The 223,278-nt window shown below is 71.1% G+C and carries 229 protein-coding genes (2 of these 229 running past the window's edge); 76 read left to right on the forward strand and 153 right to left on the reverse strand.

Annotated elements, in window-relative coordinates; genetic code table 11:
* Window positions 1–436: the 5' portion of an enoyl-CoA hydratase-related protein gene (locus BJ958_RS13390; RefSeq protein ID WP_179727280.1), read on the reverse strand. It extends 341 nt beyond the left edge of the window; the window shows 436 of its 777 coding nt (coding positions 1–436); its start codon is at window positions 434–436; its stop codon lies off the left edge, out of view.
* A 16-nt stretch (window positions 437–452) separates the two neighbouring features.
* Between BJ958_RS13390 and BJ958_RS13395 the strand changes: the two genes are divergently transcribed.
* Both BJ958_RS13395 and BJ958_RS13400 read left to right on the forward strand, forming a co-directional pair.
* The gene (locus BJ958_RS13395) at window positions 453–1,124 is read left to right on the forward strand and encodes a PaaI family thioesterase (RefSeq protein ID WP_246319043.1); all 672 of its coding nucleotides are present in this window, start codon (window positions 453–455) and stop codon (window positions 1,122–1,124) included.
* Between the two features lie 142 nt (window positions 1,125–1,266).
* Entirely contained in the window at window positions 1,267–1,929 is a 663-nt protein-coding gene (locus BJ958_RS13400) for a DUF4386 family protein (RefSeq protein WP_179727282.1), read from the forward strand.
* On the opposite strand, the gene BJ958_RS13405 is transcribed toward BJ958_RS13400, so the two are convergent.
* Window positions 1,926–2,309 (reverse strand): MmcQ/YjbR family DNA-binding protein, encoded by a 384-nt coding sequence (locus BJ958_RS13405; protein ID WP_179727283.1) that lies wholly within the window; start codon window positions 2,307–2,309, stop codon window positions 1,926–1,928. The genes BJ958_RS13400 and BJ958_RS13405 overlap by 4 nt on opposite strands.
* Window positions 2,310–2,401: 92 nt before the next feature.
* Between BJ958_RS13405 and BJ958_RS13410 the strand changes: the two genes are divergently transcribed.
* Window positions 2,402–2,605, forward strand: coding sequence for a hypothetical protein (locus BJ958_RS13410; RefSeq protein WP_179727284.1), 204 nt, complete (start codon window positions 2,402–2,404; stop codon window positions 2,603–2,605).
* Window positions 2,602–3,114 (forward strand): hypothetical protein, encoded by a 513-nt coding sequence (locus BJ958_RS13415; RefSeq protein WP_179727285.1) that lies wholly within the window; start codon window positions 2,602–2,604, stop codon window positions 3,112–3,114. The genes BJ958_RS13410 and BJ958_RS13415 overlap by 4 nt, the downstream gene beginning before the upstream one ends.
* Here the strand turns inward: BJ958_RS13415 and BJ958_RS13420 are convergent.
* Window positions 3,104–4,375 (reverse strand): oxygenase MpaB family protein, encoded by a 1,272-nt coding sequence (locus BJ958_RS13420; protein WP_179727286.1) that lies wholly within the window; start codon window positions 4,373–4,375, stop codon window positions 3,104–3,106. The genes BJ958_RS13415 and BJ958_RS13420 overlap by 11 nt on opposite strands.
* 59 nt (window positions 4,376–4,434) lie before the next feature.
* Here BJ958_RS13420 and BJ958_RS13425 point away from each other — a divergent pair, with 59 nt between their 5' ends.
* Together BJ958_RS13425 and BJ958_RS13430 are read left to right on the forward strand one after the other, a co-directional pair.
* Window positions 4,435–5,385 (forward strand): GGDEF domain-containing protein, encoded by a 951-nt coding sequence (locus tag BJ958_RS13425; RefSeq protein ID WP_179727287.1) that lies wholly within the window; start codon window positions 4,435–4,437, stop codon window positions 5,383–5,385.
* Window positions 5,386–5,402: 17 nt separating this feature from the next.
* On the forward strand, window positions 5,403–5,996 hold the full coding sequence (locus BJ958_RS13430; RefSeq protein ID WP_273520771.1) for a TetR family transcriptional regulator: 594 nt from the start codon (window positions 5,403–5,405) through the stop codon (window positions 5,994–5,996).
* On the opposite strand, the gene BJ958_RS13435 is transcribed toward BJ958_RS13430, so the two are convergent.
* From BJ958_RS13435 to mca, 3 genes are read right to left on the reverse strand one after another with little or no spacing between them, the layout of a single operon-like run.
* Window positions 5,981–6,628, reverse strand: a complete 648-nt coding sequence (locus BJ958_RS13435) for a LysE family transporter (protein ID WP_179727288.1) — start codon at window positions 6,626–6,628, stop codon at window positions 5,981–5,983. The two genes, BJ958_RS13430 and BJ958_RS13435, sit on opposite strands and share 16 nt — an antisense overlap.
* A 4-nt stretch (window positions 6,629–6,632) precedes the next feature.
* Complete coding sequence (locus tag BJ958_RS13440) at window positions 6,633–6,872, reverse strand: hypothetical protein (protein ID WP_179727289.1); 240 nt, start codon at window positions 6,870–6,872, stop codon at window positions 6,633–6,635.
* 12 nt (window positions 6,873–6,884) lie between these two features.
* Window positions 6,885–7,793: a mycothiol conjugate amidase Mca gene (mca, locus tag BJ958_RS13445; protein ID WP_218866342.1), complete on the reverse strand. Its 909-nt coding sequence runs from the start codon at window positions 7,791–7,793 to the stop codon at window positions 6,885–6,887.
* A 32-nt stretch (window positions 7,794–7,825) separates the two neighbouring features.
* Here mca and BJ958_RS13450 point away from each other — a divergent pair, with 32 nt between their 5' ends.
* Together BJ958_RS13450 and greA are read left to right on the forward strand one after the other, a co-directional pair.
* On the forward strand, window positions 7,826–8,236 hold the full coding sequence (locus BJ958_RS13450; protein WP_179727291.1) for a DUF4307 domain-containing protein: 411 nt from the start codon (window positions 7,826–7,828) through the stop codon (window positions 8,234–8,236).
* A 56-nt stretch (window positions 8,237–8,292) separates the two neighbouring features.
* Window positions 8,293–8,799, forward strand: coding sequence for a transcription elongation factor GreA (gene greA / locus BJ958_RS13455; RefSeq protein WP_179727292.1), 507 nt, complete (start codon window positions 8,293–8,295; stop codon window positions 8,797–8,799).
* Here the strand turns inward: greA and BJ958_RS13460 are convergent.
* Window positions 8,787–10,103, reverse strand: a complete 1,317-nt coding sequence (locus BJ958_RS13460; RefSeq protein ID WP_179727293.1) for an AI-2E family transporter — start codon at window positions 10,101–10,103, stop codon at window positions 8,787–8,789. The genes greA and BJ958_RS13460 overlap by 13 nt on opposite strands.
* A 22-nt stretch (window positions 10,104–10,125) precedes the next feature.
* Window positions 10,126–11,307, reverse strand: coding sequence for a cystathionine gamma-synthase (locus BJ958_RS13465; RefSeq protein WP_179727294.1), 1,182 nt, complete (start codon window positions 11,305–11,307; stop codon window positions 10,126–10,128).
* 64 nt (window positions 11,308–11,371) lie between these two features.
* On the opposite strand from BJ958_RS13465, the gene BJ958_RS13470 reads away from it, so the two are divergent.
* The 5 genes from BJ958_RS13470 (at window position 11,372) to BJ958_RS13490 (ending at window position 15,082) form a co-directional block, all read left to right on the forward strand.
* On the forward strand, window positions 11,372–12,313 hold the full coding sequence (locus BJ958_RS13470) for a DUF5995 family protein (RefSeq protein WP_179727295.1): 942 nt from the start codon (window positions 11,372–11,374) through the stop codon (window positions 12,311–12,313).
* Window positions 12,314–12,344: 31 nt separating this feature from the next.
* Window positions 12,345–12,989 (forward strand): peptide-methionine (S)-S-oxide reductase MsrA, encoded by a 645-nt coding sequence (gene msrA, locus BJ958_RS13475; RefSeq protein ID WP_179727296.1) that lies wholly within the window; start codon window positions 12,345–12,347, stop codon window positions 12,987–12,989.
* Between the two features lie 65 nt (window positions 12,990–13,054).
* A complete protein-coding gene (locus BJ958_RS13480) occupies window positions 13,055–13,393 on the forward strand; it encodes a cupin domain-containing protein (protein ID WP_179727297.1) in 339 nt (112 codons plus the stop codon).
* 89 nt (window positions 13,394–13,482) lie between these two features.
* Complete coding sequence (locus BJ958_RS13485) at window positions 13,483–13,710, forward strand: YiaA/YiaB family inner membrane protein (RefSeq protein ID WP_141797677.1); 228 nt, start codon at window positions 13,483–13,485, stop codon at window positions 13,708–13,710.
* A 31-nt stretch (window positions 13,711–13,741) separates the two neighbouring features.
* Entirely contained in the window at window positions 13,742–15,082 is a 1,341-nt protein-coding gene (locus BJ958_RS13490; protein ID WP_179727298.1) for an ABC1 kinase family protein, read from the forward strand.
* On the opposite strand, the gene BJ958_RS13495 is transcribed toward BJ958_RS13490, so the two are convergent.
* The 9 genes from BJ958_RS13495 to BJ958_RS13535 all read right to left on the reverse strand — a co-directional run bounded on the left by BJ958_RS13495 (window position 15,079) and on the right by BJ958_RS13535 (window position 23,563).
* On the reverse strand, window positions 15,079–15,807 hold the full coding sequence (locus BJ958_RS13495; protein ID WP_179727299.1) for a VOC family protein: 729 nt from the start codon (window positions 15,805–15,807) through the stop codon (window positions 15,079–15,081). The genes BJ958_RS13490 and BJ958_RS13495 overlap by 4 nt on opposite strands.
* 7 nt (window positions 15,808–15,814) lie before the next feature.
* Window positions 15,815–16,192 (reverse strand): pyridoxamine 5'-phosphate oxidase family protein, encoded by a 378-nt coding sequence (locus tag BJ958_RS13500; protein WP_179727300.1) that lies wholly within the window; start codon window positions 16,190–16,192, stop codon window positions 15,815–15,817.
* Between the two features lie 16 nt (window positions 16,193–16,208).
* Complete coding sequence (locus BJ958_RS13505) at window positions 16,209–16,988, reverse strand: TSUP family transporter (RefSeq protein WP_179727301.1); 780 nt, start codon at window positions 16,986–16,988, stop codon at window positions 16,209–16,211.
* Window positions 16,989–16,998: 10 nt separating this feature from the next.
* Window positions 16,999–17,508 carry a hypothetical protein gene (locus BJ958_RS13510; protein WP_179727302.1) on the reverse strand — a complete coding sequence of 170 codons (510 nt, stop codon included), beginning with the start codon at window positions 17,506–17,508 and terminating at the stop codon, window positions 16,999–17,001.
* A gap of 2 nt (window positions 17,509–17,510) precedes the next feature.
* Window positions 17,511–19,298 (reverse strand): alpha/beta hydrolase, encoded by a 1,788-nt coding sequence (locus tag BJ958_RS29050; RefSeq protein ID WP_179727303.1) that lies wholly within the window; start codon window positions 19,296–19,298, stop codon window positions 17,511–17,513.
* On the reverse strand, window positions 19,295–19,630 hold the full coding sequence (locus BJ958_RS13520) for a hypothetical protein (protein WP_179727304.1): 336 nt from the start codon (window positions 19,628–19,630) through the stop codon (window positions 19,295–19,297). Before BJ958_RS13520 ends, BJ958_RS29050 begins: the two co-directional genes overlap by 4 nt.
* A 90-nt stretch (window positions 19,631–19,720) precedes the next feature.
* On the reverse strand, window positions 19,721–21,745 hold the full coding sequence (locus tag BJ958_RS13525; RefSeq protein WP_179727305.1) for a VWA domain-containing protein: 2,025 nt from the start codon (window positions 21,743–21,745) through the stop codon (window positions 19,721–19,723).
* Entirely contained in the window at window positions 21,742–22,137 is a 396-nt protein-coding gene (locus tag BJ958_RS13530; protein ID WP_179727306.1) for an OsmC family protein, read from the reverse strand. Before BJ958_RS13530 ends, BJ958_RS13525 begins: the two co-directional genes overlap by 4 nt.
* Window positions 22,130–23,563: a P-loop NTPase family protein gene (locus BJ958_RS13535; RefSeq protein ID WP_179727307.1), complete on the reverse strand. Its 1,434-nt coding sequence runs from the start codon at window positions 23,561–23,563 to the stop codon at window positions 22,130–22,132. The genes BJ958_RS13530 and BJ958_RS13535 overlap by 8 nt, the downstream gene beginning before the upstream one ends.
* A 52-nt stretch (window positions 23,564–23,615) precedes the next feature.
* Between BJ958_RS13535 and BJ958_RS29055 the strand changes: the two genes are divergently transcribed.
* Window positions 23,616–24,452: an adenylate/guanylate cyclase domain-containing protein gene (locus tag BJ958_RS29055; protein ID WP_179727308.1), complete on the forward strand. Its 837-nt coding sequence runs from the start codon at window positions 23,616–23,618 to the stop codon at window positions 24,450–24,452.
* Between the two features lie 3 nt (window positions 24,453–24,455).
* On the opposite strand, the gene BJ958_RS13545 is transcribed toward BJ958_RS29055, so the two are convergent.
* The 6 genes from BJ958_RS13545 to mshB all read right to left on the reverse strand — a co-directional run bounded on the left by BJ958_RS13545 (window position 24,456) and on the right by mshB (window position 29,862).
* Complete coding sequence (locus BJ958_RS13545) at window positions 24,456–25,640, reverse strand: lipid-transfer protein (RefSeq protein WP_179727309.1); 1,185 nt, start codon at window positions 25,638–25,640, stop codon at window positions 24,456–24,458.
* Window positions 25,637–26,080 carry a Zn-ribbon domain-containing OB-fold protein gene (locus BJ958_RS13550; protein WP_179727310.1) on the reverse strand — a complete coding sequence of 148 codons (444 nt, stop codon included), beginning with the start codon at window positions 26,078–26,080 and terminating at the stop codon, window positions 25,637–25,639. Before BJ958_RS13550 ends, BJ958_RS13545 begins: the two co-directional genes overlap by 4 nt.
* Before the next feature lie 50 nt (window positions 26,081–26,130).
* Entirely contained in the window at window positions 26,131–26,694 is a 564-nt protein-coding gene (locus BJ958_RS13555; protein WP_179727311.1) for a 2'-5' RNA ligase family protein, read from the reverse strand.
* A 73-nt stretch (window positions 26,695–26,767) separates the two neighbouring features.
* Window positions 26,768–28,567, reverse strand: coding sequence for a VanW family protein (locus BJ958_RS13560; protein WP_179727312.1), 1,800 nt, complete (start codon window positions 28,565–28,567; stop codon window positions 26,768–26,770).
* Between the two features lie 24 nt (window positions 28,568–28,591).
* Window positions 28,592–28,939 (reverse strand): hypothetical protein, encoded by a 348-nt coding sequence (locus tag BJ958_RS13565; RefSeq protein WP_179727313.1) that lies wholly within the window; start codon window positions 28,937–28,939, stop codon window positions 28,592–28,594.
* Window positions 28,936–29,862, reverse strand: a complete 927-nt coding sequence (gene mshB / locus BJ958_RS13570; RefSeq protein WP_179727314.1) for an N-acetyl-1-D-myo-inositol-2-amino-2-deoxy-alpha-D-glucopyranoside deacetylase — start codon at window positions 29,860–29,862, stop codon at window positions 28,936–28,938. Before mshB ends, BJ958_RS13565 begins: the two co-directional genes overlap by 4 nt.
* 25 nt (window positions 29,863–29,887) lie before the next feature.
* On the opposite strand from mshB, the gene BJ958_RS13575 reads away from it, so the two are divergent.
* Window positions 29,888–30,859, forward strand: coding sequence for a hypothetical protein (locus BJ958_RS13575; RefSeq protein ID WP_179727315.1), 972 nt, complete (start codon window positions 29,888–29,890; stop codon window positions 30,857–30,859).
* 3 nt (window positions 30,860–30,862) lie between these two features.
* Here BJ958_RS13575 and BJ958_RS13580 read toward each other — a convergent pair whose 3' ends face one another.
* Complete coding sequence (locus BJ958_RS13580) at window positions 30,863–31,162, reverse strand: hypothetical protein (protein WP_179727316.1); 300 nt, start codon at window positions 31,160–31,162, stop codon at window positions 30,863–30,865.
* Between the two features lie 75 nt (window positions 31,163–31,237).
* Window positions 31,238–32,539 (reverse strand): HNH endonuclease signature motif containing protein, encoded by a 1,302-nt coding sequence (locus BJ958_RS13585; RefSeq protein WP_179727317.1) that lies wholly within the window; start codon window positions 32,537–32,539, stop codon window positions 31,238–31,240.
* Between the two features lie 289 nt (window positions 32,540–32,828).
* Between BJ958_RS13585 and BJ958_RS13590 the strand changes: the two genes are divergently transcribed.
* Both BJ958_RS13590 and BJ958_RS13595 read left to right on the forward strand, forming a co-directional pair.
* Window positions 32,829–34,019, forward strand: a complete 1,191-nt coding sequence (locus BJ958_RS13590) for an IS110 family RNA-guided transposase (protein WP_179726751.1) — start codon at window positions 32,829–32,831, stop codon at window positions 34,017–34,019.
* A 278-nt stretch (window positions 34,020–34,297) separates the two neighbouring features.
* The gene (locus BJ958_RS13595) at window positions 34,298–35,338 is read left to right on the forward strand and encodes a hypothetical protein (RefSeq protein ID WP_179727318.1); all 1,041 of its coding nucleotides are present in this window, start codon (window positions 34,298–34,300) and stop codon (window positions 35,336–35,338) included.
* 4 nt (window positions 35,339–35,342) lie between these two features.
* Here the strand turns inward: BJ958_RS13595 and BJ958_RS13600 are convergent, their stop codons facing one another.
* From BJ958_RS13600 to tdh, 5 genes are all read right to left on the reverse strand, one after another.
* The gene (locus tag BJ958_RS13600; protein WP_179727319.1) at window positions 35,343–36,425 is read right to left on the reverse strand and encodes a beta-eliminating lyase-related protein; all 1,083 of its coding nucleotides are present in this window, start codon (window positions 36,423–36,425) and stop codon (window positions 35,343–35,345) included.
* Window positions 36,404–37,084 (reverse strand): SDR family NAD(P)-dependent oxidoreductase, encoded by a 681-nt coding sequence (locus BJ958_RS13605; protein ID WP_179727320.1) that lies wholly within the window; start codon window positions 37,082–37,084, stop codon window positions 36,404–36,406. Before BJ958_RS13605 ends, BJ958_RS13600 begins: the two co-directional genes overlap by 22 nt.
* Complete coding sequence (locus BJ958_RS13610) at window positions 37,081–38,454, reverse strand: DUF6421 family protein (protein ID WP_179727321.1); 1,374 nt, start codon at window positions 38,452–38,454, stop codon at window positions 37,081–37,083. The genes BJ958_RS13605 and BJ958_RS13610 overlap by 4 nt, the downstream gene beginning before the upstream one ends.
* A 65-nt stretch (window positions 38,455–38,519) precedes the next feature.
* On the reverse strand, window positions 38,520–39,701 hold the full coding sequence (locus BJ958_RS13615; protein ID WP_179727322.1) for a glycine C-acetyltransferase: 1,182 nt from the start codon (window positions 39,699–39,701) through the stop codon (window positions 38,520–38,522).
* On the reverse strand, window positions 39,701–40,744 hold the full coding sequence (gene tdh, locus BJ958_RS13620; protein WP_179727323.1) for an L-threonine 3-dehydrogenase: 1,044 nt from the start codon (window positions 40,742–40,744) through the stop codon (window positions 39,701–39,703). The genes BJ958_RS13615 and tdh overlap by 1 nt, the downstream gene beginning before the upstream one ends.
* A gap of 89 nt (window positions 40,745–40,833) precedes the next feature.
* Here tdh and BJ958_RS13625 point away from each other — a divergent pair, with 89 nt between their 5' ends.
* Both BJ958_RS13625 and BJ958_RS13630 read left to right on the forward strand, forming a co-directional pair.
* On the forward strand, window positions 40,834–41,748 hold the full coding sequence (locus BJ958_RS13625; protein WP_179727324.1) for a LysR substrate-binding domain-containing protein: 915 nt from the start codon (window positions 40,834–40,836) through the stop codon (window positions 41,746–41,748).
* An 8-nt stretch (window positions 41,749–41,756) separates the two neighbouring features.
* Window positions 41,757–42,224 (forward strand): nucleoside deaminase, encoded by a 468-nt coding sequence (locus BJ958_RS13630; protein ID WP_179727325.1) that lies wholly within the window; start codon window positions 41,757–41,759, stop codon window positions 42,222–42,224.
* Between the two features lie 11 nt (window positions 42,225–42,235).
* Here BJ958_RS13630 and BJ958_RS13635 read toward each other — a convergent pair whose 3' ends face one another.
* The 8 genes from BJ958_RS13635 to BJ958_RS13670 all read right to left on the reverse strand — a co-directional run bounded on the left by BJ958_RS13635 (window position 42,236) and on the right by BJ958_RS13670 (window position 52,470).
* The gene (locus tag BJ958_RS13635) at window positions 42,236–42,748 is read right to left on the reverse strand and encodes a hypothetical protein (protein ID WP_179727326.1); all 513 of its coding nucleotides are present in this window, start codon (window positions 42,746–42,748) and stop codon (window positions 42,236–42,238) included.
* Complete coding sequence (locus tag BJ958_RS29060; protein WP_179727327.1) at window positions 42,748–44,832, reverse strand: transglutaminase domain-containing protein; 2,085 nt, start codon at window positions 44,830–44,832, stop codon at window positions 42,748–42,750. Before BJ958_RS29060 ends, BJ958_RS13635 begins: the two co-directional genes overlap by 1 nt.
* On the reverse strand, window positions 44,829–45,452 hold the full coding sequence (locus tag BJ958_RS13645) for a hypothetical protein (protein WP_179727328.1): 624 nt from the start codon (window positions 45,450–45,452) through the stop codon (window positions 44,829–44,831). Before BJ958_RS13645 ends, BJ958_RS29060 begins: the two co-directional genes overlap by 4 nt.
* A 62-nt stretch (window positions 45,453–45,514) precedes the next feature.
* Window positions 45,515–46,330: a xanthine dehydrogenase accessory protein XdhC gene (gene xdhC / locus BJ958_RS13650; protein WP_179727329.1), complete on the reverse strand. Its 816-nt coding sequence runs from the start codon at window positions 46,328–46,330 to the stop codon at window positions 45,515–45,517.
* 2 nt (window positions 46,331–46,332) lie between these two features.
* Entirely contained in the window at window positions 46,333–48,567 is a 2,235-nt protein-coding gene (locus tag BJ958_RS13655) for a xanthine dehydrogenase molybdopterin binding subunit (RefSeq protein ID WP_343052676.1), read from the reverse strand.
* Window positions 48,564–49,958 carry a xanthine dehydrogenase small subunit gene (locus BJ958_RS13660; protein WP_179727330.1) on the reverse strand — a complete coding sequence of 465 codons (1,395 nt, stop codon included), beginning with the start codon at window positions 49,956–49,958 and terminating at the stop codon, window positions 48,564–48,566. Before BJ958_RS13660 ends, BJ958_RS13655 begins: the two co-directional genes overlap by 4 nt.
* A gap of 16 nt (window positions 49,959–49,974) precedes the next feature.
* Entirely contained in the window at window positions 49,975–51,771 is a 1,797-nt protein-coding gene (locus BJ958_RS13665; RefSeq protein ID WP_343052677.1) for a S15 peptidase family protein, read from the reverse strand.
* Window positions 51,772–51,822: 51 nt separating this feature from the next.
* On the reverse strand, window positions 51,823–52,470 hold the full coding sequence (locus tag BJ958_RS13670) for a LysE family translocator (protein WP_179727331.1): 648 nt from the start codon (window positions 52,468–52,470) through the stop codon (window positions 51,823–51,825).
* A gap of 80 nt (window positions 52,471–52,550) precedes the next feature.
* On the opposite strand from BJ958_RS13670, the gene BJ958_RS13675 reads away from it, so the two are divergent.
* A complete protein-coding gene (locus BJ958_RS13675; RefSeq protein ID WP_179727332.1) occupies window positions 52,551–52,910 on the forward strand; it encodes a hypothetical protein in 360 nt (119 codons plus the stop codon).
* On the opposite strand, the gene BJ958_RS13680 is transcribed toward BJ958_RS13675, so the two are convergent.
* Window positions 52,902–53,486: a TetR/AcrR family transcriptional regulator gene (locus BJ958_RS13680; protein WP_179727333.1), complete on the reverse strand. Its 585-nt coding sequence runs from the start codon at window positions 53,484–53,486 to the stop codon at window positions 52,902–52,904. The two genes, BJ958_RS13675 and BJ958_RS13680, sit on opposite strands and share 9 nt — an antisense overlap.
* Before the next feature lie 57 nt (window positions 53,487–53,543).
* On the opposite strand from BJ958_RS13680, the gene BJ958_RS13685 reads away from it, so the two are divergent.
* Entirely contained in the window at window positions 53,544–53,996 is a 453-nt protein-coding gene (locus BJ958_RS13685; RefSeq protein ID WP_179727334.1) for an SRPBCC family protein, read from the forward strand.
* Here BJ958_RS13685 and BJ958_RS13690 read toward each other — a convergent pair.
* A complete protein-coding gene (locus BJ958_RS13690) occupies window positions 53,974–54,615 on the reverse strand; it encodes a maleylpyruvate isomerase family mycothiol-dependent enzyme (protein ID WP_179727335.1) in 642 nt (213 codons plus the stop codon). The genes BJ958_RS13685 and BJ958_RS13690 overlap by 23 nt on opposite strands.
* A 9-nt stretch (window positions 54,616–54,624) precedes the next feature.
* On the reverse strand, window positions 54,625–55,524 hold the full coding sequence (locus tag BJ958_RS13695; protein ID WP_179727336.1) for an ArgP/LysG family DNA-binding transcriptional regulator: 900 nt from the start codon (window positions 55,522–55,524) through the stop codon (window positions 54,625–54,627).
* 74 nt (window positions 55,525–55,598) lie between these two features.
* Between BJ958_RS13695 and BJ958_RS13700 the strand changes: the two genes are divergently transcribed.
* Together BJ958_RS13700 and BJ958_RS13705 are read left to right on the forward strand one after the other, a co-directional pair.
* A complete protein-coding gene (locus tag BJ958_RS13700) occupies window positions 55,599–56,222 on the forward strand; it encodes a LysE family transporter (RefSeq protein WP_179727337.1) in 624 nt (207 codons plus the stop codon).
* Window positions 56,223–56,273: 51 nt separating this feature from the next.
* Complete coding sequence (locus BJ958_RS13705) at window positions 56,274–57,455, forward strand: PucR family transcriptional regulator (protein WP_179727338.1); 1,182 nt, start codon at window positions 56,274–56,276, stop codon at window positions 57,453–57,455.
* 12 nt (window positions 57,456–57,467) lie between these two features.
* On the opposite strand, the gene BJ958_RS13710 is transcribed toward BJ958_RS13705, so the two are convergent.
* On the reverse strand, window positions 57,468–57,947 hold the full coding sequence (locus BJ958_RS13710) for a (2Fe-2S)-binding protein (protein ID WP_179727339.1): 480 nt from the start codon (window positions 57,945–57,947) through the stop codon (window positions 57,468–57,470).
* Window positions 57,948–57,957: 10 nt separating this feature from the next.
* The gene (locus BJ958_RS13715; protein ID WP_179727340.1) at window positions 57,958–60,315 is read right to left on the reverse strand and encodes a molybdopterin cofactor-binding domain-containing protein; all 2,358 of its coding nucleotides are present in this window, start codon (window positions 60,313–60,315) and stop codon (window positions 57,958–57,960) included.
* 160 nt (window positions 60,316–60,475) lie between these two features.
* On the opposite strand from BJ958_RS13715, the gene BJ958_RS13720 reads away from it, so the two are divergent.
* Window positions 60,476–60,691, forward strand: a complete 216-nt coding sequence (locus BJ958_RS13720; RefSeq protein WP_179727341.1) for a hypothetical protein — start codon at window positions 60,476–60,478, stop codon at window positions 60,689–60,691.
* Window positions 60,692–60,706: 15 nt separating this feature from the next.
* On the opposite strand, the gene BJ958_RS13725 is transcribed toward BJ958_RS13720, so the two are convergent.
* The 3 genes from BJ958_RS13725 to BJ958_RS13735 all read right to left on the reverse strand — a co-directional run bounded on the left by BJ958_RS13725 (window position 60,707) and on the right by BJ958_RS13735 (window position 63,893).
* Window positions 60,707–61,534, reverse strand: coding sequence for an alpha/beta hydrolase (locus BJ958_RS13725; RefSeq protein WP_179727342.1), 828 nt, complete (start codon window positions 61,532–61,534; stop codon window positions 60,707–60,709).
* Between the two features lie 39 nt (window positions 61,535–61,573).
* Window positions 61,574–62,992, reverse strand: coding sequence for a DUF222 domain-containing protein (locus BJ958_RS13730; protein ID WP_179727343.1), 1,419 nt, complete (start codon window positions 62,990–62,992; stop codon window positions 61,574–61,576).
* A 262-nt stretch (window positions 62,993–63,254) separates the two neighbouring features.
* Entirely contained in the window at window positions 63,255–63,893 is a 639-nt protein-coding gene (locus BJ958_RS13735) for a VOC family protein (protein WP_179727344.1), read from the reverse strand.
* Between the two features lie 32 nt (window positions 63,894–63,925).
* Here BJ958_RS13735 and BJ958_RS13740 point away from each other — a divergent pair, with 32 nt between their 5' ends.
* On the forward strand, window positions 63,926–64,570 hold the full coding sequence (locus tag BJ958_RS13740; protein WP_179727345.1) for a dihydrofolate reductase family protein: 645 nt from the start codon (window positions 63,926–63,928) through the stop codon (window positions 64,568–64,570).
* A gap of 9 nt (window positions 64,571–64,579) precedes the next feature.
* Here the strand turns inward: BJ958_RS13740 and BJ958_RS13745 are convergent, their stop codons facing one another.
* The 3 genes from BJ958_RS13745 to BJ958_RS13755 all read right to left on the reverse strand — a co-directional run bounded on the left by BJ958_RS13745 (window position 64,580) and on the right by BJ958_RS13755 (window position 67,086).
* A complete protein-coding gene (locus tag BJ958_RS13745; protein WP_179727346.1) occupies window positions 64,580–65,503 on the reverse strand; it encodes an EamA family transporter in 924 nt (307 codons plus the stop codon).
* Window positions 65,504–65,651: 148 nt separating this feature from the next.
* Entirely contained in the window at window positions 65,652–66,233 is a 582-nt protein-coding gene (locus BJ958_RS13750) for a DUF5994 family protein (RefSeq protein WP_343052678.1), read from the reverse strand.
* Between the two features lie 172 nt (window positions 66,234–66,405).
* Window positions 66,406–67,086 carry a response regulator transcription factor gene (locus BJ958_RS13755; protein WP_179727348.1) on the reverse strand — a complete coding sequence of 227 codons (681 nt, stop codon included), beginning with the start codon at window positions 67,084–67,086 and terminating at the stop codon, window positions 66,406–66,408.
* A gap of 456 nt (window positions 67,087–67,542) precedes the next feature.
* Between BJ958_RS13755 and BJ958_RS13760 the strand changes: the two genes are divergently transcribed.
* Window positions 67,543–69,822 (forward strand): S9 family peptidase, encoded by a 2,280-nt coding sequence (locus BJ958_RS13760; protein ID WP_179727349.1) that lies wholly within the window; start codon window positions 67,543–67,545, stop codon window positions 69,820–69,822.
* Here BJ958_RS13760 and BJ958_RS13765 read toward each other — a convergent pair whose 3' ends face one another.
* Together BJ958_RS13765 and BJ958_RS13770 are read right to left on the reverse strand one after the other, a co-directional pair.
* On the reverse strand, window positions 69,823–71,472 hold the full coding sequence (locus BJ958_RS13765) for a helix-turn-helix domain-containing protein (RefSeq protein WP_179727350.1): 1,650 nt from the start codon (window positions 71,470–71,472) through the stop codon (window positions 69,823–69,825).
* Between the two features lie 86 nt (window positions 71,473–71,558).
* The gene (locus BJ958_RS13770) at window positions 71,559–72,503 is read right to left on the reverse strand and encodes a GNAT family N-acetyltransferase (RefSeq protein WP_218865748.1); all 945 of its coding nucleotides are present in this window, start codon (window positions 72,501–72,503) and stop codon (window positions 71,559–71,561) included.
* Window positions 72,504–72,595: 92 nt separating this feature from the next.
* Between BJ958_RS13770 and BJ958_RS13775 the strand changes: the two genes are divergently transcribed.
* Window positions 72,596–74,467: an ABC transporter substrate-binding protein gene (locus tag BJ958_RS13775; RefSeq protein ID WP_179727351.1), complete on the forward strand. Its 1,872-nt coding sequence runs from the start codon at window positions 72,596–72,598 to the stop codon at window positions 74,465–74,467.
* 21 nt (window positions 74,468–74,488) lie between these two features.
* On the opposite strand, the gene BJ958_RS13780 is transcribed toward BJ958_RS13775, so the two are convergent.
* From BJ958_RS13780 to BJ958_RS13795, 4 genes are read right to left on the reverse strand one after another with little or no spacing between them, the layout of a single operon-like run.
* Entirely contained in the window at window positions 74,489–76,342 is a 1,854-nt protein-coding gene (locus BJ958_RS13780; protein WP_179727352.1) for a CocE/NonD family hydrolase, read from the reverse strand.
* The gene (locus tag BJ958_RS13785; RefSeq protein WP_179727353.1) at window positions 76,339–77,316 is read right to left on the reverse strand and encodes a dipeptidase; all 978 of its coding nucleotides are present in this window, start codon (window positions 77,314–77,316) and stop codon (window positions 76,339–76,341) included. The genes BJ958_RS13780 and BJ958_RS13785 overlap by 4 nt, the downstream gene beginning before the upstream one ends.
* A gap of 14 nt (window positions 77,317–77,330) precedes the next feature.
* Window positions 77,331–78,323, reverse strand: coding sequence for an ornithine cyclodeaminase family protein (locus tag BJ958_RS13790; protein WP_179727354.1), 993 nt, complete (start codon window positions 78,321–78,323; stop codon window positions 77,331–77,333).
* The gene (locus BJ958_RS13795) at window positions 78,323–79,564 is read right to left on the reverse strand and encodes an NAD(P)/FAD-dependent oxidoreductase (protein ID WP_179727355.1); all 1,242 of its coding nucleotides are present in this window, start codon (window positions 79,562–79,564) and stop codon (window positions 78,323–78,325) included. Before BJ958_RS13795 ends, BJ958_RS13790 begins: the two co-directional genes overlap by 1 nt.
* 119 nt (window positions 79,565–79,683) lie before the next feature.
* Here BJ958_RS13795 and BJ958_RS13800 point away from each other — a divergent pair, with 119 nt between their 5' ends.
* The 3 genes from BJ958_RS13800 to BJ958_RS13810 are packed head-to-tail and all read left to right on the forward strand — an operon-like array spanning window position 79,684 to window position 83,643.
* Window positions 79,684–80,340: a hypothetical protein gene (locus tag BJ958_RS13800; protein WP_179727356.1), complete on the forward strand. Its 657-nt coding sequence runs from the start codon at window positions 79,684–79,686 to the stop codon at window positions 80,338–80,340.
* 46 nt (window positions 80,341–80,386) lie between these two features.
* On the forward strand, window positions 80,387–81,565 hold the full coding sequence (locus BJ958_RS13805) for a serine hydrolase domain-containing protein (RefSeq protein ID WP_179727357.1): 1,179 nt from the start codon (window positions 80,387–80,389) through the stop codon (window positions 81,563–81,565).
* Entirely contained in the window at window positions 81,562–83,643 is a 2,082-nt protein-coding gene (locus tag BJ958_RS13810) for a prolyl oligopeptidase family serine peptidase (RefSeq protein ID WP_179727358.1), read from the forward strand. The genes BJ958_RS13805 and BJ958_RS13810 overlap by 4 nt, the downstream gene beginning before the upstream one ends.
* Before the next feature lie 10 nt (window positions 83,644–83,653).
* Here BJ958_RS13810 and BJ958_RS13815 read toward each other — a convergent pair whose 3' ends face one another.
* Together BJ958_RS13815 and menC are read right to left on the reverse strand one after the other, a co-directional pair.
* Window positions 83,654–84,706: a dipeptidase gene (locus BJ958_RS13815; protein WP_343052679.1), complete on the reverse strand. Its 1,053-nt coding sequence runs from the start codon at window positions 84,704–84,706 to the stop codon at window positions 83,654–83,656.
* Entirely contained in the window at window positions 84,691–85,794 is a 1,104-nt protein-coding gene (gene menC / locus BJ958_RS13820; protein ID WP_179727359.1) for an o-succinylbenzoate synthase, read from the reverse strand. The genes BJ958_RS13815 and menC overlap by 16 nt, the downstream gene beginning before the upstream one ends.
* A 628-nt stretch (window positions 85,795–86,422) precedes the next feature.
* On the opposite strand from menC, the gene BJ958_RS13825 reads away from it, so the two are divergent.
* The gene (locus BJ958_RS13825) at window positions 86,423–86,872 is read left to right on the forward strand and encodes a hypothetical protein (protein WP_179727360.1); all 450 of its coding nucleotides are present in this window, start codon (window positions 86,423–86,425) and stop codon (window positions 86,870–86,872) included.
* A 169-nt stretch (window positions 86,873–87,041) separates the two neighbouring features.
* On the opposite strand, the gene BJ958_RS13830 is transcribed toward BJ958_RS13825, so the two are convergent.
* From BJ958_RS13830 to BJ958_RS13840, 3 genes are all read right to left on the reverse strand, one after another.
* Complete coding sequence (locus BJ958_RS13830; protein WP_179727361.1) at window positions 87,042–87,821, reverse strand: hypothetical protein; 780 nt, start codon at window positions 87,819–87,821, stop codon at window positions 87,042–87,044.
* A 52-nt stretch (window positions 87,822–87,873) separates the two neighbouring features.
* Window positions 87,874–88,134, reverse strand: coding sequence for a hypothetical protein (locus BJ958_RS13835; RefSeq protein WP_179727362.1), 261 nt, complete (start codon window positions 88,132–88,134; stop codon window positions 87,874–87,876).
* Between the two features lie 109 nt (window positions 88,135–88,243).
* Window positions 88,244–88,576, reverse strand: a complete 333-nt coding sequence (locus tag BJ958_RS13840; RefSeq protein ID WP_179727363.1) for a DUF3024 domain-containing protein — start codon at window positions 88,574–88,576, stop codon at window positions 88,244–88,246.
* Between the two features lie 35 nt (window positions 88,577–88,611).
* Between BJ958_RS13840 and BJ958_RS13845 the strand changes: the two genes are divergently transcribed.
* From BJ958_RS13845 to mobF, 6 genes are all read left to right on the forward strand, one after another.
* Window positions 88,612–91,368, forward strand: coding sequence for a type I restriction endonuclease subunit R (locus tag BJ958_RS13845; RefSeq protein ID WP_179727364.1), 2,757 nt, complete (start codon window positions 88,612–88,614; stop codon window positions 91,366–91,368).
* Between the two features lie 59 nt (window positions 91,369–91,427).
* Window positions 91,428–92,624 carry a restriction endonuclease subunit S gene (locus tag BJ958_RS13850; RefSeq protein ID WP_179727365.1) on the forward strand — a complete coding sequence of 399 codons (1,197 nt, stop codon included), beginning with the start codon at window positions 91,428–91,430 and terminating at the stop codon, window positions 92,622–92,624.
* Window positions 92,621–94,888, forward strand: a complete 2,268-nt coding sequence (locus BJ958_RS13855) for a GmrSD restriction endonuclease domain-containing protein (RefSeq protein ID WP_179727366.1) — start codon at window positions 92,621–92,623, stop codon at window positions 94,886–94,888. The genes BJ958_RS13850 and BJ958_RS13855 overlap by 4 nt, the downstream gene beginning before the upstream one ends.
* The gene (locus BJ958_RS13860) at window positions 94,869–95,177 is read left to right on the forward strand and encodes a hypothetical protein (protein WP_179727367.1); all 309 of its coding nucleotides are present in this window, start codon (window positions 94,869–94,871) and stop codon (window positions 95,175–95,177) included. Before BJ958_RS13855 ends, BJ958_RS13860 begins: the two co-directional genes overlap by 20 nt.
* Window positions 95,178–95,185: 8 nt before the next feature.
* Window positions 95,186–96,667: a type I restriction-modification system subunit M gene (locus tag BJ958_RS13865; protein ID WP_179727368.1), complete on the forward strand. Its 1,482-nt coding sequence runs from the start codon at window positions 95,186–95,188 to the stop codon at window positions 96,665–96,667.
* A 201-nt stretch (window positions 96,668–96,868) separates the two neighbouring features.
* The gene (gene mobF / locus BJ958_RS13870) at window positions 96,869–99,514 is read left to right on the forward strand and encodes a MobF family relaxase (protein ID WP_218865750.1); all 2,646 of its coding nucleotides are present in this window, start codon (window positions 96,869–96,871) and stop codon (window positions 99,512–99,514) included.
* A gap of 14 nt (window positions 99,515–99,528) precedes the next feature.
* Here mobF and BJ958_RS13875 read toward each other — a convergent pair whose 3' ends face one another.
* On the reverse strand, window positions 99,529–100,143 hold the full coding sequence (locus BJ958_RS13875) for a helix-turn-helix domain-containing protein (protein WP_179727369.1): 615 nt from the start codon (window positions 100,141–100,143) through the stop codon (window positions 99,529–99,531).
* A gap of 99 nt (window positions 100,144–100,242) precedes the next feature.
* On the opposite strand from BJ958_RS13875, the gene BJ958_RS13880 reads away from it, so the two are divergent.
* Together BJ958_RS13880 and BJ958_RS13885 are read left to right on the forward strand one after the other, a co-directional pair.
* Entirely contained in the window at window positions 100,243–100,485 is a 243-nt protein-coding gene (locus BJ958_RS13880) for a helix-turn-helix domain-containing protein (protein ID WP_246319044.1), read from the forward strand.
* A gap of 58 nt (window positions 100,486–100,543) precedes the next feature.
* The gene (locus BJ958_RS13885) at window positions 100,544–101,737 is read left to right on the forward strand and encodes a tyrosine-type recombinase/integrase (protein WP_246319045.1); all 1,194 of its coding nucleotides are present in this window, start codon (window positions 100,544–100,546) and stop codon (window positions 101,735–101,737) included.
* Between the two features lie 123 nt (window positions 101,738–101,860).
* On the opposite strand, the gene BJ958_RS13890 is transcribed toward BJ958_RS13885, so the two are convergent.
* Entirely contained in the window at window positions 101,861–103,792 is a 1,932-nt protein-coding gene (locus BJ958_RS13890; protein WP_179727370.1) for a DUF4209 domain-containing protein, read from the reverse strand.
* Between the two features lie 84 nt (window positions 103,793–103,876).
* On the opposite strand from BJ958_RS13890, the gene BJ958_RS13895 reads away from it, so the two are divergent.
* Complete coding sequence (locus BJ958_RS13895) at window positions 103,877–107,854, forward strand: helix-turn-helix domain-containing protein (protein ID WP_179727371.1); 3,978 nt, start codon at window positions 103,877–103,879, stop codon at window positions 107,852–107,854.
* A 272-nt stretch (window positions 107,855–108,126) separates the two neighbouring features.
* Here the strand turns inward: BJ958_RS13895 and ychF are convergent, their stop codons facing one another.
* The 3 genes from ychF to BJ958_RS13910 form a co-directional block, all read right to left on the reverse strand.
* On the reverse strand, window positions 108,127–109,200 hold the full coding sequence (ychF, locus tag BJ958_RS13900; RefSeq protein ID WP_179727372.1) for a redox-regulated ATPase YchF: 1,074 nt from the start codon (window positions 109,198–109,200) through the stop codon (window positions 108,127–108,129).
* A 96-nt stretch (window positions 109,201–109,296) separates the two neighbouring features.
* Window positions 109,297–110,115 carry a zinc metalloprotease gene (locus BJ958_RS13905; RefSeq protein WP_179727373.1) on the reverse strand — a complete coding sequence of 273 codons (819 nt, stop codon included), beginning with the start codon at window positions 110,113–110,115 and terminating at the stop codon, window positions 109,297–109,299.
* 70 nt (window positions 110,116–110,185) lie between these two features.
* Window positions 110,186–111,304, reverse strand: coding sequence for an oxygenase MpaB family protein (locus BJ958_RS13910; protein WP_179727374.1), 1,119 nt, complete (start codon window positions 111,302–111,304; stop codon window positions 110,186–110,188).
* 74 nt (window positions 111,305–111,378) lie between these two features.
* Here BJ958_RS13910 and BJ958_RS13915 point away from each other — a divergent pair, with 74 nt between their 5' ends.
* Window positions 111,379–112,008: a TetR family transcriptional regulator gene (locus BJ958_RS13915; protein WP_179727375.1), complete on the forward strand. Its 630-nt coding sequence runs from the start codon at window positions 111,379–111,381 to the stop codon at window positions 112,006–112,008.
* On the opposite strand, the gene BJ958_RS13920 is transcribed toward BJ958_RS13915, so the two are convergent.
* Genes BJ958_RS13920 through BJ958_RS13940 form a run of 5 tightly spaced genes read right to left on the reverse strand, consistent with a single transcriptional unit; the run spans window position 112,009 to window position 115,992 of the window.
* Complete coding sequence (locus tag BJ958_RS13920) at window positions 112,009–112,704, reverse strand: RibD family protein (protein ID WP_179727376.1); 696 nt, start codon at window positions 112,702–112,704, stop codon at window positions 112,009–112,011.
* Window positions 112,677–113,552: a lysylphosphatidylglycerol synthase domain-containing protein gene (locus tag BJ958_RS13925; RefSeq protein WP_179730173.1), complete on the reverse strand. Its 876-nt coding sequence runs from the start codon at window positions 113,550–113,552 to the stop codon at window positions 112,677–112,679. Before BJ958_RS13925 ends, BJ958_RS13920 begins: the two co-directional genes overlap by 28 nt.
* 27 nt (window positions 113,553–113,579) lie before the next feature.
* Window positions 113,580–114,584: a glycosyltransferase gene (locus tag BJ958_RS13930; protein ID WP_218865751.1), complete on the reverse strand. Its 1,005-nt coding sequence runs from the start codon at window positions 114,582–114,584 to the stop codon at window positions 113,580–113,582.
* Window positions 114,581–114,979, reverse strand: a complete 399-nt coding sequence (locus BJ958_RS13935) for a 6-pyruvoyl trahydropterin synthase family protein (RefSeq protein ID WP_179727378.1) — start codon at window positions 114,977–114,979, stop codon at window positions 114,581–114,583. Before BJ958_RS13935 ends, BJ958_RS13930 begins: the two co-directional genes overlap by 4 nt.
* A complete protein-coding gene (locus BJ958_RS13940) occupies window positions 114,979–115,992 on the reverse strand; it encodes a zinc-dependent alcohol dehydrogenase (protein WP_179727379.1) in 1,014 nt (337 codons plus the stop codon). The genes BJ958_RS13935 and BJ958_RS13940 overlap by 1 nt, the downstream gene beginning before the upstream one ends.
* 83 nt (window positions 115,993–116,075) lie before the next feature.
* Here BJ958_RS13940 and BJ958_RS13945 point away from each other — a divergent pair, with 83 nt between their 5' ends.
* Both BJ958_RS13945 and BJ958_RS13950 read left to right on the forward strand, forming a co-directional pair.
* Window positions 116,076–118,226, forward strand: coding sequence for a CDP-alcohol phosphatidyltransferase family protein (locus tag BJ958_RS13945; protein WP_179727380.1), 2,151 nt, complete (start codon window positions 116,076–116,078; stop codon window positions 118,224–118,226).
* A 53-nt stretch (window positions 118,227–118,279) separates the two neighbouring features.
* Window positions 118,280–118,681 (forward strand): hypothetical protein, encoded by a 402-nt coding sequence (locus BJ958_RS13950; RefSeq protein WP_179727381.1) that lies wholly within the window; start codon window positions 118,280–118,282, stop codon window positions 118,679–118,681.
* Here the strand turns inward: BJ958_RS13950 and BJ958_RS13955 are convergent.
* From BJ958_RS13955 to BJ958_RS13965, 3 genes are all read right to left on the reverse strand, one after another.
* Entirely contained in the window at window positions 118,654–119,322 is a 669-nt protein-coding gene (locus BJ958_RS13955) for an anti-sigma factor family protein (RefSeq protein WP_179727382.1), read from the reverse strand. The genes BJ958_RS13950 and BJ958_RS13955 overlap by 28 nt on opposite strands.
* A 67-nt stretch (window positions 119,323–119,389) precedes the next feature.
* Window positions 119,390–119,902: a sigma-70 family RNA polymerase sigma factor gene (locus BJ958_RS13960; protein ID WP_179727383.1), complete on the reverse strand. Its 513-nt coding sequence runs from the start codon at window positions 119,900–119,902 to the stop codon at window positions 119,390–119,392.
* On the reverse strand, window positions 119,899–121,041 hold the full coding sequence (locus BJ958_RS13965) for a glycosyltransferase 87 family protein (RefSeq protein WP_179727384.1): 1,143 nt from the start codon (window positions 121,039–121,041) through the stop codon (window positions 119,899–119,901). The genes BJ958_RS13960 and BJ958_RS13965 overlap by 4 nt, the downstream gene beginning before the upstream one ends.
* Window positions 121,042–121,063: 22 nt before the next feature.
* On the opposite strand from BJ958_RS13965, the gene BJ958_RS13970 reads away from it, so the two are divergent.
* Window positions 121,064–121,846, forward strand: a complete 783-nt coding sequence (locus tag BJ958_RS13970) for an exodeoxyribonuclease III (RefSeq protein WP_179727385.1) — start codon at window positions 121,064–121,066, stop codon at window positions 121,844–121,846.
* A gap of 66 nt (window positions 121,847–121,912) precedes the next feature.
* Here BJ958_RS13970 and BJ958_RS13975 read toward each other — a convergent pair whose 3' ends face one another.
* A complete protein-coding gene (locus tag BJ958_RS13975; RefSeq protein WP_179727386.1) occupies window positions 121,913–122,161 on the reverse strand; it encodes a hypothetical protein in 249 nt (82 codons plus the stop codon).
* A 1,925-nt stretch (window positions 122,162–124,086) separates the two neighbouring features.
* Between BJ958_RS13975 and BJ958_RS13980 the strand changes: the two genes are divergently transcribed.
* Both BJ958_RS13980 and BJ958_RS13985 read left to right on the forward strand, forming a co-directional pair.
* Window positions 124,087–125,148 carry a hypothetical protein gene (locus BJ958_RS13980; RefSeq protein ID WP_179727387.1) on the forward strand — a complete coding sequence of 354 codons (1,062 nt, stop codon included), beginning with the start codon at window positions 124,087–124,089 and terminating at the stop codon, window positions 125,146–125,148.
* A 462-nt stretch (window positions 125,149–125,610) separates the two neighbouring features.
* Window positions 125,611–125,859, forward strand: a complete 249-nt coding sequence (locus BJ958_RS13985; RefSeq protein ID WP_179727388.1) for a hypothetical protein — start codon at window positions 125,611–125,613, stop codon at window positions 125,857–125,859.
* A gap of 1,171 nt (window positions 125,860–127,030) precedes the next feature.
* Here the strand turns inward: BJ958_RS13985 and BJ958_RS13990 are convergent.
* Window positions 127,031–130,354, reverse strand: a complete 3,324-nt coding sequence (locus tag BJ958_RS13990) for an NACHT N-terminal Helical domain 1-containing protein (protein WP_179727389.1) — start codon at window positions 130,352–130,354, stop codon at window positions 127,031–127,033.
* Window positions 130,355–130,774: 420 nt separating this feature from the next.
* Here BJ958_RS13990 and BJ958_RS13995 point away from each other — a divergent pair, with 420 nt between their 5' ends.
* Window positions 130,775–131,701 carry an AbiTii domain-containing protein gene (locus BJ958_RS13995; RefSeq protein ID WP_246319046.1) on the forward strand — a complete coding sequence of 309 codons (927 nt, stop codon included), beginning with the start codon at window positions 130,775–130,777 and terminating at the stop codon, window positions 131,699–131,701.
* A gap of 41 nt (window positions 131,702–131,742) precedes the next feature.
* Entirely contained in the window at window positions 131,743–131,991 is a 249-nt protein-coding gene (locus tag BJ958_RS14000) for a hypothetical protein (protein ID WP_179727391.1), read from the forward strand.
* Window positions 131,992–132,010: 19 nt separating this feature from the next.
* Here BJ958_RS14000 and BJ958_RS14005 read toward each other — a convergent pair whose 3' ends face one another.
* Window positions 132,011–133,708 (reverse strand): recombinase family protein, encoded by a 1,698-nt coding sequence (locus tag BJ958_RS14005; RefSeq protein WP_179727392.1) that lies wholly within the window; start codon window positions 133,706–133,708, stop codon window positions 132,011–132,013.
* Between BJ958_RS14005 and BJ958_RS14010 the strand changes: the two genes are divergently transcribed.
* Complete coding sequence (locus BJ958_RS14010; RefSeq protein ID WP_246319047.1) at window positions 133,701–133,919, forward strand: hypothetical protein; 219 nt, start codon at window positions 133,701–133,703, stop codon at window positions 133,917–133,919. The two genes, BJ958_RS14005 and BJ958_RS14010, sit on opposite strands and share 8 nt — an antisense overlap.
* A gap of 21 nt (window positions 133,920–133,940) precedes the next feature.
* On the opposite strand, the gene BJ958_RS14015 is transcribed toward BJ958_RS14010, so the two are convergent.
* The 8 genes from BJ958_RS14015 to BJ958_RS14050 all read right to left on the reverse strand — a co-directional run bounded on the left by BJ958_RS14015 (window position 133,941) and on the right by BJ958_RS14050 (window position 142,428).
* Window positions 133,941–134,723 (reverse strand): glucosamine-6-phosphate deaminase, encoded by a 783-nt coding sequence (locus tag BJ958_RS14015; RefSeq protein ID WP_179727393.1) that lies wholly within the window; start codon window positions 134,721–134,723, stop codon window positions 133,941–133,943.
* A complete protein-coding gene (gene nagA / locus BJ958_RS14020) occupies window positions 134,723–135,835 on the reverse strand; it encodes an N-acetylglucosamine-6-phosphate deacetylase (protein ID WP_343052680.1) in 1,113 nt (370 codons plus the stop codon). The genes BJ958_RS14015 and nagA overlap by 1 nt, the downstream gene beginning before the upstream one ends.
* Window positions 135,832–136,716, reverse strand: a complete 885-nt coding sequence (locus BJ958_RS14025; protein ID WP_179730175.1) for an ROK family protein — start codon at window positions 136,714–136,716, stop codon at window positions 135,832–135,834. The genes nagA and BJ958_RS14025 overlap by 4 nt, the downstream gene beginning before the upstream one ends.
* Before the next feature lie 11 nt (window positions 136,717–136,727).
* Complete coding sequence (locus BJ958_RS14030; protein WP_179727394.1) at window positions 136,728–138,143, reverse strand: glycoside hydrolase family 3 protein; 1,416 nt, start codon at window positions 138,141–138,143, stop codon at window positions 136,728–136,730.
* Window positions 138,140–138,982 (reverse strand): carbohydrate ABC transporter permease, encoded by an 843-nt coding sequence (locus BJ958_RS14035; protein ID WP_179727395.1) that lies wholly within the window; start codon window positions 138,980–138,982, stop codon window positions 138,140–138,142. The genes BJ958_RS14030 and BJ958_RS14035 overlap by 4 nt, the downstream gene beginning before the upstream one ends.
* On the reverse strand, window positions 138,982–139,878 hold the full coding sequence (locus BJ958_RS28555) for an ABC transporter permease subunit (RefSeq protein ID WP_218865753.1): 897 nt from the start codon (window positions 139,876–139,878) through the stop codon (window positions 138,982–138,984). Before BJ958_RS28555 ends, BJ958_RS14035 begins: the two co-directional genes overlap by 1 nt.
* A gap of 102 nt (window positions 139,879–139,980) precedes the next feature.
* The gene (locus BJ958_RS14045) at window positions 139,981–141,267 is read right to left on the reverse strand and encodes an extracellular solute-binding protein (protein WP_179727397.1); all 1,287 of its coding nucleotides are present in this window, start codon (window positions 141,265–141,267) and stop codon (window positions 139,981–139,983) included.
* 30 nt (window positions 141,268–141,297) lie between these two features.
* Window positions 141,298–142,428 carry an ROK family transcriptional regulator gene (locus BJ958_RS14050; RefSeq protein WP_179727398.1) on the reverse strand — a complete coding sequence of 377 codons (1,131 nt, stop codon included), beginning with the start codon at window positions 142,426–142,428 and terminating at the stop codon, window positions 141,298–141,300.
* Between the two features lie 94 nt (window positions 142,429–142,522).
* Here BJ958_RS14050 and BJ958_RS14055 point away from each other — a divergent pair, with 94 nt between their 5' ends.
* Entirely contained in the window at window positions 142,523–143,605 is a 1,083-nt protein-coding gene (locus BJ958_RS14055; protein ID WP_179727399.1) for an ABC transporter ATP-binding protein, read from the forward strand.
* Between the two features lie 31 nt (window positions 143,606–143,636).
* The gene (locus tag BJ958_RS14060) at window positions 143,637–144,056 is read left to right on the forward strand and encodes a DUF6542 domain-containing protein (protein ID WP_179727400.1); all 420 of its coding nucleotides are present in this window, start codon (window positions 143,637–143,639) and stop codon (window positions 144,054–144,056) included.
* A gap of 13 nt (window positions 144,057–144,069) precedes the next feature.
* On the opposite strand, the gene BJ958_RS14065 is transcribed toward BJ958_RS14060, so the two are convergent.
* The 38 genes from BJ958_RS14065 to rpsJ all read right to left on the reverse strand — a co-directional run bounded on the left by BJ958_RS14065 (window position 144,070) and on the right by rpsJ (window position 169,311).
* On the reverse strand, window positions 144,070–145,026 hold the full coding sequence (locus BJ958_RS14065) for an IS481 family transposase (protein ID WP_179727401.1): 957 nt from the start codon (window positions 145,024–145,026) through the stop codon (window positions 144,070–144,072).
* A 104-nt stretch (window positions 145,027–145,130) separates the two neighbouring features.
* Window positions 145,131–145,748, reverse strand: a complete 618-nt coding sequence (locus BJ958_RS14070; protein ID WP_179727402.1) for an L-threonylcarbamoyladenylate synthase — start codon at window positions 145,746–145,748, stop codon at window positions 145,131–145,133.
* Entirely contained in the window at window positions 145,748–146,764 is a 1,017-nt protein-coding gene (locus BJ958_RS14075) for a 4-hydroxy-3-methylbut-2-enyl diphosphate reductase (protein ID WP_179727403.1), read from the reverse strand. Before BJ958_RS14075 ends, BJ958_RS14070 begins: the two co-directional genes overlap by 1 nt.
* Window positions 146,765–146,855: 91 nt before the next feature.
* A complete protein-coding gene (gene rplQ / locus BJ958_RS14080; RefSeq protein WP_179727404.1) occupies window positions 146,856–147,431 on the reverse strand; it encodes a 50S ribosomal protein L17 in 576 nt (191 codons plus the stop codon).
* A 70-nt stretch (window positions 147,432–147,501) separates the two neighbouring features.
* On the reverse strand, window positions 147,502–148,524 hold the full coding sequence (locus tag BJ958_RS14085) for a DNA-directed RNA polymerase subunit alpha (RefSeq protein WP_179727405.1): 1,023 nt from the start codon (window positions 148,522–148,524) through the stop codon (window positions 147,502–147,504).
* Window positions 148,525–148,659: 135 nt separating this feature from the next.
* Entirely contained in the window at window positions 148,660–149,268 is a 609-nt protein-coding gene (rpsD, locus tag BJ958_RS14090) for a 30S ribosomal protein S4 (RefSeq protein WP_179727406.1), read from the reverse strand.
* A gap of 31 nt (window positions 149,269–149,299) precedes the next feature.
* Window positions 149,300–149,701, reverse strand: a complete 402-nt coding sequence (gene rpsK / locus BJ958_RS14095; RefSeq protein ID WP_038681087.1) for a 30S ribosomal protein S11 — start codon at window positions 149,699–149,701, stop codon at window positions 149,300–149,302.
* A 70-nt stretch (window positions 149,702–149,771) separates the two neighbouring features.
* Window positions 149,772–150,146, reverse strand: a complete 375-nt coding sequence (gene rpsM, locus BJ958_RS14100) for a 30S ribosomal protein S13 (RefSeq protein WP_036547929.1) — start codon at window positions 150,144–150,146, stop codon at window positions 149,772–149,774.
* A 175-nt stretch (window positions 150,147–150,321) separates the two neighbouring features.
* Window positions 150,322–150,435: a 50S ribosomal protein L36 gene (gene rpmJ / locus BJ958_RS14105; RefSeq protein WP_004008316.1), complete on the reverse strand. Its 114-nt coding sequence runs from the start codon at window positions 150,433–150,435 to the stop codon at window positions 150,322–150,324.
* Window positions 150,436–150,477: 42 nt separating this feature from the next.
* Window positions 150,478–150,699 (reverse strand): translation initiation factor IF-1, encoded by a 222-nt coding sequence (gene infA, locus BJ958_RS14110; RefSeq protein WP_028656368.1) that lies wholly within the window; start codon window positions 150,697–150,699, stop codon window positions 150,478–150,480.
* Window positions 150,700–150,887: 188 nt separating this feature from the next.
* On the reverse strand, window positions 150,888–151,934 hold the full coding sequence (locus BJ958_RS14115) for an LLM class flavin-dependent oxidoreductase (protein WP_179727407.1): 1,047 nt from the start codon (window positions 151,932–151,934) through the stop codon (window positions 150,888–150,890).
* A gap of 65 nt (window positions 151,935–151,999) precedes the next feature.
* On the reverse strand, window positions 152,000–154,435 hold the full coding sequence (locus BJ958_RS29065; protein WP_179727408.1) for an FHA domain-containing protein: 2,436 nt from the start codon (window positions 154,433–154,435) through the stop codon (window positions 152,000–152,002).
* A 39-nt stretch (window positions 154,436–154,474) separates the two neighbouring features.
* Entirely contained in the window at window positions 154,475–155,524 is a 1,050-nt protein-coding gene (locus BJ958_RS14125; RefSeq protein WP_179727409.1) for a TerC family protein, read from the reverse strand.
* A gap of 204 nt (window positions 155,525–155,728) precedes the next feature.
* The gene (locus BJ958_RS14130; RefSeq protein WP_179727410.1) at window positions 155,729–156,859 is read right to left on the reverse strand and encodes an isochorismate synthase; all 1,131 of its coding nucleotides are present in this window, start codon (window positions 156,857–156,859) and stop codon (window positions 155,729–155,731) included.
* Window positions 156,860–156,869: 10 nt separating this feature from the next.
* The gene (gene map, locus BJ958_RS14135; protein ID WP_273520892.1) at window positions 156,870–157,712 is read right to left on the reverse strand and encodes a type I methionyl aminopeptidase; all 843 of its coding nucleotides are present in this window, start codon (window positions 157,710–157,712) and stop codon (window positions 156,870–156,872) included.
* 9 nt (window positions 157,713–157,721) lie between these two features.
* A complete protein-coding gene (locus BJ958_RS14140) occupies window positions 157,722–158,297 on the reverse strand; it encodes an adenylate kinase (protein ID WP_179727411.1) in 576 nt (191 codons plus the stop codon).
* Complete coding sequence (secY, locus tag BJ958_RS14145) at window positions 158,294–159,607, reverse strand: preprotein translocase subunit SecY (protein ID WP_179727412.1); 1,314 nt, start codon at window positions 159,605–159,607, stop codon at window positions 158,294–158,296. The genes BJ958_RS14140 and secY overlap by 4 nt, the downstream gene beginning before the upstream one ends.
* 160 nt (window positions 159,608–159,767) lie before the next feature.
* Window positions 159,768–160,208 carry a 50S ribosomal protein L15 gene (gene rplO / locus BJ958_RS14150; RefSeq protein WP_179727413.1) on the reverse strand — a complete coding sequence of 147 codons (441 nt, stop codon included), beginning with the start codon at window positions 160,206–160,208 and terminating at the stop codon, window positions 159,768–159,770.
* A gap of 2 nt (window positions 160,209–160,210) precedes the next feature.
* Window positions 160,211–160,399, reverse strand: a complete 189-nt coding sequence (rpmD, locus tag BJ958_RS14155) for a 50S ribosomal protein L30 (protein ID WP_179727414.1) — start codon at window positions 160,397–160,399, stop codon at window positions 160,211–160,213.
* A complete protein-coding gene (gene rpsE / locus BJ958_RS14160) occupies window positions 160,399–161,043 on the reverse strand; it encodes a 30S ribosomal protein S5 (RefSeq protein WP_179727415.1) in 645 nt (214 codons plus the stop codon). The genes rpmD and rpsE overlap by 1 nt, the downstream gene beginning before the upstream one ends.
* A gap of 25 nt (window positions 161,044–161,068) precedes the next feature.
* Window positions 161,069–161,452, reverse strand: coding sequence for a 50S ribosomal protein L18 (gene rplR, locus BJ958_RS14165; protein ID WP_179727416.1), 384 nt, complete (start codon window positions 161,450–161,452; stop codon window positions 161,069–161,071).
* 2 nt (window positions 161,453–161,454) lie between these two features.
* Window positions 161,455–161,994, reverse strand: coding sequence for a 50S ribosomal protein L6 (gene rplF / locus BJ958_RS14170; RefSeq protein ID WP_179727417.1), 540 nt, complete (start codon window positions 161,992–161,994; stop codon window positions 161,455–161,457).
* 22 nt (window positions 161,995–162,016) lie between these two features.
* Window positions 162,017–162,421 (reverse strand): 30S ribosomal protein S8, encoded by a 405-nt coding sequence (rpsH, locus tag BJ958_RS14175; RefSeq protein WP_179727418.1) that lies wholly within the window; start codon window positions 162,419–162,421, stop codon window positions 162,017–162,019.
* A 68-nt stretch (window positions 162,422–162,489) separates the two neighbouring features.
* Window positions 162,490–162,675 carry a type Z 30S ribosomal protein S14 gene (locus BJ958_RS14180; protein ID WP_011757321.1) on the reverse strand — a complete coding sequence of 62 codons (186 nt, stop codon included), beginning with the start codon at window positions 162,673–162,675 and terminating at the stop codon, window positions 162,490–162,492.
* A 1-nt stretch (window position 162,676) separates the two neighbouring features.
* A complete protein-coding gene (gene rplE, locus BJ958_RS14185) occupies window positions 162,677–163,246 on the reverse strand; it encodes a 50S ribosomal protein L5 (protein ID WP_179727419.1) in 570 nt (189 codons plus the stop codon).
* A 1-nt stretch (window position 163,247) separates the two neighbouring features.
* Window positions 163,248–163,643, reverse strand: coding sequence for a 50S ribosomal protein L24 (gene rplX, locus BJ958_RS14190; RefSeq protein WP_218865757.1), 396 nt, complete (start codon window positions 163,641–163,643; stop codon window positions 163,248–163,250).
* A complete protein-coding gene (rplN, locus tag BJ958_RS14195) occupies window positions 163,643–164,011 on the reverse strand; it encodes a 50S ribosomal protein L14 (protein ID WP_141797584.1) in 369 nt (122 codons plus the stop codon). The genes rplX and rplN overlap by 1 nt, the downstream gene beginning before the upstream one ends.
* Before the next feature lie 76 nt (window positions 164,012–164,087).
* Window positions 164,088–164,360, reverse strand: coding sequence for a 30S ribosomal protein S17 (gene rpsQ / locus BJ958_RS14200; protein WP_179727420.1), 273 nt, complete (start codon window positions 164,358–164,360; stop codon window positions 164,088–164,090).
* Entirely contained in the window at window positions 164,360–164,596 is a 237-nt protein-coding gene (gene rpmC, locus BJ958_RS14205; RefSeq protein WP_028656351.1) for a 50S ribosomal protein L29, read from the reverse strand. Before rpmC ends, rpsQ begins: the two co-directional genes overlap by 1 nt.
* Window positions 164,596–165,015, reverse strand: a complete 420-nt coding sequence (gene rplP / locus BJ958_RS14210; RefSeq protein ID WP_179727421.1) for a 50S ribosomal protein L16 — start codon at window positions 165,013–165,015, stop codon at window positions 164,596–164,598. Before rplP ends, rpmC begins: the two co-directional genes overlap by 1 nt.
* Window positions 165,016–165,018: 3 nt before the next feature.
* Entirely contained in the window at window positions 165,019–165,849 is an 831-nt protein-coding gene (gene rpsC / locus BJ958_RS14215; protein WP_179727422.1) for a 30S ribosomal protein S3, read from the reverse strand.
* Window positions 165,849–166,268, reverse strand: a complete 420-nt coding sequence (gene rplV / locus BJ958_RS14220) for a 50S ribosomal protein L22 (protein WP_141797580.1) — start codon at window positions 166,266–166,268, stop codon at window positions 165,849–165,851. Before rplV ends, rpsC begins: the two co-directional genes overlap by 1 nt.
* Window positions 166,265–166,546, reverse strand: coding sequence for a 30S ribosomal protein S19 (gene rpsS / locus BJ958_RS14225; protein ID WP_139621517.1), 282 nt, complete (start codon window positions 166,544–166,546; stop codon window positions 166,265–166,267). Before rpsS ends, rplV begins: the two co-directional genes overlap by 4 nt.
* A 12-nt stretch (window positions 166,547–166,558) precedes the next feature.
* On the reverse strand, window positions 166,559–167,395 hold the full coding sequence (gene rplB, locus BJ958_RS14230) for a 50S ribosomal protein L2 (protein ID WP_141797579.1): 837 nt from the start codon (window positions 167,393–167,395) through the stop codon (window positions 166,559–166,561).
* A gap of 24 nt (window positions 167,396–167,419) precedes the next feature.
* Window positions 167,420–167,725 carry a 50S ribosomal protein L23 gene (gene rplW / locus BJ958_RS14235; RefSeq protein ID WP_141797578.1) on the reverse strand — a complete coding sequence of 102 codons (306 nt, stop codon included), beginning with the start codon at window positions 167,723–167,725 and terminating at the stop codon, window positions 167,420–167,422.
* The gene (gene rplD / locus BJ958_RS14240; protein ID WP_179727423.1) at window positions 167,725–168,336 is read right to left on the reverse strand and encodes a 50S ribosomal protein L4; all 612 of its coding nucleotides are present in this window, start codon (window positions 168,334–168,336) and stop codon (window positions 167,725–167,727) included. The genes rplW and rplD overlap by 1 nt, the downstream gene beginning before the upstream one ends.
* A 5-nt stretch (window positions 168,337–168,341) precedes the next feature.
* Window positions 168,342–168,992, reverse strand: coding sequence for a 50S ribosomal protein L3 (gene rplC, locus BJ958_RS14245; RefSeq protein ID WP_141797576.1), 651 nt, complete (start codon window positions 168,990–168,992; stop codon window positions 168,342–168,344).
* A 10-nt stretch (window positions 168,993–169,002) separates the two neighbouring features.
* The gene (gene rpsJ, locus BJ958_RS14250; RefSeq protein WP_007078637.1) at window positions 169,003–169,311 is read right to left on the reverse strand and encodes a 30S ribosomal protein S10; all 309 of its coding nucleotides are present in this window, start codon (window positions 169,309–169,311) and stop codon (window positions 169,003–169,005) included.
* A 388-nt stretch (window positions 169,312–169,699) separates the two neighbouring features.
* Between rpsJ and BJ958_RS28570 the strand changes: the two genes are divergently transcribed.
* The 8 genes from BJ958_RS28570 to BJ958_RS14290 all read left to right on the forward strand — a co-directional run bounded on the left by BJ958_RS28570 (window position 169,700) and on the right by BJ958_RS14290 (window position 177,845).
* The gene (locus BJ958_RS28570) at window positions 169,700–170,842 is read left to right on the forward strand and encodes a hypothetical protein (protein ID WP_179727424.1); all 1,143 of its coding nucleotides are present in this window, start codon (window positions 169,700–169,702) and stop codon (window positions 170,840–170,842) included.
* Between the two features lie 88 nt (window positions 170,843–170,930).
* A complete protein-coding gene (locus tag BJ958_RS14260) occupies window positions 170,931–171,545 on the forward strand; it encodes a DUF4129 domain-containing protein (RefSeq protein WP_179727425.1) in 615 nt (204 codons plus the stop codon).
* Window positions 171,542–172,714 (forward strand): DUF4350 domain-containing protein, encoded by a 1,173-nt coding sequence (locus BJ958_RS14265; RefSeq protein ID WP_179727426.1) that lies wholly within the window; start codon window positions 171,542–171,544, stop codon window positions 172,712–172,714. The genes BJ958_RS14260 and BJ958_RS14265 overlap by 4 nt, the downstream gene beginning before the upstream one ends.
* Complete coding sequence (locus BJ958_RS14270; RefSeq protein WP_179727427.1) at window positions 172,711–173,682, forward strand: AAA family ATPase; 972 nt, start codon at window positions 172,711–172,713, stop codon at window positions 173,680–173,682. Before BJ958_RS14265 ends, BJ958_RS14270 begins: the two co-directional genes overlap by 4 nt.
* 13 nt (window positions 173,683–173,695) lie before the next feature.
* Window positions 173,696–175,033, forward strand: a complete 1,338-nt coding sequence (locus tag BJ958_RS14275) for a DUF58 domain-containing protein (protein ID WP_179727428.1) — start codon at window positions 173,696–173,698, stop codon at window positions 175,031–175,033.
* Between the two features lie 49 nt (window positions 175,034–175,082).
* The gene (locus tag BJ958_RS14280; protein WP_179727429.1) at window positions 175,083–175,994 is read left to right on the forward strand and encodes a DUF4349 domain-containing protein; all 912 of its coding nucleotides are present in this window, start codon (window positions 175,083–175,085) and stop codon (window positions 175,992–175,994) included.
* Window positions 175,995–176,112: 118 nt separating this feature from the next.
* A complete protein-coding gene (locus tag BJ958_RS14285) occupies window positions 176,113–177,042 on the forward strand; it encodes a LysR family transcriptional regulator (protein WP_179727430.1) in 930 nt (309 codons plus the stop codon).
* A 32-nt stretch (window positions 177,043–177,074) separates the two neighbouring features.
* Window positions 177,075–177,845 carry an NYN domain-containing protein gene (locus tag BJ958_RS14290; RefSeq protein WP_179727431.1) on the forward strand — a complete coding sequence of 257 codons (771 nt, stop codon included), beginning with the start codon at window positions 177,075–177,077 and terminating at the stop codon, window positions 177,843–177,845.
* On the opposite strand, the gene BJ958_RS14295 is transcribed toward BJ958_RS14290, so the two are convergent.
* The 4 genes from BJ958_RS14295 to hemE all read right to left on the reverse strand — a co-directional run bounded on the left by BJ958_RS14295 (window position 177,775) and on the right by hemE (window position 181,645).
* Window positions 177,775–178,602 carry an FAD:protein FMN transferase gene (locus BJ958_RS14295; protein ID WP_343052681.1) on the reverse strand — a complete coding sequence of 276 codons (828 nt, stop codon included), beginning with the start codon at window positions 178,600–178,602 and terminating at the stop codon, window positions 177,775–177,777. The two genes, BJ958_RS14290 and BJ958_RS14295, sit on opposite strands and share 71 nt — an antisense overlap.
* On the reverse strand, window positions 178,599–179,024 hold the full coding sequence (locus tag BJ958_RS14300; RefSeq protein ID WP_343052682.1) for an FMN-binding protein: 426 nt from the start codon (window positions 179,022–179,024) through the stop codon (window positions 178,599–178,601). Before BJ958_RS14300 ends, BJ958_RS14295 begins: the two co-directional genes overlap by 4 nt.
* On the reverse strand, window positions 179,021–180,418 hold the full coding sequence (locus tag BJ958_RS14305; protein WP_179727432.1) for a ferredoxin reductase family protein: 1,398 nt from the start codon (window positions 180,416–180,418) through the stop codon (window positions 179,021–179,023). The genes BJ958_RS14300 and BJ958_RS14305 overlap by 4 nt, the downstream gene beginning before the upstream one ends.
* Before the next feature lie 141 nt (window positions 180,419–180,559).
* Complete coding sequence (gene hemE / locus BJ958_RS14310; protein ID WP_179727433.1) at window positions 180,560–181,645, reverse strand: uroporphyrinogen decarboxylase; 1,086 nt, start codon at window positions 181,643–181,645, stop codon at window positions 180,560–180,562.
* Between the two features lie 31 nt (window positions 181,646–181,676).
* Here hemE and BJ958_RS14315 point away from each other — a divergent pair, with 31 nt between their 5' ends.
* Window positions 181,677–182,285, forward strand: coding sequence for a DUF3000 domain-containing protein (locus BJ958_RS14315; protein ID WP_179727434.1), 609 nt, complete (start codon window positions 181,677–181,679; stop codon window positions 182,283–182,285).
* Complete coding sequence (locus tag BJ958_RS14320; protein ID WP_179727435.1) at window positions 182,285–183,670, forward strand: ribonuclease D; 1,386 nt, start codon at window positions 182,285–182,287, stop codon at window positions 183,668–183,670. Before BJ958_RS14315 ends, BJ958_RS14320 begins: the two co-directional genes overlap by 1 nt.
* Here the strand turns inward: BJ958_RS14320 and BJ958_RS14325 are convergent.
* Window positions 183,577–185,007, reverse strand: a complete 1,431-nt coding sequence (locus BJ958_RS14325) for an extracellular solute-binding protein (RefSeq protein ID WP_179727436.1) — start codon at window positions 185,005–185,007, stop codon at window positions 183,577–183,579. The genes BJ958_RS14320 and BJ958_RS14325 overlap by 94 nt on opposite strands.
* 62 nt (window positions 185,008–185,069) lie before the next feature.
* Between BJ958_RS14325 and BJ958_RS14330 the strand changes: the two genes are divergently transcribed.
* Window positions 185,070–185,669, forward strand: coding sequence for a hypothetical protein (locus BJ958_RS14330; RefSeq protein WP_179727437.1), 600 nt, complete (start codon window positions 185,070–185,072; stop codon window positions 185,667–185,669).
* A gap of 245 nt (window positions 185,670–185,914) precedes the next feature.
* On the opposite strand, the gene hrpA is transcribed toward BJ958_RS14330, so the two are convergent.
* From hrpA to BJ958_RS14360, 7 genes are all read right to left on the reverse strand, one after another.
* Entirely contained in the window at window positions 185,915–189,748 is a 3,834-nt protein-coding gene (gene hrpA, locus BJ958_RS14335; protein ID WP_343052684.1) for an ATP-dependent RNA helicase HrpA, read from the reverse strand.
* A 59-nt stretch (window positions 189,749–189,807) separates the two neighbouring features.
* Window positions 189,808–190,620 carry a hypothetical protein gene (locus BJ958_RS27895; RefSeq protein WP_246319050.1) on the reverse strand — a complete coding sequence of 271 codons (813 nt, stop codon included), beginning with the start codon at window positions 190,618–190,620 and terminating at the stop codon, window positions 189,808–189,810.
* Window positions 190,617–191,135 (reverse strand): SigE family RNA polymerase sigma factor, encoded by a 519-nt coding sequence (locus tag BJ958_RS14340; RefSeq protein ID WP_179727439.1) that lies wholly within the window; start codon window positions 191,133–191,135, stop codon window positions 190,617–190,619. The genes BJ958_RS27895 and BJ958_RS14340 overlap by 4 nt, the downstream gene beginning before the upstream one ends.
* A gap of 78 nt (window positions 191,136–191,213) precedes the next feature.
* Window positions 191,214–191,657, reverse strand: coding sequence for an SRPBCC family protein (locus BJ958_RS14345; RefSeq protein WP_179727440.1), 444 nt, complete (start codon window positions 191,655–191,657; stop codon window positions 191,214–191,216).
* 52 nt (window positions 191,658–191,709) lie between these two features.
* Entirely contained in the window at window positions 191,710–192,807 is a 1,098-nt protein-coding gene (locus tag BJ958_RS14350) for an FUSC family protein (RefSeq protein WP_343052685.1), read from the reverse strand.
* 148 nt (window positions 192,808–192,955) lie between these two features.
* Window positions 192,956–193,792, reverse strand: a complete 837-nt coding sequence (locus BJ958_RS14355) for an SDR family NAD(P)-dependent oxidoreductase (protein ID WP_179727441.1) — start codon at window positions 193,790–193,792, stop codon at window positions 192,956–192,958.
* A complete protein-coding gene (locus BJ958_RS14360; RefSeq protein ID WP_179727442.1) occupies window positions 193,789–195,306 on the reverse strand; it encodes a flavin-containing monooxygenase in 1,518 nt (505 codons plus the stop codon). Before BJ958_RS14360 ends, BJ958_RS14355 begins: the two co-directional genes overlap by 4 nt.
* Window positions 195,307–195,346: 40 nt before the next feature.
* On the opposite strand from BJ958_RS14360, the gene BJ958_RS14365 reads away from it, so the two are divergent.
* Complete coding sequence (locus BJ958_RS14365) at window positions 195,347–195,967, forward strand: TetR/AcrR family transcriptional regulator (protein WP_179727443.1); 621 nt, start codon at window positions 195,347–195,349, stop codon at window positions 195,965–195,967.
* 57 nt (window positions 195,968–196,024) lie between these two features.
* On the opposite strand, the gene BJ958_RS14370 is transcribed toward BJ958_RS14365, so the two are convergent.
* Together BJ958_RS14370 and BJ958_RS14375 are read right to left on the reverse strand one after the other, a co-directional pair.
* On the reverse strand, window positions 196,025–196,306 hold the full coding sequence (locus tag BJ958_RS14370) for a hypothetical protein (protein WP_179727444.1): 282 nt from the start codon (window positions 196,304–196,306) through the stop codon (window positions 196,025–196,027).
* Window positions 196,307–196,390: 84 nt separating this feature from the next.
* A complete protein-coding gene (locus BJ958_RS14375) occupies window positions 196,391–197,743 on the reverse strand; it encodes a threonine/serine exporter family protein (RefSeq protein ID WP_179727445.1) in 1,353 nt (450 codons plus the stop codon).
* Between the two features lie 46 nt (window positions 197,744–197,789).
* On the opposite strand from BJ958_RS14375, the gene BJ958_RS14380 reads away from it, so the two are divergent.
* Window positions 197,790–198,917 (forward strand): glutamate--cysteine ligase, encoded by a 1,128-nt coding sequence (locus BJ958_RS14380; protein WP_343052687.1) that lies wholly within the window; start codon window positions 197,790–197,792, stop codon window positions 198,915–198,917.
* A 9-nt stretch (window positions 198,918–198,926) separates the two neighbouring features.
* On the opposite strand, the gene BJ958_RS14385 is transcribed toward BJ958_RS14380, so the two are convergent.
* Window positions 198,927–200,411 (reverse strand): FG-GAP-like repeat-containing protein, encoded by a 1,485-nt coding sequence (locus tag BJ958_RS14385; RefSeq protein WP_179727447.1) that lies wholly within the window; start codon window positions 200,409–200,411, stop codon window positions 198,927–198,929.
* Between the two features lie 147 nt (window positions 200,412–200,558).
* Here BJ958_RS14385 and BJ958_RS14390 point away from each other — a divergent pair, with 147 nt between their 5' ends.
* Complete coding sequence (locus BJ958_RS14390; RefSeq protein ID WP_273520942.1) at window positions 200,559–202,022, forward strand: wax ester/triacylglycerol synthase family O-acyltransferase; 1,464 nt, start codon at window positions 200,559–200,561, stop codon at window positions 202,020–202,022.
* On the opposite strand, the gene BJ958_RS14395 is transcribed toward BJ958_RS14390, so the two are convergent.
* Window positions 201,967–203,244, reverse strand: a complete 1,278-nt coding sequence (locus tag BJ958_RS14395) for a DNA methyltransferase (RefSeq protein ID WP_179727448.1) — start codon at window positions 203,242–203,244, stop codon at window positions 201,967–201,969. The two genes, BJ958_RS14390 and BJ958_RS14395, sit on opposite strands and share 56 nt — an antisense overlap.
* A 25-nt stretch (window positions 203,245–203,269) precedes the next feature.
* Here BJ958_RS14395 and BJ958_RS14400 point away from each other — a divergent pair, with 25 nt between their 5' ends.
* Window positions 203,270–203,866, forward strand: coding sequence for a uracil-DNA glycosylase family protein (locus BJ958_RS14400; protein ID WP_179727449.1), 597 nt, complete (start codon window positions 203,270–203,272; stop codon window positions 203,864–203,866).
* Window positions 203,867–203,876: 10 nt separating this feature from the next.
* Here BJ958_RS14400 and BJ958_RS14405 read toward each other — a convergent pair whose 3' ends face one another.
* Complete coding sequence (locus tag BJ958_RS14405; protein ID WP_179727450.1) at window positions 203,877–204,425, reverse strand: hemerythrin domain-containing protein; 549 nt, start codon at window positions 204,423–204,425, stop codon at window positions 203,877–203,879.
* Window positions 204,422–206,140 carry an NAD(P)/FAD-dependent oxidoreductase gene (locus BJ958_RS14410; protein WP_343052688.1) on the reverse strand — a complete coding sequence of 573 codons (1,719 nt, stop codon included), beginning with the start codon at window positions 206,138–206,140 and terminating at the stop codon, window positions 204,422–204,424. The genes BJ958_RS14405 and BJ958_RS14410 overlap by 4 nt, the downstream gene beginning before the upstream one ends.
* Before the next feature lie 71 nt (window positions 206,141–206,211).
* Here BJ958_RS14410 and BJ958_RS29070 point away from each other — a divergent pair, with 71 nt between their 5' ends.
* Window positions 206,212–206,898 (forward strand): GmrSD restriction endonuclease domain-containing protein, encoded by a 687-nt coding sequence (locus tag BJ958_RS29070; RefSeq protein ID WP_179727451.1) that lies wholly within the window; start codon window positions 206,212–206,214, stop codon window positions 206,896–206,898.
* Between the two features lie 9 nt (window positions 206,899–206,907).
* Here the strand turns inward: BJ958_RS29070 and BJ958_RS14420 are convergent, their stop codons facing one another.
* Window positions 206,908–208,284 carry a GntP family permease gene (locus BJ958_RS14420; protein WP_179727452.1) on the reverse strand — a complete coding sequence of 459 codons (1,377 nt, stop codon included), beginning with the start codon at window positions 208,282–208,284 and terminating at the stop codon, window positions 206,908–206,910.
* Between the two features lie 10 nt (window positions 208,285–208,294).
* The gene (locus BJ958_RS14425) at window positions 208,295–208,855 is read right to left on the reverse strand and encodes a gluconokinase (protein WP_246319051.1); all 561 of its coding nucleotides are present in this window, start codon (window positions 208,853–208,855) and stop codon (window positions 208,295–208,297) included.
* A gap of 104 nt (window positions 208,856–208,959) precedes the next feature.
* Here BJ958_RS14425 and BJ958_RS14430 point away from each other — a divergent pair, with 104 nt between their 5' ends.
* The 4 genes from BJ958_RS14430 to BJ958_RS14445 are packed head-to-tail and all read left to right on the forward strand — an operon-like array spanning window position 208,960 to window position 211,830.
* Complete coding sequence (locus tag BJ958_RS14430) at window positions 208,960–209,685, forward strand: FCD domain-containing protein (protein WP_273520954.1); 726 nt, start codon at window positions 208,960–208,962, stop codon at window positions 209,683–209,685.
* On the forward strand, window positions 209,669–210,301 hold the full coding sequence (locus BJ958_RS14435; RefSeq protein WP_179727453.1) for a hypothetical protein: 633 nt from the start codon (window positions 209,669–209,671) through the stop codon (window positions 210,299–210,301). Before BJ958_RS14430 ends, BJ958_RS14435 begins: the two co-directional genes overlap by 17 nt.
* Before the next feature lie 22 nt (window positions 210,302–210,323).
* Window positions 210,324–211,412, forward strand: coding sequence for an ABC transporter permease (locus BJ958_RS14440; protein ID WP_179727454.1), 1,089 nt, complete (start codon window positions 210,324–210,326; stop codon window positions 211,410–211,412).
* Window positions 211,413–211,416: 4 nt separating this feature from the next.
* Entirely contained in the window at window positions 211,417–211,830 is a 414-nt protein-coding gene (locus tag BJ958_RS14445) for a DUF2237 family protein (protein WP_179727455.1), read from the forward strand.
* Between the two features lie 16 nt (window positions 211,831–211,846).
* On the opposite strand, the gene BJ958_RS27905 is transcribed toward BJ958_RS14445, so the two are convergent.
* Window positions 211,847–212,230, reverse strand: coding sequence for a MarR family transcriptional regulator (locus tag BJ958_RS27905; protein ID WP_179727456.1), 384 nt, complete (start codon window positions 212,228–212,230; stop codon window positions 211,847–211,849).
* 87 nt (window positions 212,231–212,317) lie between these two features.
* On the opposite strand from BJ958_RS27905, the gene BJ958_RS14455 reads away from it, so the two are divergent.
* Window positions 212,318–213,805 (forward strand): MFS transporter, encoded by a 1,488-nt coding sequence (locus BJ958_RS14455; RefSeq protein WP_179727457.1) that lies wholly within the window; start codon window positions 212,318–212,320, stop codon window positions 213,803–213,805.
* A 17-nt stretch (window positions 213,806–213,822) separates the two neighbouring features.
* Here the strand turns inward: BJ958_RS14455 and BJ958_RS14460 are convergent, their stop codons facing one another.
* From BJ958_RS14460 to BJ958_RS14490, 7 genes are all read right to left on the reverse strand, one after another.
* Entirely contained in the window at window positions 213,823–214,269 is a 447-nt protein-coding gene (locus tag BJ958_RS14460) for an Rrf2 family transcriptional regulator (protein ID WP_179727458.1), read from the reverse strand.
* Between the two features lie 34 nt (window positions 214,270–214,303).
* Entirely contained in the window at window positions 214,304–215,053 is a 750-nt protein-coding gene (locus BJ958_RS14465; protein WP_179727459.1) for an SDR family oxidoreductase, read from the reverse strand.
* Between the two features lie 73 nt (window positions 215,054–215,126).
* Window positions 215,127–215,792, reverse strand: coding sequence for a hypothetical protein (locus BJ958_RS14470; protein WP_179727460.1), 666 nt, complete (start codon window positions 215,790–215,792; stop codon window positions 215,127–215,129).
* Window positions 215,789–216,334: a SigE family RNA polymerase sigma factor gene (locus BJ958_RS14475; protein ID WP_179727461.1), complete on the reverse strand. Its 546-nt coding sequence runs from the start codon at window positions 216,332–216,334 to the stop codon at window positions 215,789–215,791. Before BJ958_RS14475 ends, BJ958_RS14470 begins: the two co-directional genes overlap by 4 nt.
* Before the next feature lie 67 nt (window positions 216,335–216,401).
* Complete coding sequence (gene ppnP / locus BJ958_RS14480) at window positions 216,402–216,725, reverse strand: pyrimidine/purine nucleoside phosphorylase (protein WP_179727462.1); 324 nt, start codon at window positions 216,723–216,725, stop codon at window positions 216,402–216,404.
* A 20-nt stretch (window positions 216,726–216,745) separates the two neighbouring features.
* On the reverse strand, window positions 216,746–217,327 hold the full coding sequence (locus BJ958_RS14485; protein ID WP_179727463.1) for a hypothetical protein: 582 nt from the start codon (window positions 217,325–217,327) through the stop codon (window positions 216,746–216,748).
* A 4-nt stretch (window positions 217,328–217,331) separates the two neighbouring features.
* Window positions 217,332–218,009 (reverse strand): GntR family transcriptional regulator, encoded by a 678-nt coding sequence (locus BJ958_RS14490; RefSeq protein ID WP_179727465.1) that lies wholly within the window; start codon window positions 218,007–218,009, stop codon window positions 217,332–217,334.
* Between the two features lie 157 nt (window positions 218,010–218,166).
* Here BJ958_RS14490 and BJ958_RS14495 point away from each other — a divergent pair, with 157 nt between their 5' ends.
* The 4 genes from BJ958_RS14495 to BJ958_RS14510 are packed head-to-tail and all read left to right on the forward strand — an operon-like array spanning window position 218,167 to window position 222,046.
* Window positions 218,167–219,375 carry an amidohydrolase gene (locus BJ958_RS14495; RefSeq protein WP_179727467.1) on the forward strand — a complete coding sequence of 403 codons (1,209 nt, stop codon included), beginning with the start codon at window positions 218,167–218,169 and terminating at the stop codon, window positions 219,373–219,375.
* A gap of 55 nt (window positions 219,376–219,430) precedes the next feature.
* Complete coding sequence (locus tag BJ958_RS14500) at window positions 219,431–220,345, forward strand: ABC transporter substrate-binding protein (RefSeq protein ID WP_179727469.1); 915 nt, start codon at window positions 219,431–219,433, stop codon at window positions 220,343–220,345.
* Between the two features lies 1 nt (window position 220,346).
* A complete protein-coding gene (locus BJ958_RS14505) occupies window positions 220,347–221,270 on the forward strand; it encodes an amino acid ABC transporter permease (protein WP_179727470.1) in 924 nt (307 codons plus the stop codon).
* The gene (locus BJ958_RS14510) at window positions 221,267–222,046 is read left to right on the forward strand and encodes an amino acid ABC transporter ATP-binding protein (protein ID WP_179727472.1); all 780 of its coding nucleotides are present in this window, start codon (window positions 221,267–221,269) and stop codon (window positions 222,044–222,046) included. Before BJ958_RS14505 ends, BJ958_RS14510 begins: the two co-directional genes overlap by 4 nt.
* A 62-nt stretch (window positions 222,047–222,108) precedes the next feature.
* Here the strand turns inward: BJ958_RS14510 and BJ958_RS14515 are convergent, their stop codons facing one another.
* The 3 genes from BJ958_RS14515 to BJ958_RS14525 all read right to left on the reverse strand — a co-directional run.
* Window positions 222,109–222,723 carry a DNA-3-methyladenine glycosylase gene (locus tag BJ958_RS14515; protein WP_179727474.1) on the reverse strand — a complete coding sequence of 205 codons (615 nt, stop codon included), beginning with the start codon at window positions 222,721–222,723 and terminating at the stop codon, window positions 222,109–222,111.
* Between the two features lie 14 nt (window positions 222,724–222,737).
* Window positions 222,738–223,088, reverse strand: a complete 351-nt coding sequence (locus BJ958_RS14520) for a hypothetical protein (protein WP_179727476.1) — start codon at window positions 223,086–223,088, stop codon at window positions 222,738–222,740.
* A 119-nt stretch (window positions 223,089–223,207) separates the two neighbouring features.
* A protein-coding gene (locus BJ958_RS14525) for a CYTH domain-containing protein (protein ID WP_179727478.1) crosses the window boundary here: on the reverse strand, window positions 223,208–223,278 show its end. Its footprint extends 409 nt past the window's final position; 71 of the gene's 480 nt are visible here — the last part of the coding sequence; its start codon lies off the right edge, out of view; it ends in the stop codon at window positions 223,208–223,210.

Raw genomic sequence — 223,278 nt, forward strand, 5'->3', positions numbered from 1 at the left:
GGAAGACACCGCCGAAGTCGGGCATCAGGCCACGCTTGACCTCGGGGAAGCCGAAGGTCGCCGTGCGGGAGGCGACGACGAGGTCGCAGCACAGCACCAGCTCGAGGCCGCCGCCGAGCGCGTACCCCTCGACCGCGGCGACCAGCGGCTTGGGCCGGCGGCGCGACATGATCCCGGCGATGCCGCCGCGCTCGGTCGGCTCGCCGGGTCCCTCGGCGAGGTCGGCGCCCGCCGAGAAGACCGACGGGCCGCCGGTCAGCACGCCGCACCACAGCTCGTCGTCGTCCTCGAGCAGGTTCAGCGCCTCGTCGAGGCCGCGGGTCACCGCGCCGTTGATGGCGTTGCGCTTGGCCGGGCGGTCGAGGCCGATCACCAGGGTGCGCTCGACGCGGATGGTCTGGACGGCGGGGGCGGCATCGGGAGCGCGGTCACTCATGCCCGACAATCTAGGGATGACCATGGAGATGTTCATCCACGACGAGATCCCGACCGACGAGGTCGACCGTCGCGAGAAGGCAGTCTCCGCCCTCGCCGACTCGGTGCGCGAGCTCGTCGACGCGACCATCCGCAGCACCGTCCCCGACGAGGAGCTGGCCGCCGTGCAGGCCGAGGTCGCCGCGCTCGCCGCCCGCCTGCGTCGGCAGCAGCTGCCCGGCTCCGCGGGGGTCCGCTACAACTCCGAGGGCCGCAGCTGGAACTGGGGCAACGCCGTCGTCGGGCGCGGCAACGCGGTCGCGCCGCCGGTCGACATCGTCCACGACGGCTTCGGCAACGCCCACGCCGAGATGACCCTGGGCGCGGCGTACGAAGGCCCGCCGGGAATGGTCCACGGCGGCGTCTCCGCGCTGATGCTCGACCAGATCATGGGCGAGACGGCCAGTGGGTTCCGGCGCCTCACCATGACCGGCACCCTCACCCTGCGCTACCGGCGGCCGCTGCCGCTCGGCCCGGTCCGGATGGAGGCCCGGATCGCCCACGAGGAGGGCCGCAAGATCACCGTCGAGGCGCAGATCGGCGTACCCGGTCAGGACGCGGCGGTCGAGGCGACCGGCCTCTTCCTCATCCCCAGCTGGGCGCCGATCGACGAGACCGAGGAAGGCTGGTCCCGCTCGGCCGAGGGCTGATCAGCTCGCGGACCGACCCGAAGCACGAGGACCGGACCGTTCCTTCGGCGGATCGAGCACGAGCCCCGAGGCCGATCCGGCCGCCGCCGACCTCGTCGATGCTGGAGTCGCAGCCGATCCGACCGCGACGAAGGAGCAGCCGATGAGGTCAACGAGGAAGATCGTCGCCCTGACGGCGATCGCGCTGGCGGCGTCGCTGCTGGTCCAGAACGCCGTGCTGGTCGGGGTGGGAGCACCGGGCTACGGCGATCCGACCGAGGACGTCCTCGCCTTCCACGCGGAGCACCGGGGTGCAGTCGCGTTCGCGGTCGGCCTGGAGGCGCTGAACCTGCCGCTGCTGCTCGGGTTCGTGACCGGGCTCCACGGGCTCGTCGAGCGCCGCGGGGGTGCGGGCGCGGACTGGTCGCGGTTGGCCGTGGCCGCGGGCGCGACCCTCGCTGCGGTCCTCGCCCTCTACGCCGTGCTGTGGAACGGTGTCGTGCTGCACGCCGACGGGCTCGTCGAGCCGAGCCCGGAGCTCGAGCTCGTCTGGCAGCTGCACGCGGCGGCGTTCGCGCTGGCGCTGCCGGCGCTCGGCACCACCTTCGCCGGCGCCGCCCTGGCGGCGCACGCGAGCGGGCTGACGCCGCGGTGGCAGCGGCTGCTCGGCGTCGCCGGAGGGAGCCTGCTGCTCGCCGCCGGGGCGTGCAGCCTCGCGATCGCGGACGGCTCGCCGCTGCTGTTCGTGGGGATGCCCGGCTACGTCGCCTGGCTCGTGTGGTTGCTCGCGACCGGCCTGCGGCTGGTGCGCACCCGCGGGGACTAGGCCCCCGGCCGGTCCACGCGGTCGACGAGGCGCTGCGGCGCCTGCAGGCAGAACGAGTCGGTGAGCAGCTCACCCAGCTCGACCCAGTCGGTGTCGTCGTCGACGAGCATCCCGACCACGTTGTTGCCCCACTCGCCCTTGAAGTAGGGCGCCCCGAGGTGCTGGAAGGCCATCACCTCGTCCGGCTCGGCGCGGAAGGTGATGCGGAACAGCTGGTCCTCGCCGCCGAACACGTGGGCGACGGTGACGGTCGTCCCGGCGACCCTCCAACGCACGCCGACCCACGCCTCCTCCTCGTGGCACTCGGGCAGCCGCGCGAAGATCGCACGCAGCCGGGCGAGGTAGGCGCCGGGGACGTCGGGGCGGGTCGGGCGAGGCACGACGGCAATCTCCCACACGCCGCCGACACCCACCAGCCGCCAGGCGTCAATGCGAGGTTGACATCCAGGATGCGTCAAGAGATCGTTGACATATGCCCGACAAGTCCCTCGTCCTGATCCTGCTCGGCGTCGCGCTGATCACCAGCACCCTCTCCCTCCACGGCCTCCTGCGCGGGTTCGGCCAGGGCGCCGGGGTCGCACTCGTCCTGATCGGCGTCGCCACGATGTCCGCCCGCCTGCGCAAGCGGAAGGACGACGGCATGTGGCTGCCCAGCCGCGACGAGGACCAGCGGTGAGCGACCTCGCCGAGGCCATCGGCCGCGCGATCCTGAGCGGCGCCGACGCGCAGGACCAGCTCGCCCTGGTCCGTCGTACGGCGGACGCGGACCTGGTCACCGCCGACCTGCTCCAGCAGGCGGTCAACGCCGCCCGCGCCGGCGGACACAGCTGGTCGGCCATCGGCAGCACCCTGGGCCTGACCCGGCAGGCCGCCCAGCAGCGCTTCGGCCGCGAGCCCGCCGGCAACCCCGCCGACAGCCCCGAGGAGCGCTGGCTCGGACCGGTCACGGCGTTCGACGAGATGCAGGAGCTCGAGCTCGCCGGCCGCCTCGGCTGGCACACCGTCGGCGCCGGCCTGCTGCGGCACCGGATGGTCCGCACCGCCACGCAGTGGGAGCACAAGCGGGTCGTGTGGAGCGGCAGCCTGGGCCGCCACGAGAAGGACGGGTGGCAGGTCGGCTGCCGCGCCTTCCCGTGGGTCTACCTGGTCCGCGACACCGGCGAGCCCGCCACGATCACGCCCTGAGCTCGCCGACGTCCTCCGCGTCGCCCTGGAAGTAGCTGTCGAGCAGCCACTGCGCCCGCCGCCCGCCCCACCGGGCGAGTCGGTCGGGGCCGCCGGGCAGCCGCTTGAGCACGCGGTAGCGCAGCGTGTTGAGCACCACCAGGTAGGCGTGCGCCCACGGCGGCCGCATCGGCAGGCCGAGCTCGCGCATGCTCTCGGGGCCGAGGAAGACCGTCAGCATCGAGAGCAGGCGCTCTCGTTCGTAGCGGGCACGCGCCGCCTGCAGCGCCGCCGGCCAGCCGGGATAGCGACGCAGCGCCTGGGCCTCGACGACGGCCTGCGCCAGCTGGGGCCCGGCCTCGGTGAGCGGTCCCTGCGCGAGCAGCACGTGGTAGTCGATGCGGTGCCGCTCCCACTCGTCGTCGACGAGGAAGTCGGGGTGGACGCCCATCAGCCAGCCGACGTACTTCCACAGGTGCATCAGGGCCCGGGACTCCGACGCCGAGATCGGTACGCCGAGGGCGCGGGAGCCGATGATCAGCACCCCGTCGAACAGGCCGAGGGTCGAGGCCTGGTCGGCCTGGTTGATCGGCAGCCCCCACTGCGCGGTGTCCCAGGTGTCCTCGAAGGCGTGGTTGACCAGCGCGTGCATCAGCCGGACGTGGACGGTCAGTCGCCAACCCTCGCCCGGCGGGCGGCCCGCGCGCGGCGCCGCGAGGGAGCCCGGGTCGGTGAGGCTGGCGCCCCACTTCTGGGTCTCGGCGAGGCGGCGCAGGGTCTGCGCACCGGCCAGCCCACCGGTCGCGACGAGCAGGTCGGTGGGACCGCCGAACCGGTACCCGCCGACGAGCGAGAGCTGGAGCAGCACGTCCTGGGCGTTCTGCCCGAGCCGCCGGAAGACCCGGGCTCCCTCCTCGACGAGGTCGCGGTCGAGCCACGCGGGGTCCTGCTCGAGCTCGGCGAGGAAGGCGACGAGGGCCGGTGGCGCATCGGGGACGGCGACCAGGCCGCCCTCGAGCGCCCTGCGGAACTGGTCCATCCGGACCCGGCCGGGGTCGTCCCCTCGCAACCGGATCGCGTCCGCGAGGGCCGCGCCGAGCTCGTCGCGCTCGAGCATCGCGCGCCCGATCCGCTCGAGCAGCGCCTCGTCGGTGCCCCGCACCCGCCCGACCACCTTGAGCGGGCGGCCCAGGCGGCGGTTGCGCTCCCCACCGGCACGGAACCGGGACGGGAAGGGCTGCGGGAGCGGCTGCGGGAGCGGCTGGGCCACGTCGGTGCTCATGCCACCATCCTGACGCGAGTATTTGCTCGCATTCAACTCGCGAATGGAAGGATGTCGCCATGGAGCCCGCCCAGCTGGACCGCCTGCTGCTCGCCGTGCAGGAGCTGTCGATGGCCGCCGACCTGCCGAGCGTCCAGGAGGTCGTGCGGACCGCGGCGCGCGAGCTCGCCGACTGCGACGGCGCGACCTTCGTGCTGCGCGACGGCGAGCAGTGCTTCTACGCCGACGAGGACGCGATCGCCCCGCTCTGGAAGGGCCACCGCTTCCCCCTCGAGGCCTGCATCAGCGGCTGGGCCATGCTCCACAGGCAGCACGTGGTCATCCCCGACATCTACCTCGACGACCGGATCCCCCACGAGGCGTACCGGCCGACGTTCGTCCAGAGCCTGGTGATGATGCCGGTGCGCACCCTGGACCCGATCGCCGCGATCGGCGCCTACTGGGCCGAGCACCACACCGCCACCGACGCCGAGGTCGCCCTGCTCCAGGGGCTGGCCAACGCCACCTCGGTCGCGCTCGACAAGCTCGCCGTCCACGACCAGCTCGCCTCCGCCGTCGCCCTGCGCGAGGCGACCCACCACCTGGCCACGACCGACGAGCTCACGGGGCTGTGGAACCGGCGCGGCTTCTTCGAGCAGGCGCGCACGCGCTGGGCGCCCGGCACGCCCGCCGCCGTCGGCTTCGTCGACCTCGACGGCCTCAAGCTCGTCAACGACACCAACGGCCACAGCGCCGGTGACGCCTTCATCCGCCGCCTCGCGAACGCGCTGTCCACGGCGGTGCGGGGCACCGACGTGGTGGCCCGGCTGGGCGGCGACGAGTTCGCCGTCCTCGCCCCCGGCCTGTCCCCCGACGACCTGCACGCCCGGCTCGCCGCCGCGGTCGGACGCCGCGCCAGCGTCGGCACCGCCCCGGTCACCGACATCGGCCTGCTCCCCGACGCCCTGCTCGAGGCCGACGCCCGGATGTACGCCGCCAAGCGCCGCCTGCTGACCAGCCGCACTGCCTGAGCCCCTACAGTCCTCACGTGCGCAAGGCCCCGCAGCAGGCCCGGTCCCGGGAGATGGTCGAGCGGATCGTCGCTGCCGGGCGCACGGTCCTCGTCGAGCGTGGGTACGACGCCTTCAGCACCAACCGGGTCGCGACCGTCGCGGGCGTGAGTCCCGGCTCGCTCTACCAGTACTTCCCCGACAAGGCCGCGATCCTCGAGGTCGTCATCGACCGGTACTGGGAGGAGGTCGCCGACCGGGTCGCCGCCTCGCTGGCCGACCGGATCGGCGAGTTCGGCCCGGCGATGGTGCGGGACACGGCAGACGCCCTGCTCACCGCCCTGGAGGCCGACCGCGAGCTGCTGCGCGTCGTGGCCGAGGAGCTGCCCGTGCAGCGCAACCGCGAACGCCGAGCTGCGCTGGAGCGCCGGGTGCGGGAGCTCGTGACGACGTACCTCGCCGCCCGGCCCGGCACCACCACCCGACCGAACCCCGCGGTCACCGCCTGGGTCGTGGTGCTGGCGATCGAGAACCTCGCCATGCGCTGGGTGCTCGACCAGCCCGAGGCGGTCACCCGCGACCAGCTGCTCGACGAGGTGCTGGCGCTGGTGGGCGGCTACCTGCTCGCGTGACCGGTGAGGGCCATGCCCACGCCGAGCCCGATCATCGACGTCCCGCCGATCGCACCGAGCGCGCTGCCGCGCCGCTCGGAGGCGACGAACCAGTCGCGCGCCCGGCCGGCGGCCAGGGCCCAGGTCGAGTCGCAGAGCAGGCCGATCGTGATCGCGACCAGTCCCAGGCTCAGCATCTGTGCCGGGACCGAGGCGGCACCGGCCGAGCGGTCGACGAACGGCGGCAGCAGCGCCGCGAACATCATGAAGCCCTTCGGGTTGCTCACCCCGACCACGAAGCCCTGCCGCAGGGCCGTGCGCCACGACAGCGGTGTGCGGGCCTCGCCGCTGCCCATCCGCATCTCGCGGCGGTGCCGCAGCGCCTGGATGCCGAGCCAGACCAGGAAGGCCGCGCCGGCGAGCTTGATGAGCGTGAAGACCAGCTGTGACTCGGCGACGATCGCGCCCAGGCCGAGACACACGAGCACCATGACGAGGAGCAGGCCGGCCGTGTTGCCGAGCACGCTGGCCAGCGCCACCCGTTGGCCGTAGGACACCGCACGGCCGACCACGAAGACCACGCTCGGGCCGGGGATGACGATCAGGACCAGCGCGGCCAGGCCGAAGCCGAGGAGCTGGTCGAGACCGATCACCGGTTCACTCCTCCGCGGACTCCGGGGCGTCGTCGACCGGCTCGTCGCCGTACACCCCCGCGTCCTTGGCCCGGGCCGCGGTGCGCAGGCTGCGGGTCAGCGCGAAGCCGATCACCACGACGGCGGCGATCAGCAGCAGGAAGATCCAGAACGCCGTCCAGCCCGCCACGATGTTGGTGTCCTGGTCGACCGGCTTGTCCTTGGCGGCCACGGCGGAGACGACGGTGGCGACGACGGCATGCATGACCTCAGTGTGTCAGGCGTCGGGGGTGACGCCGGCGAAGAGGTCGTCCTCGGGCGTCGAGGAGGCGACGTGGCTCACGACGAGCTCGAAGTCCTCCGTGGGCCACACCTCCTGCTGCAGCTCGCGCGGGATCGCGAACCAGAAGCCGTCGGGGTCGATCTGGGTGGCGTGCGCGAGGAGCGCCTGGTCACGGACGCCGAAGTAGTCGGCGCAGGGCACGCGGGTGGTGATCCGGGCGTCCCACTCGGGCTCCGGCTTCCACTCCTTGAGGCGCTCCTCCCACGGCGACTCCAGGCCGTGGGCGAGCATCGCGTCGTGCAGCGCCTGCATCCGCGGCCGGTTGAACGAGTGGTGGTAGTAGAGCTTCAGCGGCTGCCACGGCTCCCCCGCGTCGGGGAACCGCTCGGGGTCGCCGGCCGCCTCGAAGGCCGCGACGCTCACCTCGTGGCAGCGGATGTGGTCGGGGTGCGGGTAGCCGCCGCGCTCGTCGTACGTCGTCACGACGTGCGGCCGGAACTCGCGGATCTGCCGCACCAGCCGCTCGGCCGCCTCCTCGAGCGGCACGAGGCCGAAGCAGCCCTCGGGCAGCGGCGGCTTCGGGTCGCCGTCGGGCCAGCCGGAGTCGATGAACCCCAGCCAGGACTGCGAGATCCCGAGGATGTCGCGGGCCCGCTCCATCTCCTGGCGGCGCACCTCGGTGATGTTCTCGAGGATGTCCGGGCGGTCCATCTTCGGGTTGAGGATGGAGCCGCGCTCGCCGCCGGTGCAGGTGACGACGCGGACGTCGGCACCCTGGGCGGCGTACATCGCCGTCGACGCGGCGCCCTTGCTCGACTCGTCGTCGGGGTGGGCGTGGACGTGCATCAACCGCAGCCCGGAGCGGTCGGTGGCAGGCGCGTGCGAGGTGGGCATGCGCACCATCGTAGGGATCGCCCTCATGGGACCATGGATCGGTGAGCACCTCCCCCGGCAACCTGGCCCAGCGCTACGGCGCTCCGTCGCGCGGTCGGCGCACGGCCGTCGTGGTCGGCGCCGGCACGGTCGTGGTCGTCTTCCTCGGCTGGTTGCTGTGGGCGATGCTCTTCCACGCCAACCCGGCCGTCTCCTCCGAGGAGATCGGGCACGAGGTGGTCGACGACCACACGGCGACGATCCGGGTCCGGGTGACCTACGGCGACGGCCCGGTCGACGCGACCTGCGTGGCCCGCGCGATCTCCCACGACAAGGCGGTCGTCGGCGAGCAGTCGTTCACCCCGGGACGCGACGAGGAGGCCGTGCAGGAGGTGACCGTGCGCACCGAGCGCCGGGCCACGACGGTCGAGTGGATCGGCTGCAAGACCGCCGGACAGACCCGCTACCGGTAGACTCGATCGTTCATGTACCCGGACGGGTACGCGAACGAGCATGTGCAGGAGCACCCATGACGCAGACCGACCAGAGCGGCCAGAACACGATCTGGCTGACCCAGGACGCCTACGACAAGCTGCAGGCCGAGCTGGAGCACCTCCAGGGGCCCCGCCGCGCCGAGATCGTTGCCGAGATCAGTGCTGCGCGCGACGAGGGTGACCTGAAGGAGAACGGCGGCTACCACGCCGCGCGCGAGGAGCAGGGCAAGAACGAGGCCCGCATCCTCCAGCTCAAGGACATGCTCCGTCGTGCCGAGGTGGGCGAGACGCCTCCCGACGACGGTGTCGTCGAGCCGGGCATGGTCGTGACCTACAAGTTCGAGGGCGATGACGACGACGAGGCGGAGTCCTTCCTCCTCGGCGCGCGCGAGATCGACCCCGAGGGCCTGACCGTCTACTCGCCGCAGTCGCCGCTGGGCCAGGCCATCAACGGCCGCAGCAAGGGCGACACCGTCTCCTACGAGGTCAACGGCAAGACCCAGACGGTCGTCATCCTCGACGCGAAGCCCTACGCCGGCTGAGGTTCTTCCTCCGGACCGCCGGTCTCCTCCTCGGAGGCCGGCGGTTCGGCCATTTCGGCCATCTCGGCCAGGTGCAGCACCACGGCGTTCGCCGCCGCAGCCAGCGGTACGGCGACCAGCGCGCCCGCCACGCCCGCGACCAGCACGCCGCAGGCGATCGCCAGGATCACGCCGAGCGGGTGCAACGAGACCCACCGGCCGAGCAGGAACGGCTGCAGCACGTGGCCCTCGAGCTGCTGCACGCCGATCACCACGGCGAGCATCAGCAGCGCGGTCACCGGTCCCTGGTCGACGAGCGCGACCAGGATCGCGACGCTGCCGGCGATGGTCGCACCGATCATCGGCACGAAGGCGCCGAGGAAGACCAGGACGCCGATCGCCAGCACGAACGGCACCTTGAGGATCGCGGCGCCGATCGCGATGCCGGTCGCGTCGACCAGCGCGACCACGACGGTGGCCCGGACGAACTGGACCAGCGACAGCCAGGCCACCCGGCCCGAGCTGTCGACCCGCTCCCGGGCGGCGCGCGGCGCCAGCCGGACCACCCACGACCAGATCCGGTCGCCGTCGGCGAGGAAGAAGTAGGTCGCGAAGAGCGCGATGAAGAACCCGGCCACGACGTGGCCGAGCGCGGCGCCGACCTCGGTGACCTGCGTGATCACCTTGCCGTCCTTGGACCGCTCGGTGATCAGGTCCTGGGCGCTCTTGATGTAGTCGTTGATCTGCGAGTCGCTGGCGTGCAGCGGCCCGTCCCGCAGCCAGTCGCGGATCTCCTGCAGACCCTGGACCGTCGAGTCCGCGAGGTCGTTGGCGCCGGCCGCGACCTGCTGGCCGGCGAAGGTCAGCAGCATGCCGACCACCACGAACCCCGTGATCACCACGAGCAGGGCCGACAGCCCGCGCGGCAGGCCGGCGCGGTTGACCCCCTGCGCGAACGGCGCCGCCAGCGCGCTGATCAGCAGCGCGACGGCGAGTGGCACGGTGACCACGGCGAAGTAGCCGACGAGCCACAGCAGCAGGTAGCCCGCCCCGGCGATCAGCAGCAGGCGCCAGGCCCAGCCGGCCGCCAGGTCGAGCCCGTAGGGAACCTCCGCTCGGCGCAGGTTCGAGGGACCGGTGCTGAACGACGGCGGCTCGTGCCGTCGCTCGTCGCGCTCCTCGCGCAGCAGCGCCCACTGGTGGGCGAAGCGGCGGAACAGCCGCTCGTCGCGTTCGTCGCGCTCGTCGGGCTCGGGGCCCAGCGGCGGCGCCTCCTCCTCGGGCTCGCTCGCCTCTGCGGACTCGGTCGCGCCGTCGCTGGTCACCCGGTCAGGCTAGACGGTCGGTTCAGGTCGTGGAGGCCAGCGCCCGGTCGAGATCGGCGAGCTGGTCCTCGGAGGTCTCGATGCCGACGCTGAGCCGGACCAGGTCGGCCGGGACCTCGAGGTCGGTGCCCGCGACGCTGGCGTGGGTCATCCGGCCCGGGTGCTCGATCAGCGACTCGACGCCGCCGAGCGACTCGCCCAGGGTGAAGACCTTCGTCGCCGCACAGATCGCGAGCGCCTGCTCCTCGCCGCCCTTGACGCGGAAGGAGACCATGCCGCCGTAGCGCTTCATCTGACGGCTGGCGACGGCGTGGCCGGGGTGGTCGGCGAGTCCGGGGTAGATCACCTGGCTGACCGCCGGGTGGCTGCCCAGGAAGTCGGCGACCTTCTCGGCGTTGTCGCTGTGGCGCTCCATCCGCAGCGCGAGGGTCTTGAGGCCACGCAGCACCAGCCACGAGTCGAACGGGCCGGCCACGCCGCCGATGGAGTTCTGGTGGAACCCGATCCGCTCGGCCAGCGCGTCGTCGTCCACGACGAGCGCACCGCCGACGACGTCGGAGTGGCCGCCGGCGTACTTCGTCGTCGAGTGGACGACCACGTCGGCGCCGAGGGCCAGCGGCTGCTGGAGGTACGACGACGCGAAGGTGTTGTCGACGACGAGCAGGGCGCCCGCGTCGTGGGCCACAGCGGCGAGCGCCTCGATGTCACCGATCGACAGCAGCGGGTTGGTCGGCGTCTCGACCCACACCATCCGCGTGACGCCAGGCTTGATCGCCGCGCGCACCGCGTCGACGTCGGTCACCGGCGCCGGGCTGTGCTCGACGCCCCAGACCGTCGCGACCTTGTCGAAGAGGCGGAACGTGCCGCCGTAGGCGTCATTGGGCAGGACCACGTGGTCGCCCGGCTTGCACAGCGCGCGGATCAGGGTGTCCTCGGCCGCGAGGCCGGAGGCGAAGGCGTACCCGTGCGCCCCTCCCTCGAGCGCCGCCAGGGTCGACTCCAGCGCCGTGCGCGTGGGGTTGGCCGAGCGGCTGTACTCGTAGCCGTTGCGCAGCCCGCCCACGCCGTCCTGGGCGTAGGTCGAGGTCGCGTAGATGGGCGGGATCACCGCACCGGTGGTCGGGTCGGGTGCGTAGCCGGCGTGGATGGCCCGGGTCTCGAAGCCGGCGCCGTCGAGGTGCTCGTCGATGTGGTTGTCGCTCACCGTTCGAGCCTACTCAGGCGGCGTCGTCCCGTGACCAAAGCGAGCATTCGCTCGTTTCCGGCGTGTGACCGCCCTCACCCGGCTCCTGGCCGCCGTCGTCCTGCCCTGCCTGCTCGCCGTCACCACCGTCGCGGCGCCCGCACCCGCCACGGCGACCGGCTACGGCGACGACCCGGACCCGCTGCGCGCCCTGCTCCTGCCACCGCTGGACGCCGTGGTCGCCCTGCTGGCTCCGCTGCCGGTCCCCGCGACGCCCTACACCGGTGAGGTCTGCGTCAGCGGGGCCGACGCGTGCATCGACGACGTGGTCGCCCGGATGCAGACCCGGCTCGACGGCCTCGCGAGCAGCTGCTCGCACAGCGCGATCTTCTCGCTGGCCTACCTCCGGGTGACCGAGAACGTCCGTGACGCGGTCCGCAGCGGGTACTTCGCGGACCGCGCCTGGCTCAACCGCGTCGACGCGGTGTTCGCGCAGATGTACTTCGACACCACCGCACGATGGGCCGCGGGCGACCGCACGGGCATCCCGGCCGCGTGGCGGATCGCGCTCCAGGCCGAGGACGACCGGGCGATGAGCGGGCTGGGCAACTTCCTGCTCGCCATGAACGCCCACATCAACAGCGACTTCCCGCACGTGTTGGCGACGGTCGGCCTCACCGGTCCGGACGGCAGCCACAAGGCCGACCACAACCGCTACAACAACCGCCTCGACAGCCTCTACGCCCCGGTGTTCGCCGAGGAGGCCGCACGCTTCGACCCGACCTTCGACGACATCGACGCCGGCACCGCCGAGGAGGCGGTCGCCGGCGTGATCATGCGCGGCTGGCGCGAGATGGTCTGGCGCAACGCCGAGGCGCTGGTGCTGGCGCGGACCCCCGCGGCCAAGCGCCTGGTCGAGAAGGAGATCGAGGTCTACGCGGCCCTGCAGGCGCAGCTGATCCGCGCGTTCTTCGTCGCGAGGCCGACGAAGCGCGACGCCTGGTGCGCCGCGCACGGCGCCGCCTGAGCCCCCTTGCGCGCCGGGAGAGAATGGACCCATGTTCTCCCGCCGCAAGACCGAGCTGGTCGACCCCGCCGAGGCACTGCCCGGCCGCCCCACCCCGGCGTTCCCCCTCCCCGCGCAGCACGAGGTCCTGGGCACCCCGCTGGTCACCGACGACGTGCCCGACGGCCTCGAGGTCGCGATCTTCGGCCTCGGCTGCTTCTGGGGCGCCGAGGAGATCTACTGGCAGGTCCCCGGCGTCTGGTCGACGTCGGTCGGGTACGCCGGCGGGACCAGCCCGAACCCGACGTACGAGGAGGTCTGCAGCGGCCGCACCGGCCACACCGAGGCCGTCCGGATCGTCTTCGACCCCGACCGGGTCTCCTACGCCGACCTGGTCAAGCAGTTCTTCGTGGTCCACGACCCCACCCAGGGCATGCGCCAGGGCAACGACGTCGGCACCCAGTACCGCTCGGCGATCTACTACACGACCCCCGAGCAGGAGCAGGTCGCGCGCGAGCTGACCAAGGTCTACGGCGACGAGATCGCCCGCCGCGGCTACGGCGACATCACGACCGAGATCGAGCCGGCCGGCGCGTACTACTACGCCGAGCCGCACCATCAGCAGTACCTGCACAAGGTGCCCAACGGCTACCGCTGCCACGCGAACACCGGCATCCCGTTCCCCGAGACCGCCTGACCACCTCCGCCGCCTGACCCGTTCGGGCCATGGTCACGACCGTCGCGCGGTGCGATGGTCGGGTGATGGCCGAGGACCCGGTGACGAGCAACCCGGACCACTACACGGTGGTCTTCGAGAACGACCGCGTGCGGGTGCTGGAGTACCGCGACGAGCCGGGTGCGCGGACCACGCCGCACGCGCACCCGGACAGCGTGATGTACACGCTGTCGTCCTTCCGCCGCCGGCTGGTCGCCGGTGACCAGCAGCGCGAGGTGGAGATGACGGCAGGGACGGTGGGCTGGCTGCCGGCACAGGAGCACCACGGGGAGAACATCGGCGACACCCCGACCCACGTGCTGTTCGTGGAGCTCAAGGAGCCCGCCCCGGGTGCCGGCGGGCGCACCCTCGGCCCGGCGGACTGACCTCGCACGACCGACACCTCCCAACGGGCCATCCCCGTTGAGCAGGTGTACTCACGTCACCCGCCGCACACAGCCGCCACCCTCGTCGCATGACCAAGACGACGTACGCCTTCTACCTCCAGTCCGCCATCTCCTTCGCCGCCGCGCTGGTGTTCATGGTCGGCGGCATCTACTTCCTGCCGGTCGACGGCTGGATCCGCGCGTTCCTCTGCCTCGGCGCGCTCTTCCTCGTGAACTCCTCCTTCGCGCTCGCCAAGTGCGTGCGCGACCAGCAGGAGGCGCGGGCCGCGGAGATCCGGGTCGACGCGTACCGCTGAAGCAGGTTGCCCCATGCCCGACAATGGGGCCATGGCTGACCTTCCCCGGAAGGCCGCGGCGCGCACCGCGCGGCTCGCGGCACTCCCCCTCGGGTACGCCGGTCGCACGGCGCTCGGGTTCGGGAAGCGCCTGGGCGGCGCGGCTCCCGAGGCGGTGATGAGCGAGATCCAGCAGCGGACGGCGGAGCAGCTGTTCCGGACGCTCGGCGAGCTCAAGGGCGGCGCGATGAAGTTCGGGCAGGCGCTGAGCGTGCTCGAGTCGGCGCTCCCGGAGGAGATGGCGGCGCCGTACCGCGAGCAGCTCACCCGGCTCCAGGACTCCGCTCCCCCGATGCCCACCCAGACCGTGCGCACGATCCTCACCGAGGACCTCGGCGTGGACTGGAAGGACCGCCTGGTCTGGCTCGACGGGGCACCGACGGCGGCCGCGAGCATCGGGCAGGTCCACGAGGGCCGGTGGTACGACGGCCGCCGGGTCGCGGTGAAGGTCCAGTACCCCAACGCCGGCGACGCGCTGATGGCCGACCTGCGCACCCTGGCCCGGGCGGCCCGGGCGATCGGGCCCCTCATCCCCGGGGTCGACATGAAGCCGCTCGTCGAGGAGGTCCAGGCCCGGGCCCGCGAGGAGCTCGACTACGACCTCGAGGCCGAGGCGCAGCGGGAGTTCGCGCAGGCGTTCCGCGACGACCCGCACATCGTCGTACCCGACGTCGTCGCCGTCGGTCCCCGCGTCCTGGTCACCGAGTGGCTCGACTCCGCGGGATCACTGGCGTCGGTCATCGCCGACGGCACGCCCGAGGAGCGCGACCACTACGGCGAGATCTTCACGCGCTTCCTGTTCTCCGGGCCCGCCCGCACCGGACTCCTCCACGCCGACCCGCACCCCGGCAACTTCCGGGTGATCCCCGACGACGACGGCGCGCCCGGCCGGATCGGGGTGCTCGACTACGGAGCCGTGGCCCGGCTCCCGCAGCGCGGCCTGCCCGCGCCGATGGGCCGGCTGATCACGCTGTGCGCGGCCGGCGACGGCGACGGGCTGATCGCGGAGCTGCGAGCCGAGGGCTTCCTCAAGGACCGCATCCAGATCGAGCCCGAGCTGCTCATGGACTACCTCGCGCCGTTCGTCGACCCCACCCTCGTCGAGCGGTTCCGGTTCAGCCGGGAGTGGATGCGCGAGCAGTTCCAGAGGATCAACAACCCCAGGGACCCGGCCTACACGGTGAGCATCAAGCTCAACCTGCCGCCGTCCTACGTCCTGATCCACCGCACCTGGCTCGGCGGCGTCGGCGTGCTCAGCCAGCTCGAGGCCGAGGCACCGTTCCGCGCGATCATGCAGGAGTTCCTGCCGGGCTTCAGCCCGACTGCACGCTAGGGCGCCACGTCCGTGAGGCAGTAGGCCCGCCCGTTCGGGTCGGCGAGCACGGTCCAGTGGCGGTGCTGCGCGAGCACCCGCGCACCGAGGCCGAGGTGCCGCTCGGTCTCCGCGGCGCGGTCCGTGGTCCCCCAGTCGAGGTGCGCGCGGACCTCTCCGGTGTCGTCGGCGCCGAGACGCTGGACCAGCAAGCCGAGCGGATGGCCGGCGGGAGCGTCGAGAACGTGGAACTCCTCGGCGACCACGGACTGCCGCAGCGACCACCCGGTCACGGCGGTCCAGAACGCCAGCTCCCTGTCGTACGACGCCCGCGGCACGTCGATCGCGACCTGGCGCACCCGCGACGCTGACCCGTGCCCGTGCACCGTGGCCGCCGGCACCCGGGACGCGGCGTGGTCGACGAGGCAGAACACGAAGCCGGCGGGCGAGGCCATCACGACGTACCCACGGTCGGCGACGATCGTCGCGCCCGCCACCCGCGCCGCGTCGGCCGCGGCCAGCGGGTCGGTGACGTGCAGGTCGAGGTGGATCCGGTCCGCGCCCGCGTGGCGGCGTTGCACCTTGAGGTACGGGTCGCCGTCGGGCGCCAGCAGCGAGGCGAACTCGTCGTGGGCGCCGCGCGGCGGCGAGACGGCGTACCCGGTCGCCTCCTGCCAGAAGCCCACCGTCTCCTGGTGGTGCGCCGGAGCGCTGTCGAGGAAGGCGGTGATCCAGAACGGGTGCATCGGCTGGTCAGCCGCCGATCGGGGCGCAGTCGTGACCGCAGCCCTCGGGCGGGAGCGGGCCGTCGGCGTGGGCAGCGGGGCGGTGCAGCACGGCGGCCGTGGCGGTGACGAGGACGTCCTCGCCGTCGGTCGTGGCGGTGCCGTCGACGAGCAGGGTGTAGCCGTGGCGCTCCCGCGGCGGGAACACCACCGTCACCGTGGGGTTCTCGGCCAGGTTGCGCAGTGTGCCCCTGCCCGGACCCGCGATCCGCAGCGTGCCGTCGTCGCCGGCGACCGGGTCGACGGTCACGACCTTGACCTGCGGTGAGGACGTGGTCAGCAGGTAGCCGCTGTCGAAGTCGGCCAGGGCCTGGCGCAGGTCCGCGGGGTCCACCGGGATGCTCATGTCGTCAGGTTACGGCTCACCACAGACCCAGCACACCGCCGCCGATGCGCACGACGAACGCACTCACCACGGCGATGAAGAACAACCGCACGAACCCGGAGCCGCGGGCCACCGCGGTGCGCGCCCCGAGGTAGCCGCCGACCAGGTTGCAGGCGCCCATCATCAAGCCGACGTCCCACAGCACCGCACCCTGCGGCACGAAGAGCAGCAGCGCGCCGAGGTTGGTCGCGAAGTTCGCGAGCTTGGCCTTGGCCGAGGCCTGGAGGAAGTCGTAGCCGAGCAGTCCGACGAGCGCGAACACGAAGAAGCTGCCCGTTCCCGGACCGAGGATCCCGTCGTAGGAGCCGATCACGAACCCGACGCCCATCGCTGCGACGAGGTGGCGGTGCCCGGCGAACCGGAGCGCGGTCTGCTCTCCGAGCTGGGGACGGAGCAGGACGTAGCCGCCGACCACGACCAGCGCCACCAGCACGATCGGCTCGAACGCGTCGCGAGGGATGTGCGAGGCCAGGAGCGCGCCGGAGAAGGCGCCGGTCAGCGCGAGCGCCATCAGCGGGAGCGCGGTGCGCAGGTCCGGGCCGATCCGGCGGTAGTAGGTGAGCGAGCTGACCGCAGTACCGCACACCGAGGCGATCTTGTTGGTGGCGAGCACCTGGACCGGGCTCGCGCCCGGCAGCCCGAGCAGGATCGCCGGGAGCTGGACCAGTCCCCCGCCGCCGACGACGGCGTCGACGAATCCGGCCGTGAGGGCAGCCAGCGCGAGCAGCGCGATGACGGTCAGGCTGAGGTCCCCCACGGCCGCGACTCTACGAGGACCAGGCGAGGCCGATCTCGGGACGGTCGTCGTAGTCCTCGGCGACCTTCCGCGACGTCCGGATGCACGCGGCCCGGAGGTGGACCTGGACCTGGGCGGGCGCGATCCGGAGGTTCAACGACAAGTCGCCCTTGGTGGCGCTGAGCGCCGTCTGGCCGGCCGGGTCCTCGACCGTCCAGCCGTCGGCCTCGAGCAGGCCGGCGGCGGTGGCCGTCGCCTTCTCCTGGGTCAGCTCGCCAGAGGACCCGAAGCGCACGAGGTCGTTGAGCACCACCCCACCGGGCGCGAGGTCGTCGCCGCAGACGGTGAAGGACCGGCTGCCCTCGGCGCCGCTCAGCACGAGCGCGTCCGCGATCTCGTGGAGGACACCGGCTCGGGCATCGTCCGCTGCCGCGATGACGTCGTCGACAGCCGTGCGGTCCGCCTCGTCGTCGCAGCCGGTCAGGCCGGCGGCGAGCAGGAGGGCAACGGGCAGTGCCACTGCGTTCCCGAGAAGGCGCATGCTCACAGCCTCCCACCGAGCTTCGCGTGCTCCCAGGTCCACGTGGCGGCGTCGGCGAGTCCCTCCGCCGCGGTCGCGCTGCCGGCGGCGACCAGGAGCTCGGGCAGCGTGAGGTGGCCGCCGCCGGGGGCGCCGCGTGGCGGTTGCCCGGTGACCTCGTCGTCGGCGGCGGCGACGACGTGGGCGAGGTTGGCGAGCGAGGTGCCGGTGAAGTACGAGGTGTGGTTGTGCAGCAGCTCCTCGGCCCGCAGGTCGCCGTCGCCGGTCTCGAACCGGGTGCCACCGAAGGCGGTGTCGGCCGGGTCGTGGCCGAGTGCGCCGAGGCCGCCGCGGTCGCCGCTGCCGAGCAGGGACACCGGGTCGTGGTCCTTGCTGCCGACCCATACGTCGGCGTCGGTCAGCGCACCGGCGGTCTCGGCCGGGACGCCGGGGCTCCCGAGCAGCACGGCGTCGTCGACCGGGAGACCGTCGGCCAGGGCGTGCCCCAGCGTCGTGGAGCCGTAGCTGTGACCGATCACGGTGAGGTGGGCCGGCGGCCCCTGATCGGATCCGCGGACTCCGTCGACGAAGTCGCCGAGCCGCTCCCCGCCCGCCTCGGCCTTGCCCGTGAGGGCAACGCCGTCGAAGTCCGCCTGACCGCGCGGGTCGAGCGGGTTGAGCGGGTTGCCGCTCGGGGCGTCGTAGTCGGCCCAGTAGACGGACGCAACGCTGCCCCTCCCCTCGTTGACCGCCGCCTCGTGCAGGACGAGGGTCTTGTCGAGGTTGCCCCCGATGCTGGAGGTGTCGGTCGTCAGGCCGGGCACGTTGACCGAGACGTGGTCGGCGGTGTCCGGGTCACCGAAGCCGACCGCCACGCCGCCGTCACCCGAGTGCAGGCCCGGGGTGAAGGCGAGCAGCTTCGTGAGGTGGGCGCCGGCGTCGTCGGTCAGTCCGGCGTGCTCGTCGAGGGCCTCGTCCACGGACCGCGCGTTGTCGAGCACCCGTTCCTCCTTCCCGGTGAGCTGCCCGTCCTGGTCCCGCTGCCGGTAGAGGTCGAGGTCGCGGGCGAGCTCGCCCCGGTTGGCCTCGTCGCGGTCGGCCATCGGCACCCCGCCGGTGTTGCCGACCAGGCCGGGGTGCTCGGTGGTGAGCGCCTCCTGCTCGGCGCGGCGCAGCCCGCGCCACCAAGCGGCCAGCGCGACCGGGTCACCACGGAGCCGGCGCAGCTGCCGGGTGAGCTCGCCGGTGCGTGGCCGGCCGGGATCGGCGGCCGCCGACTGGCCCTCGCTGACGCTGTCGACGCCCTGGAGGGCGGCGACGACGTCGGCCTCCACCCGGGCCCGCGCGGCCTTCCACGCGTCGATCCGCTCCCGCAGGGCACTCGCCCGGCGGTGGAGGACGTCGGCCCGTTCCCGGAGCTCGACGAGCCGGCTGTCGTCGGTCGCGGCAGCCACCTCGGCGACGAGCTCGGCGATCCGTTCGTTGACCTCGGCACGGTCGGCGTTGATCCGGGTACGTCGGACGAACAGCCGGCTCAGCCGGGCAGCGAACCGGTCGGTCGCGGTGACCGCCCTGTCGAGCGCGGCCTCCGCGGCGTCGAGGCGGACGGCCACCTGGGTGGCGGCGTGGTCGTGCGCCTGCGCGGTGTCGCCCTGCCACGCCGGCGCGGCGATCGAGGCGGCCCAGCCCTGCACGTTCTTGACGGCGATGGCAGCCGCGCGCAGGTCGGTGGCGAGGTCCTGGGCGCCGGTGGGCGTCGAGGTCAGGTCGGGGCAGGGCGGCACCTGGGCGGGGACGTGGACGAGGGTCACGGCCAGCTCACCTCCCCCACGGCGGCGTCGCGCTCGGCCCACGGGAGCAGCGCGCGCAGCCGCTCGGCCTGGGACTGGTCGACGAGGACGAGGAGCCGTCGGAAGAAGACGAACTCCTCGGCGTACCCCTGCGCCCGTCGGGCGACGGCCTTGACCTCGTCGACCCAGGGGTCGGCGAAGGCCGTGACGGCGGCCGTGACGGCGTCGGAGAGGTCGGAGGTCGAGACCTTGGCGAGGCGGCGCCAGGCGCCGTCGAGCTCGTCGGCGGCCTCGTCCCAGCGGTCGCGGGTGGCCGTGAGGACGGCGTACGGGACATCGAGGGTGATCGTCATGCACGTCCGGCTGCCCGACGTGCCCGGCCGGGAAACGACGGGTTCCGGTTGTCCACAGGACCGCCGGAATCCCCGCTCAGGACGAGGGAATCAGCCGACCCAGAACCCGCGCGAACCGAACCAGTCGCCGTAGGTCCCCGGCCCGGAGCCGCGTCCGCCCGCGCCGCCGCGTCGCGATCCGAGGTAGGAGCCGACGACCGCGGCGCCCAGGTCGTCGGACTCCGGCGCGATCACCGAGCCCTCGACACGGCGGGCCATCGACTCGATGAAGCGGGCCAGGCCAGGGTCATCGCCGAGCCGGAAGAAGGTCGTCTGCGCCCCCAGCCGGCGTGCGTTGTCGAGCTCGCGCACGGCGAGCGCGATGGTCATCGGGTGCGGCGGGTAGGAGAAGAAGACGTCGCCGCTCGACTCCAGGTGGGAGGTCGGCTCGCCGTCGGTGACGATGAGCAGCACGGGCTGGGCGTTGGGGTGCTTGCGGAAGTGCCGGTTGGCCAGCAGCAGCGCGTGGTGGAGGTTGGTGCCCTTCGCCCAGCGCGCGTCGAGGGCGGTGAGCTCCTCGATCCGCATGGTCTGGGCGTGCCGGCCGAAGCCGATCAGCTCCAGGCTGTCGCCGCGGAAGCGCGATCCGATCAGGGTGTGCAGCGCGAGCGCGGTCTGCTTCATCGGCACCCAGCGACCGTCCATCGCCATCGAGAACGACGTGTCGACGCACAGCGCGACCGCGGCCTGGGTGCGGGCCTCGGTCTCGGCGACCTCGACGTCGTCGATCGCGAGCAGTCGTCCGTCCGGGTCCGCGGCGCGGCGCAGCACGCCGTTCAGCATGGTGCGGGGCAGGTCCCACGGCTCGGTGTCGCCGAACTCCCAGGCGCGGGTCGCGCCGGACAGGTCGCCGGCGGCGCCGGCCTGGCGCACGTCGCGCTGGCCCTGCCGGCCGGACATCCTCTGGGCCACGTCGCGCAGCAGTGCCTTGCCGAGCTGGCGCATGGCCTTGGGCGTGAGCCGCAGCTCGCCGTCGAAGCCGCGCTCCATCGCGCCCGACTCGCGCAGTGCCTTCTCCAGCTCCTGGAGCCTGCGGGCGTCGACGGCGGCCTCGGTGCCGAGCTGGCGGGCCAGCTTGTCGAGGTCGACATCGTCGAGGCGGGCGCCGCCGTACCCCTGGGACAGCTGGTCGGCCAGGGCGTCGAGGTCGGCGAGGTCCTGCAGCACGCCGGTGCCGTCGCCGAGGCCGAGGCCGGTGGTCGAGGGGTCGCCGTCGCCGAACTGCTCGGAGCCGCCCCAGTCCTCACCGGGGCGCAGCGACATGAGGTTCGCATCGAGCCGGTCGAGCTGCTCCATCAGCGCGGGCGAGCCGAATGCCTGGGCGGAGAGCTGCATCAGCTCGGCCCGCTGCTCGGCGCTCATCGAGTTGAGCATCCGCTGGGCCGCGGCGGAGCGCTGGGCGAGCGCGTCGAGGAGCTCGTCGATGTCCTGCGGGTTCTCGGGGAAGTGCTGGCCGTGCTTGGCCATGAACTCCTGGAAGTCCTCGGGGGTGTCCTCACCACGCGCGTGCTTCTCGAGCAGCTCGTTGAGGTCGCCCAGCATCTCGCTGATCGCCTGCCGGTCCTCGTCGGTGGCGTTCTCGAGGGCCTGCTTCATGCCGGCGAAGCGCTGGTCGAGGAGCTCGCGGCCGAGCAGGTCCTTGATCTGCTCGAAGGCCTCGCGCGCCTCGCGGGACTGCCAGTCGTAGTCGCCGAGCTCGGTGACGGCGGCGGCGGGCGAGTCGGGCAGGCTCTGCAGCCGCATCTCGCGGAAGGCGCGGTCGCCGTCGTCCATCATCGCGTCGCGGGCCAGCTGCTTGCGCTCCTCGAGGACCGCCTTCTCGAGAAGCTCGCGCACCTCGTTCAACGTCCCGTCGAGGTTGTGCCGCTGCAGCAGGTCGCGGCGGCGCTCGGCCACCCGGCGGGCGAGGTCGTCGAGGCCGGCCCGGTCCTGGCCGCCGCGGCGCAGGAACTCCCGCATCGCGCGCTCGGGGCTGTAGCCGGCCATCACGTCCTGGCCGATGGCGTCGAGCGCCTCGGCGATGTCGACCGGCGGGGCGAGGGGGTCGCCGCCGTCGTACCTGCGGTAGCGGCTCACTGCTCGCTCCTTCGTACGTCGGCGCCGGCTCGCAGCGCGCGCGGGATCTCGGCCACCTCGTCGACCACCTCGAGCAGCAGCTGCACCGTCTCGGAGGCAGCGGTGGTGTCGAGGGCGATGTCGTAGGTGATACCGGTCGAGTTCCACACGTCGTCGAAGCCGCCGTCGGCGCTCACCGCGACCCCGTGGACGGGCACGTCGAGCCGCCGGGCCTCGCGGTAGGTGTCGTTGAGCACGCACAGGGCCACCGCGAGGTGGAGCAGCTGGGCGCCGTTGGTCGCAGGCCCCGCGAGGACGCCCTCCTCGGTCCAGGCGTGCGGGAGCACGACCCCCTCCCCCTCACGGAGGGTGCCGGAGGAGACCCGCACGCCGAACGGGGAGGGATCAGCCATAGATCGTCTCCACGCCGGCCTCGCCGAACTGCACGTCCTTGCCGATCTTGCGGGCGAGGAACAGCCCCTCGAGGGCGAGCTCGATCGCGGCCGCCCGCTCCCCGTCGGTGCGGCCGCCGCCGGCGCCCCCTGAGTGATAGATGCGATCGCAGACCTGGTCATAGAGCTCCGACTCGCCGAGCACCGGCAGCCCGGCGAGCACGTCGCGGGCGGTGACCTGGCCGCCGGTCACGACGGTGGCGCCGTCCTCGATCGCGTCGACGAGCAGGGCGAAGTCGAGGCCGCGGAACTTCTCGCGGACGGTCTCGGCGGTCGCCGTCCGCAGCAGGTGGGTGAGGATCTCGGCCTCGCGGCCCTCCTCGCCGGACTCGAACTCGATCTTGCCGCCGAGCACGTCGACGGCGGTCTCGAGGTCGACGACCCGCGCCACGGCCCGGTCCTCGCCCTGGATGGTGGCGCGGCGCAGGGCTGCGGCGGCGATGGTCTCGGCGCCGGCGATCGCGAACCGGGCGGAGACGCCCGAGCGCTGGTCGACAGCGCTGGAGTCGCGCAGGTTGCGGGTGAACCGGGCGAGGATCTCGACCAGGAAGTCGGGGACGTCGACCCGGTCGGGCAGCAGGTCCGCCTCCTGCCGGATGACGGCGATCTCGGCGGCGAGCGCCTTCGGGTAGTGGGTGCGGATCTCGGCGCCGAAGCGGTCCTTGAGCGGCGTGATGATCCGGCCGCGGTTGGTGTAGTCCTCGGGGTTCGCGGAGGCGACGACGAACACGTCGAGCGGCAGCCGCAGGACGTAGCCGCGGATCTGGATGTCACGCTCCTCCATCACGTTGAGCATTGCCACCTGGATCCGCTCGGCGAGGTCGGGCAGCTCGTTGATGGCGACGATGCCCCGGTGGGAGCGGGGAATCAGGCCGAAGTGGATGGTCTCCGGGTCGCCGAGCGAGCGGCCCTCGGCGACCTTCATCGGGTCGACGTCGCCGATCAGGTCGGCGACGCTGGTGTCGGGGGTGGCGAGCTTCTCGGCGTACCGCTCCTCGCGGTGGCGCCAGGAGATCCGCAGGTCGTCGCCGTAGGTCGCCACGGCGGCCTTCGACGTCACGGTGACCGGGTCGTAGGGGTGCTCGCCGAGCTCGGAGCCGGAGATCACGGGGGTCCACTCGTCGAGCAGGCCGACCAGGGTGCGCAGCAGCCGGGTCTTGCCCTGGCCGCGCTCGCCGAGCAGGACGACGTCGTGGCCGGCGATGATCGCCCGCTCGAGCTGCGGGATGACCGTGTCCTCGAAGCCGTGCAGGCCGGGCCAGGGGTCCTCCCCCGCTGCCAGCCGGTCCAGCAGGTTGTCGCGGAGCTCGGCTCGCAGGTGCTTGTGCTGGTGGCCGGAGGCGCGCAGCTCGCCGAGGGTGGAGATCGTCGGAGCCGTAGTGGTCACCGTCTCACGCTACTGCGGCCCGCAAGAGGTTTCCTGGCCCTAGTCTTCGAACGTGGCGATCGTCGTCGGGGTCCTGTGCGTCCTGGTGGTCGGCCTGCTCGGCCTGGTCCTCGCGTTCGCCCGGGACCGCGGGCAGCTGCAGCGCCAGCTCGCCGACACCCGGGCGCACGTCGCCCAGCTCGAGTCGGACCTGGACGCGGCGCTGCGCCCGCCGCCGCCGACGAACTCCGCCGAGCGCGCCGTACGACGGGTGATCCGGACCGCCTCGAAGGTCCGGTCCCACGGCATCACCGGGCTGATCCAGAGCACGGTCGAGGACCTGCAGACCTGGGCCAGCGACGACGAGCGGGCCGACATCCTCAACATGGCCGCCTCGGACGGCACGGTCACCCTGTTCTTCTCCGACATCGAGGAGTCGACGCCGCTCAACGACCGGCTCGGCGACGCGACGTGGGTCAAGGTGCTGGCCGCCCACGACCGGGTGCTGCGCGCGCAGATCGAGAAGTACCGCGGCCAGGTGGTGAAGACCGCCGGCGACGGCTTCATGGTCGCCTTCCGCGACAGCGAGGCCGCCTGCCGAGCGGCACTCGGCATCCAGCGCGACCTGCCGCGCGACGTCACCCTGCGCCGCCACGGCCCGATCCTGGTCCGGATCGGCATCCACACCGGCCAGGTGGTCGCCCGCGACGGCGACTACTTCGGCCGCAACGTGGCCATGGCGGCCCGGGTCGCCAGCCTCGCCCACGGCGGCGAGGTCCTCGCCAGCGACGCGGTCCGCGAGGCGCTCGACGAGGACGCGGCGCTCACGCTGGTGGAGCGCGACGCGGTGGAGCTCAAGGGGCTCGCCGGCGAGCACGTGGTCTGGGAGATCCTCCCGCCGGCGAGCTGAGCCTCACACGGAGAGGATCACCGACGAGCCGTGGCCGAACAGGCCCTGGTTGGCGGTGATGCCGACCCTGGCGCCCTCGACCTGACGGCCCTCGGCACGGCCCTGGAGCTGCCAGGTCAGCTCGCAGACCTGCGCGATCGCCTGGGCGGGCACGGCCTCGCCGAAGCACGCGAGACCACCGGAGGGGTTGACCGGGATGCGGCCACCGAGGGTGGTGTCCCCGGCGCGGAGCAGCGCCTCGGCCTCGCCGCGCTTGCACAGCTGCAGGTCCTCGATCCAGTCCAGCTCGAGCGCGGTCGAGAGGTCGTAGACCTCGGCGACGTCGACGTCGGAGGGGTCGATGCCGGCCTCCTCGTACGCCGCCTGGCCGATCGACTCCTTGAACGTGCGCTCCGGCACACCGGTGAGGGCCGAGGAGTCGGTCGCGAGCAGCGGCATGTCGATGACCGTGTTCGGGAAGGTCGGGGTGACCGTGGAGACGGCGGCGACCGTGACCGGGGAGGCGATGCCGTGCTTCCTGGCGTAGTCCGCGCTGGTCAGCACGACCGCGGCGGCGCCGTCGGAGGTGGCGCAGATGTCGAGCAGGTGCAGCGGGTCGGAGACCATCGGCGAGGCGAGGACCTCCTCGACCGACGACTCCTTGCGGAAGCGGGCGTTGGGGTTCGTGAGGCCGTGCTTGGCGTTCTTGACCTTGACCTGGGCGAAGTCCTCCGCCGTGGCGCCGTAGAGGTCCATCCGCCGGCGGGCGTAGAGGGCGAAGTACGCCGGGTTGGTCATGCCGAGCAGCCGGAAGCGCAGCCAGTCGGGGTCGTTCCAGCGCTCGCCGGCGTTGGGGGCCAGGAAGCCCTTCGGCGTGGTGTCGGCGCCGACGACCAGGGCGACCTCGCTCATGCCGGCCAGGATCCGGGCCCGGGCGGTGTCGATGGCCTGGGCGCCGGTCGCGCAGGCGGCGTACGACGTCGCGATCCGCGCACCGTTCCAGCCCAGCGCCTGGGCGAAGGTGGAGCCGGCCACGTAGCCGGCGTAGCCGTTGCGGACGGTCTCGCCGCCGACGACGAGGTCGACGTCGGCCCAGGCGATGCCGGAGTCCTGGAGGGCCTCGCGAGCGGCGCGCACGCCGTACTCCGTGAAGTTGCGGCCCCACTTGCCCCAGGGGTGCATGCCCGCACCCGCGATGACGACGCTCATGCGACCGGCCTCCAGCGGTAGATGGTGCGCTCACCGGTCTCGTCGACGTTGAGCGTCTCGACGACCAGGTCGACCTCGGCGCCGACCACCAGGTCGGCGACGCCGAAGCCGTCGGCCACCTGGCCGAGCACGACGATGCCCTCGGGCAGCTCGACGGCGGCCAGTGCGAACGGCTGGAACGGGTCGGTCGGCGCGACGTACGGCGCCGGGGGCTGGTACTGCGCGTCGGTGTAGGACCACACGCGGCCGCGCCGCGAGAGCTCGACGGCGTCGCGCTCGGTGCCGTCGCAGGCGGGGTTGCGGCAGTAGAACGCGGCCGCGCCGGCGTCGCTGGACACCGGCGGGAACACGACGTTGCTGCACGTGGTGCAGCGGGAGGCGAGGAGCCGGGGCTCGTCGCCGGTGGTGAACCAGCCCTCGATGACGGGGGTCGCGGTCATGGAAGCTCCCTGGAAGTAGAACGTGTTCCTATTCTACCGGGAACCGGTGCTCAGCCGGTGCGGAAGTCCCGGCCACCGAAACCGTCGAGGCCGAACCGGATCCGGTACGCCGTCTCCGACCGCGCGACGCCGCCGGACCAGCGGGTTCGGACCAGGTCCACGTCCTCGACCAGCCAGCTGCTGCCGGCGAGCTCCCCCAGGACGTCGGCACCGGCTCCGATCCCCGCGAGCGACCCCGAGCCGACCACGACCGCGGGCCGGAAGGCGCGCCGGTCGACGAGCACCCGGATGCCCTGGGCAGCGATCCCCACCGCGCGGGCGACCTCCGAGAGCGCTGGCAGGTCACCGTCGAGCCGGACCGTCACGTCCTCGCCGTGGACCTCGAGAGCGGCCGGCCGCACGACGATCGGCTCGAGGTCCGAGAGGCACTCCGCGAGCAGCCCGGCGAACCGGTGGGCGTCGGCGTCGACGACGTTGCCCAGCCCCGCGATCGGTACGTCGACCCGGTCCGGCTCCACCGGCCGGATCCCGGGCAACCGGGCCAGCCGGTCCCCGAGCGCGAGCAACCGCTCCACCGCCTCGGGCGGCGGGACGAACGCGGCGCGCAGCATCATCGGAACCCCTCCGCCGTACTCCATCGGCCGGGCGATGGCGTGGTCGAGCCGAACTGCGCAGGAACCTGGGTCGCTACTGCCCCGGGTCGGGGGTGCCTCCGGGGGTCGGGGCCGGCGGCTTCTCGCACTTCACGGTGTCGGCAGGCGTGTAGACCGTGTGGAACTTCTCGGTGTGGTCGACGGCGCTGTCGCCGTGCTTGCGGAAGATCCGGGTGACGTCGACCTGGAAGCCGGACCAGCCGGTGTTCGGCTCGCAGTCGGGCGTGGTGAGCGTGCGGACCTTCGGCGGGACCGTGGCGTAGCGGGCCGAGGTCTTCGAGTCGATGTCCCACGTCTTGGTGGACCACATCTGGACGGTGACCTTGCCCTGGCGCGACCAGGTGCTCGGGACCACCCAGGCGTGGATGAGGACGCCGTACTCGGTGTCGTTCTGGAAGCGCAGGTCGACCGTCGGCCAGGCGACGGTGGCCTCGCGGCCGACCGGGTAGCGGTCGATGTAGAACGAGTGCGGCTTGTGCTGGATGTCCTTGAGGCCCGCGAAGAACATGGCGTTGAAGGTGGTCGTCGCCATCTGGGAGACGCCGCCGCCGAGGTCCTTCTTGAGGATGCCGTTGCTGATGATGTAGCCCTCGGTGAAGCCGTTGGCGGCGGTGCGCTCGCCGACGATGCCGTTGAGCGAGAACTCCTCGCCGGGCTTGAGGAGGGTGCCGTCGATCAGCTCGGCGGCGCGGCCGATGTTGATGTTGCGGTAGTCGGCGTGGGGGTAGTACGTCGAGAACTCCGAGACCTTGTCGACGATCTTGAGGTTCTCGGCGTCCTTCGTCGTGAAGGCGGCATCGGTGACCTGCGCGGTCACCGGGCCGCTGCGCGATCCGTCCGGCGCGGTCAGCAGGCCGAGGAAGACCTGGGCCGCCTCGCCGGAGTCGAAGGTGACGCCGGGCTTGGCCGGGACGACCTTCGGCTTGCCCGACTTGTTGATCTTGACCGTGGCGTCCACCGGGGCGCCGTTGGCGGTGGCGCCCTTGACCAGCTCGGTCAGGGCGGCCTCGTCGACGTGCGGGACGAGCTCGCCGTTCTCGGGCTGCATCGAGAGGACCGGCGCGAACTTGGCCGGCGTGAGCTTCACGTCGTTCTCGCCGAACTGCAGGGTCACGGCGTTCGCCATCGCCGGGTTGGCGAAGGAGTCGAGCGCCTCGGCGACGTCGGCGGCGTCGATCTCGGGCTGGGCCGGCGCCACCTCGAGCTCGACGCTCTTCTCACCGGTCAGGAAGGCGTCGGTGATCGCGGCGCGGGCCTGGTCACGGTCGACGGCCTGGCCGGCCTGCGGCTGCGTGGTCTGCACGCCCTCGGCGGAGAAGGTGACCGTGCCGTCCCTGGGCGGGGTGCCGAGGCCCTGGGAGAGCTCGCTCAGCTTCTCGTCGAGGAGCTCCTCGTCGACGTCGACGACGGCGTCGACCTTGCCGCCGCCGGTGAAGTAGTCCCACTGGCGTGCCGGGCTCCACGAGTCCCCGGCGCCGGCGGCGTCGACGGAGGCGGCGTAGTCGATGGCCAGGCCGATGTCGCCGGGCTCGACGTCGGCGTCGTTGACCTTGCCGCTCGCGCCCTGGTGGCCGACGCTCACGGTGATCGGGCTGTCGGCACGCGGGCCGAAGGTCCTCTCGAGCTTCTCGATCGCCGCGGACCGGGTCAGGCCGCCGACCTCGACGCCCGAGATGGTGGTGCCGGTCGGGACCTTGTCGCCCGCGACGGCGTGCGCAGCGGCGTACCCGCCACCGGCGAGCAGGAGGAGCAGCACGACCACGACCACGACGACCTTGCCGCCGGGTCGTTCAGTCTTGCCGTCCGTCGCGGACTCGGACTCCCAGAACGTCACCGCGACATCCTAAGGAGGGGTTGCTCACCCTTCCGCATCCTCAGGCGCGTCGGCGGTGGTACGACGAGCGACCAGGCCCACGAAGCCGGTCCCGACGACCACCGCACCGGTCGCGAGCAGCAGGTAGCCGGACGCGTCGCTGGCGATCACGTAGTCGCCCTCGGGCCGCTGGACCGTCGCCACGCCGAGGATCGCCGTCCAGCCGAGGGCGAACGGCAGGCGCCGCCACCAGCCGCCGGGCAGGGCGACCAGCGTCGCGACGGTCGCGGCGATGCCGAGCCCCAGCCCCCAGCCGTAGCGGTGCAGCACGACCGAGCCCAGGCCGACCGCCGCACCGAGGACCAGGCAGCCGAGGGCGACCAGGGCCCTCACTCGCCGGGGATGCCGGCGAACAGGTCGGTCTCCCAACCGGTCTCGGGGTCGAGCGGGCCGGCGGCCCCCTTCACCAGGCGGTACTGCTCACGCCCGAACGCCTGCGCCCCCTGGTTGTTCGACAGCGCGAAGAACGGGCCGTCTGTCGTGATCTGGGTGGCGTGCGCACGCAGCGCGTCGAGCTTCTGCTCGACGTGGTCGCTGGCGTCGACCTCGCAGGAGATGTCCTCGTCGGGGCGGAACATCGGCGGCAGGTCGCCGTCGGGGTCCATGCCCTCGAAGGTCGTGGTGTCCCCGGCCTCGCGGATGCGGCGCAGGCCCTCGCGGATCCGGCTCTCCGAGATGGCGCCCCAGTAGATCTTCGCGATCTCCCAGGCCTCCCCCAGGTCGCGGCGGTACGACGGCGCCGCGGCCAGCTGGGCGGCGTACATCGCGACCCGGTGGGCCTGGATGTGGTCGGGGTGGCCGTAGCCGCCGAACTCGTCGTAGGCGACCAGCACCTGGGGCCGCACCTCGCGGATCACCGCGACCAGGTGGGTGGCGGCCTCGGTCAGGTCGGCGTGCCAGAAGGCGTTGGCGTGGATGTCGTCGGCCGCGACGGCGTGGCCGTCCTCGTGCCACTTCATGCCGGAGTCGCGGTAGGTGCCGAAGCCGCCGAGGAAGCGGTGGTCGGTGACCCCGAGCGCCTTCATCGCGGCGTCCAGCTCGCCGCGGCGGTGCTCGCCGAGGCGGTCCTCCTTGTCGGCGGCGAGGTGCTCGAGCTCGGGCACCAGGATCTCGCCCATCTCGCCGGCGGTGCAGGTCACCAGCGTGACCCCCCGGCCCTCCGCGACGTACTTCGCCATGGTGGCGCCCTGGCCGATCGACTCGTCGTCGGGGTGGGCGTGCACGAGGAGCAGCCGGTGGGCGGCAGTTGCGGTCATGAGGACGAGCGTAATGATGGGGCCCATGCGGAACCTCGGGCGCCTTGCTCTGTCCACGGCGCTGCTCGGCGCATCGCTCTCGGGCTGCGCCCTTCTCGACGGGAGCTCGCGGCTCGAGGAGGCGCTGGAGTACTTGCCCGCGGACGCCACCACCGTCACCTTCGTCGACCGCGCCGCGATCGCCGAGCGGGTCGGCGACGGGGATCCCGAGACGGCGTACGGCACCGAGCTGTCGCGCTGGTCGGCGGTCATGGGCGACGCCGCCTTCGACGACTCCGACGTCGAGTGGGAGGCCGTCGCCAACGGCGACGGGCTCGGCCGGGTGTGGAAGATGTCCGACGACCTCGACTTCGACGCGGTGGCCGCCGACCTCGAGGACGCCGGCTTCGAGCGCTCCGGGTCCGCGGACCGTCCGGTGTTCGAGGCCGACCTCGCCGACGCCGACGAGACCGGCCTCATCGGCGGCCGCTACCCGGCGGCACCCCTGCTGACCCTCGCGCTCGTCCCCGACGAGGAGCTGATCGTCTCCGGTTCCGACGTCCCGGCGTTGCTCGACGTCGTCACCGACGACACGGACTCCCTCGCCGACGCCGGCAGCTTCGGCGACCTGGTGGACGAGGCCGAGGACCAGGACGGGTTGGAGTACGCCGCCCTGACCCTCGAGCCGGCCTGTGGCGGCTCCGGTCGGCTGAGCCCCGAGCAGGCCGCCCAGCAGTACGGCGGACTGCTCCACCCCGACGCGATGGCACTCTTCGTCACCGCCGACGAGGTCTCCGGCGTCCGGTTGCTCCCGGACGAGAAGGAGGCGACGGCGGACGCCGAGGGACTCACCACGTACCTCGACGAGCGCGCTGACATCACCGGGTTCGACGCCGACGTCGACGTGGAGGCCGACGACCGGGCGGTGCTGGCCGAGGCCGGCCCCGCCGACCGGCGGGTCATGGCGCAGGCGTGGCTGCAGGCGGACGGGCCGTTCGCCTGCACGCTGGCGAAGTAGCGGCTACTCCGGGCGCTTGATCCGCTTCGGCGCGTCCGGGAGCGGCAGCACGAACCCCGCCCTGGTGGGCGGCTCGGGCGGCGCGCCCGGGTCCTCGTCGTCGTGGTCCAGCCAGCCGTCGTACGTCTCCACCAGCATCTCGAGCTGGATCTCCGGGGCGTCGGTGACGACCGCCCACGGGTGGTCCTCGTCGTCGTCCTCGCCGGCGAGGCGCTCGCGGACGACCTCGGCCGCGAAGCCGCCACGGACCAGCACCAGCGCAGCTGCCCGCGCGTCGTCCTCGTCGAAGAAGATGCCCCGCATGGGCACATCCTCCCAGATCAGGACAGGCCGATGTCCCCGCAGACGTGGAGTCCTGCGGGGTGCGGGGCGGGGTCGCTACTCGTCCGGCGGGCTGGGGTCGCCGGTGTCGTGCACGGGGTGGGTGCCGCGGTGGTCGACCCGGAACCGGAACCCGTTGGGACTGGTCCACACGTAGGACCCGGGCATCGGGGACTCGTACCGCCAGGTCGAGTGGGTCTTGGCGCGGTGGTGCCGTCGGCAGAGTGGGACGAGGTTGCAGGGACAGGTCGGTCCGCCCCGGTCGTGAGGCTTTGCATGGTCGATGTCGCACCGGGTCGCGGGGCGGGTGCAGTGGGGGAAGCGGCAGGTGTGGTCGCGCAACGCGACCCGGGTCTTGTGGCGGTCGGGGATCTCGTAGGCCGTGACGGGGAGATGGTCGGCGAGGTCGATCACCGGGCGCACGATGATCGTGGTGCTCTTCGAACGCAGCCATTCGCGGATCTGGGCGGTGGTGACGGGGCTGCGGCCTTCCTCCCACCGCCCGACCGGGTTCCGGCCAGCAAGGGTGGTGTCGGTGACGTGCACGTTGAGGACGACCTTGCGGCCGGGGACGGTCGCGACGACCTCCCCGGTGGCGGGGTCCGGGACCAACAGGTCCAGGGCCAGGTCCTGGCGGGCGAGCTCGGCAGCGGCCTTGGAGCGGCGCACGTCGAGTGACGAGTCGTCCCCGAGCCGACCGAGAACCTCGGCTCTGCGTGCGACGGCTTGGTCGAGGTCGTGCCCGTCGGCGGCATCCATCAGCCCGTCGAGGTGCACGAGCCCGTGCTCGTCGACGTCACCGATGTCGAAGTGCCGGTGGTCGGCAGCCTTGGCCCGGTCGGTCTCGGCATTGTCGGGGTCGAACCGCAACATCGCCTCCGCGACGAGGCGTTCGAGCTGGGCCCACCCGATGCCGGAGGCGTTCCACAGCTGCCGGTCCACGAACCCCGCCGCCTCAGCCGACAGGCCACGGGTGAGGTCCGCGATCCGCTCAGCACGCCACGGAGCCAACCGCCCCGCCACCACGGCGTCGTAGACGTTCGGCAATCGCCACGCGCACTCGATCACCCGCCCGACGTAGGCCTTGCCACCGTCAGGGGTGCGGCCGAGGACCGCGACGAGCTCCATCAACGCGAACTCGCTGACCAGCGGGGCACCCGCCCCGGCGATCGGGACACCGGTGTCGAGGTAGCCCTCGGTGATCGTCGCCGCACCCTCGGGCCCGGTCACGATGTGGTCGCTCGCCCACTCCACGATCGCCGCCCATTCCTCGACGAGGAGCTGGTTGCGGACCTGGATCCCGGCGCTCAACCGTGACAGCACCGGGGCTGTCGAACGGGGCCTGGTTCCGAGATCCATGACAGGATTCTCCCACCCACCCCCGACATTGATGCTGGTCTTCGCTGCTCCCTGTGGAGTAGTGAAGAGGTCCCGATCGTCGTGCCTCAGCCTCCGACTGTCGCCCTGCTGGGTTGACCATCTTGTGGTCCGGCCGGCGGTCGGGACCCCGCGCGCCGGCCGGGCGGACATGACCTAATAAGAGCCTGGCAAGCGCCTCATCAATGTCCTGTCTGCTCGCCCGACCGGCGTCGACCATCCACATCGGTACGACACGGAAGGCAGCTCCATCATGACAGCGACACGACCAGTGACCCCTGCCGTCTTCGCGGGCGCTGACACCCACGCCGACACGATCCACGTGGCCGCGATCGACGGCTACGGTCGCGATCTCGGCGACGGCGAGTTCCCCACGACGCCGGCGGGCTACCGCGACGCCTTGGCCTTCCTCGCGTCGTTCGGTTCGGTACAGGTCTTCGGGATCGAAGGCACCAGCTCCTACGGAGCAGGGCTGGCCGTTGTGGCCCGCACGGCCGGGATCGCGGTGCGGGAGGTGATCCGTCCCGAAGCCACGGTGCGGCGGATGCAGGGCAAGTCCGACCTGATCGACGCTTACCAGGCGGCCCGTGCCGCCATGACCGGTCGCGCGAAGACCGCGCCGAAGGCCGAGGACGTCGAGGGACTTCGAGCGCTTCTCAGCACGCGACGTTCAGCCGCCAAGGCACGTACTGCGGCGATGAACCAGATTCACGCACAGTTGATCACCGCGCCCGTCGAGATCCGTGAGAGGTACCGGAAGCTGAGCGACAAGCGGTTGATCGACGCGCTCGCTGCCTGCCGCCCCGGCTCCCGCGGTGGAGTGGTGGCCACCGTGCTGCTCGGGTTGAAGATGCTGGCCCAGCGCCACCGGTTCCTCGGCCAGCAGATCGAGCTGCTCGACGACCAGCTCCGCGGCCTGGTCGCGGCGATCAACCTGAACCTGATCTCGGCACGCGGCATCGGACCGGTGACCGCTGCGCAGCTGCTCCTCACCGCGGGCGGCAACCCCGAGCGCCTGGCCAGCGAGACATCCTTCGCTGCCCTGTGCGGCACCGCACCGGTCCCGGCATCGTCGGGCAAGACCACCCGATACCGGCTCTCTCGTGGCGGGGATCGTCACGCCAACTCCGCGCTGCACACGATCGCGACCGTGCGGATGGCCAGCGACCCCCGCACCCGCGAGTTCGTCGCCACCCAGCGCGCCAAGAACCGCAGCAACCCCGAGATCCTGCGAATCCTCAAACGCGCCATCGCCCGCGAGGTGTTCAAGCTGCTCCAGAACCCGAACGCGCTTACCGGAATCGCCGACCTACGACGCATCCGACGCGAGAAGAACCTGCCTATCCGAGTCGTGGTCGAACAGCTCGGCACCACCCTGAACCATGTCAGCCGCATCGAACGCGGAGTCGCGTTCGACCGCGAGTTCACCCAGCGCTACCGAACCTGGCTCCAAGCCGCTTGACAACCATAGGAGCATCACAATCCAGCGCCGGAAACCCGCCTGGGGACAGGGGAAACTCCATTCGGAGGGTGTGGAGAACCGACGTCACCGACCGTCACGAAAGTGACCCCGGGACCGCAGCCCAACCGCGGAACCCAGCCACCTCCCCACCCTTCTCGTCACTGCCCTTTCGGAACCCGACCGGCTCCGCCACCGAAGGCCCGAGCACAGCCCCCAGCAGCACCGCCGAGGCCCGCGTGCGGCCTCCGGACAACGGGCGCTCCGCTACGGTGGCGGCCGTGTCCGGACTGCACCTGACCCGCACCGCGGAGAACAGCGACGAGATCGACGCCCTCGCCGCCGCACTGAGCGCCGACGGCGGTGGTCGCGTGGGGATGGCGGCGATGGCGCCCGACCTGCCGTTCCGGCTGCGCCGCACGTACGCCCCGCTCCCCCGGCTGCTCGGGCTCAAGGTCAGCCGGGCCTGGACCTGGGAGGCGGCGGACCGCCAGGACCCGAACTGGTACCCCCAGGGCATCACCACCTCGGCGCAGACCGGCTTCCGTGAGTCGCACGGGCACGACGTGCTGGTGACGTCGTGGTACGCCCGCAAGGCCGGCGGGTCGCGGATCAGCGTGGTCGACGTCGAGCGACGCCGTTACGGCCACGTGCTGCTGGTGGTCCCGACGCTGGTCGACGGCAAGGCGGGCTTCCGGCCGCTGAAGGTACACGCCGGCGGCATCGTGTGGCACGGCGACTTCCTCCACGTCGCGGCGACCGGTGCGGGCATCCACAGCGCCCACGTGGCCGACGTGCTGCGCGTGCCGGCCGGGTCGACGTACCAGACCTTCGGGCACCGCTACGTGCTCCCGATCCGGTTCACCCAGCAGAGCGGCCACGACCACGGCGTCGAGCGGCTGCGCTACTCGTTCCTCACCCTCGACCGCAGCGACGACGTACCGGCGCTCGTCGTCGGCGAGTACGGCACGCCGACCCAGACGCGGCGGATGGCGCGCTTCGCGATCGACCCCGACAGCGGTCTGCCCCGACACGAGGTCGACGGCCGCGCGGTCCCCGAGGTCGACGACCGCGGCGTGCCGCGGATGCAGGGCGTGGCCGCGGTCGACGGCACCTACTACGTCACCCGCTCGCGCGGGCGGCGCAAGCCCGGGTCGGTGTACGTCGGCCGGCCCGGTGCGCTGCGCGTGCACCGGTGGGCGACGCCGCCGGGCCCCGAGGACCTGGTCTGGTGGCCGGAGACCGGCTGCCTGTGGTCGGTCAGCGAGCACCCGCGCCGGCGGTGGGTGTTCGGGATGAAGCGGGAGAGCCTGCCGGCCTGACGCCTCAGGCCCGGCCCATCTCCTCGCGCAGCGCGCCGAGGAAGGCGTCGACGTCGTCCTCGGTGGTGTCGAAGGAGCACATCCACCGCACGTCGCCGGCGGCCTCGTCCCAGAAGTAGAAGCGGTGCCGCTCCATCAGCCGGCGGCTGACGTCGTGGGGCAGCCGGGCGAACACGCCGTTGGCCTGCACCGGGTAGAGGATCTCGACGCCGTCGATCTCGCGCACGCCGGCGGCGAGCCGCTGCGCCATGGCGTTGGCGTGGCCGGCCAGCCGCAGCCAGAGGCCGTCGGCGAGCAGCGCCTCGAACTGCACCGAGACGAAGCGCATCTTGCTGGCCAGCTGCATCGAGAGCTTGCGCAGGTGCTTGAGGTGGCTGACCCCCTCGGGGTCGAGGATGACGACGGCCTCGCCGGCGAGGGCGCCGTTCTTGGTGGCGCCGAAGGAGAGCACGTCGACGCCGGCGTCGGAGGTGAAGGTCCGCAGCGGTACGTCGAGCGCGGCCGCGGCGTTCGCCAGCCGGGCGCCGTCGAGGTGCAGGCGCATGCCCAGTCCGTGGGCGTGGTCGGCGAGCGCGCGGATCTCGTCGGGCGTGTAGAGCGTGCCGAGCTCGGTGGACTGGGTGATCGAGACGACCTGCGGCATCGCGCGGTGCTCGTCCTCGAAGCCCCACGCGTGCTTGTCGACCAGCTCGGGGGTGAGCTTGCCGCCGGGGGTGGCGACGGTGTGCAGCTTGAGGCCGCCCATCCGCTCGGGGGCGCCGCCCTCGTCGACGTTGATGTGGGCGCTCTCGGCGCAGATCACCGCGCCCCAGCGGTCGGTCAGCGCCTGCAGGCCGACGACGTTGGCGCCGGTGCCGTTGAAGACCGGGTACGCCTCGACGCCGTCGCCGAACAGGCCGGCCATGATCGTCTGGAGGTGCTCGGTGTAGGCGTCCTCGCCGTACGACACCTGGTGGCCGCCGTTGGCCAGCGCGATCGCGGCCAGCACCTCGGGGTGCACGCCGGCGTAGTTGTCGCTGGCGAACTGGCGGGCCTCGGGGTCGTGCCGCCGCTGGGCGGCGGTGCTCAGGGTTGCGGCGTCAGCCACAGTCGCTCTCCGTTCAGCTCGGCGCTCGGCCGGTCCCACAGACCGGCGATCGTCTCGGCCAGGTCGTCGACGTGGGTGAAGCCGTCGAAGGCGGCGTCCGGGCGGGCGGCGCGCATCGCGTCGTCGAGCAGGGCCTTGACCACCAGGATCGTAGCGGCGGCGTCCCCGCCGGCCCGGCCGAAGGCGTGGGCCAGGGCGAGGGTCCAGGCCTCGGCAGCGGCCTTGGCGGCGGCGTACGACGCGTTGCCGGCGCTCGGCTGCCCGGCACCGGCGGCGCTGACCACCACGAACCGGCCACCGGACTCGACCAGGGCCGACTGCGCGGCCAGCGAGGTGTGCTGCAGCGTGCGGACCAGGAGCGGCTCGAGGACCGCCCAGTGGTCGAGCGCCTCGACGCTCAGGCCCTTGCCGCCTCGCCAGCCGCCGACGAGGTGCACGACTCCGTCGAGGCGACCGTGCCGGGCGACGACGTCGTCCACCCAGGCCTGCGTCGCGGCCAGGTCGAGAAGGTCCACGACGCTGGTCTCGGCCTCCAGGCCGTCGAGTCGCGCCCGGTCGGCGTCGGCGGCCGCGACCACGGCACCACCGGCCGCGAGCCGGCGCACCGCGGCACGCCCCGCAGGGCCGCCGGCACCGGCGACCGCGATGACGCGGGTCATGCGGCGGCGGTGATGCCGCGGGTCTCCGCGATCACGTTCTTGAGCTTCTTGGCCAGGGCCTCGAAGAACATGCTCAGCGGGAACTCGTCGGCCAGCACGTCGTCGACCAGGTCGCGCGGCTGCTTGGAGAAGTCGAGCGCCTCGGCGCCACGGGCCCACTTCGAGGCCGGGTGCGGCGCGAGGTAACGGCTGACCAGCTCGTAGGCGGCCTGCCAGTGCACGATCTTCGGGCGGTCGATGCCGTCGCGGTAGAGCTGCTCGATCTCGGCGCACAGCGCGTTGGTGACCTGGGGCGCGAGGTCCCAGTCGATGCGCAGCTTGTTGTCGGTCCAGCGGATCGCGTCGTGCTGGTGCAGGTAGGCGAACAGCAGCTGGCCGCCGAGGCCGTCGTAGTTGCGGGTGCGCTCGCCGGTGACCGGGAACCGGAACATCCGGTCGAGCAGGATCGCGTGCTGCGCGTCCGCGGCGACCTCGTTGCCCTCGGCCTCGAGCTCGACGGCCGCCTTGAACGCGGTCAGGTCGCAACGCAGCTCCTCCAGCCCGTACATCCAGAACGGCTGGCGCTGCTTGATCATGAACGGGTCGAACGGCAGGTCGCCGTGGCTGTGGGCGCGGTCGTGGATCATGTCCCAGAGCACGAAGGCGTCCTGGCTGCGCTGCTGGTCCTCGAGCAGGCCCCGGACCTCGTCGGGGAGCTCGACGCCGAGGAGCTCGACGGCGGCGGTGCCGACGCGACGGAAGCGGGCGGCCTCGCGGTCGCAGAAGATGCCACCCCAGCTGAACCGCTCGGGCACCTCGCGCACGGCGACGGTCTCGGGGAAGAGCACCGCCGAGTTGGTGTCGTAGCCGCTGGTGAAGTCCTCGAACGCGATGCCGCAGAACAGCGGGTTGTCGTAGCGCGTGGCCTCGAGGTCGGCGAGCCACTCGGGCCAGACCATCCGGAAGGCGACGGCCTCGAGGTTGCGGTTCGGGTTGCCGTTCTGGGTGTACATCGGGAACACGACGAGGTGCTGGCGGCCGTCGACGCGCTCGGCGGCGGGCTGGAAGGCGAGCAGCGAGTCGAGGAAGTCCGGGACGCCGAAGCCCGCGTCGGCCCAGCGGCGCAGGTCGGCGACGAGCGCGCGGTGGTACGCCGCGTCGTGCGGCAGCAGCGGCGAGAGGGCCTCGACGGCGTCGACGACGCGCGCGACCGCGGCGGCGACCGTCTCACGGGTCGGCGCGCCCTCGGCGGCGAGGTCGACGGATCCGTCGGCGAGCTGCCAGGTGCGGATCTGCTCGACGGCGTCCTTCAGCGCCGGCCAGGACGGATCCGCCACCACGGCGGCACCGCGGGCGTCGATACGGTCAGCGAGCGAGAGAACGTCCGTCATGAGACCTATTAGACCGGAAATCTTCCTGCCAGATCAACCTGACGGCCCCACTCCTTCGCTGATCGTCAGCCCTGAGCCGCCCGTCGTCCGGCGACGAAGGCCTCGACGCAGCGCCGGACCTGCTCCTCGGTGTGCGCGGCGGAGAGCTGGACCCGGATCCGGGCCTCGCCCCGCGGGACGACCGGGAAGCTGAACGCGGTCACGTAGACGCCGTGCTTCTGCATCTCGTCGGCCACCCGGGCGGTGAGCGCGGCGTCGCCGAACATCACCGGGACGATCGGGTGCTCGCCGGGGAGCAGGTCGAAGCCCTCGGCGCTCATCAGCTCGCGGAACAGCGCCGCGTTGGCCTGCAGCCGCTCGCGCAGCTCCCCCGAGCCCTCGACCAGGTCGAGCGCGCGCAGGGTGCCGGCGACGATCGCGGGGGCGAGGGTGTTGGAGAACAGGTACGGGCGCGAGCGCTGGCGCAGCAGCGCGACGATCTCGCGGTGCGAGGAGACGTAGCCGCCGGACGCGCCGCCCAGCGCCTTGCCGAAGGTGCCGGTGTAGATGTCGACCCGGTCGGCGACGCCGCACAGCTCGGGGGTGCCGCGGCCGCCCGCCCCGATGAAGCCGACCGCGTGGGAGTCGTCGACGAGCACGAGGGCGTCGTACCTGTCGGCGAGGTCGCAGATCTCGCGCAGGGGTGCGATGTAGCCGTCCATCGAGAAGACGCCGTCGGTGACGACCACCCGGAACCGGGCGTCGGCTGCGGACTGCAGCTGGGCCTCGAGGTCGGCCATGTCGCGGTTGGCGTAGCGCAGCCGGCGTGCCTTGGAGAGCCGGATGCCGTCGATGATCGAGGCGTGGTTCAGGGCGTCGGAGATGATCGCGTCCTCGGGCCCGAAGAGGGTCTCGAAGACGCCGCCGTTGGCGTCGAAGCACGACGAGTAGAGGATCGTGTCCTCGGTGCCGAGGAACTCCGCGAGCCGGCGTTCGAGCTCGAGGTGCTGCTCCTGCGTGCCGCAGATGAAGCGGACGCTGGCCAGGCCGTAGCCCCACTCGTCGAGCGCGCCACGTGCGGCCTCGAGGAGTCGCGGGTCGTCGGCGAGGCCGAGGTAGTTGTTGGCGCAGAAGTTGAGCACCTCGGCGCCGTCGGCCACGATCTCGGCCTTCTGCGGTCCGCGGATGCCGCGCTCGCGCTTGGTGAGCCCGGCCTGCTCGATCCCGTCGAGCTCGGCGGTGAGGTGGTTCCTGAAGTTCCCGTACATCACAGCTCCGTCCAGTCCAGCACGACCTTGCCGACCCCGGCGGACGCCGCGATCTCGAATCCCTGCTCCCACTCGCGCGCGGGCAGCCGGTCGGAGATGACCGAGCCGATCGCCGCGCGCAGCGTGCTGCTCGACTGCAGCATCGCCCCCATCGCGTTCCAGGTCTCGAACATCTCGCGACCGTAGATCCCCTTGAGCGTGAGCATGTGGGTGACGACCTTGCCCCAGTCGACCGCGAACGGCGCGCTGGGCAGGCCGAGCATGGCGATCCGGCCGCCGTGGTTCATGTTGTCGATCATCTGCGGCAGCGCCGAGGGGGCGCCGCTCATCTCGAAGCCGACGTCGAAGCCCTCGCGCATGTGCAGGGCCTGCTGCACGTCGGCGACCGAGCCGGTCGACACGTCGACGACCGCGTCCGCGCCCATCCCCCGGGCCAGCTCGAGGCGGGCCGGGCTCACGTCGGTGCCGACGACGTACCGGGCACCGACGTGGCGGGCGATCGCGATCGCCATCAGCCCGATCGGTCCGCAGCCGGTGACCAGGACGTCCTCGCCCACGAGCGGGAACGCGAGCGCGGTGTGCACGGCGTTGCCGAGCGGGTCGAAGATCGCGCCGAGGTCGGGGTCGACGTCGGGGTGGTGCACCCACACGTTGCTGGCCGGGAGGCTGAGGTACTCGGCGAACGCGCCGTCGCGCTGCACGCCGAGGCCGATGGTGCGGATGCACATCTGGCGGCGCCCCGCGCGGCAGTTGCGGCAGGTGCCGCACACGATGTGGCCCTCGCCGGAGACCCGGTCTCCGACGGCGACGTCGGTGACCAGCGGGCCGACCTCGACCACCTCGCCGTAGAACTCGTGGCCGGGCGTGAGCGGCGCCTTCACCGCACCGGCGGCCCAGTCGTCCCAGCGCAGGATGTGGAGGTCGGTGCCGCAGATGCCGGTGCGGAGCACGCGGATGATCACGTCGGCCGGACCGCAGGTGGGGTCGGGGCGGTCGACGAGCGCGAGCCCGGGGGCCGCCTCGGCCTTGTAGAGCGCCTTCATGGCTCCATTGGATCGCCGGACGACCGTGCAGAGCAACGGGCAGTTCCTGCACCATCCTTTAAGTGATCGCTTCACCATAGGCTGGCGCCGTGGAGATCCACCAGCTCACCATCCTGCGCGAGCTCGGCGCCCTCGGCAGCGTCACCGCCGTCGCCGAGTCGCTCCACGTGTCGCCGTCGGCCGTGTCGCAGCACCTGGCGGCGCTGCAGCGGCAGTTCGGCACACCGCTCACGCGACGCGACGGGCGGGTGCTGGCCCTCACCGACGCCGGCCGCGCCCTGGCGCGTGCGGGTGCCGACGTCATCGACGCGATGGCCGCCGCCCGCGGTGCCGTCGAGGACTTCGAGGGGGCTCCGGGCGGCACGGTGACGCTGAGCAGCTTCCACAGCGCCGGCCAGGCGGTCTTCGGCCCGTTGCTGCGTGAGCTCGGTCGCCAGCCCGATGCCCCGGACCTCCGGCTGACCGACGAGGACGTGGCCCAGCGCGACTTCCCGGCCCTGACGGCGCAGTACGACCTCGTCCTCGCCCACCGGATGGAGCACAGCCCGCCCTGGCCCACCGACGACCTGCACGTCGTGACGCTGGCCCGCGAACCGCTCGACGTCGCCCTTCCCGCCGACCACCCCCTGGCCGCACGCGAGCGGCTGCGGCCGCGCGACGTCGTCGGCCAGCGCTGGGTGACCAGCCGGGTCGGCTACTCCCCCGACGACGTGCTCATCGCCGTCGCCGCGCTCACCCGCCGCCACGCCGAGGTGGTCCACCGCGTCAACGACTACGGCGCCGTGGCCGCCCTCGTCGCCGCCGGCTCCGGGATCGGCCTGCTCCCGCGCTACACCTCCGCCCACCCCTACGACGACGTCGTGCTCCGCCCGCTGCACGGACTCAGCACCAGCCGGACGATCGACGTCCTCGCCCGGCCGGAGACCCTGCGCCGCCGCTCGGCGCAGCACGTCGTCCAGGCGCTTCGACGCGTCATGGAGCGGCTGGTCGCGTCGCAGGGTTGAATGTCCGCATGAGCGAGGAGACCTGGCTGGCACGGGCCGTCGAGCTGGCCACGACCAACGTCGCCGCCGGCGGCGGGCCGTTCGGTGCGGTGATCGTGCGCGACGGCGCCGTCGTGGCCGAGGGCCAGAACCGGGTCACCCGCGACCTCGACCCCACCGCCCACGCCGAGGTGATGGCGATCCGCGCCGCCTGCACTTCTCTGGCGACCTTCGAGCTGACCGGCTGCACGCTCTACACGTCGTGCGAGCCGTGCCCGCTGTGCGTGTCCGCGTCGCTGTGGGCCCGCCTCGACCGGGTGGTGTACGCCGCCGACCGCGACGACGCCGCCCGCGGTGGGTTCGACGACCGGGCCTTCTACGAGCTCTTCGAGCGGCCGCGCTCGCAGTGGACGATGGCCGTCACCCACGTCGCGACCGCCGACGCCACGGCGCCCTTCGACGCGTGGCTGGCCCACGAGGGCCGCACCGCCTACTGACCCGTTGCTGGTCAGGCGACGACGGCGACGGTGATGACGGTGACGAGCAGGGCGACCAGCAGGCCGACCCCGAACCCGAGGACCAGCAGCACGCCGCAGCCCACCCTGCGCACGGGCACGCCTGACGCCCGCGCTGCCGCGAGGAACGCCGGTCCGCCCAGCCGCGAGAACGCCGACGCGTCCGCGGCGAGGTTGCCGGCCCGCGCGGCCGTGGCACGGCCCTGCGCGAGGTCGGCACCCGCGAGGCCGGCAGCCGCGCCGGCGGCGCCCAGGGCCGGCCCGATCGCCCGTCCGATCGGCCGGGCGAGCACTGGGTAGGACCGACCGGCCACCGTGACCGTGATGCGTTGCGCGGCCGAGGACACCCTCGCCTGGTGGGCCGGGACCCGGAAGACGTCGATGTAACCGGTCGGGCTGTGTCCCGGAGCCAGCAGGGCGAGGTGGCCGTCCTCGACGACCAGCCAGACCGGTACCCCGCCGAAGGCGCCCGGCGCCATCCAGTGGCCCTGGAATGCGGCACGCATCAGCGGGTGGCGTACTTGCTGAGGTAGGCGTCGGACATCCAGCTGTCGCGCTCGGTACGCAGGGCGCTGCCGCTGAACTGGGCGTCGCGGATCATCAGGTACCTGGTCCCTGACTGCGGGTTCCACGGCCCGCGCGGGTCGTTCCAGGTGACGTCGACGGCGCGCCAACTCTCGCCGAGCTTGACCTTGTTCCACGCGTGCCCGCCGCCATCGGCGAGGTCCCCGGTGACGACCACCGTCTCGAGGCCGGCCTCCTCGGCAAGCGCCTGGAACGCGTACGCATAGCTCATGCACACGCCGGTGCCGCTGACGAGGACGCCGTCGGTCTCCCATGCGTACCGGAAGCTCGCGGGGATGTCGTCGATGACGGCGAACGCGGCGTGGTCGTAGTCCGCGCCGTCCACCAGGTGACGGTTGATCGCCGCCACCTTGTCGGCGTCACTCATCCCGGAGGAGATCGTGCTCCTCACGACCTGCTGGGCCGCGTCGGCGATCTTCTTCTGCCGCGACTGCAGCTCCGCCTGCGAGTACGCCGCATCGACGTGGATCACGCTGCCGTCGAACGAGAACTCGTCGAAGTACGCCAGGGCGTAGGGGTTCTGGTAGACCGCCTCCCACAGCGCGTCCTGGACGTCGGGAAGCCCCGGCTCGTCGGCGAGCTCCGAGACGTCGATGGCCGTGGAGCCCGCGATCAGCTGCCCGGCGATGAACCTCGTGAGCTCGTTGCTCCCGAAGGCCGGATAGTCGGGCACAGGCAGCTCCGGGCTCGGCGCCTTGGGCAGGTCGGCGCGGATCACGATCCCCGCCTCGTCCAGCCCGGCGGGCGGGTAGTCACGCTGTGCGCGCTCGTTGAAGGTCGCGACAGCGGCGTCGATGTCGTCGACGGCCGCGACGGGGATGCGGACGGGATCGACGAGCCGGGTCCCCTGGCCGCGCAGCGGGACCACCCAGTGATCACCGTCGCGGCGCACCTCGGACCGGTCGACGGTGGCAGCCGTCGCCCGGGTCGAGCCGTCGATGGAGACGAACAGGAACCGGCTCGGCAGCGCCGCCAGGCCACGGTTGGCGATGTCGGCGCCGTCGTCCCACTTGCGGTCGGCCCGGACGGGGAGCGTCTCCAGGCCGTCGAAGTCGATCGGCGCCATCGCCGACGCCTCCCGGTCAACGACCGCGACCACTCCGAGGCGGGCGTCGACCTTCTCGGCGACCAGCTGCGGCGACGACACCTGGGTCGACCCGTCGACCGTGGTCAGCCTCATGGCCTCGTTCTGGGTGCAGTCGTGGAGGCACTTCGTGGTCGAGGCCGACGACCAGGTCGTCTCCGTGGTGCGTCCGACGACGCGCACCGAGTCGTTGAGGTCGTCGCCGCGCCGCTGCAGCAGCACCACGAAGTACTCGGTCGCGTCCTCGACCCGCGTCCACCTCAGCAATGCATCGCCCTCGGCGCTCACCGACGAGGTGATCTGCGCCGGCGCGGGCGTCTCGGCAACGAAGTCGACCTCGGTGACCAGCGGTCGGGGACGCGGGGCGCCGTCGGGGGTGAGGTACTGGACGACGTAGGCGTGGGGGTTGAGGTTCCAGTAGGTCCCGAGATCGGCCAGCGTGCCCTTCGCCTGGTCGTCCTGGCGTGTGATGTACGACGACCTGACCGCCACCGGCGTGATGGCCAGGTGCGGGTCGGAGGCGGACGAGGTCAGGTCCGGGAGGATGTCCACCGGAACCGGCTCGGTCAGCGCCGCGTCGGCGTACACCTCGATCTTGCCGACCGCGCCCCGCCACGGGTCGCTCACCTCGGCGTCATAGCTCGCTGGAACGGCCAGGTCGGCCTCGGTGCCGACACCGGTCACGGGCGTGGTGTAGTCGTAGCCGGGAACGGCGTTCTCGACGTCCGCGGTCGTCGGGAGCTCGGCCCGCGCATCCTCGAGCAGCCGCTCCTTCAGCTCGTCCGCCCTGCTCCGGCGCTCCTTCGACGCGTCCGACTCGTCGCCGTCCAGCACCAGGACCACGGTGACGCCGACGACCAGGACCAGTGCCAGGGCGAGCGAGCCGAGCACCGCCAGCCAGGGGAACCTGCGCGGGGTCACTCGTCGTCCAGCCAGCTGGGCGTGTTCAGGGTCGGCGCAGTGATCTTGGGGATCGGCTTGTCGTTGCCCGCGGGCAGCACGTCCTGGCACGCCTCGACGACGGCTGCCTGGCTCTCGGGGATCCTGCCCTGCTGCGCGGTGATGTCGTCGGGGATCGCGGTGTCGGGGTACTCACCCTGGGCCAGCGCGTCGTCCAGGGACTGCTTCCACTCGCCCAGGGCGCGGTAGTAGGACACGGTGACCGTGGCCTCCTCCTCCACCAGTCCCGCGACCTCGTCGTCGGTGATGTCGGCGAGGGCTGCGTCGTACATCTCCTGCAGCTTGTCGGGGTCGAGGTCGGTCGCCGCCCAGACCTCGCTGTTGAGCACGAGGTCCCGGTAGACCTCGCACGACGCCTCGTGCGCGCCGCCGCCGGCGCCGGCCGGTTCGTCCGACCCGTCGGAGTCGTCCCCGCGGACGACCAGCGCGACGACACCGATCACGCCCAGGACCAGCACCAGCCCGACCGCGAGCAACGCGATCGTCAGCCCGGTGCGGCTGCGCCTCGGTGGCGGTGGACCGGACGGCGCGGCCCAGGTCTGGGCGTACGGCGGCTGGCCAGGGGGCGGGGGGTAGCTCATCGGTTCCTCACACACGACGGGTTGGCCCGCCGTTTCGGCAAGCCATCTCAACGCTGAGGAACCTAGCCGCTCGCGGGGTCCTTCAAACGCGCCGGCGCGAGCAGCTCGACGGCGACGGCGAGGGCGATCCGGGCCGGCTCCTTGCCGGTGATCGCCGGGTCGCCGATCGGCGTGCGCACCCGGGCGATGGCCGCCTCACCGTGGCCGAGCTCGGCGAGCCGCGCCCGGAATCGGGTCCACTTCGCGCTGGAGCCGATCAGCCCGATCGAGCCGGGCAGGTCGGAGCGGAGCAGCGCGTCGAGCAGGGCGAGGTCCTCGGCGTGGTCGTGGGTGAGCACCAGGACGTCGGTGCCGGCGGGCAGGTCGGCGACGACGAGCTCGGGCAGCACCGGCACCCGGTGCACGCGTACGTCGGCCGGCCCGGTGAGCACGGGAGCCAGCCGGTCGTCGGCGAGCTGGTCGGCGCGGGAGTCGACGAGGTGCAGCTCGAGGTCGTGGCGGCTGAGCAGCAGCGCCAGCTCGAGGCCGACGTGCCCCATCCCGAAGACGGCGACCGACGGGCGGACGGGCAGCGGCTCGTAGAGGATCGTCACCTGCCCGCCGCAGCACTGCACGCCGTGCTCCCCGGGCGCCCGGTCGGAGAGGTCGTGCGTCTCGGTGAGCACCGCCGTGGCGGCGTCGTGCAGCAGGGCCCGCGCCCGTCGTACGGCGCACTCCTCGAGGTTCCCGCCGCCGATGCTGCCCCACGAGTCCCCGGCGGCCACGACGAGCTTGGCGCCGGCCGCACGCGGTGCGTGGCCACGGACCTGGGTGATCGTGACCAGCACGCCAGGGGTGCGGGTGTCGCGGAGGTGCTGGAGCGCGCTCAGCCAGTCCATGCTCAGCCCCTGACCCGCTCGATCGCCCACCAGACCGCCTCGGGCGTCGCGGGCGAGGCGAGCTCCACGCTGACGCCGGGCGGCCCGAACGCGGCGACCGCGTCGCGCAGCGCCTCGCGCACCGAGAAGGCCAGCATCAGCGGCGGCTCGCCGACCGCCTTGGAGCCGTACACCACGCCGTCCTCGGTGGCCCGCTCGAGGAACGCGACCCGGAGGTCGGCGGGGAGCTCGGACAGGCTCGGCAGCTTGTACGTCGACGCCGACTGGGTCGCGAGCCGGCCCCGCGCCGGGCCGTCCGAGCTGTCCCAGCGCAGGTCCTCGAGGGTCAGCCAGCCGACGCCCTGCAGGAAGCCGCCCTCGACCTGCCCCAGGTCGACCAGCGGCGAGAGGCTGTCGCCGACGTCGTGGACGATGTCGACCCGGCGGACGACGTAGGCACCGGTGAAGCCGTCGACCTCGACCTCGGCCGCGGCGACGCCGTAGGCGAAGTACTTGAACGGGTGGCCGGTCATCGTGGTCGCGTCCCAGGACAGGCCCTCGGTGCGGTAGAAGCCCGCGGCCCAGAGCTGGATCCGGTCGAGGTACGCCGTGCGCACGACCTCGTCCCAGCCCGCCTCCGCACCCAGCCGGTCCCGCACGGGGACCAGCCGCGCCAGGATCTGGTCGCACGCGTCCTTGACCGCCGCTCCGTTGAGGTCGGCCCCCGAGCTTGCCGCCGTGGCGGAGGTGTTGGGCACCTTGTCGGTGCGGGTGGGCGCGAGCCGGACCCGCTCGATCGGCAGGCCGAGCGCGGTGGCCGCGACCTGCAGCATCTTCGTGTGCAGCCCCTGGCCCATCTCGGTGCCGCCGTGGTTGATCAGCACCGAGCCGTCCTTGTAGACGTGCACCAGCGCGCCGGCCTGGTTGAAGGAGGTGAAGTTGAAGGAGATCCCGAACTTGACCGGCGTGATCGCCAGGCCCCGCTTGGCATGGGGGCTACCGGTGTTGTGGCGCTCGATCTCCTTGCGTCGCACGGCGTACTCGCCGGTGTCGAGGACCTGCTGCCAGGCCCGGTCGAGGCGCTCGGGGTGCCGCACCGGCTGGCCGTAGGGCGTCGCCTGGCCCTCGACGTAGAAGTTGCGGCGGCGCAGCTCCTCGGGTGCCAGGCCGAGCAGGGGCGCGCAGCGACCGAGGGCGTCCTCGATGACGAGCATCCCCTGCGGCCCGCCGAACCCGCGAAACGCGGTCTGGGACGTGGTGTGGGTGCGGGCGACCCGGCCGGCGACCCGGACGTGCGGGATCCAGTACGCGTTGTCCACGTGGCACAGTGCCCGCGACAGGACGGGTTCGGAGAGGTCGAGGCTCCAGCCGCCGTCGGAGGTGAGGGTCGCGTCGAGCGCCTGCAGGCGGCCGTCGTCGTCGAACCCGATCCGCCAGGTCGCGTGGAAGCCGTGCCGCTTGCCGCTCATCGTCATGTCCTGCTGGCGGGTGAGCCGCACCCGCACCGGTCGGCCGGTGAGGGTGGCGCCGAGGGCCGCGACGGCGGCGTACCCGTGGGGCTGCATCTCCTTGCCACCGAACCCGCCGCCCATCCGCAGGCACTGGACGCTCACCTGGTGGCTGGCAATGCCGAGCACGTGGGCGACGATCTCCTGGGTCTCGGTGGGGTGCTGGGTGCTGCACGACACGTTCACCTGGCCGTCGTCGTCGACCTGCGCGAAGGACGCGTGCGTCTCGAGGTAGAAGTGCTCCTGCCCGGCGAGCTCGGTCACGCCCTCGAAGACCCGCGTGCTCCGGGCGAACCCGGCCTCGACGTCGCCGCGCTCCATCGTCGGGCGTGCACCCTGGAAGGAGTCGGCGGCGATGGCGTCGGCGACCGTGACGAGGGACGGGAGCGGCTCGTAGTCGACGGCCACCGCGAGCGCGCCGAGACGTGCGGCCTCGAACGTCTCGCCCAGCACCCACGCCACCGACTGGCCGTGGAACATCACCTCGTCGGGGAACAGCGGCTCGTCGTGCTTGGTGCCGGAGTCGTTGACGCCGGGGACGTCGGCAGCGGTCAGGACCCGCACCACGCCCTCGATCCGGTACGCCGGCGCGGGGTCGAGCCGGGTCACCCGGGCGTGGGCGTGGGGCGCCTGGACCGGGTGCGCGTGCAGGACGCCGGGCGCGCGGAGCGCGAGGTCGTCGGTGTAGAGCGCGCGTCCGGTGACGTGCAGGGCGGCGGCCTCGTGGTGGCGCGCCTCGCCGACGCTCACGACAGCGCTCCCTGCGCGAGCAGTCGCGGGAGCGCCTGGCCGAGCATCGCCCGCCGGTAGGCGGCACTCGCCCGGTGGTCGTCGAGCGGTGTGCCCGCCGCGGCCAGGACCTCCGCGGCGGGGGCGATGCCCTCCGGCGTCCAGGCGGCGCCGACCAGCGCCTCCTCGGCGGCGGTCGCGCGGATCGGGGTGGCAGCCACTCCCCCGAGCCCGATCGCCGCCCTGCGGACGACACCGTCGACGAGGTCGATCGCGAACGCGACCGCCACCGAGGAGATGTCGTCGAAGCGGCGCTTGGCGATCTTGTGGAACGCGGTGGTGGTGGCGAGCGGCAGCGGGACCCGGACCCTCGCGATCAGCTCGCCGGGCTGCCGGACCGACTGCCGGTAGCCGGTGAAGAAGGCGGCGAGCGGGACCGCTCGCTCGCCCTCCGGACCGACGAGGACGAGCTCGGCGTCGAGCGCGAGCAGCGCGGGCGGCAGGTCGCCGATCGGCGAGCCGGTGCCGAGGTTGCCCCCGAAGGTCGCGCCGTTGCGGATCAGCCGGGAGGCGAACTGCGGGAACACCGCGTCCAGCAAGGGGATCCGCCCCTCGAGCCGCCGCTCGACCTCGCTGAGCGTGAGTGCCGCGCCGATCTCGATCACCCCGTCGGCGACACGCAGGTCGCGCAGCGCCTCGAGCCGGTCGATCGCGACCAGCAGGGCGGGGCGGGAGCCGCGCAGGTTGGCCTCGACGCCGAGGTCGGTCGAGCCCGCGATCGCGACCGCACCCGGCTCGGCGAGGAGGGCCAGTGCCTCGGCGAGGGTCGCCGGACGGACCCAGCCCGGCACCGAGTGCGGCGGCACGCTGGGCGGGGCGGTCGTCGTACGCACGGCGAGGGGGTCGTCGGCGACCGGCGGCCCGAGCGCCTCGGCGGCATCGACGATCGGCCGGTAGCCGGTGCACCGGCACAGGTTGCCGGACAGGGCGTGGTGGTCGAAGGAGGTGCGGCCCGGGCGGTAGAACTCGGCGGCCATGCTGCAGACGAAGCCGGGCGTGCAGTAGCCGCACTGGGACCCACCGCGGACCGCCATCTCGTGCTGGACGGGGTGCAGCGTGTCCGGCGTACCGAGTCCCTCCGCGGTGACGACCTCCTGGCCGGCGAGGGCGGCGGCCGGGACCAGGCAGGCGTTGATCGCCGTCCACTCGGTCGCCGCGTCGGTCCCCGGGCGGGCGACCAGCACGGCGCACGCCCCGCACTCCCCCTCGGCGCAGCCCTCCTTGGCGCCGGTGAGCCCGAGGCCGCGCAGCCAGTCGAGCGCGGTGAGCGGCGGCTGGGCGCCGACCAGCGCCCGGGCGGCTCCGTTGACGGTGACGGCGGCGCCCGGCCCAGCGGCCGGATCCGTGCTCATCACGGTCAACGTTAGGTCATGGCACCACCGGGAGGGTGAGGGTTTGCGCGCTTCCGGAGGCGATGGTGACCGGGGTGGTGAGGGCGCCGCCTCGGTAGTTGACCGAGCCGCCCGCGACGACCAGCCGCAGCCGGTGGCCCGGCGCGAACTCGTGCACGATGGCCGGCAGCTGGACGGTGAAGGGGCGGGTGACGTCGGGGACGCGGACCGGCGCCTCGAGGCCGTTGATCAACCGGGCGGTGCCGTCGGGCGCGACGTCGGCGACCTTGACGAACACGACCAGCTCGCCGGCCGGGCCGAGCAGCTGGGTGAGCGCTGCCGTCGGTGCGCTGACCTGCAGGCGGACGGTGGGCGAGCCCGCGACCCGCAGCGGTGCGGCGAGGGCCGGGGTGGACCAGGCGGCGGAGGTGCCGGGCAGGTCGGTGACCAGCGACGGGACCGGGCCGAGCACGCTGCCGAGCACGTCCATCTCGTCCAGCCGGGTCGGCAGGCCGGCCCCGGGGGTGAGGAAGGACTGGGCGCCGGGGGCGTCGGGGGTGGCGCCGGTGACCAGGTCGCCCGCGCCGGAGAGCCGCCACGTGCGCGCCGTTCCGACGGGGAAGGTCGACGCGGAGGCGTACGCCGGCGCGGCGCTGCCGCTGTAGTCGACCCAGTCGCGGAAGTAGGCGAACTCCGGGCCCGTGCTGACCGAGTGGCGGTCCTTGAGGTAGCGCTCGAACCAGTCGAGCACCCGGCCGCTGACGTAGCCCGAGGCCGGGTCGGACCAGCTCACCTCGCCGGGCGCACCGTCACCGGAGTGGCCGCCGAGCTGCCAGATCATCTTGGTCTCGGTGCCCTGGTCCTGCAGCGCCCGGTAGGTCGCGGCTGCCTCGTTGAGGTTGAACAGCGTGTCCCGCTCTCCCTGGACCAGCAGCGTCGGGGCCGTGATCTGCGAGAGGTACGACGCCACCGACCGCCCGCGCAGCTTCGCGACGTCGCCCGGCTGCAGGTATCCGGTCGCGCCGGCCGTGACCAGCGCCGGGCAGACGAAGTCGGCGAAGTTCGGGCAGGGCAGCAGGTCCGGTGGCACCTGCTGGTTCTGCAGGTCGCCGGTGACGCCGATCGCCGAGAAGCCCAGCGCCCACACCAGCTTGGCCGCCCCCGGCACCGAGGTCGAGACGCCCGTCGTCTGGGCGGTGTTGTTGGGACCGAGGCTGTAGCTGAGGTCGTTCCAGGTGATCACCGGGACCAGCGCGTCGACGCGGTGGTCGATGGAGGCGACCGCGAACTGGAACCCGCCGCCGTAGGAGCCGCCGAAGGTGCCGACCCGCGGGTCCCCGGGCCCGTCGAGCTCGACGGCACTCTGCACGGGCGCCGGCTGGGTGTGCGCCGCGTCGAGGTAGGCGATCCGGTCCGCGCCGGCGAGATAGCTGACGAGCTGGCTGGCCGCCTTGCCGTCGTACGCCGGGTCGTCCAGCGTGATCTTGCAGCTCGAGCCGCCGAACCCGAGGCCGGAGTAGGACAGCACGGCGTACCCACGCGAGGCGAGCGCCGCCCCGAGCGCTGCCTGGTCGTCCTTGGAGCCGCCGAAGCCGTTGGTGGTGAGCACGGCGGGCACCGGGTCGTCGCTGCTGGCGCCCGTGGGGACGTAGACGTCGCCGACGACGTCGCAGACCTGGTTGCCGGCGGGGCCGACGAGCACCTTGAAGTGCAGCGTGGTCGTGGTGAACGGCTCGGCGGCCGCAGCGGCGCCTCCCGGGGCGACGAGCGCCGTGCCGAGGCCGGTGGCGAGCGAGGTGAGCAGGGCGAGCCGGAGCAGTGTGACGCGCTTCACATGGAGGAAACGACGTCCCGCTCGCTCTCGTTACGGCGCCCCGCGTCCGGTCTAGTGGCTCTCGGCGGTCGCCAGCGTGATCCCGAGGCCGACCATCATCACGCCGCCGGCGGCGCCGAGGGAGTCGAGGCGCTTGGGCTTGCGCGCGAACCAGTCCCGCGCTCGGGCGGCGAGCAGTGCCCAGCAGCCGTCGGAGCAGACCGCCATCGCGCCGAACAGCAGGCCGAGCAGCACCAGCTGCGGCGCGGCGGGGGCCCCGGCGTCGATGAACTGCGGGAGGAAGGCGACGAAGAAGACGATCGTCTTCGGGTTGGTCGCGCCGACGACCAGGCCGGTCCGCACCGAGGCGAGCCCGCTCGTGGACTCCGGGGTGGCGCCGATGCCGACGGCCTCGAGCGCGGCCCGGGCGTTGGCTCGGTGCAGGATCGCGCGCACGCCGAGGTAGACGACGTATGCCGCACCGGCGAGCTTGAGCAGCGTGAACGCCGCCGCCGACGCCGCGACGACGGCACCGAGGCCGACCGCGACGAGCACGACCTGGGCGACCAGCCCGAGTGCGTTGCCCACCACCGACAAGAGCGCGTCGCGGCGCCCGACCGTGAGCGCACGGCCGATGGTGAACAGCAGGCTCGGCCCCGGGACCTGGATGAACAGGAACGAGGCGATCGCGAAGGCGGCGAGCTGGCTGGTGGACGGCATGCCCGCCAGTATCCGCCCGCGGTCCGGGTCCGCGCGAGCCGATTCCTCAGCCGGACGGCCGGGACGCCGATGGGAGGGAGATGGAGGCAGAGGACGACCGGCCGGACTGCCCGTCGTGGTGCGTGACCACGGCGGCGGAGCACGCCGAGGACGACCCGGGCACGTGGCTGCACGAGGGCCCGCGGTTCGGGCTGCTGCGGACCTGGTGGCTGGAGGGCGCGACGTCCGGTCCGGCCTTCAGCGCGACGTTGTCCGAGCCCGATGACGCCCCGGAGGGCAGCGAGGAGCTCAGCGCCGACGACCTGCGCCAGCTGGCCACCGACGCGCTCGACGCCGCGATGTGGCTGGACCGGCAGGCGCGGACCTCGCGGGCCGAGCACGGCGTCTCCGTGGTGGAGCTGGTGCGCCGTGCGCACCAGGGCTCGACCCGCTCAGCCTGAGCCGACCACCGCCAGGGCGAGCCGGCGGGCGGTCTCGAGCGCACTGTCGTCGCCGAACAGCTGGCGCCGGGTGTTGGCGGCGACCAGGTAGGCGTCGATCCGGAACGCACCCTCGACCGGGTCCGCCACCCCCGCGACCAGGAGCTCGCCCTCGAGCAGGTCGAGCCACTCCCGCTTGAGCGCCCGCACCGCGTCGGCGACCGGGCCGTCGCGGCGGCCGTACTCGGCCGAGGTCGCCGCCACGAAGCACCCGCCGGGGAAGACCCCGGCCCGCTGGTAGTCGACCCACGCGTCGAGCAGGGCGGCCAGCCGGTCCCGCCCGGGTGCCGCTCCCCAGACCGGTGCGACCACCGTCTCGACGTACACCCGGCGGGCCTCGGCGACCGCCGCGACCTGGATCGCCTCGCGGGTGCTGAAGACGGTGAGGATGCCGCTCTTGCTCAGCCCGGTCGCCGTCGCGAGGCCACCGACCGAGATCGAGTCGAGGCCGTGGGTGGTGGCGATGTCGGCCGCGCAGCGCGCCGCCCGGCGCCGGGTCGCGTCGCCCCGGGCTCGTCGTCCGTCGGTGCCGGTCACGGGAAAACTATACGACCGACTGGACGCAAAGTTGGATCGCGGCTACGGTCCGAGGCCATGGACCAGCTCGAGGACTCGATCGGGATCGAGGCGCCGCCGGCGACGGTGTGGGCCCTCGTCAGTGACGTACGCCGGATGGCCGAGTGGAGCCCGCAGGTCACCTCCACCCGGATCAAGGACGGCGCGGAGCCCGGTGAGGGCGTCGCGTTCACCAACCGCAACCAGCACGGCGAGCTGGAGTGGACCACCCACGCCCGGATCGTGCGCTTCGAGCCGGAGCAGGAGATCGCGTTCCGGGTCGAGGAGAACTGGGCCGTGTGGTCCTTCCACCTCGCGCCGTCGGACACCGGCACCGTGCTCACGCAGCGTCGCGCCACCCCCGACGGCATCTCCGAGCTCTCCCGCGAGCTGACCGAGGGATTCCTGGGCGGCATGGAGGCGTTCACCGCGTCGCTGCGCGACGGGATGCGCCAGACGCTGACCGGGATCAAGGCGACCGCGGAGGCCTGAACCGCTCCCGCAGCGTCGACACCCCGGGCCCGCTGAGGTCGTCGAGGACCACCGTCCTGCCGGCCGAGACGAGCAGCAGGTCGAGCGCGCGCCCCTCGACCCGCGGCCCCTCACCGTGGACCAGGTCGGTGTCGGTCGCGACCAGCCTCAGCCCGGCGAGGGTGCGCCGCGTGCCGCCCATCGACTCGGAGGTGCGGACCTGCCAGCCGAAGGCATCGGCGACGGCGCCCGCGTCGTAGGCCCGGGTGATGCCGAGCGGGCGGCGTACGTCCTCGCCGTGCACGATCTCCTCGACCACCCGGGTCACCCGCGGGGCCGGGGGCGAGCGGCGCAGGTCGGCGACCGCACGCCAGCGCGCCAGCGTCTGCGCGGGCGTGGCGCCGCGCTCGCGGTCAACACCGTCCTGGTTCTGCCGGTCGAAGTCGAAGCGGGCTCGCGCCATGGTCAGCACGAACCGCGGCACCGACGTCCTCGCGACATCGACGAGGTGGGCCAGCACGTCGTGCACGCTCCACCCCGCGCACAGCGATGGCTCCTCCCACCGCTCGGGCGTCAGCGGCTCCAGGTCGGCGAGCAGGGCGAGGCGCTCCTGGCGGACGAACGGCCACACATCGGTCATGGCTCCTTCCTAACGCCGCCCGCCGACACCGCCCGCCGACACCGGCCGCAGTGCCCGCGCCGCCCTCCGCACGTCGTCGGTGAGCGCGGCCAGGGCCGGGCTGTCGAGGCGCCACCGCTGCCAGAAGAGCGGTACGACGACCGGTCGGGCTCCGGGGAGCCGGACCACCTCCTCGGCGGCCCGGCTCTCGGCGAGCTGCGGGTCCAGCAGCATCCCCCAGCCGAGACCGAGCCGGATCGCCTCGTGGAAGTCGGCCGTGCTCGGCACCCGGTGAACCACCGGCGGACGGCCGGCGCCGTGCGCGGCGAGCAGGTCGTCCTGGAGGTGGTCCTTCTCGTTGTAGACCACCAGCGGCATCGCCGCCCAGTCGATCCCGCGACCGCGACGGTGCCGTTCGACCAGCCACGGCGCGGCGGCTGGGGTGTACCTGATCCCGCCCAGCCGCTCGACCACGCAGCCCTGCACGGGGTGCGGCTCGTCGGTGACGGCGGCGAGCACCTCACCGCGGCGCAGCAGGCCGTCGGAGTAGGCCTGGTCCTCGACGTGCAGCCGCAGCGCGGTGCCGGGTCGCTGGGCGACCGCGGCGAGCACCGGCCGGAACCAGGTCGCCAGCGAGTCCGCGTTGACCGCGACCGCGAGGTCGACGACCTCGTCGCCGCCGAGCGTCGCCGCGGCCTCCGTGGTGAGCAGACGCAGCTGCCGGCCGAGCCGCACGAGCGGCTCCCCCGCCGGCGTGACGGTGGCGGGCGTCGTACGGCGGACGAGGACCTGGCCCGCGGCCTGCTCCAGCGCGCGCACCCGCTGGCTGACCGCGCTGGCCGTGACGTGGAGCCGCCGCGCGGCGGCCTCGAAGGTGCCCTCCTCGGTGATGGCGACGAGGGTCTCGAGCTGGACCGGGTCGAAGCGCATGCCTTAAGCATCGCTCATGTTCGTGTAGGAACATTCGTTGGTCTTCATCGGGTGGACACCCTAGGTTCGACGGCGTGCTCGCCCCTGCCCTCGCCGGCCTGCTGACCACGGCCTCCCTCATCGTCGCGATCGGCGCCCAGAACGCCTATGTCCTGCGGCAGGGCCTGCTCCGCTCCCACGTCGGCGTCGTGGTCGCCATCTGTGCCCTGTCCGACGCGATCCTGATCGCGGCGGGCATCGCCGGCGTCGGCGCCCTCGTCGACGAGACCGGCTGGGCGCTCACCGTGGTGCGGTGGCTGGGCGTCGCCTTCCTGCTCTGGTACGCCGCCGGCTCGCTGCGCCGCGCCGGCCGGCCCGAGTCGCTGGCCGCCGCCAACGGCACGGCGAACGCCGCGGCCGAGTCCCGGCGCAGCGTGGTCACCCGGGTCGTGCTGCTGACCTGGCTCAACCCGCACGTCTACCTCGACACCCTGCTCCTCATCGGCTCCATCGCCACCGCCCACGACGGAGGCGAGCCGGCCGGCCGGTGGTGGTTCGGCGCCGGCGCGGCACTGGCGAGCCTGCTCTGGTTCTGCGGTCTCGGCTTCGGCGCCCGGCTGCTTGCTCCGTTCCTCGCGCGCCCGCGGTCCTGGCAGATGCTGGAGCTGTGCATCGCGGCGACCATGGTGCTGGTCGCGGTGAAGCTCGCCCTCGGCTGAGCCCTGCCCGCACCAACGACGGACCAGCCTCCCTCGGGCTACCGTCGAGGGATGCTCCCGGATCCACCCGTCCCGGACCTGCTCACGACGCCCGAGTTCGACCGCCTGCGCCTCGCGGAGTGGTTCGAGGCCCGCCTCGACGACCTCGCGACCGACGCCACGCGGGCGATCTGGGCCGCGGTGCCGGCGTACCGCACCAGCGGGCTGGAGGAGGAGGTCACCGCCCACTGCCGCCAGATCTTCGCGGTCTTCGCGCGCACGGTCCGCGAGGGCCGCGACCCCGACCTCGCCGACTTCCCGCAGACGACCGGGCACGCGCAGAAGCGGGTGGAGGTCGGCGTACCGCTGGCGGACTTCCTCAAGGCGTTCCGGATCGGGCAGCTGCGGATGTGGGAGAACCTGCAGGCCTACCCCGCCGAGGGCGCCGAGCGGGAGGCGGTCCTGATCACGCTCGTCTCCCACGTGATGCGGACGATCGAGGTCGGCAGCTCCGCCGCGGCGGCGGCGTACCACCAGGCGCAGCAGTACCAGATCGCCGACCTCGAGCGGACCCAGCGCGACACCCTGGAGCGCCTGCTCGACGGCCAGTCGCTGCTCGACCAGCACCGCACGACGCTGGCGCACGTCGGACTCGGCGGCCTCGACCCGGCGTACGTCGCGATCGTGGCGACGCCGGGTGCGGCGGCCCGCCCGGCGTTCGCCGCGCACGCGCCGGGCATGTTCGTCGTACGGCACCACGAGCTGGTCGGACTGCTCCCGCTCGACGCCGACCTCGAGCGGGTCGCCAAGGAGCTGGCCGCCGACGGCATCGACGTGGCGATCGGCACCAGCCTTCCCCACCACGGGTACGAGGCCGCCCCGGACGCCTACCGCGAGGCACTGCTGGCGCACGACACCCTCGAGGGCCGCACCGGTCTGCTCGCGTTCGGGGCGATCTCGCCGCTGAGCTACCTGGTGCGCCGCCCCGACCCGACCGTGCGCAAGCTGGTCCGCCCCGAGGTGCTCGGCTTCTTCACCGACGACCTCGCCGCGGGCGGCGTGTACGCCGACTCGCTGGAGGCGTACGTCGCCCACGACCTCAACGCCAAGGAGGCCGCGCGGGCGCTGCACGTGCACGTCAACACGGTCTACTACCGGCTGGAGCGGATCGCGCTCAAGACGGGCGCCGACCTGCACCGCTTCGAGGACGTGGTGGAGCTGCTGGTCGCCGTGCGCGCGGTCCGGGCGCCCTGACCTCCCCGGACGCTACATGCGCTCGGCACCGGCCCTGATCGCCTCGCGGATCCGGGGGTAGGTGCCGCAGCGGCACACGTTGCGGATCGAGTCGAGGTCGTCCTCGGTGATCGCCCGGTTCTCAGCACGGACCCGGTCGACCAGGGCGACCGCCGCCATGATCTGGCCGGGCTGGCAGTAGCCGCACTGCGCGACGTCGTGGTCCAGCCAGGCGTCCTGCATGGGGTGCAGCCCGTCACCGGGCACGGTGTCGGCGAGCCCCTCGATCGTGGTGATCTCGTCGTCCGGGCCGATCGCGCCGACCGGCACCGCGCACGGGTTGAACGCCTTGCCGTTGATGTGCGACGTACAGGCCTTGCAGACGTTGATCCCGCAGCCGTACTTCGGTCCGGTCACGCCCAGGACGTCGCGCAGGACCCACAGGATCCGGACGTCGTCCTCGACGTCGACCGTCACGGTCTCGCCGTTGAGCTGGAAGGTGTGCTTCGGCATGGCGGGCTCCTCAGGAGACGAAGTCGAGGCCGTTGGTCGGCGATGCGGGGACAGGAGGGACGAACGGCTTCGGCTCGAAGTGCAGCGGGGCGCGGAAGTTGATCGGGAACTCGGTCGGCATGGTCCCGGTGGCCCGCGCGTAGGCGCACGCGACCGCGGCCATCGACGCCGCGACCCCGGCCTCGCCGATCCCGCCGGGCTCCTCGCGATCGGAGTCGAGGACCTCGCAGTGGAAGTCGAACGGCGTGTTCCACTGCCGGGTGTAGGCCGAGTTGTCCCAGCTGGCCTCGAGGAAGTGCCCGTCGACGAGGTGGTTGCCGTAGCTCAGTGCCTGCGCCAGGCCGTCGGAGAAGCCGCCCATCATCTGCGCCTGCACGCCGAGCGGGTTGATCACCAGACCGCAGTCGACGACCATCGTCGCCCTCGTGACCCGCGGCCCGGTGACGGCGTCGCGGACCTTGCGGCCGACCGTCTCGGGTCGGCAGTCGATCTCGACGACCACCGCCGTGGCGCCCTTGTACTCCTTGTGGATCGCGATGCCCTGCGCCGTACCGGCCGGCATCTGCTTGCCCCACTCACCCAGCTCGGCCGCCTTGCGCAGGACGTTCTTCACGATGCCGCTCTTGAGGTACTTCAGCCGGAACGCGACCGGGTCGAGCTTCAGCCTTGCGGCCAGCTGGTCGACGATGAGCTCGTTGGCCGTGCGGACGTCGGGCGAGTAGATGTTGCGCACCGAGCTGGTGTTGAACCGGTCGAAGTCGCGGTTGGACTCGTTGAGCAGCTGGGTGACGACGCCGAAGTTGTAGGGCAGCTCCTGGCTGAGCAGGAAGATCGTCTCGGAGAATCCGAGGTTGGCCAGGCCCGTCGGGAGCGCCGCGACCTCTGCGGTGAGCCGCTCGCCCAGCCCGTGCGTGAAGTCCGTCGACACCGACGTGTGCCGCTGCTCGAAGGAGATGACGCTGCCGAGCAGCACCGTCGCGCGCACGCGCGAGGTCGCCATCGGGTGCACGCGCCCCTGCCGCGGCTCGTCGGCGCGGTGCCACATCAGCTTCACCGGCGCACCGAACGCCTTCGACGCGTGCGCGGCCTCGATCGCGGCGTCGCTGAACAGCTTGCGCCCGAAGGAGCCGCCGCCCTGCACGACGTTGACGCTCACCTTCGCCTGCGGCAGGCCGAGCGCCTTGGCGACCTTGGACTGCGCGTCGATCGGCGACTTCAGCCCGCCCCAGATCGTGGCCGTCCCGTCGCGCACGTCGGCGATCGCACAGTTCGGCTCGAGGGCCGAGCCGCTGCGGAAGTGGAAGACGAAGTCGCCCTCGACCGTGGTCGCCCCCAGCTTGGGCACGGCGAGCGGCAGCTGGGCCGCACGCAGCTCCGTGAGGATGTCGGCCGACGACTTGCCCGCGACCGTGCCGCCCTTCCACTCCACGTCGAGCGCGCGGACCGCGTCGATGCACTGGCCGAAGGTCCTGGCCCGGACCGCGACGCCGGTCGGGATGATCGCGACGTGGGTGACGCCCGGCATCGCCTCGACCGCGGCCCGGTTGCGGATCGCCACCGGCGTGCCGTTCAGGTCAGGGGCGCGGCAGACCATGGTCGGCAGGGCGCCGGGGACGTCCGCGTCGGTGAGGTCCATCGCGAACTTCTTGCGCCCGGTCACTGCGTCGCGGGCGTCGAGGCGACGCTGCGGCGTACCGACGACCTTGTGCTCGGAGAGCGTCTTCAGCTCGACCTCCACCCGCTGCGTGGTGGCCGGCGCGGCGAGCGCAGCAGCGTCGCCGTACGACAGCGAGTTGCCCAGGAGGTCGAAGATGACGCCGCCCTTGACACGCAGCGTCGTGACCAGCGCGCCGAGCTCGATCGCCGCGGCGTCGAGCAGCGCCTTGCGGGCGACGGCGGCGGCGACCCGGATCGGGGTGTAGGTCGAGATGGTCGTGTTGGAGCCGCCGGTGAGCTGGTTGAACAGCAGCTCCTTGCGGGCCGGCGCGAGCGTCACGTGCACGCGCTCGACGGGCAGGTCGAGCTCCTCCGCGATGATCATCGCCGTCGAGGTGGTGATGCCCTGACCGACCTCCATCCGCGGCAGCGCGAAGTGGGCGTCGCCCTGCTCGTCGACGTGGATCGCGATCAGGCCCGAGGTCGGCAGCGTGCAGTGGGTGAGGAAGTCGTTGAGGTCGTAGAGCTCGGGGACCTGCGGCACCGACGGGATCGGCAGCCCGGCCGCCTGCGCGGGCGCGGCACCGAGCGCGAGGTCGGCCGCGACGACGAGCCCGGTGCCGCCCATCACGTAGCCGACGAACGAGCGGCGGCTGAGCCTCCCCGCCCGCTGCCGGCGCTGTCCCTGGTCGGTCGTCTGGTCGTGCGACATGACGGAACGTCTCCCGTTCGTCCGAGGCCGGCGCTGCCCCATGCAGCACCACAACGGGTGGCCTCCTGCACAGTGGCACCCGTCACACCGCCGTGACCATGTGGACCGGTCCAAGGCAGGTTGGAGAGTGCTCCAAGACCGGCCCCAGTAGCCTCGGGGCATGGACCAGGACCGGTACGGCGCCCGCCCGCGCTGGCACAAGCTGCTGCTCGGCCTGCCGCCCGCGATCGCGCTGCTGCTCGTCGGGGGCTACTGGACCCTGCTGTCGTGGGGCGTCATCGGCGACACGAGGTCCGAGACCTTCTCGATCATCGGGCCGATCGTCGCCGGGTTCGGCGTCGCACTCGGCTGGGTCGTCCTGCAGCGCCGCCCCTGACCCCTCCCCCGGAGGTCAGCCGCGGATCCAGGCCGCGACGGTCTCGGCCAACGGCAGCGGCTGGGCGTCGGCGTCGAGGAGCAGGTCGTAGCCGTGACCGGAGTCGGCCGCCTCGAACCGGCTGCCGTCGGGCGCCCGGTCGACGATCGCCCGAGCGCCACTGACCTGGTCCTCGCCCTCGCTGTCGGCCATCGCGACCAGCACCGGCACCGTCAGCGCCCGTCCGCCGTCGACGACCTCGATCCCCTTCCAGTCGACCGGCCCGGACAGGTCCACGGCAGCGTCCACGTCGGGGTTGGTGGCCGCCGTCATCAGCGCGACGCTGCCGCCCATCGAGGCCCCGACGACGACCACCCGGGTCGCGCCGAGGCGGGTGCGAGCCTCGCGCACGGCCACGTCGACGGCGTCCACCTGGCGGGTGCCCCTGCGGTCGCCGCGGCACTTCGCCTCGCCGTACCCGCACAGGTCGATCGCCAGCACCTGGACCCCCGGCTGCGCCACCAGGTCGGCGGCGTAGGCCAACCACCCGCACAGGCCGTTGCCGTCGGTCTGGTGCAGCAGGACGGCGACCGTGCTGCCACTGCCCGCCGTCACCGCGGGGACCCGCCCGACGTCCGGGTCCTTCAGGACCGTCGGCTCGAACCCCGTCCCCGCGACGTCCGCCGGCTGCGGGCCGCAGCGGCCGAGCGGGCCGTCGAGGGCCTGCCACGGCGCCTCGGTGGGCGTCGTCCCCGCCCGGGTCGGATTGCTGCTCGGCGCGGCGCCCGGCTCGTCGCTGCTGCCTCCGCAGCCGGCGAGCGCGAACGCGAGGATGGTCATCACTGCCCCGATGCGTGACTTCATCGGGACATTGTCGACCCTCTCAACGCGTATGTCCGTCGCTCAGGCGGCGTAGTCGGTGGCGAGCACGACTGCCTGTTCCTCGAGGACGTGGTACTCGGCTCGGGTGATGGTGGTCGTGCCGCTGCCGGTGACGAGGCGGTGGAGGCCGTGGGGTGTGCCCCAGACCCAGCGGTCGGGTCCGAGCTGCAGGACGGTGTAGCCGAGGTGGGTCTTGGCTCGGTGGTGGTGTCGCGACAACGGGGTGTCGTTGTGGTCACCGGTCTGGCCGGGCGGACCGTTCCTGTCGTACGGGACTGTGTGGTCGTGGTCGGGTGCCCGGCCGTTTCTCGTGAAGAGTCCGGTGGCGTGGGGGAACACGTCCCCGATGGCGCGGAGCTCGGTGCGCTTCTTGACGTCGGTGGGGTGCTCGTAGCCGTTGACCGAGCGGCCGTTGTGGAGGTCGACGACGGGGGTGACGGTGATGATGGCGTTGCAGCGGAGCAGGCCGCGGACCTGGTCGAGCAGTCGCGGGCCGATCCCTTCGACCCGAGCGAGGGGGCCGAGGGTGCCGTCGGACTGCTGGGCGACGTGGACGACGATCTCGGCAGCCGGGGTGTTGGTGGGTTCGGTCCCGGTGCCCTCGACTTCTTCCTCGTCGATTCCGTGGAGGAAGGCGAGGACGGCGGCGGGGTCGGCGAGCATCGCGAAGGCCTCGGCCCGCCAGTGGTCCATCCCCAGCGGCTCCTCGCCGTCGACGGGCGTGGGGGCGTGTTCGGCCAGCGCGGTGGCGAGGTGCTCGACCATGGCGGCGTGCTCGATCGCGTCGGCCTCGGCGAGACGGGCGAACACCGTTGCGACCCCGGCAGTGTTACCGGTGCCGTCGGTGTCGTCGACCTGTGCACCGGGGCGGGGTTTCGGGTACCAGACGCCCTTGGCCTTCTGGTTGTCGCTGATCCGCTTCGCGTGGGCGACCGGGTCGGCCTCGATGATCTTGGCTTCGGCGATCGTGAGGATCCGTGAGGGTGCCTCGTCCAGTGCGGCGGCGACCGCGTCGTCGACGATCCGGGCCTGGTGGCGGTCGAGCTTGCGGGACCAGCGGGCGACCTTGCGGGCCACCCACACCTCGCACCGCCCGGCACGGACGCCGGCCCAGACCTTCGGGAGGCGGTGGCGCAGGTCGAACGCGTCGGCCAGGGCGTTGCGGGTGGTCAGCACGCCCTCGTGGCGGGCGATCGCGATCTCGACCAACGCCAGGTCCTGGACCTCCGGCGTCCCGTCCCCACCGAGGGTGATCAACCGCGGACCGCCGAACCTGACCGGTACGGCACCGGGCTCGGCCCGCGGGTCTCCGGAGTGGAGATCGGCCCAGGCGAGCAGCAGCTCGAGCTGTCGCACCTCGGCCGCGCGACGGTCTCGGACACCGTCTTCGGAAGCGTGGAGCAGTTGCTCCGGGGTGGCTTCCGAAAGGTCCGAGATCATGGCTCCATTCTAGTCGAACACGCGTTCGAACGAAATGCCCTTGCGGTGGGTTTCGCCTGTTTTCTAGCGGTTTTTCGAGGCTGCGGCCGGTGGTCGCGTGGCGGTCGGTGCGCGACCCCTCGACCTTCCTGGGGAACCGCAACCCGACCGCGGAACCTGCCTCCTACGCACCTCTCTCGTCACTGCGCCTTTGAAGGCTGTGCCCGCTACGCGACCGCAGCCCGCGGACGGTTCGCAAGGAGGGTCCCGGTGGATTCGAGGCTCATCGATGGCGTCGGAGGTGTGGCGTGATCAGCGCGGTCCGCACCGACATCCCGAGATCGCGGTGCCGCAGCGTCGTGATCCGCCGCCCCGGCTGGACGGCGTCCTTCACCTGGCCGGTCCGCGCGCCCAGCAGGCTTGCCGTCGCGTCGATGTCGCTCACCACATGGGTCAGTCCCCACAAGCTGGACGGTCCCTCGTTCGCGGTGTCCGGCGCCCCGATCACCTCGAGGATCACCTCACCGAGCCGGAAGAACACCTGCCGCACGGGGGCACCGTCGATGGCGCCCTCCCGCTCCCGCCGTACGTCGAGACCGACGGCCTCCAGCGCGGCCCTGGTCCGCGCGAGGTCGGGCGAGAGCAGCACGACGTGGTCGAGGTGGGTCACCCCGTTGGGGTGGGTGGCGGGCTCGGACGGCGGCGTCGTCGATGCCGCGGTCGGGACACCGTCGAGGTCGGTCGTGCCTGCCGGCACGCCGCCCAGCTCCCACCCGACGATGCCCTTGCCACGCTCCCGCCCGACGAGCCGGATCCGCACCGCGCCGACCCGGCAGCCGCCGTCGTCGTCCACCGCGAACCCAGCCTCCCGCCAGGCCTCCGGCGGGTCGGCCACGAGGAGGTCGGTGAGGGTGATGGTCACGTGCGGGATGGTCGCATGCGTACGCTGACGCCATGGCAGTCCGGGTCGACCTCAACATCTCCCTCGACGGCTTCGCGACGACGACGGACCAGACGCCCGAGAACCCGTTCGGCGACGACTGGCCCCGGCTGACGGGCGCGTACGCCGCGACCCGGACGTTCCGCGAGCGGGTGCTGCACGACACCTCGGGCGCGGGCACCACGGGCGTCGACGACAGGTACGCCGAGGCGTACTTCGCCGAGCTCGGCGCGGAGATCATGGGCGCCGGGATGTTCGGCCTGCACAACTTCCCCGACGACCCCGACTGGCGCGGCTGGTGGGGCGACGAGCCGCCGTTCCACGTCCCGGTCTTCGTGCTGACCCACGGCGTCCCCCGGCCCTCGATCGAGATGGCCGGCGGCACTACGTTCCACTTCCTCTCGGCGACGCCTCGTGAGGCGCTCGACCGGGCGCTCGAGGCGGCCGACGGCAAGGACGTGCGGATCGGTGGCGGCGCCAGCGTGGTCCGCGACTTCCTCGCCGCCGGGCTGGTCGACCAGCTCCACGTGGCGATCGCGCCGATCCTGCTCGGTCGCGGCATCCGGCTCTGGGACGACCTGCGGGGACTCGAGGCGGGCTACGAGGTCGTCACCGAGACGGCCGAGAGCGGCACGATCCACCTCACGTTCCGCCGGTAGGTTCCCCGCTCAGGCCGGCTCGAGCGCCGGGTCCTCGGCCTGCTTGGGGGGTCGCTCGACGGTGATCACGACCGCGACGGCGGCCACGATCACCAGGCCGCCGACGAGCACGGCCGCCGTGATCGGCTCGTCGAGCAGGGCCCAGCCGAGGAGGACCGCGACGACCGGGTTGACGTAGGCGTAGGTGGCGACCAGGCCGATCGGCGCGTTGGAGAGCAGCCACACGTAGGCGCTGAAGCCGACCATCGAGCCGATCACGACGAGGTACAGCCACGCGAGCCAGGTCCGGGCGTCGTACGCGAACGGCGTGGGCGACTCCCCCACGGCCAGGCCCAGCGCCACCATCATCACGCCGCCCGTCCACATCTCGTGGACCGCGAGCACGAACGGGTCCTTCGGCAGGGTGAGACGCGGCTGCACCCAGGAGCCGAACGCCCAGAACCCGCTCGCCGCCAGCACGAACGCGGCGCCGACGAGTGGTACGTCGCCCTGGCTGCGGCCGCCCAGGACCAGCCACGCGAGCCCGACGAAGCCCAGCACCACACCCAGCACGGACCACCCACGCGCCCGGTCACCGCTCGCGAACCGGTAGGCCACCACCCACAGCGGCACCGCGGCGACCAGCAGCGCCGCGACTCCGCTCGGCGCGCCCTTGCTCTCCCCGATCGCCACCAGGCCGTTGCCCAGCAGGGGCAGCATCAGCCCGAGAAGGGCTGCGCCGAGGAGCTCGGCGCGGCTGACGCGCACGTCGACGCCACGCAGCCGCAGCACCACGCCGAGGAGCAGCCCGGCGGCCGCGAACCGCGCACCCATCCCCGTCAGGGGCGGCACGTCCTCGACGACCACCCGGATGCCGAGGTACGTCGAGCCCCACACGACGTAGACGATCGCGAGGGCCGTCGCGACCATCCCGAGACGTGCCTGCCTGTTCATCGCACTCCTGCCTGCTCACCGCCGATCCTGACGGTGACAACAGCACGCGCGCCACGGGATATTGCGCGGCCGCGCTGATTGGCAGGGGGTCGACGGAGAGTGGCAGTTCCTCGATGCCGGACCTACGCCGGGGACCCGACCACGAACCTCATCGCTCGCCGGCCGCGGCGCCGGCGCGGAACGACGGGGCCGAGCGCCCCTCGCCCCACCAGTGCCCGCCGTCGTCCTCCCAGTGGTCGGCCGGATCGATGTCGCGGTGCTCGGCCACCACGGACAGCAGATCGCCGGCGGTGTGGGAGTTGCCGGGCGTCGCGGCAGCCAGGAGGGCCTCGGCGCCCTGGTCGTCACTGAACGACGGCGGCACGACGAGCACGTGGAGCACCGTGCGGTCGGAGGTCTTCAGGTCGATGAGGTGCGTGTCGTCGCGCGGGAAGGACCCCACCTTGACGTACCGACCGGCGACGGGCACCTGCCGCGGCGCGGGATCCCAGTCGGGCGGGGAGAACAGGGCGCGCACGATGTGACCGCACTGCGACGGGAAGTGGTCGACGAGGTCGGCCAGCTCCACCGCGAGGTCGCGGCTCTGCGGCCACCAGCCGCCGTCGAGCCGATCGGCTCCCATGGTCCGGCCCATGCGGAGCCGGAGCGGCTGGCGAACGGGCTGCGGTGCCGGGGATCGGCCCTCCGGGAGGTCCGGGGCGGGAAGGACGGGTGTGCCTGGCGTCGTCATGACGGCCACCTCTCGACCGGTCCGGGTGTCCGGATGGAGGCCTCTGGGCGACCAGTCACCTTCCACACTAGCCCCGCGCGCCCAAACCGGCGCCCCACGACCACCGCGCCGCAGCTGACGCAGGAGCCCCTGCCCACGGGGTACGTCGGAGGGGCGGCTTCGCGCGGGTCGCTCAGCCCCGCGGACAGTGCCAGCCGACCTTGTGGGCGGCGCCGACCGCCGCCAGCTGCGAGGTCAGCTCCAGCTTGGCGAGGATCGTCTTGACCTGGGTGCGGACGGTTGCCTCGGAGACGACACCCGCGCGGGCGATGTCGCGCACCTGCATCCCCCGCATCAACGCCCCGAGGATCTCCATCTCGCGACGCGTCAGGTGCTCCAGTCGGCTGGCGATGTCACGATTCTCGGCCCGGTGCCGGGACGCCACCTCCATCAACACGGTGCGCTCCTCGACCGACATCAGGGCCAGACCGTCACGCGCCCGCCGGACGGTGCTCGACAGCGCGGTCAACGACGACGACTTCAGCAGGACTGCGCGCGCACCCCGGTGCAGGCACTCGCCCCACTCGGGACGACTGAGGCTCCCGGTGAGGACGACGACCAGCGCACCCGACGCTGCGAGCGGTGCCACCAGCCGGGTCCCGTCACCGACCCGGCCCAGGCACAGGTCCAGCAGCACCAGACGTGGGACGGTGCGCAGCGTCGCCGACAGCACCGTGGCAAGCGTCGTGCGAGGGTCCGTGAGGTCGATGCGCCGAACCGCGTACCCCTGGTGCTCCAGCGTCAACGCCACCGATTCGGCGAACAGCGCGTGGTCGTCGACGATCGCGATGCGCATCCGCGGCGCAGCATTCATGGAGCCCACCGGTCCTGACGGTCGTGAGATCGACCTCGGCTCTGGCGCGCCCTCGGTGCGGGCGACCCGAGACCCGGTCGCGACCGACGAGAATGCTGCGGCTCGAAGACTTGACCCCTGTGACGGTCCTCTGGCCACACGGCGCTGTCAACCCCGACGGCCCCCGCACCCGCTCAGCACTCGCGCGGGTTTCGAGATCGACCGCGTTGCCCCACGACTGGTCCGCTCCTGCGGGGGTAGTAGGGGGGCAGTCGACGTTCGGATCTGGATCTCTCGGGCGCATGTCGGCGAGGCCCTGGCCGTGGAGGTGGGCTCCAGTAGCCGGCCGGGGTCGTCCGCCCGATGACGTCTCCAGGCACCGATCGCCCTCGGCTTCTTCGTGACCGGCCACGAACCGCCCCGGCCCCACCGGACCTATCGTCCGGAAGCGTCCACTCCCCGGCACGAGGAGACGCCATGCTCGCCGACGCCCTGCCTGCCGCGACCTACCGGCGTGCAGAGGCCCTGCTCCCCCATCGCCGGCACCGGCTCGCGCTCCGGACGCAGGTGCGGCCCCACTGGATCGCGGACGGCGACCGGTTCTGGTACCGGGTCGAGACCGAGCGCGGAGGCGAGTTCGTCCTCGTCGACCCCGACGCCGGGACCCGGGCGCGGGCCTTCGACCACGAGCGAGTGGCCGCGGCGTTGACGGCCGCCACGGGGGAGCCCGTGGCTCCGTACGACCTGCCGTTCCGGTCGATCGCGTTCACCGGCGAGGACGGCATCGCCTTCCGGGCGTTCGGCGGCAGGTGGGTCCACGACCTCCTCGACGGGTCCCTGACGCGGGAGCCGGAGGCCCAGGCACCCTCGGCGCCGGCGGCGACGTCACCGGACGGTCGCTGGGCGGCCTTCGTCCGCGACCACGACGTGTGGATCCGCTCGAGCTCCACCGGCGAGGAGGTCAGGCTGACCACGGACGGCACCGATGACCAGCCGTACGCCACCCAGCCGGACTACGCCCAGCCGAGGCAGCTGCTCCGCCTCCTCGACGTGCCCGCAACTGCGCCGGCGCTGGTGTGGTCACCGGACTCGACGCGCCTGCTCACCCACCGCGTCGACCAGCGCGACCTGCCCCTCATGCACCTCGTCGAGTCCGCGCCGCCGGACGCGGGACGGCCGCGCCTGCACAGCTGTCGCTACCCGGTGGCTGGTGAGCCGATGGCGCGAGGGTCGTGGGTCGTGCTCGACGTCGCACGACGACAGGTCGTCGAGGTCGCGATGGACCCGTTCCAGGTCGAGTACCTGACGCCCCTCGCCCACAGCTGGGCGTGGTGGGCCGACGACGCGTCAGCGATCCACGTCGTGGACCGCTCCGACGACCTGCGCTCGATGCGCCTGTGCCGCGTCGATCCCACCACCGGCGCCACCCGCGACCTGGTCACCGAGTCCGCCGCCACCCGCATCGAGCCGAACCAGCACGACGGCGCACCGCCGCTCGTGCGCGTGCTGGCCGACGGGCACGAGGTGGTCTGGTACTCACAGCGCGACGGCTGGGGACACCTCTACCTCTACGCCGACGGCGTGCTCGTCCGTCAGCTGACCAGCGGGGCCTGGGCCGTGCAGGAGATCGCCCACGTCGACGAGACCGCCCGGGCGGCGTACGTCGTGGTGACGGGGATGGTCGCCGACGACCCCTACCGCCGCTCACTGCTGCGTGTCGACCTCGACGGCGGCGCGCCGGCGCGGCTGACCGACGACCGCGACCACGCGGTTGCGGTGGCCCCGCACGGACGCTGGTTCGTCGACACGGCGTCCACGGTCGACTCGGCGCCGGAGACGGTTGTCCGCGGCACCGACGGGGCACTGCTGCTCGAGCTCGAGCAGGCCGACCTCGGCCCGTTGCGCGCCCTCGGGTGGAGTCCACCCGAGCGGTTCCGCGCGCTCGCGGCGGACGGCCGGACCCCGCTGTACGGCCTGCTCTACAAGCCGTTCGACCTCGACCCGACGCAGACCTACCCGGTGGTCGACCACGACTACCCCGGACCGCAGGTCCACGTCGCCCGGGCAGGGTTCGACCAGGGAGCGTTCGGAGCCGACTCGGAGGCCGTGGCGGCCCTCGGCATGGCCGTGCTGGTCGTGGACGGCAGGGGGACCCCCGGCCGGGACAAGGCCTTCCACGACCAGGCCGACCGCAACCTGCACACCGCCGGGTTCCTCGACGACCACGTCGCGGTGCTCCGTCAGCTCGCCGAGTCCCGCCCGTGGCTGGACCTCGACCGGGTGGGCATCTTCGGCCGGTCCGGCGGTGGATACGCGGCCGCGCGGGCGCTCCTCGCGCATCCCGACGTCTACTCGGTCGGCGTCGCCGAGGCGGGCAACCACGACAACCGGATGTACCACGCCAGCTGGGTCGAGATGTACGACGGCCCCTACGACCCGAGCGACGGTGCGCGGCTGTCGAACACCGAGCTCGCCGGCAACCTGACCGGGCGTCTGCTGCTGGTCCACGGCGACATGGACGACAACGTCACCCCGCACCTCACGATGCGTCTGGTGGAGGCGCTGATCGCGGCCGACAAGGACTTCGACCTGCTCATCGTCCCCGGCGCCGAGCACGCCTTCACCGGGCGCCAGCACTACGTGCTCCGCAAGCGCTGGGACCACCTGGTCCGGCACCTGCTGCACCGGGAGCCGCCGCACTACCGCCTTGCGCCGATCCCGCCCGACCCCGAGCTCGTCGCGTTCTTCCTCGGCTGATCAGGCCTGTGGGTCGAGAAGCCGCAGCTGGACCATGGCGGCGAACCGCTGCCGGGGATCCTTGAGGTCGAGCCCGCTGACCTCGCTGACACGGCGGATCCGGTAGCGGTAGGTGTTCGGGTGCACGTACATCCGCGCAGCTGCCGCGGGAAGGTCCCCGAAGCAGTCGAGCCACGCCCGCAACGTGTCGACGAGCTGGGCCTGGTGCTCGAGGTCGTAGTCCAGCAACCGCGCGATCTCCGGCATCGTGCCCTCGCGACGGGCGGCTGCCAGGTCGGCGAGGTCGAGCAGGAGCGAGTCGATGAGGACGTCCTCCGAGGTCGCGACCCGACGCGATCCCGCTTCGTGGCGCAGGACGCGCAGCGCACGGTCGGCGCCCTGGCGAGCGGTCGGCAACGCAGCGACGTCCCCGGCCAGGGGGCCGATCCCGATCAGTGCCGGCACCTGGCGACCGATGCGGTCGAGGAAGGCCTGCGCCATCCGCCGGGCGCGGGCTGCCGGATCGGCCGCGTCGACGGTGACCGGCACCGTGCCGTAGGCGCGGTCGCCCAGCACCGCCACCGCCGCCCCCTGCTGGAGCGCGGTGAGGTGGACGCCGAAGGCGTCCGCGGCCCGCTGCAGCTGGGTCGCGTGCGCCGCGACGTCGCTCTGCGCCCCTTCGGGGTCCGGCACCTCCAGCGCGAGCGCGAACACCATCACCGGCCGCCCGATGATGCCGAGCCGGCCCGCCGCCTCCGCGGCCGAGGGCCCACCCTCCAGCGCGGTGCTGAGCAGGTCGGCACGGAGGCGCCGCTCGACGTCGGACCCGGCGCGCACCCGCAACAGGTGCAGGGCGACGAGCTTGGCGGCGTCGGCGAGCGCCGCGTTGCGCTCGGGATCCAGGGGCTCGGGCACCGCGACCCAGATCGAGCCCAGGATCTCCTGTCCCGCTCGTACGGCGATCGCCACGCGCGCCATCGCGTGCTCGTCGTTCTCCAGGGCGAGGGACGGCAGGAACACCGGACCGTCCGCGCGGTGGATCTGGTCGAACTCACCCCGCGACTCCTGCTCCTGGACGTACCTGTCGGGAACCTTGCGGCCGAGGATCGTCTCGATCCGCTGGGCGTCCGCCTCGTCCTGGCGCCCGGAGAACGCCAGCACGTTGGAGTGACAGTCCTCGATCGTGATCGGGCCGTCGAGCAGGGCCGCGATCGCGTTGGCCAGGGAGAAGAGGTCACCCGACGCGATCCCTCCGATGAGGTCGACCGAGGCGCTCGCGTCGTCCTCGGTGAGCAGGGTGCGCAACATCGCCGCGAGCTGCGTCCAGGCAGCGCCTGCGGTCAGCCCCAGCAGGGCGACGCCGGCGCGCTCGGCGGTGCGCCGCATCTCCCCCGTCACGGTCAGCGGCGTCCGGACGACCAGGGCCGCCGCGTCGCTCTGCCCCAGGTCGCGCAGCAGCTGGCAGATGTCGTCGTGGTCGTGGACGCCGACGCCGAGCACGATGGAGCGCCGGGTCGTGGCCAGGTCGTCGGCGGGGTCGTGGATCGTCACGCCGCCGATGGCACGCGCGCGGACGGTGTCACCGGCGAGACGCTCGAGCAGCGTGTCGCCGAGGTGGTCCAGGACCCGCTCGAGGCTGCGGTGCGGTGTCGTCGTCACGGACCTGAGCACCCCCTGACCATAGGTCGAAGGATAGGTCTCCTCGCTCGTCGCCGGGCCCGAACCGAGCGCCTCGACTTGGTCGCCCGCCACGAACGTCAGCCGGACGCGCGCTCCAGCAGGTATCCGCGAGCCTGGTCGAAACCGACGATGCGGGCGCCCGCCTCCAGCTCCGCGCAGAGAAGCGCGCGAACGGCGAGCCGCCACTGTCGGCCGGCCTCCGGGTCGGCGTCCCGCAGCCGCTCGACGTCGCCCGGCAGCCCGACCGTGATCCGGGCGGCCTGCGGCGCGAGCGTCGTCCGCGGACGGTCGTCGGGCCCGGAGACGAGCACCGCGGCCGCGTCACGGAACTCGCCCGCCGCCGTGCGAGGCACCGTCAGCTCCCAGTGCAGGTAGAGCCGATCGGTCGCGTCCTCGCGGTTGATGCCGTCGTCGAGGGCACCGTAGAAGTTCACGTGGTAGCGGACGGGTCGCGCACCGAGCTTGGTCAGGTTGAAGTGGGCGTTGCGGCGGATCAACGGGTCGAAGGTCCACGCGATGGTCTCCATGCCGTGGTGCAGGGCCCAGGCCCGCTGGTGCAGCTTGATCGCGTAGCCGACGCCGCGCTGCTGGGCTGCGGCGGCGACACCGGCGATGTGGCTGTGCAGCAGCCGGCTCTCCGGGGGGCCGGCGAAGGCGACGCAGGCGCCGAGCAGGGCGGGACCGTCGTACGCGCCGACGACGTAGCTCTCGGCCGCCGACAGCGCCCGCAGCATCTCCACCGACACCGGTGCCGTGCCCGGCGTCCCCTTCCAGATGTCGATGTAGAGCTGGGCGACCTGCTCGAGGTCGACCAGGTCCCGCAGCTCGCGCAGCTCGACCCCGGCGTCCGCAGCCGCGGCCGCGGCCTCGGCCACCGCGTCGTGACGGAGCACCGCAGGAGGCGGTTCGGCGGCGATCGGGGAAGCGAGGTAGTCGGACACGACGACGATCGTCCAGCGCGTGCCGACCGGGGTCGTGGTCTGCAGGCACGACGTCCGCGACGACAAATCGTGGCCGGCCACGAAGTCGCCGCGGCGACGTCCCGGCACCGTGGAGCGACACGGCTACCGCCGCGGGCGGGCCCACTAGCCTCGACGCAGAACAGGAGTCCTCGATGAGCGCGATCACCTCTCGTCGGTCGGCCCGCACACTGATCGCCGCCACGTCGATCATGCTGCTCGCGACCGCGTGCACGACGGCCAAGGAGCCACCGGCCCACAAGGACGGTGCCCTCGGCTCGTTGCCCTCGCAGAGCGGGAAACCGAAGGACGGGGGCACGATCAGCGTCGCCCTGCCGGTCGGCCTGTCCCCCAGCACCATGTTCCCCCTGCCCTCGAGCACCGACATCCCGCTCGGCAACCAGCTGCTCGTGCGCAACCTCTACGCCGAGGCGGACGTGGGCACCGACGACCTGGTCAATGCGGAGCAGAGCCTCGCCGAGCTCCCGGAGTTCAGCAGCGACGGCACGACGGTCACGATCGCGTTGAAGGAAGGCAACACGTGGTCCGACGGGGCCCCGGTCGTCGCCGACGACCTGGTGTTCACCATCGACCTCATCAAGGCGGCCGTCGGGCTGAGCGCGGTGAACTGGGCGTCCTACGTGCCGGGCGGCTTCCCCGACAACGTCACCAGCGTCACGGCGAGCGACGACCACACCGTCGAGCTGAAGCTGAGCGAGCCGACGAACCCGGGCTACTTCCTGCACAGCGTCGCGATCCAGCTCAAGCCCCTGCCTTCCACCGCCTGGAACATCGCGGCCAAGGACGGCGCCCACCTCGACTTCACCGATCCGGCCAACGCGAAGAAGATCTACACCTTCCTGGCCGAGCAGGGCCGAGTGCTCACGGACTTCGCCACGAACCCGCTCTGGCAGACCGTCAACGGGCCGTTCCGGCTGGAGACGTTCGACCCGTCGACCGGCGGCTACACGCTGGCACCGAACCCGGCCTACACCGGCCCCGATCCCTCCCGCGTGGACGCGGTGCAGTTCCGCCCGTTCACCTCGACCCAGGCGATGCTCAACCAGCTGCTCGCCGGGGAGCTGACGGTGGGCGCGCTCGACGCGAGCTTCGCGACCCAGCTCGACGCCCTCGAGAAGAAGGGCTACCACGTCTACGGGCGTCCCGGGCCAGCCGCCGTCAACCCGCTGGTGATCAACTTCGCGAACACCACCGGCAACTTCGACAAGGTGATCGCCCAGCTCTACGTGCGTCAGGCGCTCCAGCACCTCATCGACCAGCCCGGCTACATCAAGAGCCGCGGCGTCTACAACGGTGCGGCCGCGCCCAACTACAGCACCGCCCAGGCCGGCACGCCGTACGCACCGGAGTTCGGGGACGAGGCGCCGTACCCGTACGACCCCGCGGCGGCGAAGAAGCTGCTGACCGACCACGGTTGGAAGGTCGTCGAGGGCGGCACGACGACGTGCGTGAGCCCGGGCACCGGCCCGGGGAACTGCGGGGAGGGGATCCCCCAGGGCCAGGAGCTGAGCTTCAACCTGCTCTACGCCAACGCGCCCGCGAGCAACGTCAACCGTGACCTCGCCTTCATCTCCGAGGCGCGCAAGCTCGGGATCACGATCACCGGCGAGGCGAAGGCGCTCAACTTCTTGTACAAGAACACCGACAACAACGGGAGCCCGGCCTACAAGGACAAGTGGGCGATGGTGGACCAGGGCGCCTTCACGATGGGCGCCTACCCGTCGGCGTCGATCTTCCTGAGCAGCAAGGCCTTCTTCAACCTCGGCAGCTACAACGACCCGAAGGCCGACGAGCTGATCGAGGCCTCGGTGCACTCGACGGATCCGAAGGCGCTGGTCGCGGAGACGACCTACCTGGGCGAGAACCTGCCGTGGCTGTTCATGCCCAACGTCGACAACATCGCGGTGTGGAGCGACAAGATCTCCGGCCCGCCCGCATCCTTCGCCAACCTCACGGCCTACGGTCTCGTCGGCGCGAACCCGCAGGCCTGGTACTTCCACTCCTGACCGGCCCGAGCCGGCTGCACCTCAGCGCAGGACCGTGAGGTGCAGCCGGCTCGGGTGCGTCGCGTCGTGGTGGACGACCTGCCGGGCCGGCACCGGCTCGCCCTGCTCGCCGCCGAGGTTGGCGTTGCGCTCGAAGCGGGGGAAGTCGGCCGAGCAGATGTCGATGCGTACGGCGTGCCCCGCGCGGAACCGGTTGGCGGTCGCCCACAGGTCGATGTCGTAACGGTGGACCACGCCCGGCTCGATCAGCGACGGACCCTGCGCGAGGTCGCGATAGCGGGCACGGACCATGCCGGACTGCAGCAGGATCGCCCGCCCGTCGGGGAACACGTCGCTCAGGCGGACCACGAAGTCGGAGTCACGCGCACTCGATGCGGCGTGCAGCGTCACCCGCAGCGGCCCGACCACGTCGAGGTCGGCCCGGAGCACCTGCGAGGTGTAGACGAGCACGTCGGGCCGTGCCTGCACCGAGGTGAGGTCGACACTGCCGGGCCGGAAGACGTCGGACACGATGCTCCCGCCCACGGTCGGCGTCGGGTCGAGCGGGTCGTAGACGTAGTCGTCGGGCGGCGAGTCCGCCGGCGGCGGCTCGGCCAGCAACCTGCCGCCGGCTCCGAGGTGCAGGGTCATCGAGCTGGCGCCGGGCGGCGGCCAGGACTCGGTGGTGCGCCACTCGTGAGCGCCCATGAGGTAGTAGGTGACCCGCGGGATCCGGGCGACGGTGTCGGTGCGCACGGCGTCGTACCAGTGCACGAGCAGGTCGACGATGCTGCTGGTGCGGTAGTGCCGGTCGAGCTCCGGGTGCTCCTCGACACCCTCCAGGTAGCCCGGCATGTTGTGCGCCGCGGGGGTGATGACCAGGCGGCTGCGCTCCCGCACGCCGGGCCGGGCGTGTGCCTGCAGCAGCTCCCAGCTCTCCAGCGACGGGCCGAGGCCCCAGTCGTACCAGCCCGTGACGATCATCGGTGGTGCGTGCACCTCCTGGTACAGCTCCCACTCCTCGACCCGGGGCAGCAGGTAGGCCTCGCCCGACATCTCGGGCGGGAAGACGCCGTTGAGCGCGAAGGTGTCCGCATAGCTCACCCCGACGTCGCCGTCGACGGCCTTGCCGAGTGCCGTGCGGAGCAGGTCGGCGCGACCGACCGCGTCGAGCGCGCAGAGCTGACGCCACAGCCAGCGGCGTGCATCCAGCGGCGCGAGCCTGCGCAGGTGGGGGTAGCGCTCGAGCAGCCCGTCGCTGAGCCTCCCGTGCAGCGGCTCGTTGAAGAAGCCTCCGGCCGCCGTCTCCGCGCGCATCTGCCGCTCGCGCTCGGTGAAGTCGACGTCCACCTTGTCGGCGCCGTGGCCGACGCTCGTCGAGTAGGCGTCGACGAACAGGTGCGGACGCACGCCGTTGGACCGCTGACGGCCGGGATCACCGACCTCGGGTGCGATCGCGCTCATCAGCGGGTGGCGCGCCAGGCACCACTGAGTGCCGCCGAGGTAGGAGCCGCCGAGACCGCCGATGAACCCGTCGTACCAGGACTGGCGGGTGATCCACTCGACGAGGTCGATGCCGTCGTCGGACTCGTGGATGGTGAAGTCCCACGAGCCGGGCTCGCTGTCGCCGGTGCCCCGCACGTCCTGCGCCACGACCGCGAAGCCACGACGGGCGAGCTCGACGGCGGTGTCCCGGGTCGACGTGCGACCGTACGGCGTGCGCAGCGTCAGCGTCGGCACCCCGGCCGCAGCGCCGACGGGCGGCAGGTAGACCTCCGTCGCCAGCCGCAACCCGTCCCTCGTCACCATCCACGAGGTGCTGCTCGTGATCTCCTCGACCGCGTGAACCGGTCGACGGGCACGGTCTGCACCGAGGACGGCGTCGAGACCGGTCATCCGGCGTGCCCCGTCCTCCACGCGACGTCCAGGGCGCGCAGCAGGTTCTCGCCGAGGATCCCGCTCACCTCGTCGTCGGAGAAGCCCCGGCTGCGCAGTGCCGGGCCGACGTTGCGGACCTCGTCCCACCAGGCCAGTCCGGTCGGCCAGGTCCACGGCGGGCGCGGGTAGTAGCGCTCGTCGTAGCCGAAGTAGTCGTAGTCGTCCTCGTTCTCGTCGATGAAGTCCGTGCCGAGGCTGAGGTGCTGGGGGCCGACCCGCTCCGCGATGTGCACCGCGTGGTCGAGCAGCTGGTCCAGCGTGGGAGCCGGATCCGCCGAGACGAAGCTCGGGAAGGCGCACAGCCCGATCACGCCGCCCGTCGCGGCGATCCGGTCGATCACCTCGTCGCGCAGGTTGCGCGGGGAGTCGTGCACCGCGCGGGCGTTGGCGTGGGTGGCGATCACCGGCGCCTGCGCCTGGTCGAGCACGTCGTGGCAGACCCGCTCCCCCGCGTGCGAGAGGTCGACGGCGATGCCGACCTGCTGCAGGCGTCGTACGACGTCGCGGCCGAACCGGGTCAGCCCGGCATCGCGCTCCTCGAGGCAACCGTCGCCGACGAGTCCAGCGTGGTTGTAGGTCGGCTGCATGACGCGCACGCCCAGCCGGTGGAAGGCGTCGACCATGCCGACGTCGTTGCCGAGCGGCATGGTGCCCTGGAAGTGCAGCACCGCCGCGAGCTCGCCGCCGGCGACGATCGCTCGCAGCTGCTCGACCGTGGTCGCCACCCGCGCACCGGTCTCGGGGCGGGCGTCGGCCCGCCACCACTCGTTGAGCGCAGCAACGGCCACCTCGGTCGTCTCCAGCGCGGCGACGGTGACGAGAGCCGCCCGCACACCGCCTGCCCGCAGGCGCGGCAGCTCGGCCTTGAGGGTGCGCGGGGAGATCCCTGCTGCGCAGCCGTCGACGCACACGGCGCCGGTCTGGTCGGTCATGTCCCGGGTCTCCTTCACTGGCTGAGGTCGAGGTGCTGGCCCGCGCCGCGGTCACGGGCCGTGGCGATGACGGCGGCCGCGGCCGCGGCGTCCTGGAGTCCGATGCCGGTGCTGTTGTAGAAGACGATCTCGTCGTCGCCTCCTCGCCCGGCCGCGAGGCCGACGAGGACCTCGCCCAGGCCGGTCAGGTCCGCAGCGGCCAGCCGGCCGCTGGCCAGGCCGGCGACGACGGGTCCGGCCTGGACCTGAGCGCTGTGGCGGTCGTCGACGACGACCCTCGCCGCGCGCGCGAGCAGGTCCTGGCCCACCTCGCAGCGGGTCGGCGAGATGGAGCCGAGCGAGACGACGAGCGTGCCGCCGGCCACCCATCCGGCATCGAGGACAGGGGTGTGGGACGTGGTGCCGAGCACGACGACGTCCGCCCCGGCGACGGCGGAGCGCACGTCGGCGGCGCCGCGGACGGTGAGCCCGGTGTCCGCGGCCAGCTCGTTCGCGAGGGACGCCGCACGCTGCGCCGAGCGTCCCGCGATCCGCACCTCGACGGTCCGGCCGCGCGCGGCGAGGGCCCGCACGTGCGCGGCGGCCTGGACGCCCGTGCCGACGATCGCGACCTCCAGGGGTCCCGGTACGGCCAGCGCCTCGACGGCGACCATGGTGGCGGCCGCCGTGCGGCGGGTGGTGATCTCGGTGCCCTCGATGATCGCCGCGAGCCGACCGGTCCCGGCGTCCAGCGCGAGGACCGTCGCGCTGATCGTGGGGATCCCACGCTCGGCGTTGCCCGGGTTGACGCTGCCGAACTTGCAGACCGCCCCGAACGGCAGCAGCCGCGAGGCGTAGGTGAAGCACAGGTCGTCCAGGCCGGGGTGCTCCAGCATGATCTTCGCCGACGGCCTCGCAGCGCCCTGCCCGATCGCCGTGAACGCCCGCACCTGCGAGTCATAGGCGGTGTCGGCGTCGAAGAGTGCAGCGACGTCGCCGCGGCTCAGCACCAGGGTCGGCTCGTCCATCACGCCGCTCCCCTCGCCCGTCGACGAGCACCGTCCGTGACGAGCTCCGCGAGGATCTCGCCTGTCACCGGCGCCAGGGTCACGCCGAGGGTCCCGTGTCCCGTGGCCAGCAGGAGGTTGTCGACCGACCGGTCGCGGCCCAGCAGGGGCAGGCCGCCGGCCGTCATCGGCCGCGCTCCCTGCCAGGCGACGCCGTCCGGCAGGTCGGCGAGCGCCGGCACCAGCCGCGTCGCCGCGGACCGCAGCCCGGCGACGGTCGCGTCGGCCCGCTCGCTGCTGGGCCGGCCGCCGAGCTGCATGCCGCCGGTGACGCGGAGCCCGCCCGGCAGCGGGCTGACGACGACGTGCGCGTCGGCGTCCATCAACGCCCGTCCGACCAGCGGCTCGGGCGTCGGGACGGTCAGGCTCCAGCCGTGGCCGGCCTCCACGGGAACCCGGGCGCCGAGCAGCGCGCCCACCGCGCGGCTCGACGCACCGGCCGCGAGCACCACCCAGCGCGCCTCGACGACCCGCGTGGTGGTCCGCAGCGCCCGTATCCGTGGACCGTCCCGTTCCGCGGAGACCACGGGCTCGCGCAGCACGCACGCGCCGCGCTCCTCGGCGTCGTGGAGCAGCATCACGGTCGCCCGGGCCGGGTCGAGGACACCCTCCTGCGGGAACCACACCCCGGCAGCGACCTCGGCCCCCAGCGCCGGCTCGAGGGCTCTCGCCTCGTCGCCGTCGACCAGTCGACCCGCGGAGCCGACACGCTCGAGGTCACGCACGACCGACGCCGCGGCCGCCGGCCCGGACGCCGGGCCGAAGGTCCACAGCCAGCCCACCGTGCGCAGACCGAGGTCGAGCCCCTCGGCAGCCAGGTCGTCGTAGAGCCGACGGCTGCGGGCGGCGAGGTCGAAGGTGGTGCGAGCGGTGCGCCGGACCCGGTCGGGCCGGGCACTGAGCACGAACCGCGCGAGCCAGCCGGCCGTCGCCGCGGAGAAGGGCCGCCCGACGCTGATCGCGGCGTCGTGGCCCAGCGCCCCACGCAGCCCGGCGCGCAGGTTGGCCGGTGTCGCCATCGGCACGGAGTAGCTCGGCACGACCAGCCCGGCGTTGCCCCGCGAGGCTCCCTCGCCGGGCGCCGGGTCGATCACGACCACCTCGAACCCCCGTGCCCGGACCGCCCTGGCCACACACGCTCCGATGACGCCGCCCCCGATCACCGCGACGTCGACCCGGACCGAGGAGTGCTGCGCTGCCATGGCATCCAGGTCTACCGATCCCGCGTGCCGGACGCTTCGTGTCACCACGCGAACGCCGGCCGGCCCCGTCGTGACCGGGCACCAACGCCCCGGCCGTGCGGCTGCGTAGCGTCTCGCCGGTGACCGGCTCCCCCGCACGCCTGCCCGCCTATGTCGCCCAGTTCGAGAGCCCGGACCTGGTCGCGGGGATCATCGACGGCACCGCGCGGCCCGAGGACGACCCGCGCTGGGCACGCTCGGGTGCGCGCGATCGCGAGGAGTACGCCTTCTGGGCGGGACGCTCCTGCGGCATCGCCTGCCTGCGCAGCATCCTGCTCGACCGGGTCGGCGGGAGCCCCGCTCCGGTGGCGCTCGCCCGCGAGCTCCTGGCCGCCGGCGGCTACGTCGTGCACGAGGACGGGGTGCGCGGCCTGGTCTACGGCCCGTTCGTGGACTACCTGCGCACCCGCTGGGCGATCGCCGCGCACGTCCGCGACGGCTACCCGGCCCCGGACCTGGCCGCCGACCTACGAGCCGGCGCGTGGGTCATCGCCTCGGTCCACTCCTCGATCCGCGATGCCCCCGCCCCGCCACCCGCACGAGGGGGCCACCTCGTCCTGGCCTACGCCGCCCCGGGGGCGCACGTCGTCTTCCACGACCCCGCGGGCCCGACCGCGGAGCGCCGAGCGGCCGTGCGCCTGCCGATCGAGGTGTTCGACCACTACTACGCGCGGCGCGGGATCGTCGTACCACCGCCTTCGTCGCCGGACGCGAAGATCCGCGGGAGCGGCTCGTGAGCGCGCACGAACCGCCTGTCGACGAGCGTGGGTAGCGTGCCGGTCGATGAGCACCGAACTCGCCTCCGCCCGCGACGAGCTGTCCGCCCGCCTCGACGCCACCTTCCGCCGTGCTGCCGGGGCCACCGCCGCCCCGGGGGTGCAGGCAGCGGTGATGCACCAGGGCGCGGTCGTGTGGACCGGCACCCACGGGCTGGCCGACGTCGCGGCCCGCAGGCCGGTCGCCGACGACACGATGTTCTGCCTGGCGAGCTTCGGCAAGCTCGTCATCGCCGCGGCCGCGCTGCGCCAGGCAGAGTGCGGCGTCCTGGACCTCGACGCACCGCTGGCGACGTACCTCGGAGACGAGGTGCCCGGCACCGCCAGGGTGACGACCCGGATGCTGGTCACCCAGACGGCCGGCTACCCGGACATCTACACGACGCCCGAGCTCGCGCCCCTGCTCCCCCACGTCGCTCCCGGCAGCACGACGCCCAGCAGCTACGACCCGGACCGTCCGTTCACCTGGGCGATGGTGGCGCCGGCCTTCCGCGAGCCGGTCGCGCCCGGCCGGAGCTGGGCGTACTCCAACGCCGGCTACGTCCTGCTCGCCCGGGTGCTGGTCCGTGCGCTCGGCGGCGAGGACGCGATGCAGGACGCCTGCAGCGCCTTCATCCACCGGCCGGTCGACTCTCCCCCGATCCCCGACGACCAGCTGACCCTGCACCGCTCTGTGGCTGCTGCGGCGCTGCTGGCCCGCGGCTACGATCCGCAGCCCGACGGCACCTTCCGCGACGCCTACGGCGCCCATCACCCGAGCGGGGTCCCGACGGACCTCTTCGGTCTCCCGTTCGGCGACGGGATGTTCGCCGGGACGGCGCTCGGGGCCGCGCGCTTCCTCGACGGGCTGTTCGTCGGCGCGGCGTTCCTGCACCCCGAGAGCGTCGGCGAGATGACCACCCCCACCCCCGCGTCGCTCGCCGACGCCGACCTGACCCGCAAGGCCCACGGCTACGGCGCCGGCACCATGATCGAGGACGTCGCGGGCCGGCGCTGGCACGGGCACCCCGGCATGTACGGCGGCTTCTCGTCCAACGGAGCGACGGACCTCGCCCGCGGCATCACGGTCGTCGTGCTCGCCAACGGCACGTGGCTGCCCAGCGAGGAGCACCCCGACCGGATCGAGACCGCGTCGGAGTCGGTCTGGCGGGCACTGGCCACGGCCTGTGCGCAGGGGGAGGCATGAGCCACCCCCGGACGCGCCGCGGGGACGTCGTCGAGGAGCTGCACGGACGACGGATCGCCGATCCCTACCGCTGGCTCGAGGACCCCGACTCCGCCGAGACCGTCGACTGGGTCGACCGGCAGAACGCCCACGCCGAGGCACTCCTCTCCGCCCTTCCCGAGCGGGCCTGGTTCCGTGCCCGGCTCGCCGAGGCCCTCGGCCAGCCGCGCGCCGGGTGCCCGACGAGAGCGGGTGGCCGCTACCTCGTGACCCGCAACGACGGCACCCAGGACCAGGACGCGTGGTGGCTGGCCGACAGCCTCGACGAGCTGCGCGCCGGTGGCCGGCTCGTCCTCGACCCCGACTCGTGGTCGCCCGACGGCACCACGTCCGTGCGCGACGTCAGCGTGAGCCGTGACGGCCGGGTGCTCTCGGCGATCGTCAGCGAGGGCGGCAGCGACTGGTGCGAGGTCCGGCTGCTCGACATCGACAGCGGGCAGCCCGTCATCGACGCACCGATCCAGACCAAGTACGCCGCACCGACCTGGTTGCCCGACCACCGGTCCTACGTCTACGCCGCTCCGCGCCGCGAGCGGACCATGGGTGGCACCGACGCCGAGGAGTCCGGACCGATGCGGGTGCTGCGCCACCGGCTCGGCACGTCGGAGTCGTCCGACGAGGTCCTCGTCGACCTGCCCGACCTGCCGCGGGTGGTCTTCGAGTCCCTGCAGGTCTCCCACGACGAGCGATGGCTGCTCGTGACGTTCGCCGACGGGACCGACCAACGCACCCGGGTGTGGGCGTTCGCGTTGACCGACTCCGCCGGACGCACCGCGATCGGTCCGCCGCGCAAGGTCGTCGACGAGGCCGTGGCCCGCTTCGAGGTGGTCCGCGTCGTCGGTGACGACCTGGTCTGCAGCACGGACCTGGACGCCGACCGCGGGCAGGTCGTCGCGCTCGACCTGGCCGCCGCGGCACCGGTCCCCCGGGTCCTGGTCCCCGAGGCCGAGGACCAGCTGATCGGCGTCCTCGCCGCCGGCGACGAGCTGATCGCCGTACGCCTGGTAGACGCACAGCCGTGCTTCGAGCGCCATTCCCTGGACGGCGAGCGCCTGGGCCGGCTCGCCGCGCCCGCCGGCGCCCTCCTCCCCTACGGCGGCCTGTGGGCCGATCCCGGGAGCGAGGAGTTCTTCCTCGGGATCTCGACGATCACCCGGCCGCTGCAGGTCCTGCGCGGCACCGTCGGCACCGACGACCTCGAGCCGCTGGACGACCTGGTCCCGCCGGGTGGCAGCTACGACCCGCCCGAGGTCACCGTGACGCGCGTGCGGGCGGTGAGCAGGGACGGCACCGAGATCCCCTACTTCCACGTGCGCCGCAGCGACCACGACCCGGCGCGAGCCGTCCCGACGCTGGTCTACGGCTACGGCGGCTTCGGCGTTCCCGTCGGCGCCGACTTCATGCCGATCTACCCGGCCTGGCTCGAGGCCGGCGGTGCGATCGCCATCGCCAACCTGCGCGGCGGCGGCGAGTTCGGCACCGCCTGGTACGACGCCGGCCGGCTCGCCCACAAGCAGAACGTGTTCGACGACTTCATCGCCGTGGGAGAGCACCTCCTGGCGAGCGGCGCCGCCGACCACCTCGTGCTCCACGGCGGCAGCAACGGGGGCCTGCTCGTGGCGGCCGTGCTCACCCAGCGCCCCGACCTGGCGAGCGTGGTCCTGCCCGCCGTCGGGGTGATGGACCTGCTCCGCTTCCACAAGTTCACCTTCGGCGCGGCCTGGATCTCCGACTACGGCGACCCGGACGACCCGGACGACTTCGCCGTCGCCCTGGCGTACTCTCCGCTCCACAACGTGCGGCCGGCACGCTACCCGGCCACGATGGTCGTCACCGGCGACCACGACGACCGGGTCGTGCCGTCGCACAGCCACAAGTTCACGGCGACGCTCCAGCACGCCCAGCAGGGGCCCGCGCCCGTGATCACCCGGATCCAGCGGGCGGCCGGGCACGGCGCTGGCAAGGCGCTGTCCCAGGTGGTCGCCGAGTCGGGCGACATGCTGGCGTTCGCGGCGCACCACGTCGGCCTGCCGCGCTGAGGGCTCCGACTCAGGCCGGGCGGCCGAGCTCGGCCCGGAAGAGCCGGTGCACGTTCGCGCCCAGCACGGCGAGGACGTCGTCCTCGGCCCAGCCCCGACGCAGCAGCTCGTCGGTGACCAGCGGCAGCCCGGCAGGCCCCTCCAGGCCGGGGATGTAGGCGTCCGGCGGGATGTCGTCGCCCGGCACGGGCTCGCAGCACGGCGGCTGGGTGTCGGCGAGGACCTCCTTGACGAAGTCCGGGCCGAGCCCGACGTGCTCGACGCCGACGACGCTCACCACGTGCTCGAGGTGGTCCACCAACCGGCCGATGGTGTGGTCGGTGGCGTGCAGGTAGGGCGCGAAGAAGTTGACGCACACCACCCCACCCGTCGCGGCGATCGCCCTCAGGTGGGTGTCGCCGAGGTTGCGGTGGTGGTCGAGCAGCGCCCGGGCCGAGGAGTGCGTCGCGATGAGCGGTCGCGTCGCGAGCTCCAGGACGTGGTCGACCCCGCCGACCCCGAGGTGGCTCAGGTCGAACATCATCCCGAGCCGCTCCATCTCCGCCAGCGCCGCCACGCCCGCTCGGGTGAGCCGGCTGCCGGTCGCGTCCTCGCTGCTGCCGTCGGCCAGCAGGGTGCGCCCGAAGTGCGCGATCGACGCGACCCGCACTCCGAGGCGGTGCAGCGTCTCGAGCAGCTCGGTGTCGTCGCCGATGCCGGGCGCGCTCTCCAGGGCCAGGACCAGAGCGATCCTGCCCTCGCCGAGTGCAGCGTCGATCTCGACACCGTCGCGGCACAGCGCGACGGCGTCCTTGTTCGCCTCCGCGATCCGGTGGGCCGCCTCGATCATCCGCAGCGTGTGCCGCAGGGCGCCCTCGGGCCGGTACGGGTCGTCGATGAAGACGGGCAGCACCTGGAGCCGGACCCCACCCTCCCGCAGCTGGGGCAGCCAGCGCTCGCGGAAGAACTCCGCCCACCGCTCGACCGGACGGGCGACGACGGCGCAGAGCAGGTCGTTGTGGGTGTCGGCGACGACGGCGCGGCGGTGCAGTGCGGCCGCGGCCGCACTCACCACGTCAGCCACTCCGTGCGGACGGTGACCTCGGCCAGCACGTCGGGCAGGGGCGTGACGCCCAGTCCCGCTCCGGTCGGCACCGTGAGATGGCCCTCGTCCATCCGGAACGGCTCGGTGACGTCGGTGCGGTAGTAGCGGTCGGACGCCGAGGTGTCGCCGGGCAGCGTGAAGCCGGGCAGCGCGGCGAGTGCCACGTTCGCGGCCCGCCCGATGCCCGTCTCGAGCATGCCGCCGCACCACAGCGCGATGTCGTTCGCCATGCAGACATCATGGATCCGCCGGGACTCGAGGTAGCCACCGACCCGGCCGGGCTTGACGTTCACGATCGAGCAGGCGCCGAGCGCGATCGCGTCGGCGGCCGCACGGGCCGAGACGATGGACTCGTCGAGGCAGATCGGCGTGCTCATCGTCCGTGCGAGCTGGGCGTGACCGACGATGTCCTCCTCGTCGAGGGGCTGTTCGATCAGGAGCAGGTCGAACGGGTCGAGCTTCGCGAGGTGCCGTGCGTCCGAGCGCCGGTAGGCCGTGTTGGCGTCGACCTGCAGCGGGAGGTCGGGGTGACGCTCCCGCACCGCCCGCACCGGCTCGACGTCCCAGCCCGGCTCGATCTTGAGCTTGACCCGCACGTAGCCCTCGGCGACGTAGCGATCCACGGCGTCGAGCAGGTCGCCGACCGAGTCCATGATCCCCACCGACACCCCGCAGGGGACCGTCGTCCGGGCGGCACCGAGCGCCGTGCCGAAGGACACGTCCTTCACCCGCAGCTCGGCGTCCAGTACGCCCATCTCGAGGGCGGCCTTGGCCATCCGGTGTCCCTTGACCGGGGCCAGCACCCGGGCGACCTGGTCCGCGGTGAGGTCCTCGACGGCGGCGACCGCCGGCACCAGGAACCGGCTGAGCACGTCGACGCAGCCGGCGACGTACTCCGACGAGTACAGCGGCTCCATCATCGCCACGCACTCCCCCCACCCCTCGCCCTCGTCGGTGACGACGCGCAGCAGCAGGGCCTCACGCTCGGTCTCGGTGCCGAACGACGTGCGGAAGGGGGCGACCAGCGGCAGTGCCACCGTCACCAGCTCGATCCCGGTCAGCTTCATGGGACCATGCTGGCCAGCCGACGCCGACGACGCGTGGTCGCACGGCACGACGCCGGTTCGTGGCCTTCGTAGCCGGGCACGAGTGCCCGGGACTCGCCGTCAGACGTTGAAGCGGAACGATCACGCGGGGTTTCGATGGTCGTTGGTCATCCCCGGTCGATGCCGGAAACCATGGCCTGACCTGGGGAAACGTGTTCGCGGGACCGTTGGACGTCGTCGGCGATCATCGGTCTCGGCCGGACTTCTTGCGGACTATTTGCGGACCGCTGGGGTCACCTGAGCGTCTCGGGCAGGAGGGTGAAGGCCCTGGATGTGACTGGGCCGGACCGCAGTGGAGAGTGACGGCGGTCAAGGCTGACGATCTCGCGGCCGCCGAACCGCTTGGCTGCGCGGCGACGACCGGAACATCTGTCGCCGGCATGGGCAGTCGCTGAGCGCGGCGGCTCCGAAGGCTCGCGGACTTCGGGACTTGGTCGCCGCGCGGCCGCCCATCACAGCCCTGCCCCTGAGGCTCTGGAACGACTCGAAGAGTTCAAGGACCCTTTGGCCCCTCTGAGGTTGACATTGGGTACCTCTGGGGTAGCCTAAGGGTGTTCCTAGCAACCACACTTCAAAAAGGGGGCACTCAATGAACGCCACCACTACGATCACAGTCACCGTGCCCACGGAACGCCTGTCGGACGTCTACGGGTACGTTGCCACACTCTTCGCGACGAGTGCGCCAGAGGGTTCCTCTGAGGACGCGACGGTACCTTCAGCCGAACTGACTTACGACGACGTGAAGGACGCCTACCTCGGCGGGACCAACAATCAGCCGTGGAAGGACCTCCTGCTGGAGCTGTCGCTCCACCCCGGCGAGGAGGTCTTCTGGCCCGACCTCTGCGAGGCGGTGGGCTACAACCGCAAGGTGATGTCGGGCGTCATCGGAGCCGGCGAGCGGCGCACGAAGGACAAGCGGCCCTACAGCAAGCGCTACGCCGGGGACGACACCTACTTCCTGATGAGCACCGAGGTCGCGAAGATGATCCAGCAGGTCGCGACCATGGAGAAGGAGTCGACGCCCGACATCGAGGATTAGCAGCAGATGAAGAAGCCTCGGACACCGACACGGTGTCCGAGGCTTGACGTTGGCCCCTCCTTGATTGGGAAGGGGTCGCCTTCGTGGCGATGACCTACCTGCCCATCTCGCATGTGTCGGCGCGTGCACCCGCGAGGGTTCCTGCGGACTAGTTACGAACCGCCGGCCGTCAGCTATCGGCGTCCACGTCGAGGATCGCGTTTGCGACCTCGGACGGGACGAGCGTCGACCAGATGATCTCGCCCGAGCCAGGGTTCATCTCGGCCAGGGGCGACGGTTCGGGCTGCCAGTCCTCGGGCGCGACACCCGGGACGCAGTCGAGGAGTAGCGCGAACATCTGCGGGTCCGGCACTCCCTCGGCAATGATCGCTAGGTAGGCCTCGTGCCCGTTCTCTGCCCGGACGAGCGCCTTGATCCGATGGTTCCGGAACTCGGCGACGGCGAGCTGCCCGTTCTTCAGCGACATCGCGACGAGCCGGATCACCATTCGCTTCATCTCGCGCCGCCACGCGACGGCCTGTTCTGCAGCGAGGCGCTTCCAGTCCCACTCGGCCGGGAGCAGGTGATCCGAGGAGACGGTCTTCCCCGTCGTGCACTCTCGCTGCAGCGTGGCGTAGAAGTCGCGCTGGGCGCTGTCGGCTTGACGCCGCCCAGCGGCCCCGATCCACCATGCGCCTCGGCTCGGGCGCACCCAGTCCGGGAGATTGGTGCCGTGAAGCTCGGTCACGGCAGCGCGATGGTCGCTGGTCTTGACCTTGAACCAGACGCGATCGGTGAGGGCGACGACGCGCTCGGCGCCGCCTGCGTCCCGCTGTTCAGGGACGGCCTGGGCGCTCGCGATGACCGGCTGATCGATCTCTTCCAGGCGAACCCCGAGGTCTGGCGTTTCAACACCGAGGTCACCGAGGCAGCGTTTCGTTGGGCGCACGCCGATCGGTTCCGAGACCATTTGGCGAATCTAGCGGCCAGGTCCGACGCTCCAGCGGACGGCGATGCGTCGGCTATCTCGGTAGGCCGCCGAGGTCGTCGAGCTCGTCGGCGCTGAGTCCGGTCATCAGCGATACAGCAGCGGCGTCAGTGCCGTTGAGCTGGCCGAGTGCAGCCTTGATCCCGGCGTTGATCTCGTCGCGGTGGGCATCGATGTACTCGCGCACGGCAGCGTCAACGATGTCCTTCTTCGAACGGGACATGAAGTGCGCTGCGTGCGACACGAGCTCGTCAGTGGCGGCGTCGACCTTGATCGGCGCAGTAGCGGTAGCCATAGCGCTGCCCTCCTTCTCAGGTACCAAAGTACCAGAGCCTACCGCACCGGGCAATACTGAGCCTAACTGCGGAGGCTGGCGGATAGCTGGCCTCCCCCGGCACCCCTGGCTACCCCCAGAAGATCGGGTCGCCGCTGGTTCCGATGTGCTCGAGAAGCGCCTGGACATTCTTGGTCGGGCGCTTGCGCTTGTACTCGTGGAACTTCAGGTTGCGGTCGCGCCAGTAGATCGCCCACAAGCCGGTCAACTTCGTGTAGCGCAGTCGCGCGATCGGGAACCTGGTGTGTTCGCCGACGCCGTCCCACGGCGGCCGCACCTCGACGATGTCGACGTGTCCGTCAGAGACGTCGGCCTCGACCTTCAGCTCATCCCACAGGTGCTCGGGCACCCGCTCACGTGCCCACAGCCGGATGCGGTGCAGATCAGTCTCGGGAAGTGCCATGACACCAGTCCATAGCGCATAACCTACGAGGCATCATGAGCCCGGGGGATGACGCCAACCGACTTGCCGCGGAGGCGCGCGCCCGCGTACTGATCGACCGCCAGCTCACCGACGCCGGCTGGTCTGTGCAGGACAGCCGGTCACTGAACCTCTTCGCCGCCCAGGGCGTCGCGCGCCGCGAAGCCACGATGGCGACCGGGCACGGTCGAGCCGACTACCTGCTCTACGTCGACCAGCAGGTCGTCGGCGTGATCGAGGCGAAGCCCGAGGGCACCCCCCTGTCTGGGGTCGAGTGGCAGTCCGCGATGTACGCCGACGGCCTCCCTCCCGACGTGAGACTGGCAGCGCTGGCCAAGGACGGACGGCTCCCGTTCGTGTTCGAAGCCAGTGGCACCGAGACCCACTTCACCAATGGGTTCGACCCGGGGCCGCGTGCCCGCCGGATCTTCAACTTCCCCAAGGCGGCCACCCTCGCCAAGACCCTGCGCCGCAAGGACGAGGAGCACCCCACCTGGCGGGGCAAGGTCACCGCGTTGCCACCGCTGGACACCACTCCCCTACGGCCGGCGCAGATCGAAGCGATCAACGGCGTCGAGCAGAGCCTGCGCGAGCAGCGCTACGACCGGAGCCTGGTGCAGATGGCGACCGGCGCCGGCAAGACCTACACCGCAGTCACCCTGTCCTACCGGCTGCTGAAGTTCGGCGGGTTCGACCGGATCCTCTTCCTCGTCGACCGCAACAACTTGGCCAAGCAGACGATGGCGGAGTTCGAGAACTACCGCACTCCAGACGACGGCCGCCGCTTCACCGAGCTCTACAACGTGAATCGGCTCAACCGCGGCCCGATGCCGGAGTCGACCGCCCTCGCGATCTCCACCATCCAGCGCGTCTTCAAGGCACTGCGCAACGAGGAGGTCGGCGAGAGCGACGACCCCGCGCTGGACGGCTGGGTGCCCGACACCCCGGTGACCGTCGCCTACAACTCCGACATCCCACCGGAGACGTTCGACCTGATCGTCGTCGACGAGGCCCATCGTTCGATCTACGGCCAGTGGCGCGGTGTCCTCGAGTACTTCGACGCCCACGTCGTCGGCCTCACCGCGACCCCCGGCAAACAGACTTTCGGGTTCTTCAAGCAGAACCTCGTCTCCGAGTACACCTATCCCCAGTCGGTGGCCGACAACGTCAACGTCGACTTCGACATCTACCGGATCAAGACCCAGATCAGCGACCAGGGCTCGACGATCGAGGCCGGCACAGTCGTCCCGAAGGTCGACCGGCGCACCCGCGCCCAGCGCTATGTGGCTCTGGACGAGGACCTCGAGTACACCAGCGGCCAGCTCGACCGCGCGGTGACCGCGACCGACCAGATCCGCACCGTGTTCGAGACCTTCCGCGACAAGCTCTTCACCGAGATCTTCCCTGGACGATCGACCGTGCCGAAGACCCTCATCTTCGCCAAGGACGACGCCCACGCCGAGGAGATCGTCATCCAGGTGCGCGAAGTCTTCGGCAAGGGCAACGACTTCGCCGCCAAGATCACGTACACCGCCCGCAACGCCGACCAGCAGCTCGCCGCGTTCCGCACCAGCCCGGCTCTCCGGATCGCGGTCACCGTCGACATGATCGCCACCGGAACTGACGTGAAGCCGCTGGAGTGCGTGTTCTTCGTGCGCGACGTGCGCTCGCCGCAGTACTTCGAGCAGATGAAGGGTCGCGGCGCCCGCACCATCCCGGCGGCCGACTTCCAGGCAGTCACCCCCGACGCCAAGCAGAAGACCCGCTTCGTGCTCATCGACGCCATCGGGGTCACCGAGCACGACTTCGTCGAGCCGCCGCTCAACCGCGAGAAGTCGGTCAGCCTCCAGAAGCTGCTGCAGAAGGCCGCCAACCTGACCATCACCGAAGACGAGACGGCGACCCTCGCATCACGGCTTGCCGCCCTCGAACACCAGTTGACCCCCGAGGAGCGCACCGAGCTCGACTCCGTCGCCGGCGGGTCTGTGCGGAACGTGGTCCGCCATCTCGTCGACGCCGTCGACCCCGACCGTCAAGCCGAAGCCATCGAGGGTGCCGAGGACCCGGACTCCGCTCGTCAGCAGCTGATCATCGACGCCGTGAAGCCACTCGCATCGAACCCCGATCTGCGCGCCCGCATCCTCGAGCTCCGCCGCGTCCACGACCGGGTGGTCGATGAGGTCTCCGCAGACGTCCTGCTCGACGCGTACGGCGTGGTCGACACCAGCAAGGCAACGTCCGTCGTCGAGTCCTGGCGCGAATACCTCAACAAGCATCGAGCTGAGATCACCGCGATCCAGCTCCTCACCGAAGCCAAGGAGCGCCGGATCTCGTTCAGCGATATTAAAGAGCTGGCGGACCGCATCGCCCGACCTCCCTACAACTGGACGCCCGACATCATCTGGAACGCGTACGTCGCCTTGGACCCACAGTTCGCCACCAAGTCCGACCACCGCACGTTGACCGACCTCGTCTCGCTGGTCCGCTTCACCGTCGGGGTCGACGACAAGCTCGTCCCCTACGTCGAACGAGTGCAGGAAAGGTACGCCGCCTGGCTGGCCCAGCAGGAGCAGGCAGGCGTGACGTTCACGGACTCAGAGCGCTGGTGGCTCGACAACATGGTCAAGGTGATCGCGAACTCTGCCGGCATCCGTACGGAGGACCTCGACGACGCCCCCTTCATCGAGCGCGGTGGCACCGACGGCGCCCTGCGCGACCTCGGCGACCGCGCGGCGGAGCTCATCGACGAACTGAATTCGGAGCTCACCGCGTGAGCACGCCGTCTGCAGCGCTTCGCGACTTGATCACGGAACCCCTTGCGAACGGGAGATCCGTGAAGGACCAACCCGGCGGATTTCCCGTCCTGCGACTCACTTCTCTGCGCAACGGCACCATCGATTTGCAGCAGCGCAAGGAAGGCGCTTGGAGTCGTGCAGATGCCGAGCGGTTTCTCGTCAGAGCAGGTGACTTCCTCGTTTCCCGAGGAAATGGCAGCCTCGACTTGGTAGGGCGCGGCGGGCTAGTGGCTGTCGATCCCGACGAGGTGGCGTTCCCGGACACCATGATCCGAGTTAGACCGGACACCACGAGGGTCGAGCCCAGATTCCTCGCCCTCGTTTGGTCGTCTCCCAGCATTCGCCGGCAGATCGAGTCGTCTGCTCGAACTACCGCCGGCATCTACAAGGTCAACCAGACTGGCCTGGGCGCCATCGCAGTGCCGCTCCCGCCCCTCCAAGAGCAGCGCCGCATAGTCGACCTCCTGGAAGACCATCTCTCCCGCCTCGACGCCGCCGAGTCATACCTGGATGCAGCGCTCCGGCGCGTCGAGATGCTGAGGTGGGGTTCAGTAGCGGAGGCAGTTACAAGAGCGGGCGGACGAGAAGTTCGGCTCGGCGACATTGCGTCAGTTCGCAATGGCATCTTCGTTTCACGCCCGGGCTCGGAGCCCAACGGTGTGCCGATTCTCCGGATCGGAGCGGTTCGATCCCTGTCGCTCGATTTGAGCGACCTGCGCTACTCGGAGCGCACCGAGCAAGATCTGCGTGAGGCGGATGGGATAGCACAACCAGGCGACCTGCTGTTCACGCGGTACAACGGAAACCATCGATTCGTCGGCGCATGCGCGGCTGTCCCTGACGATGCGCCGGTACTCACATACCCGGACAAGCTGATCCGCGTCCGAGTGACCGACGATGCCGCATTGTCGGAGTTCGTAGCGCTGGCGTGCTCGGTTGGAGCCGCCCGGGCAGAGATCCAGGCATCGGTCCGAACGACGGCGGGGCAGGCTGGTATCGCGGGCCGAGATCTCAAGAACGTGACCGTGACGGTTCCTGATCTCGAAGCACAACGGGCAGCCATCAGGGCGGCCAGCGAGTCCGGGCTCGCGGCAAACCGGCTCTCGCACGAGTTGGAGATCGCCCAACGACGGACTGCCGCCTTGCGCCGATCCCTACTGGCGGCCGCGTTCTCCGGCCGCCTCACCAGGGCCGAGTCCGATCTGTCAGCGGCCGAGGAGATGGTCAACACATGAGAGCCGGAGACGAGCTGCTCGGAGCGGTCTTCAACAAGGACCACCGCTATGTGATCCCGATCTTCCAGCGCCCGTACGTGTGGGACGAGGAGGAGAACTGGATCCCCCTGTGGGACGACATCCGCAAGGCCGCCGAGTCCGCGGAGACGCAGTCGGAGGGGGGAGACGACGAGGACGCTCAGGAGTACTTCCTTGGCGCCCTCGTGACCCAGCATCGCAGCCCGATCCCGCGGCGCACGCCCACTTCCATGGTGATCGACGGACAGCAGCGGATGACGACTTTCCAGGTATTCCTGGCCGCCGCTCGACGTGTGGCCTTGGAGTTCGGAGCACTGCGTGCCGCCGACAGCTTCGCGGCCCTCGTGCGCAACCGGGTGAGCGTCGACAGCGACCATCCAGAGGACCGGCTCAAGGTTGCACCGCTCGCGCATGACTTGCGCGGCTTCGAATGGGCCGTACGCGAGCCTGACGATGCGTCTTCACCACCGAACGTTGGCCACAAGCTCGTTCGGGCATCTCTCTGGTTCGAAGACGCCGTCCGCGACTGGGTCAAGGAATCCTCGTCAGCTAGCGACCGGCTCGACTTCCTCCACTTCGCCGTCGAGAACCGCATCAAGGTGGTCAGCATCTTCCTCGACGCGAAAGACGACCCGCAGATCATCTTCGAAGCCCTCAACCACCGCGGTGTCCGCCTGGACGCTGCCGACCTTGTCAAGAATCTGCTCTTCCAGATGCTTGACCGCCAAGGCGACCAACACCTTGAGCATGAGCTGTTGAACGACCACTGGTCCGTGCTCGATAGCGGGCATTGGCGCGAGGAGGTGACCACAGGCCGCATCAAGCGAGTGCGGGTCGACATCCTCCTGGCCTACTGGCTGAGCGCGCAGCGCGGCGAAGAATCCTCGGTCGAGCACCTCTTCGAGGACTTCAAGCGCTGGTTGCGTGCATCACAGGCGAGAGCCGCCGACGTCATCCGAGATATCCGCGTCTACGCCGACACGATGGACCGGTTGCAGCGACTTCCAATGAGTTCCCCAGTCGCACAGGCTCTCGACCGGTTGGACGCCACGAAGACCACCACGCCGTGGCCTCTGATCCTATTCCTGCATGCCTCTTCCGAGATCCCCGAGGATCAGGCCGTCATCGGCACGCTCGCGATCGACTCGTTCCTCATGCGCCGTGCGATCTGTCGCATGACCACCAAGGACTACAACCGGTTGTTCGGCACCCTCCTGGGCGCGATCAAGGCTGGCGATGTCACCCGCGCCGGAGACCTGCTCGTCGCGGGTCTGGCGAGCCAGACAGCCGAGAGCCGGATCTGGCCGGACGACTCAGCGTTCATCAGCGGGCTGATGAACAGCAACCTCTACAACGATCTCGTGCGCGCCCGCCTGCGCACGCTACTTGTAGGGCTGGAGAACCACCTGCTCACGAGCCGGGCCGAGCCCACCCTGCCTCACCGAGCAGCCAGCAAGGGCCTGACAATCGAACACGTCATGCCGGTGAAATGGGAAGAGAACTGGTCGCTGCCGAAGGGCGTTCCAGGATCGGTGATCGAGAGGCGCAACAACTCGATCCACCGTCTCGGCAACCTGACCCTGGCCACGCAGAGCCTGAACTCAACTCTGAGCAACCAGGCCTGGAGCAAGAAGCGGCACACACTCCAGACCCATAGCCTCGCCCGGCTGACGACCGGGTCGATCCTGACCTTCCCCGACGGTGTCGACAACTTCACCCAGGACGAATGGGTCTCAGCTTGGGACGAGGACCGGATCGGTCTCCGGGAGCTGGCATTGATCAGGTACGCACTCATGGCTTGGCCTCGGCCGGCTGACCAAGACGCCGACATGCTCGACCTGGAGGCCTTCCAGGTCGCAGAAGCCAGCAAGGTCGCGGAAGTCAGTCGGGTTGCGGAAGCCACCCGGGTTGCGGGGACACGTACACGAACGGACAACCCCGTGCACGGCGATCTACTGCCGCTCATCGTGCGCGGGCTGGTGGTACCCGGGGACCGGCTGCGGCATCAGAAGGTGCGATCCGGCACCGAGTTCCATGCCACCGTGACGGGCTCAGGCGGCCTGGACACGTCGGCGGGCCACTTCCGTGCCCCGTCACCTGCCTTGTCGAAACTCGTCGGCAGCTCGCGCAACGGCTGGACTGACTGGACGCATGTCCCGACGGGGAAGACGCTCGCCGAGCTTCGAGAGATGCTCCGCGATTCTCTGAGGGACGGAGCAGAGAACGATGGAGAAGATGATGGATGACACGACGTTCGTCATGGACGGATACACGATCGACTTGGATCAGCTCTATCGAGCGATGCATTCGCAATCTGTGCTGGAGGGTGGCATCCGTGTCTTCCACGGCAACAGCAACGATGTGCGCGCAGTTAAGCGGCTTCTCCACGACCTCTTCGATGTCCCGGTCCGCGACAGGGTGCATCCCATGAACAACCGCATCCGCAAGGAGGCTGAGATCCGGATGGCAGCTTTGGGCTGGGCGACAAAGGACCCCGGCCGATCTGCCCGCTACGAGCTCCACCGAAAGCTGTGACCGTGACTATGTCTGACTCCCGGCGCCTCGTCGACAAGCTCTGGTCCTACTGCAACGTCCTGCGTGACGACGGCGTCGGCGTCATCGAGTACACCGAGCAGCTGACCTACCTGCTGTTCCTCAAGATGGCGCACGAGCGGGCTAACCGGAGGCTGAACCCGCAGCAGATCGTGCCGCCCGAGTACTCGTGGCAGAAACTCCTCGACGCCGAAGGCACGGAGCTGGAGGTCACCTATACCCAGATTCTGGTTGGCCTTTCACAACAGCCGGGCACGCTCGGCACGATTTTCCGGAAGGCCCAGAACCGGATTCAGGACCCGGCCAAGCTCAAGCGACTGATCGTCGACCTCATCGATCAGGAGAACTGGTCAGCTTCCGGCACCGACCTCAAGGGCGACGCCTACGAGGAGCTGCTCTCGAAGGGCGCCTCCGATAAGGGCTCCGGCGCCGGTCAGTACTTCACGCCACGCGAGCTGATCCGGGCGATCATCGAAGTCATCGACCCCAAGCCCACTGACACGGTCGTCGACCCTGCCTGCGGCACCGGCGGATTCCTCCTCGTCGCCCACGAGCACGCCTCCCGCGACGCCGCCAGCCTCACACCGACCGAGCGCGAGCACCTGCGTGACCAGTTCGTTTCCGGCTATGAGTTGGTCGACGGCACCGCTCGGCTGGCTGCGATGAATCTGCTGCTGCACGGCATCGGGACACCGAACGGCGACTCGCTCATCGAAGTGCGCGACTCCCTGATCGCCGACCCCGGCCTGCGATGGTCCGTGGTGCTCACGAACCCGCCCTTCGGCCGCAAGTCGTCGCTCACGATGGTCGGCGCGGACGGACGGGCCGTGCGCGAAGACCGCGACATCGAACGCCAAGACTTCGTCGTGACGACGTCCAACAAGCAGCTCAACTTCCTCCAGCACATCATGACGATCCTCGACATCAACGGCCGCGCCGCGGTCGTCCTGCCCGACAACGTCCTGTTCGAGGGCGGTGCCGGCGAGACGTTGCGCCGCAAGCTGCTCGCGGACTTCGATCTGCACACGATGATCCGGCTCCCCACCGGCATCTGGTACGCCCCCGGTGTGAAGGCGAACGTGCTCTTCTTCGACAAGAAGCCGGCGGCCGAGCGGCCGTGGACCCAGAGGCTGTGGGTTTACGACTTCCGGACCAACATGCACTTCACGCTCAAGCAGAACCCGCTCCGCCGGACAGACCTCGACGACTTCGTGACGTCGTACCTGCCAGGCAAGGACCGCGCGGAGCGGGTGGAGTCCGAGCGTTGGAAGGCCTTCGCGTACGGCGAACTCGTGGCGCGGGACAAGGCCAACCTCGACATCACCTGGCTGCGCGACGAGTCCCTCGAGGACGCCGACAACCTGCCGGCACCCGAGATCATCGCCCGCGAGATCGTCGAGGACCTGACCGCGGCGCTCGTCGAGTTCGAGGCCGTCGCCGCCGCACTCGAAGCCTCTTCCGCCGACTCCTGATCTTCTCGCTCTTCCCGACCCCTCCCACCCTCGCCTTCACCTACAACCGTTGGCTCTTCACGGTCCCCAAAATCCCCTCCCCGTCATCCCTTGCCTACCAGCCACACCACCTTCATTCACAGCGGCACGCATGCTACGAAGGTTCGTAGATGGGTCGCCCGTGATCGGGCGGCCCACGCGGCATTTCTAGGGGTCCGTTGGTTGTCGACGGACGTCGTGGAGGCGGTGATCGGCGTGCGTGGCGGAGTGAAGTTCTACCGCGGCGCTGCGAAGGCAGCCCGGGCATACGTCGAGCGCGACCGCTCGCGGGCGGATGACTACTACCTCGGCGAGGGCACGGGCGTCGCCGAGCGGCTCACGGCGACCCCGGACGGCGTCAAGCATGCGGGGCCGATGGATGGCGAGACGTACGAGCAGTGGGTCGCCGGGATCGACGTCGACACCGGACGCAAGAAGGGGCGGGTCAGGGAGGATGCGAACGCGCTGCGGTTCGTCGAGGTCACCGTCAACGGCCCGAAGACCTGGTCGCTGGCAGCGGCGCTTCATCCCGAGGTCTCGGCGGCGCTGGACGCGGCTCAGGACAGGGCCGCCTCCGAGATCGTCAGCTGGGTCGCCCAGCATGCAACCACCCGCGTCGGGCCGCGGGGCCGGCAGGTTCAGGTGCCGGTCGAGCGGATCGAGGCCGCCGTGATCCGGCACTACACATCGCGGGCCGGTGAACCGCACCGTCACCTGCACCTCCAGGTCAACGCCCGCGTCTGTGCGGCCGGCGTCTGGCGGGGCCTGCACTCGGTGGGTGTGCGCGACATGATCGAGGCGATCAACGGGATCGGGCACGCTGCGGTCGCCACTGACCCGGAGTTCCGGGCGGTCCTGGCCGCACACGGCTTCACCCTGGACGCCGAGACCGGGGAGATCGAGCAGCTCGCGCCCTACGTCGGGGCGTTCAGCGCCCGTACCGCTCAGATCCACCGCAACATCGACCGGTACGAAGTCGAGTGGCGGCGCGAGCATCCCGGCCACGAGCCAGGGCCGCGGCTGCGCGAGGCCTGGGATCGGCGGGCGTGGGCCGATGCGCGGCCGGACAAGGTCGTCCCCAGCGACGGCGCCGACCTGGTCGCGAGATGGAACGCCGAACTGCGCGACTTGGGCTACCGCGACCCTGCCGCCCACGCCGTACTGGAGGCGACCCAGGTGGGCTGGATCGACCGGGATGGGGCGGCGGACTGGGTGATTTCCCAGCTCGGGGCGAGGCGGTCGGCGTGGAACCCCGCGGACATCCGCGGCAAGGCCGAGATCCTGCTGGCGCAGACCAACCTGGTCGCGGGGCCCGCGGCGCGCATCGAGCTCGCCGAGGACATCACGGCCCGCGCCGCCGCACGCTGTGTTCGGCTGCTCGCCTCCCCCGACGTACCCGAACACGTCCGGTCACTGACCTCGCAGCAGGTGGTGAAAGTGGAGGCGGACCTCGTCCACCGTCTCGCCCGCCGTGGCGAGAACCCTGCGCGGCGGGTCCGTCTTCAGGGTCGAGGGCTGGCGCGGGTCGACCCCACCCAGGCTGCGGTTGTCGGCGCCCTGGCCGGTGACGGCCCGCTGGTGGTCGTCGAGGGCGCGGCCGGTGCGGGCAAGACCACCGGGCTGAGGTCGGCGCAGGCCACGCTGGCTCAGCAGGGGCATCGGCTGCTCGTGGTGACGCCGACGTTGAAGGCGGCCGAGGTCGCCGCCGCGGAGACCGGTGCCGAGGGACACTCGGCGGCCTGGCTGATCCACCAGCACGGCTGGCGCTGGGACGACGACGGGCACTGGGCACGGCGACCCGACGCCACACCCGACCCTGCCGCCCGACTGCGACCAGGGGACCTGCTACTCGTCGACGAGGCGGGCATGCTCGACCAGGACACCGCCCGCGCGCTCCTGACGATCGCTGACGAGGCGGGGGCGCGGGTCGCCCTGGTCGGCGACCGACACCAGCTACCCGCAGTCGGGCGCGGCGGGGTACTCGACCACGCCCTCGCGTGGGCCCACCCGACCGGTGTCGTGTCGTTGGAGAAGGTGCACCGGTTCACCGACCCCGACTACGCCGCGCTCAGCTTGATGATGCGCAAGGGCGAGGACCCGGAGGAGGTGTTTGACTCGCTCCTTCGCCTCGGGCAGGTCGTCATCCATCCCAGCGACATCGAACGTGACCTCGCGCTCGCCCGGGCCGGTGCCAGCGGTGACCTCGTGGTTGCCGACACGCGGGAGCAGGTCGCCCGTCTGAACGCCGCGATCCGTGACCAGCGCCAAGTCACGGCCGAGTCCACCGTCTCGATGACGACGTTTCGAGGTGAACGGATCGGGCTCGGGGATCGCGTCGCCACCCGTCGCAACGACGCCGACCTAGAAGTCGCGAACCGGCAGACCTGGGCCGTCACCGGACTCGGCGAGGACGGCAGCCTCACGGTCCGCGGACGGGGACGTGACCGGGCGCTCCCCGCGGAGTACGCCACCCGGTTCGTCGAGCTCGCCTACGCGACCACAGTTCACGGCGCCCAGGGAGAGACCGTCGACCGAGCGCACGTCACCATCGGGGCCACCACCGGGGCTGCCGCGGCGTACGTGGCGATGACCCGCGGCCGGAACGGCAACAGCGCGCACCTGGTCGCTGAGTCCGTCGAGGACGCCCGCAGGCAATGGGTCGAGGTCTTCGCCCGCGACCGTGCCGATCTCGGCCCGGCCCAGGCGACGCGACAGGCGATCGAGGCCATCGATCGGTACGGCAGCCTGCAGCGCCGACGTCCGGCGCAAAGGCCCGTCGAGGAACCGCCACGACCCGTCCCGTCCTCCAGCAGCGGGATCGGCCTGTGAGACCCGCCAGTGACTCAAGGACGCGGCTTGCGCCGGCGGACGGGTCGCCACTCGACGCCGATCTCCTTCGCGAGCCAGGCGCTGAAGCCGGCCGGGTCGCGCGGCTGCATGTCCTGTGGGGCGGTGGCCGCGTCGATCACGGGCTGCCAGGCTGCTCGGATCACGCTCGGAAGGTTCAGCCGCTCCCAGACCTGCATCAACAAGATCCCGTCGACGGATTCGAGCATGAGATCGATAGCGCCGAGCCCGATCACCCACTCGTAGTAATCGATGCGCTCGGCCTCGTTCGACAGATCCCACACCAGCGGTCGGCGGGACTTGGCGAGGTATCCCAGGACCTGGATCTTGCTGAAGCAGTCCGGCATCGGCACCGACCAGAGCCGTTCGGGCACCACGTATCGGCCAATCTCAGCGTCCTGGCGTATGTCGAAGTCGATGATCGGCTTGATCGACAGCTCGGCGTCGGCGGCCTCCAGGAGCCGCTCGACGACCTCCAAGGTCGGCGACTTGCGGCGGGACTCGTACTCCGAGACCGACGACTGCTGCGTCCCCGCCTTCACCGCCAGCTGCGCCTGCGATATCCCCGCAGCCTTGCGGGCGATCTCGATAACCGTCTTCGGCGGGTACATGATCGCAGAATATCGCTGATCATCGATTGGATTGAGCTGCGCACCTACTGGGTGAGGTCGAGAACCGCTTGGCCTCATCGACCAGCGAGGAGCACCACCATGACCGCACAGCAGATGAACCCCGACAACAACCGCCGCCCGCCGGCGAGCCTTGGCGACGAGATGCTCAGCCTCCAGGAAGCCTGCGCCCTCCTCCGCGTCCCCGAAGGCACCCTGCGCTACTGGCGCCACCTCGGAGCCGGCCCTCGCAGCTTCAAGGTCGGCCGCCACGTCCGCTACTGGCGCGCCGACCTCATCCTCTGGCTTACCGAGCAGACCAACCGTCCCCAGCACCACCGCTGACCCTGCCCCTCGTCGGATCTCAGAGAGACGATGGAGCCATCCTGGAAGGAGCATCACCATGGCGGGAAACATCGCCAAGCGAGCCAACGGCAAGTGGCGGGCGCGGTACCGCGACGAGGCCGGTAACGAACGCGCGCGACACTTCGACCGCAAGATCGATGCGCAGCAGTGGCTGGATCAGGTGACCTCGGCGGTGGTCACCGGCACGTACGCCGATCCCAAGGCCGGCCGGATCACCTTCGCAGCCTTCTTCGGGGAGTGGTCGGCCCGCCAGGTCTGGGCACCCGGCACTGTTCTCGCGATGTCGCTGGCGGCGAGGTCCGTGCCCTTCGCGGGGAAGCCGATGAAGCAGGTCCGTCGATCCGACGTCGAGACCTGGATCAAGCAGATGAACGCCGCCGGACTCGCCCCCGGCACAATCAAGACGCGGTACGTCAATGTCAGGTCGGTGTTTCGCGCCGCTGTGAAGGACCGGGTGATCGGTTCCAACCCGACCGACTGCGTACGCCTCCCCCGCGGCCGACGTCCGGACGTGGCCATGTCGATCCCCACCCCCGAGGAGGTCGGGCAGCTCATGTCCGTGGCCGACGAGCGGTTCCAGCCGTTCATCGCCCTCTGCGCGTTCGCCGGCCTGCGGCTGGGTGAGGCCGCGGGGGTCCAGCTCGGTGACGTCGACTTCCTCCGCAAGTCACTCAAGGTCTCCCGCCAGGTCCAGCGCATCAACGGCGGAGCTATCGACGTGCGGGCGCCGAAGTACGGGTCAGAGCGCGTCGTCTACCTCGCCGACAGCCTCGTCAACGTGCTCGCCGCGCACGTCGCCGACCACGGCACGACCGGCAAGAATCAGTGGCTCTTCGCCGGAGAGGGCGACGATCCGCCGCACCAGAACACCGTCGGCTACTGGTGGCGCAAGACGCTGCGCGACGCCGACCTGACCGGCATCAAGCTCCATGACCTCCGGCACTTCTACGCCTCCGGCCTTATCGCAGCCGGGTGCGACGTCGTGACCGTCCAGCGATCGCTCGGCCACGCGAAGGCGACCACAACGCTCAACACCTACGCTCACCTATGGCCCACCGCCGAGGACCGCACGAGGAGGGCAGCGGAGTCGATCTTGTCCGCCTCCCTCGGCGGGACGGTCGCGACACTCGCCGACGCTTCCGGGCCGGGTGAGCAAGCGAGATCTCGGACTGCACCTGCATTTCGCCGAGCTTCGCCGAGCAAACACGCGGTGCGTCACAGCGCGGATTGACGCGCGTCCGCGCAGCGGAGCCAGTCGTCATTCGTTACTCGGCCGCTCAGGTCGCACCCCGCGTCCTGCTGGTCCCAACGTGGGCTCGCCGGCAACCCAAGGGACTTCTTGGCCTGAGCCGACCTACTCGTCGGGGTGCTGGTCTTCCGCCAACGCCCCCGCTTCGATGTCGGCTGCAGGCTGCGCCGCCGGCTCGGTGTCCGCTCGGCCGGTTGCTGTTGAGCCTTCGCCGGACTCTGCTGCCTGCGTCCGAGCGCGGTCCATCATCTCGATGACCGGCCACGTCACCAGCCGAAGGCAAAACCACCACATGTAGAGCGCCGAGTAGCTCCATGCCGAGTTGTCATCGAGAAGGCCGTGCGCGACGTCGTTGCGGAGGTTCGGACCACCTTGGACGACCAGCATCGCCTTCATCTCCATGACCATCCCTGCACCGAAGATGTCCTCGGTCTCGGTCATGTCGAGAAGGGCGTTCAAGCTCTTCTCGCTCTCCACGCCGTGCTCATCGACGAACAGCGTGTGCACATCGTGCCGCCTCAACATGACCCGCACGACCTGCTCCAACTGCGGGACCAGAACAGAGACCGCAGCGCCGTAGTTGCCGCCCAAGCCGAGAGCCAGGCCGTTGCCCCACAACGTCTCGTGGCCCTCGGGCACCGTCGGCGATTCCATGCACAGCGACACCATGTACTGCCGACTGAACCGGTGCTCAGTAGTCAGGACCTCTTGCGCAGGCTGGATGATGCCCTTTCCGAGCAATTCGGAGTGAAAGAACACCGTGCGGACCATCTCGGCCCAAACCGCGTCCTCATCCGTCTGACCAGATGACCCCGGCCTCGATGCGATCTTCCGGAAGTCAGACGAAAACGTTGAGGATCCAAAGATGTGGCTGATGCTGCCTTCCAGCAGCTTCTCGGCGTTCTCGCGCGTACTGGCTTCATCTAGCGGCGCTGCGAGCGTCGCGAATGCGGCCAGCGCGTCGAACTTGTCCGCGTGACCCGAGACTTGCGACCGTGCGTAACACACGGCGTCAGTCAGATCGACCGGGTCCGACTGGATACGCATCATCTGCTCCATCGACGACTCCCGGCTCTCACGCAGCCGAATGCGGAGGTCGTCAATGAGCTGGTCGAGTTCGTTCTCGAGCCGGTAAGAGCGTGGGATGGTTCGGAGGACTGCGATTGCCTTCTCCAGGAAATGGCCCTCGACCAGCGCGCCCGCCTTCGGGTCCGTCTGAACGCGGGAATCGGCTTCTGCGATGTATGTCCGCGCAACGCGCTCGGTCGCTGCGTTCGCCGCCGCCGCGTCCGAACCACCAAGCCATGCGAGCGCCTCACGCTCGAGGTGGCGTGACAGACGTGGCGTTACCGACGACGCCTTTTCCGCGAGCGCGAACATTGCTTCGCACACCTCAGCCCGCCCGGCCGCGTCGACACGACCGTGCTGGCGCAAGGTTTCCGAGAACCCCACCGTTCTGAAGTTGTCTGTCACCTGGCCGGCCAAGACCTGAGCCTTCAGCGCGTCCGACATTTCCTGCACCCGGGCCTGGCCGTCCGCGCCGCGCCGCGCTGCAAGCGCGAAGGCCCGAACCCACGCGTCCTTCCCCACGCTGAACCACACATCGCCCGTCAGCGGCGCGGCCCGGTATGCGTCGATGGCTCGGTCCAACATCGCGATGTCCGACCGGTCCCCGTAGACCCAGGCGACATCAGCGACCCGAGCCCGCAGATCATCACGTTCGACCAGTGGAGCGATACGCGCCAGCAACGCCACCTGGTCAGCGTCCAAGTCCGCCGGCACTACCGTCCGCTTGCCACCGAACTGCATCGCGGGCGTGAACGGCTCCAACCAGTCCTCAGCGTTCAACATCGCCGACGACACCATCGCCAACACCTGCAGCACTAGTTCGTGAAGCCCCGTGACAGACGGATCGGCAGCCGCCCGCTCGAGATGCGTTGACAACAACTCTGGCGGCTCATAGGGGTCGTCAAGCGACGCCGCCGCCAGCACGTCCTCCCACCACGACGGGTCGATCGCGTCGCTCACCGGATCCATGTCCGCTCCTCCGCCTCCACTCCTCTGCGCCGGGCCAACGTCGGCATCAAGTACACAAAGTCTACATACGGGTATGCTGTTGGTGTGAATGGTGCTGCTTCTGAGTTCCTGAACGTGCGTGAGACGGCCAAGCGGCTGGCCGTGCACGAGAACACCGTGCGGGCGTACGCCAAGCAGGGATTGCTCCCGGATGCGCGGGTGCCGGGGACGTCGTTCTACAGGTTCCGTGCGAGCGACGTGGAGCGCCTCAGAGCGCAGCGCGGAGCGCCCGCCGTGAGTCTTGCTGCCGAACGACGAACCGCCAGTCCCGAATATGCGACTGCAAGCCAGCTCGCGCTGTGGCCCCAGACCAACGCGCGCGAAGCTCAGGATCGGCTTCCAGAGTTGGTGCGTAGGCTCTTGTTCGAGACCCCCGGGGCTGGCCAGATCTCAATTCGGACAGGCGATGGGGTCGCCCTGGCCGGCAAGGACGGCGTAGCGACCCTCGAGCGGCAGACGCAATTGCTGCCGGCCGGAACGATCTGGTTCGAGTTCGGCACCGACAAGGACTCCAAGCGCAAAGCCACCAAGGACTACGACGGACGAAAGGGCGAGGCATCGCAAGATGTCACCTTCGCCTTCGTGACAGTCCGTCGATGGCAAGGCAAGGACTCGTGGGCCGCCGCGCGCCGAGCCGAGAATCTCTTCAAGGATGTCCTCGTCCTCGATGCGGATGATCTCGAAGCTTGGCTGCAGGTTGCGCCCGCCGCACACCTGTGGATCTCGGAAACTCTCGGTCTTCGCCCCCGGGACGCGCTGACTCTGGAGACATGGTGGGACCGCTTCTCCGCCGCGACCGAACCGGCTCTTCCGCCGAAGCTCTTCATCGCCGGCCGGGCTAAGGAGGCGCAGCGACTGCGCTCCCTGCTTGGTGACGAGCCGAGGATTACATCGATCCAGACCGAGTGGGTCGCCGACGGCCTGGGGTTTCTGCATGCGTGCCTTACGCCCGACGACGACAACTCGACTGAGCCCGGCGCCGTCACAATCGTCCGGTCGACGGGCGTCTGGGATCGAATGGTGGCACTCCCGGGGCCCGGGATCTTGGTGCCCGACTTTGACAATGCAGACGTAGCCCGCGCCCTTGCTAGCGGGAGGCATGTCGTCTCTATCGTCGATAGCGGCTCTGCCGTGCGCCGCAGCGTCGACATTCGCCTGCCGAGGGTCGGTCGAAACGAGGCGGCCGAGGCCTTCCGAGCAGGCGACGTCGAGTGGCGCCACGCCGATCGCCTCGCGGTACTTGCTCGTCGGAGCATGCCCGCATTGGCGCGGCGCCTTTCGCGCTCACCTCGCGTGCAGCAGCCCACGTGGTCCCGGCCACCGCTGGCCGACACGCTCGCCGCACTGATGCTGGCCAGTCGTTGGACCGATCTACCGGGGGACCTGCACGTCCTGAGCGAGCTGGCCGCAATCCCCGTGGTCGACCTACAGCGCGCTATCGCCGACGCCAGTCGCGGATCCGATCCGGCGATCCGGAACGTGAGGAATGTCTTTGTATTCACTTCCTTGGAGGAGGCGTTTCTCGAGTTTGGCAACCGGGTGTCATCAGATCTGGCATCGCGGTGGGCAGAGATCGCAACCAGCGTTCTCCTGGACCCAAATCCCTATGAAGGCCTCAATTCACACGAGCGGATCGCCGCTCAAATGAAGGGACAGCGCCGAACCTATTCTCCTGCCCTGCGGCGCGGCATCGCCGACAGCCTCGCCCTGGCAGGAGCGATCGAATCAGTCCCCGGTGGCACCAATCACGCTTCTTCAGTGGCCGAACAGGTTGTGCGCGACGTTCTGCGTCAGGTCACTGCCGGCTCCAAGGGTCACACTTGGGGAGCGATCGCCGACGTGCTTCCGCTTCTTGCCGAGGCCGCTCCAGACACCTTCCTTTCGGCGCTGGAGGATGACCTTGCAACCAGCGAGCCGACCGTCGGCCGCATGTTCCAGGCCATTGACGATCCGCTGGCACTGGGGCCGTCGGGTCAACAGCATCACCTGTTATGGGCCTTGGAAGTGCTCTGCTGGTCGCCAGACCACCTCGTCCGCGCAACACAGATCCTGAGCGAACTCTGCCGCTACGAGTTGCCGAAGAACTCGGGCAACAATCCCCTCGCAAGCATGTCGACCGTCCTTTGCGGATGGATTCGGAACACTGGCGCAGATCTTGCAACCCGACTCCAAGCGCTCGATGCCAGCCGGATCGTGAGCGAGACGACAGGTTGGGCTTTACTCAAGGCGCTGTGGCCCGACAGCAATGCCTGGGTCTCGCCGCCCAATGAGCCGCGCTATCAACTCTGGAAACCCCCCAGCGACCGGATGCCGAACAGCGAATGGTTCGCTTTCGCGACGAGCCTGGTCGACCGAGCACTCGCATGGGTCACGGCAGATCGCACCGCCTTGCCGTGGCTTGTGGAAGCGTTGTCCACGGTGGGCCCGGATGACGCGAATCGGATCATCGAGTTCCTCGAGGACGAAGCATCGCGCGGCGACCTGGATGAAGACGTTCGACTTGCCCTGTTCGAACAGGTCCGAGAGACATCAGCGCGGCACGAGCGCTTCCAGGACGCGGACTGGGCGATGCCGACGGAGCGACGCGCCCGCTTACACAAACTGGCCGAATTGCTCCAACCTGCTGATGACCTACGCCGGTTCGCATACCTCTTCAGTTGGCACCCCGACCTGTCGGGTGCCGACCTGAGCGACTACGAGCACTACCGGACAGCGCTGGAAGCCAAACGGCGTGAAGCACTTGACGTTCTGTTTGCCCGCCCCGACGCATGGGAACAGCTCGGCGCAGTAGCGGCCCGTGCTGAGGCTCCGACGCAGGTCGGTTGGGCTCTGTCAACCTACGAGCCAATTGATGCTCTCGACACCATGTTGGAATGGCTAGCATCGGATAGCAAAGCGCTCCAGGAAGCCGGGGCAACGTGGGTCCGTAGCCACCTCGCCGTCGATGGACCAGCGGATCTCAGGCGAGCACTCGAACGGGGCGACGTGGGGAGCGAGGCCCTGACAAGGTTCGTGCTCAACGTCCCGACGGAGAGCCGGTTCTGGGAGATTCTCCGCGACTTCCCAGTCGCTGACGAGCTCTTCTGGTCCGAGGCACCTTTCGAGGTGGTTCCCCATGAAGATCTCACTAGTGCTATTGAGTTGCTCCTTGAGCGAGCACGAGCTTGGTCGGCGATTGCGGTCGCGAGCCACGGCATCTTCGACCCGACAGCGGACCAGAAGAAGCATCTCCCGACCGCAACGCTGGTCCTATCCGTCTTGCGCGCGGCGATCACTCAGGACCCGGGTCGGGCGGGGATATCACAGATGACCGGCCACTACGTGGGGACATTGCTGGACTACCTAGCCGCAGCCGACGTGTCGGTTGCCGACCTGGCATCTCTGGAGTTCGGCTATTTCAGGCTTCTCGAGCACAACCGCGAGCCACGTGCCCTTAATCGGGCTCTCGCCTCCGACCCTGCCGTGTTCGTTGATCTCGTTCAACGCACGTTCCGGGGTGCAAACGAGCCTCTCCGTCAGAGCAAGAGCGCGAATCCGCTAACCGAGCACGCTTGGTGGGTCCTTCGCGGTTGGCGCGGCTTCCCGGGACGACAGGAGGACGGCACACTCGATCAAGCTGCGATGCAGGAGTGGGTCAAGCAGGCTCGACTGCAACTATCCGACCTCGACCGAGCGGACATCGGCGACGAATTGATTGGCCAAACATTTGCTCAGGCGCCGGTCGACGCCGACGGTATCTGGCCACCAGTTCCAGTTCGAGATCTCATCGAGTCGATCGGGAGTCGCAACCTAGAGAACGGCGCAATCACCGGCCGACTGAACAGCCGCGGTGTCACCTGGCGTGGTGTCTACGACGGCGGCAGCCAGGAGCGAACGCTGGCTGAGCAGTACAAGCAATGGAGTCTGGTGGTTCAGGTGCATTGGCCCCGAACTGCACGGATCCTGCGCGCCATTGCAGAGTCCTACGAACGGGACGCCGTCCGTGAGGACGAACGAGCCCAACTGAACCAAGATCTGGACTGACGCCGCTGGCAGCCCTGGCGATGAGCGCCATGGCCGTCGCGACGGTCATCGCAATTCAGCGCCCGCGCCTGAGGTCCGTTTCTGCCGTGAACGATCCCGGACCTGCGTCACACCGCCTCGAGAGTCACCTCACGGGCGGGTCACTGGCAGCACTCGGGGTCGGGAGACCGCCCTCCGAACGGCCGGATCGAGCCCATCACACTAGATTTCTTGCGGACTCTGTGCGGACTGGGAGGGCCTATACATCCTCTGACCTGCGCAAACCCGCCGGCTCACACGTTGAAGCGGAACTCCACCACGTCACCGTCGGCCATGACGTAGTCCTTGCCCTCCATCCGGACCTTGCCGGCCTCCTTGGCCTTGGTCATCGACCCGGCGGCGACGAGGTCGTCGAAGGACACGACCTCGGCCTTGATGAAGCCCTTCTGGAAGTCGGTGTGGATGACACCGGCGGCCTCGGGGGCCGTGGCGCCCTTGGGGATGGTCCACGCCCGCGACTCCTTGGGGCCGGCGGTGAGGTAGGTCTGCAGGCCGAGGGTGTCGAAGCCGACACGGGCCAGCACCTCCAGGCCCGGCTCGGTGACGCCGGCCTCGGCGAGGAACTCGGCGGCCTCGTCCTCGTCGAGCTCGATCAGCTCGGACTCGAACTTCGCGTCCAGGAAGATCGCCTCGGCAGGGGCCACGAGCTCACGCATCTTGTCCTTGAGCGAGTCGTCGGAGAGCTCGTCGGCGTCGCAGTTGAAGACGTAGATGAACGGCTTGGCGGTCAGGAGCGAGAGCTCGCGCAGGAGCGTGCGATCGATCGAGGTGGCGATGATCGGCGTGCCGGCCTCGAGCGCCTCCTTGGCCTCCTTGGCGGCCTCGAGGTTGGCGGCGAGCTCCTTGACCTTGCGCGCCTCCTTCTCCAGGCGTACGACGGCCTTCTCCACCGTCTCGAGGTCGGCGAGGATCAGCTCGGTCTGGATGGTGGAGATGTCGTTGCCGGGGTTGACCTCGCCGTCGACGTGGGTGACGTCCTCGTCGCGGAAGACGCGGGTCACCTGGCAGATGGCGGCGGACTCGCGGATGTGGGCGAGGAACTTGTTGCCGAGACCCTCACCCTGGGAGGCGCCGCGGACGATGCCGGCGATGTCGACGAACTCGACGGTGGCGGGCAGCTGGCGCTCGGAGCCGAAGATCTCGGCGAGCTGGGCCAGGCGCGGGTCGGGCACGCCGACGACACCCACGTTCGGCTCGATGGTGGCGAACGGGTAGTTCGCCGCGAGGACGTCGTTCTTGGTCAACGCGTTGAAGAGCGTCGACTTGCCTGCGTTGGGGAGACCGACGATGCCGATGGTGAGTGCCACGGGCGGATTCTAGGGCGGTACGACGAGGGGACCCGAATCACCGCTCGGGTCCCCTCGCCGCTCACCGCGGACTCACCGCAGGCTCACCTGAGGGAGTCAGGAGCCGTACAGCGCCCGCGCACCGGCCGCGTCGGACGCCTGGAACTCCAGGTCGGCCGAGCCGCCGTTGCACTGGGGGTAGTGCATGATCGAGGAGGAGTCGTACGGCGTCAGCGGCCGCCAGTTGTTGTCCTCGAAGCAGGTGCCGGCCTCCGGCCGGGTGTGCTCGTGCCGGAAGCCGAGCGTGTGGCCGAGCTCGTGGCCGAGGATGTCGCCGGGCTCCCAAGTGCCGGAGGTCCAGATCGAGTCGTCGACGAGGACGTTGCGCTGCCGCTTCGGCGTGCTCGGGAAGAACGCGCGCGCGATGTACTGCGTGGTCGCGACCGGCTCCACCGAGAAGAGGATCGAGTTGTTGCGGGTCGTGCACTTGCCGTCCTGGGCGGGGACGTAGACGAAGTCGATCTTCGACGACGCGGCCTCCCAGAGCCCGGCACCGGCGCTCATCGCGGCGACGATGTCGTCGTGGCGGGTGCCGAACTTGGTGCTCACGCAGTAGGTCAGGTTGGCGACCTGCGAGGCGCTCCACTTGTCGTCGACGCCGTTGACGGTGTTGACGATGAGGCCGTCGACCGGGCTGCTCTCCGGTCCGACCAGGCGCTCGTAGAACTTCTTGAGGTCGCCCTTGGTGCTGATCGCCTCGTCGCCGTTGACGACGTAGGCACCGTCGACGTCGACGTACGTCGAGGCCTCGAACTCCTTGTAGGTCGGCGCGCCCGTGCTGTCGGCATCGGCGGCGGTCGACACGGTCGCGCCCGCGAAGGCTGCGACCAGGCACGCGACTCCGGCGGAGATCTTGTGGACCCGGGAAGACAACATGCAAGAACCTTTCGGTGGAAGGGGTGGATCGGCGCTCATCGAAGCGCCGTCACCCCTCCCCCGCCAAGACTCAGAAACCGGCAGCTCCCGACGTTGCAGGAACATGAGCCGGGTCCATCGCCCCGATGTGCTGCTCGGACTCGACCAGCCCCTCGTCCGAGGGCTTCACGCCCTGCTTGAACACCCGGTCGCGCTGCTTCTCGCGTACGTCGTGGTGCGCCTCGGCCGGGATGTCGAAGCCGAAGTGCGCCTGCGCCTCGCGCACGCCCCACACCCGGTCGCTCCTCGGAGGGATGCCGAGGATGGCGGGCGCGGCGATCTCCACGGCCTGCGGCGCGAGCAGCTCGAACAGTGCCAGGCGGGCGTTCATCGAGCGCTCGAACAGCTTGTGCAGCGCCTTGTTGCCGACCAGAGCGACGAGGTCGACCACACGCCCCTGCTGCAGGTTCGCCATGTCGCGCATGTACCTCGGGTAGGTCGAGATGACGCCCTTGCTCATCAGCCACATGGCCGGCGCGAGCAGCCTCTTCTGCCAGCCCGGCATGCTCGGCGGCAGCGCGACGTCGAGCGGGATGATGAAGTGGATCATGTCCTGCGCGGCCTCGGAGGCGGCCAGGCGCGGACGCCACTGCTCGAAGTAGCGGTGCACCTCGGCGCGCGTGGTCGGCACCTGCGCGGGGTCGATCGTCTGCAGCTGGGCGATCTCGGCGCACTCGGCCCAGAACCGGTCCTCCTCGGCCTCCGTCAGCTTGCCGGGGCCGAACATCTCGTAGCACTTGAGGATCGAGTGCCAGGCGGTCACGTGGATCCACAGCTGGGAGGAGGAGCTGTTGGCGTCGTACGTGCTGCCGGTGACGGGGTCGTGCCCGACCGCCTTCGAGTGCACCTTGACCAGCACGTCGGCCGCCCTGGCGGTCTGCTCTGCGCCACCGAAGAGCTGCATCGCGAAGTAGCGCAGGGTGCGGCCGTAACGGGTCGAGGGCCGGTACTTCACGCCGCCGGACTGCACGACCGCGGCCGCGAGGTTGGGGTCGAAGTGCTCGATGGTCACGGCACGCGCGAAGCCGAGGACGTACGACGTCGGGTGCGACCACACCTTCCACGACACCGACTCGGGCCCGAGGAAGCCGTAGTCGGCCATCGGCTCGTAGGCGGCGAGCATCTGCTTGCGGGTCTGGACACCGAACATCCCGGCACTCCTCATCTGATTGCTACAGGCGTGTAGGTTCACAAACTTTACACCAGTGGAATATTGTCGAGCGGGTGAAGGACGTCACGCCACCCAAGCGCCGCTACGCCAAGCGGCTGCCCGTCGAGAAGCGCCGCGAGCACCTGCTCGACGCCGCCTCGCGGGTGCTGGTGCGCGAGGGCTACGAGAAGGTCACGATCGAGGCGATCGCCCGCGAGGCCGACGTGACCCGGCCGGTCGTCTACGCGGCCTACGACGGTCTCGAGCCGCTCCTGCACGCCCTCCTCGACCGCACCCAGCGCCGGGCGCTGGCCTCCGCGCTGCAGCTGATGCCGGAGCGCACCTTCGAGGGCGAGGTCGACGAGTGGATCCTGGCGGCCGCGGGCGGACTGATCGACGTGGTCCAGCGCGAGCCGGAGACCTGGCGCCCGGTCCTCGGCCTGACCCAGAACGCGCCCGCGATCGTGCGCGAGCGCATCGAGTCGACCCGCGAGCTGGTCCGCGGCTACGTCGCCGACGCGCTGCAGGTCGGCCTCGAGCGCCGCGGCGGGCCCGACGTCGACGTCGACGTGCTCGCCCACCTCGTCATGATCACGGCCGAGCACTTCGGGCGGCTGGTCCTCGACCAGCCGGAGAAGTACGGCAAGGAGCGGCTGGTCGGCGCGCTGGAGGGCCTGCTCAGCGCCACGCTGCCCCCGGCCTGATCAGCCGTCGGCGCAGAACCGCTCCGACAACGCGTAGCGCAGCAGCGCGACGTCACCGATCGCCCGCGTCTCCACGAGCTCGGCCCGGCTGCCGGCGTGCCACGGGAACCCACCGTCGCCGACGAACCGGCGGGCCCGCGAGTCCCCCACGAAGAAGGGCGCGACGACCAGCTGCAGCTCGTCGGCGAGCCCCGCGGTGAGGAACTGGGTGTGCACCGTCCCGCCGCCCTCGACCATCAGGCGTCGTACGCCGCGCGAGCCGAGGTCGGCCACCAGTGCCTCCATCCGCACCTCGGCCCCCAGGCCCACCACCTTGGCCTCGGCACCGACCCGGCTCTCGAGCTCGGGGACCGTCGCGTCCGGGCAGTAGACGACCTTCTCGCCCTCGCCGTGGGTGAAGAACCGGGCGTCCGGGGCGAGGTCGCCCCGGCAGGTCAGGGTCACCTTGACCGGGCCGACGGGCAGGCCGGCCGCGACCCGGCGCCGACGTCGCTCCTCGGAGCGGACCTGCAGCCGTGGGTCGTCCTTGCGGACCGTCTCGGCGCCGACGAGGATCGCGTCGCAGCCCGCCCGCACGCCGTCGACCCGGTCGAAGTCGGCGTCGTTCGACAGCAGCAGCCGCTCCTCGCCGGCACTGTCGAGGTAGCCGTCGAGGGAGATGCAGCAGCTCAGGAGGACGTACGGCCGCTGACCCATGCGGGGCCTCCTTCCAGTGCCAGGATGCCGGGCAGGGTCGCGACGAGCGACATCACGCCGTAGACGACCGCGACCTCGACGCCGGTCGTCGCACCGAGCCCGGCGGTCCCGAACGCCCATGCCGCGGCCCCCTCCCGCGGTCCCCAGCCGGCGATGCTCAGCGGGAGTGCCGAGGCCAGCAGGACGAGGAGCGCCAGCGCCAGCAGGTGGGGCGTGGACGCGGTGACCCCGGCGGTGCGCGCCGCGACGAGGAACACGAGCACGTGGCCGCCGGCCGCGAGCGCGGAGAGCAGCAGCACCTCCGGCCACACCCCGTGCAGGGCGGTGCCCGCCTCGCGCCGGACCGGCGCAGCTGCGAGCAGGGCGAGGCCGAGGAGCACCAGCACGGCGAGCCCGGCGAGCGCCCAGCCGTGCAGCGCCGGCGGCAGCAGAGGTACGGCGGCCGCCGCGAGCGCGACCTGCACCACCTGGCCGCTGGCCCGGTCCCAGACCACCGAGCGCAGCCCGCGCCCGAGCGCCCCCGCGTCCCGTCCGTGCCGGTAGCCGCGGTGCAGGTCGCCGAGCACCCCACCGGGCAGGGTCGCGTTGAGGAGCTGGGCGCGGTAGCAGCCGCGGTAGGCCTCGCGGAACGGGATCGCCATGCCGAGCCCGGTCGTCAGCAGGCTCCAGCGTCGGGCGCAGCACGCCGTCGTCGCGGCCGTCACGACCAGCGCGACGGCCAGTGCACGCGGGTCGGTGTGCGCCAGCCCGTCGAGGAACGGCCGCGCGCCCAGGCGGACGGCGAGCACGACCAGGATCGCGATCCCGGCGACCAGCCGGATCCGCGGCCCGAGGCTCGTCTCGTCGATGGCCGGCTCCTCTCCCGTGTCTCCGTGCTACCCGTTGCCCATGAGTACGGCGGCCGGCGCGATCCGGTTCAGCACCCGCTCCACCTCGCTCGCCGTGCCGGCCCACGACCCCAGGCGCTGCCGGCGCCGGGCCGCGGCAACCCGCCACCGCGCACGCAGGCGGTCATCGCCCAGCCAGGACCGCAGCGCGGCCGCCAGAGCGGCCGGGTCGCCGACGGGGACGAGCACACCGGCCCTCCCCAGCACCTCGGGGTGCCCGCCGACGTCCGTCGCGATCGCCGGCAGGCCGCGGGCCAGTCCCTCGGCGAGCGCCATGCCGTAGGACTCCCGGTGCGACGGCGCCACGACGAGGTCGCTCGCCGAGCGCAGCTCCTCCACCCCGGCCGGCGGGAGCGGGCCGGTGAGCTCGACCCGGCCGGCGACGCCGAGCCGGACGGCCTCCGCCCGGAAGGCGTCCACGAACGAGGGCACCAGGTCGAGCGCCCCCACGCACCGGCAGGTCCAGGCGAGGTCACGGACCTCGGCGAGCGCGGCGAGCAGGTCGCCGTACCCCTTGGTGGGGGTGAGCGGCCCGACGACGAGCAGGTTCGAGCCCGCGGCCGATCCGGGGACGAGCGGGCCGGCGTCGACGCCGGGCAGGGCGGCGTGCACCCGGTCGGCGGGCACGCCGACCTCGTCGACCACCCAGCGGCGGGACCAGCCGCTCGTCGTCACGACGGCGGCCACGGCGCGCAGCACGGTGGGCTCGGCGGGTCCGGAGCCCGGCATGTGCAGCAGCACCGCCACCCCCAGCCGGCGGCTCTCCTCGACCAGGCAGGTGGTCGCCGAGGCGACGAGCCCGTCGACGAGGACCACCGCACGGTCGGGGATCCGGGCCAGCACCCGGTCCAGGCCGACCGCACCGACCCGGTGCTCGCGCACCTCGTGTCCCAGCGCCGTCAGCCCTGCGACCAGCCGGCGGTCGTAGACGTTCCCGCCGCTCGGCCGCCGCGGGTCGTCGACGCCGTCGGGCACCAGGACGTGGAGCCTCACAGCGACCGCTCGTAGCTGGCCCACGCGACGTGCGACTCGTGCAGCGTCACCGTGATCGTCGCGAGCGTCCGGCCACCCGGGCCGAGGTCGCCGGAGCCGGCGCGCTCGGCCAGCCGGTCGGCCACCCAGCGGGCGAGCACCTCGGTCGAGCTGTTCTGCCCGGCGAGCAGGTCCTCGTCGTCGAGGTTGCGGTAGTGCAGCCGCCCGAGCACCTCCCGCACGACGTCGGTGGCGCGGCCGATGTCGACGAGGATCCCGTCGGCGTCGAGGTCGGTGCCGGCGAAGGTCGCGTCGACGACGTACGTCGCGCCGTGCAGCCGCTGCGCAGGTCCGAACACCTCTCCGGTCAGGCTGTGCGCGATCATGATGTGGTCGCGGACGGTCACCCGGAACATCAGGCCTCCTCGTGGTCGGGGCGCTCGTGGGAGTAGTCGATCAAGTGGCACAGCCCCGGCATGGAGCCGGCGGCGATCCTCGCCATCACCTCGGGCAGCTCGCGGAACGGCGAGCAGCCGGTCAGCAGGACGTCGAAGCCCGGGTCGCGGAGCAGCTCGAGCGCGAGCGCCAGCCGGTCGCGGTGGCTGCGCGAGTCCCGCCGTGCGGGCGCGACCATGCCGACCTGGCTGCTGCGCAGGGTGAGCCGGGAGGAGTGGAACGCCTCGCCGAGCGGCAGGCTGACCGGCCGGTCGCCGTACCAGGACAGGTCGAGGACGGTGCCCTCCGGCGCGACCAGCTCGAGGGCTCTCCGCAGCCCGGCCTCGGTCGCGCTGGTGTGCACGACCAGGTCGCTGCGCCCGGGGTCGTCGTCGGCCCCGGCGAAGGCGACGCCCAGGGCGGCGGCCACCTCCGCGCGCCCCGGGTCGGTGTCGACGAGGGTCACGCGCACGCCGGGAACGCCGGCGGCGAGCCGCGCGAGGCAGCAGCCGACCAGGCCCGCGCCGACGACGGTGATCCGGTCGCCGATCAGCGGCGGGACGTCCCAGAGCGCATTGAGGGCGGTCTCGACGGTGCCGGCGAGCACTGCCCGTCCCGCGGGGACGCCGTCGGGGACGGGCACGACCGCCGTGGCGGGCACGACGTACGCCGTCTGGTGCGGGTGCAGGCAGAACACGGTGCGACCCACGAGGTCCTCGGGCCCGCGCTCGACGACGCCGACGCTGAGGTAGCCGTACTTCACCGGGCCCGGCAGCTCGCCCTCCTGGAAGGGCGCGCGCATGACGGCGTGCTGGCTGGCGGGCACCCGGCCGCCGTGGACCAGTGACTCGGTGCCGCGGCTGATCGCAGAGCGCACCGTGCGGACCAGGACCTCGCCGGCCCGCGGCTCGCGGAGCGGGACCGGCCGGACCTCGCCGTGCCCGGGCTCGGTGATCCAGTAGGCCGCAGCCTGGCTCGGTGCCTCGCCGACCACCCGGACTCCTCTCGTTGAACCGGCGCCGTGCGCTCGTCGTACCCGTCATTGCAGCCTGTTACAACCTAGGACACGGAGGTGCGATGGATCCGGTTCAGCTGGGCCCGGCCGACCGGGTGACCGCGGTGCGCGCCGTGCTCGCGCTCGGGGTCGCCGCGCTGACCGTCCGCGGCCTCGCCGAGCCGTTGTCGGGGCGCCTGACGGCCGTCCTGGTCACGCTCAGCGCGGTGGCGCTGGTGCTCGACGCGGTCGACGGGTACGTCGCCCGCCGGACCGGGACGGCGAGTGCGTTCGGGGCGCGCTTCGACATGGAGACCGACGCCTTCCTGATCGCGGTGCTCAGCGTGCACGTGGCACCCCGGGTCGGGTGGTGGGTGCTCGCGATCGGCGCGATGCGCTACGCGTACGTCCTCGCCGGGTGGGCGCTGCCGTGGCTGCGGCGCCCGACCCCGCCGCGGTACTGGGCGAAGGTCGTCGCCGCGGTCCAGGGCATCGTGCTCACCGTCGCGGCGTCCGCCCTGCCGCCCGACCCGGCGGTCCGCCTGGCGGTGGGCGCCGCACTGGCCCTGCTGGTGGAGTCCTTCGGTCACGACGTGGTCTGGCAGTGGCGGCACCGTGACGACCCCGAGCCCGTGACCCCGCCGCCGGCCGGGCTGGTCACCACGGCCGCGGTCGTCGCCGTCTGGCTCGCCCTCGCCCCGCCCCACGTGGCCGACGGGCTCAGCCCCGCCGACTTCGCCCGGATCCCCGTCGAGGGTCTGGCACTGGCGGCGCTCGCCGTGGTGCTGCCGGCCCGCGGACGCCGCGCGCTGGCGGTGGTACTGGGTCTCGTCGTCAGCGCACTGGCGGTCCTGCGGGGCCTGGGCCTCGGCTTCGACACCTACCTCGGCCGGCCCTTCGACGTGCTCGGCGACTGGTCCTACCTGCCCAAGGGGTACGAGGTCGTCCGCGACACCCGGGGCGGGCTGCTCGCGGTGCTCACGCTCGCGGGCGTGCTGGCGTTGGTGACCGCGCTGGCCGTCGTCCTCACCTGGGCGGTGGGGCGGGCCGCCCGGGCCTCGGCCGCCCACCCGCGCACGACCTGGCGCTCGCTGGCCGCCCTCGGCACCGTCTGGGTCGTCTGCGCCGCCTTCGGCGGTCCGGTGGACCACGTGGCGGCCGCCGGGTCCGCCGGCCTGGTCGTCGACACCGTCGACCAGGTCCGCGCCGACCGTCGGGACACCCGGGTCTTCGCCCGCGAGCTCGCCACCGACGCGTACGCCGCGACGCCCGCCGACCAGCTGCTGCGCGGCCTGCAGGGCAAGGACGTGCTGCTCGTCTGGTTCGAGAGCTACGGCCGGATCGCGCTGGAGGACAGCTGGTTCGCCCCGTCGGTCGTGCAGGTCCTCGAGCAGGGCAACCGCGAGCTGGCCGCCGCCGGCTACCACGCGCGCAGCGCGTTCCTGACCTCGCCGACCTTCGGCGCCGGCAGCTGGCTGGCGCACGCGACCCTGCAGTCGGGCGCGTGGACGGACAGCGAGCGCCGCTACGGGCAGCTCCTCGGCAGCGACCGGCTCAGCCTCACCCGGGCGTTCGGCTCGGCCGGCTGGCGCACCGTGTTCGACGTACCGGCCAACACCCGCGACTGGCCCGAGGGTGCGGCGTACTACGGCTTCGACCAGCTCTACGACTCCCGCAACGTCGGCTACCGCGGGCCCGCGTTCGGGTACGCGCCGATGCCCGACCAGTACACGCTCGACCACCTCCGCAGGGCCGAGCTCGCCCCCGCGCACCGGAGGCCGGTGTTCGCCGAGGTGGACCTGATCTCCAGCCACCACCCGTGGGCGCCGGTGCCGGAGGAGGTGCCGTGGGCCGAGGTCGGCGACGGATCGGTGTACGACGGCATGCCGGAGCGCGGCCACGAGGGTGTGGACGGCCGGCGGCACCCGCGCACGGCGCAGGCCGACTACGCCGCCACCGTGCGGTACACGTGGCGCACGCTGGTGTCGTTCCTGACCACCTACCCGGACCCGAACCGGCTGGTCGTGGTCGTCGGTGACCACCAGCCGCACTCGTACGTGAGCGGCCGCGACCCGGGGCGCGACGTACCGATCACGGTGCTCGCGCAGGACCCGGCGGCCATCGCGCGGATCGACGGCTGGGGCTGGCAGCCCGGCATCCTGCCCTCCCCCGACGCGCCCGTGTGGCGGATGGACACCGTGCGCGACCGGTTCCTGGCGGCGTACGCGAAGTGAACCGGATGCCGGCCTGCTGCGTGTTCCCCTCAAACGAGCGTTAGGAGCGCGCGATGGGCATCCGAGTGATCGGTGCGCTGGCGGCCGTGGTGAGCGCGGCGGTGCACCTCTACCTGTGGTTCGACGGGGTGCGCGACCAGGGCACGGTCGGGCAGCTGTTCGTGGTCAACGTGGTCGCGGGTGCGGTGATCGCCGTGCTCGTGGTCGCCTGGCGCAGCTGGATCCCGCTGTTGCTGCTGGCCGGCCTCGGCGCCACCACCCTGCTGGCGTTCGTCATCGCCACGACCGGTGGGCTGTTCGGCATCCACACGACGTGGGGCACCTGGTACGCGTGGCTGGCGGCGATCTCCGAGGTCCTGGCGGTCGTGGTGGCCGTGGCCGCGGCGTCGGCGGAGGGCTGGTTCGCCTCGCTGCGCTCGCTCGGCGCTCACTCGGCCAGGCGGAGGACCGAGTAGCCCGATGCGGTGCGGACCTCGACCGACGCGATGTCGTCGGGGGCCACCGCCGTCGCCATGGTGACGTGGACCTCCTGGCCGTCGGCCGTGCGCCAGGTGCCGACCTGCTCGGTCCGGCCATCGGTCGAGGTCACCACGAGGACGTACGTCGCCGGGCCCGCGACCGGCCCCTCGTAGGTGCAGGTCAGGTCGATCTGCGTGCCCCAGCCGCGCCGGGTCAGCGACACCCAGCCGGAGGACGGGGTGCCGAGGGCGTCCATCCGCTGAGCGGCGGCGAGCTGCTGCGGCGGTCGGGGGCTCTCGTCCCCCAGGGTGGTGCCGATCCCGACCGCGAGCAGCACCAGCAGCACCGCGGCCGCCGCGACGAACGAGCCGACCGCGACCCGGCGCCGGCCCTGCGTCCGGCGTGCCTCGGCCTGCATCGCGGGCAGCAGCGTCGCCGGCACCGGCTCGGCCGGCTGCAGCTGCTCGACCGTCTCGGGCTGGACCCGGCCGAGCAGGCCGGGGATCCCGGCCAGGTCGCGCAGCGCCCGGGTGCACTCGGCGCAGCCCGGCAGGTGGCGCTCGTAGGCCGCCCGCTCCCCCGCGGCCAGCGCGCCGAGGACGTAGACGCCGTCGAGGTGGGCGAACTCGCAGCTCATTCCGGGGTCCCCGATCGATTGCTCGTGGAGGAGCGAAGCGGGGGAACGAGGAATCGAGTGGGGTGGATCATGAGGCCACCCCCGTCTCCTCGAGGATCAGTCGCAGCGCGCGCAGGGCGTAGTGGGTGCGGGACTTCACGGTTCCTTCCGGGATGTCGAGGCGGCGGGCGGCCTCGGCCACCGACCGGCCCCGGTAGTAGCACTCGACGAGCACCGCGCGGTGGTCGTCGGACAGCTGGCGCAGGGCGTCGGCGACGACCCACGACAGCAGCAGCTCGTCGGTGCCGTCGTCGCTCACCTCGCCCGGCGGCGGCTCCGCGGTCGCGAACTCTCGGGCCCCCCGTCGCGAGCGCCACTCGTCGATCACGATGTTGCGCGCGACGGTGAACAGCCAGGAGCGGACCGAGCCGCGGGACTCGGTGAGGACCGCGGCGTTGCGCCAGGCGCGCAGCATGGTCTCCTGCGCGACGTCCTCCGCCCGGGCCCGGTCGTTGCCGGTCAGGTGCAGGCAGAAGCCCCACAGGGCTGCCGCGTGGTCGTCGTACAGCACCTGCATCGCCGTGGTCCGGTCCTCGGTCATCCGCACCTCCCGGCGGGGGATACGACGCAGCGGTGCTCGCGGTTCAATGCGCGCGCGGCGACGATCGTGAGGGCGAGCGCGGCGAGCAGGTAGGCGTTGCCGGGGACCTGCTCGAACCAGCGCCAGTCGCGCTCGCGGCCCTGTCCCCACGGCAGCCACGTGAACGGCCGGGCGACGAACACGGCGGCCCACGCGAGCGCCGCCGGTCGGCTGTGTCGCCACAGGACGAGGGTGAGCGGGACCGCCCAGACCCAGTGGTGCGACCAGGACACCGGTGAGGCGACGAGCATCGCCACCGCGGCCAGACAGATCGCGGCGGTGCGGTCCTCGCTCCACCACCTCCGGGCGACGGCCAGGATCGCGACGGCCACCGGACCGGCGACGACGAGCCAGAGCCAGGTCGGTGCCGGCTCCCCGAGCAGGCGGGTCAGGGCGCCGTACGCCGACTGGTTGTGCGCCAGCGCCGGCGGCCCGACCCGACGGGCGTCGATCAGCCCCTCGCTCCAGTACGACGCTGCGGGGCCCGGCAGGACCAGCACGCCCAGGAGGACCGTGCCGGCGAAGGTGAGGCCCGCCCGTCGTGCTGCTGCCCGCTCACCGACGAGGACGAGCAGGACCACGAGGACGAGCGGGGTGAGCTTGATCCCCGCGGCGACCCCCACCAGCAGGCCGGACCAGCGGCGCTGCGGGTGGTGGAGATCGACGAGGAGCGCGAGCATCAGCAGCAGGTTGACCTGCCCGAACGTGAGCGTCTGCCAGACCGGCTCCAGGGCGAGCGCGCCGACGGCGAGCACGGCGATCGCCGCCGGAGGCGCCGGCCGCCCCTGGGCCCGGAGCACCAGGGCGATGGTCGCCACCAGCGCCGCGACCGAGGCCGCGGTCCACAGCGCCGCGGCGGCCGTGCCCGGCAGGACGGCGAGCGGGACCAGGAGCGCCGCGGCGAAGGGCGGGTAGGTGAACGGGTAGCCGGTGACCGGGTCGTCGGCGGCGTAGAGCCCCGTGTGGTGCAGGATCGCGCTGCCGCCGTACCGGTAGACGTGGAGGTCCGGGAACCCACCCACGAGCGCACCCGCGACCAGCGCGCCGAGGACGACCCCGGCGATGCACGCCGGCCCGACTCCCCGCCGTACGCGGTCCATTCCCGAAGACTAGGGTTGCCCGGTGCGACTGGCCACCTGGAACGTCAACTCCCTGCGCACGCGGATCGACCGCGTGGAAGCCTTCCTCGACCGGCACGAGATCGACGTGCTCGCCGTGCAGGAGACCAAGGCCCGCGAGGAGCAGCTGCCGCTGATGGGACTGCAGGCGCGCGGCTACGAGGTCGCCGCCCACGGCCTGAACCAGTGGAACGGCGTCGCGATCTTCAGCCGGGTCGGCCTCGACGACGTGACCGTCGGCTTCCCCGAGCAGCCCGGCTTCGGCGACGCGCTGGAGGTCGAGGCGCGTGCCCTCGGTGCGACCTGCGCAGGCGTGCGGGTCTGGAGCCTCTACGTCCCCAACGGCCGCAAGCCCGACGACCCGCACTACGTCTACAAGCTGGACTGGCTGTCCCGGCTGCGCGACGCTGCGTCGTCCTGGCTCGACGTGCCGACCGCCCTCGTCGGCGACTGGAACATCTGCCCCACCGACGACGACGTCTTCGACGTCACCCAGTTCAAGAACTCCACCCACGTCACCCCCGCCGAGCGCGCCGCCTTCCAGGCCTTCCTCGACGGCGGCTGGTCCGAGGTCACCCGCGCCCACGCGCCGGGCTACACGTACTGGGACTACTACCGTAACAGATACCAGAGGGATCGCGGACTCAAGATCGACTTCGTCCTGGGCTCCCCCGCGCTCGCTGACCGCGTCAAGGGCGCGTTCATTGACAGGGAGGAACGAGACCCGGACGTGTTCGCGGGTGCGCCGTCTGACCACGCTCCCGTGGTCGTTGACCTCGCAGACTGACGAGGCAGACAGACAGAACGGGCCACCCTTACCAGGGTGGCCCGTCTTGCCTTACACGGATGAGCGTCAGCGGACCACCCAGTCATGACCACACGACTGGCACAGCGCAACCTTCTGGTTGTTGAACTTGGTCTTCTCGGTGCCCTTGGACTTCTTCCACACCAAGTTGGACATGCCGAAGGTGCTGACGGCGGTGATTCCTCGTGCCGCGTTGTTGGTCTTGCCACCGAACCCCGTGCCGTGCTTCGCCGTACGACCACCCGCCTGCATGAACCCGACCGTGACGTCTTCGCCCGAGCACTTCACGCACTTCATTCGCCGTACCTACTTCCATTGATCCCGCGACGCGGTCCGCCGCCCATGTGGTCGTCATACTGGCGGAACGGCCTTGCATGGCGCAGAGGAATCAATGAGGTTGGTCCGAGAACGGGACCCGGACGTTCGCTTACCCATCATCACCCGCGCCGTCAGCAGCGCGACCTGTCCCACATCTTTGGATCCGATGGTGTCAGACTGCCGGATTTTGACGTATATACAAGTAAGGGCGAGTGTCATTCCTGAAAACTTCCTAACAATCGCCGATCCGATGGTGTCAAAACCCTGATTTCTGGCATATATACAAGTAGGGACACCTTTCTTGGACCCCGATGGCATGGAACAGGCGATTCCTGCCGTACACCTATATGTACCGTTCTTGATCTAACGATCCTCGATCTGACTCAATGCGACCTTGGCACCTCTCACGCCACCACCTCCGGGAAGCACTGAGTCATCGGAGCATTGCTCCCGCCATTGGCGTGTCGCAGCACCAATGGGCAGGTTGCTAGCAGTGCTCCAACCGTCCTCGACCCGGTCCCCTCTCTCCCGGCGTCGAGGGCGCACGCTTCCTCAGGGTTTGACCAGTGGGAGGGAAGCCCTGAGTAAGAGATTGGCCGGTCTGCGGACCGGCCTTCTTCTTTTGCCCTCATTGTCGCAAGTAGTGGACATGCGACAAATCGAACATGAAAGGAGGTCAGGCGAATGGCTGACCACGAGCACGACCTAGTCACCTCCTGTGACGCGGCGGACCTCATCGGTCTCCGCTATCAGGCGTTCCGCAAGCGCATGGAGCGGGACACCTTGCCGTTCCGGCCCGTAACCAAGTTGGGCGGCTCATGGCTATGGCGACGCACAGACGTGGAGGCATACGCACGCCTCCAAGACACCTAGATCGAAGGAAGCAATGAACATCAATCGAGTGGGGCAGCGCATTGGCTGCTATGTCGTCGTCGAAGACACCGGGAGGCGAACGAGGCGAGGTCAGCCGATCTGGCTGGCTCATTCCAATGCCGACGGCGCAATGCGTGAAGTAACCGAACACAAGTTGATCCGCATTGGCAAGCGGAATGGCTTCGGACCCGGATCCGGAAGGTAGAGCGAACGATACGGTTACGGAATGACCCAGAGATAGGGTGCCGTAACGCCGCGCTGAGAGACTATGAACACGTGGCCGCGCTTCGGCGCGGCCCTATTCACGCCCAGGCAAGAAAGGAGGACCATGACGGAAAAAACGCCCGACTTATATAAGACCACTGCTACATGCACTCTCGACAGCCCCGTAGACGAGCCATGCGCCACCGACCGCCCCATGTGGGACGAGTGGCACTCAAGGATGAAGGCTCTCGACTTCGCCAGCCCTCTGGACGAAAAGGCGCGTGACACGACGTTGGCTCACTTCGACGGCAACAGTCCCTCAATCGCGGCAACGACAAGCCGTCTGGGGGTCGATCACAAGACGGTGACCAGGCGACTTGAGCGCGCGCAGCGCAATGGCTGGGTCGTCTTTGGAGCGTCCCCTTTGAAAGCCGGGAGGATCACACTCCCGCGAGTATGCCTTCGCCGGATCTTCTGGACCGACGACTATTGGAACGCCGTGCCTCAATGGAATGGCGACACTGCCTCACCCGTCTTCTGACCTTTGCGCCGGAGACGGAACGCCGAAGGAACTTGGCCCAATGGCGGGCCTGACGGCCCGCCTAATGACCTCAGGTCCGTCAGGGACGGCGGCAGCCGTCCCCATGGGAGCAAGAGCAATGGTGTTTCCTGTCTCTCCGGTGGATGACTCCCCCATTACTCGGTGAGCGCGAACCGCCTTCGGCGTAGCGGCGAGCACCGCTCAATAACTGAATACATCAATCAATCCGATGCAGCCGCCCTGCGGGGCGGCTGTCTCATTCCTACCTAAAGGAGAACAACAACAAATGGCAACCACCACGCACGTTGAGAAGGTCGTGAACCAGATCGAGGCCGAGATTGCCGAGGACGCCGCTAAGCGGCGTGCTGAAGCGTCTGCGCTGCGCGAGGAACTGGCCCAGGCCAAGGCCGTGCTCAAGGAGACCGAGGGAGCACCGGAGAGAGTGCTCAAGGCAGTCCGCAATGGCTCCGATGTTGAGCCGGGTGCATTGATCGAGGCTGAGGCCAGCCTCAAGGTCGCCAAGGCTCGAGTCGAAGGTCTGGCCCATCGGCTTGAGGTTGCGAGCAAGAGCATGCTTCCCGCGGCCGCCGACGCTGCGGCTCTGCTCATTCCGACGTTCCAGCGCCGACTTGTCGGTGTGCCGATCATGGCCACTGTCATTCCGTCGAACCGCGTCATTGCCGAGGTCAAGGGCTCGGAGGGTCCTGCCGTCGTCCTCTGCCAGGAGTCGGACACGCGGTACGGCGGTGACGGCATGGTGAGCGCTCCCAAGGTTGTTGCCGTGTTCGTGCGGCCCTCGTGGGCCGCTGACCTCCCTGTCATGGACATTGAGGCCGAGGCGCGGCGCGACACCATCGCAATGACGGTGAACTCCAACTACGAGGTCAACGGTTATCAGACCTTGGGCATCACGATTCAGTCCGGTGCCGAGGAGGTCCCCCTCATCCGCGAAGTCGGCAGCATGGGCGTCAATGGCGCAGTCCAGACGTTCGGTAGTCAGGTGATGCACGCGCTCGGTGAATACCCGCAGTTGCCGACGATTCGCAACGGCGTCTACTCGTACCAGGGTGCCTATGGCCGCATGGACCTCGCCAAGATCCACGTTGCCGAGGAGGTCGCCAAGGACGGGACCCGCACCACGCACCTGAGCCTTGAGTGCCACATCTTCGTCGGCGGCCGCGACCGTGACTATGTCCGCAACGCTCCGCGTCTCGTCATTGCTCAGGGGTTCGCCTCTGGCATGGGGAGGCTCAAGGCGATCAAGGTGCAGGACAGCGGCAATGCCGACCCCCGTGCTGCGACCGTCTCTCAGGACGTGACGCTGGAATACGTCTCGCGGGTCAAGTGAGGCACCGGCAATGACGAGCCAGTCCTGTGACGACGCACTCGCTCGCGTCCGTGCGATCCGTCGCGGTCTCCCTGTTCCCCCTGATGGCGACGGCCACGTAGAGGAAGCCGAGGAGGCACCCGAGGGCACCGCTGACGACCTCGTCGGCGGGGTCGATCCCTCCGGCGATCCCGGAGGGCGTGGAGGTTGGTCTCATGACGAGGCTCTGACCTTCGTTCGCTCACTCAAGGGTCGCTAGTAGCAGGCATTCCGAGCAGACCGGCAACAGCCGGTCTGCCCAGGACTCGGAGTAGCCACAAACAGGCTTCCCCGTCCGTCAGCTGCTCTGCAAGGCGCTCGCCGGCCCTTGGCCTCACTGGAGGTCTGGAAAGCCGTCAGAAAGGCACACAAGGCCACATGGGACCGCTTCGGCGGTCCCTTTGGTAATCCAAAGAGAAGAAACAACCGATTCAGGAGGAAAATATGAGAGTTGAGACCTATCAGAACAACGGCGATAGCCGGAATACCACTCAGGAAAACAAACTGCGACTCACCAAGGCGCAGATCATCGAGTTGCAGGCGAACGGACTCGTTGCCGCACCGGATGAGTGGTTCTACCACCCGTCAGGCTCCTTCGCGCTCGCCCCATACGTCTTTCCGGGCACAGGACGACGCGGCAAGCCTCGCCCTCGCGTCACCCTCGCGCCAGTCTTGACAGATCGGGACGACTGAGTTGGGGCGCAATGCCGTTGACATGACGGGACACGAGACCGCCAATGCCAGGGTCATTGGGCGCGTGGCGTCGGACGTACGAGGCGCTGCCCAATGGGCATTGGAATGCGTCTGTGGCACGGTGTTCCGTGCCGCAGGTCAGGACATTCGACGGCGGCCCAGCATGTCATGTGGCTGCAGAGGCAAGCGACCGGCTCTCAAGCGCGTCCATGCTCCCGGCCTCTGCCGATGCTGTGACAACCGGGCATCGTCACGATGCCGTGGTCTCTGTGCTCGGTGCTATGGACGTGCGGCCTATCGCGGCGTGCTTGACGACGTGGCGCTCCCGCCATTGCCCAATGGGCAGGTCGGTGCATTTGGTTCCGCGCACCCGACATTCAAGGGTACTCAGACGGACGATGAGCGCGCCTACAGTCGGATCCATAAGAGTCTGAGGCGAAAGCATGGCCCGGCCAAGAATCGCCTTTGCTCAGAGGGGTGCGGCCAGCAGGCCGCACATTGGTCATATGACGGACACTGTCCCGGCGAGAGATTCGGCGGGAGAACGGGAACGACCAAGCCGTACTGTCCGCATCTGCACCATTACCAGCCTCGTTGCCGGTCCTGCCATTGGCATTGGGACGACTGTTCGGACTCTGTCGCTCAGATGTTGGAGGTGGCATGAAATGGCTCGACCATTGATCGACCTGACGGGACGCAAGTTCGGCGCTCTGACCGTAGTCGAGCGTTATGGCACAGACCATCATGGCAAGGTCACGTGGAAGTGTGATTGCGACTGTGGTTATTGGACAATCGTGCGAGGAAACAACCTCGCGACCGGCAACACTCGCACCTGCGGACGCGACTGCCGCTTGAGCGGCGATCCCTCGTACTTTTGACGCCAATTGGCACAAATGGACTTGAGGCCTTTTGCGTGGCTGGAAATTTGAGAACGCCACACGCTCGATCCGTCCGAATCTCGATCCGTCTGATCGAATACCCCGCCCCCGGCCAATGCCGGGGGCCTCTTTTTTGTTGCTCTGGAACGTCAATAGAGGCAATGGACTTAAAGCCATATAAGTATGGCGCGCCGGGACCTGCTGTGCACTACCGGTTTCGGATTCTCGCCACTGGGGGCACCCCGCCCCTACCAAGGGACAACGCCGAAATCGTTGCCTATGCATCTACCGAACTAAGGACCAGCAATCCTACGCAACGTTGCACTGTAGACCGGACGTCCGACTCGTCGGACTACATCGAAGCCCTCGAGTGACACCTCAGCCGCCCGCTCTCCATACACGTAGATCCGCCCAAGGTTTGGCATGGACGATAGGTGCGGATCCCGAACAACCAGGCCTAGAACAAAGTCAGCACTAGCCTCTAAGTCGGACAAATTTGGAAGCGGCGGAAGGGAAACCTCTCTGCCATACACGCGCAAACCCTCTACTGACTCCGCACCAGCAACATTCAGAATTGAGTTGCCAACCGAAATGCTTAGGTGTTTAACGCGAGGAGGGACTGCGAGCGCTCTCCCGTCTCCACCACTACTGTGATGCAGATAGTTGAGAAATTCCAGACTCTCCCAAGTGCGGATTTCCTCAAGATTTTCAAGACTGACGGCCTGCTGCAGATGGAGCTGCCGAACATTCATCGACGCGCCCTGGCTTAGATGGCGGAGACATTCTCCGCCAATCCTTAGTTCGTCGATGCCAATTCCTCGGAGTAGGTCAGTTGACTCCAACTTGGAGTATGTGATGTGCAATCTTTCGAAGCTTTGAAACTGGCTAAGTGGCGCCAGATCCTCCAAGTTCGGATTGTTGTCCAAATACACCGTGCGAAGTTTCGGGCATGAACCGATGCCTTCTAGCGAGCGCAGCGACGGCGAGTTCTCAAGAAACAAGAAATCCAAATTCGGAAAGCCGGAGAGGCTTCGTAGGTCTTCGATGCCGCGCGCCCGACAAGCATTGAGGCCGGAAACTACGTCGGACGGAGTTAGAACGTCTAGCGAGTCGATCTTTCCAGCAAAGTCCAGCCACGCCGACTTGACGTTAGCCAAGACGTCCAAATGCCGTTGCTGCTCAGGGTCGCTTAGAACGATGTGCCCGCTCCCCAGGGGAGACGCCGCAAGCACTTCTTCAGCATAGGCGCGCGAATCGAACTGTCCCCAAGCGCGCATCAATTGCCGGTGGACCGTCAAGCGCCTGTCGCTGCTGTAGGAGCGTAGTTGTGCGAGCGCCTCGTCGGTTCCGATCAGGGCAAGCGCCCGAACACACGCTGCCGCAGTGGTCGCGCGCATTCCCTTGACGCTTCCCAATCGCGACACCGCCAGATTTCCAGCTGAGGCAACCGCCGCCGCATCGGTCATGTTTTCCGGAGGAAGAACCTCATCGAGACACCCGTTGATCATGAGTTGCAATTCGGTTGAGAGTGTCGTCGCAGTCTCCTGGCTTGCAACCGCCAGCAGGAACAGTCGATGGCGGCATTCGGATTCCCGTCTGCCGCGTTCAACAAGTTCCGATAGGAGTCGCTCGCGTCGATGGGCAGGAAATATTCCAGCCGCAAGTATGGCCACCTCGCGCCACTGGTCGAGGTGCGCATGATCAACGATCTTCCCGACCGCGTCGTCTTCGACAAATTGGACGGCTGCAAGATATTCCAGGAACGTTCGATGGACGAAGTCAACTCGGCCCTCTACCGGTTGACGGAGGACTCCACTTCGCTGCAAGAGGACTCCGGCCAACTTTTGACCGTCAATTGAGTCAGGGCGCGCAAGATACTGCTCCTTTCGCTTCACGCGCTCAACGAAAGTATGGAGCTCTGCGTCTGACTCACCGTTCTCATGAAGCCACGCAGCGAAGTCGGACAAAATTGCCTTCTTTTCCGCATACGTAAGAGACGGGATGTCTCCCGGCGTGATCGCTCGCTCCTCATCCCGAGATGAGACCAGCATTTCCAACGCCGTGTCGTACAACTCTAGTCGATTCTGTGGCAGCCTATTGACGTTGTGTCGGTGCAGGGCGCAGATCAAGGCACACAGCAACGGCGAGGTGCACAATGCTCGGATGTGTGGCATTTCGTGAACAGCCGACAGCAGATGCCTTTCGGCAGCAACTAGGGCTTCCCGATCCTCAGTCGAGTCGACACCCTTCCTCGCCGCGTCGTGCCAATGGCCAATGAATTCCCTGATATCACTGCGCTGCATAGGCAGGAGCTCTGCGCTCCGAAATTCGGGCAACTCATGCCAATCGCGCGACACGGCCAACGGTCGAGATGTGACGACGTACCGCGCGTCGGGGAATGTACATATCAATTCCTCTAGCCACTCCCGAGCGTCGTCACGCTGTGGCTCAGGAAGTTCGTCAAGACCATCGATTAGCACTATCGCGCGACCGCCAGCCATCGTCCGGTGAACCCAGCCAGGCGGCATTGTGCCGACCAGACTTCTATGATTGATTCCAATGAAGTCTTCGGGCGCAGGCAATTGTTGCCCAACAAAACGTCGCAGCGGGAGAACGAATGGGATCGCACCATTCCACTCTTCGAGCTGGTCCGTGAATCCCGTCCGGCTAGCCGTTACAGCAAGCCACTGCAGCAATGTCGTCTTTCCAGAACCCGCGCCGCCACTGAGTATAACGCGAGGATGCCCACTCAAGGCAGACTCAACCCTTAGCGCCGCGCCGTCCGGGTCACCCTTTTCCATGAGGTGATCTTTATCTTCAAATACCTCGACCGCCTGACGGTCTTCGCCTTGTTCCTTACCGGGCCTATTCGAGATGGTGCGCGTTGGGGTCGTGGCAGAAAGGCTGATATAGGCTACTGACAACGAGTACGTGGATCGATAGGCTGCGTTCCGTACGCCAAATATCTGCAGTCTGTCGTGCTGCTGGACGACAGCCTTCAAGTACTTGCTCGCGAACACCTGATCCTCGGACCCCGTTCCCCAGGCCTCTGGCATAGTCACAGGAATGCGATCGAGAACCTGCTTTGCCAGGAGTAGGAGGTCATCGGTTCGCGAAAGTAGTTCCTTTAGAGCGGCCCCGTTGAATCCAGGGAGGGCTCCAACCATCGCCACAACATAGGAGCAGCATTCCGCCAAGAGGAGATCATAAAGGGCGCCGCCCGCCTCACCGAGAAGGTCGGTCTGACATCTTGCGGGATCCGCACGTCGCAATGCTGCTTCGAGGACGGCGGCGTCCGCATTGAGACCGACGACTTCGATGCGATCGTCGGTGAGCCCAATCTCGAGAGTCTTGGCGGCAGCCAATGCAGCCGCCGTCCGATCGCTCGCCGCTGTGCTCCTGAACTCCGCCTCAATAAACGGGTCGAGACGATCCGCTATCTCCTCCGCAATCTCTTCAAACGACCGCGAGGCACGGCGCCCCTCGCGCCCATCCACTTGCCGCCGAACAATACTGAGCAGGTCGCCGCTCAGGTCGGCAACGGGCACCTCCGGCCACAAGTAACGAACGATCCACTTGGCGGCCACTGTTCCAATCGCCAACGCGCTACCACTCACGTCCCACGTCCCTCAAGAGTTGGAGATGCCTCCTTGAGGCTAGCGGGGCCAAAGGTCAGCGGCAGGCGTTCGTGCGATCTCACGAGAGCCTGGCACCGCTGGCCCTGACGTTTCTGACTTGGTCCAACCGTCGGGGACACGATCCTTCACCCGTTGCCGCTGAGACCGGACCGTTGCAGATACGACTAGGCTCCTCGCCGTACAGCAGCGTCGAGGCATGTCGCGGAGGCCCGTCGTCTCGCGTCGCCGGCGGATCGTTGCGGATCCCGTTCGGGTGGCGCCAGAGCCAGGACTGACGGTGTTGTGTTCGCTGACGTGACCCCCAACTACACCTCGTTTGAGCCGGAGACCCGTCAAATCAAGGCTACCGAGATTGCAAGAACGAACTGCTGAAGGAACACGTAGGAGGGGCGACACCGAATGACCACAACTCCGCTTGGGCGAGCCGTCGAACTGCTCACAGATCCGAGCGTGTCCATCACGGACGCATTGCGCGGACTGCTTGTCGTCAGTCGTCGCATTGCAGCAGAGGACATGACCAAGTGGGTCAAGTCGGAACTCGAGGGATACCCCGAAGACGAGCGGGTTCCGATCTATCGGCGGGGCGGAAGGTTGCCCATCTCCCTGCGCTTCGACGGCCCCGGTGGCTTCCGGGACACGATGCGCGTTATGCCAAGCGACCTCCCGCGTGAACTTCAACCTTCGGACTCGCTGGGCGACCTGATCCAACCGATTGCCGAACTCGCGGCGCTGGCATCGAACGACGAGGGCAAGGATCCGGCTCTTCAAATGCCGATGGCGTGGATTGGCCTTTACCGCGAGTTTGCGAGCAAAGGCCAGGCGCCCAGCATGGCGATGATGAACCTCAACAATGCGACGATGGTCATTCCGCAGACCCTCTTGATCGGGATGATCGACAGAGTCAAGTCCTTCGCACTGGATTTGGTTCTCGACCTTGAAGGTGTCTCGCTTGAAGCCGGTGCTCCTGGCGGACCTACAGTTGAGACCTCGAAGGCACTGGCCTCCGCAGTGACGATCAACTTCAATCAGGTCTACGCCGCGAACTCGACCGTCGCGGTAGGGCAGAACGCTTCGGTGACTCAGTTGACCATTGGCGACGTGTCCGGCCTGTTGGAGGCCGCACGGGCACTGCTGACAGAGGATGGCGTCACGGCGCTCTCCGAGGCGCTGGAGAAGGACGGCGGCGAGCCCGCCGCTGAGACGAGGGACCTCCTCGACCGCGTCAAGACGGGTGCCTACGCGCTCACGACGGGGCTCGCCACCAATGGCGCGTACGACGGACTCGTTGCCCTGCTGGGAGCCGTGTTCCCCGGCTTTGGCGGCTGAACCGAGATTGCTCGGAAGGTCTGGCCGCTAGCATCCGGAGCATGGCCATCGTGGTTGTGTCGCTGGACGAGGTTCGAGAGCAGGGCCGAAGGAACGGCAAGTATGCGATGGGAGACGACCACAACAACGGCGGAATCGTCAGCAGCCTTCTGAGCATTGCGTACACCGCAATGGGTGACAGGCTGACAGACGAAGCCGCGCTAGAGGCTGGTCTGAACTACTACTCAGTTGAGAAGGGGCTCACGCTCGTCTCTGTCACTGCAACTGAGGCCATCTTCAACAAGCCCTAGCAGTGAGCCCACGGAGGGCTCAGACCGGCATGTCAAAGGCAATCGTCCCGCCCTCAATGTGGTGCTCAATGCGTGCGCCACCACGGTCCGACTCGAGGATGCCTTCCTGAGGACCTTTGACGAGTCGTGTGCCCTGGCCCCACTCAATGTGAATGCGGTCGAAGCGCGAGGGATCGGTAGCCATGTGCATGTCTCGCGCTTCCCTCAACTGGCCGCAGCCACGGCCAGAGAACTCAAGAACCTTGCCCTCGGCGTCGCGGTAGACCGTGACGACCCGGAACCTGTCCGGGTCATAGGTACTCCGGCCTCGCAAGGTCGCCGGACTCACCATGACGGCAGTCAGGTGCCGTCGAATCATCGTGCGCTTGCTCGACACGTCCGAGGAGACGTACTCGTCCCAATCCCGCCACGTCTCGTCATTGGCGGCTGACAGGGCCGCCTCCGCGTCTTCTGCTGCCTTTGCGCGACGTGCCCGCTTCTCTTTGAGCACCGGCAGAGCGTCGGCAAGATCCATGTCTCCCGCGCCGAGTGCCTGTTGCACTTCCTCAATCTCGCGGTCGAGTTGGGTGACCAGTGCTTCGGCCTCATCAGCCGTGTCAGTGCTGGTGCCGGTGTTGGTGAGTTCCTGGGTGCGCTTCCACATCATGAGGAACCAGATGACGGAGTCGGTCGCGTTGTCGAGCCATTCGCGCTTGATCCGAACAGCGCCGCAGCCTCCGGCAATGCGAGCGCAGACGTACGCACCCTCGCTCAGGTTCATTGCCGTGTTGCACCGAGAGCAGACGGCAATGCCGGACAGCAGGCCGGTGCGAGCGTTCCATGCCGCCTTGCGTTCGCGGTTCTGCGCGGCTTGGAACTGGCTCTCGGTGATGAGTGCCGGGACCTTGGACGGTCCCGCGTCCTGGCCCTTGTAGGAGAGCCGACCGGCGTAGATCCGGCTCTCAAGCATCCGAGCAGTCACCTGAAACCGCCACTCTCCCCCGCTGACCGGCTTGACCCCTCGGGCAATGAGGTCGCGGGTCACGGCATTGACGGACTCGCCCCGAGCGACCCGGTCAAAGGTCTCTCGGACGATTGCGGCCTCTCCCTCAATGGGCTGCCAGTCCCGCGTGTAGCCAAAGGTCCGATAGCGCGACCCCGGAGGCAGCCCACCGGCAAGCCTCTGCTGCTTCTGTCGCTTGACGCGCTCGCTGGTCTTCTCGGCCTCTGCGGCGTCTACCGCCGCCTTAATGCGGGCGGTCATCCGCCCGTCTGCGGTGTTGAGGTTGTCGTCCCCGGAGACCGCCGTGCGGATCGTCAGGCCGTATTGCTCGGCAAGTTGGATCAGCACCTCCAACTCCATTGGCCTACGGGTGAGGCGACTATTGGAGTAGGCGTAGACCCGAGTGATCTGGCGCGTGAGCACGTAGGCGACCATCCGCTCAAAGCCGGGGCGCGGCTTCTTGCTCAGCGTCGATGCCGAAATGTCGTTGTCGCTGAACATGTTGCGATCAGGGATCGTGACGCCGTCCCGCTCCGCTTCCCGGAGCGAGTCCTCTGTCTGGCGCTCGACACCGAGCCCCTGGCCCTCAACGTCGTCAGAGATACGCGTGTACGCGGCGTCAGGACAGTCCAGCGGCTCAAGGTCTGGGATCATGGCTTCGGCGCGGTGGAGCATGTCCACCACGTACAGGCGCAGGCGGTCAGACGCCTTGGCTTCAACACTCTTGATGGTCATCGCGCTCCTAGGGTATCCGTCCCGTTACTGGGACTACTACCGCCAGCGCTTCGAGCGCGACCGCGGGCTGAAGATCGACTTCGTCCTCGGCTCCGCGCCCTTCGCCGAGCGGGTGACCGGTGCGTTCATCGACCGGGAGGAGCGCAACCCGGAGGTGTTCGCCGGCGCTCCCTCCGACCACGCGCCGGTGGTCGTGGACCTGGCGGACTGACCGCGCGACGGGTCATCGCGCTCACAGCCGCTGCCAGGCCGGCTTGGCGTCGTACACCTCCCGGTAGTGGGCCCGTCGGGCCAGCCCGGCACCCGCGGCCTCGTCGCAGAGCACGGTGACGTGGGGGTGCAGCTGCAGCACCGATGCGGGGCACGAGGCCGACACCGGCCCCTCGACGGCCGCCGCCAACGCGGCGGCCTTGCCTGCACCGGTGGCGAGCAGCAGCAGGTGCCGCGCGCGCAGGATGGTGCCGAGCCCCTGGGTGAGGACGTGGCGCGGGACCTCGTCGATCGAGCCGAAGAAGCGGGCGTTGTCGCGCCGGGTCTCCTCGGTCAGCGTCTTGAGCCGGGTCAGCGACGCGAGCGACGAGCCGGGCTCGTTGAAGGCGAGGTGCCCGTCGGAGCCGATGCCGAGGACCTGGACGTCGATGCCGCCGGCGGCGACCAGCGCCTCCTCGTACCGCTCCCCCGCGCCCGGCAGCCCCTCCGGCTCCGGGGAGGGCCCCTGCACCCGGTCGGCCGGGATGCCGAGCAGGTCGGTCAGCTCGCGCGCGATCGTGGCGCGGTAGCTCTCGGGGTGGCCGGGCGGGAGGCCGACGTACTCGTCGAGCGTGAAGCACCGCACCCCGTCGTACGACGGCCCGAGGCCCGCCGAGTGCCGCCGGACCAGCTCCCGGTACATCGGCAGCGGGGTCGAGCCCGTCGCGAGCCCGAGCACGGCACCGCCCGGGCGGACGGCCGCCTCGACCACGTCGGCGCCGAGCGCGGCGACCTCCTCCACCGAGTCCAGCGGGACGACCTCCATCAGCGCTCACCCTCCAGTGATCCGTGCAGCAGCCGGCCGCCCACGACGGTGGCGACCACGTCCAGGTCGTCGTCGACGATCGTCAGGTCGCCACGCGCACCGGCGCTCAGTCGCCCGCGCGAGGTGTCGCCGACCAGGTCCGCCGCGACCGACGTGCAGCAGCCGACGACGTCGTCCAGCGACCAGCCGGTCGTCGACCGGAGCACTCGCAGGCACGCGGGCAGCGAGGCGGCCGAGCCGGCGAGGGTGCCGTCCTCGAGCCGCACCGTCCCCTCACGCACGACGACCGCCTGGTCCCCCAGCCGGGACGGCCCGTCCGGCATGCCGAGCGCGGCGGTGCAGTCCGTGACGGCCAGCAGCCGCGCCGGGCCGAGTGCCCGGGCCCAGGCGGCGAGGGTGATCGGGTGCAGGTGGTGCCCGTCCGCGATCACACCGGCCACGAGCCGCGGGTCCGCCAGGCCCGCGCCCACCGGGCCGGGGGCACGCCCGGCCAGCGCCGGCATCGCGTTGCCCAGGTGGGTCAGGGACCGGGCGCCGCGGTCGACTGCCGCAGCCACCTGCTCGGCGCTCGCCTCGGTGTGACCGACCGCGACCACCACCCCCGCGGAGGCCAGCGTCGAGATCACGTCGAGCGCGCCGCGCAGCTCCGGCGCGATGGTCACCATCGCCACCCCGGCCTCCCGCGACCAGCCGGCGACCAGCTCCGCGGACGGCGGGACCAGCCAGGCGGCCGGGTGAGCACCCTTCCGGGCGGGGGCGATCATCGGGCCCTCGAAGTGCAGGCCCAGCGGCCACGCTCCCGCCCAGCCCGCGGGCGGGCCGGCGGCCAGCGTCTCCAGCGCAGCGCTGCGCGCAGCGGGCGACGAGGTGATGATCGTCGGCAGGAACGCCGTCACGCCGTACGTCGGCAGCGCCGCCGCCACCTCCCACAGCCGCGTCGGCTCGAGGGTCAGGTCGATGCCGGCCGCCCCGTTGACCTGGAGGTCGATCAGGCCGGGCAGGACGGTCAGCCCGGACGCGTCGTAGGCCGGCCCTTCGTGGACTCCCGGGGCCACCACGCCGTCCACGACCGTCACGTCGACCGATCCGCCGACCACCCGCAGGGAGCTCACGACGCCCCCAGCAACGCCGCACCCAGGGCCGCCACCGGCCGGTCCGGCGGCGCCAGACGCAGTCGCCCGGCCAGGTCGAGCGAGCGCAGGAACGGCGACGCCGCGGCCTGCTCGGCCAGTGCGTGCGCGACCGCGACCCGAAGCCGCTCGCCGACCTGCGCGACGCCGCCGCCGAGCACGACGACCGCGGGGTCGACGGTCAGCGCCACCAGGCGCACGGCGTCCGCGACCCGCGCCGCGAACCGGTCGCGCACCGCCGCGGCCTCGACCGAGCCGGCGGCGGCCGCGTCGAACAGCGCCTGCGCCGCGGGCTGCCCGTCGCCGGGCCAGAGGGTGGCGATCGCCGAGCCGGAGGCGACGGTCTCGAGGCAACCGACCTGCCCGCACTCGCAGCGCGGGCCGGCGGGGTCGACGGGGATGTGCCCGATCTCGCCGGCGGCGTTGCGCGACCCGCGCCGCAGCACACCGTCGAGGACGAGGGCGGCGGCGAGGCCGGTGCCGAGGCTGAGGTACCCGAGGTCCCGCTCCCCCAGCAGCGCGGCCGCGCCGAGGGCGGCCGCGTTGGCGTCGTTGTCGAGCACGACCCGCGCACCGGTCACGGCGCCGAGCCGCTCGCTGAACGGGTACCCGTCGGCGACGCCGAGGTTCACCGCGTGCCGCACCGTGCCGTGCTCGACATCGACCAGGCCCGGGATCCCGACGCCGACCACGCCCGCCCCGGGTCCGCCGGCTGCCGCCCGCAGCTTCTCGACCACCTCGGCAGCCGACGCGACCACCTGGTCGCCGCCGGTGGGGCTGGCGACCCGCACCGAGGCGAGCAGGTCGCCCTCCACCGACGCAACGACCCCGAGGATCTTGGTCCCGCCGATGTCCAGTCCCATGAGCACGCCGCTCACCTGTGGAGCCCCGCTTCCCGGAGGATCGACGTCACGGCCGCGATCGACGGCTGCCCGTTGCCGCGGGTGCAGATCCGTGCGTGCGGCGCGGCCTCCCACCCGGTCCGGGGGCCCGGCCAGCCCCACTCGACGACGACCATCGGCCCCGGGTGCGCGGCCAGTGCGGCGCTCACCTCGGGACGGCGGTGCGCATCCCGGACCTGGACGACGACCGGCCCGGTCGGCAGCGACGCGCCCGCCGCCACCACCTCGTCGGGTGAGAGGCCCCAACGGCCCGCACCCACGGCGATGTTCGCCTCGGTCTCCACGCTCACGACCCGGGCACCGGAGAGGTCGGGCAACGCGCCCTCGACCACGCACGCCTGTCGCGCCGCCGTCACCAGCGCGTCTGGGGCGGGCAGCATGCCGGGCAGGCCGGCCCCGCGCCCGATCCGTCCGGCCCGACCGGCGGCCTCGGCCAGCCGGACGAGGGGCAGCCGGCCCGTCCCGACAGCAGCGACCACCGCGGCCTGGACCTCACGGACGAGCGAGGCCGGCTTGTCCGGTCCGATGCAGAGCAGGTCGCAGCCGGCGGCCAGCGCGAGCACCGCAGCCTCCGGGATCCCCCGGGAGGCCGAGGCACCGGCCATGTCGAGCGCGTCGCTGACGATCGCGCCGGCGTACCCCAGCTCCTGGCGCAGCAGCGACAGCACGGGCGCCGACAGGGTCGCCGGGAGGTCGGGATCCACCGCGGGGACGAGGATGTGCGAGGTCATCACCGACGCCGCGCCGGCCCGCACCGCAGCCGCGAAGGGCACCAGCTCGCGTCCCCGCACGAGCGAGGCGTCGGCGCCGAGCACCGGCAGCGTCAGGTGGCTGTCCTGGCCGGTGTCGCCGTGCCCGGGGAAGTGCTTGACGCAGGCAGCGACTCCCGCCGCCTGCAGGCCGGACACCCACGCGGCGACGTGGCGGGCCACGAGCTCGGGGTCCGCACCGAAGCTGCGGGTGCCGATCACCGGGTTGTCCGGGTTGCTGTTGACGTCGGCCACCGGTCCGAGGTCGAGGTCGATCCCGACGGAGGCGAGCTCCGCGCCGACCGCGAGGCCGACCGACCGGGTCAGCGCGACCGAGTCCACCGCACCCAGCACCGCAGCGCCCGGGACCGGGCTCGCCGACCGCGTGTGCAGGCGGGTGACGTCGCCGCCCTCCTCGTCCGTGGCGACCAGCGCCGTGGGCCGGCAGGAGCGGATCGCCCGCACCAGGTCCGCGACGTCGGACAGTGAGCCGGTCAGGTTGGAGCCGAACAGGCAGATCCCGCCGAGCCCCTCCTCCAGCAGCTGGGCCCACTCGTCGGTGAGCACCGGGCCGGCGAAGGACGCCAGCTGCACCTCGAGCGCGAGGCGCTCGACACCAGCACCCGTCGGACGGCTCATCCCTTCACCGCACCCGCGGTCAGGCCGGTCACCATCCGGCGCTGGACGAGCAGGAAGAACACGATGACCGGGACGGTGATCAGCGTCGACGACGCCATGATCGCTCCCCAGTCGACGCCGCGGCTGCGCGAGTCGGTGAACGCCACCAGCCACACCGGCAGCGTCTTGCTGCCCGGGTCGGTCATCACGACGACCGCGAGCGTGAACTCGTTCCAGGCCTGGATGAACCCGAAGACACCGGTGGCCACCAGGCCCGGCGCGAGCAGCGGCAGGGTCACCCGGAAGAACGCTGCCGTGCGCGAGCAGCCGTCCATCATGGCCGCCTCCTCGAGCTCGCGCGGCACGCCGTCGACGAACCCGCGCAGGGTCCACACGGTGAACGGCAGCACCCCGGCGACGTACACCAAGCTCAGGCCGATCACCGAGTTCAACAACCCCATCCCGTCGAGCATCTTGTACTGGCTGATGAACAGCGCCTCGGCCGGGACCATCTGGATGAGCAGCAGCGTCAGGATGAACGTACGACGCCCGCGGAAGCGGAACCTGCTCACCGCGACCGCCGCCAGGAACGCGAACAAGATCGCCACGACGACGGTCAGCAGGGTGACGCTGAGGCTGGTCACCATCGCGTCGCCGAAGCCGTCGTCACCGAGGACCTTGCGGTAGTTGTCGAGGGTGCCGTGCCACGGGAACAGCACCGGGTCCTCCCCCTTGATCCGGTTGCGGGGCAGGAACGACCGGCTGACCATCCAGTACACCGGGAAGACGCAGGCGAGCAGGACCAGGATGCCGACCAGGTCGGCGCCGATCCGCACGGCCGTGGGCGTGCGACGAGCCATCAGTCCTCCTCCTGCCTGATCATCAGCCGGATGTAGGGCGCGGTGAGCACGATGGTCAGCAACAGCATGAACATCGCGGCCGCGGCCGCGGTGCCGAAGTCCCCGCCCTTGATGCCGAGCGTGTAGATGTAGGTGCCGAGCAGGTTGGTGTCGGTGCTGACCCCGCCGGCCTTCTGGAGCGTGTAGACCTGCGTGAACACCCGCAGGTCCCAGATCACCTGCAGCAGCACGACCACCAGCAGCACCGGCCGGATCGCCGGCAGCACGACGTGGACGAACCGCTGCCACGGCGAGGCGCCGTCGATCTCGGCGGCCTCGACGACGTCCTCGGGGACCTGGGTGAGCGCGGCGTACAGGGTGAACACCACGAACGGGACGCTCATCCAGACCACGATGATCGTGGCGACGAGGAAGAACGACCACGGGTCGAGCAGCCAGCCGTGGCCCTCGAAGTCTCCGCCCGCCCGCGTCAGCAGCCAGTTCACGACGCCGTACTCGGTGTCGAAGAGGAACTGCCACACCGTCATCGCCGCCACGACCGGCATCGCCCACGCGAGCAGCAGCCCGCACTGGGCCAGGATCCGCACCGGCCGGCTCATCCGCGCCATCAGCAGCGCCAGGCCCAGGCCGATGCCGAAGGTCAGGCCGGCGTTGACGAAGCAGAACGCGACCGTCCTGAGCACGACGACCCACAGCTCGCTGTCGGTCAGCAGGTCGACGTAGTTGCCGACCCCGTTCCAGGCGGGTGGCTGGCCGAACTGCTGGGCCAGGCCGAACTCCTGCAGCGACAGCACCACCTGGCGCACCAGCGGGTAGCCGAGCGCGAGGGCGAGCAGCGCGGTCGCGGGGAGCACGAGGCCCAGCGGGAGGCTGGTGCGACGGGCGGGGCGGGACACGACATTCCTCTCGGGCAGTGTGGACGGCGGTGTGGACGGCGGTGTGGACAGCACGGTGTCCGGCCGGCTGGGGGCCGGCCGGACACCGTCGATCATGTCGCGTCAGTTGAGCTCGGCGTCGATCTGCTCGTCGGCGGCGGCCGCGAGCTTCTTCACGTCGCCGCCCTGCGCGATCTTGCTGTAGAGGTCCTCGAGCACGAACTTGCCCTCGACGGTCGCCCAGTTGGCGGCCGGCGGGGTGAGCTTGGCGTTCGACGCCGCCGCGATCGTGGCCTGGGCGAACTCGTCGTCACCGAGCTTGCTGGCGTACGACTGCCGCGCCGGGGTGAGACCGGCCTCGGCCATGATCGTCTGGTATTCCTCGCTCAGCATCAGGGACACCACGTCCCGCGAGAGGTCCTGGTTGGGCGACTTCGCCGAGATCGCGATGTTCGAGCCGCCGAGGAGCACCGGCGCGGGCTCGCCGTCGCTGCCGGGGAGCGCGAAGACGCCGACCTGCTTCGCGAGGTCGGGGCAGCCGCTCTCGGGGTCGGTGAGCATGCCCTCGACCCAGCCGGGGCGGGACATCATGCCGATCTTGCCGGCACAGAACGGCGTCACCGGGTCGGACTCGTTGGCGTCGGCGGGCGCACCGGAGGCCGTGGCGTAGAGGTCCTGGAAGGTCTCGAGGCCCTTGACGGAGTCAGGCGTCGAGAGGGTCGCCTTCCAGCCGTCGCCGTCGGGCTGGGCGAAGTCGCCGCCGGCGTCCCACAGGAAGGCCGCGCCGTCGCGCCAGTCCTTGCCGGGCAGCCAGTAGCCGGAGAAGTCGGCCTGCCCGCTGTCCTGCTTGAGCTTCTTGGCCGCCGCGATGAAGTCGGCCATCGTGGCCGGGACCTCGGTGATGCCGGCCTTCTCGAAGAGGTCCTTGCGGTAGAAGACGTACGTCGAGCCCGCGTAGTAGGGAACCGCGAAGGTCTTGCCGTCGGCCGAGCCGGCCTCCACGAAGCCCGGCAGCAGGTCGTCCCCGCCGAGGTCGGCGAGGTCGCCGGACAGGTCGCTGAAGGCGCCCACGGTGGTGAACGTCGCGGCCTGGGTGTTGCCGACCTCCACCACGTCGGGGGTCTGGTCGGCGGAGGTCAGCGCGGTGGTGAGCCGCTCGACGAGACCCTCCCACTCCTGCTGCTCGATCTTGAGGGTCGAGCCGGGGTGCTCCTTCTCGAAGGTCTCCTTGAGCCAGGTCCGGGCGGAGTCAGGGGTGTCCGCGCCGTTGAGCCACACCACGATCTCGGCCTTGTCGGGGCCGCCGCCGGCGTCCTCCTTGTCGGAGCCGCAGGCACTGGTCACGCCCAGCAGGGCGGTGATGGCTGCGACGGCCACGCTCTTCGTGGCCAGGGTCTTGTTGAGTCGCACCGCTGATTTCCCTTCGATCTTCCTCATGGTTCAGGACACCCCCAGCTCGCCGGCGAGCACCACGCCCGTGGCTCCGGCGAGCACGCCGTCGTCGCCGAGGGACGACGTACGGACGACGAACTGCTGGGCCGACACCGGCATCACCCGGTCCCGGACCGCTTGCTCGGCCACGCGGGCCAGCGGCTCGACCAGGTCGGCCGGCCCGCTGAGCACCACCTCGCCGAGGTTGAGCGTGGCCACGACCGGCGCGAGCGCCTGCCCGAGGCGGGCTCCGGCGTCGGCGAGCACCGCGTCGGCACCGGCACCCGCGGCAGCGAGCTCACGTCGCAGCCGCGGCACCGCGAGGTAGGTCTCCAGGCAGCCCGGCCGGCCGCAGCCGCACAGCGGGCCGTCGGGGTCGACCTGGACGTGGCCGATCTCGCCGGCCGCACCGCCCTGCCCGTGCAGCAGGGCGCCGTTGATCACGAGGCCCGCGCCGAGACCGGTGCTCAGCCGGAGCAGGAGCAGGCCGCCCTCGCCGCGGCTGCCGAACACGAACTCCCCCATCACGGCGGTGTTGGCGTCGTTGGCGACGTAGACCGGCAGGTCGAGCGCGGCGGCCAGGTCCTCGGCGAGGTGCAGGTCGTGCCACCCGAGGTTGGGCGCGTCGAGCACGACACCGTCGGGCGTCACGACACCGGGCGTCGCGACCGCGACGCCGAGCAGCGGGCGGCTGCTGCGCGCGATCAGGTCGGCCGCGAACTCGCGGACCAGCGCCACGGCGTCGGCGCCGGTGCGTCCGTCGCGCGGCCGGGCGTCGCGGAGCACGACCTGGCCCTCGAGGGTGAGCACCGCACCGGCGACCTGATCGTCGACGGACAGGTCGATGGCGACCACGTGCTTGGCGTCGGCCACCAGCCCGACCATGGTCGGGGGCTTGCCGACCCGGCTCTCGGTCGGCGTACCGAGCTCCTCGACCAGGCCCTCGGCCAGCAGCTCGGCGACCAGGTCGGACACGGTGACGCGGGTCAGCCCGCTGCTGCGGGCAAGGTCGGCGCGACTGGCCGGCCCGGCCGCGAACAGCTCCTGGAGCAGCATCGAGCGGTGGTGGCGACGGGAGTCGGCACGGTCGAGCTTGATCCGCTCTCGGGGCGACCGGGAGGTCGGGCTGCGCCAGGACATGTTTGTTAGTTCAGCACACTTACATATACCCTCGCAAGCACCGAATGCGATCCAGGTCACACACTGGGGTCAGGCACAGAGTCGAGGAGCAGCGATGGCCACCATCACCTTCGAGGGCGCGCAGCGGTGGTACGCCGGCGCGGACGCCCCCGCCGTACCCGGCATCGACCTCGTGGTCGAGGACGGCGAGTTCCTCGTCCTCGTCGGTCCCTCGGGCTGCGGCAAGACCACGACCCTGCGGATGCTCGCGGGCCTCGAGGAGGTCGACGCGGGCCGGATCCTGATCGGCGAGCGCGACGTCACCCGCCTCGCACCCAAGGACCGCGACATCGCGATGGTCTTCCAGAGCTACGCGCTCTACCCGCACAAGACGGTGCGCGAGAACCTCGGCTTCGCGCTGAGGATCGCGAAGGTCGGGCGCGAGGAGCGCGAGCGCCGGGTCGCCGACGCAGCCGCGCTGCTGGGCCTGACCGAGCTGCTGGACCGCAAGCCCAGGCAGCTCTCCGGCGGCCAGCGGCAGCGGGTGGCGATGGGCCGCGCGATCGTCCGCTCCCCCCAGGTGTTCTGCATGGACGAGCCGCTGTCCAACCTCGACGCCAAGATGCGCGTGCAGACCCGCAGCGACATCGCCCGGCTGCAGCGCGAGCTCGGCGTCACCACGGTCTACGTCACCCACGACCAGGTCGAGGCGATGACGATGGGCGACCGGGTCGCGGTGATGAACGGCGGCGAGATCCAGCAGGTCGACGCTCCCCTGGCGCTCTACGACCGGCCCGCCAACCTGTTCGTCGCCGGCTTCATCGGCTCGCCCCAGATGAACCTGATGGGCGCCAAGGTCGGCGGTGACGACGGCCTCGCGCTCGGCGGGTACGCCGTCCCGCTCGACGCGCGCACCCGTGCCTGCCTGACCCCGGAGGTCACCGTCGGGGTGCGCCCCGAGGCCTGGCAGCTGGTGGAGCCCGGCGCCGGGATCCCGGTCCGGGTCAGCCTGGTCGAGGAGCTCGGCTCCGACGGCTTCGCCCACGGCACCGCCGACCTGGGCGACGCGACCGCCACGGTCGCCGTACGCCTCCCCTCGCGTGGGCACGTCGGGCCCGACGACGTGCTCCACGTCGCGATCCCGGCGGGCGCGGCGCACGTCTTCGACACGGCGACCGGACGACGGTTGAGTCCCTGATTCCGTCGCACCGATGTCCTAGCGTGGAGACGTGAGCAGCGCCACGCAGCGCCATCGGACCCTGTGGGAGGAGGGCCGCCGTCCCGGCCGGGAGGTGGCCTCCCTGGTGGTCGCGCTCCTGCTGAGTGCGACCGTGGTCGACCTTGCGCTCTCCGCGGGCCTCGGGCTGTTCTTCGACCTGGCGTTCGTGTCGCTGTGCGTGGGCGCCGCGCTCGCCGTCCGACCGCCCGACTTCTTCCTGATCGGCGTGCTGCCGCCGTTGGCGATGGCCCTGGTGGTGCTCCTGCTCGGCATCAGCGACCGCGGCAGCATCGCCCGCGCGGACGACGGCCTGGTCCAGGCCGTGCTGGCCGGGCTCTCGCGCCACGGCATCGCCCTCGCGCTCGGGTACGCCGCCTGCCTCGGCCTGCTGGCCCTGCGGCGCTCCTTCGTCGAGCACCACCCGCGCTAGATGTACCCGGCCATCAGGTTGGTAGCAGTCGGCTGATCGGCGGTTTGCCTCCGAGTGCGCTGTGGCGGCGTTCAGTGTTGTAGTGCTCGAGCCAGGGTGCAAGAGCGGCCGCTCGCTCGTCGTTGCTGGTGAAGACCTGGCGGTAGGCCCACTCGGTGGCCAGGGTGCGGTTCAGCCTCTCGACCTTCCCGTTCTGCCACGGGCAGTGGGGACGGATGAACTTCTGGACGATGCCGTGCTCGGCGCACACCGTGCGCAGCGAGTAGCGGTAGGCCCAGGCGTTGTCGGTCATCAACCGCTCGATCCGAGTGATCCCGTGATCGGCGAAGTTGGCGATCGCACGCTCGAGGAACGCGGCACATGTGGTGCCCTTCTCGTCGCGCAGCACCTCTGAGTAGGCCAGCCGGGAGTGGTCATCGACGAGCGAGTGGACGTAGTCGTAGCCGGGCCCGTTGACGCGGTCGCGAGGGATCGCCCGGCCGTGGACGCGCCAGCCGCCGCCGTCGGGGATCCGGCCGATCTTCTTCACGTCCATGTGGACCAGCTCGCCTGGGCGGTCGCGTTCGTAACGAACGGCGGTCTGTTTCGAGGACCGGATGACCTCGCCGGTGATCGGGTCCAACTCGCGAAGGTAGGGCACGCGATGGCGGCGCAGGATCCGGGACACGGTACGCGGAGGCACGCCGAGCTTGGGGCCGAGGACATCGGGGCCGTCGCGGAGCTCGGTCCGGGCGGCGAGGACCTTCTGCTCGATCTCGTCGCTGGACTTGGTGGGCATCGTGTGGGGGCGTGACGAGCGGGTGGTCAGGCCGACTTCGCCCTCGGCGGCGTAGCGGTCGATCCAGGTCTTCACGCACTTGCGAGACACGCCCATCGCCGTGGCGATGTGGGCTTGCTTCCAGCCGGCCTGGTGGCGTTGGACGATCAATCGGCGACCGTGGACGGTCAGTCGGGCACTACCGTGGGACACGAGAACCTCCGGGTTGGAGTGGGCCTTAGACAAGCCACATCCCACCCGGAGGTTCTCGTTCGTTCAGCCAGGCTCGCCGCTACCAACGTCCTGGCCGGGTACAGCTAGAAGCGGTCGGGGTCCCCCGCGCCGCGCCGGATCACCTCGGGGTAGCCCTCGGACCAGTCGACGACGGTGGTCGGCTCCGGCTTGACCTCGCCGGCCTCGACCACGATGTCGACCTCGTGGTCGAGGTCCTCCTTGATCTCCCAGCCCATGGTCCGCGGCTCGGTCTCGCCGGGCAGGATCAGGGTGGAGCTGAGCAGCGGCTCACCGAGCTCCTCGAGCAGCGCCTGCACGAAGGTGTTGTCGGGGATCCGCACGCCGACGGTCTTCTTCTTCGGGTGCAGCAGCCGTTTCGGCACCTCCGGCATCGCCGTGAGGATGAACGTGTAGGGGCCCGGCGTCGCCGACCGGATCGCCCGGAACGCCGAGTTGTCGACGTGGACCAGCTGGCCGAGCTGCGAGAAGTCGCGGCACATCAAGGTGAAGTGGTGCTTGTCGTCGAGGCCCCGGATCCTCAGGATCCGGTCGCGGCCCTCGCGGTTGCCGATCCGGCAGCCCAGCGCGTAGCCGGAGTCGGTCGGGTAGGCGATCAGCGCGTCGTCCTGCAGCGCGGCGACGATCTGCTGCAGCGTGCGCGGCTGCGGGTTGTCCGGGTGGACGTCGAGGTAGCGGGCCATCAGGCGCGAACTGCGGTCTTGGTGCTGCGCCCGGCGGCCTTGAGGTCGCGGTGCAGCTCCTTGGGCAACGAGAAGGCCAGGGTCTCCTCGGCCGTCTGGACCGCCCGGGCGTCGGGGTAGCCGCGCTCGGCGAGGTAGGCCAGGACCTCGGTGACGAGGTGGTCGGGGACCGACGCGCCGGAGGTGACGCTGACGGTCGCGGCGCCGTCGAGCCAGGACTCGTCCAGCTCGGACACGTCGTCGATGCGGTAGGACGCCTTGGCCCCCGCCTCGAGCGCGACCTCGACGAGGCGCACCGAGTTGGAGGAGTTGGCCGAGCCGACCACGATCACCAGGTCGGCGGCCGCACCGATCTCCTTGACGGCCACCTGACGGTTCTGGGTGGCGTAGCAGATGTCGTCGCTGGGCGGGTCCTCGAGCTGCGGGAACTTGGCCCGGAGGCGTCGTACGGTCTCCATGGTCTCGTCGACGCTCAGCGTCGTCTGCGAGAGCCAGGCGAGCTTGGCGTCGGGGGGGAACTCCAGCTTGGCCACGTCGTCGGGGTGCTCGACCAGGACGGTCTGCTCGGGCGCCTCGCCCGCGGTGCCCTCGACCTCCTCGTGGCCCGCGTGCCCGATCAGCAGGATCGTGTAGCCGTCGGCGGCGAAGCGGACCGCCTCGCGGTGCACCTTCGTCACCAGCGGGCAGGTGGCGTCGATGGTCTTCAGCCGGCGCTCGGCAGCCTCGTTCACGACGGCCGGCGAGACACCGTGCGCCGAGAACACCACGCGCGCACCGGCCGGCACCTCCTCGAGCTCCTCGACGAAGATCGCGCCCCGCGCCTCGAGGTTGGCGACGACGTGCTTGTTGTGGACGATCTGCTTGCGCACGTAGACCGGCGAGCCGTAGAGGTCCAGCGCCTGCTCGACCGTGACGACCGCACGGTCGACACCGGCGCAGTAGCCGCGGGGGGCCGCGAGCAGCACCTCACGCTCGCTGTCCTCGAGCAGACGCGGGCTCCCCAGGTCGATCGTCATGGGTTCCAGTCTAGGAGGCCGCGCGAGCGAGAAGGAAAAGCACGACGGCCCGCCACCCTCGCGGGTGACGGGCCGTCGTCAGAGCGTGTGCTCAGGCCTTGTCGGCGTCCTCGGTGGACTCCTCGGCGGGCGCCTCCTCGGCGGCCTCCTCGGTGACCTCGGCCTCGGCCTCGGGGGCCTCGACCTCGGCGGCCTCGGTCTCCTCGACCTCGCTCACCTCGGCCTCGGGGGCCTCCTCGACCGGAGCCTCGGCAGCCGGAGCAGCCTTGGCAGCCGTCGGCGCGGCCGGCTTGAACGCCTCGGTGACCAGCTCGATGACCGCCATGGGGGCGTTGTCGCCCGCACGGTTGCCGATCTTGGTGATCCGGGTGTAGCCACCCGGACGCTCGGCGAAGGTCGGCGCGATGTCCGCGAACAGGGTGTGCACGACACCCTTGTCACGGATGTCCTTGAGGACCTCGCGGCGCTGGTGCAGCGGGTTCTCGCCGAGGTGGGCCTTCTTCGCCTTGGTGATCAGCTTCTCGGCGTACGGACGCAGCGTGCGCGCCTTGGCCTCGGTGGTCGTGATCCGGCCGTGCTCGAAGAGCGCGGTGGCCAGGTTCGACAGGATGAGGCGCTGGTGCGCGGCGCCACCGCCGAGGCGGGGGCCCTTCTTGGGCTTGGGCATTGCTTCTCTCGATTCTCCCCGGCCGTGTCAGGTACCGGGGTAGTTGCTGTCCCGAGCGGGACGGATCAGATCAGAACTCCTCGGACTCGATGAACGACTCGTCGTCGTCCTCGTCGTCCGAGTAGTTGGCCAGGGCGGCCGACGGGTCGAAGCCCGGGGCGCTGTCCTTGAGGGACAGACCCATCTCGTGGAGCTTGGCCTTGACCTCGTCGATGGACTTCGCACCGAAGTTGCGGATGTCCAGCAGGTCCTGCTCCGAGCGGCTGATGAGCTCACCCACGGTGTGGATGCCCTCGCGCTTGAGGCAGTTGTAGGACCGGACGGTCAGCTGCAGGTCCTCGACCGGGAGGGCGAGGTCGGCGGCGAGCTGCTCGTCGACGGGCGACGGGCCGATGTCGATGCCCTCGGCCTCGACGTTGAGCTCACGGGCCAGGCCGAAGAGCTCGACCAGCGTCTTGCCGGCCGACGCGATCGCGTCGCGGGGCAGGATGGACGGCTTGGTCTCGACGTCGATGACGAGCTTGTCGAAGTCGGTGCGCTGCTCGACGCGGGTGGCCTCGACCTTGTAGGTCACCTTGAGGACCGGGCTGTAGATCGAGTCGACCGGGATCCGGCCGATCTCGTTGTCGGCGCCCTTGTTCTGGACGGCCGAGACGTAGCCGCGGCCGCGCTCCACGACGAGCTCGAGCTCGAGCTTGCCGTTGTCGGAGAGGGTGGCGATCTTCAGGTCGGGGTTGTGGACCTCGACGCCGGCCGGCGGCGCGATGTCGGCACCCGTGACGTCACCGGCACCCGACTTGCGCAGGTACATGGTGACCGGCTCGTCGTGCTCGGAGGAGACGACGAGACCCTTGAGGTTGAGGATGATCTCGGTGACGTCCTCCTTGACGCCCTCGATGGTCGAGAACTCGTGGAGGACGCCGTCGATCTTGATGCTCGTGACCGAGGCACCGGGGATCGACGAGAGGAGGGTACGACGCAGCGAGTTGCCGAGCGTGTAGCCGAAGCCGGGCTCGAGCGGCTCGACGACGAAGCGCGACCGGAACTGGTCGACGGTCTCCTCCGACAGGGTGGGGCGCTGTGCGATGAGCACTTGTTTCGTTCCTTTCCGGGCCGACCGCTATATGAGGACCCAGACGTGGTGCGGAGATGGAGAAGAGGGACTGCGGGACGACGCATGCCCGCCCCGGCTCCTCCACGTGGGAGGTCGGCCGGGACGGGCTCGCGATCACTTCTTGGAGTAGTACTCCACGATGAGCTGCTCCTGGATCGGCATGTCGATCTGCTCGCGCACGGGGACCTGGTGGACCAGGATCCGCATGCGGCTCGGGAGCGCCTCGAGCCAGGCCGGGACGATCCGCTCGCCGTGGGTCTCGCGAGCCACGATGAACGGGGTCATCTCGAGCGACTTCTCGCGCACGTCGATGATGTCGTACTGGGTGACCTGGAAGGACGGGATGTCGACCTTCTTGCCGTTGACCAGGAAGTGACCGTGGGTCACCAGCTGGCGGGCGTGGCGGCGGGTGCGGGCGAAGCCGGCACGGTAGACCACGTTGTCGAGACGGCACTCGAGGAGCTGGAGCAGGTTCTCGCCGGTCTTGCCCTGGCGACGGGCAGCCTCCACGTAGTACTTGTGGAACTGCTTCTCCAGCACGCCGTAGGTGAAGCGGGCCTTCTGCTTCTCCTGCAGCTGGTTGCGGTACTCGCTCTCCTTGACCCGCGCGCGGCCGTGCTGGCCCGGGGGGTAGGGGCGCTTCTCGAAGGCAGCGTCGCCGCCGACGAGGTCGACGCCGAGACGGCGCGACTTCTTGGTCAGGGGTCCGGTGTAACGGGCCATTGAAGTTCTCCTCTAAGTCCTGGTCAGACGCTCAGACGCGACGGCGCTTCGGCGGGCGGCAGCCGTTGTGCGGGGCGGGGGTCACGTCCTGGATGGTGCCGACCTCGAGGCCGATCGCACCCAGCGAACGGATCGCCGTCTCGCGGCCCGAACCCGGACCCTTGACGAAGACGTCGATCTTCTTCATGCCGTGCTCCATCGCCCGACGGCCAGCGGCCTCGGCGGCCATCTGAGCGGCGTACGGGGTGGACTTGCGGGAGCCCTTGAAGCCGACGGTGCCGGCAGAGGCCCACGAGATCACCGCACCGGTCGGGTCGGTGATCGTGACGATCGTGTTGTTGAACGTGCTCTTGATGTGGGCCTCGCCCTGAGCGACGTTCTTCTTCTCCTTGCGGCGCACCTTCTTGGCGCCCGCGCGAGCCTTGGGAGGCATGCGTTATCTCCTTGAGAAAGCTGGTCGGTGTGAGAGGCGGTGTCGAGCCTGTGCCGAAGCAGGGCTCAGATCACTTGGCCTTCTTCTTGCCGGCAACCGTGCGCTTCGGGCCCTTGCGGGTACGAGCGTTGGTCTTGGTGCGCTGACCGCGGACCGGAAGGCCCATGCGGTGACGGCGACCCTGGTAGCTGCCGATCTCGATCTTGCGGCGGATGTCGGCCTGAACCTCGCGACGGAGGTCACCCTCGATCTTGAAGTTCGCCTCGATCTCGTCGCGGAGCTTGACCAGCTCCTCGTCACCCAGCTCGTGGACGCGGAGGTCGGGGCTGACGCCGGTGGCCTCCAGCAGCTGCTGGGCGCGGGTACGGCCGATGCCGTAGATGTAGGTGAGTGCGACCTCGATGCGCTTGTCACGCGGCAGGTCGACTCCGACGAGGCGAGCCATGATGGCTTCCTTTCAAACGGTTGCGGTGGTGTGGTCGTGATGCGTCCGGGCTGTCCTGCTCTGTTGCGCCCAGCTCCGGCCATCCGCGCCGGAGGTGGTTCGCCGTCGTGCGACGGCTAAGCGATCACGTGGTTGTCGTGTTCAGTTGTCTGCCCCGAGGGACAGGCGCCGGGACTCAGCCCTGGCGCTGCTTGTGGCGCGGGTTCTCGCAGATCACCATGACGCGGCCGTGGCGACGGATCACCTTGCACTTGTCACAGATCGGCTTCACGCTCGGGTTGACCTTCATGTCAGCCCTTTCTTGCTAGTGGCGGAACAGGTGAGCGGTGGCTCACTTGTAGCGGTAGACGATCCGGCCGCGCGACAGGTCGTACGGCGAGAGCTCCACCACCACGCGGTCCTCGGGGAGGATCCGGATGTAGTGCTGGCGCATCTTGCCGCTGATGTGAGCCAGGACCTTGTGGCCGTTGCTCAGCTCGACGCGGAACATGGCGTTCGGAAGGGCCTCCACGACGGAGCCCTCCATCTCGATGACGCCTTCTTTCTTCGCCATGTCTCACAATCTGCTCGGGGATGTTGTGTCTACCGGTGGCCCGGGAACCTCTCGACCGCCCGCAGGCGACCGAGTGGACCTCGTGGGTCGTGCACCACACACGGAACCCACGTTGGACCGACACGCCAGTCTATGTGCTGGCGTCAACGAACTCCCAATCCCCGAGGCCGGCGGCACCGGTCGACGGGTCACCCGGCCAGGAGCTCCAGGCTGCGCACCCGGGCGGGAGCGGTCCGCGGGTCGGTGCCGCGGAAGGCGCCGCCGACCGGGTTCACCATCACCTCGTCGACGCCGTACGACGTCGCGAGGTCGGCCAGCTCGGCCCGGGCACCGGCGGCGTCGCCGATCACCCAGCGTCGCCGCATCGCCTCGACCAGGCTCTCGTGGGCCTCGGGCAGGCCCGCCTCGACGATGGTCTCGGCGTCCTCGACGCTGCGCTGGGCGACCAGCGGCTGCCCGGTGCGCAGCGCGAGCATCTGCAGCAGCTGCGGCAGGGCCAGGCGCTGGGCCTCCTGCGCGGTGTCGGCGACCGAGGCGTTGACGGTGAGGAAGGTGCGCGGCTCGGCCAGCTCCGGGGACGGCTGGAAGGTCGAGCGGTAGAGCTCGAGCGCCTCGGCGGTGCCGGAGCCGGAGAAGTGGTGGGCGAAGACGTAGGGCATGCCCTTGGCCGCGGCCAGGCGCGCGGAGTAGTCCGAGGAGCCGAGCAGCCAGATCTGGGGAACGGACTGCGCGGCCGGCGTGGCCTTGAGGACGTGCTGGGACCCGCGCAGCGCCAGTCCGACGCCGGCCGGCTCCATCATCGCGAGCACGTTGTCGACGTACTCCGGGAAGTGGGTGACCGCCTCGTCGCTGACGCCGCCGGCGCCGTGGCGCAGCGCCCAGCTGGTCACCGGGTCGGCGCCGGGCGCGCGCCCGATGCCGAGGTCGATCCGGCCCGGGAACGCGGCCTCGAGCAGCGCGAACTGCTCGGCGACCACCAGCGGCGCGTGGTTGGGCAGCATCACTCCCCCGGACCCGACCCGGATCCGCTCGGTCGCCGACGCCACGAGGCCGATGACCACGGGCGGGTTGGTCGCCGCGACGGCCGGCATGTTGTGGTGCTCGGCGAGCCAGTAGCGGCGGTAGCCGAGCCGGTCGGCCGCACGGGCCAGGTCCAGGGTCGCCGCGAGGGCGTCGCCGGTGGTCTGGTCGCTGCGGACGGGGACGAGGTCGAGGACGGAGAGCGCGAGAGACATCACCCAGCACAAGCCTCCGCCCCCGCGACACATTCCCTCGCAAGGGTTCTCGTCGGGCCCAGCGCTCAGTCGTCGGAGGTCGCGCTCCTGCGGACGAGCAGCAGTCCCACCCCGAACGCGCCCGCCCCGAGCAGGCAGAGCAGGAACAGGTCCATCAGGTAGTGCCCGGCACCGCTCTGGGCGATCCAGTCGGCGCGGTCGGTCCCCTCGAACCGGTCGACGAGCTGGATCGCGGAGGCCGAGGCGGCATACCCCCACCGCGACGGCGAGAGCCAGGCGATCTGCTCGAGCAGGACGCGGCCGGCGATCTCGAAGAGGGCGCCGGAGAGCACCAGCTGGAGCATGACCAGGCCGACGAGCGCGGGCATGGTCTGCTCAGTGCTGGTGACCAGGGCGGACAGCGCGAGGCCGATGACCACCATCACCGCGGACAGGACGGCGATCGCGATCGCGACCCGGAAGGTGCCGGCGGTGCCGTCGGCGCCCGGCAGGCCGACGGTGGCCAGGAACGTGACGACCAGGCCCTGGACGAACGCGGCGGTGCCGAGGACGAGCACCTTGCTGGTGAAGTAGATGCCGGGCGAGAGGCCCACGGCGTACTCCCGCTTGAAGATCGGCCGCTCCCCCACCAGCTCCCTGATGGCCAGCGCGGTGCCCATCAGGCAGGCCGCGACGATCAGGACCGTCAGCCGTTGCTGTGCCTCGCCGACCTTGCCGCCGGCCTCGAGGATCGAGATGCCGTCGTGGCCCGGGACGACCCGGCTCAGTCCACCGAGGATGAGCGGGAGCAGCACGAGCATGCCGAGCAGCAGCCGGTCGGCGAGCACCACGGCCAGGTTGCGCTTGACCAGGGTGGCCAGCTGGCGCGAGACGGACTGGCGCGGCGGAGCGGGCACGGCGCCGCCGTACGACTGCTGCGGCATCGCCGAGGTGTCGACGGCGTGCTGCGGCACGGGGATGCGCTGCCACAGGTCGGCGTCGTCGAGCAGGTCGAAGACCTCGGGGTAGTTGGTCTTGCCGAAGTGGGTGAGCACGCCGTCCGGCGGCCCGAAGTAGGCGATCCGGCCGCCCGGGGCGAGCACGAGCACGTTGTCGCACACGTCGAGCGCGAGCACCGAGTGCGTCACGACCATGACCACGCGGCCGTCGTCGGCGAGGCTGCGCAGCTGGCGCATCACCTCGAGGTCCAGGCCCGGGTCCAGGCCCGAGGTCGGCTCGTCGAGGAAGAGCAGCGGCGGTGCGGTGAGCAGCTCGGTGGCGATGGAGACGCGCTTGCGCTGGCCGCCGGAGAGCTGGGTGCCGATCCGGTTGTCCAGGCGCTCGGTGAGCTGCATCTGCTGCGCGACCGTCTGCACGCGGTGGTCCCACTCCTGCGCCGTGGTGTCGGGCGGCAGCCGGAGCTGGGCCGCGAAGCGCAGGCCCTGCCGGACCTTCAGCTGCGGGTGCAGGATGTCCTGCTGCGGCACCAGGCCGATCTGGAAGCGCAGCTGGTCGTAGTGCTGGTAGAGGTCGTGGCCCTGCCAGATCACCCGGCCGTGGCTGGCCGGCTTGAGGCCGGTGAGCGCGCCGAGCAGCGTCGACTTCCCGGCCCCCGAGGGGCCGATGACAGCGGTCAGGCTGCGCGGCTCGAGCTTGAACGAGATGTTCTCGATCAGCCGCTTGCCACCGGCCACCACCTGGGTCAGCCCGTCGGCGTACAGCGTGAACTCGTGGGCCGTCGCCGAGGCAATCAGCTGGTGGCCGTCCCAGCGGAAGGTCTGGTTGCCGAAGATGACCTCGGAGCCGAGGGCCAGCGCGACGGCGCCCTGCACCCGCTGACCGTTGACGAACGTGCCGTTGAACGAGCCGAGGTCGTGCAGCACCGCCGGCGACGTCGGCGTCGCCGGGTCGAGCCGGGCGTGGTGCCGGCTGACCAGCGGGTCGGCCAGCACGACGTCGTTGCCCTGCTCACGCCCGATCGTCAGCGACCGGCCGGTCTGGAGCTGTTGCGGGAGGACGACGGAGTGGCCGTGCGGCAGCTGCCCGGGAGGCAGCACGCCGGCCGGTCGCCACGCGTCGACCGGTCCCCCGCTGGCCGGCACCTGCGGCGGCGGCAGGTTCTTCCAGAACTCCCCCGCCGGAGCAGGCGCCGAGGCCTGGACCGGGGTCGGCTCCGCGACGGGCAGCGGGCGCGAGGCGGGCGCCGGAGGCGGTGGCGGCGGGGCCACCGCGGACGCCAGCACGCTGACGACGACCGGCTCACCGGTCGGGCTCCCGAGGTGGAGGCTGACCGGAGCACCGGTCAGCGGCAGCCGGGTGATCTTCTGGCCGGACACGTAGGTGCCGTTGCTGCTCGCGTCGACCGCGACCCACCGGCCGTCCTCGACCTGCAGGAACGCGTGGTGCCGCGAGGCCTTGGCGTCGGTGACCGGGATGTCGCAGTCCAGCTCGCGCCCGACGACGACACGGGGCCCGTCGAAGGTCCGCGTCTGCCCGGCCCACTGCACCTGGAGTCGATCCACGACCGACACCCTAGGTGAACAAGCGGGCCGGGCGGGCGGTCACCGCCAGTCGGGGCCGGTGGTGTCGTCGACGTCGGCCTGGTCGCGCTGCGCCACGGCGTGGTCGGGGACGTGGTCGTCGCCGCCGCGCGAGGACTTCCACAGGCTCGCCACGGCCGTGACGACCAGGGTCACGATGATCACGCCGAGGCTGAACAGCGACGGGATGTCCCACACGGCCACGTGCTCGCCGCCGTTGATGAACGGCAGCTCGTTCTCGTGCAGGGCGTGCAGGACCAGCTTGACGCCGATGAAGGCGAGGATGAAGGCCAGGCCGAGCGAGAGGTAGACCAGCTTCTGCAGCAAGCCGCCGAGCAGGAAGTACAGCTGGCGCAGGCCCATCAGGGCGAACACGTTGGCCGTGAAGACGAGGTACGGCTCCTGGGTGATGCCGAAGATCGCCGGGATCGAGTCGAGCGCGAACAGGATGTCGGTGACACCGAGCGCGATGATCACGATGAGCATCGGCGAGACGAGGCGCTCGCCGTTCTCATGGTACCAGAGCTTGAGGCCGTGCCAGCTGTCGCCGACCCGCATCCGGCGCCGGGTGAAGGCGACGATCGCGTTGTCCTCGGGGTGCTCGTCCTCGTGGGCGCCGTACGACTTGACCAGCTTGATCGCGGTGTAGACCAGGAAGGCGCCGAAGGCGTAGAAGATCCAGCTGAAGTTCTCGATCAGCGCGTAGCCGAGGGCGATGAAGATGCCGCGGAACACCAGCGCGAGGACGATGCCGACGAGCAGCGCCTCCTGCTGGTACTTGCGGGGCACCTTGAGCGCCGACATCAAGATGATGAAGACGAACAGGTTGTCGATCGAGAGCGAGTACTCGGTCAGCCAGCCGGTGTAGAACTGGATGCCGTAGTCGTGCCCGTGGTGGACCAGGATGAAGGCACCGAAGGCCACCGCCGCACCGACGTAGACGGCGAGCGCGATGGCGCACTCCTTCATCGTCGGCTCGTGCGGGTCACGTGCGATGACGAAGACGTCGAAGAGCAGGACTCCGACGGTCACCGCGAAGGTGATCGTCCATTCGAGGGTGGTCACGTCCATAGGGGTGTCCCTTCAGGGGGCGGATGCGTCGACAGATCGCCCGAGGTCTCTTCCGCTGCCGACAGTGACGCCGTCGTGCAGCCTACGGGACCGGAGCGGGCGACTTCGACCGCTCGTGATGACGAGCCCGCAGCGAAGGAGTACTCCCCCCTGGTGCCGGAATCCTCGCACGCCCGACGGAGGCGGGTCCAATCAGGACGGGGATCAGGGCAGGCCGGTGACCCGAGCCATCGTGGCCAGCTTGGCACCGGTCTCACGGACCTCGGAGGCCGGGTCGGACCCGGCGACGATGCCGGCGCCGGCGAACAGCCTCAGCCGCGGGCCGTCCATGACGGCGGCCCGGATGGTCACCGCGAACTCCCCGTCGCCGTGCCGGTCGACCCAGCCCACACACCCCGCGAACCAGTCGCGCAGGTCGCCCTCGAGGTCGGCGATGACCGCGTTCGCCGCCGCGGTGGGCACCCCGCCCACGGCCGGGGTCGGGTGGAGCAGCTGGGCCAGCCGTAGCGCGCTCGGCCCGTCGACCGGGTCGGCGAGGCGGGCGTGGATCGGCGTGGCGAGGTGCCACACGGTGTCGGTCGAGAGGAGCTCCGGGGTGGCGGGGTACTCGATCTCGACGCACACGTCCTTGAGCGCGTGCACGATCGCCTCGACGACGAACGCGTGCTCGGCGAGGTCCTTGGCCGACTGCTGCAGGTCAGCGGCGCGCCGGGCGTCCTCGGCGGGGTCGCTGGAGCGCGGCACCGAGCCGGCCAGCGGGGTGCACGAGATGACAGCGCCCTCGCGGCGCACGAGCAGCTCGGGGCTGGCGCCGACCAGGATCGGGCCCTCCCCCTCGGTCGGGCACTCGAGCGGCACGCTGAACACGTACCGACCCGGGCGCGTGGTCAGCAGCCGGTCGATGATCTCGGCGGGCACCAGCGGCGGGGTGCTCACCACGTCCAGGCACCGGCCGAGCACGACCTTGTGCAGGTCGCCGCTCTCGATCCTCTCGAGCGCGGCGGCCACCATCGCGGCGTACTCGTCGGGCGTCGGGAACTCCGTCACCTCGTAGGTCCGCTCGACGCTGGAGTCGGAGTCAGGGCGCTGCAGCGCGTGCTCGGCGCCGGTCACGAAGTGCGCGAGGCCCGGTGCTCCGGCAGCGAACGACAGCGCGCACAGCGCCCGCTCCCCCGGCTGGAGCTCCGCGACGACCTGGTCGGCCCACACCGGGTCGGCGCCGTCGGGCACCTCGGAGCTACGCCGCACCGAGCTCGCGACGTACGCCTCCTCGCCGGAGGCGAACAGCATCGGCCTGGCCGCGAGAGCCGCTGGAGTGATCGGGTCCCGCGCCATGGCGTTCAGACTAGTCCTCGCCGCCATACGGGACGCCGAGAGCCTCCAGGCGGGCCCGGCCACCGTCCTCGGCGGTCAGCACCCACACACCGTTCTCGGTGAGGGCGAAGGTGTGCTCGTAGTGGGCGGCCCAGCTGCCGTCGGTGGTGACGACCGTCCAGTCGTCGGCGGCGACGTCGCTGTCGTGGGTGCCGAGACTGATCATCGGCTCGACGGCGAGCGCGGTGCCCTGCCGCAGCCGGGGGCCGCGTCCGGCTCGTCCCTCGTTGGGGACGTCGGGCTCCATGTGCATGGCCGTGCCGATGCCGTGGCCGGTGTAGCCGTCGACGATGCCGTAGTCGCCCTGGCTGCGGACGTACGACGCGACGGCGTGCGAGATGTCGCCGACCCGGCCACCGGCGCGGGCGGCGGCCAGGCCGCGCCACAGGGACTCCTCGGTGACGCGCATCAGCTCGGCCACCTCGTCGCGCACGGTGCCGACGGCGACCGTGATCGCCGCGTCGCCGTGCCAGCCCTGCCCGGAGTCGTCGAAGACGATCGCACCGCAGTCGATGGAGATGGCGTCGCCCTCGGCCAGCACGCGGCTGCCGGGGATGCCGTGCACGACCTCGTCGTTGACGGAGGCGCAGATGCTGGCGGGGAACGGCGGCTCGCCGTACCCGAGGAACGACGGGACGGCGCCCTGCTCGCGGATGCTCTGCTCGGCGAGCGCGTCGAGCTCGGCCGTGGTGACGCCGGGACGGACGGCGTCACGCAGACGTGCGAGCGTGCGGCCGACCACGAGGCCGGCCGCACGCATCACGCGTACCTGCTCCGGCGTCTTGATCTCGATCCGGTGCTGGTCGAAGAACAAGAGATACCGTCAGGACTGCGGGATGTCGTCGAGCGCGTCGAAGATGCGCTGCTGGACGTCGTCGATCTCGCCCATGCCGTCGACGGAGACGACCAGACCGCGCTCGGCGTAGACCGCGATGAGCGGCTCGGTCTCCTCGGCGTAGACCTCGAGGCGACGGCGGATGACGTCCTCGGTGTCGTCGGCGCGGCCCTCGATCTCGGCCCGCTTGAGCAGGCGGCCGACGACGGCCTCCTGGTCGACGGTCAGGCACAGCACGGCGTCGAGCCGGTGGCCGGTCGCGTCGATCATGCTGTCGAGCTCGGTGACCTGCGCCAGGGTGCGCGGGTAGCCGTCGAGGAGGAAGCCCTTCTCCGCGTCCGGCTCGGCGATCCGGTCACGCACCATGTTGTTGGTGACCTCGTCGGGCACGTACTCGCCGGCGTCCATGTAGCGCTTCGCCTCGACGCCCAGCGGGGTGCCCTGCCCGACGTTCGCGCGGAAGATGTCGCCCGTGGAGATGGCCGGGACGCCGAAGTGGTCGGCGACGGCCTTCGCCTGGGTGCCCTTGCCGGCGCCCGGCGGGCCCATGATCAGAAGCCTCAACGCAGGAATCCTTCGTAGTTGCGCTGCTGGAGCTGGCTCTCGATCTGCTTCACCGTGTCCAGTGCGACGCCGACCATGATCAGGATGGACGTGCCACCGAACGGGAAGTTCTGGTTGGCGTTGATCAGCACGAACGCGATCAGCGGTACGAGCGAGATCAGACCCAGGTAGAGAGCGCCCGGCAGCGTGATGCGGGACAGGACGTAGGACAGGTAGTCCTGGGTCGGCTTGCCCGCCCGGATCCCGGGGATGAAGCCGCCGTACTTCTTCATGTTGTCGGCCACCTCTTGCGGGTTGAAGGTGATCGACACGTAGAAGTAGGTGAAGAAGATGATCAGCAGGAAGTACGCCGCCATGTGCACCGGGTGCCCCTGGTCGACGAGGTACTCGTTGACCCACCGGATGAACTTGTTGGGGTTCTCCTGGTTGAACTGGACCGCCATCGCCGGCAGGTAGAGCAGCGACGAGGCGAAGATGACCGGGATGATGCCGGCCTGGTTGACCTTGAGCGGGATGTACGTCGAGCTGCCGCCGAACATCTTGCGCCCGACCATCCGGCGGGCGTACTGCACCGGGATGCGGCGCTGCGCCTGCTCGATGAAGATGACCGCGGCCACGAGCACGAGACCGATGACCACGACGATGCCGAAGGTCCACCAGCCCTGGCTGATCTTGACCTGCCACAGGGCGATCGGGAAGGTCGCGACGACCTGGGTGAAGATCAGGATCGACATGCCGTTGCCCACGCCGCGCTCGGTGATCAGCTCACCGAGCCACATGATGACGGCCGTGCCGGCGGTCATGGTCACGACCATGACGAGGAAGGTCTTGGTGTCGTTGCTGTGCAGCAACGGGTACTGCGTGCTGTCACAGCCCTGCAGCAGGTTGCCGGTGCGCGCGAGCGCGACGATGCCGGTGGCCTGCAGGACCGCGAGGCCCAGGGTGAGGTAGCGCGTGTACTGGGTGATCTTGGTCTGCCCCGCCTGGCCCTCCTTCTTGAGGGCCTCGAGCCGCGGGATCACCACGACGAGCAGCTGCAGGATGATGCTCGCGGTGATGTACGGCATGATGCCGAGCGCGAAGATCGTCAGCTGGAGGAGTGCTCCGCCGGAGAACAGGTTGACCAGGCTGTAGAGACTGGCGTTGCTGCCTTCCTCGACCACCTTGATGCACTTCTCCACGTTGGAGACGTGCACGCCAGGTGCCGGGATCTGCGACCCGGCCCTGAAGATGACGATGATCATCAGGACGAACAGCAGCTTGCGCCGCAGGTCCGGGGTCCGGAAGGCGTTCACGAACGCGGTGAGCACGCGGGTCCTCTTCTCTCATCGCAGGCCTTGTGGCCAGCGGGAAGCCTAACAGGGGGCACACAGTCCCCAGCGGGGTACGCCGGGCAGACCGTGGAGATGACACGAGGGGCGCGACGAGACCCGGGCAACACCCGGGACCGACGCGCCCCTCGCAGCGCCATCACAGGACCGTGATGGTCCCGCCGGCGCCCTCGATCTTCTCCTTGGCCGACGCCGAGAACGCGTTCGCGCTCACCGACACCTTGACCGTCAGCTCACCCTGGCCGAGCACCTTGACGAGCTCGCCCTTGCGGACGGCGCCCTTGGCGACCAGCGTCTCCGGGGTGACGTCGCCACCCTCGGGGAACAGCGCGCTGATCCGGTCGAGGTTGACGACCTGGAAGGTCACCTTGAAGGGGTTCTTGAAGCCCTTGAGCTTCGGGAGCCGCATGTGCAGCGGCATCTGGCCACCCTCGAACGCGACCGGGACCTGGTAGCGGGCCTTGGTGCCCTTCGTACCACGACCGGCGGTCTTGCCCTTGGAGCCCTCACCGCGACCCACGCGGGTCTTGGCGGTCTTCGCACCCGGCGCGGGGCGCAGGTGGTGCAGCTTGAGCGTCATTGTCACTCGCCTCCGACGACCTCGACCGTCACCAGGTGACGGACGGTGTGGACCATGCCCCGGATCTCGGGACGGTCCTCCTTGATCACGACGTCGCCGATCCGCTTGAGACCGAGGCTGCGCAGCGTCTCACGCTGGTTGGCCTTGGCGCCGATCTTCGACTTGGTCTGCTGGACCTTCAGCTGTGCCATCAGACGGACACCGCCTCAGGTGCCGAGGCCTTGGCGGCGGCCGCAGCGGCCTCGCCCTCGGCCTTGGCCTTGAGCAGCGCCGCCGGGGCGACGTGCTCGACGGGCAGACCACGACGCGCGGCCACCGACTCGGGCTGCTCCAGCATCTGGAGCGCCGCGACGGTCGCGTGCACGATGTTGATCTGGTTGGACGAGCCCAGCGACTTGCTGAGCACGTCGTGGATGCCGGCGCACTCGAGAACCGCACGCACCGGGCCACCCGCGATCACACCGGTACCGGGAGCGGCCGGGCGCAGGAACACCACGCCGGCGGCCTTCTCGCCCTGGACCGGGTGCGGGATCGTGCCCTGGACGCGGGGGACGCGGAAGAAGTTCTTCTTCGCCTCCTCGACGCCCTTGGCGATCGCCGCGGGAACTTCCTTGGCCTTGCCGTAGCCGACGCCGACCAGACCGTCGCCGTCACCCACGATCACGAGGGCGGTGAAGCTGAAGCGACGACCACCCTTCACGACCTTGGCGACGCGGTTGATCGCGACGACGCGCTCGACGTACTGGCTCTTCTCGGCGCCGCCACGGCCGCCGTCGCGACCGCCACGGCCACCACGGTCGCCGCCCGAACGCTGTCCGCGCTGGGGTCCGCTCATGATTTCTCCTCAGTCCTGTTCGCGGTCAGAAGGTCAGGCCGCCCTCGCGGGCGCCATCAGCCAGGGCCGCGATGCGACCGTGATACTTGTTGCCCGACCGGTCGAAGACGACCGACTCGACGCCCTGCTCCTTGGCGCGGGCGGCAACGAGCTCGCCGACCTTCTTCGCCTTGGCCGTCTTGTCGCCGTCGAAGGCGCGCAGGTCGCCCTCGAGCGTCGAGGCAGACACGAGGGTCTTGCCGACCAGGTCGTCGACGACCTGCGCGGTGATGTGCTTGCTCGATCGGGTGACCACCAGGCGCGGACGCTCGGCGGTACCGGAGATCTTCTTGCGACCGCGGATCTGGCGGCGCAGCTTGGAGCTGGCGCGAGCCGAGAGGTTCCGCTGGTGCTTGAGGGTGATCGCCATGGTCACTTACCAGCCTTTCCGACCTTGCGACGGACGTGTTCGCCGGCGTACCGGACGCCCTTGCCCTTGTAGGGCTCGGGCTTGCGGAGCTTGCGGATGTTGGCGGCGACCTCGCCGACCAGCTGCTTGTCGATGCCGACGACGCCGAGCTTGGTCGGGCCGTCCACCGTGAAGGTGATGCCCTCGGGAGCGTCGAAGATGATCGGGTGCGAGTAGCCGAGCTGGAACTCCAGCTGGGTCGGGCCCTTGGCCAGGACGCGGTAACCGACGCCCACGATCTCGAGCTTCTTCTCGTAGCCCTCGGTCACACCGATGACCATGTTGTTGATGAGCGTGCGGCTCAGGCCGTGGTAGGCCTTCGAGAGCCGCTCGTCGTCGGGGCGCTTGACGTCGAGGACGCCCTCGCCCTTCTCCACGGTGATCGGAGCGACGACGGTGTGGCTCAGGGTGCCCTTCGGGCCCTTGACCGTGACGTCGGAGCCGTTGATCTGGACGTCGACCCCAGCCGGGACCGGGACGGGGAGCTTGCCGATGCGCGACATGTTCTTCTCTCTCCTTCCCTTGTCACCAGACGTAGGCGAGGACTTCCCCACCCACGCCCTTCTGGTTGGCCTGGCGGTCGGTCAGCAGACCCTGGCTGGTCGAGATGATCGCCACGCCCAGGCCGCCGAGAACCTTCGGCAGACCGGTGTGCTTGGCGTACACCCGCAGACCGGGCTTGCTGATGCGGCGCACACCGGCGAGCGAGCGCTCACGGTTGCGGCCGTACTTGAGGGTCACGGTCAGCAGCTTGCCGACGCCGTTCTCGTTGTCGGCGACCGCGTAGGAGGTGATGTAGCCCTCCTGCTTGAGGATCTCCGCGACGCCTTCCTTGAGCTTGCTGTACGGCATGGTCACCGCGTCGTGGTACGCCTGGTTGGCGTTGCGCAGACGCGTGAGCATGTCTGCGATCGGGTCAGTCATCGTCATGATGTGTGTTCTTTCTGCTGTGGTTTCCACTCAGCAACTCAGGCGAGTGGACCTTCAACGGTTGGGTGTTACCAGCTCGACTTGGTGACGCCGGGCAGCTCGCCGCGGTGGGCCATCTCCCGCAGGCAGATCCGGCACAGGCCGAACTTGCGGTAGACCGCCTTGGGCCGGCCGCACCGCTGGCAGCGGGTGTAGCCGCGCACCGCGAACTTGGGCTTGCGGGCCGCCTTGACCTTGAGCGCAGTCTTCGCCATGTCAGTTCTCCTTGAACGGGAAACCGAGCTGCTTCAGCAGCGCGCGCCCCTGCTCGTCGTTGGTCGCCGTGGTGACGATGGTGATGTCCATGCCCCGCTGGCGGTCGACCTTGTCCTGGTCGATCTCGTGGAACATGACCTGCTCGGTCAGGCCGAACGTGTAGTTGCCGCGGCCGTCGAACTGCTTGGGCGACAGACCACGGAAGTCACGGATGCGCGGGAGGGCGAGCGCCAGCAGGCGGTCGAGGAACTCCCACATCCGGTCGCCCCGCAGGGTGACGTGCGTGCCGATCGGCATGCCCTCGCGCAGCTTGAACTGGGCGATGGACTTGCGCGCCTTGGTCACGGCCGGCTTCTGGCCGGTGATCGCGGTGAGGTCGCGGATGGCGCCCTCGATCAGCTTCGAGTCGCGAGCAGCCTCGCCGACACCCATGTTGACCACGATCTTCACCAGACCGGGGACCTGCATGACGTTGGCGATCTCGAACTCGGACTTGAGCGCCGGGAGGATCTCCTCGCGGTACTTGGTCTTGAGCCGAGGGGTGACCTTCTCGATGGTGGTCTCGCTCATCTCAGATCTCCTTCCCGGTCTTGCGGGAGATGCGCACGCTGCGCGTCGAGGGGTACTCGGAACCGTCGGGACGACGCTTCGTGACGTCGACTCGCTTGTAGCCGACCTTGGTGACGCCGTCACCCTCGACCAGCATCACGTTGGACACGTGGATGGGGGCCTCGGTGGTGATGATGCCGCCGGTGTTGCCCGCACGCCCACCCTGGTCGACGACCTTGGTGTGCTTCTTGATGCGGTTGACACCCTCGACGATCACGCGCTCCTCCTCACGGAGGACCTTGATGATCTTGCCCTCGGCGCCCTTGTCCTTGCCGGCGATGACCTTGACGGTGTCGCCCTTCTTGACGCGCAGGTTGGGCTTCTTGCGAACCTGCTCGGACTTCTTGCGGGCAGCCATCACAGCACCTCCGGAGCCAGCGAGATGATCTTCATGAACTTCTTCTCACGCAGCTCACGGCCGACGGGGCCGAAGATGCGGGTACCGCGGGGCTCGCCGTCGTTCTTGAGGATCACCGCCGCGTTCTCGTCGAAGCGGATGTACGAACCGTCGGGGCGGCGACGCTCCTTGACGGTGCGGACGACGACGGCCTTGACGACCTCGCCCTTCTTGACGTTGCCGCCGGGAATGGCGTCCTTGACGGTGGCGACGATGACGTCACCGATCCCGGCGTAGCGACGACCGGAGCCGCCGAGCACGCGGATGCAAAGGATCTCCTTGGCACCGGTGTTGTCGGCGACCTTGAGTCGCGACTCCTGCTGAATCATCGATTTCTCCTGGTTGTCGTGCCGGTTCTCAGTCCCTCACCCCGTGACGGAGCGGGCTGAGCCTGGCCGAACGGATTTACTTCGCGCGCTCGAGGATCTCCACCACGCGCCAGCGCTTGGTGGCCGACAGCGGGCGGGTCTCCATGATGAGGACGCGGTCGCCGACGCCGCAGTCGTTCTGCTCGTCGTGAGCCTTGAGCCGCGTGTTGCGGCGCATGACCTTGCCGTACAGAGCGTGCTTGACGCGGTCCTCGACGGACACGACGACGGTCTTGTCCATCTTGTCGCTGACCACGAGACCCTCGCGGGTCTTGCGGGCGTTGCGCGCGGTCTCAGTCGACTCGCTCATCAGTTCTCCTCCTCCGAACCCGGGGCGGTCCGGATGCCGAGCTCGCGCTCACGCACCACGGTGTAGATCCGGGCGATGTCCTTCTTGACCGTGCGGAGCCGACCGTGGCTCTCCAGCTGGCCGGTCGCCGCCTGGAAGCGGAGGTTGAACAGCTCCTCCTTGGCCTCGCGGAGCTTGGCCTCCAGGTCGACGTCGTTGAGCTCGTCCAGCTCGTGGGCGCGGATGACGTTCGCCATCAGAACTCACCAGCCTCTCGCGTGATGAAACGGGCCTTCATGGGCAGCTTGTGGATCGCACGACGCATGGCCTCGCGGGCGATGTCCTCCGGGACGCCGGAGAGCTCGAACATGACGCGGCCGGGCTTGACGTTGGCGACCCACCACTCGGGCGAGCCCTTACCGGAACCCATGCGGGTCTCGGCCGGCTTCTTGGTCAGCGGGCGGTCCGGGTAGATGTTGATCCAGACCTTTCCGCCACGCTTGATGTGGCGGGTCATCGCGATACGGGCCGACTCGATCTGGCGGTTGGTGACGTACGCACTCTCCAGCGCCTGGATACCGAAGTCACCGAACGCGAGCGACGTACCGCCCTTGGCAGCACCCGACCGCTTGGGGTGGTGCTGCTTGCGGTGCTTGACGCGACGCGGCATCAACATGGGTCAGGACTCCGTTCCGGTGGTCGGCTCCACCGCGGCGGCCTCGGGGTTGGTCTCCACGGCGGGAGCACCCTCGGCGTTGCGGTCCGAGCGGTTCGGGCGGTCGCCGCGCGACCCACGGGTCGGACGGTCACCACCACGGCTGGGGCGGCCGCCGCGGCCGGGAACACCGGCGCGGGCAGCAGCCTGGGCCTGGCGCTCGGCACGGGAGCCGGCGACCTCGCCCTTGTAGATCCAGACCTTCACGCCGATGCGGCCGAAGGTCGTGCGGGCCTCGTAGAAGCCGTAGTCGATGTCGGCACGCAGCGTGTGCAGCGGGACGCGGCCCTCGCGGTAGAACTCGGTGCGCGACATCTCGGCGCCGTTGAGGCGGCCGGAGCACTGGATCCGGATGCCCTTGGCACCGGAACGCATCGAGGTCTGCATGGCCTTGCGCATCGCGCGGCGGAACTGCACGCGACCCGACAGCTGCTCGGCGACACCCTGGGCGACCAGCTGCGCGTCGATCTCGGGGTTCTTGACCTCGAGGATGTTCAGCTGGACCTGCTTGCCGGTGAGCTTCTCGAGCTCGCCGCGGATGCGGTCGGCCTCGGCGCCACGGCGACCGATGACGATGCCGGGACGCGCGGTGTGGATGTCGACGCGGACCCGGTCACGGGTGCGCTCGATCTCGACCTTGGCGATACCGGCCCGCTCCATGCCCTTGCTGAGCAGCTTGCGGATCGCGACGTCCTCGCCGACGTAGGACTTGTACAGCTTGTCGGCGTACCAACGCGACTTGTGGTCGGTCGAGATGCCGAGGCGGAAGCCGTTCGGGTTGATCTTCTGACCCATTACTTCTTGCCCTTCTTCGCGACGACATCGGCCGGCTGGACCGCGATGGTGATGTGGCTGGTGCGCTTGTTGATCCGGGTGGCCCGGCCCTGCGCACGCGGACGCCACCGCTTCATCGTCGGGCCCTCGTCGACCCGCGCGACCGAGACGACCAGGTCGCCGGTGGCGAGGCCCTCGGTGGTCGCGGCGTTCGCGACGGCGCTCTGCAGCACCTTGTAGACGGTCTCGGAGGCCGACTGCGGCGCGAACTGCAGCAGGGTCAGCGCCTCGTCGGCGGGCAGGCCGCGGACCAGGTCGATGACGCGGCGCGCCTTCATCGGGGTGATCCGCACGAAGCGGGCGGTCGCGAACGCGCCGGGCTCGTCGCCCAGGAGGGACTCGCGGCGCGCGCTGACGCGGTTGCGCTCAGTGGTGCTCATCGACGGCGTCCCTTCCGGTCTTCCTTGACGTGGCCGCGGTAGGTGCGGGTCGGCGCGAACTCACCGAGCTTGTGGCCGACCATGGAGTCGGACACGAAGACCGGGACGTGCTTGCGACCGTCGTGGACCGCGATCGTGTGGCCGATCATCGAGGGGATGATCATGGACCGGCGCGACCAGGTCTTGATGACGTTGTGGGTGCCCTTCTCGTTCTCGGCGTCCACCTTCTTGAGCAGGTGGCCGTCGACGAAGGGGCCCTTCTTCAGGCTGCGAGGCATCTCTCAGTTCCTTCAGCGCTTGTTCTTGCCGGACTTGCGGCGTCGGATGATCTGGGAGTCGCTGGCCTTGCGCTTGCGCGTACGGCCCTCGGGCTTGCCCCACGGCGAGACGGGGTGGCGACCACCGGACGTCTTGCCCTCACCACCACCGTGCGGGTGGTCGACCGGGTTCATGACCACACCACGGACGGTCGGGCGCTTGCCCTTCCACCGCATGCGGCCGGCCTTGCCCCAGTTGATGTTCGACTGCTCGGCGTTGCCGACCTCGCCGATCGTCGCGCGGCAGCGCACGTCGACGTAGCGCATCTCGCCCGAGGGCAGACGCAGGGTGGCACGCGAGCCCTCACGGGCGACGAGCTGCGCGCTGTTGCCGGCCGAGCGGGCCAGCTTGGCGCCGCCACCGGGACGAAGCTCCACGCAGTGGATCGTCGTACCGACGGGGATGTTGCGCAGCGGCAGGTTGTTGCCCGGCTTGATGTCGGCACCGACGCCCGACTCCACCCGCATGCCCTGCGTCAGGTCCTTCGGCGCCACGATGTAGCGCTTCTCGCCGTCGGCGTAGTGCAGCAGCGCGATGCGCGCGGTGCGGTTGGGGTCGTACTCGATGTGCGCGACCTTGGCCGGAACGCCGTCCTTGTCGTAGCGACGGAAGTCGATGATCCGGTAGGCACGCTTGTGACCGCCACCGTGGTGCCGCGTGGTGATCCGGCCCTGGTTGTTGCGACCGCCCTTCTTGGGCAGCGGGCGGGTCAGCGACTTCTCGGGGGTGGTCCGGGTGATCTCGGCGAAGTCGGCCACCGAGGAGCCACGACGGCCCGGGGTGGTCGGCTTGTACTTGCGGATAGCCATGTCAGATTCCTCTACCTAGCCCGGTCAGGAGACCGGACCTCCGAAGATGTCGATGCGGTGACCGTCGGCCAGGCTCACGATGGCGCGCTTGGTGTCCTTGCGCTTGCCGAGGCCGTTGCGGGTACGGCGGACCTTGCCCGGACGGTTGAGCGTGTTCACCGAGGTGACCTTGACGCCGAAGACCTTCTCGACGGCGATCTTGATCTCGGTCTTGTTGGCGTCCGGGTGCACCAGGAAGGTGTACTTGTTGGCGTCGAGGAGGCTGTAGCTCTTCTCCGACACCACGGGCGCGATCAGGACGTCGCGGTGGTCCTTGTGCAGGGTGCTCATCAGTTGGTCTCCTCCTCGGCGTTGCCACCGACGAGGCGGTCGAACGCGGCCTTGCTGAACACCACGTCGTCGCTCACGAGGACGTCGCGGGTGTTGAGCTGGTCGACCGCCACGATGTGGACCTCGGGCGCGTTGCGCAGCGAGAGCCAGGTGAGGCTGTCGGTGCGCTCGAGCACGACGAGGAACTTGCGACGGGTGGTCAGCTCGAAGAGCGAGGCGAGCGCGGCCTTGGTCGACGGCTTGTCGCCGGACACGAGGCCCTCGACGACGTGGATCCGCTCGTTGCGGGCCCGGTCGGAGAGGGCGCTGCGCAGGGCGGCGGCCTTCATCTTCTTGGGGGTGCGCTGGCTGTAGTCACGCGGCTGCGGGCCGTGGACGATGCCACCGCCGGCGAACTGCGGCGCCCGGGTCGAGCCCTGACGGGCGCGGCCGGTGCCCTTCTGCTTGTAGGGCTTCTTGCCACCGCCGCGGACCTCGCCGCGACGCTTGGTGGCGTGGGTGCCCTGACGCGCAGCGGCCTGCTGGGCGACGACGACCTGGTGGATCAGCGGGATGTTGACCTCGACACCGAAGATCTCGGCGGGGAAGTCGACGGAAACGGTCTTGGCCATGGTGATCAGCCCTTCTTCGCAGCCGTGCGGAGAACGACGAGACCGCCCTTGGGGCCGGGAACGGCGCCCTTGATCAGGACGATGCCCTTCTCGACGTCGACGGCGTGGACGGTGACGTTCTGGGTGGTGACGGTGTCCGTACCCATGCGACCGGCCATGCGCAGGCCCTTGAACACGCGACCGGGGGTGGCGCAGGCGCCGATCGAGCCCGGCTTGCGGTGGTTGCGGTGGGCACCGTGCGAGGCGCTCACGCCGGCGAAGCCGTGACGCTTCATGACACCGGCGAAGCCCTTGCCCTTGCTGGTGCCGGTCACGTCGATGACCTGGCCGGCCTCGAACGTGTCGACGGGCAGCTCCTGGCCGACGGTGTACTCGCTGGCGTCGGCGGTGCGGATCTCGACCACGTGGCGACGCGGCGTCGTACCGGCCTTGGCGAAGTGACCCGCCTGCGGCTTGTTGACCTTGCGGCCCTCGATCTCGCCGAAGCCGATCTGGATGGCGTTGTAGCCGTCCGGCTCGGGCTGGCGGACCTGGGTGACGACGTTGGTGCCGGCGGCGACCACGGTCACCGGGATGACCCGGTTGTTCTCGTCCCAGAGCTGGGTCATGCCGAGCTTGGTGCCCAGCAGGCCCTTCACGTTGCGCTCAATAGTCATGTCTCGAACCTCAGAGCTTGATCTCGATGTCGACACCGGCCGGCAGGTCGAGGCGCATCAGGCTGTCGACGGTCTTCGGCGTGGGGTCGATGATGTCGATGAGCCGCTTGTGGGTGCGCATCTCGAAGTGCTCGCGCGAGTCCTTGTACTTGTGCGGCGAGCGGATGACACAGAAGACGTTCTTCTCGGTCGGCAACGGCACCGGGCCGGCGACCTTCGCACCCGTCCGGGTGACCGTGTCCACGATCTTGCGCGCCGAGGTGTCGATCACCTCGTGGTCATAGGCCTTGAGCCTGATGCGGATCTTCTGTCCCGCCATAGGTCTCTCTCGTCCTTACTCGTCGTACGACTCTGGGTCCTTCAGCTCCGACCCCCGCGGTCGGGCGTGTCGCACCTTGTTGTGGGCGCGCACGTCTTCCCTGGGGAAGTCGAGCTGTTGTTCTTGGCTGCCTCGGGCCTCCCGGGCGTGCGGTGCGAGCTGATGTCGACGACCGGCACACGCTCCACGCGGCTCGGATCGGCAGGGCCGACCACTCCGCAGGGGAGACACGATTCAGTAGTCAAGATTGGCGCGCACCCCGACGTCCTGTCCGGGGCAACCGGAACATCTTGGCAGAGTTCGCCGGGCCTACCAAATTGCGGAGGGCGCTCCAGCTCGGGGGCCGTCTCCCCCGGTTCGGCAGGGACCGGATGCAAGGATGACCCGCATGACCGACGGCCCCTCGCAGCAGTACCCGGCCCCGGGTGCGCCCGCGCCCGCCGACCCGGTCCCGCCCGGCACGGCCGGGCCGTCGTTCCCGCCCCCGGGGGCACCCCGGGCCCCCGTCCCGGGGCCGGCACCGGCCGGCTGGGCGCCGTACCCGACCGGTCCGGGGCCGCGTCCGGGACTGGTGCTCGGTGCGGCCCACAAGCCCGGTGCACTCCCCCTGCGCCCGCTGACCCTCGGCAACATCTACGACGGCGCGTTCCGGATCATCCGGTTCAACCCGAAGGCCACGGTCGGCGCCGCGGTGATGGTGACCGCGGTCGCGATGCTGATCCCGGTCCTCGTCACGGTCGTCGTCAGCCTCACCATCGGGATCGCGACCGACGCGTCCGGCGAGCTCGACCCCGACGCCACGACGGCGGAGCTGGTCGGCGCGCTGGCGGCCTACGGCTCCCTGCTGCTCTCCCTGGTCGTCGCCCAGGTCGGGGTGGTGTTCGTGACCGGCATGGTGGCCCACGTGACCCGGGCCGCGGCGGTCGGCAGACGGCTGGGGCTCGGCGAGGCATGGGCGGCGACCCGGGGCAAGCGGTGGCGGCTGCTCGGGCTCACCCTGGTCCTCAACCTGACCTACACGGTCCTGCTGGTCGTCTACATCCTGCTGTGGGTGCTGGTCGTGGTGGCCAGCGACAGCGCGTGGCCGGTGGTGATCTGGGGCCTGCTGAGCGTGCCGGCCTTCGTCGCGCTGTGCTGCTGGCTGTGGATCCGCTACTACTACCTCCCGGTCCCGGCCCTGATGCTCGAGCCGGTGGGCGTCTTCGGGGCGATCGGCCGCGGCTGGCGGCTCTCGGCGCGGCAGTACTGGCGGACCTTCGGCATCGCGCTGCTGACCGTGGTCATCGCGCAGTTCGCCGGGGGGCTGCTGTCGTTCCCGGTCAGCATCGTCGGCAACGTCGTGGCGCTGGCCGCCCCGCAGCACGCCGTGCTCGCGCTGATCTTGACCCAGGCGATCGCCGTGGTCGTCCAGAACGCCTTCGTGGCACCGTTCCTCGCCGCCGTCACGTCGGTGCAGTACGTCGACCTCCGCATGCGCAAGGAGGCCTTCGACGTCGAGCTGATGCGGGAGGCGGGGATCGTCCCCGCATGAAATCACCCCACGAAGTTCCTCTCCTCCGCTTCGCTCCCCCGAACAACTCCGCGGGGACCCCGATGGGCGCATGCTGATGTGGCTGCGCATGATCCGTCTCGACCCACCGCTCGACCCGAGCGGGGACGAGGCGCGCCGCGAGCTGCGCCGCGAGCTGGTGCGCCCGGAGTACTACCAGGACGACGTCGTCGGCCGGCTGACGCGCTGGCTCGACCGACTGATCTCCAGCACCGTCGACGCCGCCTCCGGCTCGTCCTTACTGACCACGGCGGCGGCGATCCTGGTGGTGCTGCTGATCGTCGCCGGCATCCTCCTCCTCGCGAGCCGGGCCCGCCGTACGGCGACCGGGCGGGCGGCGCGCACGCCCGCCCTCACCGACGAGGTGGTCAGCGCCGACCAGCTGCGGGCACGCGCCGAGGCCGCCCTCGCCGGGGGCGACGCCGCGGGTGCGCTGGTCGATGCCTACCGGGCAGCCGCCGTGCGCCAGGTCGAGCGCGGCCGGATCGAGGACCTCCCGCAGGCCACGGCCCACGAGCTGGCCGACGCGCTGGTGGCGGTGTTCCCCGAGCACCGCGCAGCCGTGCTGCGCGGCGCCGACCTCTTCGACGGCGTCCTCTACGGCGAGCGGCCGGCCACGACCGGGCAGGCGGCCGAGCTGCTGGCGCTCGACGACGCCCTCTCCGGGCGGGCGGTGCGCCGATGACGACGACGACCACCACGACCACCACGACCACGGCGACCGCGAGGTCCCGGGTCCGGGTCTCGCGCGGGCAGCTGGCGATCACCGCAGCGGTCGTGCTGGCGATCGTGGTCGCGGTGTGGACGACCCGCGGCTCGGAGCAGTACCCGGGCGACGCCGACCCGCGCAACCCCGGCCCCGACGGAGCCCAGGCGGTCGCCAAGGTGCTGGCCGACCAGGGCGTCGACGTCACCATCGCCCGCTCGGCCGATGCCTTCGACGCGGCGCAGGTCGACGGGCACACGACCGTCGTCGTGAGCAGCACCGAGCAGCTGGCGGCGAGCACCCTGCGGCGGATGCGCGAGCACGCCTCGGCCGCCGCCCGGATCGTGCTGGTCGAGCCGGACTTCGCGATCCTCAACCAGATCGACCCGGACCTCGGGCTGCTCACCGTGGCCGCCGGCAAGGACGACTCCGTCGCCGCCCGCTGCCCCGACCCGATCGCGGGCGTCGACCTCGACGGGCTGCGCATCGAGGTGGACCGCGCGACGTCGTACACCGGCGAGGGGTGCTTCCCGGTCGAGGACCGGTCGCTCGTGCGCACCGTCGACGGGCTGGTCCTCCTGGGCGCCGGACAGGCGCTGACCAACGACCAGGTCACCCGCGCCGACAACGCCGCCGTCGGGCTGCGGCTGCTCGGGCAGGACCCGCGCCTGGTCTGGTACGTCCCCGACGCCACCGACGCCGTGTCCGACGACGCCGTCACGATCGGCACCCTGCTGCCCGACTGGATCGGGCCGGCGCTGTGGGTCCTGGCGCTGGCCGGGGCCGCGCTGCTGCTGTGGCGGGTGCGCCGGCTCGGGCCGCTGTCGACCGAGCCGCTGCCGGTCGTGGTCCGCGCCGTCGAGACCGCCCGCAGCCGCGGCCGGATGTACCGCCGCAGCGGTGACCGCGACCACGCCGCCACCGCGCTGCGCCGTGCCGCCCGCGCCGACATCGCCCGCCGGCTGCGGCTGGACCGCGGCGTCCCGACCCCGGTGGTCGTCGAGGCGGCCGCCCGCCACCTCGGGGCTCCGGTCGAGGCCGTGGCCGCCCTGCTCGACGACGACCGCACGCCACCGGCGACCGACCAGGACCTGGTCCGGTTCGCGCAGGACCTGGCCCGACTGAGGAGAGAGGTACGACGCTCATGACCCAGACCACCCACGAGGCCGGCGTGCGCGAGCGGCTGATGGCCGTGCGCCAGGAGGTCGCCAAGGCCGTGGTCGGCCAGGACGCGGCCGTGTCCGGGCTGCTCGTCGCGCTGCTGTGCGGCGGTCACGTGCTGATGGAGGGCGTGCCCGGCACGGCGAAGACGCTCCTGGTGCGGACCCTCGCGCAGAGCCTCGACGTGCAGACCCGCCGGGTCCAGTTCACCCCCGACCTGATGCCGGGCGACATCACCGGCTCGCTGGTCATCGACTCGGCGGGTGGCGCTGAGCTCAGCTTCCGCGAGGGCCCGATCTTCACCAACCTGCTGCTCGCCGACGAGATCAACCGGACACCCCCGAAGACGCAGTCGGCGCTGCTGGAGGCGATGGAGGAGGGCCAGGTGTCCGCCGACGGCGTGACCCGGCCGCTGCCGCGCCCCTTCCTGGTCGCCGCCACGCAGAACCCGGTCGAGTTCGAGGGCACCTACCCGCTGCCCGAGGCCCAGCTGGACCGGTTCCTGCTCAAGGTGGTGCTGCCGGTGCCGCCGCGCGAGGACGAGATCACCATCCTCACCCGCCACGCCGAGGGCTTCGACCCCCGCGACGTGGCCGGCGCGGGCGTGCGTCCCGTGGCCGGTGCCGCCGACCTCGAGGCCGGGCAGGCGGCCGTGCGGAAGGTGCAGGTCGCACCCGAGGTGGCGTCGTACATCGTCGACATCGCGCGGGCCACCCGGGCCTCCCCGTCCCTCTCGCTCGGCGTGAGCCCGCGTGGCGCGACCGCCCTGCTCCGCGCGGCACGGGCGTGGGCGTGGCTGTCGGGTCGCGACTTCGTGACGCCCGACGACGTGAAGGCACTCGCCCAGGCGTCGCTGGCCCACCGCCTCGGCGTGCGAGCCGAGGCCGAGCTCGAGGGCGTCGACGTCGCCCAGGTGCTCGCGTCGGCGATCGCGTCCGTCCCGGTCCCGCGATAGACCCAGCGACGTCATGGCGATCTCCGGCCGCGTCCCGCTGCTGCTCCTGCTGGGGCTGGCGGCGGTCGTGCTGCGCCCGCAGGCCGGCACGGTGTGGCTGTGGCTGCTCGGCGTGCTGCTGCTGGTCGGCCTCGACCGGCTGCTCACCCCCTCGCCCGCCCTGGCGTCGATCACCCGACGCCCGCCGGGATCGGTCCGGCTCGGCGACCCCGCGACGTCCGAGCTCGTGGTCGCCGCGACCGGGCGGCGAGTGCACCTCCACGTGCGCGACGCGTGGCAGCCCTCGGCCGGGGCCCGCGACAACCGGTTCCGGCTCCGGCTGGCGCCCGGGGACCAGCGGCGGCTGACCACGCCGCTGCTCCCCCGCCGCCGCGGCGACCTGCGCGCGGCCGGCGTCACGGTCCGCTCGTGGGGACCGCTCGGACTGGTCGCCCGGCAGCGCACCTACGACGTGCCCGGCTCGGTCCGTGCGTTGCCGCCCTTCGAGTCCCGCAAGCACCTGCCCTCCCGGCTCGCGCGTCTGCGCGAGCTCGACGGGCGGGCCGCCGTGCGCGTGCGCGGGCAGGGCACCGAGTTCGACTCGTTGCGTGAGTACGTCCGCGGCGACGACGTCCGCTCCATCGACTGGCGCGCCTCGGCCCGCAACACCCACGTGGTGGTCCGGACCTGGCAGCCCGAGCGGGACCGCCGGGTGGTGCTGGTCCTCGACACCTCCCGCACGTCGGCCGGCCGGGTCGCCCGCGCGGCCGGCGAGGCGGAGACGGACGGCATGCCGCGGCTGGACGCCGCCATGGACGCCGCCCTCCTGCTCGCGGCGTTGGCCTCGCGCGCCGGCGACCGGGTCGACTTCGTCTCCGGCGACCGACGGGTCCGCGCGCGCCAGCGCCTGCAGGGCGCGCGCGACGTGGCGGTGCGGCTCCAGGAGCAGATGGCCGACCTCGACCCGGTCCTCGCCGAGGCCGACTGGGACCTGCTGGCCGGCGCGGTCCAGGGCTTCGGCCGCCAGCGCGCGCTCGTCGTCCTGCTCACCGCGCTCGAGCCCGCCGCGATCGCCGACGGCCTGCTGCCCGTGCTGCCGGTCCTCACCCGCCACCACCGCGTGGTGATCGCGTCGGTGCGCGATCCCGAGCTGTCCCGGATGGCGGCGCTCGCCGACGAGGAAGGCCCCACGCCGCCCACCGCCGACGACGTGTACGCCGCCGCTGCCGCCTCCCACGAGCTCGAGCGCCGCGAGCGCACCCGGGCCATGCTGGTGCGGCTCGGGGTCGACGTGGTCGACGCCGACGCGGGCGACCTGCCGCCGGCACTGGCCGACCACTACCTCGCCCTCAAGGCGCAGGGACTGCTGTAGGAACCGGCCCACGGAGGAACCGGCGCACCGGGCGCCGCGTCGGAGGTGCATGCCCACCTCACCGCGTCGTACCGCCCTCCTCCTCGCCGGCATCGCCACCGCCCTGACCCTCACCGGCTGCAGCAGCTCCGGCTCGGACGACGGCGCGGGCAGGAGCAGTGGTGGCGCGCCGCCGGCGGAGGCGGTGGCCGACGGCGCCCCGACGCAGGCGGAGGTGCCGGCGGGACTGGCCGACGGCGCCGGGCGTGAGGGTGCGAAGGTGGCGACGGCCGAGCAGCCGGCCGTGGTCGCGACCGGCACCGTCTCGCTGGAGGCCGAGGACGTCGCCAGGGCACGGCTCGCGGTGCGCAAGGTGGTCGACACCCACCAGGGCACGATCGGCGAGCAGGAGACCACGACGGGCGACAAGGGTGCGCTCAGCACCGCGCGATTGGTGCTGCGGGTGCCGAGCGACCAGTTCGACGACGTGGTGGCCGCGCTGGAGGAGGTCGCGACACCGACGGGCACGACTACGAACAGCGAGGACGTCAGCGCCGAGGTGGTCGACGTCGCGGCCCGGATCCGCGCCCAGCGCAAGAGCGTCGGCCGGATCGAGACCCTCCTGGCCCGTGCGGAGAGCATCGAGCAGATCGTCGCGATCGAGTCCCAGCTCGCGAGCCGGCAGGCGGACCTCGACGCGCTCGAGTCCCGGCAGCGCTGGCTCGCCGACCAGACCGGGATGTCGACGGTCACCGTCTACATCGAGCAGCCGGTGGTGCACCACGAGCGCACGAAGGACGAGGAGGCCGACGGGTTCCTCGGCGGGCTGACCCGGGGCTGGGACGCACTCGCCGAGGGCGCCGGGGCGGTGCTGGTGGTCGTCGGCTTCCTGGTCCCGTGGCTGGTCCTGATCGCGCTGCTGGCCGTGCCGGCCCGGCTGCTGCTGCGGCGCCGGACGCGGGGTCCGGCCCGGGCTGCGTGAGCCGGGTCCGGAGCCCGCGTCCCTCGTGCTACTGTTTGTCTACAGACTTACTTGTATTTGATGCCCGGGCAAGGCCACCGGCCCACGGCGTCACCGATGGACGTGAAAGGCCGCACCCATGCGCATCGAACAGCTGGAGTACCTCACCGCCGTGACCCAGCACGGCTCGCTGCGCCGGGCCAGCGAGAAGCTCCACCTCTCCCAGCCCGCGCTGAGCGAGGCGCTCACCAAGCTCGAGCGCGAGCTGCGGGTGACGCTGCTCGACCGGCGCCGCTCGGGCGCCCGGATCAGCCGCGAGGGCCGCGAGCTGCTCCCCTACATGTCCGACGTGCTGGCCGCCGTGGAGCGACTGCGCAACGCGGCCGGCGACCGTCGTACCGATGCCCGGGTGATCCGGGTCGGCACCGTGCACGCCGCCACGTCGACCCTGCTCATCCCGGCGGTGCGCGCCTTCCAGGAGCGCCACCCCGGGACGACAGTCGAGGTGCTGACCCTCCAGCAGTCCCAGATCGACGAGGGGCTCGCCGAGGCCACGCTCGACCTCGGCCTGGTCAACGTCCTCGACGGCGACGACGCCCCGGTCGGCCTGGACGGGATCGACCTGCTGCACGGCCGGCCGGTCGCCGTGCTGCCCGCCGGGCACCCCCTCACCGCCCGCCCGCAGGTCAGCATCGAGGAGCTGCGCCAGGAGCGGTTCGTGATGATGCGCCCCGGTTACGTCATGCACCGCTACGTGCACCGCGCGTTCGGCCCCGAGGTGCCGCCGGCGGCGCACAGCACCGACGGCGCGGAGATGGGCAAGGCCCTGGTCGCCGAGGGTGTCGGTGTCACCGTGCTGCCCGACTACGCCGTGATCGGCGACCCGCTGCACCGGGTCGGCATGATCGAGGCGCGTCCGATCGCCGGCGACCAGACCTTCCTCACCCTGCAGCTGCGCCAGCGCAAGGCGCTCCAGCAGCCGCTGCCGGTGCGGGAGCTGCAGGCCGCGCTGACGGCGCGCGCCGCGGAGTACCGCGCGGCCGGGGCGAGTGCGAGCGCTGCCTCCTGAGCTCGGGCACCCTCCTCGGCCATGATGGGCAGATGGCCGACCTGCGCATCGCCGTCCTCATCGACGCCGACAACGTCTCGCACCAGTACGCCGGCCCGCTGCTGGAGGAGCTGGCGAAGTTCGGCCGCACCACGGTCAAGCGCGCGTACGGCGACTGGTCGGGCGAGAACATGAAGGGCTGGAAGGACAAGCTCAACAAGCACGCGATCTCGCCCGAGCACACCTTCGCCTACACCCGCGGGAAGAACTCGACGGACTCGGCGCTGATCATCGACGCGATGGACCTGCTCTACTCCGGCAACGTCGACGGGTTCGCCATCGTGTCGAGCGACAGCGACTTCACGCGGCTCGCGAGCCGCCTGCGCGAGTCCGGCAAGACCGTCTACGGGGTCGGCCGGGAGCGGACCCCGCGGGCGCTCCAGGAGGCCTGCGACCAGTTCCTGCTCCTCGAGCTGCTCGGCACCGAGGACGCGGCTCCCGCCGACGAGCCGGACGAGGCCGAGGACGTCCCCGACCTCCCCAACCTCCAGAGCCTGCTGGCCCGGGCGGTCAACAACGCGGCCGGCGACGACGGCTGGGCCAACCTGAGCTCCCTCGGGACCAACCTGCGGCGCCTGTTCAGCGCGTTCGAGCCGAAGCGCTACGGCTTCGACGCGTTGCTGCCCCTCGTCGATGCCCAGCCCTTCCTCGTCGTCGACAAGGAGCGGCAGCGGGTCGGGCTCAAGGGCCAGGTCACGCCGACGAAGCCAGCGGCGAAGAAGGCTCCGGCCAGGAAGCCGGCGAAGAAGGCCACCGGCTCCTGACCGGCTCGTCGCCGTACGTCGCCACCGTACCGTCGGCGGCCACCACGACCCCGGTGCGTCCGCGGGCGAGCAGCCAGGGCACGCCCTGCTCCCCCAGCACGAACGCGGTCGTGGCCTCGACGTCGGCGGCGACCAGGTCGGAGGCGACGACGGTGACCTGGCGCAGCCCGTCGGGCGCGGTCCCGGTGCGCGGGTCGTGGATGTGGGCGCCGCGGCGCGCGGTGCCCGAGGTCGCGACCGCGCCGTTGGCGACCGGCAGCACGGCGACGACGCGGCGCGGGTCGGCCGGGTCCTCGATGCCGATCCGCCAGGCGGGGGCGCCGGGGACGCGCGTGCGGCAGACCATGTCGCCGCCGGCCGAGAGGCAGTAGTCGGTCGCGGCGAGCCGCTCGAGGGCGAGGCTCGCGCGCTGCACCGCCCAGCCCTTCACGACGCCGGAGGGGTCCGGCCCGCCGCCGTGCGGCGATCGCACGGCCTCGATGTCGAAGGCACCGCCGCTCGCCTCCCGGGCGACGTCGGCGAGGGCGAGCACCTCGGTCAGCTCCGGTGGTGCGTCGAGCAGGGGGAGCTCGCCGCGGCCCCAGCGGTTGACGACCGAGTCGGGGCGGTAGGTGCTGAACACCGCGTCGACGTGGCGCAGGCTCGCCACCACCTCGGCCCAGGCGGCCTCGGCCTCGGGGCCGTCGGCGTACCTGCCGCGCAGCGCCAGGCTGACCACGGTGCCCATCACCTCGAAGGCACGGCGGTGGACGTTCACAGCCCGGCCCTGTCGAGCGCGCTCTGCAGCGACTGCAGGTAGCCCGTGCTGGTGACGGTGGCGCCGCTGACCATGTCGATCGAGGCACTCTGCGCGGCCAGGGTCTCCCGGACCAGGACCGGCAGCGCGCGGCCGTTGATCTCCTGGTCGCGGCCGTTGCCGCTCGGGTACTGCGGCACCTGGACCGAGGTGATCGTCCCTGCCTCGACGGTGAGGGCGACCTGGACCGGGCCCCAGCGGGTCCGGGCGACGTCGCCGGTCACGGTGCTGCCCGCGCCGGTGCCGGTGCCCGCGGTGACGACCCGCGATCCGCCGGCAGCAAGCGAGGCGCCGGAGCCGGTCGAGGTCTGGTGGCTGAAGAGCAGGACCACGACGGACACCGTCCCCGCGAACCACAGCGCGATGCGTCGCACGCCGCTCACCACCCGAACTCCTCGACGTGCAGGTGCCGGTCGGGCACCCCGGCGGCCACCAGGCTCGCCCGGACCAGCTGCGACCATCCGGGCGGACCGCAGACGTAGACGTCGCGCTCGTGGATGTCGGGCACCCAGGCCCGCAGCGCGGACACGTCGTCGACCGGGCGGGACAGGGCGGGCAACCACGAGTCGGCGGTACGACGCACGCCGGGCAGGCGGAGCACCCGGAGCCCGCGCTCCCGGGCGAGCCGGTCGACCTCGGCCGCGAACAGCGGCGCGGTGCGGAACCGCTCGACGTACACCGCCTCACCGGGGAGGTACTCCATCCCCTCGGCGAGCGCGCGCAGCGGCGCCATGCCGACGCCGGCACCGATGAAGGCCACCTTGCGGGCCTCGCGGGCCCGGGGCGTGAGCCGGCCGTAGGGACCCTCGACGAGGACCCGGCTCCCGGGCCGCAGCGCGGCCACGTGGCTGCTGTCGTCGCCGGCCGCGGCGACGGTGATCCGCAGGCTGCGACCGTCGGGCGCGGCGGACAGGGAGTAGGGGTGGGCGCGGGACCGGCCGGGAGCGCCGAGGAAGCGCCACAGCAGGAACTGGCCGGGCTCGGCACGCAGCAGGTCGAGGCGTCGTCCGGCGACGTGGACCGACCACACGCCCGGCGCCTCGGGGACCACCGCGGTCACGCGGAGCCGGTGGCGCAGGTTGACCGCGAGCGGGAGCAGCACACGCCAGACCAGGACCGCGCCGGCGGCCACGCCCCAGGCCGTCCACCAGAAGACGGTGCGGGCGGGTGAGGTGGTGAGCTGCTGCCCGGTCCACAGCTGGTGGGGCAGGGCGAGGCCGACGCCGAGGTAGGCGTAGAGGTGCAGCAGGTGCCACGACTCGTAGCGCAGGCGGCGGCGGGCGGCCCGGATGCTGGTCACGACCACCATGACCAGGCACAGGGTGCCCGCCGCGGCGAGCAGCATGCCCGGGTAGTCCCAGGTCAGCGTCCACAGCGTCGCGGGCGTCGCGGCGAGCGATCCGGCGGCGTACCCCCAGGTCACGGTGAGCACGTGGACCATCACCAGCGAGAACGAGGTGAAGCCGACGATGCGGTGCTGCGCCGCGAGCTTGTCCTGCCCGAACGAGCGCTCCAGCACGGGCAGCCGGGCCATCAGCAGCACCTGGGCGAGCAGCAGGACCGAGCCGGCCAGGCCGCTGAGCTGGCCGAGCGCGGTCAGGGCCGTTCCGAGCCCGGCGATCGCGCTCAGGCCACCGTCCCGCAGCCACCAGAAGGCAGGCAGGACGAGACCCGCCGCGAGGGCGAGGCCCGCACCGGTCCGGACCGCCTCGGCACGCACGGCCGCGGCAGGGCGTGCTGCGACCGGCAGCGCGGCGCGCGGCGCCAGGGTCGTCATGACCGGACCGTGCGCGGTGTCGGACGTGGGGCTGGCTCGGTCATGGGGTCCTCCGGAGGTCGTCGGTGACCACCAGTGTTCGACCGCGTCGTGGGTGCGGACTGTCCCCGTTCTGTGCGCTTCCTGTGAAGCGTGCCCCGGTCAGTCCAGCGGGTAGGACTGCACGAACTCGGTGAGCCGTGCGAGCTGGTCGGGGTCCGTGCTCGGGATCACGCCGTGGCCGAGGTTGAAGATGTGGCCGCGGGCGGCCCGGCCGGCCTCGATGACCGCGGCAGCGCGCTCGGTCATCACCTCGGTGGGCGCGAACACCAGCGTCGGGTCGAGGTTGCCCTGCACCGAGCGGTCCCCGACGAGCGGGATCGCCCGGTCCAGCGGGGTGCGCCAGTCGACACCGACCACGTCGGCACCGGCCTCGCCCATCAGGTCGAGCAGGTTCGTCGTACCGACGCCGAAGTGGATGCGGGGCACGCCGAGCGCGCCGACCCGCTCCAGCACCCGGGCGGAGTGGGGCTGCACGAACCGGACGTAGTCGGCAGGCGTCAGCGCACCGGCCCACGAGTCGAACAGCTGGACCGCCGAGGCACCCGCCGCCACCTGGGTCTCGAGGAAGACCGCGGAGACGTCGGCGACCTTGCGCATCAGCGCGTCCCACACGTCGGGGGCACCGAACATGAGCGCCTTCGTCTTGGCGTGCTCCTTGGACGGCCCGCCCTCGACGAGGTACGACGCCACGGTGAACGGCGCGCCGGCGAACCCGATCAGCGGCGTGCCGCCGTTGACGGAGGCCAGCTCACCGACCAGGTCCCGCACGGCCCGGGTGATGTAGGGGACCTGCTCGGGCGTGAGGTCCGCGATCGCCTCGACGTCGGCGAGGGTGCGCACCGGCGAGGCGACGACGGGCCCGACGCCGGGCACGATGTCGAGGTCCACACCGACGGCCTTGAGCGGCAGCACGATGTCGGAGAAGAAGATGGCCGCGTCCACGCCGTAGCGCCGCACGGGCTGGAGCGTGATCTCGGTGATCAGCTCGGCGTTCATGCACGAGTCGAGCATGGCGATGCCCTCGCGCACCTTCAGGTACTCCGGCAGCGAGCGGCCGGCCTGGCGCATGAACCAGACCGGGGTGTGCGGCACCTTCTCGCCGCGGGCTGCCTTGAGGAGTGCGCTGTCGTGGAGGGGGACGGTCACGGGGTCAAGCGTCTCAGGTCGACGGCGTGGGACGCACATCGATCCGGCCGCGGGGTTCTAGGGTGGCCCCATGGTCGCCCGCCAGGAGATGAACCAGGGGTCCGGCGCGGCCGGCACTCCCCCCGAGTTCACCGCTGCCGTCGCGGGCCTGCGTGCGGCCACGTTCCGCCCGGAGGTGTTCTGCGAGGAGATGCCGGCGCCGCAGCGGATCGCGCCGTACGCCGCCGCGCTGTCCGCCGACGTCACCGTCGACGACGAGGAGGTCGCCACCGGACGACTCGTCCTGCTGCACGACCCGGCCGGCAACGACGCGTGGGAGGGCACCTTCCGCTGCGTGGCCTACTGCCGTGCCGAGATCGACCACGACCTCGCGACCGACCCGATGCTCACCGACGTCGGCTGGACCTGGTTGAGCGACGCCCTCGAGGCCCACGGCGCCGAGCACGTCGCCGTGTCCGGCACCGTGACCAAGGTGGTCACCGAGTCCTACGGCTCGATGGCCGACGAGCCGGGCAGCGCCCAGCTGGAGATCCGGGCGTCGTGGACGCCCGTCGACCCGAGCGACATGGCCACCCACGCCGAGGCGTGGGGCGAGCTGATGTGCACCGCCGGCGGTCTCGAGCCGGTACCCGACGGGATCGCGGTCATGCCGTCGCGGCGCGGCCAGCGGGGCGGCTGATGGCCGACGAGGCAACCCCCCACGAGACACCCGACGAGGCGCCCGGGGAGGACCAGCAGCCGGTCGAGCTGCTGACCCTCGCCGACGGCCTGCCGCCGGTGATCGACACCCCCGAGGCCCTCGCCGCCTACTGCGCGCTGGTCGCGGCGGGCACCGGTCCCGTGGCGATCGACGCCGAGCGCGCGTCCGGCTACCGCTACTCCAACCGCGCCTACCTGATCCAGGTCAAGCGGGCCGGAGCGGGCATCGGGCTGATCGACCCGATCCCGTTCGGCGACCTGACGCCGCTCGCCGACGCCATCGGCGACGCCGAGTGGATCCTGCACGCCGCCACCCAGGACCTGCCCTGCCTGGCCGAGGTCGGGCTGCGCCCGGTCGCGCTCTTCGACACCGAGCTGGCCGGCCGGCTGCTCAACTACCCGCGCGTCGGGCTCGCCACCCTGGTCGAGACCCTGCTCGGCCGGCACCTGCGCAAGGAGCACTCCGCCGTCGACTGGTCGACCCGGCCGCTGCCCGAGCCCTGGCTGGAGTACGCCGCCCTCGACGTCGAGGTCCTCGTCGAGCTGCGCGACCTGCTGGCCGCCGAGCTCGAGGAGACCGGCAAGGCCGACTGGGCGCGGCAGGAGTTCGAGCACGTCCGTGGCTTCGAGCCCGCGGTCCGCGTCGACGCCTGGCGGCGTACCTCGGGGCTGCACAAGGTCCGCGGCCGTCGTACGCTCGGCGCGGTGCGCGCCCTGTGGGAGGCCCGCGACGAGATCGCCCGCGAGCGCGACGTGACGCCGGGCCGGCTGATTCCCGACGCCGCCATCGTGGCGGCGGCGACCGCGATGCCGACGACACGAGGCGCGCTGCTCAGCACCCCGGGCTTCCACGGCCGCGGCGCGGCCCGGCACGCCCGGGAGTGGCTGGCCGCGCTGCAGTCGGCCGCGAACCTGCCCGAGGACCAGCTGCCCTCACGGGTCACCCACGGCGACGGCCCGCCGGCACCGCGCACCTGGGCCGACAAGGACCCGGTCGCGGCCCGCCGCCTCGAGCTGGCCCGGGCGGCAGTCTCCGCGCTGGCCGAGGAGCACTCCGTCCCGCTCGAGAACCTGCTGACCCCCGACACGCTGCGCCGGGTGATGTGGTCACCGCCGAGCACCCGCGACGCGGTCGACCTGCTGGAGGCGGTCATCGACCAGCTCCGGGCGCTGGGCGCGCGCAGCTGGCAGATCGGCCTGACGGCACCGGCCCTCAGCCGCGCGATCCTCGACGCGGAGGGGTCGTCGGGGAGCCGGGCGAAGCGGAGGCGTCAGGGAGTGGCGGACCCCGACGGGGCATCGGACGCGGCGCCGGACGGCCCGCCCGACGGCGTCTCCGACGGGGCCTCCGACGGCGGCACGTAGTCCGGGTCGAGGAGGCTGCGCGACTTCTCGTCGATGGCCTTCAGCGCCTCCTGCAGGTCGGCGATGTCCGGCGTCGTCAGCAGCGTCTGGATGTCGGGGTCGACCAGCTGGCGCAGCTCGCGTCCCTGCGTCAGCAGCGGCGGCAGCACGATCGAGCGCATCACCGAGTTGAACAGCGCGGCGTGCTCGGGCGCGAGTCCCGGCTGGAGGAAGTCGTCGGAGAACGCGACGGTCAGCTTGGCGGGCTGCACGTAGCCGGTCTCGGCGACCCGGGCGAGCGCCTCGTCGCTGACGAGGTAGCTGAGCACGTTGGCCGCGGCCTCGTTGCGCTCCGGGCGAGCCGGCGTGAGGCAGATCCCGTTGAGGTCGGCGACCGTCTGGGCCGAGCCGAGCGACGGCATCGGCATCACGTCGAAGTTGAGGCCCTCGACGCCGCGCAGCTGCGGGGTCAGGCCACGGAAGCCGGCGATCATGGCGAGCTTGCCGCGCTTGAACCAGTCGACGGCCGGGCGCTGCTCGAGCTGCTTGGTGCTCAACGTCAGCCGCGGGTCGCGCAGCACCTCGAGGGTGCGACGCAGCGCGTCGGTCGAGCCGTCGTCGCCGAGCGCGAGGCTGGTCGGCCTGTCGTCGTCGTTGAAGACCTTGCCGCCGCCGGAGTAGATGAACGGGGCGAGCCCGCGCAGCGTCGGCTCGATGTAGATGCCGCGGGTGTTGCGTCGCGGCCGGCTGCCGAACTCGGCGGCGGCGCGGAACTCCGCGAGGTTCCAGCTGGCGTGGTCCTCACGCGGCACCGGCAGGCCCTCGGCCTCCATCGCGGCGAAGTCGACGAGGTCGGTGTTGTAGTAGATGACCATCGGCGAGGCGGCGTACGGCATGCACTGCAGGTCGTCGTCGACCGAGAACGCCGAGACCGCGTCGCGGGCCCAGTCGTCGCCGATCGGGATCTCGCGCTCGTTGACCAGGTCGAGGAGCGGCACGTTGCGCTTCTCGGCCACGGTCTGCGCGAGGTCGCCGCGCGGGAGCAGGTAGAGGTCCGGCTTGGCGCCACCGCTGCGGATCGCGTCGAGCATCGCGTCGGCGTCGGGCCAGGACACGATGGACACGTTGGTGTCCTTGCTGCTGGCGTTGTAGTCGTCGACGACCGTCTGGTAGGCCGCGATCTCGGGCGCCGTGCCCCACACCGCGAGCTGCAGCTCGGTCATGGTCTCGGCCGTCGGCCGCGGCTGGTGGGGCCGCTGCTTCTGCTCGGTGCCGCTCGCGAGGGCGATCATGCCCACGAGGACCACCAGAGCGACCCCGACCACGACTGCACCCGTACGCCACGTGAACCGACCCACGGCCGCAACCCTACCGGCCGGTCACAGGCCTGCCTCCACGGCAGCGGTCCTAGGCTGGTGGGGTGTCCGAGCACCGCCGCCACCACCGTCCCGCGCCGCGGGAGGCTGCCTTCTTCGACGAGTACGTCGGCGCCGACGACCCCGCGCTGCTCACCGAGGCCGCCGAGCGGGCCGCGGTCCTGCTCGTCCGCGGCGCCCGCACCAGCGACGACGCCGGTGTCGCCGACCGCCTGGTCCACCTCGCCGACACCGAGGGCATCGAGGCCATCGCCGAGGTCTGGTCGCACGCCCCCGCCGACACCCTGGCCGGCTGCCTGTGGCGGCTCTACCTGCTCCGCTCGTGGGTCCACGCCGACCCGGCCGGGGTCGCCCGCGAGTTCGAGGCCGGCCGCTCCCGAGCCGAGTTCGCCCGGGTGGTCGCCGGGGTCGCGGACCCGCCCGGCCCCGACGAGCTGCGTGCCATGGTCGACGAGGTGCTGCGCGGCATCGCCGGGGGCGAGCTCGCCGACGTCCTGCTCCGCGCGGCCGCCTTCGCCCGGGTGGTCGCGGCCGGGCGGGCCACGCTGCACGACGTCCCCGATGCCGACATCCGCCGGATGCTCGCGCTCGCCGAGCAGCTCGAGGCGGCCGGCCACCTGGAGCTCGCGCACCGGTTGGCGTGAGGACTGGTCCGGCAGGACGTAGACTGGGCCCTCGAGCACGCCGGGCCGCGGCAGCCCCGGGTCCCAAATTCAGCCGCTACGAGCGGCCCTGCGCCGTGAGGCGCTCCCGGTCCGGTGTGCTCGACCTTCCACCGACCCGGCTCGAAGTTGCGCGTGAATCGCGCCGACCCGGCAGGAAGTGACGCGGGCGGAGCCATCTTCTGCCGGGTCGGCGCGATCACAGAGCCAGTTCGCGCCGGGTCGGCTCAGAGGGAGTCGAGGGCCTTGCGGATCCGTACGTCGGAGATCGGGCCGTCGGTGCCGAGCTGCTGGGCCCACAGCGAGACCCGGTACTCCTCGAGCATCCAGCGGATCGCGCGCAGGCCCGCCCCGGCCGGGCGGCCCTCGGGGAGCGCTGCGACCCGGGCGAGGTAGGCGTCCTGGAGCGGCTGGAGCACGTCCATCCGCTGCCGGTCCCTGGCGAGGGCGGCCGGGCCGCCGTTCTCGAGGGCGGTACGCCGCTCGCGCATCGCGGCCAGCCAGGTCCGGTGGCGGCGCAGCCGGGTGGCGCCGGCCTCCCCCACGAAGCCGTCGTGGACGAGGCGGCCGAGCTGGCCCTGCAGGTCGGTGAGCGCGGGCAGCATCGGCAGGTCGGCGCGGCCGCTGAGCAGGCGGTCGACCTCGCGCCAGGTGGTGAGCACCCGGAGCAGCTCGGCGAGCACGTCGCGCACGCCGGCCGCGGCGGTGGGGCGCAGGGCGGCCAGCAGGTCGTCGTACTCCTGGCGGCTGCGGACCGGCGGGCGGGCGTCGACGGCGTCGACCACGACGGCGCGCAGGCAGTCGTCGAGGATGGCGGGCACCCCGGCGTACGGCGTCCCGGCGAGGCCGAGCTTCTCGGCGTTGCCGAGGCCGTCGACCACGCCGGCGAGCGGTCGTGGGCCGAGGGCCAGCAGCGCCAGGCGGACGACGCCGAGCCGGTGCCGCGCGTCGCGCTCGTCGGCGGAGCCGAACACCTGCAGGCCGACGGTGCTGCCCTCGTCGACCAGGCCGGGGAAGGCCTCGACCTCGTGCCCGGCTCGGGTCCAGGTGGCCGTGGCCGGGATCTCGTCGAAGACCCAGTCGGTCTCGCCGGTGCGGGCGACGCCGGAGTCGGAGGCGACGGCGGCCATCGCGCGCTCGAACTGCGGCTGCAGCGGCGCCTTGAGCTCGGCGAGCGACTTGCCGCGGCCTTGCACCGAGCCGTTCTCGTCGACCACGCGGTAGCTCGGCTTGAGGTGCGCGGGCAGCGAGGAGAGGTCCCACGCCTCGCGCGGGACGTGGACGCCGGTCGTCGAGCGCAGGTAGCGCTCGAGGGCGGTCAGCAGCGCCTCCTCCCCCGGCGGTACGGCGGCGAGGAACTCGCGCGCCGTGTTCGGGGCCGGGACGAAGCTGACCCGCAGCGCCTTCGGGAGGCTGCGGATCAGCTCGGTGACCAGCTCCTCGCGCAGGCCGGGGACGATCCAGGAGAAGTCGTCGTCGTCGACCCGGTTCAGCGTCGCGACGGGGATGTCGATGGTGAGCCCGTCGTCCGTGGCGCCCGGCTCGAAGTGGTAGCTGATCGGGAACGTCAGTCCCCCGGCCACCGACCACTCCTCGGGGTAGTCGGCCTCGCGGACCTCGTCGGCCGTGTCGTGGGTGAGCATCGCCGGGTCGAAGGTGAGCAGGTCGGGCTGGGCTCGGCGCGCGTCCTTCCACCAGCGGTCGAAGTGCGCCCCGCTCACGATCCCCTCGGGCACGCGGGCGTCGTAGAAGTCGAAGAGCGTGTGCTCGTCGACGACCAGGTCGCGCCGCCGGGCCCGGTGCTCGAGCTCCTCGGCCTCGGCGAGCAGGCGGCGGTTCTGCTGGAAGAAGCGGTGCCGGGTGTCCCACTCGCCGTAGACGAGGGCGTGGCGGATGAAGATCTCGCGCGACAGCTCGGGGTCGACCTTGCCGTAGGAGACGGCGCGGTCGGCGGCCAGCGGTACGCCGTACAGCGTGACCCGCTCGCGCGCCATCACCGCCTGGCGCTTGCGCGACCAGCTCGGCTCGGAGTAGGTGCGCTTGACCAGGTGGGCGCCGAGGCGCTCGGCCCAGCGCGGGTCGATCGCGGCGTTCTGCCGCGCCCACAGCCGACCGGTCTCGACCAGCTCGCCGGCCATCACGAAGGGTGGGTTCTTCCTCGCCAGGCCGGAGCCGGGGAAGATCGCGAACCTCGCACCGCGGGCGCCGAGGTACTCGCGCGGGCCGGGGCGACGGTTGTCCTTGCGGGCGCCGGGCCCCGACCTGGCCGGCTTGTCCCGCTCCTCGAGCACGCCGACGTGGGAGAGCAGCCCGGAGAGCAGCGCCTGGTGGATGCCGTCGGCGTCGGGCGTCGCGCCCGGGGCCTCGAGCCGGACGCCCATCTCCTTGGTGACCTGGCGCAGCTGCGCGACGAACTCCTGCCACTCGCGCACCCGCAGGTAGTTGAGGTGCTCGCGCTTGCACATCCGGCGGAACGCGCTGCCGGAGAGCTCCTTCTGCTGCTGGCGCAGGTGGTTCCACAGGTTCAGCCAGGTCAGGAAGTCGGAGCCCTCGGCCTTGAACCGGGCGTGCAGCTGGTCGGCCTGGGCACGCTCGGTCGGGTGGTCGGCGCCCGGACGCTCGCGCGGGTCCTGCAGCGAGAGGGCCGCGACGATCACGAGGACGTCGCGCACGCAGCCGAGCCGCTCGGCCTCGAGCAGCATCCGGCCCAGCCGCGGGTCGATGGGGAGCCGGGCGAGGCGGCGGCCGACCTTGGTCAGCTCCCCGCGACCGGAGACCGCGCCGAGCTCCTCCAACAGCTGGGTGCCCGCCTGGACGTTGCGCCGGTCGGGCGGCTCGACGAACGGGAACCGCTCGATGTCGCCGAGCCCGAGGGAGGTCATCTGCAAGATGACCGAGGCGAGGTTGGTGCGCAGGATCTCCGGGTCCGTGAACTCGGGGCGGGCCTCGAAGTCCTCCTCGGCGTACAGGCGGATCGCGATGCCGGCCGCGACCCGCCCGCAGCGGCCGGAGCGCTGGTTGGCGGAGGCCTGGCTGATCGGCTCGATCGGGAGACGCTGGACCTTGGTCCGCGCGGAGTAGCGGGAGATGCGGGCGACACCGGTGTCGACGACGTAGCGGATGCCGGGGACCGTCAGCGAGGTCTCGGCGACGTTGGTCGCGAGCACGACACGGCGCCGGGAGCCCTTGGCGGGCGCGAAGACCCGGTGCTGCTCCGCGGCGGACAGCCGCGAGAAGAGGGGCAGCACGTCGACGCCCCGGATGCCCTCGCCGAGCGGCGCGAGCGCCTCGGCGGTGTCGCGGATCTCGCGCTCGCCCGGGAGGAACACGAGGACGTCGCCCGGGCCCTCGGCGGAGAGCTCCTTGACCGCGTCGACGATCGCCTCGGTCTGGTCCCGGACGATCGGCTCGCCGTCCTCGTCGTCCTCGGGCAGGTCCATCAGCGGCCGGTAGCGGACCTCGACCGGGTACGTGCGGCCGGAGACCTCGATGATCGGGGCGGGCTCACCGGTGCGTACGTCGGCGAAGTGCTCGGCGAAGCGCTCGGGGTCGATGGTCGCGGAGGTGATGACCAGCTTGAGGTCGGGCCGCTTCGGCAGCAGCTGGCGCAGGTAGCCGAGCAGGAAGTCGATGTTGAGGCTGCGCTCGTGGGCCTCGTCGATGATGATCGTGTCGTAGCGGCGCAGCAGCCGGTCGCGCTGCAGCTCGGCGAGCAGGATGCCGTCGGTCATCAGCTTGACCCGGCTCTGCTTCGACGTCTTGTCGGTGAACCGGACCTGGTAGCCGACCAGGTCGCCCAGCTCGGTCCCGAGCTCGGAGGCGATCCGCTCGGCGACCGAGCGCGCCGCGATCCGACGCGGCTGGGTGTGGCCGATCATCCGCGGACGGCCGTCCTCGCCGGGACCACCGCGCCCCAGCTCGAGACAGATCTTCGGCAGCTGGGTCGTCTTGCCGGAGCCGGTCTCGCCGGCGACGATCACGACCTGGTGGTCGCGGATCGCGGCAGCGATGTCGTCGCGTCGGGCGCTGACCGGGAGGTCGGGCGGGTAGGAGATCTTCACAGCGCGCCCATTGTCCCGTGTCCGCGCCCGCGGACCCAACCGGATTCGCCCCGGGTGCGTCAGGGCAGCGTGAACCGGGGGTCGGCGGCCGCGGCGAGGAGCTGGTCGACGGTGAGGTCGAGGCTGCTGACCGGCGTCAGGGAGTTGTTGCCGAACAGGTCGTTCGCGTCGATCTCGACCGTGAAGCCGTCGGCGCGGTGGACGACGACCGCCGTCCCGCCCTCGTGCACGGAGACCTCGGCGGAGGCCACACCCGGCAGCGCGACGGGCCGGTCCTGCCAGTCGTCGTACTCGGCGACGACGCTCGAGTCCGGCCAGCCGCCCGGCGCGACCACGAAGACCTGCACCACACCCTGGCCGGACTCGCCGGCGACCCGCCAGCCGACCTTGGTGCCGAGGCCGGTCATCGACACCGATCCCTCGGGACATCCCAGCTGGCTGCCCGACGACTGCACCGACCGGGTCACCTCCCAGCGGTCCAGGTGCGCACCCTGCGGGTCGAGCCGCTCGGCGAGGATCTGGCGGTAGCCCTTCACCGTCCGGTTGTAGACCGGCGCCTCGCCCCGCACCGGGTCGGCCATCGGCACGCAGGTCCGGCCCTCCGGCGTCGTGACAGCGGCAGGCGTCGGGGCGGGAGTCGACGTGGGCGCCGGGTCCTTCGCCACCGGCGCCGGCTCGCTGCCGCCGGGCGCGAGCACGACGACGGCGCTCGCCGAGGCCACGGCGGCGAGAGCTCCACAGCCGACGGCCAGCCGGGTGCGCGCGCGGCGCCGGCGCCCGCGACGAAGGTCGTCGGCCGGGTCGGAGGAGGGCGTGAGGCTGTCGGTGAGCCGGTGCAGCTCGGCACCCAGCTGGTCCTCGATCGGGGTCATGAGCAGTTCTCCTCGAGCTCGTCGGAGCGGTCCGACAACGCCGTGCGCAGCGCCGCGAGGGCCGCGGACGTCTGGCTCTTGACCGTGCCGGCGCTGATCCCGAGATCGGCGGCGCTCTCCTCGACGCTCAGCCCCCACCAGTGCCGCAGCACGACCACCCGGCGCTGGCCGGGAGGCAGGGCGCGCAGCGCGCTCCACAGGGCGTCGCGGTCCTCGAGCGCAGGAGCCGCCGCGGGAACGGGTACGTCGGGCAGCCGCTCCCCCGCGGACGTCTCGCGCCGCCACGGCCGGCGCCCCTCGTCGAGGTGGGCGTTCACGACGGCGCGGCGCACGTAGGCGTCGACCGAGTCGGCGCGACGCACCCGCGGCCAGGCGACGTACAGGCGGGTCAGCGCGGCCTGGACGACGTCCTCGGCGCGGTGTGGGTCACCGCACAGCAGCCAGGCAGCGCGGAACAGCTGCGGTCGCCGTTGCTCGACGTACGCAGCGAACTCCTCGTCGCGCTCGTGGCCCACCCTGCTCCTCCCGGTCCGGCGTTGTCGTCTGGTTGACGCAACGCGACGCGGATCGGTTGGGTGCGCCGCGCCACGGTCTCAGGCGAGCGCCTCCACGTTGCGCACCAGTGCCTCGCTGGAGTGCTTGACCGCGACGCCGACGACCGGCTTGACCGCACCGGCGATCGCCTTGCCCGCCGGGCCGCCCGGGAGCGTGAAGGAGATCCAGGCGTCGACCCGGGTCCGGTCGCCGCCGAGGTCGGTGAAGCTCCAGCGCTGGGTGGTCTCGACGCCCTTGACCGAGGTCAGCTCGAGCAGCCGGTCCTGCTCCCAGGCGGTGCACTCGATGCGCGCCTTGAGCGGCACGCCGACCTTCATCACGCCGTCGTACTGGGCGCCCACCCCGCGGAGCTGGTCGGTGACCGGCTCGATCTTCGTCAGGCCGTACATCCAGTCCTTCGTGCACGTGAAGTCGTCGACGTACGCGAACACCTTGCTGACCGGCGCCGCGATCTCGACGCTCTGCTCCACCACGTTGCTCACGCCGGAGAGTGTGACATGCGGTCACAGGTTCCGGGCGAAGGCTCAGCGGTGCTCAGCGCGGTGGCGGCAGCGCGTCGGTCGCCTCGAGCTGGCCCATGCCGGTGACCATGAGCAGGTCGGCGACGATCGCGCGCAGCTGGGCGAGGATGGCCTCGGCGGTGAGGATGTCGCTGCGCTCGACCTGGCCGGTCGCCGCACCGACGGCCAGCACCTCGTCGCGAGCCGCGGTCGCGATCCGGTCGGCGTGGAGCTCACGGGCGATGGCGTCGGCGGCCGAGGCGAGGTCGGCGGTGAGCCCCGGGTACGACGCCGGCACCGGCAGCCGGCGGTAGGCGATGATCGTGGTCTGCCGCACCAGCACACGGGTGCTGCGCAGCGCGCGGTCGAGCGGGTCGACCAGCTCGACCATGCGCCGCAGCGGCTCGCGGTGCCGGATCCGGAACGGCGAGGAGCTGACGACGGCCATGCCCTCCTCGGCCGCGGCCTGGAGCTCGCGGATCAGCCGGTCGGTGGTGCGGGCGTCGGCGAGCAGCTCGAGCGCCGGCGTGACCTCGCCGTCGACCATCACGTCGGAGGCGGCACGCAGCAGCTGGGCGATCTTGCGGGCCACCGCCGCGGCCTGCTCGCGCGGGCGCCGCAGCGGTGCGGCCGGGACGGCCATCGCCGCGAGGAGCGCGACCGCGCCGCCGACCACGGCGTCGGTCCAGCGCAGGAAGGCTCCGCCGGCGCCCGGGAGCAGCACCGTGACGACGATCGACTGCACGGCCGCCTGCGAGACGAACATGATCCCGGCGTCGAGGAACAGCGCGATCGACATCGACAAGAACACGATCAGCCCGAGCTGCCAGGCGCCCGAGCCGATGCCGGAGACCAGGACGTCGGCCATGAACACGCCGATCGCGACGCCGAGGGTGACCTCGACGACCCGGCGCAGCCGCTGCCCGTACGACGTCCCGAGGCACAGCACGGCCGCGATCGGCGCGAAGAACGGCAGGGTGTGGCCGAGCAGGTCGTGCGCGACGAACCAGGCCAGGCCGGCGGCGACCGAGCACTGGGCGACCACCCACAGCTTCTCGCGCCACCTGTCGAAGCGGCCGCGCAGCGACAGGCGGCTGCGCGACCACATCCGGTCCAGGACTCCGTCGCTCACCGCCTCCACACGGCAACCCTAGTGGCCCTCGGCACTGAGCTCGTCGAGTAGCCGCGAGCGCCAGCGAGCGGCGTGTCGAGACGCCTCGCCCGCGTCTCGGTACGTCCTCGCCCCGGGGCTCGGACCACTCGACGAGCTCGGTTGTCTGTCAGACCGCCTTGGCGGGCAGGACCTTCTTGGAGACCAGCGCGACCACGTCCTCGTAGCGCGAGCCGGTGAACTTCTGGAAGTTGTGCAGCGCGTGGGCGTCGAGGCCGACGAGCACGCGGGCCTGGTTCTTCACGATGCCCTTGACGATGATCTCGGCGGCCCGCTCGGGGGTCATCTTCGCCAGCTTCTCGTCGAACAGCTTCGCCGTGGCGGCCTTGTCCTCCTTGTCGGAGACCCGGGCGTTGCGGGCGATCGCGGTCTTGATGCCTCCGGGGTGGACCGACGTCACGCCGACGTTGTGGCCGGCGATGAGCATCTCCTCGCGCAGCGCCTCGGTGAACCCGCGCACCGCGAACTTGGTCGCGTTGTAGGCGCTCTGGCCGGGCATCGCGAGCAGGCCGAAGAGCGAGGACAGGTTGACGACGTGGCCCTCGCCGGAGGCGATGAGGTGCGGCAGGAACTCCTTGGTGCCGTGCACCACGCCCCAGAAGTTGATGCCGACGATCCACTCCATGTCGTCGTAGGACAGGTCGACGACGTCGCCGGCCAGCGCGACGCCGGCGTTGTTGACGACGACGTTGACCTGGCCGAAGTGGTCGGCCACGGCAGCGGCGTACGCCGCGAACGCGTCGCGGTCGGCGACGTCGAGCCGCGCGGTCTGCACGTCCGGCGCGCCGGCGTCCTTGGCGAGCGCGGCGGTCTCGTCGAGGCCGGTCTCGTTGACGTCGGACAGCGCGAGCCGCGCGCCCTTGCCGGCCAGGTTCACCGCGAGGGCGCGGCCGATGCCCGAGCCCGCACCGGTGATGACGACGACCTTGTTGCTGAGGTTCTTCACGCGTTGACTGCCTCTCGCTGGTGGGACACCTCGACGTCGTACTTGTCGAGGTCGAACGTGCGCAGGTGCTGCCGGAAGGTGAACGTCTGGCCCGGCCACAAGGTGGTGTTGTTGCCGAACTTGTCGAGGTACCAGCTGGCGCAGCCGCCGGTCTGCCACACGGTCGGCTTCATCCTCCGCCGGATCTCGGCGGTCCACGCGTCCTGGGCGGCCTGGGTCGGCTCGACGGCGGCGAGACCCTCGCGGCGCATCGCCTTGGCCGCCTCGACGACGTACTTCACCTGCGACTCGATGATGAAGATCATGCTGGAGTGGCCGAGCGCGGTGTTGGGACCGACGATCTGGAACAGGTTGGGGAAGCCGTGGAAGGTCGTGCCCTTGTAGGCCGCCATGCCGCTCTCGTCCCACAGGTCGGCGAGCGTCACGGCGTCGCGACCGGTGATGTGGCGCGCGATCGGGGGCTCGGTCACGTAGAAGCCGGTCGCGACCACGAGGACGTCGATGGGCCGCTCGACGCCGTCGGCGGTGACGATCGCGTTGCCGGTGATCTTGGCGATCGGGTCGGTGACCAGGTCGACGTTGTCGGCGTCGAGCGCGGGGTACCACTTGTTGGAGATCAGGATCCGCTTGCAGCCGGCGCGGTACGTCGGCGTGACCAACTTGCGCAGCTCGGGGTCGGTGATGCCCCGGGCGATGTTCTTCCTGCCCTGCATCTCGACCGCGCGCATCGCCTGCGGGAACTTCGCGAACGCGGGGACGCGGGACTCGAGGGTCCCGTAGACGAGGGCCCGCAGGGCGCGCTGGGCACCGGGGACCCGCTTGAACACCGTCTTCTCGAGGGTCGTGAAGGAGCGCTCGTTGCGCGGGATGATCCAGTTCGGCGTGCGCTGGTAGACGTCCATGTGGCCGACCACCTTCTGCAGCTCGGGGACGAGCTGCACGGCCGAGGCGCCGGTGCCGATCACGGCGACCCGCTTGCCGGTGAGGTCGACGTCGTGGTTCCAGCGGGCCGAGTGGAAGATCTCGCCCTGGAAGGTCTCGATGCCCTCGATCTCGGGGAGCCGGGGCTCGGAGAGCCCGCCGGCGCCGGCGATGAGGGTGCGGGCGGCGTACTCCTGCACGCCCGCGGGGCCCTCGGTGCGCACGACCCAGCGCTGTGCCTCGTCGTCCCACGTCGCGTCGAGCACGGCGGTGTCGAACACGAAGCGGTCAAGCGTGCCGGAGTCCTCGGCGACCTTGCGGGTGTACTCCCAGATCTCCTGCTGGGGCGAGTAGACCTTGGACCAGTCGGGGTTCAGCGCGAACGAGTAGGAGTAGAGCTGGCTCGGGACGTCGCACTCGGCACCCGGGTAGGTGTTGATGTGCCAGGTGCCGCCGACGTCGCTGTCCTTCTCGATCACGACGAAGTCGCGCTCGGCGGCCTCGTCGAGCTTGATGGCTGCGGCCAGGCCGGCGAAGCCGGCGCCGACGATGAGGTGGTCGACCTGGGTGCGACCTGCGCTGCGGGAGCTCATGGCAGGACGCTATTGGCGTTATTGAACATCTGTCAATAGAATGGCCGGCGTGACGACCGCCACGCCCTCCCCCACTCCGCGCACCCGGCTCTCGCCGGCGCAGCGTCGTACCCAGCTGCTCGAGCTGGGGTTCCGGCTGCTCGCCACGCACTCGCTCGACGAGCTCTCCATCGACCTGCTCGCCGAGGAGGCCGGCATCTCGCGCGGGCTGATGTACCACTACTTCGGCGGCAAGCAGGGCTTCTACGAGGCGGTCGTCCAGCACGCCGCCGACGACCTCTACGCCCGCACCGCTCCCCCGGACCACGGCGAGCCGATGGAGCGGCTGCTCGCCTCGCTCGCCGGGTACGTCGACTACGTCGTCGCCAACCACGCCGGCTACCGCTCCCTGGTGAAGGCGGCGACGGGCGGCAACGACAACCTGCGCGCGATCTACGACACCACGTTCGCGGCGCTCGCCGACCGGTTCTTCACCGCCGACCCCGGCGGCCTGGTCATCCCCGACACCCCGGCCGTGCGCCTGCTCATCCACGCCTGGCAGGCCATGGTCGAGGACCTCGTCCTGACCTGGTGCGACTCCCCCGCCGGGTTGAGCCGCGAGGACCTGCTGCAGGTGATCACGACGTCCCTGCCGGCGCTCATCGACACGCTGCCCGGGTGACGCGACGAGCCGGGCCCCGCTGGCAGCGGAACCCGGCTCGCGAGAGGGGACGAACGATCAGGGAGCAGCCGGCGACAGGTCGCCGCACTCGTCCTTGACGGCCTTCGCGAAGTCGTCCTCGTCACCCTTCACGTCCTTGTTGTCCTCCGCCCACTTCAGCAGCGCGTCGGAGGCCTTCTGGGCCTTCTCGACGTCACCGGACTCCGCGGCGTCGGAGGCGTCCTGGAGCAGACCGCAGTACTCCTTGGCGAGCTTGCCCTCGTCGGTGCCACCGCAGGCGGTGAGCGAGAACGCGGCCGCGAGGACGATGCTGCCGAGGCCGAGGGTGGTCTTCTTCATGGTTGTCTCCCGTGGTTCAGGCGATTCGATCGCCGGGAGCCTCCCACCGGGACATCCGGCGAAACCTCACCAACAGGTGCGTCGTCACTCGGCTCGCTCGCGAGTCCGCCCCCGGCCCCGCCGTCGGGCCCGGGTGACGCCGACCAGGCGGGGACCGGCGAGCCGGGCCTCGACCCGGCGCGCCTCGCGCATGACCGGCTGGGCGACGTACTCGCCGAGGATCACGCCGGAGGCCAGCGCGATGGCGACGGAGGCCGCCGTCACCATCGCGAGCAGGCCCTGGGCTGCCTGCTGGCCGCCGTCCTCGCCGAGCAGGAACAGGCCGCGGTAGATCGAGAGGCCCGGCAGCAGCGGGACGACGGCGGAGACCACGACGACCAGCGGCGGCACCCGGAACCGGCGGCCGACGGTGTAGCCGAACAGCCCGATCACGAAGGCGGACAGGCCGACGGCGAAGGTGCGGCCCGCGCCCGCCTCGGACATCGCCTCGGTCGCCGCGATCCCGAGGCCGCCGAGGACGCCGACGGGGAGCAGGGTGCGCAGTGGCGCGTACGACGCGAAGGCGAACGCGGCAGCACCGACCGCGCCGCCGACGGCCACCGCGGTCACCCCGACCAGGTCGAACCGCGGCAGCGTGAGCGTCGGGATCTCCAGCCCGACCGCGGCGCACAGCGACAGCCCGCCACTGACCCCGGCGATGATGCCGGCGGTGGCGAGCACGGCCTCGAGGATCCGGGCGCCACCGGTGACGAAGAACCCCGAGAGCGCGTCCTGGATCGCGCCCATGAAGCCGATGCCCGCGAGCAGCACGATGATGTTCGCGGTCACGACGAGGGAGGCGTTGAGGTGGACCCACGGCTCGGCGAGCCGGGTGCCGAGCGCCGCGAGCACCGTGGCGACCACGCCGCCGGCGACCTGCTGGTAGAAGCCGGGCAGCCGGCGTCGGGTCATCAGCATCTGGAGCCGGTCGATGCAGATCGCGGCGACCGTCGCGACCAGGACGACGACCAGGCTGCCGCCCAGCTGCAGCCCGACCCCTCCGCACATGACCCCGAGGCCCAGGGTCGCCGCCCAGCGCGGCCGTGCGTGCCCGGAGGACACGATCTGCGCGAGCTCGGTGCGCGCACCCTCGAGATCGGTGTCGCCGGCGATCACGTCGCGGACGAGGTGGTCGACGCGGGTCAGGTCCTCGTAGTCGATGTCGCGCTGGGTGACCGCGCGCAGCTGGACCACCGGCGGCTCGTCCGGACCCTGCTGGACGCTCATCGCCAGCGAGGTGAAGGTGACGTCGACCTGCGTGTGCCGGACGCCGAGCGTGCGGGCCAGCGCCCGCATGGTCGCGACCACGTCGGCCGCGCCGGCTCCCGAGGACAGCAGCACCTCGCCGACCTTGAGGCACAGGTCGAGCGTGCGGTGGAGGGTCCGCAGGTCGTCCATGCCCCAACTCTGTCAGGTGGCCGCGCGGCACCTCTACGCTGATCGCGTGCGCATCGACTTCCACGGCTCGGCCGAGCCGACGCTGGGGGTGGAGTGGGAGTTCGCGCTGGTCGATCGGCGTACCCGCGACCTCCGCAACGACGCCGCCCACCTGTTCGCCCGGGCCAAGCCGCGGATGCCCGCGCCGGAGAAGCTCCACAAGGAGCTGCTCAAGAACACCGTCGAGGTGGTCACCGGCGTGTGCGGCACCGTCGGGGAGGCGATGGCGGACCTGCGCGACACGTTGCAGTACGTCGCCGGTGCGGCCGACGACCTCGACCTGGACCTGTACGGCGCCGGCACGCACCCCTTCGCGGACTGGACCGGGCAGCAGCTGACCGAGGGCAACCGGTACGCCGAGCTGATCAACCGCACGCAGTGGTGGGGTCGGCAGATGCTGATCTGGGGCGTGCACGTGCACGTGGGGCTGCCCGAGAAGGACCGCGTGATGCCGGTCCTCAACGGCCTGCTGACCTACTACCCGCACCTCCAGGCACTCTCCGCGTCCTCCCCGATCTGGATGGGCGTCGACACCGGCTACGCCTCCAACCGGGCGCTGATGTTCCAGCAGCTGCCGACCGCGGGCCTGCCCTTCCAGTTCGACAGGTGGGAGGAGTTCGAGCACTTCGCCCACGACCAGCTCACGACCGGCGTGATCGACGAGCTCAGCGAGATCCGCTGGGACCTGCGCCCGGCGATCAAGCACGGCACCCTGGAGAACCGGATCTGCGACGGCGTCTCCACGCTCGCCGACATGCAGGGCCTGGTCGCGCTCATGCACTGCCTGGTGGTCTGGCTCGACGAGCGGGTCGCGGCCGGCGAGACGCTCACGACCATGCCGCCGTGGCACGTCCAGGAGAACAAGTGGCGGGCCGCGCGGTACGGCGTCGAGGCGATCGTGATCCTCGACGGCGACTCCAACGAGCGGCTCGTGACCGAGGACCTCGCCGAGCTCGTGCCGCGCCTCGAGCCGGTCGCGGCCCGGCTGGGCTGCGAGGCGGAGCTCGCCTCGGTGCTCGACATCGCGACCCGTGGGCCGTCGTACGTGCGGCAGCGGGCGGTCGCCGAGAAGACCGGCAACGACCTCGTCGCGGTCGTCGACTCGGTGGTCACCGAGCTCAAGGCCGGGCTGTAGCCCTGCAGGTCAGGAGCCGGGGAACTCGATCCGGCAGTCCGAGCTGTCGCACGGCGGCGTCTCGGCCCACACGGTCGCGCTCTCGAACACGCTGCCGGTCGACCTCATCACCTGCACACCGGTGAACTTCGACTCCTTCAGCGCCTTGACCACGAACACGACGTCGCCGCGACCATCGCCGTCGACGTCGCTCAGGGTCGCGCCCTGCAGGCTGCGCTGGCCGATGGTGGAGGTGCCGGTGAAGCCGGCGACGGCGCGCGGGCGGCCGTCGGCGAGGTCGTAGACGGTGAGCTCGACCTCCTCGTCGTACGAGCTGGCCTGGACGGCGACCAGGCTGGTCGTGCCGTCGCCGGTGACGTCGCCGACGAGGTAGGCGTCGGCGTACAGGTCGTCCTCGGCGACCGCGCCGACCTCGAAGTCCTTGCCGGTCGAGGTGAGCAGCGCGTAGCCCTGCTTGCCCGAGTAGTAGCCGGTGTAGTCCTCGTCCTTGACCTTCTCGGCCGGGAGCCGGGTCCACAGGTCGGCCCTGCCGTCGTGGTCGAAGTCGCCGGCGCGGATCTCGGTCGAGTCGATGGTGGCGTTGGTGAGCGAGGCCCAGCGCACGGGGTCGGCGAAGCCGCCGGTCCCGTCACCGAGCAGGACCTGCACGTCGACGACGCGGTCGTTGGGCCCGACCAGGGCGAGGTCCTGGCTGCCGTCGCCGTCGAAGTCACCGGCCTGGACCTGGATCCGGGTGCCGAACTCCTCGAGCGAGGACAGGGCGAGCCGGAAGGTCTGGTCGCCCGGGAACTCCTTGTCGGTGGAGGACAGGGTCAGCTGGTTGGCGTCGTCGACGAACGACCAGCTGAGCTGCTCGTTGGTGCCGTCGTCGTCCCAGTCGAGGTGGAGCTCCTCCGGCTCCTGCGAGTCCTCGACCGCGAGCTCGCTCGTGGTGAACACGGTGCCGTTGCTGCTCGCGGTCACCCGGGTCGTGCGGTGGTAGTCCGGGGAGAAGTAGAAGACCGCGTCGCCGTGGCCGTCACCATCGATGTCGCCCTGGATCGCGGTGGGGTGGTCCTTGCCGCCCTCGCCGCCGCCGCCACTCGCGGTCGGGTCGTCCTCCCACGGCCGCAGGGCAGCCAGCGTGCCGGCCGCACCGGCGAGCAGGACGAGCACCACCGCCAGCGCGACCCACAGGCCGAGGCGGCTGCGCCCGGGCGGGGCGGGCGTCGGTGCGTACGGCGGCTGCGGGCCGCCGTGCCCGAGGGACGGGATGTGCCCGTAGCCCGCGGGCGGGGCGGCCGGAGGTGCGCCCTGAGGGGGCGCCGGCGGGCTCGACGGGGTCGGGGGTACGGCGGTCGGCGGGTCCGGCGGTGCCGGCCGGACCCGGGTCGACTCGTCGGCCGGCGCGAACCGCGTCATCGGTCGCCGGTCGGCGGTCCAGTCGGAGCCGTCCCAGCGACGCTCCATGCCGTCACCGTCCGGGTACCAGCCGGGAGGGGTGATGTTGCTCAAGACCTGATCCCATCCGTTCGCGTGCAGCCGGGACCTTCCTACCCCGTGCCGCAGCCGATCACGCCTCACCGCGCGCCCCGATTCCCTTGTGGCGACCGTCACGACGCGCAAGGATCGGGAACCTCCTGCGACGAAAGGGGCTGCTCCGTGGTCTCTGTTCCCGGCAACCGCTTGATCGACCCGACCTCCGCCGCGTTCCTGCTCGCGGAGAACCGCAACATGCCGATGCACGTCGGCGGGCTCCAGCTCTTCGAGCCGCCCGCGGACGCCGGGCCCGACTACGTGCGCGAGATGTTCGAGTCGATGCGGGACACCGAGCGGATCGCACCGCTGTTCCTCAAGCACCCCTACCGCTCGGTCCGGACCGGCGGCACCCTGGTGTGGCGCGACGACGAGCAGTTCGACATCGAGCACCACGTCCGGCACAGCGCGCTCCCCCAGCCCGGCCGGGTGCGCGAGCTGCTCGAGCTGGTCGGCCGGCTGCACTCCACGCGGCTGGCCTGGGAGCGGCCGCTGTGGGAGACCCACGTGATCGAGGGGCTCGCCGACGGCCGGGTCGCGATGTACACCAAGCTCCACCACGCCCTCGTCGACGGCATCTCAGCCATGCGGCTGATGGCGAGCACGCTGTCCTCCGACCCCGACCGCCGCGCCATGCCCGCCCCGTTCGCCGAGGGCGCGGCCCGCAAGCGCCGGCCCGAGGCGGAGGGCCCCGGCTCGCTGCCTGCCGCCGCGGTCGACGCCGCCACCACGGCCGCCCGCACCCTCGCCGACCTGCCCGGCGACGCCGTGCGCACGGCGCTGTCGATCAGCGCCGATGCCGCCGGGATGCCGATGGCGTTGGTGAAGACCCTGCGCAAGGGCCTGAGGAACGAGACCTCGGCGGTGTCGCTCGCCGCGCCGCGCACGATCTTCAACCAGTCGATCACCGGGGCCCGCCGGTTCGCCGCGCAGGACTGGCCGATCGAGCGGATCCGCGGCGTCGGCAAGGCCAGCGGCACGACGATCAACGACGTGGTGCTCGCGATGTGCAGTGGCGCGATGCGGACCTACCTCACCGAGCTCGACGCGCTGCCCGACCAGTCGATGGTCTCGATGGTCCCGATCGGGCTCAAGGCCAAGCAGGCCGGCACCGCCTCGGCGGACGGCGGCAACGCGATCGGCTCGGTGATGGTGCGCCTGGCCACCGACAGGGCCGACCCGGCCGACCGGCTGCGCACGATCAGCCAGTCGATGAAGGACGGCAAGGAGGCGCTGTCGTCGATGACGCCGGCGCAGATCGTGGCGATGAGCGCGATCGGCATGGCGCCCTCGATCGTGGTGCCGATGCTGAAGATGCAGGGCATCGTGCGCCCGCCGTACAACCTGATCATCAGCAACGTGCCCGGTCCGCGGGTGCCCCACTACTGGAACGGCGCGCAGCTGGTCGGCAACTACCCCGTCTCCATCCCGATCAACGGCATGGCGCTCAACATCACCTGCACGTCGTACGCCGGCAACATGGGCTTCGGCCTCACCGGCTGCCGGCGCACCGTCCCGCACCTGCAGCGCCTGCTCACCTTCCTCGACGACGAGCTCGCGGCGCTGGAGAAGGCGGCCGGCGTGGACTGACGTCCCGTCCCGACGCGCCCGGCGGACCGGGCTGCTCGACGACCAGGGCCGTGAACCCGCCGCCGACCCGCTCGGCCACGGCCTGCAGGCGGGCGCGGGTGATCGACGAGACGGTCGGGTGGCCGGCGAGCTCGGCGTTGGAGCCGGGGCGGGTGGGCTCGGCGGAGTTCACCGACAGGCAGGTACGACGCCCGCCGTCGGCCGCGTTCGCGAGGGCGACCGCGTGCCCGGTGGTGCCGGACCCGGCGAAGTAGTCGAGGACCCGGGCGTCGTCGGGCATGGTGCCGATCACCCGCAGCAGCAGGCCTGTGGGCTTCGGGGACTCGAAGACGTGGCCGACCAGGTCCTTGAGCTCGGCGACGGCGGTGTCGGTGGAGCCGACCTCCTCGGCGAGCCAGATGGTCGGCAGCTTCTTGCGGCGCCCGCCGACCGGGTGGCGCCAGTCGCGCTGGTAGACGTCGACCCGTGCGCCCCGGGTCCCGCGCACGACCCGGCACTCGAGGTCGTCGGGCCGCTCGTCGATCCGCGGCCGGGACCAGCGCCACACGGCCGGCGTACCGTCCCCGAAGACCGGCTTGATCTCCTCGGCTCCCTCGAACGGCGTCGTCGCGACCCGGCCGGTGACCGGGTCGCCCCAGACCGGGAAGTGCAGGGTCGGGGTGGAGAGCGGGTTGAACCTCTTGTTGGTGTTGCGCAGCGGCAGTCGCCGGTAGCGACGCCCGTCGGGCGCCTCGACCGGGAAGTCGGACTCGACGACCGTGGCCTCCGAGGTGGCGTCGAGCACGCAGCGGGCGGCGTCCTTGGCGTAGACGAGCAGGTACTCGTGCGAGGTCGCGAAGCCCTTCCCCAGCTGGCGGCCCTTGGGGTTGAGGTTGACCACGACCTGGGCGAGGAAGTTCGCCTCGCCGTACACCTCGTCGAGGAGCAGCCGCAGGTGGGCGACCTCGTGGTCGTCGATGCTGACGAAGAGCGCGCCGGTGTCGGCGAGGACGCGGTGCCCTGCCTCGATCCGGGGCCGCAGGTACGCCGCCCACGCGGCGTGCCGGCCCGCCGCGCCGGCGCCCCGAGCACCCTTGAAGTCGTCGTGGTAGGCGAAGTCGTTGCCCGTGTTGTAGGGCGGGTCGAGGTAGATCAGGTCGTACGACGCCTCCGGCAGCGTGGCGAGGACGTCGAGGTTGTCGCCCTCGACGAAGGTGTTCCACGGTCCCGGCTCGCTGGCCACGGGCTCATCGTGACAGGCTCGCGGTGTGGCGCGCCGTACGTTCTCCCGAGCCGAGCTCGATTCCTACCGCGACGCAGTGGTCCCCGACCTGCTCCCGAACGCACCCGGCCAGGTGCTCAAGCTGCTGTTCGTCGGCATCAACCCGGGACTGTGGACCGCTGCGACCCAGACCCACTTCGCCCATCCCGGCAACCGCTTCTACCCGGCGCTGCTGCTCGGCGGCGTGATCACCGAGCCGGTCGACCCGGCCGACGGGATGACCGACGTGGAGCGGACGTTGATGCGCGAGCGCGGCATCGGGATCAGCAACGTCGTGCACCGCGCGACCGCGAAGGCCTCCGAGCTCTCCGCGGAGGAGCTGAAGGCCGGTGGGCAGCAGCTGGTCGAGCTGGTCGCCCGTGAGCGCCCGAAGGTCGTGGCGATCGCCGGGATCACGGCGTACCGCACCGCCTTCGGGCTCCCCAGGGCCGTTCCCGGCCGCCAGCCCGACACCATCGACGACCTGTGGTCCGGCGGGGAGCTGTGGGTCGTGCCCAACCCGAGCGGCCTCAACGCCCACGAGACGGTCGCCTCGCTGGCCGCGGCCTACCGCGAGGTGGCGCTGGCGGCCGGGGTCATCTGACCGCGGCCCGTCACGCGTCCTGCAGCAGGCCCTCGCGCTGGGCGGCGGCCACGACCCGTCGTACGTTCTCGACGGAGCCGCACCCCTCGTCGATCAACGCGTTGCGCCGCCGGGCCCACTTGGCGCCGAGGTCCCAGCGCACCTTGGTCGAGACCTCGGTGCGGGCGGGCTCGAGGATGCTCAGCTCCTCCTCGGCGATGTGGTGCGCGACGAGGTTGCTCAGCTCCTCGACGGCGTCGGAGAACGCCTGGGTGTCGGTGCCCTTGAGCTCGAGCAGCACCAGCAACGCGTCGTTGCCCTCAGCGTGCTCCTCGCGGCCGTGCTCGACGTCGTGCGCGTCGACGTCGGAGGCCGCCTTGCGCAGCACGGGGTAGACGATCTCCTCCTCCGCCTCGCCGTGCGCCACCAGGACGGCGGCGAACGCCTTGCGGACGGCGTCGCGGTCGACGGTGCCGAGCCGCATCTGGGAGAGCAGTTGCTCGAAGCGGCGGTGGTCGTCGCTGATCAGGTCGATGACGTCGCCCGACGCGGGGCGGCCCAGGTCGATTCCGGAGGTCATGGCGCCGTCGGTACCCGCAACTGCTCCAGGTATCCGTGCACGAGCGAGACCGCCGACGCCCCCTCCCCGCTGGCCGACGCGACCCGCTTCATCGAGCCCGAGCGGATGTCTCCGGCCGCGAAGATCCCGGGCACGCAGGTGCCGAGGTTCGCGGGCGGCAGGCCGTCGACCCAGCACTCGGTCGGGACGTCGCGGCCCGTCAGCACGAAGCCGTGCTGGTCGCGCTGGACGGCGGCCGGCAGCCAGTCGCAGTGGGGCGCCGCACCGATCAGCAGGAACAGCCCACCCGCGCTGACCCGCTCCTCCTCGCGGGTGCGCACGTCGCACAGCTGCAGCCAGCCGAGCTGGCCGGCGTCGTCGGCCCCGCCGTCGATGATCTCCGTGCAGGGGCGTACGTCGATCCGCGGGTTCCACGCGATCTCGTCGATGAGGTACCTCGACATGGTCTCGGCCAGGTCCTCACGCCGGATCAGGATGGTCACCGACCGCGCGAACCGGGCGAGGTGGACGGCCGCCTGACCGGCGGAGTTGCCGCCGCCGACGACGTACACGTCGCGGTCCTCCATCTCGCGGGCCGCGGTCATCGCGGCGCCGTAGTTGACGCCTGCGCCCACCAGCTCCTCGAGCGCGGCGATGCCGAGGCGGCGGTAGGCGACGCCGGCCGCGACGAGGACCGAGCGGGCGTGCACCTCGCCTCCCTCGGTCACCAGGACGTGCGGCGCGCCGTCAGTGCCGGGCACCAGGTCGACGACCGGCCAGCCGGTGAAGAACCGGGCGCCGAACCGGATCGCCTGGGTGCGGGCGCGCTGCCCGAGCCGCTGCCCGGAGATGCCGCGCGGGAAGCCGAGGTAGTTGCGGATCATCGAGCTGGTGCCGGCCTGGCCGCCGATCACCTCGGACTCGATGACCACCGTCGAGAGGCCCTCGGAGGCGCCGTACACGGCGGCGGCGAGGCCGGCCGGTCCGGCACCGACGACGGCGAGGTCGACGACCGTGTCGACCTCGATGTCGGAGGGGCGGCCGTAGATCATCGCGCCGAGCTCGCGGGTCGAGGTCGGCATCAGCACCGGGCGGTCGGCGAAGACGCCGGAGGTCATGTGCACCAGCGGGTACGACGGCGGCCCGTCGAGCCGCGCCAGCGCCTCCTCCCCCTGCGGGCTGTCGGGGAGGTAGCTGCGGTGCGGCATCCCCTGCCGGTCGAGGAAGTCGCGGATGGCGAGCGCCAGCGGCAGCCCCTCCGGCGTGATGATCCGGACCGAGTCGACCTCCGAGGTCGCCACGGTGGCACCCCAGTCGCTGAGCATCTCGGTCACCGCGTAGTGGAACTCCTCGTCGCGGCGTCCCTGCGGCAGCACGAGGTAGGTGTCGAACTTGCCCTTCTGCAGGTAGGGCCGCAGCGAGTTGCTCTCCTCGCCGAACCGGGTGATCGGGATGACCACGAGCCGGCGGGCGGTCGGGACGAGCGCGCGCCAGTCGTGCATCGCCATCAGCATCTGCTCGTCGGGCAGCTGCGACTCGGTGACGATCAGCGCGACCGGCTGCCCGGCACGGCGGGCCTCCTTCAGGACGGCGTTCGCCGCGGCGGCACTGGCGGCGGCGCGGACGTCGTACTCGCGCTCGTAGCGGTGGAACTGCTCGGTGAGGACGTCGAGGTGGTCGCCGGAGACCAGCAGGATGACGGGCGCGGCGGCGGGCTCGGGGGCCGGTGCGTTCACGGCGCCAGTCTGACAGCGCGGACCTCGCGGATCGACCCACTTCTGCCGAGGGTTGCCCCTACGGTGACGCCGTGACGCGGTGGTGGGTGCTGGTGACGGTCCTGCTCGCGGTGCTGCTGGCGGTGCTGCTGACCGCGTGCGGTGCGACGACCGCCGCTCCCGCACCCGCGCCCCGCCCGACCTCGGTGCCGCCCGACGCCGCGGCGGCCCTGGCCGGCCTGACCGTGACCGACCGGCCGCGCCGGCCGACGGACTACGAGCGCGACGCCTTCGGCGCCCCGTGGGCCGACCTCGACCGCAACGGCTGCAACCAGCGCGACGACGTGCTGCTCCGCGACGCCGAGCCCGGCACGGTGCGCACGGCCCGGCAGGGCCGGTGCGACCACGACGTGCTGGCCGGGGCCTGGCGCGACCCCTACACCGGCAAGGAGCTGGTGTTCGACGACCTCAAGGACCTCGGTCAGGCCCAGGCGATCCAGATCGACCACGTGGTCCCGCTCGCCGAGGCCTGGGTGTCGGGCGCGGCGGGCTGGGACGACGAGCGGCGGGCGGCGTACGCCAACGACCTCGACGGGCTGCTCGCCGTCGACGGCCCCGCGAACGCGGCCAAGGGGGCCGACGACCCGGCTGCCTGGCGCCCGCGCAAGGACGTCCAGTGCGCCTACGCCCGGCGGTGGATCACGGTGAAGGCCCGGTGGGGCCTCACCGTCGACCCGAGCGAGGTGGCCGCGCTGGAGGACATGCTCGGCCGCTGCTGACCCGCCGGGTCAGATCACCAGGTTGAGGCCCAGCACGAAGACCAGGCCGCAGATCGACAGCAGGGTCTCCATCGCCGACCAGGTCTTCAGGGTCTGTCCGACGCTCATCCCGAAGTACTCCTTGACCAGCCAGAAGCCGGCGTCGTTGACGTGGGAGAAGAACACCGAGCCGGCGCCGATCGCGAGCACCATCAGCGAGACCTCGCCGCTGGACAGCTGCGCGGTCAGCGGGGCGAGCAGGCCGGACGCGGTCACCGTGGCGACGGTCGCGGAGCCGGTGGCGAGGCGGATGAGGACCGCGACGAACCAGGCGAGGACGAGCACCGAGATGTTCGAGTCGGCGACCCGCTCGGCGACGATCGTGCCGATCCCGGTGTCGACGAGCGACTGCTTGAAGCCACCGCCCGCGGCGACGATGAGCAGGATGCCGGCCACGCCGGGCAGGGAGGACTCGAGCGACTTCGAGACGCCGTCGCGGCCCATCCGGCCGCCGAGGGTGAACATCCCGACCACGACCGCGAGGGCGAGCGCGATGAGCGGGGTGCCCAGCACGTCGAGCGTACGGCGCAGCGGGTCGGTCGCGTCGTCGATGAAGATGTCGGCCAGCGCCTTGCCCATCATCAGCACGACGGGCAGCAGCACCGAGGCGATGGTGACGACGAAGGACGGCCGGGCGGCCGCGTTCTCGTCCGGCTGACCCTCGAAGCGGTGCGGGACAGGTACGTCGACGTAGCGGCCGACGAGCCCGAAGACCGGCCCGGCGATGATCACCGTCGGGATCGCGACCGCGACACCGAGCGCGAGGGTGGTGCCGAGGTCGGCGTGCAGGTAGTCGATGGCGGTGAGCGGGCCGGGGTGCGGCGGGACCAGTCCGTGCATCGCGGACAGTCCGGCGAGGGCGGGGATGCCGATGGTGACCAGGGACTGTCCGGAACGCCGCGCGACCAGGTAGATCACCGGCATCAGCAGCACCAGGCCGATCTCGAAGAACATCGGCAGGCCGATGATCGCGCCGACGACGGCCATCGCCCACGGCAGTGCCCGCGGCGAGGCGTGGCCGATGATCGTGTCGACGATCTGGTCGGCGCCGCCGCTGTCGGCGAGCAGCTTGCCGAACATGGCGCCGAGCGCGATCAGGATGCCGACACCGGCGGCCGTCGCGCCGAATCCCGTGGTGTAGCTGGCGATCGCGGTCTCGACGTCGACACCGGCGACCACTCCGACCGTCAGCGCGCCGCCGGTGAGGGCGAGGAAGGGGTGCACCTTCGCGGCGATGATCAGGACGACGATGACGCCGATGCCGAGCAGGGCGGCGAGGACCAGGCGGCCCTCGGTGGCGACCGGTTCGACGAGGTCGGTGCCGGCGGCGATGAGCGGGACGGACATGCGGGACTCCTCAGGCCTGGCTGTCGGACGAGCTGGCGGACGAGCCGTCTGACCGGCCGGACCGGACGACGTACTCGTGGACGATGGCGTCGACCGACTGGTCGACGTCGATGACGAGGCCGGCCTCGTCGGGACCCAGCGGCTCGAGCGTGTCGAACTGCGAGTCCAGCAACGAGGCCGGCATGAAGTGGCCAGGACGGCTGGCCTGGCGGCGCGCGATCACCTCGCGGCTGCCGTGCAGGTGGACGAACTGGACCCGCGACGCGTGCGCGCGCAGCCGGTCGCGGTAGGCCACCTTGAGCGCCGAGCAGCTGATCACGCCGCCCGGCTCGTCGTGCTCGTCGAGCCACCGGCCGATGGCCTCGAGCCACGGGATCCGGTCGTCGTCGTCGAGCGGGATGCCGGCGGTCATCTTGGCGATGTTGGCCGGCGGGTGGAAGTCGTCGGCGTCCGCGAACGGGACACCGAGCCGCTGCGCGATCGCCGCGCCCACGGTCGACTTGCCCGAGCCGGAGACCCCCATGACGACGAGGAGGGCGCTCGTCCTACCGTCGGTGCGGGTGCTGCTCATGGGAACCTCCAGGTGATGTGCTGGCCGTCACAGTCTGCATCCATTAATCTGCTTTTAACAAGATCGAAGCCGAAATAAATCTGATCTTTTCTGGAGGTGTGTCCGTGACCGCGTTGCACGACGACGTCCTCGACGCCCTCGGCCGCCGCATCGTCAGCGGCGACCTCCCGGCCGGCACGGTGCTGACGCTCGACGACATCGACACGCAGTACGACGTGAGCCGCTCGGTGTCGCGCGAGGCGGTCCGCGTACTGGCCTCGATGGGCATGGTCGCCTCGCGGCGCCGGGTCGGCCTGACCGTGCAGCCGCGCACCGGCTGGCAGGTCTTCGACCCGCGGCTGATCCGCTGGCGCCTCGACTCCGAGGACCGTGCCGCCCAGCTGCGCTCGCTCGGCGAGCTGCGCAGCGGGTTCGAGCCGGTCGCCGCCGCGCTGGCCGCCGTACGTGCGACGCCGGAGCAGTGCGGGGCCCTGACCACCGCGGTCGGCGACATGGTGGTGCACGGCCGGGCCGGCGACCTCGAGGCATTCCTGGCCGCGGACATCGTCTTCCACCGGGTGCTGCTGCAGGCCTCCGGCAACGAGATGCTGGCCGCGCTCGACGAGGTCGTCGCCGAGGTGCTGTCGGGGCGGACCCACCACCACCTGATGCCGAGCAAGCCCAAGGACGAGGCGATCGACCTCCACGTCGAGGTGGCTCGGGCGGTGCGGGCGGGCGACCCGGTCGCGGCCCGGGCGGCGATGGAGACGATCATCTCCGAGGCGACCGATGCGGTCGTGTCGGGCACGGCGTCCTCGACTATCCTCGGAGGCGATGGAGAACACGCCTGACCTCGCCGACCTGATCACCCAGCTCAAGGGCGAGGAGTACGACGTCTCCGAGCCGTTGCCCGGCGTCCTCCACGTCAAGGGCCGGTTCTCCAACCCGGAGCGGATCGCGCTGCGCGCCGCCGCCGATGCGGGCGACGTCCCGCTCGCCGTGTGGGCGACCAGCCACCACGACGACTGGGCCCTGGTGGCCTGGGACCGCCCGGAGCTGGTGACCATCACCCAGAAGGGCGCGACCCCCCAGCGCTGGCGGCACCGCCGCCCGCCGGCCACGCTGCGTCCCGACGCCCAGACCTTCCTCGAGGGCGCGTCGTCGCCGTTCGACATCGTCACCCGCCCCAAGCACCAGCCGACCGACGCCGCCCGCGAGGTGCTCGGTCGGTTCGGCATCACCGACCCGCCGCCGCCGGGGTGGGTCCCGCCCGTCGTCGAGGCACCGCCGGTCCCGACCGTGCGCGAGAGCCGGGTCCCGGCCGCGACCGAGAAGGCGGCCCGGGCCCCGCGCGCGACCAAGCCGAAGGCTCCTGCCAGGGCGACCAAGCCGGAGCCGGTGATCGCGGTGTGCCCGACGTGTTTCATGGCACTGCCGGCCACGGGCGTGTGCGACAACTGCGGCTGAGGTTTTCGGCGATGCTCTGACCATGAGCGACGCACCTGCTCCCGTCGGACTCCGCAAGCTGTCGAAGCTCGGCCTGGCGATCGCCGTCGTCGGCGCGCTGATCCAGCTGGTCCTCGGCGTCTACTACCTCGCCATGGCGCACTCCCCCGCGCCCAACGACCTGCCGGTGGGCATCGTCGGGACCGCCGAGCAGCGCGCCCAGCTCACCACCGCGCTCGAGGAGGGCGGCGACTTCAAGGTCGAGGCGTACGACGACGCGACCGCGCTCCAGCAGGCGATCCGCGAGCGCAAGGCGTACGGCGGCGTCGCGTTCGCCGGACAGCAGCCGACGCTGTACGTCGCCACGGCCGCCTCACCGTCGGTGGCCAACCTGTTCAAGGCGTCCTTCTCCACGGCCTACCAGGAGCAGGTGCAGGGCCAGGTCGACCAGCTGGTCGCCGCCGGCCAACCGGTGCCGGCGCAGACCGTGGCACTCCTGGCCTCGGCGCCCCCGGTGACGGACGTCGTACCGCTGCCGAAGCAGGACAGTGCCGGCAGCTCGCTCGGCTTCGTCATCCAGGCGCTGTGCCTCGGCGGCTCGATCGCCTCCCTCGCCCTCGGCCGGCTGCGCGGCCTCACCCAGCACTCGACCGCCCGCGGCCTGGGCCACGCTGCCCTGCTCGTCGTCTACGCCCTCGCCTCGGCCGGCGTGGCCCTGCTCGCCATGTCGCTCTTCGGTGTCGGCAAGGACGCCCACCACCTCACCCTGTTCGGGGGCCTCGCCCTCATCTCGCTCGCGGTCACGGCCTCGACCGCCGCGTTCGTGGCGCTCTTCGGCCCGGCCGGCTCGCTGGTCGGCGGCCTGTACTTCACGCTCGGCCTGATCATCTCCGGCTCCTCGATCGCACCCGAGATGCTGCCCCGCGCCGGCAACGCCATCGGCCAACTGCTCCCGCCGGGCGCCGGCGCGACCGTCGCGCGCGACGCGATGTACTTCCCCGACGCCTCGACCGTCCCGGCGTTCGTCGTGCTCGGCGTCTACGCCGGACTGGGCCTGCTCGTCATCCTGCTCACCAACACCGCGGCCAACCGGACCCGGTCGACACACCGCCTGGCGCGGGGCGAGGATTGATGCCGTGACCGAGCCCGGCGGACTCCCCGAGCGCAACGTGCTGGGCGAGCCGCTCCAGCCGTGCGGCACCGACCCGATGACCGGCTTCCTCCGCGACGGGAACTGCTCGTGCGGTCCCCAGGACGCCGGCGTGCACGCGGTGTGCGCGGTGATGACCGAGGAGTTCCTCGCCCACCAGCGGGCCGTCGGCAACGACCTGTCGACGCCCCGCCCCGAGTGGCAGTTCCCGGGCCTGCACCCGGGGGACCGGTGGTGCGTGGTGGCCGGCCGTTGGCTGCAGGCCTACGCCGACGGCGTGGCCGCACCGGTCGTGCTGGCCTCGACGAACGCCCGGGCGCTGCAGCTGATCCCGATCGAGGCGCTGCGCGAGCACGCGGTCGACGTACCCGACGACCTGAGCGGCCTGGACCAGGCCTGACCGGGCCTGACCGGGTCTAGCAGTCCCAGCTGCCCTCGAGCACCGCGCGGTGCGTGGGCAGCGCCTCGTCGTACAGCTTGTGGCCGGCCTCGGTGAGGCAGACGAAGACGCTGCGCCGGTCCTGCTCGCAGGCCGAGCGCTCGACGAGGCCGTCCTTCTCGAGGCGGGTGATGGCACGGGACAGCGCGCTCTGGCTGAGGTGGATGTCGCCGGCGAGGTCGGCCATGCGGTACTTGCCGCAGTTGGCGTCGACGACCCGGTCGAGGGTCTCGAACTCGCTCAGCCCGATGCCGTGCCGCTCCTGCAGCGCCTTCTCGAGCGCGCAGCTGACGGCGGCGTGCCGGTCCAGCAGCTGGCGCCACTCGGCGACCAGCGGACTCGCGACGGGGACCTTCGACACGCCTGCATCCTAGCCACCGGGTGAATTTCATGCAAACGCATTATTTGCGCTTGCATTGAATGCACATGCATGGAAGTGTTCCGTGCCATGTCCTCGACATCCCCCTCCCTCCACTCCCCTGCGACCAGCGCGATCCGCTGGTCCCGGCGCACCTGGGGCCTGCTCATCACCCTGTGCGTGGTCCTCTTCCTCGACGGCCTCGACGTCTCGATGATCGGCGTGGCCCTCCCCTCGATCGGTGCCGAGCTCGACCTGACCACCTCGTCGCTGCAGTGGCTGATCAGCGGCTACGTCCTCGGGTACGGCGGCCTGCTGCTCGTCGGCGGCCGCACCGCCGACCTGCTCGGCCGGCGCCGGGTGTTCCTGGTCGCCCTCGCCGTCTTCGCCGCCGCGTCGCTGCTCGGCGGACTCGTCAGCTCCGGCCCGCTGCTCATCGCGACCCGGTTCATCAAGGGCCTGGCCGCCGCGTTCACCGCGCCCACCGGCCTGTCCATCATCACGACCAACTTCGCCGAGGGCCCGGCCCGCAACAAGGCGCTGTCGATCTACACCGTCTTCGGCGCCGGCGGCTACTCCTCGGGCCTGCTCTTCGGCGGCCTGATGACCGGCGTCGGCTGGCGCTGGACCTTCCTGCTGCCCGTGCCGATCGCCCTGCTGGCACTGGCCGCCGCCTGGGTCCTGGTGCCCCGTGACGAGGCGGTCGAGGAGGGCGGGCACGACCTGCTCGGCGCCCTCACCTCCGGTGCCGCGATGCTGCTGCTCGTCTACACCGTGGTCTCCGCCCCCGAGGCCGGCTGGGCCTCGGCCCGCACCGTGCTCTCCTTCGTCGGCGTGGCCGCGCTGTTCGCCGCCTTCTTGACGATCGAGCGCCGGATCGCCCACCCGCTGGTGCGGCTGGGCATCCTGCGCAAGGCGACCCTGGTCCGCGCCAGCCTGGCGATCGTGGCGGTCGGCGGCTCGTACTTCAGCTGGCAGTTCATCGTCACGCTGTTCCTGCAGGACGGCCTCGGCTGGTCACCGCTCGAGCTGGCGCTCGCACTGCTGCCGATCGGCCTGATGGTCACCTTGTCGGCGGTCTTCTCCGACAAGCTGGTCGACCGCTTCGGGACCGGGCCGATCATCGCGGTGACCATGGCCGTGATGGCGGTGGGCTACGTGCTCTTCACGATCGGGCTCGACAGCACACCGTCCTACCTCGGCATGCTGCTGCCCACGCTGATCCTGATCGGCATCGGCTGGGTGGGCTTCCCCGCGATCAACATCCAGGCCACGAGCGGGATCGACGACGACGAGCAGGGCCTCGCCGCCGGCGTGCTGCAGACCTCGATGCAGGTCGGCGCGGCCATCGTCCTCGCCGTCACGACCGCGATCATCGCCTCGAACGCCGGTGCCGCGACGTCGCCGGCGGCGGTGCTCGACGGGTTCCGGCCGGGGCTGGTGTTCGCCACCGCGGTCAGTGCCGCGGGCGCGCTGGTCGCGATCGGCGGACTGGTCCTCGACCGGCGCGCTGCCGGTCGGTCGGCGGGCGACGAGCCGGCGACCGAGGTCGAGACGGAGCTCGCGGGCGCGGCCTGACCGGCCCGACCCCGGCGTCAGATCGTCGCGCGGACCGCGGCGCCGTCGACCGTCGCCGCGAGCTCGGCGATCGTCCTGCCGGACAACGAGGTCCGCCAGGCCTGCTCCGCCTCAGCCATGACCTGGGCGACCCCGCAGGCCTGGCGGCACTCCTCGGGCGGCGCCGCGAGATCACCCTGCTGCCGGATCTCGGTGCAGCGGAAGGCCGGCTCGGGGCCGTCGATGGCGCGGACCACGTCGAGCACCGTGATGCCGGCCGGGTCGCGGGTGAGCGCGTAGCCACCGTCGCGCCCCTCGCTCGGCTGCACGATGCCCGCCCGCGCGAGCGCCTGGAGGTGCTTGGCCAGGTAGGTCTTCGACACCCCGTGCAGCTCGGCGAGCCGGGCGCCGGGCACCGGTCGCTCGGCCAGGCTCAGCACCACGCAGCAGTGGATCGCCCACTCCACACCGGCCGACAGCTTCACGCGCCCACCCTAGTGTCGGCGCCGGCTCCGGCCCTCAGCCGCGTGCCGCCAGCCACTCGTCGTAGGTCGTGGGCGCGATCCAGGCGTTCGCGCCGGGTGTCGGCGTCAGGGCCTCGTCGTCGAGGATCGCGCCGAAGTAGCCGGCGGTCGCGTCCGAGGTGACGGTACGACGGTCACCCGTCGCCGCGAACCACCGGCGGACCAGCTCGTCGATGCCCAGCGGCTCGGGGCCGGCGATCTCGACGGTGCCCTTGACCGGCTCGGCGGTCACGATCCCGGCCAGGTGCTCGACGACGTCGGCCGACGCGATCGGCTGGAGGTGGGCGGGCGTGGCCCGGACGGTGTCGCCGACGGTGCCGGCGTCGGCGATGCCGGGGACGAACTCGAAGAACTGCGTGGAGCGGACGATCGTGAACGGCACCGCCCCGTCGACGACCCCCTGCTCCTGGGCGAGCTTGGCGCGCATGTAGCCGGCATCGGTGAGCCGGTCGGCGCCGACGATGGACAAGATCACGTGGTGCCCGACGCCGGCCTCGGCCCCGGCCCCGACCAGGTTGCGGGTCGAGTCCCGGAAGAACGCGAGAACGTCGTCGTCGGCCCACGACGGCGAGTTGGTCAGGTCGACCACGACGTCGGCACCGTCGACGGCGGCCGCGACACCCTCCCCCGTGGTGGTGTCGATCCCGGCCTCGCGACCGAGCGCGACGACGTCGTGCCCCTGCTCGTGCAGCCGGTCACGCAGCTGACCACCGATCAGCCCGGCTCCGAAGATGACGATCCTCATGGCGTTCCTCCAAACGTGGATAGTGTTTGCCCGAGATTACTCGGACAAACACTATCCACGTCAAGACCTGCGCTCAGCCGACACCCGCCTGCGCCTCGGCGGTGACGGTGACGCCCGCGGCGAACTCGATGACCTGCTCGTCGCTGAGGCCGAGCGACTTCCACGCCTGGACGACGACACGGTGCTCGCCGTCGTCGTAGGTCAGGACCTGGGTGCCGCCCTCGACGGTCCGCAGCCAGCCGTCGTGCTCGCCGACCTTCACCGGGGCGCCCTCGGGCTCGCCGGTGACCGACTGCGACTCGAGCATCACGACGAGCTTGTCCTCGAAGACGTCGAGGCCGCTGTGGTCCTCGGCGCGGGCGACGTTGAGGTTGTAGGCCGTCGCGCCCTCGAGCACGAAGCCCGCAGGCACCTTGGCGACGACGAACCCGGGCTGCTGCTCGCCGGTGTAGGCGACGAGCTGCACGCCGCCCGGAGCGGGGCCGTCCGTGGTCGTGCCGGTGCTCGGGGCAGCGATCGAGGGCGCCGGAGCGGGCGTGCGGTCGGCACTGACGGCGATCGCCGTGCCCACGCCGGCCACGGCGGCCAGGGTGAGCCCGGCCGTGCCGACCCGCAGCGCGCGGCGCCGGGAGGCACCGCGGCCGCGGGCCAGGTCGCGGCGCACGGTCTCGTCGGTGGGGGCGGGCGCGTCGCCGCCGAGGCGGTGCAGCCGGGCGGTGACGTCGGACAGGTCGGTCATGACGGTTCTCCTTCGTAGGGGGCAGCCGGGATCGGCTCGGCCTGCGGGAGGAGCTCCCGCAGCCTGGCGAGACCGCGAGCCGTCTGGCTCTTGACCGTGCCCGGGCTGCACCCGAGCGCGTCGGCGGCGTCCTCGACGCTGAGGTCGGCGACGTGGCGCAGCACGACGGCCGCCCGCATCCGCTCCGGCAGCGCCCTGAGCGCCGCGAGCAGCTCGGCGTCGACCGCCCCCTCGCCCAGTGCGCCGTGCTCCGTCGCGGCAGCCCGGTCCGGGACCGTGTCGGTCACCGTCTCCCGGGCCACCGACGGACGGCGGCGGTGGTCGATGAAGGCGTTGACGAGTGCCCGCCTGGCGTACGCGTCGACACCGCCGCGGCGGGTGGCGCGCCCCCAGGCGAGGTAGAGCCGCACCAGCACGCCCTGGACCAGGTCCTCGGCGAGGTGGTGGTCACCGGCGCTCAGCACCACGGCGGTGCCGAGCAGGTGCGAGCGGCGGCGTCGTACGAAATCCTCGAACTCGGCGTCGCGGGCCTTCGGTCTCATGCTCCCTACACGTGCGGCGGATGCTGCGGGGTTGCATCCACCGTAGGTCCGTCGGCGCGGGTGGGCGTCAGCCGTAGTGGCAGACGTACCCGAGCGTCTCGGTGACCTCGATGTCGAACGACGAGTCACCGGGCACGCTGAAGGACTCGCCCGCGGCGTAGTCCTGCCACTCCTCGGAGCCGGCCAGCCGGATCCGGCACGCGCCGGCGTTGAGCTCCATGACCTCGGGCGCGGCGGTCCCGAAGGTGAGGCTCGCCGGGAAGATCACGCCGGCGGACTTGCGGGTGCCGTCGGCCAGGTAGAAGGTGTGGCTGACGCAGGCGCCGTCGAAGTAGACGTTGGCCTGGGGGTCGAGGGTGACGTTCTCGTACGTCGGGTGCTCACTGGTCACAGGCGCGAGCGTAGTGGTGCTCAGTCGTGCCCGACGTTCCAGTCCTTCGCGATGACCACGTCGTCCTCCAGCGTGATCAGCACCCACGGCCACAGCGCCATCTGGTCGAACTGGCAGGTGGTGATGTCGCCGTCGGTCGTGCAGCTCCCCTCGAGGCCGAGCACGGCGACCATCTGGGCGCGGGTCATCCCGATCTGGACCGCGTCGAACTCGGCCCGCGACACCGTGGTCTGGGGCGTCTTCTGCTCGACGACCAGCACGTGGCGGCGTACGACGCGCGAGCGGCCGCAGGTCACGGTGGTCCGCGACCGGTAGGTGCCGGGCGGCACCCGCAGCAACGGGCGGCCCGGGACGGAGTCGTAGCGGCGCACCCAGCGCCGACCGGTCTCGACGCGGGTGACCCGCCAGCGCACGTGCGGCTCGACGCCCGGGTTGGCGCAGGCCACGTCGGAGCCGGTGAGCCCGCCCTTCTTCCCGGTCGGGGCGTCGAGCACCTTCGGCGCCGGGACGTGGACGCGGCCCGCCGACGCGGCGGCCACAGCGGGCGCGAGGAGGGCGAGGCAGGCGAGGGCGAGCAGGAGGTGCCGGGTCCGAGAGTGCACCGGCTCAGTGTGCCAGCGCGCGCACGCGTTCGAGCGTGCTCTCCTGCGTGCTCGCGATGTGACGGGCCATCAGGTCCCGGGCCCGCTCGGCGTCCTGATCGCGCAGCGCGACGACGAGGTCGACGTGCTCGTCGTGCAGGCCGTGGGCGTCGACGTCCTGGCCGATCCGGAACAGCTGGAGCGCGCGGCCGTAGATCGAGCGGAAGATCGAGCCGAGCAGCGGGTTGCCGGCGGCGTCGACGACGGCCTGGTGGAAGTCCATGTTGAGGCGGGCGGCGAGCTTGCCGTCGCCGGCGGCGGTCGCCGCCTGGGCCTGCTCCATCAGGCGGTCGAAGCGGGCCAGGTCGCCCTCGGTACGACGTGCCGCGGCCGCGCCCGCCGCCATCGACTCGAGCCCGATCCGCACCTCGAACAGGTTGAGCGCCGACTCCGGGTCGAGCGGTGCGACCTGGGCGCCGCGGCGGGGCACGATCGTGACCATCCCCTCGGCGGCGAGCTGCTGGATCGCCTCGCGCACGACGATCCGGGAGACGTCGAGGGCATCGGCGAGGTCGCGCTCGACCAGGCGTTCCTCCGGAGCGAGGTCGCGCTCGACGATCCGGTCGCGCAGCTCGTCGGTGACGACGTCGCGCAGCGAGCGGTGTCGGGAGCCGAGGGTGTCGGCGGCCGGTGCAGTACTCATCATCACTCCTGTCGAACCTTCTCCACAGTCTCGGATCCCAGACAGAACCTACGCGGACGGCATTCCGGGGACCCACCCCCCTGGGTCAGTGTGGTGCTCGACACATCGTACGGCCTACCATCGTTGGTATACCTCATACCATCACCCAAGGAGCACCATGACCGACCTCCTCGTCCGCCGGGCCCGGCTCCCCGGCCACGCCGACCTCCAGGACGTCGTGGTGCGCGACGGGCGGATCGCCGTCGTCGCCACCTCGGGCACCCACCTGCCCGAGCCCGCCGCCGGGAGCGACGAGGTGGTCGACGTCGAGGGCCAGCTGGTGCTCCCCGGCCTGATCGACGCCCACTGCCACGTCGACAAGACGCTGTGGAGCGGCCCCTGGGTCCCGCACAGCGCCGGCCCGCGCCTGGTGGACCGGATCGCGAACGAGCGCACGCGTCGTACCGACCTCGGGCTGCCCTCACCGGAGTACGCCGCCGCGCTGCTGCGCCACATGGCCACCCTCGGCACCACCCGCGTGCGCACCCACACCGACGTCGACCCCGGTCTCGGCGTGGCCGGCATCGAGTCCGTCGCCAAGGCCGCCGCGGCGGTCGAGGGCCTCATCGACGTCGAGCAGGTCGCCTTCCCGCAGGACGGTGTGATCCGCCGTCCCGGCACCGTCGAGCTGCTGGAGGCCGCGCTCGACGCGGGCGCCACCACGCTCGGCGGCATCGACCCGGCCGGTGTCGACGACGACCCGCTGGGCCAGCTCGACGCGCTCTTCGAGATCGCCGCGCGCCGCGGCGCCTCGATCGATATCCACCTGCACGACACCGGCAGCCTCGGCGCCTGGCAGTTCGGCCTGGTCGCCCAGCGCACGGTCGCCCACGGCCTGCAGGGCAAGGTCGCCCTCAGCCACGCCGACGCGATCGGCACCGTCCCCGACACCGAGCGACTGCGCCTGATCGACCTGCTCGCCGAGTCCGGCGTCGCACTGGTCACCGCCGCGGTGTACGACGTACCGGTCCCCTCGGTCCTCGAGCTCGCCGAGCGTGGCGTCACCCTCGCCGCCGGCAGCGACGGCATCCGTGACCTGTGGGGTCCCTACGGCAACGGCGACATGATCGAGCGGGCGATGCACATCGCCTACCGCAACGGCGTGCGCCGCGACGAGGACATCGAGCTCGCCCTCGACTGCGCGACCCACGGCGCCGCGCGCCTCCTCGGCCTCGAGTCCTACGGCCTGGTCCCCGGCGCCCCGGCCGACCTCGTCGTCGTCCCCTCCCGCACGCCGGCCGAGGCCGTCGTGTCCCGCCCCACCCGATCCCTCGTCATCAAGAACGGCCGGGTCGTCGCCCGCGACGGCCAGCTCGTGGCGGTCTGAGCACCTCAGCAGCACCTCACCCTCACCGCACCACCCTCACCACTGGAGAACCACCATGAAGAACCTCGTCACCGGCGCGGCCGCTGCCGCCGTCCTCGCCGTCGGCCTCAGCGCGTGCACGAACGCCTCCACCGACACCGGCTCGAAGAGCAAGGTCGACCTCCCCGACGCCTCGGAGAAGGTCGCCGTCGAGACCGACGACGCCGCCGCGGCCCTCGTGCCCGCCGACATCGCGAGCAAGGGCACGATCTCGGTCGCGATGGACGCGTCGTACCCGCCGTTCCAGATGTTCGCCGAGGACAACAAGACGATCATCGGCTTCGACGCCGAGTTCGCGACCGCCGTGGGCGAGCGGCTCGGCCTGGAGGTCGAGCTGGTCAACGCCGGCTTCGACTCGATCCTGCCGGGCCTGGCCGCCGGTCGCTACGACATGGCCGAGTCCAGCTTCTCGGTGACCCCGGAGCGGCAGCAGACCGTCGACTTCGTCGACTACCTCCAGGGCGGCGCGGGCATCGCGGTCGCGCCGGGCAACCCGAAGAACCTGTCGATGGACCCGCTCGTCCTGTGCGGCCACAAGATCGCCGCCCAGAAGGGCACCACGCAGGCGATCGAGCAGCTGCCCGACATCGCGAAGATGTGCACCGACGCCGGCAAGCCCGCCGTCGAGCCCGAGCTCTTCCCCTCGCAGAACGACGCGATCCTCGCCCTCAACAGCGGCCGGGTCGACGGCATGATGGCCGACAGCACGGCCGTCTCCTACCAGGGCGCCCTGTCCGGCGGGAAGTTCGAGCTCGCCCCCGGCGACATCTACGAGGCCCGTCCGACCGGCATCGCGCTGCCCAAGGGATCGCCCCTGAAGGAGGCCGTCAGCGCCGCCGTGAAGTCGCTGTACGACGACGGCACGGTCAACAAGCTCGCCGCCAAGTGGGACATCCCGGACTCCAACCTCTCCCCCACCCCCGGGGCCTGAGATGACCACGCTGTCCGTGCCTCCGGCCACGGAGGAGTACGTCGAGCTCACGACGGTCCCGCGCCGCCACCCGCTGCGCTGGGTCAGTGCGATCGTGCTGGTCGGCCTGGGCGCCTACCTGCTGGCCGACGTGTTCACCAACCCGCGCTTCGGGTGGGACGTCGTCAGCCTCTACCTGCGTGACGTCTCGATCTTCCACGGCCTGGTGACGACGCTCGTCCTCACCGTGGTCTGCATGGCGATCGGCATCGCGCTGGCCGTCCTGCTCGCGGTGATGCGGCTCAGCCCCAACCCGGTGGTGCGGACGTTCGCCTTCGGCTACGTCTCGTTCTTCCGGGGCACCCCGGTGCTGGTGCAGCTGCTGTTCTGGTTCAACCTGGCGGCGTTGTACCCGGTCCTCACCTTCGGGATCCCCGGCGTCCACCTCGACGCGAACACCCTGATCACGCCGTTCATCGCGGCCGTGCTGGGGCTCGGGCTGAACGAGGCGGCGTACATGTCGGAGATCGTGCGCGCCGGCATCCTGTCGGTCGACCACGGCCAGAACGAGGCGGCCTCCGCCCTCGGCCTGACCCGGGGCCAGACCCTGCGCCGGATCGTGCTCCCCCAAGCGATGCGCGTGATCGTGCCGCCGACGGGCAACGAGGTGATCGGCATGCTGAAGACCACCTCCCTGGTGTCGGTCCTCGCCGTGCACGAGCTGCTGTTCTCGGCGCAGATCATCTACGCGAAGAACTTCGAGACCATCCCGCTGCTCATCGTCGCGAGCATCTGGTACATCGCGGTCACCACGGTCCTCGGCATCGGCCAGTACTACCTGGAGCGACGCTACGCCCGGGGCAACCGCAACCTGCCGCCCACCCCGCTGCAGCAGCTGAGGAAGTTCTTCCGCACGCACGCACCCCTCGAGAGGAGCGCACGATGACCGCGACCGCAGTCGGTACCCCGAAGGTCCGGGCGCGGGGCGTCCGCAAGTCGTACGGCAACCTCGAGGTGCTCAAGGGCATCGACCTCACCGTCGAGCAGGGCGAGGTGCTCTGCCTGATCGGGCCGTCGGGCTCGGGGAAGTCGACCTTCCTGCGGTGCGTCAACCACCTCGAGGCGATCGACGCCGGCCGGCTCTGGGTCGGCGACACCACCGTCGGCTACGAGCAGCGCGGCACCAAGCTGTACGAGCTCACCGACAAGGAGATCTGCCGGCAGCGCACCGAGGTCGGCATGGTGTTCCAGCACTTCAACCTGTTCCCGCACATGACGGTGCTGGACAACCTGATGGAGGCACCGCTGCGGGTGCTCAGGCATCCGAAGCGGGAGGTCCGCGAGCGGGCCCTCGAGCTGCTCGAGCAGGTCGGCCTCGCCGAGAAGGCGATGTCGTACCCGCGCAGCCTGTCCGGAGGCCAGCAGCAGCGGGTCGCCATCGCGCGGGCACTGTGCATGCAGCCGGGCCTGATGCTGTTCGACGAGCCCACCTCCGCGCTCGATCCCGAGCTCGTCGGCGACGTGCTCGCGGTCATGCGGAACCTCGCGCATACCGGCATGACGATGATCGTGGTCACCCACGAGATCGGCTTCGCCCGCGACGTCGCGGACCGGGTGGCCTTCTTCGACGGCGGGCAGATCGTCGAGGTCGGCCCGGCCGCCCAGGTGATCACCGACCCGCAGCACCCGCGCACCAAGGAGTTCCTCGCCGCCGTGCGCTGAGCTCTCCCCTCCCCCGGTCGACCCGGCCGGTCACGTCCCGTGTGCGTGGCCGGTCGGGTCTCTCAACTCTGCGGTGGTCGCGGGGCCCTCGGGCTCCGCTTGTACGCCGACACGGTCGGGTCGCCCTCCAGCCAGAACCGCCAGGGGACGTCCGCGGCCTTGGACACACCCACGCGGGGGCCGGCGATCGTGCGCTTGCGCGTACGGGGCTCGGGGCCGAGGCGGACGCCGGTGAAATCGCCGTCGTCGTGCGCGGCGAGCAGGTCGGTGCCGAGGTCGTCGAGGGTGATCCCCAACGCCTGCGCGAGGTTGCCCGGTCCTCGGGCGAGGTTCACGTCCCGCTCGGGCGGCGTCTCCCCACGCCGGAAGCGCGCCAGCTCGTGGCCCTCGACGACCTCCCCGGCCCGCAGCAGGACCGCCGCACCGATCTCGGTCGGCCCGGTGACGACGTTGGCGCAGAAGTGGATCCCGTAGGACCGGTAGACGTAGAGCCGGTACGCCGGTCCGTACATGATCTCCGAGCGCGGGGTCCGCGTGAACGCGTGCGACGCCGGGTCCTCGACGCCGCCGTACGCCTCGACCTCGGTGATCCGCACGGTCACGCCGTGCCCGGTGATCGTCCGGTCGAGGAGAGCCCGGGCTCGTCGTACGACGTCGGCCTGGTGACGGGGCGGCACGAGGCGGTCCGAGGTCAGGCGGGCAGGCCCGCGTCGTAGATGCCGTTGACCAGCCGCTCGTGGGTCTTCGCACGGACCGCGGCGGCGTCTCCGAGCCCGGTCACGAAGTACCCCTCGCCCGGGTCGCCCGTCTCGGCGTTCACCACCCAGGCGGCGAGGAAGGGCGTCCACGACCACGTCCCCCGCCGGTCGCGCATCTCCACCAGCACCTTCCCGAGCTGGCGCGCAGGAATCAGGCGCTCGCCCTCGCCCCGCAGCCGCTCGGCGAGCTCGCCGTAGGTGATCGGGTCGACCGTCTCGCGGGCGATGGCGACGAGGATCTGCTCGGCCTGGCGGGCGAGGGTCTGCACGGTGTTGAGGGCCACAAGCCGGAGTCTGCCCCCATGGCCGTCCTTCCGCGTCATCGAGCCGCGCTTCCCGATGATCCCTTCGCCCCGTGGAGAGCGAGGTCGTCGGCGCCGTCGCCGTCTGGCGAGCTGATCGGTCAGGACGTCGGTGTGGCGCCGGACGCCAGCGCCACACCCGTCCAGGCCTCGACGTCACTCACGTCCGCAA

It is taken from the genome of Nocardioides kongjuensis (assembly GCF_013409625.1).
Taxonomy (GTDB): domain Bacteria; phylum Actinomycetota; class Actinomycetes; order Propionibacteriales; family Nocardioidaceae; genus Nocardioides; species Nocardioides kongjuensis.

Coding starts and splice junctions, on each gene's coding strand:
- BJ958_RS13395 (WP_246319043.1), top strand. CDS start 453: ATGACCATGGAGATGTTCATCCACGACGAGATCCCGACCGACGAGGTC.
- BJ958_RS13400 (WP_179727282.1), top strand. CDS start 1,267: ATGAGGTCAACGAGGAAGATCGTCGCCCTGACGGCGATCGCGCTGGCG.
- BJ958_RS13410 (WP_179727284.1), top strand. CDS start 2,402: ATGCCCGACAAGTCCCTCGTCCTGATCCTGCTCGGCGTCGCGCTGATC.
- BJ958_RS13420 (WP_179727286.1), bottom strand. CDS start 4,375: ATGAGCACCGACGTGGCCCAGCCGCTCCCGCAGCCGCTCCCGCAGCCC.
- BJ958_RS13425 (WP_179727287.1), top strand. CDS start 4,435: ATGGAGCCCGCCCAGCTGGACCGCCTGCTGCTCGCCGTGCAGGAGCTG.
- BJ958_RS13440 (WP_179727289.1), bottom strand. CDS start 6,872: ATGCATGCCGTCGTCGCCACCGTCGTCTCCGCCGTGGCCGCCAAGGAC.
- mca (WP_218866342.1), bottom strand. CDS start 7,793: ATGGTGCGCATGCCCACCTCGCACGCGCCTGCCACCGACCGCTCCGGG.
- greA (WP_179727292.1), top strand. CDS start 8,293: ATGACGCAGACCGACCAGAGCGGCCAGAACACGATCTGGCTGACCCAG.
- msrA (WP_179727296.1), top strand. CDS start 12,345: ATGTTCTCCCGCCGCAAGACCGAGCTGGTCGACCCCGCCGAGGCACTG.
- BJ958_RS13480 (WP_179727297.1), top strand. CDS start 13,055: ATGGCCGAGGACCCGGTGACGAGCAACCCGGACCACTACACGGTGGTC.
- BJ958_RS13485 (WP_141797677.1), top strand. CDS start 13,483: ATGACCAAGACGACGTACGCCTTCTACCTCCAGTCCGCCATCTCCTTC.
- BJ958_RS13490 (WP_179727298.1), top strand. CDS start 13,742: ATGGCTGACCTTCCCCGGAAGGCCGCGGCGCGCACCGCGCGGCTCGCG.
- BJ958_RS13495 (WP_179727299.1), bottom strand. CDS start 15,807: ATGCACCCGTTCTGGATCACCGCCTTCCTCGACAGCGCTCCGGCGCAC.
- BJ958_RS13500 (WP_179727300.1), bottom strand. CDS start 16,192: ATGAGCATCCCGGTGGACCCCGCGGACCTGCGCCAGGCCCTGGCCGAC.
- BJ958_RS13510 (WP_179727302.1), bottom strand. CDS start 17,508: ATGCGCCTTCTCGGGAACGCAGTGGCACTGCCCGTTGCCCTCCTGCTC.
- BJ958_RS13520 (WP_179727304.1), bottom strand. CDS start 19,630: ATGACGATCACCCTCGATGTCCCGTACGCCGTCCTCACGGCCACCCGC.
- BJ958_RS13530 (WP_179727306.1), bottom strand. CDS start 22,137: ATGGCTGATCCCTCCCCGTTCGGCGTGCGGGTCTCCTCCGGCACCCTC.
- BJ958_RS13545 (WP_179727309.1), bottom strand. CDS start 25,640: ATGAGCGTCGTCATCGCGGGTGCGGGCATGCACCCCTGGGGCAAGTGG.
- BJ958_RS13550 (WP_179727310.1), bottom strand. CDS start 26,080: ATGACCGCGACCCCCGTCATCGAGGGCTGGTTCACCACCGGCGACGAG.
- BJ958_RS13555 (WP_179727311.1), bottom strand. CDS start 26,694: ATGATGCTGCGCGCCGCGTTCGTCCCGCCGCCCGAGGCGGTGGAGCGG.
- mshB (WP_179727314.1), bottom strand. CDS start 29,862: ATGACCGCAACTGCCGCCCACCGGCTGCTCCTCGTGCACGCCCACCCC.
- BJ958_RS13575 (WP_179727315.1), top strand. CDS start 29,888: ATGCGGAACCTCGGGCGCCTTGCTCTGTCCACGGCGCTGCTCGGCGCA.
- BJ958_RS13580 (WP_179727316.1), bottom strand. CDS start 31,162: ATGCGGGGCATCTTCTTCGACGAGGACGACGCGCGGGCAGCTGCGCTG.
- BJ958_RS13585 (WP_179727317.1), bottom strand. CDS start 32,539: ATGGATCTCGGAACCAGGCCCCGTTCGACAGCCCCGGTGCTGTCACGG.
- BJ958_RS13605 (WP_179727320.1), bottom strand. CDS start 37,084: ATGACCCGCGTCATCGCGGTCGCCGGTGCCGGCGGCCCTGCGGGGCGT.
- BJ958_RS13610 (WP_179727321.1), bottom strand. CDS start 38,454: ATGACGGACGTTCTCTCGCTCGCTGACCGTATCGACGCCCGCGGTGCC.
- BJ958_RS13615 (WP_179727322.1), bottom strand. CDS start 39,701: ATGTACGGGAACTTCAGGAACCACCTCACCGCCGAGCTCGACGGGATC.
- tdh (WP_179727323.1), bottom strand. CDS start 40,744: ATGAAGGCGCTCTACAAGGCCGAGGCGGCCCCCGGGCTCGCGCTCGTC.
- BJ958_RS13630 (WP_179727325.1), top strand. CDS start 41,757: ATGAGCGAGGAGACCTGGCTGGCACGGGCCGTCGAGCTGGCCACGACC.
- BJ958_RS13635 (WP_179727326.1), bottom strand. CDS start 42,748: ATGCGTGCCGCATTCCAGGGCCACTGGATGGCGCCGGGCGCCTTCGGC.
- BJ958_RS13645 (WP_179727328.1), bottom strand. CDS start 45,452: ATGAGCTACCCCCCGCCCCCTGGCCAGCCGCCGTACGCCCAGACCTGG.
- xdhC (WP_179727329.1), bottom strand. CDS start 46,330: ATGGACTGGCTGAGCGCGCTCCAGCACCTCCGCGACACCCGCACCCCT.
- BJ958_RS13660 (WP_179727330.1), bottom strand. CDS start 49,958: ATGAGCACGGATCCGGCCGCTGGGCCGGGCGCCGCCGTCACCGTCAAC.
- BJ958_RS13670 (WP_179727331.1), bottom strand. CDS start 52,470: ATGCCGTCCACCAGCCAGCTCGCCGCCTTCGCGATCGCCTCGTTCCTG.
- BJ958_RS13675 (WP_179727332.1), top strand. CDS start 52,551: ATGGAGGCAGAGGACGACCGGCCGGACTGCCCGTCGTGGTGCGTGACC.
- BJ958_RS13685 (WP_179727334.1), top strand. CDS start 53,544: ATGGACCAGCTCGAGGACTCGATCGGGATCGAGGCGCCGCCGGCGACG.
- BJ958_RS13690 (WP_179727335.1), bottom strand. CDS start 54,615: ATGACCGATGTGTGGCCGTTCGTCCGCCAGGAGCGCCTCGCCCTGCTC.
- BJ958_RS13695 (WP_179727336.1), bottom strand. CDS start 55,524: ATGCGCTTCGACCCGGTCCAGCTCGAGACCCTCGTCGCCATCACCGAG.
- BJ958_RS13705 (WP_179727338.1), top strand. CDS start 56,274: ATGCTCCCGGATCCACCCGTCCCGGACCTGCTCACGACGCCCGAGTTC.
- BJ958_RS13710 (WP_179727339.1), bottom strand. CDS start 57,947: ATGCCGAAGCACACCTTCCAGCTCAACGGCGAGACCGTGACGGTCGAC.
- BJ958_RS13715 (WP_179727340.1), bottom strand. CDS start 60,315: ATGTCGCACGACCAGACGACCGACCAGGGACAGCGCCGGCAGCGGGCG.
- BJ958_RS13720 (WP_179727341.1), top strand. CDS start 60,476: ATGGACCAGGACCGGTACGGCGCCCGCCCGCGCTGGCACAAGCTGCTG.
- BJ958_RS13725 (WP_179727342.1), bottom strand. CDS start 61,534: ATGAAGTCACGCATCGGGGCAGTGATGACCATCCTCGCGTTCGCGCTC.
- BJ958_RS13730 (WP_179727343.1), bottom strand. CDS start 62,992: ATGATCTCGGACCTTTCGGAAGCCACCCCGGAGCAACTGCTCCACGCT.
- BJ958_RS13740 (WP_179727345.1), top strand. CDS start 63,926: ATGGCAGTCCGGGTCGACCTCAACATCTCCCTCGACGGCTTCGCGACG.
- BJ958_RS13745 (WP_179727346.1), bottom strand. CDS start 65,503: ATGAACAGGCAGGCACGTCTCGGGATGGTCGCGACGGCCCTCGCGATC.
- BJ958_RS13750 (WP_343052678.1), bottom strand. CDS start 66,233: ATGACGACGCCAGGCACACCCGTCCTTCCCGCCCCGGACCTCCCGGAG.
- BJ958_RS13755 (WP_179727348.1), bottom strand. CDS start 67,086: ATGAATGCTGCGCCGCGGATGCGCATCGCGATCGTCGACGACCACGCG.
- BJ958_RS13760 (WP_179727349.1), top strand. CDS start 67,543: ATGCTCGCCGACGCCCTGCCTGCCGCGACCTACCGGCGTGCAGAGGCC.
- BJ958_RS13775 (WP_179727351.1), top strand. CDS start 72,596: ATGAGCGCGATCACCTCTCGTCGGTCGGCCCGCACACTGATCGCCGCC.
- BJ958_RS13780 (WP_179727352.1), bottom strand. CDS start 76,342: ATGACCGGTCTCGACGCCGTCCTCGGTGCAGACCGTGCCCGTCGACCG.
- BJ958_RS13785 (WP_179727353.1), bottom strand. CDS start 77,316: ATGACCGACCAGACCGGCGCCGTGTGCGTCGACGGCTGCGCAGCAGGG.
- BJ958_RS13790 (WP_179727354.1), bottom strand. CDS start 78,323: ATGGACGAGCCGACCCTGGTGCTGAGCCGCGGCGACGTCGCTGCACTC.
- BJ958_RS13795 (WP_179727355.1), bottom strand. CDS start 79,564: ATGGCAGCGCAGCACTCCTCGGTCCGGGTCGACGTCGCGGTGATCGGG.
- BJ958_RS13805 (WP_179727357.1), top strand. CDS start 80,387: ATGAGCACCGAACTCGCCTCCGCCCGCGACGAGCTGTCCGCCCGCCTC.
- BJ958_RS13810 (WP_179727358.1), top strand. CDS start 81,562: ATGAGCCACCCCCGGACGCGCCGCGGGGACGTCGTCGAGGAGCTGCAC.
- menC (WP_179727359.1), bottom strand. CDS start 85,794: ATGAAGCTGACCGGGATCGAGCTGGTGACGGTGGCACTGCCGCTGGTC.
- BJ958_RS13825 (WP_179727360.1), top strand. CDS start 86,423: ATGAACGCCACCACTACGATCACAGTCACCGTGCCCACGGAACGCCTG.
- BJ958_RS13830 (WP_179727361.1), bottom strand. CDS start 87,821: ATGGTCTCGGAACCGATCGGCGTGCGCCCAACGAAACGCTGCCTCGGT.
- BJ958_RS13835 (WP_179727362.1), bottom strand. CDS start 88,134: ATGGCTACCGCTACTGCGCCGATCAAGGTCGACGCCGCCACTGACGAG.
- BJ958_RS13840 (WP_179727363.1), bottom strand. CDS start 88,576: ATGGCACTTCCCGAGACTGATCTGCACCGCATCCGGCTGTGGGCACGT.
- BJ958_RS13845 (WP_179727364.1), top strand. CDS start 88,612: ATGAGCCCGGGGGATGACGCCAACCGACTTGCCGCGGAGGCGCGCGCC.
- BJ958_RS13855 (WP_179727366.1), top strand. CDS start 92,621: ATGAGAGCCGGAGACGAGCTGCTCGGAGCGGTCTTCAACAAGGACCAC.
- BJ958_RS13860 (WP_179727367.1), top strand. CDS start 94,869: ATGGAGAAGATGATGGATGACACGACGTTCGTCATGGACGGATACACG.
- BJ958_RS13865 (WP_179727368.1), top strand. CDS start 95,186: ATGTCTGACTCCCGGCGCCTCGTCGACAAGCTCTGGTCCTACTGCAAC.
- BJ958_RS13875 (WP_179727369.1), bottom strand. CDS start 100,143: ATGTACCCGCCGAAGACGGTTATCGAGATCGCCCGCAAGGCTGCGGGG.
- BJ958_RS13880 (WP_246319044.1), top strand. CDS start 100,243: ATGACCGCACAGCAGATGAACCCCGACAACAACCGCCGCCCGCCGGCG.
- BJ958_RS13885 (WP_246319045.1), top strand. CDS start 100,544: ATGGCGGGAAACATCGCCAAGCGAGCCAACGGCAAGTGGCGGGCGCGG.
- BJ958_RS13890 (WP_179727370.1), bottom strand. CDS start 103,792: ATGGATCCGGTGAGCGACGCGATCGACCCGTCGTGGTGGGAGGACGTG.
- BJ958_RS13905 (WP_179727373.1), bottom strand. CDS start 110,115: ATGTTGTCTTCCCGGGTCCACAAGATCTCCGCCGGAGTCGCGTGCCTG.
- BJ958_RS13910 (WP_179727374.1), bottom strand. CDS start 111,304: ATGTTCGGTGTCCAGACCCGCAAGCAGATGCTCGCCGCCTACGAGCCG.
- BJ958_RS13920 (WP_179727376.1), bottom strand. CDS start 112,704: ATGGGTCAGCGGCCGTACGTCCTCCTGAGCTGCTGCATCTCCCTCGAC.
- BJ958_RS13935 (WP_179727378.1), bottom strand. CDS start 114,979: ATGTTCCGGGTGACCGTCCGCGACCACATCATGATCGCGCACAGCCTG.
- BJ958_RS13945 (WP_179727380.1), top strand. CDS start 116,076: ATGGATCCGGTTCAGCTGGGCCCGGCCGACCGGGTGACCGCGGTGCGC.
- BJ958_RS13950 (WP_179727381.1), top strand. CDS start 118,280: ATGGGCATCCGAGTGATCGGTGCGCTGGCGGCCGTGGTGAGCGCGGCG.
- BJ958_RS13955 (WP_179727382.1), bottom strand. CDS start 119,322: ATGAGCTGCGAGTTCGCCCACCTCGACGGCGTCTACGTCCTCGGCGCG.
- BJ958_RS13960 (WP_179727383.1), bottom strand. CDS start 119,902: ATGACCGAGGACCGGACCACGGCGATGCAGGTGCTGTACGACGACCAC.
- BJ958_RS13965 (WP_179727384.1), bottom strand. CDS start 121,041: ATGGACCGCGTACGGCGGGGAGTCGGGCCGGCGTGCATCGCCGGGGTC.
- BJ958_RS13975 (WP_179727386.1), bottom strand. CDS start 122,161: ATGAAGTGCGTGAAGTGCTCGGGCGAAGACGTCACGGTCGGGTTCATG.
- BJ958_RS13980 (WP_179727387.1), top strand. CDS start 124,087: ATGGCAACCACCACGCACGTTGAGAAGGTCGTGAACCAGATCGAGGCC.
- BJ958_RS13985 (WP_179727388.1), top strand. CDS start 125,611: ATGAGAGTTGAGACCTATCAGAACAACGGCGATAGCCGGAATACCACT.
- BJ958_RS13995 (WP_246319046.1), top strand. CDS start 130,775: ATGACCACAACTCCGCTTGGGCGAGCCGTCGAACTGCTCACAGATCCG.
- BJ958_RS14000 (WP_179727391.1), top strand. CDS start 131,743: ATGGCCATCGTGGTTGTGTCGCTGGACGAGGTTCGAGAGCAGGGCCGA.
- BJ958_RS14010 (WP_246319047.1), top strand. CDS start 133,701: ATGGTCATCGCGCTCCTAGGGTATCCGTCCCGTTACTGGGACTACTAC.
- BJ958_RS14005 (WP_179727392.1), bottom strand. CDS start 133,708: ATGACCATCAAGAGTGTTGAAGCCAAGGCGTCTGACCGCCTGCGCCTG.
- BJ958_RS14015 (WP_179727393.1), bottom strand. CDS start 134,723: ATGGAGGTCGTCCCGCTGGACTCGGTGGAGGAGGTCGCCGCGCTCGGC.
- BJ958_RS14025 (WP_179730175.1), bottom strand. CDS start 136,716: ATGGGACTGGACATCGGCGGGACCAAGATCCTCGGGGTCGTTGCGTCG.
- BJ958_RS14030 (WP_179727394.1), bottom strand. CDS start 138,143: ATGAGCCGTCCGACGGGTGCTGGTGTCGAGCGCCTCGCGCTCGAGGTG.
- BJ958_RS14035 (WP_179727395.1), bottom strand. CDS start 138,982: ATGGCTCGTCGCACGCCCACGGCCGTGCGGATCGGCGCCGACCTGGTC.
- BJ958_RS14050 (WP_179727398.1), bottom strand. CDS start 142,428: ATGTCCTGGCGCAGCCCGACCTCCCGGTCGCCCCGAGAGCGGATCAAG.
- BJ958_RS14055 (WP_179727399.1), top strand. CDS start 142,523: ATGGCCACCATCACCTTCGAGGGCGCGCAGCGGTGGTACGCCGGCGCG.
- BJ958_RS14070 (WP_179727402.1), bottom strand. CDS start 145,748: ATGGCCCGCTACCTCGACGTCCACCCGGACAACCCGCAGCCGCGCACG.
- BJ958_RS14075 (WP_179727403.1), bottom strand. CDS start 146,764: ATGACGATCGACCTGGGGAGCCCGCGTCTGCTCGAGGACAGCGAGCGT.
- rplQ (WP_179727404.1), bottom strand. CDS start 147,431: ATGCCCAAGCCCAAGAAGGGCCCCCGCCTCGGCGGTGGCGCCGCGCAC.
- rpsD (WP_179727406.1), bottom strand. CDS start 149,268: ATGGCCCGTTACACCGGACCCCTGACCAAGAAGTCGCGCCGTCTCGGC.
- rpsK (WP_038681087.1), bottom strand. CDS start 149,701: ATGCCTCCCAAGGCTCGCGCGGGCGCCAAGAAGGTGCGCCGCAAGGAG.
- rpsM (WP_036547929.1), bottom strand. CDS start 150,146: ATGGCTCGCCTCGTCGGAGTCGACCTGCCGCGTGACAAGCGCATCGAG.
- rpmJ (WP_004008316.1), bottom strand. CDS start 150,435: ATGAAGGTCAACCCGAGCGTGAAGCCGATCTGTGACAAGTGCAAGGTG.
- infA (WP_028656368.1), bottom strand. CDS start 150,699: ATGGCGAAGAAAGAAGGCGTCATCGAGATGGAGGGCTCCGTCGTGGAG.
- BJ958_RS14115 (WP_179727407.1), bottom strand. CDS start 151,934: ATGTCTCTCGCGCTCTCCGTCCTCGACCTCGTCCCCGTCCGCAGCGAC.
- BJ958_RS14125 (WP_179727409.1), bottom strand. CDS start 155,524: ATGGACGTGACCACCCTCGAATGGACGATCACCTTCGCGGTGACCGTC.
- BJ958_RS14130 (WP_179727410.1), bottom strand. CDS start 156,859: ATGGCGCGGGACCCGATCACTCCAGCGGCTCTCGCGGCCAGGCCGATG.
- rplO (WP_179727413.1), bottom strand. CDS start 160,208: ATGACGCTCAAGCTGCACCACCTGCGCCCCGCGCCGGGTGCGAAGACC.
- rpmD (WP_179727414.1), bottom strand. CDS start 160,399: ATGGCACAGCTGAAGGTCCAGCAGACCAAGTCGAAGATCGGCGCCAAG.
- rpsE (WP_179727415.1), bottom strand. CDS start 161,043: ATGAGCGGACCCCAGCGCGGACAGCGTTCGGGCGGCGACCGTGGTGGC.
- rplR (WP_179727416.1), bottom strand. CDS start 161,452: ATGGCGATCACCCTCAAGCACCAGCGGAACCTCTCGGCTCGCGCCAGC.
- rplF (WP_179727417.1), bottom strand. CDS start 161,994: ATGTCGCGCATCGGCAAGCTCCCCGTCCCGGTCCCGGCTGGGGTCGAC.
- rpsH (WP_179727418.1), bottom strand. CDS start 162,421: ATGACGATGACTGACCCGATCGCAGACATGCTCACGCGTCTGCGCAAC.
- BJ958_RS14180 (WP_011757321.1), bottom strand. CDS start 162,675: ATGGCGAAGACTGCGCTCAAGGTCAAGGCGGCCCGCAAGCCCAAGTTC.
- rplE (WP_179727419.1), bottom strand. CDS start 163,246: ATGAGCGAGACCACCATCGAGAAGGTCACCCCTCGGCTCAAGACCAAG.
- rplX (WP_218865757.1), bottom strand. CDS start 163,643: ATGGCTGCCCGCAAGAAGTCCGAGCAGGTTCGCAAGAAGCCCAACCTG.
- rplN (WP_141797584.1), bottom strand. CDS start 164,011: ATGATTCAGCAGGAGTCGCGACTCAAGGTCGCCGACAACACCGGTGCC.
- rpsQ (WP_179727420.1), bottom strand. CDS start 164,360: ATGAGCGAGTCGACTGAGACCGCGCGCAACGCCCGCAAGACCCGCGAG.
- rpmC (WP_028656351.1), bottom strand. CDS start 164,596: ATGGCGAACGTCATCCGCGCCCACGAGCTGGACGAGCTCAACGACGTC.
- rplP (WP_179727421.1), bottom strand. CDS start 165,015: ATGTTGATGCCGCGTCGCGTCAAGCACCGCAAGCAGCACCACCCCAAG.
- rpsC (WP_179727422.1), bottom strand. CDS start 165,849: ATGGGTCAGAAGATCAACCCGAACGGCTTCCGCCTCGGCATCTCGACC.
- rplV (WP_141797580.1), bottom strand. CDS start 166,268: ATGAGCACCACTGAGCGCAACCGCGTCAGCGCGCGCCGCGAGTCCCTC.
- rpsS (WP_139621517.1), bottom strand. CDS start 166,546: ATGCCTCGCAGCCTGAAGAAGGGCCCCTTCGTCGACGGCCACCTGCTC.
- rplB (WP_141797579.1), bottom strand. CDS start 167,395: ATGGCTATCCGCAAGTACAAGCCGACCACCCCGGGCCGTCGTGGCTCC.
- rplW (WP_141797578.1), bottom strand. CDS start 167,725: ATGAGCACCCTGCACAAGGACCACCGCGACGTCCTGATCGCGCCCGTG.
- rplD (WP_179727423.1), bottom strand. CDS start 168,336: ATGGCCAAGACCGTTTCCGTCGACTTCCCCGCCGAGATCTTCGGTGTC.
- rplC (WP_141797576.1), bottom strand. CDS start 168,992: ATGACTATTGAGCGCAACGTGAAGGGCCTGCTGGGCACCAAGCTCGGC.
- rpsJ (WP_007078637.1), bottom strand. CDS start 169,311: ATGGCGGGACAGAAGATCCGCATCAGGCTCAAGGCCTATGACCACGAG.
- BJ958_RS28570 (WP_179727424.1), top strand. CDS start 169,700: ATGACCGACGGCCCCTCGCAGCAGTACCCGGCCCCGGGTGCGCCCGCG.
- BJ958_RS14260 (WP_179727425.1), top strand. CDS start 170,931: ATGATCCGTCTCGACCCACCGCTCGACCCGAGCGGGGACGAGGCGCGC.
- BJ958_RS14265 (WP_179727426.1), top strand. CDS start 171,542: ATGACGACGACGACCACCACGACCACCACGACCACGGCGACCGCGAGG.
- BJ958_RS14270 (WP_179727427.1), top strand. CDS start 172,711: ATGACCCAGACCACCCACGAGGCCGGCGTGCGCGAGCGGCTGATGGCC.
- BJ958_RS14275 (WP_179727428.1), top strand. CDS start 173,696: ATGGCGATCTCCGGCCGCGTCCCGCTGCTGCTCCTGCTGGGGCTGGCG.
- BJ958_RS14280 (WP_179727429.1), top strand. CDS start 175,083: ATGCCCACCTCACCGCGTCGTACCGCCCTCCTCCTCGCCGGCATCGCC.
- BJ958_RS14285 (WP_179727430.1), top strand. CDS start 176,113: ATGCGCATCGAACAGCTGGAGTACCTCACCGCCGTGACCCAGCACGGC.
- BJ958_RS14290 (WP_179727431.1), top strand. CDS start 177,075: ATGGCCGACCTGCGCATCGCCGTCCTCATCGACGCCGACAACGTCTCG.
- BJ958_RS14305 (WP_179727432.1), bottom strand. CDS start 180,418: ATGACGACCCTGGCGCCGCGCGCCGCGCTGCCGGTCGCAGCACGCCCT.
- hemE (WP_179727433.1), bottom strand. CDS start 181,645: ATGTGCGTCCCACGCCGTCGACCTGAGACGCTTGACCCCGTGACCGTC.
- BJ958_RS14315 (WP_179727434.1), top strand. CDS start 181,677: ATGGTCGCCCGCCAGGAGATGAACCAGGGGTCCGGCGCGGCCGGCACT.
- BJ958_RS14320 (WP_179727435.1), top strand. CDS start 182,285: ATGGCCGACGAGGCAACCCCCCACGAGACACCCGACGAGGCGCCCGGG.
- BJ958_RS27895 (WP_246319050.1), bottom strand. CDS start 190,620: ATGACCCCGATCGAGGACCAGCTGGGTGCCGAGCTGCACCGGCTCACC.
- BJ958_RS14360 (WP_179727442.1), bottom strand. CDS start 195,306: ATGAGCTCCCGCAGCGCAGGTCGCACCCAGGTCGACCACCTCATCGTC.
- BJ958_RS14365 (WP_179727443.1), top strand. CDS start 195,347: ATGGCCGGCGTGACGACCGCCACGCCCTCCCCCACTCCGCGCACCCGG.
- BJ958_RS14370 (WP_179727444.1), bottom strand. CDS start 196,306: ATGAAGAAGACCACCCTCGGCCTCGGCAGCATCGTCCTCGCGGCCGCG.
- BJ958_RS14375 (WP_179727445.1), bottom strand. CDS start 197,743: ATGGACGACCTGCGGACCCTCCACCGCACGCTCGACCTGTGCCTCAAG.
- BJ958_RS14405 (WP_179727450.1), bottom strand. CDS start 204,425: ATGACCTCCGGAATCGACCTGGGCCGCCCCGCGTCGGGCGACGTCATC.
- BJ958_RS14420 (WP_179727452.1), bottom strand. CDS start 208,284: ATGTCCGTCCCGCTCATCGCCGCCGGCACCGACCTCGTCGAACCGGTC.
- BJ958_RS14425 (WP_246319051.1), bottom strand. CDS start 208,855: ATGAGCAGCACCCGCACCGACGGTAGGACGAGCGCCCTCCTCGTCGTC.
- BJ958_RS14435 (WP_179727453.1), top strand. CDS start 209,669: ATGGAGAACACGCCTGACCTCGCCGACCTGATCACCCAGCTCAAGGGC.
- BJ958_RS14440 (WP_179727454.1), top strand. CDS start 210,324: ATGAGCGACGCACCTGCTCCCGTCGGACTCCGCAAGCTGTCGAAGCTC.
- BJ958_RS14455 (WP_179727457.1), top strand. CDS start 212,318: ATGTCCTCGACATCCCCCTCCCTCCACTCCCCTGCGACCAGCGCGATC.
- BJ958_RS14465 (WP_179727459.1), bottom strand. CDS start 215,053: ATGAGGATCGTCATCTTCGGAGCCGGGCTGATCGGTGGTCAGCTGCGT.
- BJ958_RS14470 (WP_179727460.1), bottom strand. CDS start 215,792: ATGACCGACCTGTCCGACGTCACCGCCCGGCTGCACCGCCTCGGCGGC.
- BJ958_RS14475 (WP_179727461.1), bottom strand. CDS start 216,334: ATGAGACCGAAGGCCCGCGACGCCGAGTTCGAGGATTTCGTACGACGC.
- BJ958_RS14490 (WP_179727465.1), bottom strand. CDS start 218,009: ATGAGTACTGCACCGGCCGCCGACACCCTCGGCTCCCGACACCGCTCG.
- BJ958_RS14495 (WP_179727467.1), top strand. CDS start 218,167: ATGACCGACCTCCTCGTCCGCCGGGCCCGGCTCCCCGGCCACGCCGAC.
- BJ958_RS14500 (WP_179727469.1), top strand. CDS start 219,431: ATGAAGAACCTCGTCACCGGCGCGGCCGCTGCCGCCGTCCTCGCCGTC.
- BJ958_RS14505 (WP_179727470.1), top strand. CDS start 220,347: ATGACCACGCTGTCCGTGCCTCCGGCCACGGAGGAGTACGTCGAGCTC.
- BJ958_RS14510 (WP_179727472.1), top strand. CDS start 221,267: ATGACCGCGACCGCAGTCGGTACCCCGAAGGTCCGGGCGCGGGGCGTC.